Origin of the sequence: Chitinophaga sancti (assembly GCF_034087045.1) — a bacterium.
GTDB classification, from domain to species: Bacteria; Bacteroidota; Bacteroidia; order Chitinophagales; family Chitinophagaceae; genus Chitinophaga; species Chitinophaga sancti_B.
In genome coordinates this window covers 5,122,786-5,353,471 of the sequence record NZ_CP139247.1, presented here as the reverse complement: position 1 = coordinate 5,353,471, position 230,686 = coordinate 5,122,786, and the positions used below count along the sequence as shown (strand labels likewise).

At 45.3% G+C, this 230,686-nt stretch carries 166 protein-coding genes, 2 tRNA genes and 1 riboswitch (1 of these 169 cut by a window edge); of the genes, 83 read left to right on the top strand and 85 right to left on the bottom strand.

What is annotated here, in order from left to right; all coding sequences use genetic code 11:
• Positions 1-46: 46 nt before the first annotated feature.
• From panB to panC, 6 genes are all read right to left on the bottom strand, one after another.
• Positions 47-862 carry a 3-methyl-2-oxobutanoate hydroxymethyltransferase gene (panB, locus tag SIO70_RS21735; protein ID WP_320574253.1) on the bottom strand — a complete coding sequence of 272 codons (816 nt, stop codon included), beginning with the start codon at positions 860-862 and terminating at the stop codon, positions 47-49.
• Between the two features lie 45 nt (positions 863-907).
• On the bottom strand, positions 908-1,792 hold the full coding sequence (locus SIO70_RS21730; protein WP_320574251.1) for an exopolyphosphatase: 885 nt from the start codon (positions 1,790-1,792) through the stop codon (positions 908-910).
• 127 nt (positions 1,793-1,919) lie between these two features.
• Positions 1,920-4,007, bottom strand: coding sequence for a polyphosphate kinase 1 (gene ppk1 / locus SIO70_RS21725; protein WP_320574250.1), 2,088 nt, complete (start codon positions 4,005-4,007; stop codon positions 1,920-1,922).
• Between the two features lie 179 nt (positions 4,008-4,186).
• A complete protein-coding gene (locus tag SIO70_RS21720) occupies positions 4,187-5,203 on the bottom strand; it encodes a lysylphosphatidylglycerol synthase transmembrane domain-containing protein (protein ID WP_320574248.1) in 1,017 nt (338 codons plus the stop codon).
• Positions 5,204-5,228: 25 nt separating this feature from the next.
• Positions 5,229-5,573 carry an aspartate 1-decarboxylase gene (gene panD / locus SIO70_RS21715; protein WP_320574247.1) on the bottom strand — a complete coding sequence of 115 codons (345 nt, stop codon included), beginning with the start codon at positions 5,571-5,573 and terminating at the stop codon, positions 5,229-5,231.
• A 175-nt stretch (positions 5,574-5,748) separates the two neighbouring features.
• On the bottom strand, positions 5,749-6,603 hold the full coding sequence (gene panC, locus SIO70_RS21710) for a pantoate--beta-alanine ligase (RefSeq protein ID WP_320574245.1): 855 nt from the start codon (positions 6,601-6,603) through the stop codon (positions 5,749-5,751).
• Positions 6,604-6,712: 109 nt separating this feature from the next.
• Between panC and SIO70_RS21705 the strand changes: the two genes are divergently transcribed.
• Together SIO70_RS21705 and metK are read left to right on the top strand one after the other, a co-directional pair.
• Positions 6,713-7,531 carry a glycogen/starch synthase gene (locus tag SIO70_RS21705; RefSeq protein ID WP_320574243.1) on the top strand — a complete coding sequence of 273 codons (819 nt, stop codon included), beginning with the start codon at positions 6,713-6,715 and terminating at the stop codon, positions 7,529-7,531.
• Between the two features lie 308 nt (positions 7,532-7,839).
• Positions 7,840-9,093: a methionine adenosyltransferase gene (gene metK, locus SIO70_RS21700; protein ID WP_320574242.1), complete on the top strand. Its 1,254-nt coding sequence runs from the start codon at positions 7,840-7,842 to the stop codon at positions 9,091-9,093.
• 262 nt (positions 9,094-9,355) lie between these two features.
• On the opposite strand, the gene SIO70_RS21695 is transcribed toward metK, so the two are convergent.
• Positions 9,356-10,261 (bottom strand): NAD(P)/FAD-dependent oxidoreductase, encoded by a 906-nt coding sequence (locus SIO70_RS21695; RefSeq protein ID WP_320574240.1) that lies wholly within the window; start codon positions 10,259-10,261, stop codon positions 9,356-9,358.
• Positions 10,262-10,370: 109 nt separating this feature from the next.
• Between SIO70_RS21695 and SIO70_RS21690 the strand changes: the two genes are divergently transcribed.
• From SIO70_RS21690 to SIO70_RS21680, 3 genes are all read left to right on the top strand, one after another.
• Positions 10,371-10,706, top strand: coding sequence for a helix-turn-helix domain-containing protein (locus SIO70_RS21690; RefSeq protein ID WP_320574238.1), 336 nt, complete (start codon positions 10,371-10,373; stop codon positions 10,704-10,706).
• 114 nt (positions 10,707-10,820) lie between these two features.
• A complete protein-coding gene (locus SIO70_RS21685) occupies positions 10,821-11,834 on the top strand; it encodes a polysaccharide deacetylase family protein (protein ID WP_320574236.1) in 1,014 nt (337 codons plus the stop codon).
• Positions 11,835-12,448: 614 nt separating this feature from the next.
• Entirely contained in the window at positions 12,449-14,005 is a 1,557-nt protein-coding gene (locus SIO70_RS21680; protein WP_320574022.1) for an IS5 family transposase, read from the top strand.
• A 300-nt stretch (positions 14,006-14,305) separates the two neighbouring features.
• Here the strand turns inward: SIO70_RS21680 and SIO70_RS21675 are convergent, their stop codons facing one another.
• Together SIO70_RS21675 and SIO70_RS21670 are read right to left on the bottom strand one after the other, a co-directional pair.
• Positions 14,306-14,830, bottom strand: coding sequence for a transposase (locus SIO70_RS21675; protein WP_320574234.1), 525 nt, complete (start codon positions 14,828-14,830; stop codon positions 14,306-14,308).
• Entirely contained in the window at positions 14,802-15,860 is a 1,059-nt protein-coding gene (locus tag SIO70_RS21670; RefSeq protein WP_320574232.1) for a transposase, read from the bottom strand. Before SIO70_RS21670 ends, SIO70_RS21675 begins: the two co-directional genes overlap by 29 nt.
• Before the next feature lie 608 nt (positions 15,861-16,468).
• Between SIO70_RS21670 and SIO70_RS21665 the strand changes: the two genes are divergently transcribed.
• Positions 16,469-21,190, top strand: coding sequence for a PKD domain-containing protein (locus SIO70_RS21665; RefSeq protein ID WP_320574230.1), 4,722 nt, complete (start codon positions 16,469-16,471; stop codon positions 21,188-21,190).
• A gap of 124 nt (positions 21,191-21,314) precedes the next feature.
• Here the strand turns inward: SIO70_RS21665 and SIO70_RS21660 are convergent, their stop codons facing one another.
• From SIO70_RS21660 to SIO70_RS21615, 10 genes are all read right to left on the bottom strand, one after another.
• Positions 21,315-22,103, bottom strand: coding sequence for a prolyl oligopeptidase family serine peptidase (locus SIO70_RS21660; protein ID WP_320574228.1), 789 nt, complete (start codon positions 22,101-22,103; stop codon positions 21,315-21,317).
• Between the two features lie 33 nt (positions 22,104-22,136).
• Positions 22,137-22,847, bottom strand: coding sequence for a TolC family protein (locus tag SIO70_RS21655; RefSeq protein ID WP_320574226.1), 711 nt, complete (start codon positions 22,845-22,847; stop codon positions 22,137-22,139).
• Positions 22,844-24,337 carry an O-antigen ligase family protein gene (locus SIO70_RS21650; RefSeq protein WP_320574224.1) on the bottom strand — a complete coding sequence of 498 codons (1,494 nt, stop codon included), beginning with the start codon at positions 24,335-24,337 and terminating at the stop codon, positions 22,844-22,846. The genes SIO70_RS21655 and SIO70_RS21650 overlap by 4 nt, the downstream gene beginning before the upstream one ends.
• A 104-nt stretch (positions 24,338-24,441) precedes the next feature.
• Positions 24,442-25,635, bottom strand: a complete 1,194-nt coding sequence (locus tag SIO70_RS21645) for a glycosyltransferase (RefSeq protein ID WP_320574222.1) — start codon at positions 25,633-25,635, stop codon at positions 24,442-24,444.
• Positions 25,632-26,981 carry a flippase gene (locus SIO70_RS21640; protein WP_320574221.1) on the bottom strand — a complete coding sequence of 450 codons (1,350 nt, stop codon included), beginning with the start codon at positions 26,979-26,981 and terminating at the stop codon, positions 25,632-25,634. Before SIO70_RS21640 ends, SIO70_RS21645 begins: the two co-directional genes overlap by 4 nt.
• A gap of 3 nt (positions 26,982-26,984) precedes the next feature.
• Positions 26,985-28,055, bottom strand: coding sequence for an acyltransferase (locus SIO70_RS21635; RefSeq protein WP_320574220.1), 1,071 nt, complete (start codon positions 28,053-28,055; stop codon positions 26,985-26,987).
• On the bottom strand, positions 28,055-30,241 hold the full coding sequence (locus SIO70_RS21630) for a GumC family protein (protein ID WP_320574218.1): 2,187 nt from the start codon (positions 30,239-30,241) through the stop codon (positions 28,055-28,057). Before SIO70_RS21630 ends, SIO70_RS21635 begins: the two co-directional genes overlap by 1 nt.
• Before the next feature lie 120 nt (positions 30,242-30,361).
• On the bottom strand, positions 30,362-37,102 hold the full coding sequence (locus tag SIO70_RS21625) for a fibronectin type III domain-containing protein (RefSeq protein WP_320574216.1): 6,741 nt from the start codon (positions 37,100-37,102) through the stop codon (positions 30,362-30,364).
• Between the two features lie 292 nt (positions 37,103-37,394).
• A complete protein-coding gene (locus SIO70_RS21620; RefSeq protein ID WP_320574214.1) occupies positions 37,395-38,534 on the bottom strand; it encodes an acyltransferase family protein in 1,140 nt (379 codons plus the stop codon).
• An 18-nt stretch (positions 38,535-38,552) separates the two neighbouring features.
• On the bottom strand, positions 38,553-39,731 hold the full coding sequence (locus SIO70_RS21615; RefSeq protein ID WP_320574212.1) for a glycosyltransferase family 2 protein: 1,179 nt from the start codon (positions 39,729-39,731) through the stop codon (positions 38,553-38,555).
• Positions 39,732-40,317: 586 nt separating this feature from the next.
• Between SIO70_RS21615 and SIO70_RS21610 the strand changes: the two genes are divergently transcribed.
• The 9 genes from SIO70_RS21610 to SIO70_RS21570 all read left to right on the top strand — a co-directional run bounded on the left by SIO70_RS21610 (position 40,318) and on the right by SIO70_RS21570 (position 48,941).
• A complete protein-coding gene (locus SIO70_RS21610) occupies positions 40,318-40,704 on the top strand; it encodes a response regulator (RefSeq protein WP_320574211.1) in 387 nt (128 codons plus the stop codon).
• A 62-nt stretch (positions 40,705-40,766) separates the two neighbouring features.
• On the top strand, positions 40,767-41,906 hold the full coding sequence (locus SIO70_RS21605; protein WP_320574210.1) for a sugar transferase: 1,140 nt from the start codon (positions 40,767-40,769) through the stop codon (positions 41,904-41,906).
• Positions 41,907-41,930: 24 nt separating this feature from the next.
• Positions 41,931-42,842 carry a glycosyltransferase family 2 protein gene (locus SIO70_RS21600; protein ID WP_320574209.1) on the top strand — a complete coding sequence of 304 codons (912 nt, stop codon included), beginning with the start codon at positions 41,931-41,933 and terminating at the stop codon, positions 42,840-42,842.
• Positions 42,843-42,854: 12 nt separating this feature from the next.
• Positions 42,855-43,883 (top strand): NAD-dependent epimerase/dehydratase family protein, encoded by a 1,029-nt coding sequence (locus tag SIO70_RS21595; protein ID WP_083725393.1) that lies wholly within the window; start codon positions 42,855-42,857, stop codon positions 43,881-43,883.
• Entirely contained in the window at positions 43,883-45,016 is a 1,134-nt protein-coding gene (locus tag SIO70_RS21590; RefSeq protein WP_320574207.1) for a glycosyltransferase family 4 protein, read from the top strand. Before SIO70_RS21595 ends, SIO70_RS21590 begins: the two co-directional genes overlap by 1 nt.
• A 13-nt stretch (positions 45,017-45,029) precedes the next feature.
• Positions 45,030-45,797 (top strand): class I SAM-dependent methyltransferase, encoded by a 768-nt coding sequence (locus SIO70_RS21585; protein WP_320574205.1) that lies wholly within the window; start codon positions 45,030-45,032, stop codon positions 45,795-45,797.
• 1 nt (position 45,798) lies between these two features.
• A complete protein-coding gene (locus tag SIO70_RS21580; protein WP_320574203.1) occupies positions 45,799-47,007 on the top strand; it encodes a glycosyltransferase in 1,209 nt (402 codons plus the stop codon).
• A gap of 123 nt (positions 47,008-47,130) precedes the next feature.
• Positions 47,131-48,648 (top strand): bifunctional GNAT family N-acetyltransferase/carbon-nitrogen hydrolase family protein, encoded by a 1,518-nt coding sequence (locus SIO70_RS21575; protein WP_320574201.1) that lies wholly within the window; start codon positions 47,131-47,133, stop codon positions 48,646-48,648.
• A complete protein-coding gene (locus tag SIO70_RS21570; protein ID WP_320574199.1) occupies positions 48,648-48,941 on the top strand; it encodes a thiamine-binding protein in 294 nt (97 codons plus the stop codon). Before SIO70_RS21575 ends, SIO70_RS21570 begins: the two co-directional genes overlap by 1 nt.
• On the opposite strand, the gene SIO70_RS21565 is transcribed toward SIO70_RS21570, so the two are convergent.
• Positions 48,938-50,134, bottom strand: a complete 1,197-nt coding sequence (locus SIO70_RS21565) for a YeiH family protein (RefSeq protein WP_320574197.1) — start codon at positions 50,132-50,134, stop codon at positions 48,938-48,940. The genes SIO70_RS21570 and SIO70_RS21565 overlap by 4 nt on opposite strands.
• A 50-nt stretch (positions 50,135-50,184) precedes the next feature.
• Complete coding sequence (locus SIO70_RS21560; protein WP_320574195.1) at positions 50,185-51,423, bottom strand: nucleoside recognition domain-containing protein; 1,239 nt, start codon at positions 51,421-51,423, stop codon at positions 50,185-50,187.
• 150 nt (positions 51,424-51,573) lie between these two features.
• Between SIO70_RS21560 and ychF the strand changes: the two genes are divergently transcribed.
• The 3 genes from ychF to SIO70_RS21545 all read left to right on the top strand — a co-directional run bounded on the left by ychF (position 51,574) and on the right by SIO70_RS21545 (position 57,152).
• Positions 51,574-52,677, top strand: a complete 1,104-nt coding sequence (ychF, locus tag SIO70_RS21555) for a redox-regulated ATPase YchF (RefSeq protein WP_320574193.1) — start codon at positions 51,574-51,576, stop codon at positions 52,675-52,677.
• A gap of 269 nt (positions 52,678-52,946) precedes the next feature.
• The gene (locus SIO70_RS21550; protein WP_320574191.1) at positions 52,947-55,709 is read left to right on the top strand and encodes a TonB-dependent receptor; all 2,763 of its coding nucleotides are present in this window, start codon (positions 52,947-52,949) and stop codon (positions 55,707-55,709) included.
• Between the two features lie 3 nt (positions 55,710-55,712).
• Positions 55,713-57,152 carry a sulfatase-like hydrolase/transferase gene (locus SIO70_RS21545; protein ID WP_320574189.1) on the top strand — a complete coding sequence of 480 codons (1,440 nt, stop codon included), beginning with the start codon at positions 55,713-55,715 and terminating at the stop codon, positions 57,150-57,152.
• Between the two features lie 78 nt (positions 57,153-57,230).
• Here SIO70_RS21545 and SIO70_RS21540 read toward each other — a convergent pair whose 3' ends face one another.
• The 6 genes from SIO70_RS21540 to metX form a co-directional block, all read right to left on the bottom strand.
• Positions 57,231-59,981: a TonB-dependent receptor gene (locus SIO70_RS21540; RefSeq protein ID WP_320574187.1), complete on the bottom strand. Its 2,751-nt coding sequence runs from the start codon at positions 59,979-59,981 to the stop codon at positions 57,231-57,233.
• A 152-nt stretch (positions 59,982-60,133) separates the two neighbouring features.
• On the bottom strand, positions 60,134-63,256 hold the full coding sequence (locus tag SIO70_RS21535) for a CusA/CzcA family heavy metal efflux RND transporter (protein ID WP_320574186.1): 3,123 nt from the start codon (positions 63,254-63,256) through the stop codon (positions 60,134-60,136).
• A gap of 3 nt (positions 63,257-63,259) precedes the next feature.
• Positions 63,260-64,342, bottom strand: coding sequence for an efflux RND transporter periplasmic adaptor subunit (locus tag SIO70_RS21530; RefSeq protein ID WP_320574184.1), 1,083 nt, complete (start codon positions 64,340-64,342; stop codon positions 63,260-63,262).
• A 19-nt stretch (positions 64,343-64,361) separates the two neighbouring features.
• Entirely contained in the window at positions 64,362-65,660 is a 1,299-nt protein-coding gene (locus SIO70_RS21525; RefSeq protein ID WP_320574182.1) for a TolC family protein, read from the bottom strand.
• 105 nt (positions 65,661-65,765) lie between these two features.
• Positions 65,766-66,086, bottom strand: a complete 321-nt coding sequence (locus tag SIO70_RS21520) for a hypothetical protein (protein ID WP_320574180.1) — start codon at positions 66,084-66,086, stop codon at positions 65,766-65,768.
• 149 nt (positions 66,087-66,235) lie between these two features.
• A complete protein-coding gene (gene metX, locus SIO70_RS21515) occupies positions 66,236-67,252 on the bottom strand; it encodes a homoserine O-acetyltransferase MetX (protein ID WP_320574178.1) in 1,017 nt (338 codons plus the stop codon).
• A gap of 229 nt (positions 67,253-67,481) precedes the next feature.
• Here metX and SIO70_RS21510 point away from each other — a divergent pair, with 229 nt between their 5' ends.
• The 5 genes from SIO70_RS21510 to SIO70_RS21490 all read left to right on the top strand — a co-directional run bounded on the left by SIO70_RS21510 (position 67,482) and on the right by SIO70_RS21490 (position 72,856).
• Positions 67,482-67,904 (top strand): OsmC family protein, encoded by a 423-nt coding sequence (locus tag SIO70_RS21510; protein ID WP_320574177.1) that lies wholly within the window; start codon positions 67,482-67,484, stop codon positions 67,902-67,904.
• A gap of 57 nt (positions 67,905-67,961) precedes the next feature.
• Positions 67,962-69,143 (top strand): trans-sulfuration enzyme family protein, encoded by a 1,182-nt coding sequence (locus SIO70_RS21505; RefSeq protein ID WP_320574176.1) that lies wholly within the window; start codon positions 67,962-67,964, stop codon positions 69,141-69,143.
• Positions 69,144-69,304: 161 nt separating this feature from the next.
• Positions 69,305-69,880 (top strand): hypothetical protein, encoded by a 576-nt coding sequence (locus SIO70_RS21500; RefSeq protein WP_320574175.1) that lies wholly within the window; start codon positions 69,305-69,307, stop codon positions 69,878-69,880.
• A gap of 26 nt (positions 69,881-69,906) precedes the next feature.
• Positions 69,907-70,257 (top strand): hypothetical protein, encoded by a 351-nt coding sequence (locus SIO70_RS21495; RefSeq protein ID WP_320574174.1) that lies wholly within the window; start codon positions 69,907-69,909, stop codon positions 70,255-70,257.
• Positions 70,258-70,324: 67 nt separating this feature from the next.
• Positions 70,325-72,856 carry a DUF5686 and carboxypeptidase regulatory-like domain-containing protein gene (locus SIO70_RS21490; protein ID WP_320574173.1) on the top strand — a complete coding sequence of 844 codons (2,532 nt, stop codon included), beginning with the start codon at positions 70,325-70,327 and terminating at the stop codon, positions 72,854-72,856.
• Positions 72,857-72,951: 95 nt separating this feature from the next.
• Here the strand turns inward: SIO70_RS21490 and SIO70_RS21485 are convergent, their stop codons facing one another.
• Entirely contained in the window at positions 72,952-73,074 is a 123-nt protein-coding gene (locus SIO70_RS21485; RefSeq protein ID WP_255373884.1) for a hypothetical protein, read from the bottom strand.
• 240 nt (positions 73,075-73,314) lie between these two features.
• On the opposite strand from SIO70_RS21485, the gene SIO70_RS21480 reads away from it, so the two are divergent.
• Together SIO70_RS21480 and SIO70_RS21475 are read left to right on the top strand one after the other, a co-directional pair.
• A complete protein-coding gene (locus SIO70_RS21480) occupies positions 73,315-73,521 on the top strand; it encodes a hypothetical protein (protein WP_320574170.1) in 207 nt (68 codons plus the stop codon).
• Positions 73,522-73,644: 123 nt separating this feature from the next.
• Complete coding sequence (locus SIO70_RS21475; RefSeq protein ID WP_320574169.1) at positions 73,645-74,676, top strand: rhodanese-related sulfurtransferase; 1,032 nt, start codon at positions 73,645-73,647, stop codon at positions 74,674-74,676.
• Between the two features lie 248 nt (positions 74,677-74,924).
• Here the strand turns inward: SIO70_RS21475 and SIO70_RS21470 are convergent, their stop codons facing one another.
• From SIO70_RS21470 to SIO70_RS21455, 4 genes are all read right to left on the bottom strand, one after another.
• Positions 74,925-75,584, bottom strand: coding sequence for a hypothetical protein (locus SIO70_RS21470; protein ID WP_320574167.1), 660 nt, complete (start codon positions 75,582-75,584; stop codon positions 74,925-74,927).
• 81 nt (positions 75,585-75,665) lie between these two features.
• The gene (locus SIO70_RS21465; RefSeq protein ID WP_320574165.1) at positions 75,666-77,057 is read right to left on the bottom strand and encodes an ATP-binding protein; all 1,392 of its coding nucleotides are present in this window, start codon (positions 77,055-77,057) and stop codon (positions 75,666-75,668) included.
• Positions 77,057-77,743, bottom strand: coding sequence for a response regulator transcription factor (locus SIO70_RS21460; RefSeq protein WP_083725443.1), 687 nt, complete (start codon positions 77,741-77,743; stop codon positions 77,057-77,059). The genes SIO70_RS21465 and SIO70_RS21460 overlap by 1 nt, the downstream gene beginning before the upstream one ends.
• Before the next feature lie 38 nt (positions 77,744-77,781).
• Positions 77,782-79,719 (bottom strand): ABC-F family ATP-binding cassette domain-containing protein, encoded by a 1,938-nt coding sequence (locus tag SIO70_RS21455; RefSeq protein WP_320574160.1) that lies wholly within the window; start codon positions 79,717-79,719, stop codon positions 77,782-77,784.
• A 110-nt stretch (positions 79,720-79,829) separates the two neighbouring features.
• Between SIO70_RS21455 and SIO70_RS21450 the strand changes: the two genes are divergently transcribed.
• The 5 genes from SIO70_RS21450 (at position 79,830) to SIO70_RS21430 (ending at position 87,063) form a co-directional block, all read left to right on the top strand.
• On the top strand, positions 79,830-80,399 hold the full coding sequence (locus tag SIO70_RS21450; protein ID WP_320574158.1) for a hypothetical protein: 570 nt from the start codon (positions 79,830-79,832) through the stop codon (positions 80,397-80,399).
• Positions 80,400-80,599: 200 nt separating this feature from the next.
• A complete protein-coding gene (gene thrS / locus SIO70_RS21445) occupies positions 80,600-82,540 on the top strand; it encodes a threonine--tRNA ligase (RefSeq protein WP_320574156.1) in 1,941 nt (646 codons plus the stop codon).
• Positions 82,541-82,789: 249 nt separating this feature from the next.
• Positions 82,790-83,524 (top strand): translation initiation factor IF-3, encoded by a 735-nt coding sequence (gene infC, locus SIO70_RS21440; RefSeq protein ID WP_320574154.1) that lies wholly within the window; start codon positions 82,790-82,792, stop codon positions 83,522-83,524.
• Between the two features lie 99 nt (positions 83,525-83,623).
• On the top strand, positions 83,624-84,043 hold the full coding sequence (locus tag SIO70_RS21435) for a response regulator (protein ID WP_320574152.1): 420 nt from the start codon (positions 83,624-83,626) through the stop codon (positions 84,041-84,043).
• A gap of 14 nt (positions 84,044-84,057) precedes the next feature.
• Complete coding sequence (locus SIO70_RS21430) at positions 84,058-87,063, top strand: ATP-binding protein (protein WP_320574150.1); 3,006 nt, start codon at positions 84,058-84,060, stop codon at positions 87,061-87,063.
• An 86-nt stretch (positions 87,064-87,149) separates the two neighbouring features.
• Here SIO70_RS21430 and SIO70_RS21425 read toward each other — a convergent pair whose 3' ends face one another.
• The 4 genes from SIO70_RS21425 to SIO70_RS21410 are packed head-to-tail and all read right to left on the bottom strand — an operon-like array spanning position 87,150 to position 94,100.
• On the bottom strand, positions 87,150-88,445 hold the full coding sequence (locus SIO70_RS21425) for a DUF4302 domain-containing protein (protein ID WP_320574148.1): 1,296 nt from the start codon (positions 88,443-88,445) through the stop codon (positions 87,150-87,152).
• A 12-nt stretch (positions 88,446-88,457) separates the two neighbouring features.
• Entirely contained in the window at positions 88,458-89,285 is an 828-nt protein-coding gene (locus SIO70_RS21420) for a putative zinc-binding metallopeptidase (RefSeq protein ID WP_320574146.1), read from the bottom strand.
• 20 nt (positions 89,286-89,305) lie between these two features.
• A complete protein-coding gene (locus SIO70_RS21415) occupies positions 89,306-90,742 on the bottom strand; it encodes a RagB/SusD family nutrient uptake outer membrane protein (RefSeq protein WP_320574144.1) in 1,437 nt (478 codons plus the stop codon).
• Positions 90,743-90,761: 19 nt separating this feature from the next.
• Positions 90,762-94,100, bottom strand: coding sequence for a SusC/RagA family TonB-linked outer membrane protein (locus SIO70_RS21410; protein ID WP_320574143.1), 3,339 nt, complete (start codon positions 94,098-94,100; stop codon positions 90,762-90,764).
• A gap of 141 nt (positions 94,101-94,241) precedes the next feature.
• Here SIO70_RS21410 and SIO70_RS21405 point away from each other — a divergent pair, with 141 nt between their 5' ends.
• Positions 94,242-95,225 carry a cation diffusion facilitator family transporter gene (locus tag SIO70_RS21405; protein WP_320574141.1) on the top strand — a complete coding sequence of 328 codons (984 nt, stop codon included), beginning with the start codon at positions 94,242-94,244 and terminating at the stop codon, positions 95,223-95,225.
• A gap of 168 nt (positions 95,226-95,393) precedes the next feature.
• Here SIO70_RS21405 and SIO70_RS21400 read toward each other — a convergent pair whose 3' ends face one another.
• The gene (locus SIO70_RS21400) at positions 95,394-96,593 is read right to left on the bottom strand and encodes a serine hydrolase domain-containing protein (protein ID WP_320574139.1); all 1,200 of its coding nucleotides are present in this window, start codon (positions 96,591-96,593) and stop codon (positions 95,394-95,396) included.
• Positions 96,594-96,889: 296 nt separating this feature from the next.
• On the opposite strand from SIO70_RS21400, the gene serA reads away from it, so the two are divergent.
• The gene (gene serA / locus SIO70_RS21395; protein WP_320574138.1) at positions 96,890-98,128 is read left to right on the top strand and encodes a phosphoglycerate dehydrogenase; all 1,239 of its coding nucleotides are present in this window, start codon (positions 96,890-96,892) and stop codon (positions 98,126-98,128) included.
• Between the two features lie 129 nt (positions 98,129-98,257).
• On the opposite strand, the gene SIO70_RS21390 is transcribed toward serA, so the two are convergent.
• A complete protein-coding gene (locus SIO70_RS21390) occupies positions 98,258-108,592 on the bottom strand; it encodes a T9SS type B sorting domain-containing protein (RefSeq protein WP_320574137.1) in 10,335 nt (3,444 codons plus the stop codon).
• Between the two features lie 435 nt (positions 108,593-109,027).
• On the opposite strand from SIO70_RS21390, the gene rpmI reads away from it, so the two are divergent.
• Positions 109,028-109,225, top strand: coding sequence for a 50S ribosomal protein L35 (rpmI, locus tag SIO70_RS21385; protein WP_072357585.1), 198 nt, complete (start codon positions 109,028-109,030; stop codon positions 109,223-109,225).
• A 49-nt stretch (positions 109,226-109,274) separates the two neighbouring features.
• The gene (rplT, locus tag SIO70_RS21380; protein ID WP_072357586.1) at positions 109,275-109,619 is read left to right on the top strand and encodes a 50S ribosomal protein L20; all 345 of its coding nucleotides are present in this window, start codon (positions 109,275-109,277) and stop codon (positions 109,617-109,619) included.
• A gap of 124 nt (positions 109,620-109,743) precedes the next feature.
• Here the strand turns inward: rplT and ispE are convergent, their stop codons facing one another.
• The 4 genes from ispE to SIO70_RS21360 form a co-directional block, all read right to left on the bottom strand.
• The gene (gene ispE / locus SIO70_RS21375) at positions 109,744-110,538 is read right to left on the bottom strand and encodes a 4-(cytidine 5'-diphospho)-2-C-methyl-D-erythritol kinase (protein WP_320574133.1); all 795 of its coding nucleotides are present in this window, start codon (positions 110,536-110,538) and stop codon (positions 109,744-109,746) included.
• A gap of 18 nt (positions 110,539-110,556) precedes the next feature.
• Positions 110,557-111,156 (bottom strand): bifunctional nuclease family protein, encoded by a 600-nt coding sequence (locus SIO70_RS21370; protein WP_083725830.1) that lies wholly within the window; start codon positions 111,154-111,156, stop codon positions 110,557-110,559.
• A gap of 141 nt (positions 111,157-111,297) precedes the next feature.
• Positions 111,298-112,266: an electron transfer flavoprotein subunit alpha/FixB family protein gene (locus SIO70_RS21365; protein WP_320574130.1), complete on the bottom strand. Its 969-nt coding sequence runs from the start codon at positions 112,264-112,266 to the stop codon at positions 111,298-111,300.
• 97 nt (positions 112,267-112,363) lie between these two features.
• Entirely contained in the window at positions 112,364-113,104 is a 741-nt protein-coding gene (locus SIO70_RS21360; protein ID WP_320574128.1) for an electron transfer flavoprotein subunit beta/FixA family protein, read from the bottom strand.
• A gap of 51 nt (positions 113,105-113,155) precedes the next feature.
• On the opposite strand from SIO70_RS21360, the gene SIO70_RS21355 reads away from it, so the two are divergent.
• Positions 113,156-113,464: a tetratricopeptide repeat protein gene (locus SIO70_RS21355; protein ID WP_320574126.1), complete on the top strand. Its 309-nt coding sequence runs from the start codon at positions 113,156-113,158 to the stop codon at positions 113,462-113,464.
• A 24-nt stretch (positions 113,465-113,488) separates the two neighbouring features.
• Positions 113,489-114,823: a tRNA lysidine(34) synthetase TilS gene (gene tilS / locus SIO70_RS21350; RefSeq protein ID WP_320574125.1), complete on the top strand. Its 1,335-nt coding sequence runs from the start codon at positions 113,489-113,491 to the stop codon at positions 114,821-114,823.
• Here tilS and SIO70_RS21345 read toward each other — a convergent pair.
• From SIO70_RS21345 to SIO70_RS21310, 8 genes are all read right to left on the bottom strand, one after another.
• Positions 114,816-115,256, bottom strand: a complete 441-nt coding sequence (locus SIO70_RS21345; protein WP_320574122.1) for a response regulator — start codon at positions 115,254-115,256, stop codon at positions 114,816-114,818. The genes tilS and SIO70_RS21345 overlap by 8 nt on opposite strands.
• 275 nt (positions 115,257-115,531) lie before the next feature.
• Positions 115,532-116,158 carry a rhomboid family intramembrane serine protease gene (locus SIO70_RS21340; protein ID WP_320574120.1) on the bottom strand — a complete coding sequence of 209 codons (627 nt, stop codon included), beginning with the start codon at positions 116,156-116,158 and terminating at the stop codon, positions 115,532-115,534.
• Between the two features lie 42 nt (positions 116,159-116,200).
• Positions 116,201-116,674 carry a 23S rRNA (pseudouridine(1915)-N(3))-methyltransferase RlmH gene (locus SIO70_RS21335; RefSeq protein WP_320574118.1) on the bottom strand — a complete coding sequence of 158 codons (474 nt, stop codon included), beginning with the start codon at positions 116,672-116,674 and terminating at the stop codon, positions 116,201-116,203.
• A gap of 66 nt (positions 116,675-116,740) precedes the next feature.
• Positions 116,741-116,814: transfer RNA gene (locus SIO70_RS21330), tRNA-Arg, on the bottom strand.
• Between the two features lie 131 nt (positions 116,815-116,945).
• Positions 116,946-117,019: transfer RNA gene (locus SIO70_RS21325), tRNA-Arg, on the bottom strand.
• Between the two features lie 102 nt (positions 117,020-117,121).
• Entirely contained in the window at positions 117,122-119,386 is a 2,265-nt protein-coding gene (locus tag SIO70_RS21320) for an ATP-binding protein (protein WP_320574117.1), read from the bottom strand.
• Between the two features lie 74 nt (positions 119,387-119,460).
• Positions 119,461-120,348, bottom strand: coding sequence for an AraC family transcriptional regulator (locus tag SIO70_RS21315; RefSeq protein WP_320574114.1), 888 nt, complete (start codon positions 120,346-120,348; stop codon positions 119,461-119,463).
• 145 nt (positions 120,349-120,493) lie between these two features.
• On the bottom strand, positions 120,494-122,443 hold the full coding sequence (locus SIO70_RS21310) for a glycosyl hydrolase family 18 protein (protein WP_320574113.1): 1,950 nt from the start codon (positions 122,441-122,443) through the stop codon (positions 120,494-120,496).
• 372 nt (positions 122,444-122,815) lie between these two features.
• Between SIO70_RS21310 and SIO70_RS21305 the strand changes: the two genes are divergently transcribed.
• The 15 genes from SIO70_RS21305 to SIO70_RS21235 are packed head-to-tail and all read left to right on the top strand — an operon-like array spanning position 122,816 to position 140,482.
• The gene (locus SIO70_RS21305; protein WP_320574112.1) at positions 122,816-123,388 is read left to right on the top strand and encodes a DUF4255 domain-containing protein; all 573 of its coding nucleotides are present in this window, start codon (positions 122,816-122,818) and stop codon (positions 123,386-123,388) included.
• Positions 123,389-123,410: 22 nt separating this feature from the next.
• Positions 123,411-124,193, top strand: coding sequence for a hypothetical protein (locus SIO70_RS21300; protein WP_320574111.1), 783 nt, complete (start codon positions 123,411-123,413; stop codon positions 124,191-124,193).
• Between the two features lie 19 nt (positions 124,194-124,212).
• Positions 124,213-125,712, top strand: a complete 1,500-nt coding sequence (locus tag SIO70_RS21295) for a phage tail sheath family protein (protein WP_320574110.1) — start codon at positions 124,213-124,215, stop codon at positions 125,710-125,712.
• Between the two features lie 31 nt (positions 125,713-125,743).
• Positions 125,744-126,196: a phage tail protein gene (locus SIO70_RS21290; RefSeq protein ID WP_083725802.1), complete on the top strand. Its 453-nt coding sequence runs from the start codon at positions 125,744-125,746 to the stop codon at positions 126,194-126,196.
• A 6-nt stretch (positions 126,197-126,202) separates the two neighbouring features.
• Complete coding sequence (locus tag SIO70_RS21285) at positions 126,203-126,655, top strand: phage tail protein (RefSeq protein ID WP_320574109.1); 453 nt, start codon at positions 126,203-126,205, stop codon at positions 126,653-126,655.
• Between the two features lie 2 nt (positions 126,656-126,657).
• On the top strand, positions 126,658-126,828 hold the full coding sequence (locus tag SIO70_RS21280; RefSeq protein ID WP_320574108.1) for a DUF5908 family protein: 171 nt from the start codon (positions 126,658-126,660) through the stop codon (positions 126,826-126,828).
• Between the two features lie 10 nt (positions 126,829-126,838).
• Positions 126,839-127,507 (top strand): hypothetical protein, encoded by a 669-nt coding sequence (locus SIO70_RS21275; RefSeq protein ID WP_320574107.1) that lies wholly within the window; start codon positions 126,839-126,841, stop codon positions 127,505-127,507.
• Positions 127,508-129,319 (top strand): type VI secretion system tip protein VgrG, encoded by a 1,812-nt coding sequence (gene vgrG / locus SIO70_RS21270; protein ID WP_320574106.1) that lies wholly within the window; start codon positions 127,508-127,510, stop codon positions 129,317-129,319.
• A gap of 12 nt (positions 129,320-129,331) precedes the next feature.
• On the top strand, positions 129,332-129,634 hold the full coding sequence (locus tag SIO70_RS21265) for a PAAR domain-containing protein (protein WP_320574105.1): 303 nt from the start codon (positions 129,332-129,334) through the stop codon (positions 129,632-129,634).
• 1 nt (position 129,635) lies between these two features.
• Positions 129,636-130,046 carry a GPW/gp25 family protein gene (locus tag SIO70_RS21260; RefSeq protein ID WP_320574104.1) on the top strand — a complete coding sequence of 137 codons (411 nt, stop codon included), beginning with the start codon at positions 129,636-129,638 and terminating at the stop codon, positions 130,044-130,046.
• A complete protein-coding gene (locus SIO70_RS21255) occupies positions 130,043-133,741 on the top strand; it encodes a hypothetical protein (protein WP_320574103.1) in 3,699 nt (1,232 codons plus the stop codon). The genes SIO70_RS21260 and SIO70_RS21255 overlap by 4 nt, the downstream gene beginning before the upstream one ends.
• Before the next feature lie 7 nt (positions 133,742-133,748).
• Positions 133,749-134,522, top strand: coding sequence for a hypothetical protein (locus SIO70_RS21250; protein WP_320574102.1), 774 nt, complete (start codon positions 133,749-133,751; stop codon positions 134,520-134,522).
• On the top strand, positions 134,522-136,891 hold the full coding sequence (locus SIO70_RS21245; protein ID WP_320574101.1) for a hypothetical protein: 2,370 nt from the start codon (positions 134,522-134,524) through the stop codon (positions 136,889-136,891). Before SIO70_RS21250 ends, SIO70_RS21245 begins: the two co-directional genes overlap by 1 nt.
• Positions 136,875-139,157, top strand: coding sequence for a contractile injection system tape measure protein (locus SIO70_RS21240; RefSeq protein ID WP_320574100.1), 2,283 nt, complete (start codon positions 136,875-136,877; stop codon positions 139,155-139,157). Before SIO70_RS21245 ends, SIO70_RS21240 begins: the two co-directional genes overlap by 17 nt.
• Complete coding sequence (locus SIO70_RS21235; RefSeq protein ID WP_320574099.1) at positions 139,142-140,482, top strand: ATP-binding protein; 1,341 nt, start codon at positions 139,142-139,144, stop codon at positions 140,480-140,482. The genes SIO70_RS21240 and SIO70_RS21235 overlap by 16 nt, the downstream gene beginning before the upstream one ends.
• Positions 140,483-140,514: 32 nt before the next feature.
• On the opposite strand, the gene SIO70_RS21230 is transcribed toward SIO70_RS21235, so the two are convergent.
• From SIO70_RS21230 to SIO70_RS21220, 3 genes are all read right to left on the bottom strand, one after another.
• Positions 140,515-141,648 carry an efflux RND transporter periplasmic adaptor subunit gene (locus tag SIO70_RS21230; protein WP_320574097.1) on the bottom strand — a complete coding sequence of 378 codons (1,134 nt, stop codon included), beginning with the start codon at positions 141,646-141,648 and terminating at the stop codon, positions 140,515-140,517.
• An 18-nt stretch (positions 141,649-141,666) separates the two neighbouring features.
• A complete protein-coding gene (locus tag SIO70_RS21225) occupies positions 141,667-146,004 on the bottom strand; it encodes a CusA/CzcA family heavy metal efflux RND transporter (RefSeq protein WP_320574096.1) in 4,338 nt (1,445 codons plus the stop codon).
• A 73-nt stretch (positions 146,005-146,077) separates the two neighbouring features.
• Positions 146,078-146,458 carry a hypothetical protein gene (locus SIO70_RS21220; protein WP_320574095.1) on the bottom strand — a complete coding sequence of 127 codons (381 nt, stop codon included), beginning with the start codon at positions 146,456-146,458 and terminating at the stop codon, positions 146,078-146,080.
• A gap of 52 nt (positions 146,459-146,510) precedes the next feature.
• On the opposite strand from SIO70_RS21220, the gene SIO70_RS21215 reads away from it, so the two are divergent.
• Positions 146,511-147,083: an XRE family transcriptional regulator gene (locus SIO70_RS21215; RefSeq protein ID WP_320574094.1), complete on the top strand. Its 573-nt coding sequence runs from the start codon at positions 146,511-146,513 to the stop codon at positions 147,081-147,083.
• Here SIO70_RS21215 and SIO70_RS21210 read toward each other — a convergent pair.
• A complete protein-coding gene (locus SIO70_RS21210) occupies positions 147,054-148,334 on the bottom strand; it encodes a DUF5690 family protein (RefSeq protein ID WP_320574093.1) in 1,281 nt (426 codons plus the stop codon). The two genes, SIO70_RS21215 and SIO70_RS21210, sit on opposite strands and share 30 nt — an antisense overlap.
• Positions 148,335-148,595: 261 nt before the next feature.
• Between SIO70_RS21210 and SIO70_RS21205 the strand changes: the two genes are divergently transcribed.
• The 6 genes from SIO70_RS21205 to SIO70_RS21180 all read left to right on the top strand — a co-directional run bounded on the left by SIO70_RS21205 (position 148,596) and on the right by SIO70_RS21180 (position 156,293).
• Positions 148,596-149,855 (top strand): aspartate aminotransferase family protein, encoded by a 1,260-nt coding sequence (locus tag SIO70_RS21205; protein WP_320574091.1) that lies wholly within the window; start codon positions 148,596-148,598, stop codon positions 149,853-149,855.
• Positions 149,852-150,751, top strand: a complete 900-nt coding sequence (locus SIO70_RS21200; RefSeq protein WP_320574089.1) for an alkaline phosphatase — start codon at positions 149,852-149,854, stop codon at positions 150,749-150,751. The genes SIO70_RS21205 and SIO70_RS21200 overlap by 4 nt, the downstream gene beginning before the upstream one ends.
• 4 nt (positions 150,752-150,755) lie before the next feature.
• Positions 150,756-151,997, top strand: coding sequence for a phosphonoacetate hydrolase (gene phnA / locus SIO70_RS21195; protein ID WP_320574087.1), 1,242 nt, complete (start codon positions 150,756-150,758; stop codon positions 151,995-151,997).
• Positions 151,966-153,411, top strand: a complete 1,446-nt coding sequence (locus tag SIO70_RS21190) for an aldehyde dehydrogenase family protein (RefSeq protein ID WP_320574085.1) — start codon at positions 151,966-151,968, stop codon at positions 153,409-153,411. Before phnA ends, SIO70_RS21190 begins: the two co-directional genes overlap by 32 nt.
• Positions 153,412-153,421: 10 nt before the next feature.
• A complete protein-coding gene (locus SIO70_RS21185; protein ID WP_320574083.1) occupies positions 153,422-154,567 on the top strand; it encodes a TIGR03364 family FAD-dependent oxidoreductase in 1,146 nt (381 codons plus the stop codon).
• Between the two features lie 97 nt (positions 154,568-154,664).
• Complete coding sequence (locus tag SIO70_RS21180) at positions 154,665-156,293, top strand: L,D-transpeptidase family protein (RefSeq protein ID WP_320574081.1); 1,629 nt, start codon at positions 154,665-154,667, stop codon at positions 156,291-156,293.
• A 165-nt stretch (positions 156,294-156,458) separates the two neighbouring features.
• On the opposite strand, the gene SIO70_RS21175 is transcribed toward SIO70_RS21180, so the two are convergent.
• From SIO70_RS21175 to SIO70_RS21160, 4 genes are all read right to left on the bottom strand, one after another.
• Positions 156,459-157,217, bottom strand: a complete 759-nt coding sequence (locus tag SIO70_RS21175; protein WP_320574079.1) for a murein L,D-transpeptidase catalytic domain family protein — start codon at positions 157,215-157,217, stop codon at positions 156,459-156,461.
• Positions 157,218-157,520: 303 nt separating this feature from the next.
• Complete coding sequence (locus tag SIO70_RS21170) at positions 157,521-158,570, bottom strand: agmatine deiminase family protein (RefSeq protein WP_320574077.1); 1,050 nt, start codon at positions 158,568-158,570, stop codon at positions 157,521-157,523.
• Positions 158,570-159,445 carry a carbon-nitrogen hydrolase gene (locus tag SIO70_RS21165; protein WP_320574075.1) on the bottom strand — a complete coding sequence of 292 codons (876 nt, stop codon included), beginning with the start codon at positions 159,443-159,445 and terminating at the stop codon, positions 158,570-158,572. The genes SIO70_RS21170 and SIO70_RS21165 overlap by 1 nt, the downstream gene beginning before the upstream one ends.
• A gap of 88 nt (positions 159,446-159,533) precedes the next feature.
• The gene (locus SIO70_RS21160; RefSeq protein ID WP_320574073.1) at positions 159,534-161,315 is read right to left on the bottom strand and encodes a hypothetical protein; all 1,782 of its coding nucleotides are present in this window, start codon (positions 161,313-161,315) and stop codon (positions 159,534-159,536) included.
• Positions 161,316-161,388: 73 nt separating this feature from the next.
• Positions 161,389-161,580: riboswitch (cobalamin riboswitch) on the top strand.
• A gap of 109 nt (positions 161,581-161,689) precedes the next feature.
• Here SIO70_RS21160 and SIO70_RS21155 point away from each other — a divergent pair.
• The 7 genes from SIO70_RS21155 (at position 161,690) to SIO70_RS21125 (ending at position 169,325) form a co-directional block, all read left to right on the top strand.
• Positions 161,690-162,748, top strand: a complete 1,059-nt coding sequence (locus SIO70_RS21155; protein WP_320574071.1) for a DUF5074 domain-containing protein — start codon at positions 161,690-161,692, stop codon at positions 162,746-162,748.
• Between the two features lies 1 nt (position 162,749).
• The gene (locus tag SIO70_RS21150; protein WP_320574069.1) at positions 162,750-164,690 is read left to right on the top strand and encodes a TonB-dependent receptor; all 1,941 of its coding nucleotides are present in this window, start codon (positions 162,750-162,752) and stop codon (positions 164,688-164,690) included.
• Between the two features lie 5 nt (positions 164,691-164,695).
• Positions 164,696-165,793 carry a DUF5074 domain-containing protein gene (locus SIO70_RS21145; protein WP_320574068.1) on the top strand — a complete coding sequence of 366 codons (1,098 nt, stop codon included), beginning with the start codon at positions 164,696-164,698 and terminating at the stop codon, positions 165,791-165,793.
• Between the two features lie 3 nt (positions 165,794-165,796).
• Positions 165,797-166,606 (top strand): hypothetical protein, encoded by an 810-nt coding sequence (locus SIO70_RS21140; protein ID WP_320574065.1) that lies wholly within the window; start codon positions 165,797-165,799, stop codon positions 166,604-166,606.
• 82 nt (positions 166,607-166,688) lie between these two features.
• On the top strand, positions 166,689-167,756 hold the full coding sequence (locus SIO70_RS21135; protein WP_320574063.1) for a family 20 glycosylhydrolase: 1,068 nt from the start codon (positions 166,689-166,691) through the stop codon (positions 167,754-167,756).
• A gap of 107 nt (positions 167,757-167,863) precedes the next feature.
• Positions 167,864-168,067, top strand: a complete 204-nt coding sequence (locus SIO70_RS21130; protein ID WP_072357632.1) for a cold-shock protein — start codon at positions 167,864-167,866, stop codon at positions 168,065-168,067.
• 181 nt (positions 168,068-168,248) lie between these two features.
• Positions 168,249-169,325 carry an NADH:flavin oxidoreductase/NADH oxidase gene (locus SIO70_RS21125; protein ID WP_320574060.1) on the top strand — a complete coding sequence of 359 codons (1,077 nt, stop codon included), beginning with the start codon at positions 168,249-168,251 and terminating at the stop codon, positions 169,323-169,325.
• Between the two features lie 127 nt (positions 169,326-169,452).
• Here the strand turns inward: SIO70_RS21125 and SIO70_RS21120 are convergent, their stop codons facing one another.
• The 5 genes from SIO70_RS21120 to SIO70_RS21100 all read right to left on the bottom strand — a co-directional run bounded on the left by SIO70_RS21120 (position 169,453) and on the right by SIO70_RS21100 (position 176,907).
• Positions 169,453-169,896 carry a polymer-forming cytoskeletal protein gene (locus tag SIO70_RS21120; protein WP_320574058.1) on the bottom strand — a complete coding sequence of 148 codons (444 nt, stop codon included), beginning with the start codon at positions 169,894-169,896 and terminating at the stop codon, positions 169,453-169,455.
• 1 nt (position 169,897) lies between these two features.
• Positions 169,898-170,953 (bottom strand): ParM/StbA family protein, encoded by a 1,056-nt coding sequence (locus SIO70_RS21115; protein ID WP_083725705.1) that lies wholly within the window; start codon positions 170,951-170,953, stop codon positions 169,898-169,900.
• A 256-nt stretch (positions 170,954-171,209) separates the two neighbouring features.
• Complete coding sequence (locus tag SIO70_RS21110; RefSeq protein ID WP_320574053.1) at positions 171,210-172,184, bottom strand: terpene synthase family protein; 975 nt, start codon at positions 172,182-172,184, stop codon at positions 171,210-171,212.
• Positions 172,185-172,393: 209 nt separating this feature from the next.
• Positions 172,394-174,136: a hybrid sensor histidine kinase/response regulator gene (locus tag SIO70_RS21105; protein ID WP_320574051.1), complete on the bottom strand. Its 1,743-nt coding sequence runs from the start codon at positions 174,134-174,136 to the stop codon at positions 172,394-172,396.
• Positions 174,137-174,306: 170 nt separating this feature from the next.
• Positions 174,307-176,907, bottom strand: a complete 2,601-nt coding sequence (locus SIO70_RS21100; protein WP_320574050.1) for a M1 family metallopeptidase — start codon at positions 176,905-176,907, stop codon at positions 174,307-174,309.
• 151 nt (positions 176,908-177,058) lie between these two features.
• Here SIO70_RS21100 and SIO70_RS21095 point away from each other — a divergent pair, with 151 nt between their 5' ends.
• Complete coding sequence (locus SIO70_RS21095; protein ID WP_320574048.1) at positions 177,059-178,648, top strand: hypothetical protein; 1,590 nt, start codon at positions 177,059-177,061, stop codon at positions 178,646-178,648.
• A 230-nt stretch (positions 178,649-178,878) separates the two neighbouring features.
• Here the strand turns inward: SIO70_RS21095 and SIO70_RS21090 are convergent, their stop codons facing one another.
• The 4 genes from SIO70_RS21090 to SIO70_RS21075 all read right to left on the bottom strand — a co-directional run bounded on the left by SIO70_RS21090 (position 178,879) and on the right by SIO70_RS21075 (position 187,922).
• Positions 178,879-180,675, bottom strand: coding sequence for an ATP-binding protein (locus SIO70_RS21090; protein WP_320574046.1), 1,797 nt, complete (start codon positions 180,673-180,675; stop codon positions 178,879-178,881).
• A gap of 435 nt (positions 180,676-181,110) precedes the next feature.
• Positions 181,111-182,607, bottom strand: coding sequence for a reverse transcriptase family protein (locus SIO70_RS21085; protein WP_320574044.1), 1,497 nt, complete (start codon positions 182,605-182,607; stop codon positions 181,111-181,113).
• Positions 182,608-183,030: 423 nt separating this feature from the next.
• Positions 183,031-184,677: an SWIM zinc finger family protein gene (locus SIO70_RS21080; protein WP_320574043.1), complete on the bottom strand. Its 1,647-nt coding sequence runs from the start codon at positions 184,675-184,677 to the stop codon at positions 183,031-183,033.
• 11 nt (positions 184,678-184,688) lie between these two features.
• The gene (locus SIO70_RS21075; protein ID WP_320574041.1) at positions 184,689-187,922 is read right to left on the bottom strand and encodes a WGR domain-containing protein; all 3,234 of its coding nucleotides are present in this window, start codon (positions 187,920-187,922) and stop codon (positions 184,689-184,691) included.
• A 102-nt stretch (positions 187,923-188,024) separates the two neighbouring features.
• Here SIO70_RS21075 and SIO70_RS21070 point away from each other — a divergent pair, with 102 nt between their 5' ends.
• Together SIO70_RS21070 and SIO70_RS21065 are read left to right on the top strand one after the other, a co-directional pair.
• A complete protein-coding gene (locus SIO70_RS21070) occupies positions 188,025-189,101 on the top strand; it encodes an SGNH/GDSL hydrolase family protein (RefSeq protein ID WP_320574038.1) in 1,077 nt (358 codons plus the stop codon).
• 170 nt (positions 189,102-189,271) lie between these two features.
• Positions 189,272-192,220, top strand: a complete 2,949-nt coding sequence (locus SIO70_RS21065) for an FAD-binding and (Fe-S)-binding domain-containing protein (protein ID WP_320574036.1) — start codon at positions 189,272-189,274, stop codon at positions 192,218-192,220.
• A 20-nt stretch (positions 192,221-192,240) separates the two neighbouring features.
• Here the strand turns inward: SIO70_RS21065 and SIO70_RS21060 are convergent, their stop codons facing one another.
• A complete protein-coding gene (locus SIO70_RS21060) occupies positions 192,241-193,128 on the bottom strand; it encodes a DUF4349 domain-containing protein (protein WP_320574034.1) in 888 nt (295 codons plus the stop codon).
• A gap of 92 nt (positions 193,129-193,220) precedes the next feature.
• On the opposite strand from SIO70_RS21060, the gene SIO70_RS21055 reads away from it, so the two are divergent.
• Together SIO70_RS21055 and SIO70_RS21050 are read left to right on the top strand one after the other, a co-directional pair.
• The gene (locus tag SIO70_RS21055; protein WP_320574032.1) at positions 193,221-193,370 is read left to right on the top strand and encodes a hypothetical protein; all 150 of its coding nucleotides are present in this window, start codon (positions 193,221-193,223) and stop codon (positions 193,368-193,370) included.
• 438 nt (positions 193,371-193,808) lie between these two features.
• Positions 193,809-194,348, top strand: coding sequence for an NAD(P)H-dependent oxidoreductase (locus SIO70_RS21050; protein ID WP_320574031.1), 540 nt, complete (start codon positions 193,809-193,811; stop codon positions 194,346-194,348).
• A gap of 14 nt (positions 194,349-194,362) precedes the next feature.
• On the opposite strand, the gene SIO70_RS21045 is transcribed toward SIO70_RS21050, so the two are convergent.
• The 3 genes from SIO70_RS21045 to SIO70_RS21035 form a co-directional block, all read right to left on the bottom strand.
• Positions 194,363-195,370, bottom strand: coding sequence for an outer membrane beta-barrel protein (locus tag SIO70_RS21045; protein ID WP_320574029.1), 1,008 nt, complete (start codon positions 195,368-195,370; stop codon positions 194,363-194,365).
• A 407-nt stretch (positions 195,371-195,777) separates the two neighbouring features.
• Complete coding sequence (locus SIO70_RS21040) at positions 195,778-196,941, bottom strand: BamA/TamA family outer membrane protein (protein ID WP_320574027.1); 1,164 nt, start codon at positions 196,939-196,941, stop codon at positions 195,778-195,780.
• Positions 196,942-196,948: 7 nt separating this feature from the next.
• A complete protein-coding gene (locus SIO70_RS21035) occupies positions 196,949-197,227 on the bottom strand; it encodes a SelT/SelW/SelH family protein (protein WP_320574026.1) in 279 nt (92 codons plus the stop codon).
• A gap of 104 nt (positions 197,228-197,331) precedes the next feature.
• On the opposite strand from SIO70_RS21035, the gene SIO70_RS21030 reads away from it, so the two are divergent.
• A complete protein-coding gene (locus SIO70_RS21030; protein ID WP_320574024.1) occupies positions 197,332-199,356 on the top strand; it encodes an ATP-binding protein in 2,025 nt (674 codons plus the stop codon).
• 103 nt (positions 199,357-199,459) lie between these two features.
• Here the strand turns inward: SIO70_RS21030 and SIO70_RS21025 are convergent, their stop codons facing one another.
• On the bottom strand, positions 199,460-201,016 hold the full coding sequence (locus SIO70_RS21025; protein WP_320574022.1) for an IS5 family transposase: 1,557 nt from the start codon (positions 201,014-201,016) through the stop codon (positions 199,460-199,462).
• 250 nt (positions 201,017-201,266) lie between these two features.
• Positions 201,267-202,127: a neutral zinc metallopeptidase gene (locus SIO70_RS21020; RefSeq protein ID WP_320574021.1), complete on the bottom strand. Its 861-nt coding sequence runs from the start codon at positions 202,125-202,127 to the stop codon at positions 201,267-201,269.
• A gap of 112 nt (positions 202,128-202,239) precedes the next feature.
• On the opposite strand from SIO70_RS21020, the gene fdhD reads away from it, so the two are divergent.
• Together fdhD and SIO70_RS21010 are read left to right on the top strand one after the other, a co-directional pair.
• Positions 202,240-203,040, top strand: coding sequence for a formate dehydrogenase accessory sulfurtransferase FdhD (fdhD, locus tag SIO70_RS21015; RefSeq protein ID WP_320574020.1), 801 nt, complete (start codon positions 202,240-202,242; stop codon positions 203,038-203,040).
• Positions 203,037-205,496, top strand: a complete 2,460-nt coding sequence (locus SIO70_RS21010; RefSeq protein WP_320574018.1) for an FdhF/YdeP family oxidoreductase — start codon at positions 203,037-203,039, stop codon at positions 205,494-205,496. The genes fdhD and SIO70_RS21010 overlap by 4 nt, the downstream gene beginning before the upstream one ends.
• Here the strand turns inward: SIO70_RS21010 and SIO70_RS21005 are convergent.
• Entirely contained in the window at positions 205,489-207,438 is a 1,950-nt protein-coding gene (locus SIO70_RS21005) for a hypothetical protein (RefSeq protein ID WP_320574017.1), read from the bottom strand. The two genes, SIO70_RS21010 and SIO70_RS21005, sit on opposite strands and share 8 nt — an antisense overlap.
• A gap of 204 nt (positions 207,439-207,642) precedes the next feature.
• Entirely contained in the window at positions 207,643-208,404 is a 762-nt protein-coding gene (locus SIO70_RS21000) for a DUF695 domain-containing protein (RefSeq protein ID WP_320574015.1), read from the bottom strand.
• A 148-nt stretch (positions 208,405-208,552) separates the two neighbouring features.
• Between SIO70_RS21000 and SIO70_RS20995 the strand changes: the two genes are divergently transcribed.
• Together SIO70_RS20995 and SIO70_RS20990 are read left to right on the top strand one after the other, a co-directional pair.
• Positions 208,553-211,024, top strand: a complete 2,472-nt coding sequence (locus SIO70_RS20995) for an outer membrane beta-barrel family protein (RefSeq protein ID WP_320574014.1) — start codon at positions 208,553-208,555, stop codon at positions 211,022-211,024.
• A 137-nt stretch (positions 211,025-211,161) separates the two neighbouring features.
• Positions 211,162-211,638, top strand: a complete 477-nt coding sequence (locus tag SIO70_RS20990; RefSeq protein WP_320574011.1) for an acyl-CoA thioesterase — start codon at positions 211,162-211,164, stop codon at positions 211,636-211,638.
• 135 nt (positions 211,639-211,773) lie between these two features.
• Here SIO70_RS20990 and SIO70_RS20985 read toward each other — a convergent pair whose 3' ends face one another.
• The 3 genes from SIO70_RS20985 to SIO70_RS20975 form a co-directional block, all read right to left on the bottom strand.
• Positions 211,774-213,540: an ABC transporter ATP-binding protein gene (locus tag SIO70_RS20985; protein WP_320574010.1), complete on the bottom strand. Its 1,767-nt coding sequence runs from the start codon at positions 213,538-213,540 to the stop codon at positions 211,774-211,776.
• A 220-nt stretch (positions 213,541-213,760) separates the two neighbouring features.
• Complete coding sequence (locus SIO70_RS20980; protein ID WP_320574008.1) at positions 213,761-213,997, bottom strand: hypothetical protein; 237 nt, start codon at positions 213,995-213,997, stop codon at positions 213,761-213,763.
• A 79-nt stretch (positions 213,998-214,076) separates the two neighbouring features.
• Positions 214,077-214,376 (bottom strand): hypothetical protein, encoded by a 300-nt coding sequence (locus SIO70_RS20975; RefSeq protein WP_320574006.1) that lies wholly within the window; start codon positions 214,374-214,376, stop codon positions 214,077-214,079.
• Between the two features lie 52 nt (positions 214,377-214,428).
• Between SIO70_RS20975 and SIO70_RS20970 the strand changes: the two genes are divergently transcribed.
• Both SIO70_RS20970 and SIO70_RS20965 read left to right on the top strand, forming a co-directional pair.
• Positions 214,429-215,097 carry an MgtC/SapB family protein gene (locus SIO70_RS20970; protein ID WP_320574004.1) on the top strand — a complete coding sequence of 223 codons (669 nt, stop codon included), beginning with the start codon at positions 214,429-214,431 and terminating at the stop codon, positions 215,095-215,097.
• A 3-nt stretch (positions 215,098-215,100) separates the two neighbouring features.
• Positions 215,101-216,306 (top strand): DUF763 domain-containing protein, encoded by a 1,206-nt coding sequence (locus SIO70_RS20965; protein WP_320574003.1) that lies wholly within the window; start codon positions 215,101-215,103, stop codon positions 216,304-216,306.
• 144 nt (positions 216,307-216,450) lie between these two features.
• Here SIO70_RS20965 and SIO70_RS20960 read toward each other — a convergent pair whose 3' ends face one another.
• From SIO70_RS20960 to SIO70_RS20950, 3 genes are all read right to left on the bottom strand, one after another.
• Positions 216,451-217,182 carry a TIGR03915 family putative DNA repair protein gene (locus SIO70_RS20960; protein ID WP_320574002.1) on the bottom strand — a complete coding sequence of 244 codons (732 nt, stop codon included), beginning with the start codon at positions 217,180-217,182 and terminating at the stop codon, positions 216,451-216,453.
• 1 nt (position 217,183) lies between these two features.
• Positions 217,184-218,443, bottom strand: a complete 1,260-nt coding sequence (locus tag SIO70_RS20955) for a putative DNA modification/repair radical SAM protein (RefSeq protein ID WP_320574001.1) — start codon at positions 218,441-218,443, stop codon at positions 217,184-217,186.
• A 94-nt stretch (positions 218,444-218,537) separates the two neighbouring features.
• Entirely contained in the window at positions 218,538-220,229 is a 1,692-nt protein-coding gene (locus SIO70_RS20950) for a hypothetical protein (RefSeq protein WP_320574000.1), read from the bottom strand.
• A 139-nt stretch (positions 220,230-220,368) separates the two neighbouring features.
• Between SIO70_RS20950 and SIO70_RS20945 the strand changes: the two genes are divergently transcribed.
• From SIO70_RS20945 to SIO70_RS20930, 4 genes are read left to right on the top strand one after another with little or no spacing between them, the layout of a single operon-like run.
• Complete coding sequence (locus SIO70_RS20945) at positions 220,369-221,256, top strand: decaprenyl-phosphate phosphoribosyltransferase (protein ID WP_320573998.1); 888 nt, start codon at positions 220,369-220,371, stop codon at positions 221,254-221,256.
• Complete coding sequence (locus tag SIO70_RS20940; protein ID WP_320573996.1) at positions 221,256-222,584, top strand: FAD-binding oxidoreductase; 1,329 nt, start codon at positions 221,256-221,258, stop codon at positions 222,582-222,584. The genes SIO70_RS20945 and SIO70_RS20940 overlap by 1 nt, the downstream gene beginning before the upstream one ends.
• A gap of 32 nt (positions 222,585-222,616) precedes the next feature.
• Positions 222,617-223,348 carry an SDR family oxidoreductase gene (locus tag SIO70_RS20935; RefSeq protein WP_320573994.1) on the top strand — a complete coding sequence of 244 codons (732 nt, stop codon included), beginning with the start codon at positions 222,617-222,619 and terminating at the stop codon, positions 223,346-223,348.
• Positions 223,348-223,938, top strand: coding sequence for an HAD family hydrolase (locus SIO70_RS20930; RefSeq protein ID WP_320573992.1), 591 nt, complete (start codon positions 223,348-223,350; stop codon positions 223,936-223,938). The genes SIO70_RS20935 and SIO70_RS20930 overlap by 1 nt, the downstream gene beginning before the upstream one ends.
• Positions 223,939-224,106: 168 nt before the next feature.
• On the opposite strand, the gene SIO70_RS20925 is transcribed toward SIO70_RS20930, so the two are convergent.
• Both SIO70_RS20925 and SIO70_RS20920 read right to left on the bottom strand, forming a co-directional pair.
• Positions 224,107-224,874 carry an acyl-CoA desaturase gene (locus tag SIO70_RS20925; RefSeq protein ID WP_320573990.1) on the bottom strand — a complete coding sequence of 256 codons (768 nt, stop codon included), beginning with the start codon at positions 224,872-224,874 and terminating at the stop codon, positions 224,107-224,109.
• Positions 224,875-225,057: 183 nt separating this feature from the next.
• A complete protein-coding gene (locus SIO70_RS20920) occupies positions 225,058-226,662 on the bottom strand; it encodes an ABC transporter substrate-binding protein (RefSeq protein ID WP_320573988.1) in 1,605 nt (534 codons plus the stop codon).
• A 45-nt stretch (positions 226,663-226,707) separates the two neighbouring features.
• Here SIO70_RS20920 and SIO70_RS20915 point away from each other — a divergent pair, with 45 nt between their 5' ends.
• Entirely contained in the window at positions 226,708-228,342 is a 1,635-nt protein-coding gene (locus SIO70_RS20915) for a M1 family metallopeptidase (protein ID WP_320573985.1), read from the top strand.
• A gap of 124 nt (positions 228,343-228,466) precedes the next feature.
• Here SIO70_RS20915 and SIO70_RS20910 read toward each other — a convergent pair whose 3' ends face one another.
• Together SIO70_RS20910 and SIO70_RS20905 are read right to left on the bottom strand one after the other, a co-directional pair.
• Positions 228,467-229,132 (bottom strand): NADPH-dependent F420 reductase, encoded by a 666-nt coding sequence (locus SIO70_RS20910; protein ID WP_320573984.1) that lies wholly within the window; start codon positions 229,130-229,132, stop codon positions 228,467-228,469.
• A 215-nt stretch (positions 229,133-229,347) separates the two neighbouring features.
• On the bottom strand, positions 229,348-230,088 hold the full coding sequence (locus SIO70_RS20905) for a menaquinone biosynthesis protein (RefSeq protein ID WP_320573982.1): 741 nt from the start codon (positions 230,086-230,088) through the stop codon (positions 229,348-229,350).
• 94 nt (positions 230,089-230,182) lie between these two features.
• Here SIO70_RS20905 and purB point away from each other — a divergent pair, with 94 nt between their 5' ends.
• A protein-coding gene (purB, locus tag SIO70_RS20900; protein ID WP_320573981.1) for an adenylosuccinate lyase crosses the window boundary here: on the top strand, positions 230,183-230,686 show its start. The gene runs 834 nt beyond the window's last position; 504 of the gene's 1,338 nt are visible here — the first part of the coding sequence; the start codon lies at positions 230,183-230,185; its stop codon lies off the right edge, out of view.

The following is a 230,686-nucleotide window of genomic DNA, read 5'->3' as shown; positions in this document are numbered from 1 at the left end:
TATTTTAGCAGAACGCTCCTGCCGGGAGCAGAAGCGTTCGTTTATCTTAATATTGTTCATTATCATTTGGAAAGTCCTTCGCTTTCACATCGCTGATGTACTGCTTCGATGCCTGCAGGATTTCCTCATACAGGTTCAGGTACCTGCGCAGGAATCTTGGTTTAAAGTCTTTGTTGATGCCCAGCATATCGTGCATCACCAGTACCTGGCCGTCTACATATTTACCGGCGCCGATACCAATGATAGGAATGTGGACGCTCTCAGCCACTTTCTTCGCCAGCAGGGCCGGGATCTTTTCCAGCACAATGGCAAAACAACCCGCTTCTTCCAGCAGTTTGGCGTCGCGCAGCAGTTTTTCAGCTTCCACTTCTTCTGTAGCACGTACAGAATAAGTACCGAACTTATTAATAGACTGAGGTGTCAGTCCCAGGTGACCCATCACTGGCACACCTGCTGATATAATACGTTTTACCGATTCTAATATTTCTTCACCGCCTTCGATCTTCACACCATGCGCGCTGGTTTCTTTCATGATACGCACGGTCGACATCAGGGCTTCCTTAGAATTACCCTGGTAACTCCCAAAAGGCAGGTCTACCACTACAAAAGCCCGTTTAATCGCCCTTACTACCGACGCCGCATGATAAATCATATGGTCCAGTGTAATAGGAAGGGTGGTCTCATAACCAGCCATTACGTTTGCCGCGGAATCGCCCACCAGCAATACATCCATTCCCGAATCGTCAAAGATGCGGGCCATGGAAAAATCGTAGGCTGTGATCATTGAAATTTTTTCCCCTTCATCCTTCATCCGCTGAAGGATATGCGTTGTGATCCGCTTAACTTCTTTATGCGTAGACATTTCTTATCTTATTGTTAAAAAAGGGTGTTAAGGTAGGGAAAAAAATCAAATTGAGTTGATTTCCCCGTACAATGATTGGATCAGGCCGTCTGCCAGCCCTATCTTGGGTACGAAAATCTCTTCTGCATTCGCCCAACGCATAATGTTAACGTAGATCTGCAGGGCAGGCACGATCACATCGGCCCTGTCTTCCCTTAAATTATAGAGGTGAATTCTTTCTTCGACGGAGAAACTGCTGAACTCTTTGTAGTAATCTTTCAGCACATCGAGGGTGAGTGGCTTCCCTTCCTTGCGTTTGGAAAGGGAAAAGATCTTGTTGATGTTACCACCGGAACCAATGGCGGTAACAGGACCAATGCTTTTGATCTGCTGCTTGATGGTCTCCTTCATCGTTTGCCACTGCGTATCAGTGACCTGGTGCTGTAGGAGGCGGATAGTACCGATATTAAAAGAGGTCTTGTGTACGAGGGTGTTTTTACTGAAGATCGTCACCTCTGTGCTACCGCCGCCCACATCTATATACATATAGGCGCGTGACTTGTCGAGGTTCTCGGCTATGTGGCTTTCGTAGAGGAACGATGCTTCTTCCTGTCCCGATATAATTTTGATGTCAATCCCTGTTTCGCGCTTCACATCGTCCAGGATGGCGGCGGAGTTACCCGCATCGCGCATGGCGCTGGTAGCACAGGCTTTCAGGTATTTAACTTCGTATACTTCGAGTAAGAGTTTGTATGCTTTGATCGTGCTGATCAGGTGTTCCGCTCTTTTTGGTGAAATAACGCCGGTGCTGAAAACGTCGATACCCAGTCTTAATGGCACACGCACCAGGTTCACTTTCGTAAAATCCATACGTCCCTGACTGTTGGGCGATGCTTCTGAAATCAGTAACCTGGCGGCATTGGAGCCTATGTCAATAGCAGCAAGCTTCATAATGGGCAAAGATAATTGTTTTATTATTTTTTACTGCCTCCAGGTCGCAGGCCACACCTCCCATTTCGCCAGAAACCCGCTCCGTCATTCAGGCAGGAGCGGGTTTCTCTTTATAAAAAATCTATTATTATTTGTATTGCTTTTCATGCAGGTACCTAAAGATTTCAATCTGCGACCGGACTTTCTTACCACCGTCTCTCTTGTACTCGTTTTCCTGTTTATTGTCGAGTATTCTCGCTTTCACATTGCCACTGAGTTGTATCGCCAGTATGTCTTTGATCTCCTGTTGGATAGATAGGTCGAAGATAGGTACGGCTACCTCTACACGATGATCGAGGTTACGTACCATCCAGTCGCAGGAGGAGATATATACGCCACCTCTGAAAACGAACGCCCTGGCATGTTCCAGGTATTCATCCACGATGCTGATAGCCGTGATGTTTTTCTTCCATTTTTTATTTTCCGTATAGGCGCAACAGATACCCCTGATGATCATTTTCACATCAACACCTACGCGGGCAGCTTCGTACAGGAGGTTGATCATTTGCGGATCGGAGAGTGAGTTCATCTTGATGATCATCTCACCACCATTCTTGCTTTTCGCAAGTTTGATTTCTTTCTCAATCATCTTCACAAAGAAAGAACGCATGCTGATCGGGCTTATGGCCAGTGTTTTACAGCCTGCGAGGAGCTTTGGATCGTGCTTGGGACTTTCGAGATAAGAGAACACCCGGTTGATATCGGCAATGATGGCCCTGTTAGCAGTGAGCAACCAGTGGTCGCCATATACGCGGGCGGTTTTTTCATTCAGGTTACCGGTGGCTATAAAACCACACTGAATGGTTTTGGTACCGATCTTCTTTTTGATCACGCACATTTTGGCGTGTACTTTCAGACCTGGAATACCGATCAATACTTTCACACCTTCATCTTCCAGTCTCGTCTTCCATTCCAGGTTATCCGCTTCGTTAAAACGGGCACGTAGCTCAAGGGATACCGTTACCTGTTTACCATTACGAACGGCATTGATCAAAGCATTTACGATCCTGGAATTGCGTGCCAGGCGGTAAGCAGTGATCTTAATACTCACCACGTTCGGATCGATGGCTGCTTCGCGCAGCAGATCAATGATGGTATCAAAAGAGTGGTAAGGTGTGTGAATCATAACGTCCTGCCCCTGTATTACGTGCATGACGCTGGTGGCTTCGGCAAATAAAGGATGCACAAAGCTTTTGCGCGATGAGCTGGTTTTCTCTGCGAATACGGCGTTCGGGAAATCCATAAAGTCTTTGAAGTTATGGATACGTGCACCCGGAATCAGGTTATCGCCGGGGGAGAGGCCCATACGGCGCATGAGGTATTCGAGCAACAGGGGATCGATATCCTTGTCATAGACAAAACGGACTGGTTTCCCTTTGCGACGGTCTTTCAGGCCTTTTTCGATCTGGTGAATGAGGCTGGTAGAGATATCATTATCAATATCCAGCTCCGCATCGCGGGTCACCTTGATGATGTGGGCGCTGAACTTGTCGTAGCCGAAGTAAGTAAAAATATGAGGCAGGCAGAAACGGATCACGTCCTCGAGGAGGATGATGTCTTTTTCGCCTTCTTTTGATGGCAGAATGATAAAGCGGGGGAGGACGATGGTAGGAATTTCTATCAGGGCAAATTTTTGCCTGACAGAGTTATCCTGCCTAGCCAGAACGATGGCCAGGTAAATAGATTTATCGCGCAGTAATGGGAATTGCTGGATACTTTCTATCATCAGTGGGATGATATTGGTACGCACTTGCTCATTAAAGTAGGTAAGCACGAATTTCTGTTGCTCTTTACTGAGGTGTTTTTCTGTACGGATAAAGATCTTCTGTTCTTTCAGCTGATCTTCAATTTCGTCCCAGATGCGGTCGAACTCACGGGTCTGATCTATAACCAGATCATGGATATCGTTGAGGATCTGCTCCGGGTTTTCTTCCAGGTGCATACGGGCAGATTTGCCTACAGAGAGCATTCTTCGAAGGGTGGCTACGCGTACGCGGAAAAATTCATCCTGGTTATTGGAATGGATACCGAGGAAACGAATACGTTCATGTAATGGAACACTGGGGTCAGCTGCTTCCTGTAATACTCTGGCATTAAAGGCGAGCCAGCTAACGTCCCGGGGGATCATTTTCTTTTTTTCTGGCGCATTTTTCTTGCTGTTCGTCTTTTTTTCCATCTCCTGATCTTGAGTAAAAGTATCTAAAGGCTCACTTTTGGACAATCGCATCTTAAAAGGGCAAATTAACGGTGTGGGTTATATGATGATATAACCATAATCACAACAATACCAGATTTTGAGGAAAATCCAATGTTAAATTTGTGATATTACACTTAAAGATAAGGAATTATGGATGATTACTCAGCTACAGGTGTGCGGTTTCCTTTGTTATAGATCGGGAGGGCAATCATGCTGGCGAAGCCGATTACAATTACCATCAGGGTCTGTGCCAGCCATACGATCCAGCCGAAAGCGTAGCCGGTAGTGGCATGGATACCATATAAGAGGAGGGTTTGCTGTACTAAGATCTGGTAAGCACCAATGCCGCCCTGGGTGGCGATCATACCGATACTACCAAAGCACAGTACTGAAAGGGCGGCGCCTACACCCAGTGACCTGGTTTCGTCCATACAAAGGAAGCCCAGGTACATCATGGTAAAGTACAATACCCATATAAAGAGGGAGTGAAATATAAACCAGCCTTTTTTCTGCATTTTGCCAATGGAAAGAACGCCTTCCCATACGCCTCTGAATATCTGTTTAACCTTATTGCCCACTTTGGAGCGGGCGATGATACGGAAGGCGATAATACCCAGTACGACCACTACTATTACAATGCCTGCCAGTATCCAGGTACGGCTACCACCGGCATTACCCAGTTTGGTCTGTAAAGGTTGCCATATGTGTTGGGTGAAGAAAACACCGACTGTATCCAGCTGTAATAACACCGTTACAAGCATGAGTAGTAAAAGCACCAGCATATCGACTGCTCTTTCGGCGATCATGGTACCAACCAGTTTCTCCGCAGGGATGTTTTCGTATTTGGCCACGATGCCGCAACGGGTTACTTCTCCCAGGCGGGGAATGGCAAGGTTAGCCAGGTAGCCGACCATCACAGCAAAGAAAGTATTCATGGTACTGGGATGATAACCCAGTGGTGCCATGAGTAATTTCCAGCGTACGGCGCGGAACCAGTGACTTGCTATACCAACAATAATAACGGGTATGATAAGCCAGTAATTGGCTTTTCGGAAGCTACGGATGATATCTTCCTTTTCCTGTGCAGTTAGATTGTGTGTAACTAACCAGATCAAACCTAAACCTATCGCTAAAAATATTGCAAAATTGATAATAGTTCTGAGCGATTTGGGCATAGAAGGTCTGATTTAAGGGTTGCACTTACAATTTATTATTTTCTTTTGGAAAAACAGCGATTGGTGTATGTTTTTTGGCTTCTTCGAAGTCCATTGTACAATAGGAGATGATGATAACTATATCACCTACCGCACAGAGACGAGCTGCCGGGCCATTCATACATATCAGCCCTGAACCACGTTTTCCCTTGATAACGTAGGTTTCCAGGCGTTCGCCATTATTCACGTTGACTACCTGTACCTTTTCGTATTCGATCAGGCCGGCCGCATCCATCAGATCTTCATCGATGGTGATGCTACCTACGTATTGTAAGTTTGCTTCCGTGATAACTGCGCGGTGTATTTTACACTTTAATACTTCAATCTGCATAACGTAATTCTGCGTGCGGCTGCAAAGTTACGGTAAAATAAATGAATGTGACAAAAGGTGATCAGTCTCATGTAGGTAACTGATGAAAGAGAGGTCGTATCATAAATAAGATACGGCCTCTCTTTTAATGCAGGTACCTGGTGGAAGTTGATTTATATTGATGCAACTTCTTCATTTATAACATGATATTATCTATTAACCTTACCCCGCTACCCACTTCCTTTGCCGCCACTACCGCATACAAAGGCGTAGTCGCCGCCGTTTCCGGGAAAATAACAGACCCATCTTCCAGAATGCTGATCAATTCCACATAATCCACTTCAAATCCACTGGTTTTCAGTTCATTAATAGCTTTTTCCTTCATCTCTTTAAAGCCTTCCTTCTTATAATGGTGCTTGATATAAGACAACGCCTGGTATAAACGGAGGGCATTGACCCTTTCAGTTGTATTTAAGCGCATGTTGCGGCTACTCATTGCCAACCCATCATTTTCCCTTTGTGTAGGGCATATTACCAATTCTACATGCGAATCAATAATTTTAAGCAATCGATTTATAATCAGGCACTGCTGTAGATCTTTCTGTCCCATAAATAATTTATCAGGCTGCACCAGGTTCAGCAACTGGTGCACAATCTGCCCAACTCCCTGAAAGTGGCCCGGCCTAGCTGCGCCTTCCAGGACCGTTTCCAGCGTGCCAAAGTCATACTGCATTTTGGCAGTCAGTCCATCCGGGTACATTTCCTGCACAGATGGCAGGAACAATACATCACACCCCGCTTCTGTCAGTTGCAGTACATCCTGGTCGATGGTGACAGGGTATTTTTCGAAGTCTTTTGGATCATTGAACTGTGTGGGATTTACAAAGATGCTACAAACCACCAGGTCAGAATTTTCTTTTGCAGCATTGATCAGGGAGATGTGTCCCCGGTGCAAAGCGCCCATAGTTGGCACAAAACCAATGCGTTTCCCTGCGTGCCGTGCTGTCGTTAAATGCCTTTCCAGTTCTTCTTTCCGTTTGAATAAATACATAATTTATTGCTTAAAAGGATGTTAAAAGTGCCAATTTGTCTTTTCTTCCGGTAAAAATCCGTAATTTTGCAAACCAAATTTAAATTTACTGCATTAATATCAGCATTAGATGTCCACAAAGAAACGAATTCTTTTTATTGCTCAGGAGATGTCGCCTTATCTGGAACTCACAGATTATGCGGCTATGGTCAATAAGATGGCAATTAAATCCAATGAGTCAGGGCTGGAAGTGCGGGTGATCATGCCCCGTTTTGGCATTATCAATGAGAGAAGGCACCGACTGCATGAGGTGGTACGATTGTCTGGCATTAACATCGTGATTGAAGGAGATGATTATCCACTGATTATCAAGGTTGCTTCGTTGCCAAATGCCCGTTTGCAGGTGTATTTCCTTGACAATGAGGATTACTTTAAGCGAAAAGCGTTATTTACGGACGAGAATGATCAGTTCTATGATGACAACGCTGCGCGTGCTGTATTTTTCTGTAAAGGAGCATTAGAAACGGTAAAAAAGTTCGGTTGGCCTCCGGACATCATCCACTGTAGCGGTTGGATGACATCCCTGATCCCACTGTACCTGAAGACAGCCTATAAGAAGGAGCCTGTATTCGCGCATTCCAAGGTGGTGTACTCTTTAGAACCTAATTCTTTTGAGGAAAACCTGGGTGCCGGCTTTGTTAAAAAGGCCACCATCAGCAATCAAATCAAGGAAAAAGACATTGAACTGTACAAAGAAGGTACAAATACTGCCCTGAACAGAGGCGCTGCAAAATATGCAGATGCGGTAATACTGGCTGGTGAAAAGACAGAAAAGAAGGTGGTGGATGACCTGAAAGCCGATAAGGGTAAGATTGTACTGCCATACAAGAAAGAAAATGAAGATTTAGCAGATTATCTGCAGCTGTACTCACAGTTGCTTGGTAAATAAAGCATTTAATCGAATTTGAAAAAGGGGGTGTATCATACTTTTGATACACCCCCTTTTCATGCTGACCCTGCCAGAGACGAACTGTTGTTCACCCCGAATCTCCAACCTTAATTTTATTTTGAGACTACGCTTTTGGGGGGGGTATAAATTTCCCACCCCTTTAACGAATATTTTCCCTATCAAAATACTGGAATATAGTCAAATGACTTATTTTTGCCCCAGTTTACCATTAGGCATACCACCAAATGACTAAAATATGGTAAATTGTACTAGATTTACTAATCTTAAAGCCGAAATTCAATTATTTTATGCCTTATTTATTTACCTCAGAATCAGTATCCGAAGGACATCCGGATAAAGTTGCCGATCAGATATCAGATGCATTGATTGATAATTTCTTAGCCTATGATGCGGCTTCTAAAGTTGCTTGTGAGACGTTGGTGACTACCGGTCAGGTGGTACTGGCAGGAGAAGTTAAATCCGAAGCTTACCTGGATGTGCAGGAAATTGCGCGTGAGGTAATTCGCAAGATAGGGTATACCAAAAGTGAATACATGTTCGAGGCTAACTCCTGCGGTATCTTCTCTGCCATTCATGAGCAGTCTCCAGACATCAACCAGGGTGTAGAGCGCAAGAGCCCGGAAGAACAGGGTGCTGGCGACCAGGGTATGATGTTCGGTTACGCCACCAAGGAGACCGAAAACTATATGCCACTGGCACTGGATCTGGCGCACAAACTGCTGATCGAACTGGCTGCGATCCGTCGCGAAAACAAGGAGATCACCTACCTGCGTCCGGATGCAAAATCACAGGTAACGATCGAGTATTCTGACGATAACAAGCCTGTACGTATCGATACAATCGTGATCTCTACACAGCACGATGATTTTGATGCAGAAGCAAAGATGCTGGCTAAGATCAAGGAAGATATGATCAACATCGTTATTCCACGTGTAAAAGCACAGCTGAAGCCGGAACTGGCAGCGCTGTTCAATGATAAAATTACTTACCACATCAACCCAACCGGTAAATTTGTAATCGGTGGTCCTCATGGTGATACTGGGCTGACAGGCCGTAAGATCATTGTGGATACTTATGGTGGTAAAGGTGCACATGGTGGTGGTGCGTTTTCTGGTAAAGATCCTTCCAAAGTAGACCGTTCTGCTGCTTATGCTACCCGTCACATTGCTAAGAACCTGGTTGCTGCAGGTCTGGCAGATGAGGTGCTGGTACAGGTGTCTTATGCGATTGGTGTGGCTAAACCTTGTGGTTTGTTCATCGATACCCGTGGTACTGCCAAGGTGGATCTGACTGATGGTGAGATTGCACGTAAGGTGGAAGAGATCTTTGACCTGCGTCCTTATGCGATCGAGCAGCGTTTGAAACTGCGTAATCCTATTTATAGCGATACTGCTGCTTATGGCCATATGGGTCGTGAGAGCAAGGTGGTGACCAAGGTATTCAACAAGGGTAAGAAGCATGAGAAGAGTGTGGAAGTGGAGTTGTTTACATGGGAGAAGCTGGATTATGTGGATAAGGTGAAGGCAGCGTTTAGCCTGTAATTGATTTAAATAGATAAAAAAAACCGCTTTCACCTTTGGCGAAAGCGGTTTTTTTTATGTGGGTGGGCCTGCGGCCGGCTGGTGACAGTTCTTTTAGGAATACCCCGCTTACGAAGGCGATAATGGCCAATAATTCGGCAACCAGGTGTTTCCTGTAGGTCCGGTTCCCTTTTTGCCAGGTCACTTTGTGAATAAGGAACATATGCAGGGGGCCATAAAGGATGGCGCCAGACCAGCTCATGCCCGCTGATATGCACCATTATCAGGCATTTTCAAATTCTTCCCAGATCAATTCCCTGTTTACAAATGCTGCTGCCGCCAGTCCTGCTGATACTGCATTGGCCACACCACGCATCATACTGCAATTATCCCCGGCTGCATACACACCTTCAACAGATGTTTTTCCAAAATCAGCTACTTTAATATGCCCTGCTTCTGTTAATTCACATCCCAGTTGTGCCGGTATATCACAGTGCTGTATAAACGGTAAACGGGCATAGACTGCTTTAAGCGATACCTGGGTACCATCCGTCAGTTCCACAGCATTTAACTGTCCGTTGTCATGAATGATGGCTTTCACAGGTGTCTCAATGATATGGATATTCTTTCTCTTTATCTGTGCTACCATTTCAGCTGTCATAGTGATCGGCCCGTTCGTAAACAGAGTTAGATCTTTTGTCCAGTGCTGTATCAGTTTCGCTGTTTCAAAACCACCTTCTCCATTACCTAATATACCGGTTGGCTGATTAGCTACTTCATACCCATGGCAATAGGGGCAGTGAATGACAGAAATCCCCCAGCATGCTGCTACGCCTGGTATCTCAGGCATGATGTCTTTGACACCTGTGGTAAGAATGAGTTTTTTTGAAGTGAATTTTTCGCCGGCCTCCGTTGTAACAGAAAATCCGTGGTTGGTTTTTTCACCTAGTACAGCTTTGCCATGGAGTACCTGAACGGTGGTATATGTTTTGAGTTGTTCCAGTGCTATTTTTGCAATGGCGGCTGGCGTTTCTCCATCTCTCGTTAGGAAATTGTGTGAATGCGGAGTTTGTGCATTACAGGGTTTGCCGCTATCAATGATCAAAACCTTTCTAAGTGCGCGGCCGAGTGTCATTCCTGCCTGTAACCCTGCGTAGCTTCCTCCGATGATGATAACTTCAAATTCCATATTGATGATTTTGAACAAAAGTAAATAGGTTAACTTTACAATAGTGAATACTACCCTTTATGGAAGTGCTTCCATGAGGGGAATGAAAATAATAAAAAATAATTCTTATATGGTTTGTCCCGGTGAAAAAATTTATGATTGTAAGCGGCAATTGCTGGCTATTCAGGATACCCTGGATATCATTGGTGGTAAGTGGAAAGTGACGATCCTGGGGTGCCTCGCAATGGGAGGAAAGCGGTTTATGGATTTGCAGCGGGAGCTGGTGGGCATAGGACCGAAAATGTTGTCGAGAGAGTTGCAGGAGCTGGAAATGAATGGGCTAATCCGGAAGGAGGAGGAGGGGAAATATGAGATGACGGCGTATAGTGATTCGCTGAAGCCGGTGATACAGGTATTGGCAGAGTGGGGAACGCAGCATAGGGTGAAGGTGATGTCTATGCAATAAAATAGTACGTTGTGTAAAGTAGTCCGCACAGAAGAGTGTAAATCAGAAGTATGATATACCTCTTTATTCACAAGAGAAAATTATTCATACCTTTAAGAACATTTAACACAATATATGAGCCTGGTAAAAAATGTCTTTTACAGTGCTGCGCAACTGTTACCCCTTGCCGTATTGAAACAACGACGTCCGGATAGTTTATTGCTTCCCTATCATCACCTGGTGAGCGATGCACCTGTTCCACATATCAAACACCTCTATCCCTGGAAAGGCACCAAAGCATTTGAAAAAGATCTCGATTACCTGCTCAGACGATTTACCCCAGTTACTTTACAGGATATCATTCATGCATTAAAAACAGGACAGGCATTACCAACCGGTTCTTTCCTGCTCACTTTCGACGATGGGCTGCGTGAAGTAAAAGATATCATCGCTCCTATGTTACTTCGCAAAGGTGCACCAGCAGCGTTTTTCCTGAATAGTGCATTTCTTGATAATAAAAGCCTGTTTTATAAATTCAAGCTTAGTTTGATTATCGAAAGTATACTAACGACGCATCATTCAAAGGCAACGCTTGATCAATTGTATGCTTATCTGCAAACTGATGAAGCATCACTCATTCCTGCTATTAAAAAAATCACTTGCAACACAAAAAGACAGGCAGATGAAATAGGGAGGATATTAGGGATTTCCTTTGCACAATACCTGGAGAAAGAAAAGCCGTTCCTTATGCTGGATGAAGTAGACACACTGGTACAACAGGGTTTTGCAATTGGCGGGCATAGTATTGATCACCCTTATTATAGCCAGCTTACACTGGATGAACAACTCTTTCAGACAAGACAATCTGTAGACTTCCTTGTACAGCATTTTAACCTGCCTTACAGGGCATTTGCATTTCCTCATACAGATGCGGGAGTGAGTAAGATATTTTTCAATACTTTATTAGAAGGGCCTGATCCCATTGATGTGATCTTTGGTACAGGCAATCAAAAGAAAGATTTCAATCCAAAGATCTTACACCGTTTTAATTGCGAAAGACCAACGGTAAGTATCAATGCTGCAGTAAAAGGGATCTTACTATTGAACAAAATACAACAGGTGACGAATAAGGACCAGATCAGGCGGTAAGGGTAGGTATAATACTGGTAAGAGCAAGGGGCTATATAGGTAGTGAATACAGCTAATTAAGAAATGAAGTATACTATAAGATTAATGAACCCTGCTAATTAAGCAATGAAGTATACTATAAGATTAATGAATCCTGCTAATTAAGAAATGAAGTATACTATAAGATTAATGAATCCTGCTAATTAAGAAATGAAGTATACTATACGATTAATGAATGAACCCTGCTAATTAAGAAATGAAGTATACTATAAGATTAATGAATGAATCCTGCTAATTAAGAAATGAAGTATACTATAAGATTAATGAATGAACCCTGCTAATTAAAAAATGAAGTATACTATACGATTAATGAATGAACTCTACTAATTAAGAAATGAAGTATACTATAAGATTAATGAATGAACCCTGCTAATTAAGCAATGAAGTATACTATAAGATTAATGAATGAACCCTGCTAATTAAGAATGAAGTATACTATAAGATTAATGAATGAACCCTGCTAATTAGGGTGTGCTGAATAAGTATTAATCTATTGTTAATCAATGTTGTATGGCCTGTTTTTTGCTTGAATAGTGTATAAATATTGAATGAATCATCTCCAAAAGCATGCAGCCATGATACGTTATACACCTGCAAAACAATTGACATTAGAAGGTTTTTCCACACCCTTCTCGCAGCAGTTATCCACTTCCAACAGGTGGGTTATACTCGCTGCAAAGATTCCGTGGGACAAACTGGCGGATGTGTATTATAAAAAGATGCGGGCTGATTTCGGAGCGCCAACCTTGAGTGCGCGGATGGTAATTGGTGCGGTGATCATCAAACATATACTGAATATAGACGATCGTGAGGTAGTAGAGCAGATCACAGAAAACATATATCTGCAATATTTTGTAGGTCTAAGCAGTTTTCAACAGGAAGCTCCCTTTGATGCATCGCTGATGGTCAGTATTAGAAAACGGTTAGGCGTAGAGGTGATGTCCAGGTTGAATGAGATTATCTTGCAGGAAGCGGGATTAACCAAAGCGAAAGAAGAGAAAACATCGGATGCCGGCAGTAAGGATGAAAGTGATGGGGATGGAGGAGAGAGCAATAAAGTTGGCTGCCAGGCGGATGCAGAGATAGTAAAAGAAACGCCATCTGAAGGACTATCAGGAACATTGATGTTAGACGCGACGGTGTCAGAGCAACAGATCGATTATCCAACGGATATTAAGTTATTAAATGAGGGGCGCCGTCAATTGGAAGGGATAATAGAGCGGGGATGTCTGGCTGCTGAACTGATTATGCCGCGGATGTATCGCAATATAGCCAGGAAGCAATATTTGAACATTGCCAAAAAGAAAAACAAAAGCAAAAGAGACATACGCAGGGGTATCCGTCAGCAATTGCAATATGTTAAGCGGGATTTAAAGTATATCAACTGGCTGATTGAAACAGGACCTACTTTTAAGGAGACATTGAAACCGAAAGAGTGGACGTTAATACAAGTGATCCAGGAAATGTATCGTCAGCAGGTAGAGATGTATAAGAAAAGAGAACAGAAAATATCTGATCGGATTGTAAGTATCTATCAACCGCATGTGCGTCCGATGCCGAGAGGCAAAGACCGCGTATCAACGGAGTTTGGCAGCAAGCAACTGGTGTTGTTGAAAGATGGTTACACACATATTGAGAAGCTGAGTTGGGATAATTACAATGAAGGAGGATTACTAATCGAATGCCTGGAAACCCATAAACGCTTGTTTGGGTGTTATCCGGAGCGGGTATTAGGAGATCAGTTGTTCGGCACACGTGAAAACCGACGATACATGAAGGAAAAAGGGATCCGTTATGTTGGCAAGCCATTGGGTCGGCCCTCATCAGATAGTAAGCAGCAAAAGCGATTATTGCAAAAGCAGATGCCGGAACGAAATGCGATTGAAGGGAAATTTGGACAGGGGAAAAATGCATACGGTCTGGGTAAGATCAAGGCCCGTCTTAAGGATACAGCTGAGAGTTGGGTGATGTCTATTTACTTTGTTATGAATCTGCTTAAACTGGCAGCAGGTTCTTTTTTGTCATTACTCCAAATCTATTACTGGCTGGTAACAGAGGGTTATTTAACGATAATGGTGAGTTGCCCGGATGCACAACTTAGACCTCGATATATGAGACGTATGGAATGGTAAATAGCAAGGTGTCAAAATGAAATATAATTCATCGGAAAACTTATTCAGCAGACCCTAATTAAGAAATGAAGCATACTATATGATTAATGAATGAACCCTGCTAATTAAGAAATGAAGTATACTATATGATTAATGAATGAATCCTGCTAATTAAGAAATGAAGTATACTATAAGATTAATGAACGAACCCTGCTAATTAAGAAATGAAGTATACTATATGATTAATGAATGAACCCTGCTAATTAGGGTCTGCTGAATAAGTTTTCCGATGAATTATATTTCATTTTGACACCTTGCTATTTACCATTCCATACGTCTCATATATCGAGGTCTAAGTTGTGCATCCGGGCAACTCACCATTATCGTTAAATAACCCTCTGTTACCAGCCAGTAATAGATTTGGAGTAATGACAAAAAAGAACCTGCTGCCAGTTTAAGCAGATTCATAACAAAGTAAATAGACATCACCCAACTCTCAGCTGTATCCTTAAGACGGGCCTTGATCTTACCCAGACCGTATGCATTTTTCCCCTGTCCAAATTTCCCTTCAATCGCATTTCGTTCCGGCATCTGCTTTTGCAATAATCGCTTTTGCTGCTTACTATCTGATGAGGGCCGACCCAATGGCTTGCCAACATAACGGATCCCTTTTTCCTTCATGTATCGTCGGTTTTCACGTGTGCCGAACAACTGATCTCCTAATACCCGCTCCGGATAACACCCAAACAAGCGTTTATGGGTTTCCAGGCATTCGATTAGTAATCCTCCTTCATTGTAATTATCCCAACTCAGCTTCTCAATATGTGTGTAACCATCTTTCAACAAACCAGTTGCTTGCTGCCAAACTCCGTTGATACGCGGTCTTTGCTCTCGGCATCGGACGCACATGCGGTTGATAGATACTTACAATCCGATCAGATATTTTCTGTTCTCTTTTCTTATACATCTCTACCTGCTGACGATACATTTCCTGGATCACTTGTATTAACGTCCACTCTTTCGGTTTCAATGTCTCCTTAAAAGTAGGTCCTGTTTCAATCAGCCAGTTGATATACTTTAAATCCCGCTTAACATATTGCAATTGCTGACGGATACCCCTGCGTATGTCTCTTTTGCTTTTGTTTTTCTTTTTGGCAATGTTCAAATATTGCTTCCTGGCTATATTGCGATACATCCGCGGCATAATCAGTTCAGCAGCCAGACATCCCCGCTCTATTATCCCTTCCAATTGACGGCGCCCCTCATTTAATAACTTAATATCCGTTGGATAATCGATCTGTTGCTCTGACACCGTCGCGTCTAACATCAATGTTCCTGATAGTCCTTCAGATGGCGTTTCTTTTACTATCTCTGCATCCGCCTGGCAGCCAACTTTATTGCTCTCTCCTCCATCCCCATCACTTTCATCCTTACTGCCGGCATCCGATGTTTTCTCTTCTTTCGCTTTGGTTAATCCCGCTTCCTGCAAGATAATCTCATTCAACCTGGACATCACCTCTACGCCTAACCGTTTTCTAATACTGACCATCAGCGATGCATCAAAGGGAGCTTCCTGTTGAAAACTGCTTAGACCTACAAAATATTGCAGATATATGTTTTCTGTGATCTGCTCTACTACCTCACGATCGTCTATATTCAGTATATGTTTGATGATCACCGCACCAATTACCATCCGCGCACTCAAGGTTGGCGCTCCGAAATCAGCCCGCATCTTTTTATAATACACATCCGCCAGTTTGTCCCACGGAATCTTTGCAGCGAGTATAACCCACCTGTTGGAAGTGGATAACTGCTGCGAGAAGGGTGTGGAAAAACCTTCTAATGTCAATTGTTTTGCAGGTGTATAACGTATCATGGCTGCATGCTTTTGGAGATGATTCATTCAATATTTATACACTATTCAAGCAAAAAACAGGCCATACAACATTGATTAACAATAGATTAATACTTATTCAGCACACCCTAATTAAGAATGAAGTATACTATAAGATTAATGAATGAACCTTGCTATATAACTAATGAAGCCTAGTATATAAGTAAATTTTATCTCTATGTAAATTTGTAATGTGACCCTAATTGAAGAAAAAGAAAACAAATTATACAACAATGGTGTTTTCTATAAAAGGGGAATTTATAACTTCAAATAAAGAATTACTACACACATATCCTAAGTCGAAACAGTTAAAATGATCCCTGTGTCTCAGCTAAAATGGATAACATTTTTAGCATGGAATTAAATCAAAAAAAACGGAGGTGAAGATTAAAGTACATCTTGTTTCTCTTCAAAGTGTTACGTATATTTAATAAATATAGATTATTTAATACTTTATATTTGTTTTTTTTATTAAAAAACAAATATGTATCCTATTTTTGCTCGGGACGATTGAGACACATCAGATCGAAACAATGTACTATTAAAAAAAATGTTGGCTATTGTAAAACGCTACTAAATTTTAACCAAACGTGAAGAACCTACCTATTGTCAGGCTACTAATATGTGCCTGTCTGTTATTAACCGCATCTGTCTATCCCTATGTATTGAAAGCCCAGGGAGACCAGACTGCGATCACTGTAAAACTAGGCACCAGCCAAACTACAGGTGCCTGGCTGCATTTACCGGATGATTACAACAGTACATCGACCAGTTATCCTCTTTTAATTTTCCTGCATGGCGTAGGAGAGGGGGGAACTGATGTCAACGCTGTATTAGCGCATGGTGTACCAAAGGTAATTGCAAACGGTGCAAAGATGCAGTATACAGTCAATGGAAAGTTGTTTAAATTTATCGTGGTATCTCCGCAAATCCCCAATGGATGGGCAAGTGAGACCATGGTGCAAAGTCTACTGAATGATATTAAATCAAAGTACAGAGTAGATGCATCCCGTATTTACCTGACCGGGTTAAGTGCCGGTGGTTATGGTGTATTAAATTACATCGCGTCCGGTACAACCTATTCAGATAACCTGGCTGCTATCGTACCCGTGTCTTCAGCAGCAATTGATGCAAATAAATTTGCAGGACTATGTAATGTCGCCAGCAGCAAACTTGCTGTATGGATGCTCTGTGGCACCAGCGACAGCTTTATTGGCAACCAACGTGATTACATCGCTGATATGAAGGCGTGTAGTCCATCTATCACACCTATTGCTACCGAATACAGCGGTGGTACACACAGCGATGATGTTTGGGACAAAGCATATGATCCCAACCACACTTACCAGAATCCTAACATTTACGAATGGATGCTTCAATACAGCCGCAACAACGTTTCTTCTACCATATCCGCTCCTGTAGCTGCCGTAGCCTCTTCCAGCCTGACCATAACCTTACCAACGAATAGTACTACTTTAGATGGTTCCACTTCTACCGGCACCATTACTACATATGCATGGACGCAAACCTCAGGTCCTTCTACTGCTACACTGAGCAGTACCAGCACTGCAAAGATCACTGCCAGCAACCTCGTTGCCGGCACTTATGTTTTTAAACTAACGGTATCTAATTCTGCCGGGAGTAGTTCACAGACTGTAACAGTAGTGGTGAAAGCCGCTGCAACAGCCGCTCCGGTGGCAGCAGTCGCCTCTTCTTCCCTGAGCATTACATTACCTACCAACAGCACTGCTTTAGACGGTTCTTCTTCTACCGGTACCATCACCAGTTATACATGGGCACAAACTTCAGGTCCTTCTACTGCTACACTGAGCAGCACCAGCACTGCGAAGATCACTGCCAGCAACCTGATAGCTGGTACCTATGTGTTTACACTGACCGTGAAGAACACTACAGGTAGCAGCAGCAAAACAGTCACCGTAACCGTAAATGCCGCTACCGGTGGCAAGACCGCCTGCGCCAGTTGCAAGTTCCTCATTACACCAGGTACGGATGGCGGTGCATATATTAATGGTAACAACCTGGGTGTTCAACCAGGTGATACCGTATGTATCCAGTCAGGTAGTTACGACTATATCCAGTTCTTCAACATCACCGGTACCACTGCCAAACCAATCGTATTCATCAACTGCGGTGGCCAGGTAAAAATAGGGAATGGTGGTAGCTATGGTTTTGTATTCAACAATGCCAAATATTTCAAAGTAACGGGTACAGGTAGTTCAGACACTTATGGCTTTAGTGTAGACGGAGTGAGCAAGAAACTGAACGTAGGTCTTGGTATCAGCAAGGGATGTACCGATTATGAAGCGGATCACTTTGAGATCACCGGCTCTGAAGTAGGGGTGATGGCAAAAGTAAACCCTGATTGCGATGTCAACAACCAGTATCCAACTTTCGCTATCAGAAATGTAAAACTGCATGATCTTTATATACACGATGTAACCGGCGAGGGTATGTACATTGGTAACACCGCGCCAAATGGTGAAACGTCTACCTGCAACGGTGTATCTACCACCTTGTTACCTCCACGTATTTATAACCTGAAAATTTACAATGTTATCACTGCCAATACAGGTTGGGATGGTATCCAGGTAGCTTCCGCACCTGAGAATGTAGAGATCTATAATAATAAGGTATCTAACTACGGTGTTCAAAACAAAGGTAGCCAGCAGGCGGGTATCATCCTTGGGGGTGAGTCCAATGGTAAGGTCTACAACAACACGGTGATCAAAGGTACCGGTAACGGTATTGAAATATTCGGTACAGGTCTGAGTTACGTTTACAACAACATCCTCAGCGATTGTGGTATAGATGGTACCAGTGCAGGCCAGGATGCCATCTTCATCGATGACCGCCCTACCAAACAGAACTACAAACCACTGCAGGTGTATGTAATGAACAACACCATCGTCAACTCAGGCAGAGATGCGATCCGTATGCAGAATTCAAATGGTACAGATGGTACCGGCAACCTCTTTGTCAACAACCTTGCGGTAAAACCTGGTTCACTGGCTTCCAGGGGAGCACTCGCATACCTGACTATTCAATCCGGTATTTCATACACATCTGCAAATGGACTGAACTATCCGGATGCTGCGACTGTGAAGTTTGTAGATGCAGCTAATAAGAATTTCCACCTGGCAACGGGTTCTCCTGCCATCGACCAGGGCAAGGATCTAAGCGCTTATTTCAAAATTGATATAGATGGCAACGCCCGCCCACAAGGCAGCGCATACGATGTAGGTGCCGATGAATATGCATCCGGTACTGCTGTAAATGTAGCGCCCACTGCCAGTGCAGGTACTGACCAGACCATTACTTTGCCCGTTACAACTGTTACACTTAATGGTACCGGATCTACTGATAGTGACGGAACCATTAAAACTTACAAATGGGTACAAACTTCGGGTCCTGTAACTGCCACTTTCAGCAGTACGGCCATCGCCTCGCCGGTATTGACTAAACTCACTGCTGCAGGCACCTATGTATTCACCCTGACTGTGACGGATGATGATGGCGCTACCGCTACTGATGCTGTAACCATTACTGTGAATGCAGCGAATGTAGCACCTACTGCCAACGCTGGTACAGATCAAACCATCACCCTGCCTACGACCACTGTTACCCTGAATGGTACAGGTTCCAAAGACTCTGATGGTTCTATCAAAACTTACAAATGGGTACAGACCTCTGGTCCTGTTACTGCTACCATCAGCAATACAGCTATTGCTTCGCCGGTGATCACTAACCTGAAAACTGCGGGAACTTATGTATTTACCCTGACTGTGACGGATGATGATGGTGCGACTGCTACTGATGCTGTCACCATTACTGTGAATGCAGCGAATGTAGCACCTACTGCCAACGCTGGTACAGATCAAACCATCACCCTGCCTACGACCACTGTTACCCTGAATGGTACAGGTTCCAAAGACTCTGATGGTTCTATCAAAACTTACAAATGGGTACAGACCTCTGGTCCTGTTACTGCTACCATCAGCAATACAGCTATTGCTTCGCCGGTGATCACTAACCTGAAAACTGCGGGAACTTATGTATTTACCCTGACTGTGACGGATGATGATGGTGCGACTGCTACTGATGCTGTAACTATCACCGTAAAAGCTGCGACTATTGCGAATGTAGCACCTACTGCCAATGCTGGTACAGATCAAACCATCACCCTGCCTACGACCACTGTTACCCTGAATGGTACAGGTTCCAAAGACTCCGATGGTTCTATCAAAACTTACAAATGGGTACAGACCTCTGGTCCTGTTACTACTACCATCAGCAATACAGCCATTGCTTCGCCGGTGATCACTAACCTGAAAACTGCGGGAACTTATGTATTTACCCTGACTGTGACGGATGATGATGGTGCGACTGCTACTGATGCTGTGACTATCACCGTAAAAGCTGCGACTACTTCTACACCTGTTGCCAATAAAGTACCTGTAGCCAATGCGGGTAGCGATATCACCATCACGATGCCGAGGAACACCACTACCATAGATGGATCTGGTTCTACTGACAGTGATGGCGCTATCGTATCTTACAAATGGACACAGGTATCTGGGCCGTCTACGGCATCTGTACCGTCTTCTACTGCTGCGAAGACAGATATCAATCAGCTCTCTTATGTAGGTACTTATGTATTCAGACTCACAGTGACTGATGATGATGGGGCAACTGCAACCGATGATATCAATATAATTGTGAAAGCAGCCAGCAACAATAGCCTTGTGGCCAATGCAGGTGCAGATCAGAGCATCACCCTGCCAACTGTGAATACAGTGACACTGACGGGTGCCGGATCTACTACCAATAATTATATCTCTTCTTATAAATGGGAATTGGTGAGTGGAACTGCTGCTGCAGTGACCATTCTGAATCCGGCTTCTGAAACACCGGTAATTACATTCTCACAGGCAGGCACTTATGTTTTTCGTCTCACCGTGACAGACACATATGGCGCCACCGCCACCGACGAAGTATCGGTGTATGTGAATGGCAAGTCTGCGGCTGTGGATGACAGCGAAGTCACTATGCAGGTGTATCCTAATCCTGCCAGTACCTCTCTCAACCTGAAGCTGGTGGTGAAAGAGACGGCCAATCTTGTTGTAAGAATATTTAACAGCAACGGGTACATCAGGGGTACTTATTATTTGGGTACCACGAATACAGTAATGAAAACCTTTGATGTAAGTGGTTTAGCAAACGGGCTGTATATTCTTGAAATAACGGATGGTAAGTCCATGAAACTAACCAGTAAGTTTATAAAAGTGAATTGAATGAGAAATGAGGGGGTATCATAAATAAATGAAGCTCCTGAGAATCGTTTAAATGGAATCTGCTTCCATCAGGTATCCGAATTAATAGAGGGTGTATCTAACCTGGATACACCCTCTATTTTTATTACTTTTTGTATTGCAACATCCACTCGTAAATATTCATACCATACTGCTTATTCTTCGTATCATACAGTGCTTTCCAGGTATGATGTGCAAATCCATCCAATATAGTTAGCTTAGCCAGATTTGGCTTATGAGAGTTCGTACTATCCTTATACCGCTCACACTCTTCCAGAAAATGTGGTTCGTCCGTCCCAGCCAGGTACCAGGTGGCGATATTCGCATCTGCTACCAGCTTAAAGCGTTTCATATTCGCTTCATCAATCGTTGCTACCGACATGGGTACTGCTGCCGCAATACGGTTAGACAGCGTCGCATTATCCGTCATAGCCATCACCGTCGCCCAGCCGCCTGCACTGTAACCAGTGAGGTATATCCTGGAGCGATCTACCCTGTAATGTTTCTCTACATCGTCCAGCAGGCGTTTGATCTCTGCTGGTTTCAGTCCCCAACTAGGCGCCTGTGGCGCAACAACAATGAATTTATACAGTTTACCATCAACGGGATTTACAGCTTCTATTTTCTCTCCATTATTGATCCAGTAAGGAATACCTTCCATGTATAACTTAGACAGATCATGTCCTGATTTGCTTTTTCCATGCAGAAAAACGATCAGGGGGTACTCTTTTTTGGACTTATTATAATCGTCCGGGAGCTGCAGCAATGCCCCTATTTTATTCCAGGGATTTACCGGAATAAGAATACTGTCCATTCTGTGCTGCGCATAGGTGTTCACTGTTTGTATGCACATTACGAACAAGAGTGCAACAATTGTAGTGGTACTTTTTACCATGACAAATAATTAGTTTTAATGAATGAGCCCGGGTTACTGGGCGATAACAGTCTCCAGCTTCACGCCGATCAGCTCTTCGATTTCCAGCTTTACATTAGCCAGGTCTCTTTCCAGATTCAGCTTCTTGGTTCTGTCATTATTATACAACTGTGATGCGGATGTATATGATTCGTAAGAAATGCTGCCTGCCGCCAGTTTGCTTTCTGCCTGTGTGAATGCTGCAAAATCATCTTCAGTGATTTCGTTTTGCATAGCCAGCAATTGTTTGTTCATCAGGTAGTCGTGGTATTTGGACAATACCATTGCTTTGATCTGTCTTTTAGCTGATTCTTCCTGTGCAGAGGCGATGTTTACATTCGACCTCGCTACTTTTACATCAGCGCCTTTACCAACCAGGGAGCCCAATGGCACATTCACACCTACGTTCCAGAGCGGGTAGTATACCTGTGCACGATAGTCGCCCGAGTTTTTGAAGCGACCCAGTGTGACATCATTGAAGTTTGCACTGAGGGTCACGTAATTTAGCCAGTTACCCTTTGCTTTATTGAGCTCATATTCTGCTCTTTGTTTTTCGTATACTCTTACTTTAAGGTCTGGATTCTCGTAAGCGAGTTGTACCAGTTTTTCCTGGATGTCTTCTGCAGATACATCTTTGGAAGGGGTAGACGGTAAAGTCTTGTTTTGTGCGCTCATTGTGAGGCCTGTAGCGAGGAAAATTAAAAGGATGCTGATGTGCTGTTTCATGTTGTTATAGTTTTTGCTTGGTCTGAATTTGTATGAGAAGGTGTTTCGAAATCTTTCATTTTTACGATGATGGCCATGGCGCTGTAAAAGAAGAATGCGCCGGGTATCTGCCCGATGGCCACCTGTGCGTAGTGTGCGATGATGTAGGCATATAGCCCTGTTACAATAGCTACATATAGCGCCCTGACCTCCTGGGTCCTGGCCCGGTAATATCCTTTTACTCCTACCAGGAGCGTCACAAAGAATAGCGTCATGGTGATTATTAGCCCGATCCAGCCCGTTTCGAGTGCTGTCCGTAGGTAACCACTATCCGGGGGGAAACCTGCCAGCGGATGGCCTGGATTGTACTGTATACCCAATACCCCGGAAGTTGCTACACCACCCCCGATGGGATGCCGCAGTATATAAGGTTGTATATGATGCCTGTTTTCATCCCTCACGTTCATCGATTCATCATCTTTGAGGTGAAAGGACGTACGTATACGGTTTACCGTATTATTGCCGGAAAATGGGCCGAACATGAGCACCACGATAAACATAAAGAACCCTGCCATAAACAGCAATGTTCTACGGTTCGTGATGGTCATCAGAAAATAGATAGCCAGCCCCCCGGGTATCATAAAGTAAGCCGTACGCGTACCGGAAAAGGCCATACCCAGGCACATAATGATAATGCCCACTATGAGCCAGTTACGTTGTTTTGGCTTTTGTGTGGTCATGGCCAGTACTATGGCAAACACAATGCTGCACGCCATCAATATGCCATAAGCAGTAGGGTCGGAGAGGAAGGAGAACTTCCTGATCTCACCACCCTGGAAGTACAGTCTGTAACGCACCGGATCACTTACTACCCAGTGCTCTTCAAAGCCCAGTAACCCAAACCACTCCTGGAAACAGCCATAGGCACCGCACAGTACGGACAGGAATAACCAGAGTTTGAGATAATCTTTTACATCTTTGACACTGTTGAATGTGAACAGGCCGATAAAATAGATCATCACGAAGTTGACAAACTTGCGCACGGTAAATATCCAACCCGATACTGAGTACATAGAGGGGTTGAACAATTCGATGAGCAGAAATCCCAGGTACATAATGTACATGTAAGAAACAGGATTCTTCATATACTGCCAGATGCGCTGCTTATGAATCGTCTTTCTATAATACGCGCCGATGAAGGTCACCGCTGTCAGTACATCGACGGCCACACCCATGGGGAGCGTATCGTCAGACATGCGCTTAATGTAAAACATAAAGAAACCCAATACTGTCGTGATCAGAAAACCCAGACGGGTATTGAACAAACAGATCAGGGTGACCATGCCACCCAGCAAACCTGCTGAGATGATCATACCTATGCGGTAATCTTCGTAGCCCACCAGCAGGCTGATGCTGATGGCAACTACTAACACAGCGGCAAAGGCCAGTGGCTTGTCAAGTACACCGGATCCTCGCAGAGGTGCTGCTCTTGTGATGAGTGATTGTCGCATATCTTAGAAGAATAAAACTTTTAATGCCAGGAAGAACAACGTGAATCCGATGAAGAGTGTCACGGTGATCTCTAATAACCGATCGTCTGAAAACCTGTTATCTTTCATGCTTCTACGTTTTGAGTTTGTTCAAGGTATGCCCCCATTAATGCAATACACTGTTCCCAGGTATGTGAAAATGCAAAGGCTTTTCTTGCTTCCTGCAGTTCGGTGTTGTCACCTTCCTGCAGGGCGTTGTGGATGTTTGTGATGTAGTCATCTGCTGTCTTGCAGAGATATACATAAGGTGCAAAAATCTGCATCGCTACCGTATCTGTTGCTACCACGGGTTTGCCCAGTGCCAGGTATTCGTCTATCTTACGGGGATAGTTACCTATGGTCATCTCATTCAGCTCCTGTGGATTGATACATACATCAAAAGTGCTGAGCCATGATGGAAGTTCTCCTCCATGACGGGCACCCATGAAGTGTACGTTCTTCAACTGATGCAGCGAACTGTTACGGAATGCCTCGTCTTCCGGCCCTACCAGTACCAGTGTCCATTCAGGACGTTGTGTAGCAATCTGTTCCAGCAATGAGATGTTGAGCCGGGAAGTGATCAATGCACCTACATACCCGATCACAGGCCTTTTGAAATCGTTGAAAGGTGGATTTTCTTCTTTCGTCCAACCAAAATCACAACCCTGTCCGATATCAAAAGATGCTTTGTTATACTTTGCACCATATGCTGCGAGGTAAGCTGAATTGGCAGCGACCATCGTAGCTTTCTGCATGAGCAATGGTTCCAGTCTTACACCATGTTTTTTGAAATATGGCTGACTGGTCAGGTTATCCCTGATATAGTAGATCGTTTCCTTTACACCTTCCAGCAATTCAGGCAGGTATTGTGCACGGAAAAAATCATTATCGATAAACAACAACGCATCGTTAAATCCCAGTCGCTTGGCTGCCTGGTTGATTTCGCGGGCGAGTCTTTTATTGTTGACTAAGTTGATCCTGTCAAAGATCGATGGCACTGGAATCCAGTTGATAGATTCCAGTACGGTGCGTGGATCCAGGGTCCAGAGCGAAGCAGTGACAGGCTTCAGATCGTTGGTGTTGCCACGGAGGCTTGCTTTTCTGGTCAGCACCATTTCGTCATCGCTGGATCTGATGGCAGAGATCCTGTCAAGTGCGCGGTTTACATACAGTACACGGTTGTATTGTGACAGTTCCTGCGCCATGTTCTTACAGTTACTCCCGATTTTAATATCCCAGGGCTGTAAGCCTACTACGATTATATCCCTGTTCCTGATCATCTTGCTTTCCATTTTAGTAAATAACGTTGCTGTACCACGGAGATCGCTTCCGGGTAGAATTGCAGCATATATTTTCCCACATTGAGCAGGCTGGTATTGAGCTTACGGTAAAGTATGGTCTGCGTGATAATGAAGCAGATGCCATATGAGGTCATGGTACCATAAGCAGCGCCCATCAGTCCCATCTGCCGGGTATAGAACATGCAGATGAATATATTACAGATAGCCGTTACAGTGATTACATAAAAATTCAGTTTGGGAAGGCCTATTGAATCCATAATAGTGCCAAACTGCTTGATAAATGGCAGAAACAGGCCATAAAATATAGTGACCTGCAAAATTGGTATTGCTTCCATGTATCCCTGACCTGCAATGATGCCGATCACCAGCCTGGGTAACAATAAAATAGCGAGGCTGGCGGGTACTGCGATAGCGAGAATACTGCCTACAGCTCTTTCATAATAGTACTTCACCATTTGGAGGTTTCCGTCTTCCATCATCTTCGCTGTTTTAGGAAATAAAATATCACCTAATACCTGCGAAGGCACATCTACGAGATTGGATATACGCAAACATACATTGTACAAGGCGACTGATGGTGTTCCTAAAAAAGAAGATATAATAAATGTATCTGTATTACGGAACAAAGAAGCGCTCACGTTCGTACCAAACACCCATCTGCCAAAGGTCCAGAGTCTGGTAAACCATTCCTTATGATACTTAATCTGACGGGTCACAAAGTTCCGGGCAAAGTACCCCGATACAAGGGTGCCACATACCAAACCTGCATCGAAGTAGGCGATAAGGTGTGTGAGGGTAATATTATGATCAATCAGCAAATGCGCAACGATCAAAATGAAACTCGTACCCTGACGGCTTAAATACCCCCAGAAAATACCCCTGAAGTCAGCATTGGCATTCTGTACCCATTCAAAGTGAGAGAAGGGAATTAACAACAATAAACCGGGCAGGAACAGGTACATCACCATCGCTAATGGGGGTGCCTGTAATAGCTTGCTCACGGGAATGATAAAGGCTGCGATCAGTATACCGATCAGGACTGTGATTACAATATTGAGGTATAAAGCAGCGGACTGTATATGGGGGTGTTCTTCCGCTGCGTGACCATTGATGTATTTGATCACAGCGTTTTTAATCAGACTTTGTCTTATGATCTCGATAATACCGGTATATACGAGAAAGAGGTTCCATACGCCCATGTCAGATTTGGTCAGTGAGCGGGTTAATACCAGCACACTGCCGATCCCGAACAGGAGTACGGCGATTTTCTGTAATCCGCTGTAGATGCCGGATTTCAGCCAGTAGGTGTATTTCGGGTTGCTCATTTTTTAGCTTAATTTAAGTTCCATGGGCTTTTCCAGGCTATACAGCCACCATGCACCTGCGCGCATAGCTGCTTTGTACAGCAGGATGGGGATCACAACGGCAAAGCATAAACAGATCACTAACAACACTGGCAGGTAGGTGATGTGAAACACCTTTACCAGGCACATACGCACAGCCGATGCGACCAACACATGAGAAACGTAAATGTAAAGTGAATGGAATCCTGCTACCCGCAGCAGCTTTACACTGCCATATCGCTGTAACAGGAATGATATATTGATCATAAATGCACAACCCACAAGGGCGATGAGCGCAAATAATATTGGTTGATGTTCTTCTACAAAGAGGTTGTACGTCCCTAAATTCGTCATCAGGAAGTAATACTGGCCTGCGGCAAAGAAGGGCAGGAGGGCGGCAAACAATCCCCAGCTGCCATACAGTGGATACTTCGTGCTATCCAATATCTGATCCGCAACCAGTTCGCCGATAGCGAAGAAGATATAGAAATGACAGATGTCGTAAATAAAGCCGAGATCTATATGATGTACGGAGATATAACTGCTGTACATATAAGCTGCGAAACCGATCACCAGCTGGTGCCAGATCTTCAGCCGCAGTTTTTCTTTCGTAAGTATATACAACACTGTTACATTGAATAATGCATAGAGGTACCAGAACTGATCGATGCGGCGGGGGTATATAAAAATATACCCGTAATCCGCCCACCCCCTGTCTGCATTCACCAGTCCACTCAGGCAAATCTGAATGGTGATCTGCAATGCGGACCATAAAAGATATGGATACAGCAGGATGTTGAATTTATTAACGATCAGGTTTTTCATCCCTCTCTTTGCCAGACTTTTACCAATGAACACACCAGACAGGATGAAGAACAGGGGCATACGGAAACTGTAGAAAATGATGTTTGCATTTTCCAGCCAGCTAAACTGTGCAGCCTCCACACCTGAACGGCTGATGCCTTCAAAGATGTGACGGTACAGTACCAGTATGATGGCAATACCCCGTGCGTAATCTATCCACGCCAGCCTGTTGCCCGGTTTCGCTGTGCTCATTACAGATCTATATTTTCAGGTTCAACAAAATTAAATATTGCACCACTGAACTTACCATTCAGACTATGCAGGAACGAAATCGTCTCTCTGTCTGTCTGGTTCACACCTGATCTTGCAGATACTACGGTAATGATAGTATCCGCATACTGCATCAGTTCTTTACTATCTGCGCGTTCATTCAGTGCAGCACCTTCCAGCAGAATGTAATCATATTCCCTGGTGAGTGCACCCAGGTATTCCAGCAGGTTGCCTGGTTTCAGTATTTCAGCAGGCGTATATTCGCCACCTTCACAACCAATGATAAATACATTAGGCATGGCAGTAGGAGAGATGAGGTCTGCGATCTCTTCGGAATTAAATTCATTAGCATTAAAGCTCTCCAACACGGGCTTCGCTTCAAATTCCTGTGTCAGTGTGTTATGTGGGAACTGTGTATCAATGATCAATACTTTCTTATGACTCAGACTTAAGCTATATGCCAGTGCTTTCAGAATAGTAGATTTACCTTCGCCCGGTTTGCCACTGGTAAGCAGGAAGATCTTCTTACCACTGTGCTCCATTTCGAAACGCAGCTTACGCAGGAGTTCACGGAAAGCAGCCGTATCATGTTGTTTGAGGGTTGGATCGGTAAAGATATCTTCCAGTGGCGTTTTCTTCAGGTTGATCCTGTTGACAACGCCCAATAGTTTCAGTTCCAGAATACGCAGGAACTGGGTCGGCGTCTTGATGCTTACATCAATGTATTCCAGGAAGATAATGAGGATACAGCAGAACACCGCTACGGCCATACCAGCCATTGCGATAATGATGATACGTTTGGAAGGTTCTGGTTCAACCGCAGGCTGACCATACAGGATCTGGTGGAAGTTATCCATCGGTGCGATCTTGTTGTTCACCGCTGCATCGTAACGGGATTTGATGCTTTCATATTCCTGTTGTGCCAGTTCTACTTCTTTTTGCAGCGCGAGGTTGTTTGCACCTCTTGACGCAGCAGCGCCCATGGAGCCATTCAGCTGTCTGATCTTTTGTTCGTAAAAAGCAATGTTCTGTTGGGCAGATCTTACCTGCAGGTCCAGGTCGCTTTTCTTCTGTTGCAGATCGGCCCTGGTGGTACCCGGACTTGCGGCACTTGGAGCTGCAGACGCAATAGCCATCAGTTTGGCAGAATAATCGTTTCTTGCCTTTTTGTATTTATTATACAGTTCCGGATCGGTCCCTCCTTTGCTCTGGTATTCATTAGAAGCATCATTCATTTTTTCACGGAGGGTGGCCAGCTCTGAATTAGCGCTATTGGTAGATGCTGCATTCTGTGAGCTGCTTCTTTCCATTTCAGACAGACGCTGGGTCACCTGCTGGCTGGCCAGTTGTGCACTGTTCAGGATGGCTTTTTCGTCAGCGAGTCTGCTTTCGAAGTTGGAGATCTGTTCCAGTGTGTTAGAACTTTCCACAGTGGCATCGAGGGTACCCATTGTTTTGATGTTACCAATCTTGGCGTCCAGTTCTTCCCGCTTCTGGTCTACCAGTTTCTTCAGTGTTTCGATGTTCTGAACGGTTTGCTGGTTACGGCTGGATTCATAGTTGCGCATGAATTCAGTTACTACCTGGTTCACGATATAAGCACTCAGCTCCGGATTGATAGAGCGGTACTGGATATCGATATAGTCAGTTCTTTGTACCCGACCTACGTACAATACATTGCGCATTGTTTCGAGGTCATATCTATATATCATCATCAGTTCCTGGATCTCCCTTTCCCGGGGATCGAAAGAACTGAGCAATTGTTCTTCGTTGTATTTTTTGGTGAGAATTTCAATCGCCTTCTGCCTGTTCAGTTTACGATAAACAGGGTTTTTGCGATCCTCTACAGAGGGTACCCTGTAGGGTTTGTCAGGGTTTTCCAGGTCATGGAGCATGAGGCTATAGCCAGTCATACCTAATACCCGGGGTGACTTGATGGCTTCGACAGCGTTGTTGAATTTTACATCAATTTCATACACGTTGAAGCTTTCATCTTTAAGTTTTACCTGGTCACTCATGGTGTACCCGGTAGCAATTTGGGAAACAGACTTGTACAGTTTTTCCTGGTTGAGGGTTAACAAAAAAGCCGCCAGCACCGCTATAAACGTGCTGATGATGATTAACCATTTTCTCCTCAGTAGTGATTTGAATAAATAAATCAAATCCATATCGGCGTATTCTTTAAAGTGTAAAAAAATCTAATCTAAAAGGACCGAAAAAATCCGGTTCACACCGGACTTTTTCGGTAACAAATAAGTAATCAATCAAAGAATGGTAATTATCAATACTTAATTCTTAATCAACTTCACTGTCTTAACTACATTTTCTCCATCTAACACCCGCAGGATGCAAGGACCAGCTGGAATCTGAGATGTACTGAGATCGACATTGATACGTTGACTGCCGGCATCCAGTTTACCAAGTGATCTTGCGTAAAGGATCTTACCGGAAATATCTGAAACTACGATGCTCACGTTGCTGCTGGTCTTACCGGCATTTGTCATATCCAGGGTTACGCTGGAAACGAACGGATTCGGATAAACATTGGTCAGCGTCACTTTGTCCGTTGCATCAGTATTAGTCAGCTCACCTGTCAGGTAGTTGTTCTTCTTAGCCATGATCAGGGATGGATCCAGGTCGCTGCTGTTCGGCGTATACTGTTGAATGACCAGGGCGCCGATGTAGCCGTAGATGGAGTTACCACCTGCTTTTACATTGATGAGCGCTTCACCGTTTGCATCAGGAACGATATCGTTGATCTGAACGGTATTGCTGGTGTTGTAAGAAGCATTCAGCGAAACAGTAGTAGTACCAACGGTGTAGTTGGTCGTTCTGTCTCCGTCGCCATCGCGGCTTGCGAAGAATACGAAGTTGTAGCGCTTAGCCAGGTTCAGACCGGAGATCTTCAGCTGACCATTCACATTGATATCTACCCAGTAGGTGCTGCTGATTACGTTGTCAGGATAGATACCTGAGTTGTTACCAGTGTTCATACCATAAGGGTTGTCTCCTGTGAAGGCCTGTGTGATGGTCATGGTCAGACCGGTATTATTGCCACTTTCATCTTTCAGGTTCGGGAACGTAGCACCCAGGGCAGGGCCGGAGTTGGTATTGTTCCATGGAGAACCTGCAGGAGTGTATACGTTACAATTGATGTACACAGCGTTGATGAAAGTAGAAGCACTTGCTACATTGGTAAAGTCAGAACTGGCAGTATCCTTAATAGCGCGGATCTTATAGTAGTAGCGGGTATCTGTTCCCAGACCTGCATCTGTATAAGCGTTCACGTTGTTACCTACTGTAGTCAGCAGGGAGAAGTTACTGTTGTCAGTAGAACGGTATACCTGGAACCCGGTCTCATTCGTTGAGTTATCCTGCCATTTCAGATTGATACTGGTTTTGCCGGTAGCAATTGCAGTAGCGTTGGTAGGATTGAGCGGAGAACCGTTGTCGATGTAGTATTGTAATACTACAGAGTTGATATAACCGTAAGTTGCGCCGGTAGACTGTTTCACAGTGAACTGGATAGCGCCGGTGCTGTCTGCAGAAATACCGTTGATCTGAACTGTATTGGTGCTGTTATTCGCAGCGTTCAGCGTAACGGTGTTGCTACCTACTGTAAAGTCAGTGTTCTTATTATCATTACCTGTACGGCTACCAAAGAAGATCAGGTTGTAGCGGTAAGTGGAAGACAAACCGGTGAACTTGATTCTTCTTGCTGTAGACTCACTGGTGTAGTAAGTGGTCGCAATAACGTTGTCAGGATAAACGCCGCTGTTGTTGCCGGTAGAAGCACCGCTTGCGTTGGTACCGGAGAAGGCATCCAGCACAGCGATCTTGATGGCGGTAGCAGCGCCGGTTTCGTCGATGGCGTTATTGATAACAGCTGTATTGTACGGATAAGTATTGAAGTTATTCCATGGTGCGTCTGCAGGCAACGTCTGGTTGAAGTTGAAGTACAGTGATGTCAGGTTCTTATCCCTGATGTAGATCACAAATGTTCTTGTAGCACTTCCACCATTGTTGTCAGTAGCTGTGATGGTCACGGTATACTTACCTACGTTTCCGGCAGCAGGAGTGATGCTGATAGCACCTGTACCATCGCCGTTATCAGTCAGTTTAGCGAATGAAGGCAGGTTGGTTGCTTTCAGTGTCAGGATGTCGCCGGCATCGTCAATAGCGCGGAGGGCAACGGTTGCGGTTTCGTTATTCTTGATAGTTACACCTGCAATGCTGTCCAGTTTAGGTGCATTGTTGCCGGTAGTGATTGTAACGGTATCAGAGAATGCAGAATTACCATTTCCATTGATTGCCCTGATAGCGTAGAAGTAAGTCTTGTTTGCCCTGGCAGAAGTATCAGTGTAGCTTACGGCATTTGCAGCGGCTGTTGGTGTGAGCAGGCTGTAAGCACCTGTTCTGGTGGCAGCGCGCCAGATTTCGTAAGCGGTTTCGTTGAAGGCAACATCTTTCCAGGTGAGGTTCACACCAGTTGTACCGCTGGTTACAGCCAGGTTGGTGGGTTTGGCCGGTGCGTTACCATCATCGTAAGATACTTTCACCACCATTGCATTCAGGTAGCCATAAACAGAGCCGGTACCATTCTGCAGATCGATGCTGATTTCATTGTTCGCATCAGGAGCAACATTGTTGATCGATACTGTATTTTTGGTATTGGAGGATGCCTGTAAAGAAACGGTAGTCGTACCGATGGTATAATTAGTAAGACGGTTGTCAGTTACATCCGCACGTGCACCAAAGAAAGTGAAGCTATACTTGCTGGTGCTACTCAGGCCATACAGTTTCAATGTTTGCTTGGTTGTGTTTGTCCAGTAAGCAGTTCTCATTACGTTGTCTGGATACACACCGGAGTTGTTGCCGGTATTGGTACCATAGTAGTTAGAACCGTTACCCAGTGCGCCCCAGTTACTTACAATCTTAATACCTACGGTAGTGGCTACGCTGTTCTGATCTTTCAGATTAGGGAACAGGTCGTTTTGTACCGGTGCCTTGTTTGTACTGTTCCATGGAGAGGATGGAGGATAAGATCCATCAGAGAAATTCACATAGAGCGTACGACTTGGATCCACATCCGTCACTGTGATAACGAAGGTTTTGGTATCGATACCACCTTTACCATCGTTCGCATTAACAGTCACATTGTAAGTACCTGCATCGATGTAGGTAGGAGCGAGGGCAATCGTCGCATTGTTACCACTATTAGTCAGTGTAGCGAAAGAAGGCAGGCTGCTGGCGGTCCAGGTGATGGTGTCAGTTGCGTTGCCATCAGTAGCGGTCAGGCTGATAGAAGAGGTAGTTGCTTCTGCCAGTGTTACACTATTAACAGTACCAATCACTGGTGTGTAGTTGTCATTCACGGTCAGGGTGAAGGTAGTGCTGGCAGTACCGCTATGCTGGTCAGCAGCAGTCACAGTAATGTTGGCATAGGTACCCTGATTTGTAGTGGCAGGATTGAAAGTCAGCGTTGCCGTACCGTTCCCCGTGTTGGCAAACGTTCCGAAGGAAGGTACATTCGCAGCCGTGAGCGTCAGGGTTTCGCCATCTGCATCAGTAGCGGTGATGTTCAGCACGAGCTGAGTGCCATACCTCACTGATCGGTTGACCAGCTGTGAGATCACAGGAGGAGTGTTGAGTGTGTAAATTCCGGTGCTGTTAGTGAAGAGAGAGTAACCACCTTCATTCTTTGCACGCACCTTATAAAAGTACTTCACGTTGGCAAACAGCGCAGAGTCGTTGTACACGGCTGTGGTCGTGCTGTTTGCAGCAACAGTGGTGAAGAGTTTAAACGTTGTGCTGTCATTTACAGAACGGTAAATTTCAAAGCCGGTTTCAGTAGTGGAATTATCTTTCCAGCTTAACTGAATCTTGTTTGGACTTACAGCAGTCAATGTCAGGTTAGTCGGAGCAGTAGGTATCGCTGGTGTAGCCAGGGTAGTCGCCCTCATATTTTTGTAGAGGAAAGCACTGTCTGGTATGAGGCGCTTGCTGAGGCCAGGGCCTGCATAGCTGGCAGATAATGTCTGGCTACCACTTTGTTCAAAATAAGTGACAGTGATAGGATATCTGCCAGCAGTTAGGGTCTTGGTACCGGAACGTTCGGTAGTCCCCTGCAGGTAATTATTGTTCACTACCAGTTTGCTCTCGCTAAAGCCTCCGATATATAATTTACTGCCATCGTCTGAAGCAGTATAGAACGTATAAGTGCCGGTAGTTGGAATATTAATATACCCATCGAATTTGAGAGCGAAGTAATCTTCACGGTCTCTTACATCCAGGGTAATATTATTGGTGGTACCGGATATAGATGGTGTGAGTGAGTTGAAAGCAGGCAAAGTACTGTAAGTGCCAGGATATTCACCCCAGAACAGGCCACCGCTTTCAGCAGGATTGAAGCCAGAGTTACCATATTTATTAATTGCTTTAACGCGGTAGTAGTATGTAGTAGAAGCTACAAGGTTACTATCGGTATAGCTCGTTACGTTTGCAGCGGTTGTAGCTACAGTGGTGTAAGGTCCACCCTGAGTAGTAGCACGGTATACTTCAAAACCTGTTTCGTTGCTGCTGCTGTCTGCCCATGTCAGTTTAATCTTGTTATAGGCAGTGGCAGTCGCCAGCAGGTTACCAGGGTATTTAGGTACAGCACCGTTAGTCACAGTCTTCTTAAAGTAGTCAGCGGAGATCTGGGTGGCAGTAGTAATACCATTTGCAGTATTCTTCCAGGAGAGGGTGAATGACTGACCACCTGCGATTTCATTGTAGGCAACTGCAATTTTGTGCATGCCGGCAGTGAGGTAGATGGTACCTTCTCTGTCCTGTGTACCATGTGCACCATCGTTGTTCACGAGTGGGGTTACAGAGGCATCGTACTTACTGTCTATCCAGAGTTTACTACCATCATCAGAGTTGATGATGAAAGTATAGTTGCCGGATACAGGGATACGGATTTCACCTTCCCATACAAAGCCGAAGTAATCAGCATCTGTCGCTACGCTGATATCAGGGGTAGCAGAGTAACCGGTTGCATCAGGCGTCAATGTATTAAAGTCAGGCAGTGTACTCCAGTTACCGGTGTAGTAGCGCCATGCGAGGCCGTTTGCCACGGCATAGGCGGTAACCTGGTTACTGCGTGCAGAAGAGTTGCCTGCTACGTCTCTTGCCTTTACGACGAAATTATAGAGGGAATCGCTCTTCAGGCCATAAGCGGTGAAGGTTGTCTGATCGTTTCCTACAGTGTAAGATTTGATACCATTCACATAGATATCATATTTATATACACCTACATCGTCGGTGGAGATCGTCCATGACAGGGAAGCCTGGCTGGAAGTACTACCGGTAATGGTGAGGTTGCCCGGAGCAGTAGGTGCGGTATTGTCTACCTGTGTCTGGGTCACAGCCTCGTTGCTGTTGGCAGCAGCGCTGCTGTCGTTTACAGCACGTACAATGTAGTAGTATTTAGTATTGGGGTTCAGCAGGCTGTCAGTATAAGTTGCCGCGTTAGCCGCAGTTAATTTTATGAGGGTATATGGTCCACCGGAAGTAGATCCGCGGTATATCTCATAACCTGTTTCATTGTAGGTAGCGTTTGGATTGTCTGTCCAGTCGAGGGTAATGGCTGTTTTGGAAATAGCCGTAGCTGTGAGACCGGAAGCAGGTGCTGGTGCTTTAGTACCAGCGGCAGGTACGACATAGAATGAAGAAGACCATTCGCTGGAACAACCATACAGCTCAGTTACTTTAGCACGGTAAGAGCCGGCGGTGCCTGCATTGTAAGTTTGGGTAGTAGCCAGTGTAGTAGTGTCCGTAGCACTTGCCCAGCGGTAAGAAGTATAACCGTCAGGCAGTGTCAGTGTCACATAAGAATTCCCGTCCGGAGCAGGGATCACCTTACTCATCAGACCGGAAACGGTGATAGGAGGGGTTTGTGTGGCTGATTTTTCTTTTACAACAACAGGTGTTGCAGAATAATCAGACCATACAGCACCTCTCTTTATTCTCGCATCGTAGGTACCATAAGCGGTCACTACCAATTCGTTTGTAGTAGCGCCTGGGATAGTCACACCATCCTTGCGCCATTCGTAACCATCAAAACCAGCAGCTAATCCTAAAGTAACATTTACAGTTTCTCCAGGGCAAAATTCGTTGTGCCCGGCTGTAGGCCAGGGGTTGGTTTTATTCTGCCTGTTAATCCAGGGCCAGAAATCAGTTTCGTTCCATGCGTTGTCCCAAATACCATGACCCCCATTAGGGTATAAAGTTTCTTTCCAGTTACCGCCTGCGAGAGAGTCGGCGGTCATAACCTGTGATGTGGTGTTAGGGTGAGGATTGTTGTCCAGACCACCCTGGAAGAGCCAAAGAGGAATGTACTTGAAGGTGTTGACCTGGTCTTTGTATGCTACAGAGCAAGCGCTGATAGGGAGGAAACCTGCTACCAGTGTAGGGTAAGCAAACATAAATTCCCAGGTGGCGGAGCCACCTGCGGAAAGACCGTCAACAAAGATGCGATTGATGTCCAGCTTGTTGCTGGCGATGAGTGTATCGATGATCTGCTTTACAAATGTGTAGTGAGATGCACCGAAATAGCCGGTGGTGTTTTGGGGTACCAGCACAAAGCCATCGAAATTTCCATTGTCTACAGCAGCGCAGAATTTGCTACCACCATGGTAAAGAGAATATTCGTTGTCATAAATGCCACCACCTTCACCTTTACCGTGGAAGAAAATAAAGATGGGGTACTTCTTACCATCTGTTACACCTTGCTGATAGCTTTTGGGAAACTTGAGGCGAAAAGGCATCCCATTCAGGTAGTAACACTTGTAAGAGTCTTTGTTAGTAAAATTGACGTCGCTCCGATTGGTACGGACCCATTTGCCGATCGTACCCCACGATGGTGCGGTAGGAGGGTTATTGGGGTCGTAATTCACAACGGCGTCGCCTGAATTGAATATCTGCGCCATGGCCATATGACCAAAGCACATGATTAAAAACAGACAGATTGCGTAAAATTTCCTCATATGGATAAGTGTTTCAGTTGTAAACCGATTAATTAACTTACCCAGCAAGTTTTGGCAAAACTGCTCACATGTATCTTAACAACTTATTCGGCGCCAACTCAATGCTGAGCGGCTTTTAATAGGAAAACGGCTAAAAGTATTATCGTGAGGTTTTAAATGAGGACTGGTTGGAAGGATAAAATTCGACTGCTAAGGTAGCATAAAATTCAAAAGAAGCAAATCTTTTTAATTACATTAACAAATCGTTTTCTAAATCCACGCAATGTTGATCAGTAAAGGGTTGCAACGTTTTTCAGGATTTAGATGTAGACACTTTGTATACTCTTTTGTGTTCTTCGTTATTCGATTTTTCTCTTTTCCCATGTAAATAAAATCCTATAATAGTGTACCGCACAAACCACTGGTAGGTAAGCAGTGATATAGCTACAGGTACGATAAAACATAATACAGGCTTCAGAATTCCCGGTAATTGTGTATCACCCAGCCATGCCTGCATCGTATATACCAGCCCTACATGCACCAAGTACACCCAGTAGGAGGCGTCTGAGAGGTAACGCATGGTATATGATTCCGCATTGACCCAGCGAATGAATACACCCAGGAAACCAAGGACAAGCGATGAGGTAGCAATAGTCATACCGGCTTTTAAAAAAATATCGGCCGTGGTACTATTATAATATATCAACAGTGCGGCAGCCATTCCAATGGCTGTAAATGCCAGCCCATAACGTTTGAGCAGGGGGAAATATTTTTCTTTGTGCTCATGCAGTACCCATCCTGCGTATACGAAAATGCCATAGTACAGGATGTAGTTTGGCTTCGGTATCAGGCCGGGGGTGTATTTGATATAGTATGTATCAAACAGCATCAGTGATACAAAAGAGCCCACCAGTAAGAGTGCAGGTACAATGGCTGCGGGCAGTCTGGGCAATTTTAGTCTCAGTAATACAATCCCAATGATATAGAACAGCGTCAGGTAATACAGGAACCACAGGTGTACCGGGCCTCTCCAGATCATGATGTTGTGCAGGATGAGGGAAACGTCCGGACCGGTGAGGTGCTGGCCCCCACCGGTGACCGTATACGCTGTGAGCGGCAGATTGGTAAAGGGAAGGATCAGGAACAGACCCACTACGAAGGGGATCAGGATGCGCTGCGTGCGATGCTTGATGAACGCCGCTTCGCCAATCCTGAAATATAACAAACGAAAGAAAAACCCGGCTATCAGATAAAATAACTGCATCCGGAAAGTGTGTATTACAAAAAAGATCACATCATAAGCGCCGCTGCTATAGTGCGGGTCATGATAAAAATTTTCGAATGGGGTCATGGTATACGCCATCACTGCATGTAGCACCACGCCAAGGAACATGGCCAGCGCCCGGAGTGCATCCATGCTGTTGATACGCTGTGTATTGGTTGTAGTCGACATCTTCTGGTTGTTGCGGTTTTAAGCATTCATAACGGCTGTTTCTCTTCTTGCCTTTTCCCATACAGCAGATTGCTGTTTCCTGATATACCGGAAGAACCCTTCGTATATTGCCACATTCATGAAGAGAAAATAGAAAGGTATATAGCATGGCTTGAATTTTATATCTCTCTTAGCGAGGAAAAATCCGGTGACTGCGAGTATATAGAATATTACCTGTGCTACAAAAATGAACTGATACCAACTACCTGCCCCCTGCAATGTCAGTACTGCTGCGGATATGAGCAGTATTGGCAGACTGAGTGGACTCAGTGTCCAGCGCAGTACACGGTGCGAAATGTACTGGAAGGAGAGGAGGGGAAACCGGAATACATTGAGCAATGCATGCAGCATGACAATGGATTGAAAACCACCTGCACTGATGCGGATCTTGCGTTTATGTTCTTCTGTAATACCTGCTGATGGTGTTTCCATTGCGAAGGCATCTGGTGCATACGCAATCCTGTAGCCCATTTGGTTCACTCTGAGTGAAATTATAAAATCATCTAAGATCACTTCAGGTTCTACGGGTGTAAAGAGTGCAGTTCTTACAGAGAACAACTCACCGGCGGCGCCGACCACTGTATACAGTGCAGCATCCAGTCGCTTTAATAATGATTCGTATTTCCAATAGATGCCCTCAGTGCCCGCTGCACCGCTGTTTCCGGCGAGCATTACTTTTTTCTCACCTGCCACACCACCGGTTTTGGGATCCTGGTAGTGGCGCACAATATTTTTAACAGCAGCAGTGTTCAGCAGCGTATTTGCATCGCAGAAGATCACAACCGGTGTTCGCACGGTCTGCATGGCCCTGTTGATGGCGGCAGTTTTCCCTTTTCTTTCGGGTTCGTACATACTCCTTATACCTGCGTATTGCTGCACTATTTTTTCAGAACCATCATTGGAACCGTCAGTGATAAATATAATTTCTAATTTATCAGCAGGGTAATCCAATTCAAGGGTGTTCTTTATTTTTTCTGGTATGAATGCCGCTTCATTATATGCAGCAACGATGAGGGTGACTGCGGGCTCAAATGTAGTGACTTCATTGGAAGTCCTTGACAGGAGACGTTTACAGGCCACTAGTATCCCCACCAGGAAACCATACCCGATATAATTATAGAAAAGTATGAATAAGCTAGTGTAGAATAAAATCGTCATCGTAAACATTGGCTTTATCGGGGTAATGCTTTCTTTATAAAGGTGCCAAATTAAAGAAGAAAAATTATTGTGTGTCAATATATTGATACATCAACCGCAATTTTAGCATCGTTTACTTTCACTTTCGCATCATTCACGAGAAATTCTTAATCATTTACCAATTTCAAAATATTAAAAAATAATTATTAATATACTTTTGAGCCAGATTTTGAAAAAAACCTTCAGATTGTTGCCTTTCAAGTGCGAAAAAAAATATTGTTCAAGATTTTATTTGCACTATTCAGGAATAATAAATATTTTTACCCTGATTATAGCAATCTGCTAAACGTAACCATAGCCATCTCCTCTGAAATTCACTTTTAACCGATTTGTCCTGAAATGAACTACCACCGCAGTATTTGCGCGTATGCTTTTTTATTCGGCATATGTACTAACCTGTAAGTGGTGATAATTTAGTGATAATTCTACCTTATCCTCCTGGAAGATCAAAGAGATTCCATTTGCCCATCCTGCAACAGCGATCGTTGTAGCGTGTACGCATTTGGTTTACGGAGCAATCTTTTATGTTCTAAACCGGAGTTAAAAAATGAAAAAGAAGATTTTAATAGTTGATGACAGTGCCCCTATGCGATTTTTGTTAGAAGCGATGTTAGGCAACAAGTACAAAGTATATGCTGCGACAGACGGACTGACTGCAACAATGTGGTTATCCAGCGGCAATATTCCGGATCTGATTATCACAGATGTGCAGATGCCCAATATAGATGGCTGGCAGCTGGCCAAAAACCTTGCAGGCAATGCACTATATAGCGATATACCAGTTATCGTTCTGACAGGTATGGACCTGAAGGACAGTATTCCCCTGTATCCCAATGTAGCAAGAGTGATTAACAAACCATTTGATCCAATTAAGTTGCTCGAGATAGTAGATAACCACTTAAGCACAACACAGTCTGTGAGTATAGCGGGATGATTTTTTTTGTTGCACCCCAGTGACCATTGTTACACAAGATTTTTTAAGTAAACCGAACGCACATGATATCTAATCTACCATTGAGCTATCCTAATGCCAGGAAAAAGACAGGTACCAAAGTGCTCACCATGGCTTCGAGCCACGTGAACAGGTACACACTCTGCATCGGGAATGATGAATTCTTCGATGGTGTCACTGGCAGAACGGAGGAGTATGTTTTTACTGCGAAAGAGTTGTCGCTGTCAGTGAATGTACTGAAGGAACAACTCCATTACGACATTGTACCTACATTTATTATATGTAACGTACATAACAATCCCCAATTCAATTTGCGTAAGCTCAGAGATTTTATTCGCACTGAATCCCGGCTTGCCAAGGTACCTGTGTTTATTTATACTGAAGCATTATCAGCCTCGCTGAAACAAGAACTCCGCACTATAGGAGGTATCGATGATATCCTCACCCCCGGCGTTACCCCTTCGATATTTGAAGAAAAGCTGCGTACTGCGCAGCAGATCCGCCAGATGGCCCAAAATATTGAAAAAGATGACAGATCTGTTTCAATAAAGCCTGGCTATTACCTTAACTATTCCATCAAGCGTGGCCTGGATATTTTATTTGCCGGCACACTGCTTTTATTGTTATCCCCGGTATTTCTTGTCCTGGCTATTCTGATCAAACTGGAGTCCAAAGGGCCTGTTTTCTATGTGTCTCACCGCGCCGGCAAACGCTACCAGATCTTCAAATTTTACAAGTTCCGCACCATGGTAGCGGATGCTGACAAACAGGTTGCCCAGATGAAACACCTGAACCAGTACGATACAAACGGTACCGGTCCTGTGTTTTTCAAAATTAGTAATGACCCCCGTGTAACCCGTCTGGGTACCTTCCTGCGCAACACCAGTTTAGATGAGATTCCCCAGCTGCTGAATGTATTGCTGGGCCATATGTCACTCGTAGGCAATCGCCCCCTTCCATTGTACGAAGCCGCTACACTCACTACAGACGACTATGCTGGCCGCTTTCTGGCGCCTGCAGGCATCACTGGTCTGTGGCAGATTAAGAAGAGAGGGAATAAGGATATGAGCGTGAGCGAGCGCATCGACCTGGATAAAAGTTATGCTGAAAAACATTCTGTGCTGTACGATATGTGGATTCTCGCTAATACTCCGAATGCCCTGAGGCAGAAGGATAATGTATAAAATTATTAATTACCGAATACGATTATGAGTTTGCAAGAACAAACACCACTGGTGTCCATTATTGCCCTTAATTTCAACCAGACAACTGTTACCTGCGAATTTCTGGAGTCTACAAAAAAGCTAACCTACCGCAATTTTGAGACGATCATCGTAGATAACGGGTCCAGCGTTGATCCTACTGCCCAGATTGAAGCAGGCAACTATCCGAATCTCCGCCTCATTCTAAGCCCTGTAAACCTGGGTTTCACCGGTGGTAACAACCTCGGTATTGAGCAGGCGAAGGGTGATTTTTTATTCATTGTTAATAATGATACAGAAGTCACTCCCGATTTGCTGGAACACCTGTTACAGCCCTTTTATGCAGACGGAACCATTGGCGTGGTATGTCCTAAAATTCGTTTTTTCTCTCACCCCAATGTGATCCAATACGCCGGCTTTAACAAGATGAACCTGCTCACAGGTCGTACATGGGCTGTAGGCAGCAAGGAGGAAGATAAAGGTCAGCACGATGTATCGGGCCCTACCTGGTGTGCACATGGCGCTGCCATGATGGTAAAGCGTGAAGTGATTGACAATGTAGGCCGCTTTGCTGACAAATTCTTTATCTACTATGAAGAAAGTGACTGGTCTGCCAGAATTCTGCGCGCCGGCTACAAGATCTATTATAATGCTAACGGACTGATCTTTCATAAGGAGTCCATCACCATGGGTAAGGAAAGCGCGATCAAAGCGTATTACCATACACGTAACCGCATTCTCTACATGCGCAGGAATACAAATAAGTTGCAGCTGGCAGCGTTCCTCTGTTTCTTTAGTTTCCTTACGTTCCCCAAGGCGGTGCTCACTTACACGATGAAAGGACAGTTTAAGCATTTACGGTCATTTGTAAAAGGCACGTTCTGGAACCTCACTACATCAAGTTATTCACCTGTATAAAAAAACTCAATTATGTCTAAAATAACATCACTCGTTACCGGCGGTGCCGGCTTTATCGGTTCACATGTCGTAAAACATTGCCTGGCAATGGGACATGAAGTAGTTGTACTGGATGACCTCAGCGGAGGCTTCGAAGATCATATCCCTGCAGGTGCGATATTCGTCCAGGGTTCTGTATCCGACGATCAGCTGGTGACCAGCCTGTTTGAAGAATACCGTTTTCAATATGTATACCACCTGGCCGCATATGCAGCTGAAGGGCTGAGCCACTTTATCCGCCGTTTCAATTATAACAATAACCTCATTGGTAGCATTAACCTGATCAATGAGTCGATCAAGCATAAAGTAAAATGTTTCGTGTTTACCTCTTCTATCGCGGTATATGGTGCAGGTCAGCTGCCTATGCGTGAGGAAATGGTGCCAATGCCGGAAGATCCATATGGCGTATCTAAGTTCGCAGTAGAGCTGGATCTGAAAGCAGCACACGAAATGTTTGGCCTGAACTACGTGGTATTCCGTCCGCACAACGTATATGGTGAAAACCAGAACATCGGTGATAAATACCGTAACGTGATCGGCATCTTCATGAACCAGATCATGCAGGGCCAGCAACTCACCATCTTCGGTGATGGCGAACAGACCAGGGCTTTCAGCTTTATCGATGATGTAGCTATTCCGATTGCGAACAGCGTAAACATTCCTGCTGCTTACAACCAGGTTTTCAATATTGGTGCAGACAAACCTTATACAGTCAATGAACTTGCAAAGGTAGTAGGTGCCTGTTTTGGTGTAACCCCGGATATCAAATACCTGGCTGCACGTAACGAAGTTATGCACGCTTACTCTGACCACACCAAAGCACACAGCGTATTTGGCGAAGGCAGTGGCGTTTCCTTACAGGAAGGTATTGAGAGAATGGCAGCATGGGCCAAAGAAGTAGGTGCACGTAAGAGCAAGGAATTCGAGAACATTGAGATTTACGAAAAACTGCCTCAGGGCTGGGAAAGGAAACAACCTCAGGCCGAAGGCGTTCCAGCATAATGAACAACACACCTAAAATAAAGGTATTGCAGGCCATCCGCCAGGGACTGATAGGCGGTGGTGAATCCCACGTACTCAGCCTGGTGGATGCCATGGACAAAGAACGTTTTGAGCCGGTGGTACTGTCTTTTACAGACGGACCAATGATCACACGTTTGCAGGAAATGGGTATACGCCATTATGTAATTCCTTCCCTGAAAGCATTTGACCCTTCCTGCTGGAAACGGGTCAAAACGCTTATACAGGACGAACAGATTGACATCGTTCATGCACACGGTTCCCGTGCTGCCAGCAATCTGTACATTCCCACCCGCATGAGTGGCCGACCTTTAATGTATACAATTCATGGCTGGTCATTTCACGATGATCAGCCTTTTCTGCAAAAGCAGATGAGGGTATGGTCAGAAAGGTTGCTGACCAGTGGTGCAAAGGCAAATATATCTGTCTCTGCTTCCAACAGGGATACAGGTGTGAAGCATTTTTCAGGCTTCCGGTCTACGGTGATCAATAATGGGATCGACCTGACCAGGTTCAATCCTTCCGCATCACAAAACAACATTCGTGAGGAATTGGGCATTCCAGCTCAAAATACGGTGGTGGGATACATTGCCCGCATCACTATTCAAAAAGACCCTTTAACCCTTATTTACGCTTTTAAAAAGGTATTGGAGCAACATCGCGACATTACCCTGCTGGTGGTTGGGGAAGGAGATATGAAAGAAGAAATGGTTTCACTGGCAGCTGCACAAGGCATTGCCAGCCATATTGTATTTCAGCCATTCCGCGGCGACGTGCCGGCATTGTTACAGGCAATTGATGTTTATTGTTTACCCTCCCTCTGGGAAGGTCTGCCTATCGGGCTGCTGGAAGCCATGGCCATGCAAAAGGCCGTGATCGTGACAGCAGTAGATGGCTCCAAAGAAATTGTAGCCGACAGGCAAAACGGGCTGGTTGTTCCCGTCCGTGATCCTGCGGCACTGGCTACGGCCATCAGCGCCTTACACACCGATGTACCTTTACGTACATCTTTACAGCAAGCAGCTGCTGCAACTGTGAATCAGCATTATTGTGCAAAAGGCATGACCCGCCAGGTAGAAGACCTGTACAGGGATGTGCTTGATCATCAAAATTAACCGGATACGAATCATGACTACTACTATTACATATGAATATGACAGAATCGCTGACAGAAAGCGGCTTGACTTTATCAGTGACTCACTGAAAGGGAAGGTAAAGGCAGATGCCAGGGTGCTGGATGTAGGCTGTGGCAACGGTGTAATCAGCCGTCACCTGGGTAAACTGGGTTTCAATGTACTGGGCATTGATGTGAGTGAGCAAACTATTGCCCGTGCCCGTGCACTGAATACATTGCCCAATGTGTGGTTTGATGTAATCAGTGCGGAGAAGCTCGTGGCACAGGGCGATACATTTGATGCGATCATCTGTAGCGAGGTACTGGAACACCTGCAGGATCCTTCTTCATTATTGAAAGTTTTGTACCAGTCATTGAAACAGGATGGTGTACTTATCGTGACTGTGCCCAATGGCAGCGGCCCCCGCGAATTGTTTGTGACCCGCCCCGTATTAGCTATGCGTGAAAAAAACAGCTGGCCATGGAGAATGGTGGTCGGTGTAAAGAAAGCGCTGGGCTACACAGGAACAACTGTGCAGTCAGCAGCGGACAACCTGGACCATGTGCAGTTTTTCAAGAAAACGGACCTGGAAAATTTGTCTACTCAAAACCACTTCCGCATTGTACGTTTTGGCAAAGCGAATTTTATTGAGGATGTATTCCCATTCTCATTTGTAGCTAAAAAAGTACGTGCATTACAGTGGCTGGATTGTAAGATCGCCGATGCATTGCCCTACCGCTTTACAGGTGGGTTCTTTTCAGTTTGGGAAAAAGCAAATTAATATGTGGACCATCCTCTTTTACTGCTTTGCAGCGATACAGCTTTTGCTGGCAGCGTACCTGCTTCAGCCGACCTTTCTTTTGCTTATTTATGGCATAAAGAAATTATTTGGCTCCCTCTTTGCAAGCAAGATGGTGAATTCCGAAGCACCGGCCAAAGATTATTCTTTTGCAGTTATCATCACTGCTCATAAGAATCTGCAACTGGTTCCACCCCTTGTAGATTCCGTACTCAGGCAAACCTACCGCCACTTCAAAGTATATGTGGTAGCGGATGGATGCGAACATGCGAATATTGGATTCAACGATAATCCACAGGTAAACGTGCTGTTGCCGGAAGTACCCTTAAATGCAAAGATCCGTTCCATCGACTATGCGATCAATCACTTTGATGCAGCACACGATGTAATGATTATACTGGATGCAGACAACCTGTTGCATCCTGATTACCTCGACGTATTGAACAGGTATTTCAATAAAGGTTACCGGGCAGTACAGACCAATATGCTGGCGAAGAACAACGATAGCGTATATGCACAACTGGATGCTGCGGGTAACTATTTCAGCAACTTCATTGACAGGCGTATGCGCATGGAAATGGGACTGTCTGCCAATATATGGGGACTGGGTATTGCTATCGACACAGCCCTGTACAAGCAGGTAATCTATCGCAACTTCCTGGGTGGATTTGATAAGAAGATCCAGGCTGATATTGTGAAACTGATTCCACAACTTGCCTATGCAGAAGAAGCGAAGGTATACGATGAGAAGATTGATAGCGGTGATGCACTGGAAACACAACGTACCAGGTGGATCAATGCTTACTTTAAATATTTTAAATACGGTTGGGATGTGTTGCTGACGGGATTGAAGCGTGGCAGTTTTAACCTGGTATTCTTTGGTTTTAATTTACTGCGACCGCCATTGTTCCTGCAGGTAGTGGGAGCGGCCTTTTTTGCAGTAGTGAATTATTGGATTTCGCCGGTATGGATGCTGGGCTGGTTAATTGCGATGGTGCTGTTCCCATTGTCTTTCCTGATCATCGTAGCGGTGATGAGTACAGATAGCAAAACCGTAGCTGCGCTGTTTTACCTGCCAGTATTTTTTATCAGACAGGTGAAAGCATTTCTGCACATCGGCAGGGCAAATAAAGCCTTTTTACAAACTCAAAACAATAAGGTTATCTATATTCAGGATCTCCTGAATCAATAGTTTCCCTCTCATACTAAAGGGAAACCCCGCTAAGCGGCGGGGGAATATGCGAAAATCAGCAGAAAGGGTGTATCGTCATGATATGCCCTTTTTACTTTAAATTGCCTGTAAAACGAAGAGACCATGTCAGAAACTGTAGAAATCAGGCAATTGACCGCAGAGGATTATATCGATTTGAAGGAGTCTATGTTGAGGGCCTACCCCGATATGGCAGGCAGTTACTGGCGGGAACCCACGCTCCGCAGGCTCATTGAGATATTTCCGGAGGGGCAGATTGCCATCACCGTGAATGAAAAGATAGTGGGCTGTGCCTTATCCATTATCGTGGATTATGGCAAATTTGGGGATGAGCACACCTATGAGCAGATCACAGGGTATTATACTTTCAGCACCCACACTCCGAAAGGGGATATCTTATATGGTATAGAAGTGTTTGTGCATCCTGATTTCAGGGGCAAGCGACTGGCCAGACGTTTGTATGACGCCCGTAAGAACCTTTGTGAGCGGCTGAACCTGAGAGGTATTGTAGCCGGTGGCCGTATTCCGAATTATGAGAAATATGCGGATCAGCTCACTCCCCGTGAGTATATTGAGAAAGTGAAGGATAAAGAAATATATGATCCTACCCTGACCTTTCAATTCTCCAACGACTTTTTAGTAAAGAAAATATTGAAGAATTACCTGCCGAATGATGAAGCCAGCAGGGGATTCGCTACGCTATTGCAATGGTATAATATCTACTATGAAAAGGATATTGATACCATTCGTTATAATAAATCTACTGTGCGGATCGGGTTAGTACAATGGCAGATGAGGGACTATGGCAGCCTGGATGGTTTCCTGCAACAGGTAGAATATTTCATTGATGCCGTGAGCGATTATGGGTCTGACTTTGTGGTTTTCCCTGAATTGTTCAACGCCCCATTGATGGCAGAATTTAGCCAGATGGATTCTGCGCAGGCCATCAGGGGGGTAGCGAAATATACAGAGGAGATCAGGAACTGGTTTGTAGGTAAGGCAGTGGCGTACAATGTGAATATTATTACAGGCAGTATGCCGATCCTGATTGAAGATGCACTGTATAATATTTCTTATCTCTGTCGCAGGGATGGTACCTATGATCATTATATCAAAATTCATCCTACACCGAGCGAAGTGTATGCATGGGGTATCAAAGGGGGTAATGAACTGAAAACTTTTGATACTGATTGTGGAAAGATCGGGATACAGATCTGTTATGATGTGGAATTCCCTGAACCATCCCGCATACTGGCAGAAGAGGGTATGCAGATCCTGTTTGTGCCTTTTCTCACAGATACGCAGCATGCTTTCAACAGGGTACGATTCTGTGCACAGGCACGTGCCATCGAGAATGAATGCTATGTAGCCATAGCGGGTTGTGTAGGTAATCTGCCCAAGGTGAATAACATGGATCTGCAATATGCACAGAGTGCGGTATTGACCCCTTCCGACTTTGCATTTCCTGTAACAGGGGTAAAAGCAGATGCGACCACCAATACAGAAATGGTAGTGATTGCCGATGTGGACCTGGTATTATTAAAGGAATTGCATGCTTTTGGAAGCGTGCAAACCAAAAAGGATATACGAAAAGATCTTTACGAAGTAAAATGGAAAAAATAATGGAACACACGATTAACGTAGCTTTACAGATCCTGCCTACAGTACCGTCAGACAAGGTATATGCAACAGTAGATGAGGCCATTGCGGTCATTCACAACTCTGGCCTCAGGTACCGGGTATGTCCTTTTGAAACGGTGATAGAAGGAAAGTATGATGAAGTAATGGCGGTGGTACGTAAGGCCCAGGAAGTATGCTTCACGGCCGGTGCATCACAGCTAATGTGCTACATCAAAATGCAGATCAAAAAAGACGCAGATGTATACATCGACGACAAGATGGAAAAATATGATTAACCAAACACGAGGTAAGCAATACCCAGTGTAAAGAAGATATTGAACACCTGTGCGATGATGAAAGCCATAGCCGGGCGGCCTCTTTCCATACTGAAAATGTCAGTGAACTTTGTTTCCAGTCCTATGCAGGTGAAGGCTAAGGCAAACCAGTAAGTTTGTAATTCCTTGATACTACCCTTGATGGTAGTGACCAGCGTAGGGCTGAGGACAAAGGAGAAAAGGAGGGAAGCGAGGATAAAACCTAACACGAATTTTGGGAAGCGCTCCCAGATTGTTCTCAATGTTGGTTTTTCGTAGTTCGCATCTTTCCTGGAATAAGACCAGTATAAGGAGATAAAAAACGCTGCTAATCCTAATAATACATTCTGGGAGAACTTTACCAGGGTGGCATATTTCAGGGCTTCTTCACCCAGCATGGTACCCGCAGCTACGACTGCACCTGAAGTATCGATGGTACCACCCAGCCATGCACCCGCTACCGCCGGAGACATGTCGGCCCACTTTGCGATGTAAGGCATAAACAACATCATTGGGATGGCGACAATCAATACCAGTGAAATGACATGAGAGAGTTTCCTGTTATCTCCCTCAATCGCGCCCGCAGTAGCAATAGCGGCAGATACTCCGCAGATAGACACCGCACTGGAGATCATCATCCTGAATTCATCATCCAGCCCTAATTTTTTACATACCCAAAAGCTGAAATACCAGACAGTAAATACGACGGCTACAGATTGAATAATACCCAATGCGCCGGCTTTGACGATATCCTGGAACAGGACGGAACAACCTAACAATACCAATCCTATTTTGATATAAAGTTCCGTTTGAATAGCCGGTTTTAACCAGGCAGGTACCCCGACCGTATTGCTGATGATCAACCCGAGTATAAGGCTGAAGAGTACGACTTCTATGCCGTAGGACTTCATGACAGCGGTGTTTGCCACAATCTGTGCCACGAGCGTAATTAATACAACCACCAATAATGCGGGTAGTAATTTTATAAAATCTGCCGTACTACGGCTAAGTACTTTTGCAATGAGCAGGCTGGCGACTATCCATATAAAACCCGATGCGGTTTTGGCCAGGATCACTGTTCCGAAAAAGGGTTTGAGACCAAAGGTAATAACGGCAATTGAGAGGAACGCTATGATGACAGCGATCCAATCTTCGTGGATTTTCTTAATAAGCATGCATAAGGTTTTTTCGTTCGTGGTGGTACCGGTAAGATAGCAAATAAGGTTTATTTATGCCAGAAGAAAATGTAGCCGATAATAATGGCGCCAATGAGGCCGACTACATCAGCAATGAGTCCACAGGTAAGGGCATATCTGGTCTTTTTGATATTCACGGATCCGAAGTATACGGCTAATATATAAAAGGTAGTTTCGGTAGAACCCTGAATCACGCTGGCCAGTTTGCCCTGGAAGGAATCTACGCCATAGTGTACGATCGTATCGACCATGAGGCCCCGCGCTGCGCCACCACTGAAAGTCTTCATGATGCCTACAGGCAGCACAGGTACGAAATCAGTATTCAGACCCATCCAGGCCACCACAGCTCCAATGCCATTTGTTACATAATCCAGGCACCCGGTAGCGCGGAAGGCGCTGATGCCTACCAGCATAGCCACGAGGTAGGGAATGATCATTACGGACGTCTGAAAACCTTCTTTCGCCCCTTCAATAAATACATCGTAGACATTTACTTTTTTGATCAATCCCAGGGTCAGGAAGGATAAAATGATCGAAAAGATCACCAGTCCGCCAATTAAGCTTGTATAAGTCGCTATTTGTTGAGCGGGCAGGTTATGCATGGCATAATACAAGATAGCCAGTAAGCCTCCAAAGATGCCCAGAAATATCAATACGGGCAATTTAAAGAGGTTGAGACGCTGGTAGATGGCTACAGCAATCATACCCGATATAAAGGAGATGAGTGTACCAATCAGGGTAGGAATAAAGATATCGGCAGGATTGGCGGCATGTTGTGCCAGCCGGATAGCTATCACTGAGGTAGGAATGAGGGTGATTCCAGCGGTGTTGAGCACCAGGAACATGATCTGGGCATCGCTGGCGGTATCTTCTTCTTTATTGATCTCCTGTAGCTGCTTCATGGCTTTCAGGCCAAGGGGAGTAGCGGCATTGTCCAGTCCCAGTGCGTTGGCACTAAAGTTCATGAGCATAGACCCCATGGCAGGGTTGCCCTTTGGAATGGATGGAAACAGTTTGGAGAAGAAGGGTGTTACGGCTTTGGCAAACACTTCAATCATGCCTGCTTTTTCACCCACTTTCATCATTCCCAGCCAGAAGGTCATGATCCCGGCAAGGCCCAGTGAGATTTCCGCCCCGGTTTTTGCACTGTCGAACATGCTTGTCATAACAGTAGAGAACACAGCGGTATCTCCCAAAACAATCAGTTTAAAGAGTGCTACCACAAAAGAAACCAGGAAAAAAGCAAGCCAGACGTAGTTTAAAGCCATGAATTTAGATTGGTTATATAAGTAATCCGGTAAATGTAATAAATTTTTTACCCGGCTGCAAGATGGCTTCTTCAGGGCAGAAGAGGCCGCATGGCAAAACTTCTTAATTAAGTTAAAAAAATACTATCTTCGCGCAAATTTTTTAAAAAAATGGCGTTACAAGCAGGAATTGTTGGATTACCGAATGTGGGAAAATCGACATTATTTAATGCGGTAAGCAACAGCGCAAAGGCGCAGGCTAGCAACTACCGTTTTTGTACTATTGAACCTAACGTAGGACTTGTGGATGTACCGGATGAAAGGCTGAGTAAGCTGGCAGAACTGGTAAACCCAAACAGGATCGTACCTACTACCATTGAATTTGTAGACATCGCCGGCCTGGTAAAAGGTGCCAGTAAAGGTGAAGGTCTGGGAAACAAGTTCCTCGCCAATATCCGTGAGGTAGACGCCATCGTGCATGTGATCCGTTGTTTCGAGGATGACAACATCCTCCGTGAGGAAGGTGCGATCAACCCAATCGGCGACAAGGAAATCATCGATACTGAGCTTCAGCTGAAAGACCTGGAGAGTGTGGAAAAGAAAATCGCCCGTACTGAAAAGATGGCGAAGACCGGTGGAGATCCGAAAGCAAAAAAAGAATACGAAATCCTGAAACAATGCCAGGAACACCTGGAAAAAGGTAAAAATATCCGTGAACTGGGCCTGAGCAAGGAAGACAGTGTTGCAATCGCAGACCTGTTCCTGCTGACAGCAAAACCAGTGCTGTATGTAGCTAACGTAGACGAAGGCAGCATGCACACCGGCAATAAATATTCCCAGGCGCTGCAGGAAGGTGTTAAGGCTGAAGGCGCACAGGTGATCGTGATGAACAATACCATCGAAGCACAGATCTCTGAAATGGAAGATCCGGCAGACAAGGAATTGTTCCTTTCCGAATACAGCCTGACGGAGCCAGGTCTGAACCGCCTGATCCGTTCCGCTTACAACCTGCTGGAACTGATCACCTACTTCACAGCGGGTGTACAGGAAGTAAGGGCGTGGACCATCCATAAAGGCTGGAAAGCTCCACAGGCAGCGAGTGTGATTCACACAGATTTCGAAAAGGGTTTCATCAAAGCGGAAGTAATTGCTTATGATGATTATGTGAAATATGGTTCAGAATCAGCAGCCAGGGATAACGGCCGCTTTAGAATTGAAGGTAAAGAGTATATCGTAGCGGATGGTGATGTCATGCACTTCCGTTTTAATGTATAAAAGATGCTTCACGGCCTTTATGGCCGATGAGGGTTACAACAAAAGACGCCCTGGGCCACCTGGTCCCAGGGCGTCGCCTATTTCAGGGGGCCTTAATTCCTGCATAACACAACCTGATTTTCTGATAGCCCTGTCTTTTTAACTGCGTAACTATTTCTATCCTGAAAATATTTTTTTCTCTTCATTAATCTTTCCCTTATTATATTTGTCTACTTATTTGGTAGACTAATGGCCATTGTCTCTCTAATTAAAAATATCGTCGTAAAAAAATGAGAGCAATATTAGCACTGATCGGCATGTTGATGACTATGACAGCACATGCACAATTAACTGGTAAAGTAGTGGATCCTGAGACAGGCACCCCTGTTCCGGGAGCGAGTGTATTGATTAAGTCCACCACGACAGGGGCGCTGACCGATACGGCAGGGGTATTCCATTTGCCTTTTTCGGGGGTATTCCCCGTGAAGCTGGTGGTGACTTACGTTGGGTATGGTAATAAGGAAGTGGTGCTAAAGAATACCAGCTTTGTTACAATTACATTACCTGAAAAACAAATTACACATCTGAATGACGTGGTAGTGACAGCGTCACGTCATTCAGAATCTATCCTGCGTTCGCCGGTTACCATCGAAAAGTTAAGCAGCAGGCAGTTGGCAGAAAGTCCGGCAGTGAGTGCCTACGAGGCGATCTCTTCTTTGAAAGGCGTGAATACGTTGAATACGAGTTTGCTGTTTACAGTGTATAATACACGTGGGTTCCAGAATCCCACGAATTTGCGGTTTGTACAGCTGGTAGATGGGATGGATAATCAGTCGCCGGTATTGAACTTCCCAATAGCGAATACGATAGGCGCGGGGGATCTGGATGTGGAGAGTGTGGAGTTGATACCCGGGGCGTCTTCGGCGCTGTATGGGCTGAGTGCAACGAATGGGTTGGTAAATACAATTACGAAAGATCCGTGGTTGCATCAGGGGTTGAGTTTTAATTACAAAGGAGGGGTGAATAACCTTCATAATCCTTATAACTATGTGTCGCCTTCAGCATATACCAGTATTTCATTGCGGTATGCGAAGGCGATTTCTGACCGGTTGGCTTTTAAGGTGAACTTTGCATATACCCGTGGGAGTGATTGGGCTTCCGGTGATACGAGCAGGCAGACGAATTTAAATGCGGGAATCGGGTATGGTTCAACAGGCACGCGCCAGGATCCCGGGTACAATGGTGTGAATGTGTATGGCGATGAAAGTTACCGGACCCTGACACTGAATAACCAGAGTGTGGTTGTAAGCCGCACTGGTTATAAAGAAGCCGAGCTGACGGATTATGCATCTAAATTGCTGAAAGCAGATGCGACTTTAGTGTATAAATTCAATAATGATACCCGGTTGTCTTATTCTTACAAAGGTGGTATCGTTGATAATATTTTTACCCGTGCAAATAAGCTGAAGTTTAAAAATTACACAGTACAACAGCATGGGATCACATTTAAATCTCCTGTGATCTCTTATAAGGGGTATGTGAATACGGAGAACTCCGGAGATTCATATAATATCCGTTTCCTGGCTGATAATATTAACCGTACATGGAAGAGCGATAGCCAGTGGTATAGTGATTTTACCACTGCATTTAATAGTAATTATTCTTCTGAAGGGAATATGAATACTGCCCTTCAGGTCGCAAGAACCGCTGCTGATAATGGACGTATTGAATCAGGTACTACCTCTTTTAATCATATAGCTGATAGTTTAAAACGCATTGGCAGCTGGACTTCAGGTGCGAAGTTTATTTCCAGAGGGTATTTTATTCATAATGAACTGCAGGCAGATCTGTCTAAATGGACATCTAAAATTTTAGATGTGCAGATTGGTGCCGATTACAGATTTAGTTCCCTGCGCTCAGATGGTACCTTTTATCCTGATACTACGGGCAGTCCTATTACTACATGGAAAGGCGGCGCTTTTGTACAGTTAAGCAGAGAGATCATTCCCGGTAAATTAAAAGCGACAGGCTCCGTGCGCTATGATAAGGCGCAATATATAGATGGACAATTCACTTCACGGCTTGGGTTGGTGTATTCTCCCACACCTCAGCATAATTTCCGTTTATCTTTTCAGAATGGTTACCGTATGCCTGTATTCCAGGATGCGTGGGCCAATCTGCGCTTAGGTACTACGCAGGTATTGGGTGGTATAAAACAGAACCTGCAACCCTATGATATAATAGGGAACTCCTACTTCACTTCCAGTATAACAGCGTTTAATACGGCTGTCAACAAAGCTGTGAGCGCAGGTACAGACAGGGATGAAGCTATTCAGGCGAATAAATCCCTGCTGGTAGCGGCGCCTATCAATTACATCAAACCAGAGAAGAACTTAACATTTGAACTGGGCTATAAGGGCTCATTGTTGAATGATAAACTGTTCGTGGATATATCTGCTTTCTGGGTACAGTTTGATGGATTTATACAGGGTATTGGCGTGGGTAAAGTAAATCTCTCATCTGGAATATCCAATGATAGCCTGGCAGCAATCGCAATAGCCGGAGGTAATTATTCCAGTTATTCAGTGTATACAAATACACCCTCTAAAGTATATAACTATGGGGTGTCTCTGGGAGTAGATTATGTATTACCAAAAGATTATCGTTTCTCTGCGAATGCGACTTATAATGGGTTTGATCAGGCAGGGACGAAGGATGCTTACCTGAGTTCAGGAGGGTTTAACACGCCTGCTTTTAGCGGGAGTTTTAGTTTGGGGAATACGCATGTGTATAAAAACATTGGATTTAATGTGGCTTATCGCTGGTCAGGTGGTATTAACTGGGTGTCCAGTATTGCGAATGGATATGTACCGGCATGGGGTTCACTGGATGCGCAGGTTTCTTATCATATTCCTGCAGCAAAGAGTACGATCAGGATCGGGGGAAGCAATATCCTGAACAAATATTATACGCAGTATATGAGTGGGCCTTCAATTGGCGGCTTATATTATGCGAGCTTCACATTTGATGAATTATTCAGTAAAAAGCACTAATAAATGAAAAGAAGATTTTTGTTGCCTGTCGTGTTGGGCGCAGCTGTACTGTGCAGCTTTACAGGCAAAAAGCCGGCGCCTAACCGTCCGCCGAATGTAATTGTAATATTGGCAGATGACTTAGGATATAGTGATCTTCAGGCATATGGAAATGCAAAAGTACGAACGCCAAATATTGATGGATTAGGGAAAAGTGGGATACGGTTTACCACTGCATATTCTGCAGCGCCGATTTGTTCTCCTTCCCGGGCGGGGTTGATCACAGGGCGCAGCCAGGTACGATTTGGATATGAATTTATGCCAGATGGTAATGGGGCTGTACAGAATGGTTTGCCCGCTACCGAGCTCACGTTGGCGCAGCTGCTGCATGCACAGGGGTATGCTACCGGCATCGTAGGTAAATGGCACCTGGGCATTGGTGATGGCTTTTATCCTGATCAGAAAGGATTTGATTACAGCTATTATTTTCAGGCAGGGTTATCTCCTTATACAGAAGGGGAACTGGATACCTCTAAATATGCAGGCATTCGTGCACCATGGGCATTGACGGATAAGATTGCATGGACACCACGTAAGGGTGCGACAGCTATTCGTGAAGGCAGAGAGATCGTGCAGGATACCGGTTATCTTACATTTTCTTTGGCTAATAAAGCTTCGCAGTTTATACAGCAGCATAAAGACAAGCCTTACTTTTTATACCTGACATTCAATGCACCACATGATCCATTCCAGGTGCCAAAGGCATATTATAACAAGGTCACTACTGAGAAGGATTCTCTGAAACGCATTTATTATGGTATGATTGAAGCACTGGATGATGCTGTGGGTCAGGTATTGGCGCAGGTAAAGGCATCTGGCCTGGAAGATAATACGATCATTTTCTTTACGAGTGATAATGGTGGTGCAAGTTATACCCGTGCGACAGATAATTATCCTTTGCGGGGTGGTAAGTGTACGCATTTTGAAGGTGGTTTGTCTGTGCCATTTTATGTGCGCTATCCGGGGCATATTGCCAGCGGTGTGACCTCAGCACAGGAGATCTCTTCGCTGGATATCTTTGCTACTGCTGCGGCATTGTCCGGTGCGACATTACCTGCTGACAGGACTTATGATGGAGTGAACCTTGTACCTTTTTTACAAAAGGGAACGCTGAATAAGCATCCGCATGAGCAATTTGTATGGCGGAGTGGATTTTCAAAAGCGTTTAGAAGTGGGAACTGGAAGCTGGTGGTAAATGAGCATGATAAAAAAGAATGGTTGTTTGATCTGTCTAAGGACAGGGAAGAGAAGAAAGATCTGTCAGCGTCACATCCGAAGGAGTTGAAACAATTGAAGGAGGCGTTGAAGAAGTATGAGGATACCCAGGTGCATTCTCCTTTGTGGGAGAGTCGGTATAATACGACGGTTTCGGAGAGAGGGGAGGAATATACTTTCCCGATTTAAATATTTTGGCGTACAAAAATTGAAACGCTTTTGCCTCTGGCAAAAGCGTTTCAATTTTGAGTTTGTTTTTTTATTTATTTATTTCAGAAGGTCTTCGAACAGCAAAGAGATATAATAAATACCTCCTGCCTTTGGATTACCGAATGATGTTTGATAGTAATGGTTTGTTATATTGGAACCACCCACTTTAATCGTTGCATTCACTTTTGGAATTCTATAGCTCACCTGTGCATCCAGCGTAGCATAGGCTGCAACTTCACCCTGTACAAAGCTACTATTCCACGTAAAGGCATCCTGCCATCTGTACATTACATTAAATCCAAGATTCTTATATACATTCCTGTTTGACAAGCCCAGATTGAAACGATATTTAGGCGTGTTAAATGAATTAGACAATGTTTTTGAATCCTTCGTGATATCATTGTAAGATACATTGCCGGTAACGGTCCATTTACCAATCAAATAATCCAATCCCAAAGCACCCCCTTGTGTGACCACATCAGAAGGATTGTTTACATAAGTCGCAAAGATATTCGCTCTGCTAAATGATGGATCGGAAGCCAGCGGTTGTGTAGGCTGGATCAATACCAGGTAAGAAAGGAAGTTTTTATACTTGCTGTAATAGTAGTACGCATCTATCAACAGGCGGTTATTGATCAGCCCCTTATAGCCTACTTCATATGAACTCACGCTCTCTGGTCTGAACTTGCCAAAGGTATACGCTTCCAGTTTGGTAGGATCGCCTGTTGCAGCATATTGCTGTACACTTGCCTGTGTATAGCCTTTTGTATTATACAGGTCATACTTTGAGATCAATGCAGGTAAGCCACCAATCAGTCTTGTATTGGAGCGGATAGGCAAATCTATATACTGGTCCTGGTTGGTAGGATTACGATAAGCTGTCTGGAAGGAGAGACGGATATTGTGTTGTGGTGCTACAGTGAACACACCTGAGATACGGGGTGTAAACCTGCCATCAAAGTTTTCGTTCTTATCATAGCGCACAGAACCTGTCAGCTTAATCCTGTCATTCACCAGTTTCTTACCCACCTGAACAAAGCCACCGTATTCATTGATACCAATACTTCCGTTTGCATCGTCGAAGATGGTACCGTCTGAGTTAAGTGCGTAATGGCGGAAACTAGCTCCTGCCTGCAATTCCAGTACTTTTACATGATCTGTGAAATTATAGAATCCTTCATAGTGATACAGGTTGGTTTTATCATTGAATTTAGCACCATTACGATCAGTGCCAAACCCGATGTAGCGTTCCGTAATTGTCTTTTTCGCGGTGTTAAAGTTTGCAGAACCTGGTATTAAACGGTTTCTGTCTGCATATCCACGGGCAATGGCATGTGCTTCCTGATCCGTTTTTACACCCGGTGCACCCTGAAATACACCCAGTCTTGCCTGGTTGTAAACAGTGGCATATTCTGCAAACCAGCCGCCTGTTACAGCGCCATTGGCATCGTAGGTAGCACTTGGACTGTAAGATTCATTGAGCAGGGTACCCAGCGCAGTTGCGTTGTAGGCTTCGCCGGAGCGTTCCTGTGTGGTATATGCTCTTAAATAGAAGCGCTTGCCTCTCAGTTCCACCTTATACTGTCCCATATCAAAATTGCGGAGAGAGTAGCGGTCAGAGCCGGTATACACCGTGGTACCTTTACCCCAGTTCCCCTGAATAATACCTTCCAGGTTATCGGTGAATTTATAATGTAAAGCACCGCTTAATTTTAAACTCTTAGTACCATAATCCACCAGGTCTTTTTCCCTGTAACCTGTACGGGACACTGCCAACCCATTCAGGTAACCGGCGCTGGCGCCGTAGGTAGTCGTGATTTCATCACCATAGACATTCACCCCATCATAATTGGGATCTGAGGCATGTGAGAAACCTGCTTTTGTCTTGCCATTTAAACGGTCATAATTAGTAGAATCCAAAGCCTGCCAGTCATCTGCCTGCAGGTAGCAGACGTTCAGCTTAAACGCAAAGCGACCAAAAGCTTTTGCATAGCGGGCAGAAATGTCCGGAATAAAACCTACATAAGGTTGTTGCTGCTTACCTACATGGTTTACCCCACTCTGTAAGCGAAGGCTCAGTCCCTGGTAATCAAAAGGGCTTTTGCTGGTCATGAGCAGGGTACCGTTCATACCACCTGCACCATACAGGGCGGAAGATGCACCGGGCAGTAATTCTACAGAAGCGACATCCAGTTCGGACAGGCCTAATATGTTTCCTACAGAGAAGTTGAGACCGGGAGCCTGGTTATCCATACCATCTACCAGCTGATTGAAACGGGTGTTTCCATTGGTATTGAAACCACGGGTAGTGACGGTACGGAAGGTAAGGCTTTGCATACTGGTTTCTACGCCTTTCAGAGAGGGGAGTGCATCGTAGAAATTGGGGGTAGGTATATCCCTGATGGCGGTAGCATTGAGTTTTTCGATAGACACAGGAGAAGCAAGGATAGATTCTGATACCCGGCTGGCGGCGACTACCACTTCTTCACCCAGGATTTCGGTGGAGCTCAGCTGAATATTGTTACTTTCCTGATTCGAGACCTGTACCTGTTCGCTTTTAAAACCTACAGATGAGAATATAAGTGTCAGCGGCAACGATCGGGTCGTGGTAAATTTATAATGGCCGCTGCCATCTGTGATAGTCCCTGACAGGGTACCTTTTAAACTAACGGTTACACCAGGTAGGGGTTCGCCGGTCGTCTTATTGGTTACAGTACCGGTAATGGTCTTTTGCTGGGCGTATGCTAACGTGAAAAGCTGTAATAACAGCATACAGCACAGACTGGCTTTTGCAAAGCAGTTCTTCATATAGTGGCGATTTTTCGATTTTGATTGACGGGGTGTATAATTTTAATTGAATATAGGTAAATTATGTTAATAAAAACAAAAAGGAAGGCTTCCACGTACAGCGGAAGCCTTCCTTTTTAGCGCTGGCCTGCGGCCGGCTTTATGAAAGTGAATTAATCCATTTTCTGACCAACTTTTCTATATCCAAGATAGAAGAACAGCGGGAATACTAACAGCGTCAGAATTGTTGCCGTAATCAGCCCTCCAATCACCACAATTGCCAGTGGTTTGGAGGTCTCGGAACCAATTCCTTTGGACAATGCTGCCGGTAACAACCCGATTGCCGCCATGAGTGCTGTCATTACCACCGGACGTACCCTTTCGCGTACCCCATCACGTATGGATATTTCCAGTGTATGGTGGTTGAAGTCGTGCTTTTTCACTTTACCCATGTTATTCTTAAACACCGATATGAGGATCACCCCGTTCTGTATACAGATACCAAAGAGTGCAATAAAACCGATACCCGCAGAGATACTAAAGTTTGTGTTACTTATGAGCAGGGCAGCGATACCCCCGATGATGGCAAATGGTACGTTGATCAATACAAGGCCCGCATCCTTCACGTTGCCAAACATCACAAACAGGATGAGGAAGATCAGCATCAAACTGATTGGTACAACCTGGGTCAGACGTTGAGTGGCACGTTGCTGGTTTTCAAAGTCACCCGCCCACTGCATTTCATAGCCTTTATCCAGCTTCACATTCTTATTCACTTTGGCCTGTGCTTCTGCAATCACACTACCCATATCTCGACCACGTACGGAGAACTTCACGGCTGTATAGCGCCTGTTATCATCTCTGAAAATGATGCTCGGGCCAGTCAGGGTCTTGATGTTCGCAATGTTCTTGATAGGTACTTTTGCACCACGCAGGGTAGGTACCATCAGGTCACTGATTGCTTCTGCATTGTTACGGTATTGCTCATCATAACGCAGACGCAGCTGGAACTTACGCTCACCTTCATAGATCTGTGTAACGGCTTTACCACCAATTGCCATTTCGATAATCGCATTCGCATCGGCAGTCGTTACTCCATACAGCGCCATTTTATTTTCATCCAGTTCGATATCCATTTCAGGCTGCCCAATGTTCTTGATGACGCCTAAGTCTGTAACACCCGGAATGTTCTTCATGATATCATATACCTGATTGGCTTTGCCTTCAGTATACACCAGACTATCTCCATAGATCTTCACACACAGGGAACCTTTCACGCCTGATACCGCTTCTTCCACGTTGTCCATGATCGGCTGGGAGAAGTTCAGGTTGATACCCGGATACACTGCCAGTTTCTGCTGCATACGGTCAATCAATTCTTCTTTCGTAATACCGCTCTTCCATTGTTTTTTTGGATAGATATCTACGTGGAATTCGATGTTGTAGAACCCTGTTGCATCCGTACCATCGTTTGGACGACCGGTTTGTGACATCACCTGTTTTACCTCCGGATAAGACAGGATAATACGCCGCATTTTGTTGGCGATTGATTTGGATTCTTCCAGCGATACGCTGAGCGGACAGGTAGCACGGATATAGATCGCACCTTCATCCAGCTCAGGCAGGAATTCACTACCCAGGAATTTGAAGTTGAACAGACCTACCACCACTAAACCCACTGCAACCAGCAAAGAGAGGCGTTTGTTCCTATATGTCCAGGCGAACATTTTCATTACACCATTGGTAATGAACTCCACAAAAATATTGTGTTTTTCTCTTACATTCTTACGCAGTAAAATACTACTGAGCAATGGAATCAGGGTGAGGGTGAGGATCAATGCACCTAATAGCGCAAAGCCCAGTGTCCAGGCCAGCGGAGAGAACATCTTACCTTCTACTTTCTGGAAAGAGAAGATAGGCAACAGACCTGCGATGATGATCAGTTTGGAGAAGAAGATCGCTTTACCCAGTTCGCCACCGGTATTCTTGATGATACCCAGTTTAGAGAGTTTGTTGAACCGCTCCATACCCATCTGGTGTGCCCGCTGATCTAACAATACAAAGATCCCTTCCACCATCACAACGGCTCCGTCAATGATGATACCGAAGTCAATCGCCCCCATCGACAGCAGGTTCGCAGACATGCCTTTCAGTGTGAGACAGATAAATGCAAACAGCAGTGCCAGCGGAATTACAATCGCCACGATCACGGTCGTACGCCAGTCAGCCATAAAGAGGAATACGATCACCGTTACGAAGATGATACCTTCCAGCATGTTGTGCAATACGGTGTGTGTCGCGAATTCGATCAGGTCGCTACGGTTATAGAATGTATTGATCTTTACATCGGGAGGCAGCACTTTTTCGTTCAGGTAAGTGATCCTATCCTGCACGCGTTTGATTACCTCACTTGGGTTTTCACCTTTACGCATTACGATGATACCTTCTACCACATCGTTCTGTTTGTCACGGCCTACCTGCCCTAAGCGTGGCAGGGCAGAGATAGACACAGTACCGATATCTTTGACCAGGATAGGCGTACCATTGATATTGTCTACGATGATGTTACCAATTTCTTCTGCATTGTTCAGCAAACCAATACCACGCACTACGTAAGCCTGTGAGTTATCTACGATCACATCACCACCAACGTTGATATTACTTTTCGAAATCGCGTTCGATACATCCAGTGGGGTGATATCATAAGAAGCGAGTTTCTGTGGGTTTACGGCAATTTCATATGTCTTTACTTCACCCCCAAAGCTCACCACATCGCCAACACCCGGTACATTCAACAGGCGACGTTCAATCACCCAGTCCTGCAGTGTTTTCAGTTCTCTCACCGTCTTGGTTTTGCTCTCCAGCGTATAGCGGAAGATCTCTCCGGTGGGGCCGGTAGGGGGCTGTACATCGGGGTCTGCACCATCAGGCAGTTCCACATCACGAAGCAGGTTGTTGACCTGCTGACGGGCAAACGCATCGTCCACACCATCCTCAAAGATCACTTTCACCACTGACAGACCGAATACCGTTGTAGAACGAACGGATTCTTTTTTCTGTACAGGGTTCATGGCTATTTCCACGGGCACCGTCACAAACTTTTCTACCTCTTCGGCACTTCTGCCAGGCCATTGGGTAATGATCGTGATCTGGGTATTCGTTACATCCGGAAAAGCCTCGATGGGAATATTTTTGAATGCGATCACTCCCCATACGATGAGGATGATGGTCGCAAAACCTATGAAAAGCTTATTCTTTAACGAAAAAGCAATTATTTTTTTTATGACTTTCTGCATGGATTATTTTGTATTAAGGGCATCATAAATAAATACCTGTGAGCTGGTCACCACCTGGTCATTTACCTGCAGACCAGAGATAAACGCCCTGTTGTCAATACGGCGAATTACTTTGATCTCCCGGATTTCAAGCCCTTTGGCAGTTTTTACTACTACATACTGCTTGCTGTTGTCCATCACCACTGCATTGGCAGGGATGCTCAGCATGCTGGTAGCGGCTGGTTTGGTATTTACTTTAACAGTGGCAAACATCTCTGGTTTCAGTTCCCCGCTTGTATTCTGCATGCTGATACGCACCTGCATGGTACGGTTGGCCGGATCCAGTACATTGTATACTTTGTCGATCTTACCGATGTAATCCTTTTCAGGATTTGCGAGGGTAGTGACACGTACTTCGTCGCCCAGTTTGATAGCAGGAATATCTGCTTCGTATACATTTGCGATGATCCATACGGTATTCAGATCTGCAACAGTGAAGAGGTTCGCGCTATTGTCCTGGCGAACTTCGGAGTTGTTGCTAATATTTTTCTCAATTATATAACCGCTGATCGGTGCTTTCAAAGTATATGCAGAGCTGCTGCCACCGGTGATGCTGGCTACGGAGCGGGCGCGGTTCAGTTCAGATTCAGCTTTCTTTTCTTCGATCTGTGCACCCAGGTAATCCTGTTGGGTAGCGAGGTTACCTTCGAAGAGAGACTTCTGGGTTTCAACATTTTTCTTCGCCAGGGCTACATTGGACTCGGCCACAGATACATCGTTGCTGATGCCTGCTACTTCGGTACTCTGCAGTACGGCAAGGAGCTGACCCTGTTTTACAAAATCGCCCAGTTCTACATTCACAGATCTGATCTTACCACTTACCAGCGCATATACTTTTGCTTCTTTGGTTTCGTCCGGAACGATCTTACCATTCAGTTTGATAGTTTCCGAAGGATTTTCAAATGTAGCTGGTGCGGTTTGCACATTCTTTACCAGGCTATCTGACAGTGCGTTTTCATCTTTGACTACTTCAGGCGTGTGACCACCACATGCAGTAAGCATGCATCCGAGTGCAACAGGAAAGAGATATATAACAAAAGGTTTCATGACTTTACTAAGGTTGTGATTAATTATTGAACAAAGTTTTACCAACTGCGAAATTGAGCGTCTCAATAGCTTGCATCCTATCATTTTGCAATTGGTTTAGTTGCAGCATATTTTCTTTATAAGAGTCGTAGAAGTCGGTGAGCTCCAGCAGGCTGAGGTTCTTTTTCAGGAAGTTGTCAGTCACTGATTTCAGCAGTTGTTCGAACTGTCCACGGAACTCCGGATCTACTGATTCCAGCATTTTGTCTGTGTTCAATGCTTTCACATAAGCGGTCTGCACTTCATTTTCCACCTTTTGAGTTTGCTGAGTTAACTGTAGCTTATTCTGATCGATGCTGTAGCTGGCAGATTTGATATTACCCTGGTTCCTGTTGAAGAAGGGGAGGTCAATACCGACAGTAAGAAAAGAAGCATTGTCCACGAAGCTGCCGCGCTTATCGAAGTCTGCACCGAGGTTCAGGTCAGGTACAGCCATGGCTTTTTGCAGTTTCAGGTTTTGCTGGTTATAGAGCAGATTGTTTTGGGCCATCAGCAGATCCTGGCGGTTGGCATATGCGGTGTCAACCAGACTGGCCAGGCTGGTATTGCGGATAGCAGGTAGGTTTGCTGCTGCATTTTCAGGCAAATCAATGATATAATATGCATGATTATTAGCAAGCAGGATCTGCAGTTCAGATTCGATATCGAGCACCTGGTTTTCCATAGCAGTGCGGTCCGCTTTGAGACTATAGAGCAGGGAGCGGAGACGTACGGCATCTTTCAGAGTGACGAGGCCTTTGGACTGTAAATCCTTGTAGGTGGCATCCATCTTCTCAAGAGCGGTGATCTGGTCAGCATACGCCCTCATCGAATTCTGCAGGTAGTAAGCCTGGAAGAAGTTGCTACGGAGAGAGTAGCGCAGGGTTCTCAGCAGATCGAAGAAAGCATTTTCAGACATGGCCGCAGTTGTTTGCGCCAGTTTTACCTGTTTGTTTCTTTTACCTGCCAACGAGATGAGCTGGGTAATGCCGATCTCATATTGACCATGTTGATTGCTGACATCAAAAAATTGTTTCCTGTCAGGATTGTACAGGTTCCCGCTCAACTGAAGGGTGGGATTGTTGTACAATTTAGACTGGATGATCTGCGCGCGGGCGATAGAGATATTGTATTTCTCTGCCAGCAGGTCCAGGTTTTTATCCAGGAATTGTTTCTCCGCATCCTGCAGACTAATATGCACGGTGTCTTGTGCAGATGCCTTGAATGCAAATAACAACATAATGATACAACTGGCTACAATCCGGGGAGGGCGCTTTGTTTTAGAATCCCGACTATACATCTGATTTGAATTTAATACTATTTTAATGTGTTAGACCTGTAAGTACACGAAGCTCCTTTATCAACCTGAAAAGCTGATAAAAGTTCATGGCTTATAAAGTAAAATTTAGACTTCCGGGGGTGGTGTGAGAATTTCGTAAGCGATGGCCAGTGGCTTTTGTACTGCCAATAGCGGATACGCTACAGCTAAATCGATGGTAGAGGGTTCCTGCCTGCTACAGGCGATTTCCTGTTGACTTGAGATATAATAAGACACGCTATTGCTTCCGGTGAAATAGTGTGGCTGATCATCGTCTTCGTCCTGCTGGGTGACCTCTGTATTGCCCAGCACAACATGGTTGACAAAATCGAAGAGTGTGTTGACATCATTGATTTGTCGGCCCCGGGTATCATAAATATCCTTCTCATCCGCGACCGGGATAAACATTGTAGTCGCAATATGTAGGAAGAGTAATATGTATGAAAATGCCTTTGTCATGCTAAATCTGATACAAAGATAGATGGAGGCTATAACAGTTTAAAGGGTCTTAAGGAATTTTAAGACCTTTTTAATCAGATTTTAACGCATTGATCAAATTATAATAGCCAGTTATTTAGCAGTGTATCAATCATATCTACTTCGATGAGGAAACCATCATGGCCGTACGAAGAATCGATTTCGTGATAGGTAGCATCAGGAATATGTTTGGCGAGGAAGTGTTGTTCTTCAGGAGGGCAGAGCACGTCGCTGGTGATGCCGACAATGAGGGTCGGTTGCTGAATGAGGGCAAGGGTACCTGCCAGATCGGTGACACGGCCGCGGGCGATGTTGTGACTATCCATCGCTTTGGTGAGGCGCCAGTAGGCCTGTGCATTGAACCGTTTTACAAGTTTGTCGCCCTGGTAGTTGATATAAGATGCAGCTTTGAAGTCGTCCGTCTTATCATTGTCCGGGTCGGACTGGGTACGAACGAAGGTCTGGTAGTTCCGATAGGTGAGCATACCAATGGCTCTGGCGGCTTTTAAGCCGTTTCCGCCGGCATCCGGGCGGTGTTCCCGCCAGGTGCTGTCCGCTTCAATAGCGAGGCGCTGAGCGGTATGTATGGCGATTCCCCAGGCGCTTTCGGAAGCGCCGGTGCTGAGCAGGCAGAGCTGGCGGATACGGGTTGGTTCCAGCAGGGCCCATTCCAGGCTCTGGTAGCCACCCATGGAGCCGCCCATAAGCAATTGAATTTCTTCAATGCCCAGGTGCTGGCGCAGCAGGGTATGTGCCTGCACCATATCCCGCACGGTTATTTGCGGGAAGGTGGAATAATAAGGCTTTCCGGTTGCAGGGTTGATGGAAAGCGGGCCTGAACTGCCATAGCAGGAGCCCAATATGTTTGCACATACAATGAAGTGACGGGCAGGGTCAATGGCCTTACCAGTACCGATGAGGCCTTTCCACCAGTCGGCTACATCCGAATTGGCAGTGAGGGCATGGCAGATCCATATCACATTACTTTTGCTGTGATTCAGCGTACCGTATGTGTGATAGGCGATTTGCAACTCCGGTAACACGACCCCGGACTCCAGTGTAAATGTGTGCGTATTATGATAGATCTGTACCGTCAAAACCCCGGAAAAATTTGCGCAAATATAACATATGAGCAGTATAAGTCAAGAAAATGAGGAGAAATTTGGAAATCATCAAATTTATTAGCGCCCGAAGAAACATGGAAAATGCATCTCCATTTTATTTATTTGGTGGCAAAATAATCTGAGCCTGTCCGGTTTTGAATAATTTATGACTTCTAAAATTCCTGCCGCATTGCTTATATTTGTAGGATAAATAACACCGAATATGAAGATTTCATTACAGAGAATCGACGACGCATTCAACATGGAAGCTGTAGATGAGCAGGGGCATAAAGTTTTAATGGACTCTTCCCTGGAGAATGGTGGTAAGAATAACGGCGTAAGACCTATGCAGATGTTGCTGATGGGACTCGGTGGCTGCTCCGCTATAGATGTAGCCATGATCCTGAAAAAACAACGCCAGGAACTGACAGACTTTAAAATCGAAATAGACGGGGAGCGCGAAAAGGGTAAAGAGCCTTCTATCTGGGAGAACGTTCATATCATATTCCACCTTTCCGGCAACAGCCTGGACCCTGATAAGGCGGCAAGAGCGGTAGAACTTTCTATGACTAAATATTGCTCCGTTGCAGAGACCCTTCGTCGCGCAGGAGGCAACCTGACATGGGAAACCAGGGTAAATGGTTGATTGAGGCAAATAAATACTTGACAAAGTCAAATTGTACAAAAATAACTTAAATAAGTAATGGAGAAAGATCAATACCGGCCGGAAACGAACGCAGTCAGAATACAGACAGAGAAGACGTGGCAGATGGAACATTCTACACCTCTCTTCCTTACATCCAGTTTTACCTACGACAGTGCAGAAGAAATGCGTGCTACCTTTGCAGATGAAACGGATAATAATATATACAGCCGTTTCAGCAATCCGAACGTAGACGAATTTGTGCGTAAAGTATGTAGCCTGGAACTGGCTGAAGATGGTTATGCTACCGCATCCGGTATGAGCGCCATATTTGCGAGCTTCATGGCCCTTATGAAAACAGGCGATCACCTGCTCTCTGCCAGCTCTATTTTTGGCTCTACCCATACTGTAATTACTAAATTTCTCCCTAAATGGGGCATTGAGTACACTTATTTTGATATCAACAAACCAGAAACTGTAGAAGCGCTGATCAGGCCGAATACGAAGATGATGTTTGTAGAAACTCCTTCCAACCCCGGTCTGGAGATAGTTGATATCAGCCTGCTGGCAAAGATCTGCGACAAGCATGGCGTTATATTAAATGTAGATAATTGCTTCGCTTCTCCTGTATTGCAAAAGCCGATTGCTCTTGGCGCACACATAGTGACTCACTCCGCTACCAAGTGGATGGATGGCCAGGGTCGCGTATTAGGTGGGGTAGTAGTAGGTCGTAAAGACCTGATTAAGGAGATCCATACTTTCTGCCGCAGTACAGGTCCGGCAATGTCTCCATTCAATGCATGGGTACTGAGCAAGAGCCTCGAAACCCTGCACATCCGTATGGCAAGACACTGTGAAAGTGCGCTGGCACTGGCTAAGGCACTGGAAGGAAATTCGCTGCTGCAATGGGTAAAATACCCTATGCTTGAAAGTCACCCTCAGCATGAAATAGCGAAGGCACAAATGACTGGTGGCGGTGGTATTGTATGTTTTGAACTGAAGGGCGGACTGGAACAAGGTACCCGTTTCCTGGATGCTTTGAAAATGCTGACCCTGACAGCGAACCTGGGCGATAGCCGCAGTATTGCGTCTCACCCTGCAAGTACCACACATGCGAAACTGACCAACGAGGAAAGGCTGAAAGTGGGTATTACGCCTGGTATGATCCGTATTTCAGTAGGATTGGAAAATGCACAGGATATTATCGAAGATATTACGCAGGCATTGGAAGTGAGTAAGTAATCCATAGGACTCCTACACGAATAAAATATGCCTGTTTATATCGCTGATATTAATCCGGCGTTGGAAATAAGCAAATTATTTTGCATATTTGAAGGACTGAACAAAGAGTAATCTTTCGTTCAGTCCTTTTTTATTTCCTTTACCTACTTTTTTTAAATCCTATGCGTCGTTCATTATTCCTATGCCTTGCCCTTTTGGCAACAGTTACTGCCTTTGCGCAGCGTGGTGTAGCTATTCTGCCGTTCTCCGTTAACTATGGTATTCCCGCAGGAGAGGTTACACCTGAAATGCAAGATTACACTAAAAAGATTGGTGTCTTTTTACAGGAGGCGCTCTACAATTCTCTCTATGCCGGTGGCGATACGCTGCAACCTGCAGGAAGAACAAACAAACTGCTTACAGATGCCGGTATTGAACCGGATCAGCCGTATTACCTGGACAAAACAGGGTTGTGCATTCTCCTGAAGGTAAAGTACGTAATTGCTGTACAGGTAACCTTTGGTAAAGGCGCTGATAAAGCCAGGAAAGAGGGCGGCCCGGATTGGTTCAAACTGACCAACGATATGGACAAGTCCCGCGGCTTCAAACTGGAAGTATTTGCATCCAACGGGCAGAGTGCCTGGGACTACAAGGAAAGCTACAGCTGGAATCAGCTTATCGTTCCAAATTCGCAGGTATTCCAGGTTGATACCTATCAGCGTGTGAAAAAACAAATTGAAGGCTTTTTACAATTATAATAAGCCCTTTTTGTTATCTTCCCGTTATGAAGTCTTTCCCTCGTTTTATCTTAATCGTTATACTCAGTTATCTGGGTGGTTTATTTTTAGCCTGGTGGACAGTGGCAATAGCAGCTTTTATTGTAGCTGTAATCATTCCATTGCCACCATTGCGTAGTTTTATGAACGGCTTTATTGCTGTATTCCTGCTTTGGCTGGCATTGGCCCTCCTGGCAGATGTACGGAATGACCACATCCTGGCAAACAGGATGAGCGAATTGATTCTGAAGGTTAAGAGCCCGATACTGATTGGTGTAGTAAGCGCATTTATCGGTGGGCTTACGGCAGGCCTGGGAAGTTTATCAGGTAGTTTTCTACGGTACAAAAGGACACTATAAAACTCATTTTTAGAAGGATCGTTTTTGTCAATGGCAAAAGCGATCCTTTTTCATATAAAAGGAAATTATGCATAAAACTGCATTGACAGTATTCTTCAGTATATTGTTTAACCTCGCGCAGGCCACCATTGTGAAGGGACGTATTACGAATGAACAACAAACCCCACTTCCATACGCAACTATTTTTATAAAGGGTACCACTACCGGTACTACCAGCAATGCTGCCGGACAGTATCAGCTGGACATTCCAGCAGGCACTTATACATTGGTATGCCAGTATATGGGCTATCGTAAACTGGAAAAACAGGTCGTTATTACCAATACAGAACAGACGCTGGATTTTGCCTTACAACCCGTAAGCATGCAGATCAAAGAAGTGGTGGTTAAGTCAGGTGGGGAAGACCCTGCTTACGCCATCATCAGGGCAGCGATTAAAAAGCGCAACTTTTACCGTCACCAGGTAAATGAGTATACCTGCAATGATTATATAAAAGGTATGTTCAAGCTGAGGGATGTGCCTGAAAAGTTTTTCGGGAAGAAGTTGGATAAGAAAGACATGGGTGTCGACTCTTCCGGGCAGGGAGTGGTATTCCTCTCTGAATCTATGACCCGCGTAGACTTCCAGGAGCCTGACCATGTAAAGGTCGAAGTCCTCTCAGCACGTCAGAGTGGCGGTGGATTTGGGTTTAGTTTTCCGGCTTTTATCGACCTCTATGATAACAACGTGACCGCTGTGATTACTCAATTCAACAAACGGGGTTACATTTCTCCCATTGCAGAAAATGCCTTACTCTATTATAAATACCAGCTGGAAGGCACCTTCCAGGATGATGGCAAAACCGTCAATAAAATAAAGGTGATACCCCGCAGGAAATTTGAACCGTTATTCTCCGGTTATATCTTTATCACCGACGACGACTGGCGGATCCACAGTGCAGACCTGCTGCTTACACAGGATTATCAGCTGGAGATCATGGATACCCTGCGCATCCGCCAGATCCATGTACCTGTGAACAATGAAGTATGGCGTACCAAAGATCAGGTCATTACTATCAGCATCAAACAATTTGGGTTTGACATGGTGGGTAATTTCGTGAATGTATATTCGAATTACGACCTGCATCCTAACTTCCAGAAGAAGCATTTCGATAATACCATCATGCGGTACGATACTGCTTTTGATAAAAAGCTACTAGCCTACTGGGATAGCATTCGGCCCGTGCCACTGGAAAAAGAAGAAGTAAAGGACTTCCGGGTAAAAGACAGTACTGCCCAGGCGGAGCGGGACAGCGCCCGGTCTTCCCATACGCTGGATACGTTGCGTAAACACCAGAAACCTGTCAAATTTACCGACTTCTTCTGGTCAGGGGCACAACATAGCTTTTACTTTCGGAGAGATACAGGAATATATTCACATCAGTTGACTATGAAAGGGTTGATTAAACAACTCGGGTACAACACTGTAGAAGGGCTGGTACTAAATGTGGAACCTGAACTGAAACTGAACCTTTCCAGGTCACAGGAGCTGAGGATCATGCCTTATATCCGATATGGTTTCAGCAATACACACCTGAATGCCTGGACTTATCTGCAATGGACACAGGAGAGCCGGATTCACAACCGCATTGGCCAGAATACCTGGATACTGGGTGGTGGTAAAAGGGTAAGCCAGTTCAATCACGATAATCCTATTTCTCCCCTGGAAAATGAGTTCTATACCTTATTCCTGAAAGAGAATTATATGAAGCTGTATGAGAATTACTTTACCACGCTTCAGTTTACCCGTCGCTTTGAGAACAATTCTTTCCTCAGGTTGGGGGTACGGTATGAGGATCGTATACCATTGGAGAATACCACCGACTTTGTATTTTTTAAGAACAGCAATAAACAGTTCCTGCCCAATCATCCTTACGAGCTGGCAGACATTCCATTTACCCGGAACCAGGCTTTGGTGGCAGAACTTGGATTTTCTTTCCAGCCAGGGCAGAAGTTTATCGAGCTGCCGGACAGGAAGATCGCCTTTGGTTCAAAATACCCCATTTTTGGTGTTACATATACCAAGGGTATCCATGGTATAGCGGGTAGTGATGCGGATTTTGATAAGTGGCAGTTCCAGATCAGGGACAATATGAACCTGAAGTTGTTCGGAGAATTTATGTATAGGGTAAAACTGGGTGGATTCCTGAATGATAAGCATGTAGATATTCCTGATTATCAACACTTCAACGGGAACCAGACGTTCTATAACATCAACTACCTGAATAGTTTCCAGCTGGCACCTTACTACAGGTACAGCACGACAGCACCATTGTATGCGACCGCCAATGTGGAGCATCATTTCAACGGGTTGCTGACAAATAAAATCCCTTTGCTAAACAGGCTGAAATGGAATCTGGTAGCGGGTTCAAACGCCTTTTATGTGAACCAGAACAACAATTATGTAGAAGTTTTTGCCGGGTTGGAGAATATTTTCAAGCTGTTGCGCGTTGATGTAATCGCAGGATACCAAAGTAAGGATGCGACACGCGTAGGAGTGAGGCTGGGATTTGGAGGATTATTTGGGGGAATGGTGCGCCAGCAGAATACGCCAGAGCCATAGACGCCAGCTCTTTCAATAAAAGCATTCCTGAAAGAGGGAATTAAAATAAATTCATAAAAAAAGGGAAAGTCTGCCATTGACCTTCCCTTGCTTGTCTAATATCTTTCCTTTCTTGTTTTATAGCTTTCTTTGGGATCACGATCATAAAAGTAAGCCAGGAGGCGGTATATCCACAATCCTACGATGAAGTAAAAGATGTAAAGAAAAATTGTACTCATAAAATTCACATTTTTGGGTTAAACGCTGATTACTTGTCCTGTTCGTTTAAATCAAAAAGAGTGCCAAGTCTTAAAATTTATTTATATACAATAATAATCAGATAGTTATACGAGTTCAGATATGTCTGCGGCAACCTGAACTTTTTCTATTTTTAGCGTGTTATAATATTTGTAATCTAAATTCAAGCCAGAATAGCCTGGACATTTATAACATGTTCGTGTGATTTAAAATATCCCCTTATGAAGAGAATTGCATTATTCGCATTCATCCTGGGTGTAGTACTTGCTACGTTCGCCTACTTTGCAGAAATCTATGACTGGGTAGGTTTACAGGAGTATTTAACGGTCGGTTTTACAGGTTATGTATTGATTATCAGTAGTGCAGCCTATTACATGTCAGCCCTTTTATATGAGTGGTCCTCAGAACCTACAGTCTGGGAGGCGTGAAAATTTAAAAGTAGATGCTTACCTTTGCAGCTCCTGACCTATTGTCAGGGGTTACGAAACCCACAAAGGGAATCGTAGAAATTTTGCTCACAAGGCAAGTGTTCTTAAAATTTCTACTAAATAATGGCACTACACAACCGTATTTCTGCAGCTGAACTAAAAGTAAAGCTGGCAGCAGAGACATTTCGTCGCGTCACCGTCTCGTTTTACCAGTACGCAAAAATTGAAGATCCACAGGCCTTTCGTGATGACTTGTACCTCAAACTAGATGAGCTGAAGGTATTTGGCCGTATTTACGTGGCATCCGAGGGCATCAATGCCCAAATAAGTATTCCGGAGCATCACTTTGAGGAATTCAGGAATCGCCTGTATGGGTATCCTTTCCTCAATGGCATACGTCTGAACGTAGCGGTGGATGACGATGGTAAATCCTTCTGGGTACTTAAGATCAAAGTGCGTGAGAAAATCGTGGCAGATGGTATCGACGACCCGTCTTTCTCCATGGAGAATAAAGGTAAATACCTGAAAGCCAGGGAATTCAATGAACTTACTGACGATCCGAATACCATCGTGGTAGATATGCGCAACCACTACGAGTTTGAGGTGGGGCATTTTCAGAATGCGATCGAGGTACCATCAGATACCTTTAGAGAGCAATTGCCGATGGCAGTTGATATGTTGAAGGATAATAAAGATGCAAACATCGTGATGTACTGTACCGGTGGTATCCGTTGCGAAAAGGCATCTGCTTATATGCTGCACCATGGGTTTAAAAATGTATTCCACCTGGAAGGCGGCATCATTGAATATACGAACAAGGCAAAGGAGCAGGGATTACCACTCAAATTCAAAGGAAAGAACTTTGTATTTGACGACAGGTTAGGAGAGCGTATTACAGATGAAATAATCAGCAGTTGCCACCAGTGTGGGAAGCCATGTGATTCTCATACGAATTGTAAAAATGATGGTTGCCATTTGCTGTTTATACAGTGTGAAGAGTGTGCGGCAAAGTATGATGGATGTTGTAGCGCTGAGTGTCAGTCAGTGTATCACCTGGAACCTGAAGTGCAGCAGGAAATGAGGAAAGGAGCGGATAAGGGGCAAATGGTATTTAATAAGGCAAAACAGCGATTACGCCCGAGGTTAAACGAATAAGCATGAAATGCGGCATCCAGGTGCCGCAGGCATACATAAAAAAAACTCGCTTCTGCCAAAAGGAGAAGCGAGTTTTTTAAATCTAATTGCTATTCTAAAGGATATGAATACTTAAAGAAAAACCGCCCCGCGTTGTTTCTTCTGCGGCGGGGCGGAGTAATTGAGCATGAAAACAGTTCAGACAAATTTAACATCTGAAAGAGCTGCGTTTGCATGTCCATTCTATCAACCTATATGCGAACTAAAACTTAATTCTCGCTTAATGCATCATAAATCAGCTGCTGATGATCCAATATCACATTCTCTCCTGCATCCAGTCCTTTGCTGATATATGTTGTTTCTCCTGACGTTGTATACGTCTCCACCTCTCTCAGCTGGATATTATATTTATCCTTAAACACCAGTACATAATTCCTGCTATGATCTGCAATCACAGCATTCTCTGGCACGGCTACCATATCATCTCCTTCGTTGTAATGTAAAATGACTTTCGTGAACATCTCCGGCTTCAGTAGTTTGCTCATATCATCCAGTTTTATACTTAACTGAATTGCATCAGAAGAAGAATCGACGGCATCTACAATTCCGTAAAAGATCTTGTCAGGTAGCGCGGCAGTGACAATTTCAGCTTTATAGCCTTCTTTTACATCATCGAGGTGATGGGATGAATAATCTACAAGGATCTCTATATCTTTCTGCTTATTGACCTTACCAGCTACCTTTCCTGAAAAATGTATTTCCATCTGCACGGGTTCTATACTGGCAGTATCTATCCGAATTGTCTTCAACATCGTATCGCTCAGTACAAAGGTCTTTTTAGTCGCCCCTCCTTCCAGCTGCGGATGTTTGCAGCCCCCCAGGAAAAATCCTGAGGAAAGTAAAAGGGAGAAAAGAAAATTGCACTTCATGTCGTTCTGTAGAATAATAGCAAAATTCCCCATTCTCACTTAAAGAATGCTTTAAACACAATTAAAAACTCATTAAAATAATCAGGTGTGTGGCAGGATAACGGTGAAAATCGTGCCTTTCCCGGGGGTGGAGGAAGCGGAAATATGACCTTTGTGCAGTTGTACGATCTTTTTACAGATTGAGAGTCCCAGGCCATGGCCGCGGGTTTGATGGGAATTTGATCCTCTGTAAAAGGGTTCAAAAACCTTGTTGAGTTCCTCAGGTGCTATACCGATCCCATTGTCTCTAACCTGGATCTGTATATTATGTGTGAAGAAATCGATTGTAACCCTTGCCGTGTTATCAGTAGAAAATTTAAAGGCATTGTCCAGCAGATTCAGGAATAATACCTTCAGCAGGCTCTCATTGCCCTGTACTACCAGCTCTGTATCCTGGTCAGGAACTTTCAGGAAGCTGATATCGACTTTAGGGCCTCTTTGTGGTTCACCAGCTACCGGTACATGTTTTAGTTTGACGAGGTTGCCCATTTCCAGCAGCAGCTCATCCATACGTACTTCACTGAAGATAAATTTCTGCTGGTTCAGCTCACTCTGTGCCAGTTGTAGCAGGCCATTACTCAGGTCGGAGAGGTTTTCTGCATCTTCCAGAACGGAGGCTAAGATATCGGCGTATACTTCTTTTGTTCTGTCTTTGGAGAGGGCTACCTGTAGCTGACTGATGATAGATGCCAGCGGGGTTCTCAGTTCGTGGCTGGCATTGTTTACAAAGCTCTTTTGCAGATCAAATGCATCGCTCAGGCGTTGCAGCATGGTGTTGAAGTTTGCCCCCAGTTGGGCAATCTCGTCCTTGCCACGGGCTTCTACACTGATCCCCTGCAGGTTGTTGGCATTGATGGTCTTTACCTGCTTTACCAGTTTATCAATAGGCTGTACCATTTTACGGGCAAAGAAGTAACCGATAATGACTAATAGAATGACTGCTACAACAATTTCAATGATCAGGATCCGCTTCAGGTTCTGCAGGTTCTGATAACCGTATTTATCAAAGGAAGACACCAGTACGATCACCGATACATCGCCCTCTGTATAATATACACCGACCAGCTCACCGTTATCACGCCCGTGACTATACTCTCCGTTCTTCTTAATATAATCCAGTAAAGGACGGGAAGTACGGATGGCTGTATCCTTCAAATTAGAATACAGCAGATCATAGTTCAGATTATATACAAGAATGCTTTCTTTATAGAGGTCCTGGAAGGTGGTTTTATCCAGTTTGCGCAGCAGGTCTACCTTCACGGTATTATCTTCAATGATTACATTGGCGATAGAGCGAGCGCGGTACTCCAGGCGGTCCAGGTACTCTGCCTGCCTGGATTGTGAAGAAAAGTAATAAGCGAGAATAGCAAAGGTGTTCAGCAATATGATGGCTGAAATAGAGTAGGAGAGTGCTATTTTATATTTGATCTTCACTATTCTTCTGCAAGATAGTATCCCATGCCTGTTTTGGTGTGCAGCAGCTTATTTTCGAAATCCTTATCGATTTTTTTACGAAGGAAGTTCATGTATACTTCGATCACATTGGTACCTGTATCGAAGTCAATGTCCCAAACTTTTTCGGCAATGACGAGTTTGGAGATCACCTTCCCTTTGTGCAGGGCCAGGAATTCCAGCAATTGGTATTCTTTGGCTGTGAGGGGAATTTTCTTACCACTACGGGTCACTTCTTTCTTTTCCCTGTCTATTTCGAGGTCGGCGATGACGATTTTGTATTGAGAGTTCTGTTGCACTTCACTACCGGCTCTTTTCAGGAATACGCGGATGCGTGCCAGGAGTTCCCTGAAATCGAACGGCTTTACGAGATAATCGTCTGCACCCAGCTCAAATGCCTGCATCTTATCTTCCATACCACCCAGGGCCGTCAGCATGATAATAGGGATGCGGTTATTGCGGCGGCGGATCACTTCGCATACTTCATAACCATTACTATGAGGCAGGTTGAGGTCCAGGATCACCAGGTCGTAATTATTGGAAGCGCCAAGGCTTTTACCCATGCGGCCGTCGTAGGCTACATCTACTTCAAACCCATTCTCCTCCAGGCCCTTTTTGACGGCGTTGGCTACTTTTATTTCATCTTCGACTACGAGTATTCGCTGCATAAGGTGATTTAAGGGATGATGTGTACTGATGGAGCGGATTAACCTTCCAGCTCCATCAGTTTTTCAAATGCCTTTTCGTATTCTGCGGTGGCGCTTTTCAATTCTTTGCCCAGTTGAGCATACGCTGCTTCTACCTTTTGAAAACGGGCTTTGTCTGCATAGACATCCGGATTATTCATTTCCGTTTCCAGGTCGGTTTTCTTTATATTCAGCTTAGCCAGTTGCTCTTCCAGTTGCTGGAATTGCTTCTGCTGTTTCTGGAGTTCTTTTTTCTTATCCTTATCGATTGGCGCTTTGGCTTCCTGTTGTTTTACCACAGGAGCTGCCGCTTCTTTTTTCTGTTCTTTGGCAGCTGCGGCCTGTTGTTTTGCTACTTCTGCCTGGCGTTTTTTATGTTCTTCCCACTCAGTATAGGTACCTCTGAATTCCTTGATCTCGCCATCCACGATTTCCCATATTTTGTTAGCCGTCTGGCTTACGAAATAACGGTCGTGGGATACGAGTACGTAGGTACCATCGTATTTGGAGAGTGCATCGATCAGCATCTGTACAGAGTTCATGTCCAGGTGGTTCGTGGGTTCATCGAGCAGCAGGAAGTTGGCCTGACTGATGATGGTTTTTGCCAGCGCCACACGTGCTTTTTCACCCCCGGAGAGGATACGGATCTTCTTATAAACATCGTCGCCGGTGAAGAGGAAACAACCTAAGAGGGAGCGGAGTTCTACTTCAGTACGACCGCTACCGCAGCTTTTCAGTTCGTCGAGGATTTCGCTTTCCATGTTCAGGCTTTCCAGCTGGTGCTGAGCGTAGAAACTGTCTACTACGTTGTGCCCGGGAATGCGTTCGCCTTCCATTTCTTCTGTACCAGCGATTACGCGGAGCAGGGTAGATTTACCCTTACCGTTTGCCCCGATCAGGGCGATCTTGTCACCCCGGTTGATGATTGCGCTGGCCTGGTCCAGGATGGTAAGGTTACCATATTTCTTGGTCACTTCTTCCAGGGTACAGATGATCTTTCCCGGTGTTTTATCGATGGTGAAGTTGATTCTGATCTTGGAAGGACCGCCATCTACCTGTTCAACTCTATCCAGTCTGTCCAGGCGTTTCATAGCACTCTGTGCCTGTGCGGCCTTGGAAGCTTTGGCTTTGAATCGCTCGATAAAGCGTTCCTGCTGGCGGATGTATTCCTGTTGGTTTTCGTAAGAACGCTGCTGCATTTCGCGGCGCAGTTCTTTTTCCTGTTCGTAATCTTCGTAATTGCCTGAGTAGTGGTGCAGCTGCTGCTGGTACAACTCCACAATCTTGTTGACCATTCTGTCGAGGAAGAAACGGTCGTGCGATACGATGATCACAGCTCCGTTATAGCTTTGCAGGTATTTTTCCAGCCATTCGATAGAAGGGAGGTCAAGGTGGTTCGTGGGCTCATCGAGCATGAGTACATCCGGTTGCTGCAGGATCAGTTTTGCCAGGAGTACGCGCATGCGCCAACCTCCGGAGAACTGGTTGTAAGGTCTTTCCAGGTCAGCAGTGCTGAAGCCGAGACCTTCCAGTACCTGTGCAGAACGGTGTTTCATTTCGTAACCACCGAGGGTTTCAAAGAGGTGAAGTTTATCACTGAATTCGATCAGGAGCTCTTCGGACTGGTTAGTTTCCAGTTCCTGGGTAAGGCGCTCGATGTCTTTTTCCAATTTAATGGCTTCTTCAAAAGCGGTCATACCCACTTCGAGGATGGAGTCGTCAGATTCGAAGCTCAGAAGGTCCTGGTTAAAGAAACCCAGGGAGAGGTTTTTAGCTTTGTTGACGCTACCTTTTGAAACGGAATATTCACCGTTAATAACACGTAAGATGGTGGATTTCCCGGTTCCATTCATCCCGATCAATCCTACACGGTCGCCGGGAACGATATGCCACGAGGCGTTTTCTACAATGGCTCTTGCGCCAAACTCAAAAGTAATGTCCTGAAGTGCTATAAGCATTGCCTAAATTAATTGAAAGGGGCAAAGTTAGTGCTTTTTAGTGATCCTTTATGCCGGGCGCAGGCAAAAGCGATGGTTTCCTTATCTTTGCAAAAAGATACATATAATATATGAGGTTCATAGTAGCGGCATTATTACTGATCAGCATAGCAGCCTGTCAATCATCCACAAAGCAGGAGAGCGGAGAAAAAGCAGATACTACGGCATTACAGGCGCCATACGCCACTGTCTTTTACGATTCATTACAGTTAGCCATGGAGAGTTACTATTCCCTGACAGAAGGACTGACCCAGGCAAACATTACATATATAGACCGTTATAGTGCAGCGTTAAAACAACATCTCGACAGTCTGCCGCTCAATTCCCTGCAAATGGATTCCGGCCGGCTGGCAAATGTAAGGAACCAGGTGACCAGCATGAGTGCAGAGTTGAGTGGTTTGGTGGGAGAGAATGGGATTGAGGAGAAAAGAGCTGCATTTGATATGGTGTCTGGTTTGTTGTTTGATCTGATCAAAGTAACAGGTGTGAAAGGAAAAACCGTTTACCGTCAGTATTGTCCGATGGCCCTGAAGGATGCCGGAGGGTATTGGCTGAGCAATTCCAGTAAGAAGACGAATCCTTATTTTGGGAATGATATGCTGGGGTGTGTAGAAGTCACGGATAGCCTCAAATTTAACTAAGCAGGAAGTATAAATGCAGTGCTCACTGCTACCTTCGTCCCTGTTAATCCGAAGGTCCTGTCAACCATCTTTTAACAGATGTAGAAAAACCCATCAATTTTCTTAACTTCGCAAGCCCAAACGCGGTGTATCAAACAGATATACCCTATTGGGAACATAAAACGCAAAACTTAATAGCTGAAGATTAACAGCTCAATCGTATGATCAACATTACATTACCGGATGGCGCAGTTCGTCAGTATGAAGCAGGAGTGACTGCAATGGACATTGCCAAATCCATCAGTGAGGGATTGGCACGCAAAGTATTAGCCGCTAAAGTGAACGGGCAGGTGGTAGACGCCTCCCGCCCTATAACGACGGACAGTACGCTGCAATTGCTGACCTGGTCTGATGTGGAAGGTAAGTCTACCATGTGGCACTCTTCCGCCCACCTGATGGCAGAAGCGCTGGAATCGATCTATCCGGGCGTAAAGTTCGGTTATGGCCCTGCACTTGAAGGCGGTTTTTACTACGACATCGACCTGGGTGGCCGCACCATCTCCGACGAAGATCTGCGTAAGGTAGAATCAAAGATGGCAGAACTGGCAAAAGCCAACAACGCCTATGAACGTAGAGAAGTCAGCAAAGAAGAAGCATTGGATTACTTCACCAAAAAAGGTGATGAATATAAAATAGAGACCATCAACGAGCTGGAGGATGGTAAAATTACCTTCTATACACAAGGTAATTTCACTGACCTGTGCCGTGGACCACACATTCCAAGTACCGGTTTTATCAAAGCGATCAAGCTGACAAATATTGCCGGTGCCTATTGGAGAGGTAATGAAAAGAACAAGATGCTGACCCGCATCTATGGTGTAACTTTCCCTAACCAGAAAGAACTGGATGAACACCTTTTCCTGCTGGAAGAAGCAAAGAAACGTGACCACCGTAAACTGGGTAAGGAACTGGAACTGTTCACCTTCTCCGAAAAGGTGGGTTTAGGTTTACCACTTTGGCTGCCAAAAGGCGCCATGCTCCGTGAAAGACTCCAGGCTTTTCTGCAAAAAGCACAGCTGGACCTGGGTTATTTGCCGGTGGTAACGCCACACATTGGTAATGTGAACCTGTATAAGACTTCCGGTCACTATGAGAAATATGGTAAAGACAGTTTCCAGACCATCCACACGCCAGAGGAAGGTGAGGAGTTCATGCTGAAACCCATGAACTGTCCACACCACTGTGAAATTTACAAAGCCAGCCCTAAGAGTTATAAAGATCTGCCGGTGCGGTTTGCAGAATTTGGTACCGTATATCGTTACGAGCAGCATGGAGAACTCCATGGTCTGACCCGTGTACGTGGATTTACCCAGGATGATGCGCACCTCTTCTGCCGTCCTGACCAGGTGAAGGAAGAATTCATGAAAGTGATCGACCTGGTATTATATGTATTCAATAGCCTGAGCTTTACTGATTTTACAGCCCAGATATCCCTACGCCACCAGACAGACAGAACCAAGTACATTGGTACAGAGGAAAACTGGAACCTGGCAGAGCAGGCGATTATTGAAGCAGCTGCCGAAAAAGGCCTGAGAACAGTAACCGAATACGACGAAGCAGCGTTCTATGGTCCTAAACTGGACTTCATGGTGAAGGATGCCCTGGGCCGTAAATGGCAGTTGGGTACCATCCAGGTAGATTACAACCTGCCGGAGCGTTTCGAACTGGAATATATCGGTGCAGATAACCAACGTCACCGCCCGGTAATGATCCACCGTGCGCCGTTCGGTTCACTGGAAAGATTCATTGCCGTACTGATCGAGCACTGCGGTGGCAAATTTCCACTGTGGCTGACACCTACGCAGGTAAAAATTCTGCCAATTAGTGACAAGAGTCAGGCTTATGCAGAAAAAGTGGCAGAATTGTTAAAAAAATCAGAAATTAGAGCAGAAATTGACGACCGGAGTGAGAAGATAGGTAAGAAGATCAGAGAAACCGAGCTCGCTAAGGTTCCCTATATGCTGGTACTGGGCGAAAAAGAAGCCACTGACAATAAGGTCGCTGTGCGCAGACAGGCCAAGGGAGACCTCGGAGCCATGGATATCGATCAATTCATCGCACTGGTTCAGGAAGAAGTCACAAACAGAAAATCTTTCGAATAAACGACTCAATTATAAAAGTTCTGAATCAACCCTCGTAAAGGAGGGTTGATACTTTGAAAATTATAGAAATATATTTTAAACTAATTGAACTTTTGTATTTTCGGGTACGTTAATTGCTTAAGAGTCTATTAACATAAAAAGGTCGGTTCATAGCTAATATCAATTATTTAAAGCAATAACAATTAGTAGCTGTGCCGGCTCATTCTAAACATTATAGACAATTATTAATTTGAAATTTTACTTTTTTTAATGCAGCAAGGACCCAGACCAAATTTTAACAGGGGTGGCAGAAACCCCAACTTTCGTAGAGAACAGCAACAAGAACACCGCACAAACAGAATGATTCGCGTTCCGGAAGTGCGTTTAGTGGGAGAGAACATCGAAGTAGGCGTATACCGCACGGAGGATGCCCTGCGTATGGCCGAAGAACAGCAACTGGACCTGGTTGAAATATCTCCGAATGCCGCTCCACCTGTCTGCCGCATCATTGACTATAATAAATTCCTTTACGAGAAGAAGAAGAAGGAAAAGGAAATGAAGGCGAACGCGCACAAAAGCGAAGTAAAAGAAATTCGCTTTACGCCTAATACCGACGACCATGACTTCGACTTCAAAGCCAAACATGCGGAGAAATTCCTCAAAGACGGTAATAAAGTAAAAACATATGTGCAGTTCAAAGGTCGTGCGATCATGTTCAAAGAACGTGGAGAGCTGATTCTTTTGAAATTTGCGGAAAGATTGGCAGAAGTAGGTGCACTGGAAGGTATGCCTACCATGGAAGGTAAGCGTATGATCGCCATCTTCGCGCCTAAATCTGCTAAAAAGAAGCCAGGTTCCGGTAATAAAGAACCGAAGGAAGACCGTGCACCAAGGGAACCCAGAGAACCCAGAGAAGATCGTCCGCAGCAGCCAAGAGAGCCAAAGGAACCACGCCCTATCACTCCTGCACAGGCATCTGCAGCACCTGAAAATAAGCCAGAATAATCACTGGTACAACTTAATATCAATAAGCCCGGAGCCTATGGTTCCGGGCTTTTATTTAGGTATTACTTTTGATATGTACCTACATGTAAAAACTGTATATTGGGTAAGTTTAGACACAATATGGAGGATAGGATCATTTGCTTTTTAATAGACGATGACGATGATGACCAGGAGATCTTTTCCCTGGCATTGAGCAACATCGATGAGAATATACATTGTATCACTGCCAATGATGGTATAGATGCACTGATGAAGTTGAACAGAGAAGATAAGTTCACCCCACACTTTATCTTTCTCGACTTGAATATGGTCCGCATGAACGGACGGGAATGCCTGCAGGAAATCCGTAAGATTCCACGGTTAGAAAATATCCCTGTGATTATCTATTCCACTTCATCCGAACAACGCGACATTGTTGAAACCAAACATATGGGCGCTGCCGATTACATAGTTAAACCACCCAGTATGGCCCTCCTTGAAAAAAGATTGGAGCAAGTTTTGAGAGGGTATAATACCTGATTTCAGCATATTATATGGAACTGACAAATACTGTAATCCCAGAATTTCTCACTGGTGGTGGGGAAATGGGTGCATTAATTCGCTCCCACGACTGGGCATCAACGCCGTTAGGCCGTTACGAAACCTGGCCGCAAAGTTTGAAAACCTGCATACGCATCATCCTTACATCCAGCCAGCCTATGTTTGTTTGGTGGGGACCGGAACTGATCAATCTTTACAACGATCCTTACAGGTCTATCCTGGGAGGCAAACATCCCCATGTATTAGGTGCACCTGCTGCCGAAGTGTGGAAGGAAATCTGGGATGCAGTAGAACCACGGGCCACTGCCTGCATGGAAAAGAATATCGGCACCTACGACGAAGCACTCCTCCTGATCATGGAGCGCAATGGCTATCCGGAGGAGACTTACTACACCTTTTCATATAGCCCGATACCTGGTGATTATGGTGGTACAAATGGGATCATTTGTGCCAATACAGACGATACCTTGCGGATTACAGGTGAAAGACAACTACGTACTTTAAGAGATCTGGGCAAGATAATCATGGATACTAAATCCGATTCGACCGTCTTTGCCCATACCATCGATACACTTAAACAGAACCCGCACGACTTCCCGTTCACCAGTATTTACCAGGTAAATACTGAAACCGGGATGGCTACACAGGTGGGTACTACTCATGAAAATGTATTGCCAGCCAAGATTAAGCTCGATAGTGAGATTGCAGATTACTGGAAACTGCCAGAGGCAATTAGTTTTAATAAGACACTGGTTATCAGTAGCCTGAAAGATGGCTTTGGCAATTTACCTTCAGGTGCATGGGCCCGCCCTCCGGACAATGCTTTGGTCATTCCGATGAATAGTGGTCAGTCAGCCGTATCCGTATTACTGATCGTGGGTCTGAATCCGCACCGGCAGCTGGACGAAAAGTACAGCAGCTTTTTTCAACTCATCGCCGACCAGATAGGAAGCGGTCTTTCGAATGTATACGCGTACGAAGAAGCCCGCAAAAGAGCCGAAGCACTCATAGAAATCGACAGAGCCAAAACAGCCTTCTTCAATAACATCAGTCACGAATTCCGGACACCGCTCACCCTTATGTTGGGCCCCCTGGAAGAATTGCTGGCCGGAGATACTTCGGTGTTTTCGACGAAACAGCAGGCCGACCTGGAGACAATGCATAGGAACGCCAATCGCTTACTGAAACTGGTAAACACCCTCCTTGACTTTAGTCGCATTGAAGCTAAAAAAGCACAGGCGCAGTATTGCCCGGTTGATCTTGCAAATGTGACAATGGACCTGGCTGGGAGTTTCCGTTCTGCAATTGAGCATGCCGGTATGCAACTGGAAGTGGATTGCCGCGTGCTACAGGAAACGGCATATGTAGATAGAGAGATGTGGGAGAAGATCGTGCTTAACCTGCTCTCGAATGCTTTTAAATACACCTTGCAGGGTACTATTTCTGTTGTATTATATGAGGATGATGGCTATGCTATACTAAAAGTAAAAGATACGGGTATCGGTATACCAGATGAAGAACTGCCCCATATGTTCGAACGTTTCCATAGAGTGAAGCAGAGTGGTGGGCGCTCTTTTGAAGGAACCGGTATTGGTTTGTCATTAGTGAAAGAGCTGGTGCTGCTCCATGAGGGAAATATCAAGGTGGAGAGTAAACTGGGTATAGGTACAATTTTCACCGTCAGTATTCCATTGGGTATGGCACACCTGCCAGCAGACCAGGTTTCGATGCATGATAACCATGATTATTTCTCTTTGTTGCCTGAGAATTATGCACTGGAAGCTGCTCAGCTGGAAAATGGGGCCGGTCAGGCGGAGTTAGATTCAAGTGTAGTCGCTGACGAGGAGAAACCGGTTATCCTTGTTGTAGATGACAATGGTGATATGCGGGACTACCTACAGCGGCTTCTCCAGCATTATTATATAGTGGATACGGCAGCTAATGGGAAACTTGCACTAGAACGTATTCGTCAAAAGATACCTGAGCTTGTGATCAGCGATGTGATGATGCCTGAAATGGACGGAGTGACATTGTTGCATCACCTGAAAGCTAATCCCGACACATGTGGTATTCCCATTATCCTGCTTTCTGCCAGGGCAGGAGAGGAAGCTAAAATAGCAGGGTACGATACAGGTGCAGATGATTATCTCGTCAAACCGTTTTCAGCGAAAGAATTATTAGCGAGGGTACGTTCACAGATCAGGATTACGAGGCTGCACCGCCATGCTGTGGAAATATTGCAGCAAAGTGCCCAGGACCTTGAACAGAAAGTTGAGGAGCGAACTGCCGAATTGGTAAGAAAAAATAATGAGTTAGAACAGTTTGCATATATCGCAAGCCATGACCTGCAGGAACCCCTGCGAAAAATCAGGACCTTCTCCGAATTGCTGCAAAAGAGTATGCAGGACAGTGGGACCCAGGCCAATCATTACTTCGAAAAGATCCAGTCATCTGCTGCCCGAATGACGGCGCTGATCAAAGACGTGCTGGACTATTCCCGTCTTTCTAATCCGGCTGCCCGATTTGTGAATACCGACCTGCAGACTATTTTGAAAAATACCCTGACCGACTTCGAATTATTGATTGAACAAAAAGGCGCCCTGGTACAATCAGATGCCTTACCAGTTGTACGTGGAATCCCTTTACAAATACAGCAATTATTTACAAACCTGATTGGCAATTCCCTGAAGTTCTGTGACAAAGATCCGTTTATAAAAATCAGCGTAGCTGGTGTATCCTTAGATGAACTTCCGGAAGAATTATCAAAAGATCAATCCTATATCAAACTGATCTTCCAGGACAATGGCATAGGGTTCGAACAACAATTTTCCAATCGCATCTTCACCATTTTCCAGCGCCTAAATGATAAAAAAGCATATGCAGGTACGGGTATCGGCCTGGCGCTCTGTAAGAAAATTGCAGAGAACCATCATGGGTTGATACAAGCCGAGGGAGAACTGGGGAAGGGTGCTATCTTCACTGTATATTTACCAAAATAGAAAAGAGTGTGTATCTTAAAAGTAAGATACACGCTCTTTTAACGTTTCCATTTTCACAGTTCGAAGGAGTATTCTTTATTTTTTCACTATTCCAGGTATCCGGTAAAATAGAATCCCGAATCCTCTACACTTTTCAGCTGCCCCAACGTTCCCTGATAAAAGTCCATGGTGAAATGATCGTTTTCAAGGTGATCAAGTAACGGCGCCATATCTGTATCTATCAGTGCCGCATTGCCAGAATATGCCTGTCCTGTAAAGTCAAATACGCCTGCGGTGGTTTTGGTATAAGTATATGGGTACTCTGCCAGGTACAACCGGTTATTCTGAATCACATATACATCCAGGTATAAAACGCCTGCATCTTTGTCAAACGTGAAATAAGTATAATACAACGTCAACCCATAATTTCCACTCTTCAATGATGTCGCGATAGACTTCCACATATTTGTAAAATCATCTGACCATCCGGGAATTGCCTGTGGCGGCACTACGATAGAAGAGAAACTTACACCGATCAACAGATGCATAGGAATAATCGAATTATCAGCCGCCTGTACATCTACCCGGCTGCCATTTATTGTTACATAAAACACCTGGTTATCAGCATCCCAGAATACCTCATTAAAGGTATAGCTGCCATATGTAATGGGTGTTTGTAAATACAAACCATTGGTTGTATAGTAAAATGGGGTTGTGATCAGCTGTACTTTTCCTGCATCATCGAGATAGATTAAGGTAAAGTTTTTCGTAAACGTATTTATGCTCACCTGCAATTTGCGACCATCTGTAAATTGTAAATATTGCCAGGGGAAATCAGCAACGTTATTCTCAATATCTACTAACTGGTTACCAAAAGCGCCGGAGGTATAGGCATCGTGTTCTGCCTTTGTCGCCTTTATCAAAATCATTTTGGTACTATAAGTGATCCCCGTTAGTTTGATCGTATCAGCCGATACACTGTCAATAGAATACTCAAAGTCTACATAATATCCCTGACCGGTGACCCCACCATATACATTTGGATCCGGGTCTGCCAGCAGGTGCAGGTAAGAGTAGGTATCAAATAATAAGGAGGGGCGTTGCATGGCTTTTAAACGGTAGGTACTGTTTTCGGGAGTAGCTGCAGCATCTTCCGTTACGTCGCCATACATGGTTACCCTGCCTGCGGTATCGAAAGTAAAGAAGAAACTATACCCGCCGCCGGCTGGTGGAAACACGGCTGTTTTCCATCCATACTCAGCACCTGTTAACCTTGTTTTATAATCTGCCAGCGCTTTTTCCAGGCGCTGGTCGGGCGTCTCACCAAAGATAGATGTTGTCTGATCTTTCCGGCAGCACAGGAGGCATGCCAGTATCAGTATATATAATATATGTGTACGCATGTTTGAGCTGTATTAAAGATTATTAATAGCGTCCTGGGTTCTTGTCTGCAGACTGTAAAAGTCAATATTCCAGCTTTCCTTGAAGTACCGTACTACGATCTCTTCCTTCTGGCGTAATTTGGCGGCGCCGTCATCTGGCGCACTGGCTACGATGGCATCAAAACCACTTTTGCCTTCTACCAGCATAGTCGATACCATTTCTACAAAGTCTTCATCCGGTGCACTACGTGCATACTGGGTCACAAACCCTCTTGCCAGCGCTTCGTCTAATGTGTAATCATTCCAGCTGCCGGTATACCCTGTAGAAATTGTTTTGAATTCCACAGGGTACATGATCGTCTGATGCAGGATGTGTGCAAACTCATGATGGATCGTGTGCAACATTTCCCGTACTCCCGGTTTATTATCCAGGCTAAAATCATTCAGCGCAAAGAGTACGACTTTACGGCCACCTTCTGCAGTACCCAGGGTTACGGTGTTGTTGGTATTGTATTGCGGGCTACCTACCAGAACGAACTGTTTCTGACAATACGTTTTAAAGAAAGCATCACCTGCTTCACCGATATAAGGAGCGATCCATGTTTTGGCAATGGTTGTCATCACAGGTTCAACCTGCGATTCCGTAACTGGTACCAGGTCTTTGTTCAACGATAATTCATAACGGTCAAACCGGTATTTCACTTCTATATTATACGGATTCACAAAATTCGAATCCAGCCAGTAATCCAGTGGTCCTTTTTCCCAGGTCTCACCACCTAGTCCCGGCAGGTCTGTGTCCAGGGTTTCCTTCTTGGAACAGGCCACCAGCAGCATGATCAGCAATATTGATAAGTATTTCATTTTCAAAATTTTTAAGGCGGTTAACGGGGATTTTGTTCAATACCGGAGAGTTTCACTTCCTGTGGTAACTGGAACAATCTGCGGAGGTCTTCGCCAGTCAGGGTTTCACCACTATGTGATACAGGAATGTGATAGCGAAGTATATCGAACCAGCGCATACCTTCCTGCATGAATTCTGCCTGTTTAAAATCCAGCAGGGTATAAATGAGGCCGGTCTTTACATCGGTAGTGCCATAAAAGTTGGCCAGCTTTGTATTTGTGATACGGTTACTGGTATTGTAACCATCTATACGCATACTGGCGTAGTCATTCAGGTCCTGCTTGGCGGCGTCATAATTACCCAGATAGATGTTTGCTTCAGCTCTGTTGAATAAAACTTCTTCTGCAGTAAAGAGTGGGAAGATGGTATAAGGCACCCCGATATCCGCATTGGCACTGGAACGTACAAAGTGCTCTCTGAACTTGAGGATCTCCCAGTTGTCAGTATTATCGCCAACATAATAGAGTGGTTGTACCCAGGTAGCGCCGGTCACGTTGGGATACCGATATATATTATATACAAGATCCGTTTGCAGTCCGTACCTGTATTGCGCTACGTTGCGGGCCCATATAGAAGGGGCTTCTACCAATAGCAGATTTGCAGGCTCAGTAGCGTTTGTATATAAGGCCAATGCTTCCGCAGCGGTGAGGTTTTGATACACCGTTACCCATTGGCGCAGGTTACTTTTAATATTGCCTCCTGGAAATACATTCCCTGCATAGTTGAGCACTTTCTGATAATCCTTTTTAAATAAATAGAAGCGTGTCGCAAATGCATTCGCGGCCGAAGTGGTAAAGTGATATTTAGGTATTGTGTAGGAGGTATTTTTAATAAGCGGTAACCCGGTAGTCAGATCTTTTTCGATCTGCTCATAAACATAAGCCACCGTATTGCGCTCATATTGTTTGATCACTACATTTTCAGGGGTGGTCACATATGGAATGCCCGGGTCCTGGGCAGCGGTAGCAGCATCATATACTTTAGAAAAGAGTGTTACGAGCATGAAGTGTGCATACGCTCTTGCTACCAATGCTTCGCCTTTTTGTGCATTGTAGTCTGCCGGGTTATCTGCATTTTCGATTGCCTGCAATGTCTGGTTACAGGCTGCAATGGCTTTATAGCAATTGTTCCAGTAGTAAGTAGGAGAGCCCTCTGTTTTATCTATTACGTCCCTGAAGTAATAAGGGTTGGTATTGATCTCCAGCGATACGGTACCGCCTGTTCCTTTGTCGGCCGCATTGTCTGATGCTGCTTCGGTAAAGGTGGCGTAGTCTGCCTGCGGATACGCCGTACCTAACAGCTCAGCTACTTTTTCCACACTGTTCAATTGTGTACGCTGATCTGGTGCCTGCTCCAGGTATTTCTTACACCCGCTGCCTGCCAGTAATATGAATAATAAGATATGATGTTTTTTCATGAATGCGTGTTTTAAAGGGTTACAGACTGGCCTTTACTGATAGGGTGAACTGACGTGGAATAGGCAATGCCACACCTCCTGCATTGAAGAATTCAGGGTCCTGTCCATTCAATCGTTTGTCAGAATATATGAGCCAAACGTTATTGGCTACCAGGCTCACAGAGAGGTTGTTGAATCCTTTGGGTTTAAAGCCATACGTCAGGGATACCTGCTTTAGACGAACAAAGCTACCATCTGCTACGCGTACAGTAGAGTAGTTGTAATTATTATAAGGATACACGCCATCCAGTAGCGATTCCCCATATTTATCAAGTATGCTGGGCACATTGGTACGTGCTTCATCGCCTGGTAATGTCCATCTGTTGAGGAAGTCATTAGAGCTGGCATCGAGATCGGAGTACTGTTGTTTGAAGCCGGGGTTCAGGCGGATCTTATTGCCCGTACTGTAAGTAACCAATGCAGAGAGGGAGAAGTTTTTATACCGTAGTGTATTATACCATCCACCAGTGAGTGTAGGATCTACAGGTCCGTCATAATGGAGGTTTTGTACCTTGTCACTTTGCAGATATACATTGTTGCTGGTCTCTCCATTTTCATTTATAAACAATGGTGTACCGTCTTTGGGGTTCAACCCTGCAAATGGGATGGAATACAATCCTCTTACAGGGTGCCCTTGAGTGGCCCCGCCTTCAGCTACGACCAGGTCCCAGATGATCGGGTTATTTTCCAACCGGGTGATCTTTCCTTTGTTATAGCCAAGAGTAAGTTGGGTGCGTAATCCCCATTCTCTGTCATCGAGGATTTTATAAGCAATGGTTGCTTCCACACCTTTGGAATGCATGTCTCCATAGTTCGCGATTTTGATTTCTTCACCACCAATACCTGAAGTACGAATTGGGCCGATAAGATCAAATCCTTGTCTTAAATATCCATCCAGTGTCAGGGTTAATTTATCCTGAAACATGCCCAGGTCAATGCCTACATTTGTCTCATATTGCTTTTCCCAGGTGAGTTGGGAATTTTCTAAACTTTGTATATAAATGACTGATTCTACTTCAGATAGATAAGGTCTGTTCGTACTTCTGTTTTGCAATACGACACTTGAGTTTCTTGCATTTCCCATACTTCCGGTCAGACCATAGGTGGCTCTCAGGGTAAGCCTGTTTATATTATTCAGAGATTGCATGAAATCTTCTGTGTCGAGGTTCCATGACCCGCTCACATTCCATGTAGGCAGCCATCTTGCGGTTCTGGATTCACCCAGCAGATTCGACCCATCATAGCGTACACTTCCATTGAAGTTATATTTGCCCTTGTAGGAATAAGCAGCATTTGCGAGATAAGCTAAATAACGATCGTAGTTCATCGTCATGCTGTAGTAGTTGAAATTATTCTCTACATTCTGCTTGATAATGTTGGGATCTATATAAGGTACACCGCCTTTGTCAAACTGGTAACCATATCCATCGAATTGTTTGTTCTGCCTGTTGGCATAGCGCAACTCCTGTGAGCCTAGCAGATTCAGGGTGTGTGTATTGTTCCAGGTCTTACTCCATTCTAATGTATTCCTGTAATAATAGCTTACGAGGTAATCATCATCAGTGGAATAAATACCACCATAGGGTAAAACGACGATGGCTTCAGCATCGGGATTATCCGGATCTTTGTAGAGGAATCTGTTTCTATCCCTGATGGTCGCATCGCCTGCGGCTCTGTACGCCATTGGCATATTGGAGTTTTCTTTTACCTTATGTTCCTGGCTACTTTTTACATAGCGGATGTTACCAAGAAAAGTGTATTTCAGTTTCGGCAGGATCTTATAGGAAAACTCGCCCTGTAATTTCAAGTCCAGCTGGCTCACATCAATGTAATTGTTTGCCATTTCGTTGAGGATATTGAAAGGAGCGAAGTTGCGGGTAAAGTATTCCAGGTGGCCCTGTTCATCATATGCAGTGAGTGTACGGCTGGTATTCAGTGCATAGCTGTATGGGTTGATGTCGAAGTCACGGTCAAACTGTCCGCTTACCGGGTTACTGTTCCTGTTCAGGCTACCGGGTACCCGTTGATCACGAATCACGCCCTGGGTTATAAATCCAAAGGAGACCTTGTCATTGAAGTTGTAATTCGCTCTTACATTCCCGGTAAAGCGTTTCAGTTTATCTGCCGGGGTCCAGCCGCCATCCTGCAGGAAGCTTGTAGATACATAGAGCTGTGACCGGTCTGTACCGGAAGAGATGCTCACGGAATGTTCCTGCATCAGTGAGTTCTTAAATAATGTATTGAACCAGTCCGTATTGGCACCGGCATATCTTTGGAGAAATGCCTTGCGGGCTTCGGGGGTATTTGCCAGTCCAAACTGTCCTTTTGTTGCATCGTAGGTATCGATCAGGTTGTACATTTTGGTATAGACACCGCCATTTTCCGCACGGGTGGCATCAGAGTGGTTCAGCCAGCCTTTGCGTTCCAGTTCTGTATAGACGGACATCTGGTTAGCAGAATTCATGATGTCAAACTGATCATAGGTAGGTTTCAGGTAAGTAGAGAAGTTACCTGTGTAGGAAACTACCGGCTTGCCTACACGACCTTTCTTGGTCGTGATCACGACTACGCCATTCATTGCTCTGGCGCCATAGAGTGCGGTGGCGGCAGCGTCTTTTAATATCTGGAAACTCTCAATATCGTCCGAGTTCAAACCCGCCACAGAAGAGCCGAGCAGGGTAGAAGGGTTCCCGGTGGAGAGTTGTTCGTTGCTTACATTGATCACATCTTCCAGCACGACACCATCCACCACCCACAGGGGTTTATTATCACCTGTGATGCTGGTAGCGCCACGAATACGGATTTTGGGCGCGGCACCGAATGTACCAGATACGTTTTGGATACTCACACCGGCCACCTGGCCTTCCAGCATACGGCTTACATCCGCAATACCGGCACGCCTTACGTCCGATGCTTTCACTGAAGTGGCCGCACCTGTAAAGAGTTTTCTATCAATGGTCTGGTAACCGGTGACCACTACTTCGCCCAGGTTACTCACATCTTCTTCCAGTGTTGGATTGATGACCGATTGGGCGGCACGGGTAATGGATTTGTACCCGACCATGGAAAAGACGACGGTAGCCCCCGTCTTTACTTTAAGTTTGTAGGTTCCATCCGGACCCGTCATAGTACCATTCTTTGTGCCTTGCTCTATTACACTGACACCCGGGGCGGCGGCGGTCACTCCATTCTTGTCGAGTAGCCGGACCACACCGGTAATGACTATATCAGCGGGTTGTTGAAATGCATGCACAGGATTCATGCATATGCTGCACAATAGCAGGCATAGCCATGCAGACTTTGGGTTGAAATTCAGCATAATTACGATTTTGGTTGGGGGACTATTACTACAGTTACATCTTTATTTTGCTACAGTTATGTTTTGTTATTTTTTAACTCACACTCACTTACACTAAACTTACGGAAAATTTCCTTTCTTTGTGGATCAATTAATTGTGTTTTGCAGAGAAAAGAATTACGTGTTATATTGATCTCCCTGATCGTAAGTTTTGTACTTACGGGAACCAAGTTCCTTGCCTGGTTCCTTACGCACTCAGTAGCGATATTGTCAGACGCCCTCGAATCCATTATCAATGTGGTAGCCGGCGCCTTTGCCTGTTACAGTATTTACCTGACCAGCAAGCCGAAAGATGAAAACCACCCTTATGGGCATGGGAAGGTGGAATTCTTCTCCATCGGGTTTGAAGGGGCCATGATTTTTATAGCGGGTTGTTTAATCCTTTTTAAAGCTGCCCAGTTTTTCTTTATTCCCAATACGCTGGAGAGTATTGACAAGGGGCTCTGGATCATTGGGGGTACGGCATTGGGGAATCTTATATTAGGGGCTTATTTATTACGCGAAGGGAAAAAGCTGTCATCTCTTACCATTACAGGTAATGGGTCGCATATCATGACAGATGTGTATAGCAGTGCCGGACTGGTCGCTGCGCTATTGCTCATTCACTTTACGGGATGGATCTGGATAGATCCACTGGCGTCTGCATTGATGGGGACTCTTATTTTGCGCCAGGGCTACCGGTTGCTGCGTCAGTCTATTTCTGGTCTGATGGATGAAACGGATATGCAGATGGTGGATAAGGTGATCCGGATCTTAGAGGAGCACCGCAGAGACAAGTGGATTGATATACATAATATGCGGGTACAGCAGTATGGGAATAATTATCATATTGATTGCCATCTGACCCTGCCGTATTATTTATTATTGAATGATTCGCATGAGGAATTGAAGGCGATAGAGAAGCTGGTGAATGATGCATTTACATCAGGAGAAGTGGAGTTCTTTATACATACAGATCCCTGTATTGGCTCCTGTTGTCATTATTGCCATATGGCGAAATGCGCGGTAAGGCAGCATGAATTTACGGGCACGATACCCTGGAAGAGGGAAAATGTATTGCCGAATAGAAAACATGGAGGAGAATAAAAGTGGGAGCTGGTCTGGCGTATGGCCAAACCAGCTCGGGAAAAAAAACGAGGCCGTATCTTACTTTGATACGGCCTCGTTTTTTTCGGATACCTAATATTCGGATACCTAATAGAGATATGCAATTCAGTAGAGGTCAATTTATTCTTGATACCCTCCTTATTTTCGCTATTCTTCACCTTCCGTCTTACCATCACCTGCTCCTAAAATCGCAGCTACTGGTTTCACAGCATGGTATATGTTTCTATTATATTTATTCCCTAGTATAATAATCGTAGACGTATCTTTCACAATTCTGTAAAACACCGTATTATTCCCGTGCCACCAGCCATTGTGATATACAATTTCAGAACTATCGGGGTACACCATCAATCTCCATCCCAATCCATAATTCCGTACCCCCGGTTTTTCATGACTATAAGGAGTATATGCCATTTTCAACCATTCCGGCGTAAACAGTTTGCCGCCATATAATCCCTGATCCCATTTCAGCATATCCTGGGCAGTACTATATATCCCTTTATCACCCACCACCCCATCAAAATTTGTATCGGGTTCTGCCTGCCCATTGTATTTATGACTGATGGTCTGGTGTGCTCTTGCAGGGGTAGCCGGATCATATACAAATGTATTATTCATACCCAGCGGGCCAAAAAAGGTATTTTGCAAGAAATCAGCATATTTCTGCCCGGTCACCTTTTCGATGATGGAAGCCAGGAGCATAAAATTGGTATTACAGTATTGGAAATGGGTATCAGGGAGGTGCTGAATCCTTGGTTTATGTTGTTCCATCAGGCGGATCACATCGTCATTGGTCATAAACCGCTTCTTATCCGGCCAGATGCTGTCACAGAAATACAGGTAATTTGGTAACCCGCTCCTGTGGGACAACAACATACGGACAGTAATTCCCTTATATGGAAAACCGGGAAAGAATTTTTGTAGGGTATCTTCCAGGCTCAGCTTCTGCTGTTCAGCCAGGTATAAGGTAGCCATCCCGGTAAATGTTTTGGACACAGAGGCCATCTGGAACGAAGAATTCTCCCCGATCAGGGAGTTTTTCGTTCTGAAGTTCTCCAAGCCATGATATTTTTCGAAGATAATCACCCCTTTCTTGGCTACAATCATAGATCCATTAAAGCCGGAGCGCAATAAATTTGTATTGTAAAAAGCTTCCAGTTCCTGTTGCTGCGCCTTGGTGCGGGGAGAATTGAGTACAGCAGCTCTCGCCTCATCAGTAATCTCAATCTGCGTAGTATCCTTTGTTCTCGATTTTCTATCCTTATTATACGCCGCATTGCTTTGACAAGCGGTAACAGCGTATAACGTAAACCCGGAGATAGTTAGTGCAATAAAAGCTGCTTTCATTCTGCTGTTAAGAGTCGATCTTGTGACAAATATTTCGTAAAAGCCTTAAAATTAGGACCTAAAGCTAAGTTGGGCAAAAATTTCAATCCCAAATTGGTCATTTTAAAGGTATTTTAAGATTTATACCCCGAAAATGGCAAAATAAAGCCCGAAAACTGGATTAATTTTGACGAAATCAAATTTGAAGGGACTGCTATTTGATTTTTGCGCAACATCTTTTAGGTTTGTGCTTTGTTTGCCGTAATAACAAACATTAAGCCAATTGTTTTGCAGTTGGTAACATATAAAATAGAATCATGGATCAGCAAAAGTTGACTAGTTATCCGAAGGAAAAGATCAATATTTTATTGTTGGAAAACATCAGCGATGCCGCCGCGGCACAATTTACATCAGCTGGTTATACCAATGTAAAAAGGTTATCGGGAGCGCTGAGCGAAGAAGATCTGATTCGTGAGGTAAAAGATGTGCATCTGCTGGGCATCCGCTCAAAGACGCAGGTGACACGCAATGTATTGGAGGCAGCTCATAAACTGCAGGCCATTGGTTGTTTTTGTATAGGTACCAACCAGGTCGACCTGAAAAGTGCCCGTGAGTTTGGGGTCGCCGTATTCAATGCACCTTATTCCAATACCCGTTCTGTGGCTGAGCTTGTAATTGGTCTGTCCATTATGCTCATCCGCCGTATTCCGGACAAAAATGCCGCTGCGCATGAAGGTACCTGGATGAAAGAAGCCAAAGGCAGCTTCGAACTGAGAGGCAAAAGCCTGGGTATAGTTGGTTATGGTAATATCGGTAGCCAGGTGAGCGTACTCGCTGAGGCAATGGGTATGAACGTACTTTACTATGATGTGGAAACCAAACTGCCATTGGGTAATGCGGTCCAGATCCGCTCCCTGGATGAGCTGTTTGCACTGTCAGATATAATCTCCCTGCATGTACCGTCTACCAAGACAACCAATAATATGATCACTGCCGAGGTGCTTAGCCATGCAAAACCGGGAGCTATCTTCATCAACTATGCACGTGGTGAAGTGGTAGACCTGGAAGCACTGAGAGATGCGCTGGTAGAAAAACGCCTGAGTGGTGCTGCCATAGACGTATTCCCGGTAGAACCTGAAAAAAACGGTGCAGCATTCTCTACACCACTGCAGAAACTGAGCAATGTGATCCTCACGCCCCACATCGGTGGTAGCACCGAAGAAGCGCAGCACAATATTGGTCTTGATGTGAGCAGTAAGATGCTGAACTACCTGGAGAAAGGTGCAAGCTTCGGTTCTCATACTATCCCGGCAATGAGCGTTCCGGAAGTAGATCATACACATCGTATTTTGCATATTCACCAGAATGTTCCGGGTGTATTATCTGAAATCAATACTGTGCTTTCTCAGAATAAGATTAATATCCTGGGGCAGTATTTGAAAACGAATGATACAGTTGGTTACGTGGTATTGGATGTGGATAGTGGGTTATCCAAAGAAGCGTTTGTATTGCTGCGTAATGTGAAGAATACAATTAAGGCCAGATTGCTTTATTAATTGGACTAATAAATTTGATAAAATACCCCGCAGCCTGCTGCGGGGTATTTTATTGCCTAAAAAGGAAGGCGCCCCGGTGGGTATGCCGGGACGCCTTAAAGCCTATTTTATTTCTACTTTACACTTCTCTTATCTTATTACGGTCACTTCGCCTTTCACCACATTTGATGGTCCACCCAGTATCTTCTTATAGCTCAGCATCCACACATAAGTTCCAACATCCACCAGTGTTCCTTTGTATCGACCATCCCATCCGGTCTTGGAATCTTTACTGATGAAAATCTGTTCACCCCAACGGTTGTAGATACGCAGATCGTAATCATACATCGTTCCGGTTACATGTGGTTTGAAGGTATCATTGTTTCCGTCCCCGTTCGGTGTGAACGCATTCGGGAATTCTGGTTTACCCTCACAAGCTTTATAAGTTACCGTGATATCATCGGTTACGGTACCGCAATCATTATAAACAGTCACAGTATAGTATCCGGTCGTAGTCACTACATACGTTGCCGTAGTAGCACCATCCTGCCACTTGATGCTGTTGCCGGTGCCGGCATCTACACTCAGGGTCAGGGTCTGACCGATACAGATGGTGGTATCATTGCCCAGAGAAATATCTCCGAGACCAGCCACTGTTACTTTTACACTATCTGAAGAAGTCAGATTACAATATTTGTCAAGTACTGTTACTGTGTAAGTACCCGGTGTGCTTACTTCCTTGATCGGATCGGTCGTACCATCATTCCAGAGGTAAGAGATCACGTCAGGGTTAGTCGCATCCAGTACTACGAGGCCACCGGCACAGATATCCTTGTCAGGACCGAGGTCGAAGCTGATGTTTGCTTTGTTGGTCACAGTTACAGTATCAGTTACAACGCAACCACCCTTCGTTACCGTCACCCAGTAATCACCAGGTTTAGATACAATGATGGAGTTTGTCAATGAACCATCTAACCATTTTACACTTCCACCATCTGGCTCAACCTGCAGCATCACTGTCTGATCAGGACATACAGACGTATCAGGTGTCAGGGTCACGTTTGGCGGTGTAGACACCGTTACGGTCGCCTGGTCGGTTACGGTACAACCCTTCAGTGATACATCTACGGTGTAGGTACCAGCGGTACTTACCGTGATGGATGGTCCGGTATCACCAGTGCTCCATGTGTAAGAAGCACCCTGTACATAGGCATTCAGTTTTACGGTCATGCCCTCACAGATAGTGGTATCGAGGATCTCAACTGTTGGTGGTTTATTCACCGTTACTTTAATAGAGTCGGTTGCAGCACAACCATTGTTAGTCACAGTTGCGTAGTAAGTACCGGCAGCAGATACGGTGATCTGTTGGGCAGTTGCACCTGTGTTCCACTTGATCGTGTAGCCTGCGCTTGCATTTGCTGCACCGGCATCCAGGGTGACTGAGTTGCCTTCGCAGATCGCAGTATCGTTACCCAGGTTGACAGTTGGTTTCTGTACATATTGCAGGGTGTAAGTTACCGGATCAGATACGCAACCGGTTACGCCATCAGTTACAATGAAAGTAGCCTGTGTTGCACCATTCAGGTCGAACACATTGCTGGTCTGACTCTTCGGTGTGGTTACGGTACCTGCAGGATATACGCTCTGCAGTGTAAATGTTGGTTTGTTTACTTTGGTCAGCAGTTGCAATGCAAACTTCGTATTGTCAGAACAGTTAGCTGGCAGCGTAGCGTCCAGTTGTGGTTTAGGACATGCTGCTACAGTAATGATCTGTACTCTTTCGATCGCGGCATTACCACATGCATCAGATACATTCCATCTTCTGGTGATGGTGTAACCGTTACAAGCATCCACAGTATATGGATCGGTGGTCATGGTTGCTTTCTTAGGGAAGTTGCCATCGCAGTTATCAGTTGCGTACAGGGTAGCAGCAGCTGGTATAGTACCTCCACAAGTGACAGTAACAGCAGCCGGAGCCGGATCGATCACTGGTTTGGTGGTATCTACTACTGTGATCACCTGACGAACAGTGTTGGTATTACCACATTCATCTTTCGCTACCCATGTTCTGATCAGCTGGTAGTTGCTTGCGCAGGCACCGGTGATAGACTGACGGGTCTGGGAGTAGCTGATCTTCACATTGCTGGTTGCACTACAGTTGTCAGTAGCTGACAGGTTGCCTGGCGGTGTTGGCACTGCACTACAACTTACTGTAGTATCGCCTGGCGGTGTGATGGTGAATGCTGGTCTGGTAGTATCCTGTACAGTAATTACCTGTTTCATCGTAGCCACGTTTCCGCAATCGTCGGTAGCGGTCCAGGTACGGGTCAGGCGGTAATTATTGGAGCAGGTCGTGCTCAGGAATACCTTGGTCTGGGCAACAGTTACTTTCACACTTGCAGAACAGTTGTCTGTAGCAGTGATCGTTGGCAGTGCAGGTACGCCGTCGCAGTTCACAGTTGTGTCTGCAACCAGGATAGTATTGAATACTGGTCGGGTAGTATCTACTACGGTGATGATCTGTTTCAGAACAGTGCTGTTACCACAATCGTCGGTCGCAGTCCATGTACGGGTGATCTGGTAAGTATTGCTGCATGTGCTGCCGGAGATTGACTGCCTGGTATCCACTGGTGTAACAGTGATAGTACCGGTTGTACAGTTATCAGTAGCAGTCAGGATAGTCGCAGCAGGTACCTTGTCACAATCAACGGTTACGTTGGCAGGAGCAGTACCAGAGAATACAGGACCGGTGGTGTCTTTCACAGTAACGGTCTGTCTCAGGGTATCGCTTACATTACCACAATTATCAACCGCTACCCATTTACGGATCAGGTAATAATTGCTTGTGCACTGACCTGCGATGTCTACGCGGGTTTCAATCGGTGTGATGGTCAGGGTACCGGAACAATCGTCGGTAGCAGTCAGGTTTACAGCAGCTGGTACGTTGTCACAACTTGCAGTCACGTTAGCCGGAGCGGCGGTGGTGAATTTAGGAGCAGTGGTATCAACAACAGTGATGGTCTGCTGGGCTGAAGTTGTGAGACCACAACGGTCAACGGCTGTCCAGGTACGCATGATGAGTGTAGTACATGCATCAGGCGTTTGAGTATTGTCGGTATAGGTAACAGTCAGCGCTTCATTGCTGAAAGGTTGGTGACTGAATACCGGTGTACCGAACAGGGAAGTGTAGTCTTTACCAGCTACGCAATTAGTCGTTACGGAAGCCGGAACAGATACAACTACAGGAGAGGTAGTGATTCTTCTCAGTTTCACCACGTTGCTGATGGTATTGGTGCAGGAACCGGAAGTTACGATTCTTCTGAACCATACAGTATCAGCAGTAAGTGTAGCAGGGGTATAAGTTGCAGCAGTGCCGCCTGTACCTGTTGTTACATTGGCGAAACCGGTGGTTGCACTGGTCGTACTGATCTGCCACTGGTAAGTATAGGTACCGTTGCCACCACTCAGTGCCACCGTACCTGTGAGGGCAGCTGGTGCTTCAGAAGCACAAAGTGTCTGATCGGCAGAGATGGTATTGTTCAGTACTGGTCCCAGGTTAGTCAGGGTTACAGTAGCTGGCGTACCAGTACATGTACCATTGCTCAGGGTCCACTGCAGGGTAGCAGATGTACCTGCGAACACAATCACGCTGGCAGTTGGATTGTTCAGGTCAGTTGCTGCGATGGTTGCAGTACCACTGATTACCGTCCATTTACCGGTAGATGTAGAGATTGCGCCAGGCGTAGCCGCCATGTGGAAGAGCGAATCGTTACAATGTGTCTGGTCAGGACCAGCATTTGCAGCTTCCGGCATCATATCATTCTTCAGAAGAACAGTGCTGGTAGAAGTACATATGCCGTTGGAGATCGTCCAGATCGCAGTAGCAGTATCGCCAGCCGGTACGAAGATCTGAGCTGTCGGATTATTTATATCTGTAACTGCAATCGTTGCAGTAGTACCTGTGTAGAAGGTCCATGCACCAATACCTGCAGTTGCAGTGTTTGCCGCCATCGTGAAGGCACTGTCGTTACAATGTGTCTGAGCAGGACCAGCATTTGCCGTACCAGGCATTGCATCGTCTATCAGTTTCACGCTGTCGATAGAAGAACAAACACCGTTTGTGATTGTCCAGTAAGCGACTACGCTGTCGCCTACAGGAACGGTGATGGTAGCGGTCGGGCTGGTTGGGTTGGTGATGGTTGCAGTAGTTTTAGATACTGTCCATCTACCGGTAGCACCTGTTACATCAGGTGTGTTAGCCGCCATAGTAAAGGATGTGGTAGCACACTGACGTTGGTCAGGACCTGCATCGGCAGCGGTTGGTTGTGCGTAGTTCACCAGTTTCACGCTGTCGATAGTAGAACATGCACCGTTTGTGATTGTCCAGTAAGCTTTAACGCTATCACCTACAGGAACGGTGATCACCGCTGTTGGGTTGCTGGTATCAGCAGCTGCGATGGTTGCACGGGTATTGGAGAGTGTCCATTTACCGGTAGCACCTGTTACAGTCGGCGTGTTAGCCGCCATGGTGAAGGTTGTGTTATTACACTGACGCATGGAGTCTACACCGGCATTCGCCTGGTCTGGCATTGCGCTGTTAATGAGCAGTACTTTGTCAGAAGAAGAGCAGACACCGTTTGTCACTGTCCAGGTAGCGGTAGCGCTATCACCGGCAGGCAGTGTAAATACAGCAGCTGGATTGGTAGAATCAGCTGCGCTGAAGCTGGCCGCGCTACCAGGATACAGTGACCATTTACCTACAGCGGTAGCAGGAGAAGCTGCCGTAGCCTGCATGGTAAAGGTAGCATTGTTACACTGGCGGATAGAATCCGGACCGGCGTTCGCAGTTACAGGTTGCTGATAGTTATATAACCTGATCGTATCTACGCTCTGACACAGACCGTTTGTAATGGTCCAGGTCACATAAGCGCTATCACCATTTGGCACAGTGAAAGTAGTAGATGTGCTGTTTAAGTCAGCCGCAGGGAAGGTAGCGTTACCTTTTACGACTGTCCAGTGACCCACTGCATTAGGTACGTCAGGCGCATTCGCTGTAACAGGGAACGTGGTGGTCATACACTGTTGCATGTCAGCTGGTAAAGCAGCGGCAGTTGGTGACATGTAGTTCACCAGTTTCACTGTATCGCTGGTAGGACAGGTACCGTTGGTAATTGTCCAGATAGCCAGTACGCTATCGCCTGCAGGAACGATGATCGTTGCAGTTGGGCTGTTCGGATCACTTGGTGTAGCAGTAGTAGTACCAACGAATGTCCAGGTACCGGTTGCACCGGCTACGTCAGGAGCGTTGGCCGCCATTACGAAAGCACTGTCATTACAATGATAGATATCCACTCCTGCATTTGCATTGGAAGGAGTGAGGAGGTTGGTCAGTGTTACAGAAGAAGAGTCAGCGCAGGTGCCGTTTGTCACTACCCAACTTAATACAGCAGATTCGCCGTTTGGAATAGTGATGTGGGCATTCTCGCTGTGTTCTTCGCCGGTAGCGATTGTTGCGTTACCGCTGCGTACATACCATGTACCGGTCGCACCTGTTACGGTTACTGCAGAAGCAGTCATTACGAAGGCGGTACCCGCACACTTGGTCTGGTCTGCACCCGCACTTACCGCAGTTGGCTGTTCGTAGTTGATCAGCACAATGCTATCGGTAGAAGTACATCCCAGGTTAGTTATTGTCCATCTCAGTTTTACGGTCGTACCTGCGGTTACAGAGAACGTAGCTGTCGGATTGTTTACATCCGCAGCAGGGATGGTATAAGTAGAAGGAGACACCACTGTCCAGTAACCGGTAGCACCAGCTACAGAAGGTGCATTTGCCGTCATGGCGAAAGTAGCGTTGTTACATTGTTTAATAGTGTCAACACCGGCATTGGCAGCCGCTGGCGGATTGTTGTTCACAATCCAGACAGTATCTACATCTGTACAGGCACCGTTGGTAATTGTCCAGAACAACATACTGCTGTCACCCACAGGGATGGTCACAGTCGTGGTCGGGCTGGTTACGTTAGTGATAGTAGCAGTAGAACCGGCTGGCTGGGTCCATACACCGTAAGCAGTAGCTACAGAAGGTGTATTAGCCGCCATGGTGAAGCTGGTAGCGCTACACAGGTGCTGGTCAGGACCCGCATCTGCGTCGGCTGGTTTTACATAGTTCACCAGTTTCACGCTATCTATAGAAGAACAGGTACCATTTACAACTGTCCAGTAAGCCATTACGCTGTCGCCAACAGGAACTGTGATGATAGCGGTGGTGCTGGTTGGATTTGTGATGGTAGCAGTTGGCTTGGACACGGTCCAGGTACCGGTACCGATGGTAGGTGCAGTGGCAGACATGGTGAAAGTACCATCCGCACAATGCTTAGTTGAATCTGGACCAGCTTGTGCCGTAGAAGGCGCCTGGTAATTCTTCAGGAAGATATAATCAGAGCTGGAACATACGCCATTTGTCACTGTCCAGATAGCCGTGGCGGTGTCGCCGGCTGGCAGGGTAATGATAGCATTGATCTTATTTATATCAGCAGCAGCGATGCTTGCCGCGCTACCGGTAAAGAGGGACCATGTACCTGTTGCTGTGGCTGGATTAGGTGTAGTCGCTGCCATTGTGAAGGTAGCGTTATTACACTGAATGATTGAATCCAGACCAGCGTTAGCAGGATCCGGGCTCTGGTAGTTAATTAATACAATGCTGTCTTTAGAAGAACATGTACCGTTGGTGACAGTCCAGTAAAGAATAGCAGTAGTTCCATCTGCAACGGTGATCACAGCATTTACTTTGCTGCTGTCTGCCGCTGCAATAACAGGAGTACCACTCTTCACAGACCACTTACCTGTACCAATGGTAGGTGCAGTTGCGGACATGGTGAAGGCAGGCGTCATACACTGTTTAATCGTATCCGGACCTGCATTGGCAGTAGTCGGAGTAGCGTAGTTAATCAGTTTTACGTAGTCGTGAGAAGAACAGGTTCCGTTGGTCACTGTCCATATTAAAGTTGCAGTATCACCAGCGGCTAAGGTCACCGTAGCTGCAGGATTGTTAAACATGCCTGTAGTGATGGTGGCTTTGCTACCTGTGAAGGTGGACCAGGTACCGGTACCGATGGCAGGTATTGTCGCCTGCATTGTAAAGGTATTATTAGCACACTGCATGATAGAATCAGGACCGGCATTTGCCTGAACTGGTTGTTTGTAGTTGATCAGCACCACCTGGTCTGAAGTAGTACAGGCACCATTCGTAATGGTCCATGCCAGTGTAGCAGTATCACCAGCCAGTACAAACACTGTAGTGGTTGGGCTGGATGAAGTAGTGATGGTTGCTTTACCGCTTATCAGGGTCCATTCACCTGAACCGATAGTAGCTGTGTTAGCTGCCATGGTGAACAGAGAGTCGTTACAATGTGTCTGGTCAACACCTGCATTGGACGTAGCAGGAGCAGTGTATACAGTAACAGTTCCACTAGCACAGGCTGAATTCGCACATAAGCCGGCACCTTCTGCTCTTACATAGAATGTAGTGGTAGCAGAAACAGTCACCGTGATTGTCGCACCCGTACCGATAGCAGTACCGGTACCACAACCGCCTTCGTACCATACCCATTGTGCCGCATCGGTACCATCCGGGTTTTTACCCAGGTTACCACCTGTTACGGTCAGGGTAGTAGAGCCAGTGGTACAAATGTTCGGAGAACTAACGGTCACGCCGGTAGGATCAGTGGTAGGTGATTCTACGTTTACAGAGAATGGAATTGTATTGGTACAACCACCATAATCATTCCTTACGGTCAGCAGGAAGTTGTAAGTCCCTGCAGCAACACCGCTCGGAATAGCAACAGTGATTGGCCAGGTAGTAATTGGTGTTTCAGCAACCGCGCTGAACCCAGGCATTGCACCTGTGCCGGCAGCAGCGATACTATAATATAAAGGATTACCTGTAGTCGCAGTTGTATCCAGTGAGAAGGAAGTTGCAGTATTACAGATGGTCACCGGTTTCAGGGTCACTGTAGGAACAGCTGTATAGTGCAGGGTCACTTCGTCAGTAGTGGTAGCACAACCTGTGGTATTCGCGATGCTCCATTGCAGTACTACATCCTGAGGTGTGCCAATAGGAGTTACCGTTACAGTTGTATTATAAGCATGGATATCATCGATGGTTACACCATTACCGGAGATCACCGTCCAGGTACCTTCTTCTGCAAATATGCCGGTTGCGTCGGTATTAGGAGGCGTGGCCGTCATTGTAAATACATTCGAAGTACCACACTGGATGGTGTCCTCACCTGCATAAGCAGCAGAAGCGCCAGCTACGAGTGTCAGCGTATCGTATGCATAACCAATACAAGAAGAGTTGGCGGTAGCTTTCACAGTATATTGGAGGTATACGGTGGTACCGGCATGCAACAATGTAAAAGTAGCACCCGGGTTATTTTTATTACCGGTAATGTAATCAGCGAAGTCAACGTTGCTCGGATCAGACACACCGGGTCCTTCCACAGCTATATATGACCACGTTCCTGATGTACCGGTAATCTGTGTACGGCCTGGTGTGAACGTACTGCTTCCGTTTTCCACACACTTAATCAGGTGCTTACCCGCAGGTGGCGCCGGAATATCTGTGAGTTTCACATGGAATGGTTCGGACTGCACGATACACTCACCCGATTTGACGACGACTGTAAATACACTATCTGCGATCGTCTCTGTTGTATAAGTCATCGATGTCAGATCATTAAAATCTGTCAGCAATACGCCAGTAGAATCGGCACCCTTATACCAATATATATGGCCGCCAGTAGGAATTATAGCTGATAATGTGTCGTTGATAGAGAAGGTAACTCTGCTGCCCACGCAAATAGAGGTTGGTGTTGCAGAGATTTCCACTGTAGGTTTATCATCAACATTAATGCTTGCGCTATTGGAGTCCACACAGGTTTTACCACCATCAATACCATAATAAATATATCCATATACGGTAATGGTGGTATCAGAAATCAGTGTAATCGAACGTTTAGGACCGACATAAGAGGTATCGCTCCATTTAAATTCATCAAAACCGCCTGAAGCCTGCAACTCGACAGTGGCGCCCTCACACACCTGGCTCTTGGTCAGGTAAAGGGTTGGCATCGGGAGGATGGTAATTTTGACCGCAGAGGAAGGGGAAGCACAGGTTTCTGAAGAGCTACCACTCTCGTAGATCCTTACACGGAAATAATAATCTGCTGCTTCCGTTTTGGTAGCAGTCAGTTCACCTTCAGCGATAAAGAGGGTGTCGTTGTTCGCAGTACCATAAGGTACGTTGAACCAGGTCACACCACCATCATCAGACATTTCCCACTGGTACTCCGGGTTAGTGAAATAGGTAGAAGGTGTATAAGCGGATGTGATCACGGTAGGAGCGCCTTCACACAATACCTCTTTCAGGTTATCGGCCTGGCCTTCAATCTGTGCTGTGATAACGGGGCTACAATATTGGAATTCGATATCATCAACCGCAATATCGTTACCACAACCACCGTCGAAATTGTTTTTGATCCTTACCAGAACATCTGTAACGCCGGAAGGTACAGTGAATGAACCACCATACCTTTGCCATTGAGTTTTCTTGATGTTCATCGATACCGCATAGGTTTTAAATTCTGCGAGTACCTGACTGGTATTTGCCGCATTCAGTACCTGGAAGGTGACCCCTGCGTATTTATAACCGTTTACGCAATTGTTGTTTAATACAGAGGAGCTATCCGTGTTAAGGAGCCAGGCGCTGAAGTTATAAACAGAACCACGACAAAGGCCAGTCACTTCTTTCTGGAAGAAGATACTGGGCGTATAATCTGAGTTGGCCACCAGCATACCACCGCGGGTTAAACCGCTATGGTCCAGGGCAGCTACCCATTCAGGTCTAAGCTGTGTAGTATTGGATATTGCATAATAGTTATCGTTCAGGTCACCTGAACCCTGATAAATATATGTAATAGCGGAAGAAGGCGAATAGGCCATTCTTGAAGTATTGGCCGGCAGGGTACCAAAGTTCTCCGAGAAACCGGGCATTTCGGCATTACCGCCACTACAGGTCGAAATGGTACAGTCTACAGCCACGACTGTTTTAGTCGAAGTAATGTCAGCACCATTTGTTCTTTTGAGTACAACTTTAAAGGTGTAAGTACCGGCAGTGAGGAACTGGATCGTCAGGGCCTGGGTTCCTGTTAGCTGAGTGGACTTGTCGGTAGAATTGACATCAGAGTACAGGATTGTATAATCTGCATCTGATCCTGTTGGCGTCGTGATCGTCCAGGTTGCCTTGCCGTTCTGGTTACTTGACAGCACGGCGTTCATACTAACAAATTTGGCCTGATCCGCAGTACTATTATTAGTTGACATACATACCGTATCCGGTATGTTGAAATACAGCGTTTGCGCCCGCGCTATACCCATGGCGAGGAACAAACAGCTATATAATAGGATTAGAATCTTTTTCATCTTCAATTATTTTGGGAAAAAACTATCAGAGAGGGCTGGATTAACAATCGGGCGCTCTTTGCGGTCTTTCATATTTTTGAGGGTGAAAAAGCAACCAACTCCTTACGGAGTAGGCGATCCATGAAGTGTAAAGTGCTTTCATAGGCCTGGTTAAGTTTTACGATATGGCTTTAAATAATACTATTTTGAAATTAAAATTAACACTAATATAGTAAATAGAAAAAATGTGTATTACTTATAACCTAATATATAAAAGCAGAAATGGAAGTAATGGGGGAGAGGAATTTTGATTTTCAGCTACTTAATGGGGCTAAAATTATTTTTATATTTGAGAAAAAAAGTTATCCACATCTTCATTCCGTGAATAAAAAAGTTATATTTGAGGATTGTTGTATCAATTATTTATCTACCTTTGCAGACCAAATTTGATGTAAGATGCCCAAAGTAAAGACTCATTCCCGGGCTAAGAAGACCTTCAAGGTAACCGGGAGCGGACAGATTAAGCGGTATAATGCCTTCAAAAGTCACTTGCTGACCAAGAAAGCTACCAAAAGAAAACGCCACCTGAGAGGTAGCAGCCTGGTTAGTTCCGCTAACCTGGATCTCGTAAAGAGAATGCTCGCACTCAGATAGTCGGAGTTTTCAGAATTATTATTAACTAAAACGGAAAAAAGAGCACAAAATGCCTCGTTCAGTAAATGCAGTTGCTTCCAGAGCCCGCAGGAAGAAAATTTTAAAGCAGGCCAAAGGTTTTTATGGTAAACGTAAAAACGTTTATACCGTAGCCAAGAACGTATTGGAGAAAGGTCTTACATATAGCTATGTAGGCCGTAAATTAAAGAAGAGAAACTACCGTCAGTTGTGGATCGCGCGTATTAACGCTGCAGTTCGTGCTGAAGGTATCACTTATTCTGAGTTCATCCACAAGCTGTCAGTTAAGAATATCGATCTGAATAGAAAGGTATTGGCTGATCTGGCTATGAATGAGCCTGAGACTTTCAAGAAGCTCGTAGCAACCGTTAAATAAGCGGTAGCCTCCAACGATACAACAAAAAGAGCCGGTGCTGTATAGCACCGGCTCTTTTATTTATTTCCAGTCCGCTTTCGGCTCACGCAAAAAAAGCACTTTTCCCTGAGCCGAAAGCGCTTTTTTATATTATAAATGATTTATAATCCGTTTCAAATTTCCCTCCCTTCGGAAAAATCCCCACTATCGCCGAACCACTTCCACTCATCGTCGCATACACTGCACCCTGTTTATACATTTCCTCTTTAATTTGTGCTAATTCCGGATGCGCACTAAATATTGGAATCTCAAAATCATTCTTCATCAATCTATTCCATTCCGCCACCGGCCGCTTTATCACCTCCAGCAAAGAAATATCCGGCTCCCCCGGCGTCAGTTGCTTAAACGCCCACCCCGTATTCACATGTATGTCCGGGTACACCAGCACAAAGGTCCATTCTTTTAAATCAAGTTCCACTGGTGTCATTACCTCGCCACGCCCTGTGGCATAACAAGCTTTATTCAACACAAAAAACGGGCAATCACTCCCCAGCACAGCAGCATACTCCACCAGCTGCTCCGTTGTCAATCCCAGCTGAAAACGCTGATTCAAATGTATCAGCATAAACGCTGCATCTGCCGAACCACCGCCCAACCCTGCGCCAATTGGAATATGCTTATGCAGATGTATATCCACTTCTGGAATAGAAGGGAAATCCTTCTTTAGCAAATGCCACGCCTTCAGGCACAAATTATCATTTGCAGCACCTGGTATCGCAATACCACTGCTGTTAAATTGTAACGTTCCCGGACTCAATACCTCCAGCGCATCTGTGAGCTGCAAAGGATAGAATACCGTTTCCAGGTCATGAAAACCATCCGCACGCCTGCGAATAATATGCAGACCCAGATTTATCTTGCAATTTGGAAAAACGATCATGCGGAAAAAAGGTATAATTTATCTGCTCTTCCGGCTATTGATCTCATCGCGTATCGCGATCGCCCGGATATAATCTTCCTGTTCCAATACTTCCTGCAGCAGTTGTGTAAGCTCATCCAGGTTCAGGACTTTCAGATCATCCTCAGCGCCTTTTTCGTGTTCTGAAATGGTCGGTGTGACAGGTTTCAAACCTTTCTTGCCGGCAGGGTCATCGAGTAAGATACCGGCACTGTTCAGGATATTTTCGTAAGTAAAGATGGGACAACCAAAACGTACGGCTAATGCCAATGCATCGGAAGTACGTGAATCTATCTCAATGGTTTCATCATTACTGTAGCAGACCAGTTTTGAATAAAAAATCCCTTCCTGCAAATTGCTGATGACCACTTCGTGTAATTCAATGTTGAATGCATTCATAAAGTTTTTCATCAGATCGTGTGTCAGTGGGCGGCTGGGTTGCATTTTTTCAAGCGCTACAGCAATGGCTTGTGCCTCGAATCCACCTATTACAATAGGTAATCTGCGCAAACCGTTCACTTCCCCCAGTACGACGGCGTATGAATGTGTTTGTGTAATGCTGTGCGAAAGGGCAACTATTTCCAGTTCTATTTTTCTCATATCTGTCCTGCGTTGTCGCTGAATATTTTATAAGTCGTGAAGTTAGAAAAAATATTCCTTATCTAAAAATTACGTAATGCTTGATAAACCTGAAAATTAGCTGCTGTCTTCGACAGCAGCTAATTTTCAAATGTAAACTTTTTAACTTTTTAACGCCTTCACGGCCGCAGTCAATTTCGGCACTACCTCAAATGCATCTCCTACAATCCCGTAGTCTGCCGCCTTGAAAAAAGGGGCCTCCGGATCTTTATTAATGACCACAATCACCTTGCTGCCATTCACACCTGCCAAATGTTGTATGGCACCAGATATTCCTATAGCGATATACAAATTCGGCCGCACGGTCAGCCCAGTCTGCCCCACATGTTCATGGTGCGGGCGCCAGCCAGAATCTGCTACCGGCCTTGAACAGGCTGTACCTGCTCCCAATACCTTTGCCAGATCTTCAACCAGCCCCCAGTTCTCAGGGCCTTTCAATCCACGGCCACCACTCACTACGATCTCTGCTTCCGTCAGCGGGATCTCTCCACTTATTGTTTCTACCTTACTCACTTTTACTTTAAAATCCCCATCATTAACAGAAGTGGGAAAAGCCACTACTGTCGCTGTATTGGAAGATTTCTCCATAGCAAAGGTATTCGGCATGACCGCTATCACTTTTTTCGCTGCAGTGATATTAATGTTGGCAAATGCCTTGCCAGAGAAGACACTCTTTTTTACCACAAAACCATTGGTGGTATCCGGATAAGAGATCGCACCAGACACAAACCCTGCCTTGAGGCGGGCCGCTACTCTCGGGGCAATTGCTTTGCCGTCAAAGTTGTGCGGGAATACGATCACATCGGCACCTTCCTGCTCTGCAGCAGCTGCGATGATCTTTGTAAATACAGTTCCTTCTGTTTCATTCAGGCGGGCATCTGCCGCATGCAACACCTTTCCTGCACCGTAATTGCCCAGTGCTGTCAATTCACTCTCCGGCACTTCACCCAGCACCAGCACGGTCGCAGTTGTACTAAATTGTTGTGCTACTTTAGCACCATATTGTATCGCTTCAAAAGCCGCCTTCTTGATCTTTCCCTGGGCCTGATCTGCAAATATGAGGACTGACATATCGGTTTGGCTGTTTAGATTTTTGAATAATTTTCGCAGGCGGGCGCCTGACGTGGAATGATTTTTCTTAACGGGGTATTCAGTAAAACCGGTTAACTTAAATCACTTTAGCTTCTTCGTGCAATAGCTTTATCAGCTCTTCCACATTATCGGGGCTGATCATTTTTACACCTGCCTTTGCTGGTGGCAGCTCAAAACTGGCAATGGTAGTCAGCGTATCGGCTGGTGCCGGCTCTACTACCGCCAGTGGCTTGGTTCTTGCAGCCATGATACCACGCATATTGGGTATGCGGGCTTCGGCCATTCCCTTCTGGCAGGATACGACTACCGGCAGTTCTACACTTACGATCTCCTCACCACCTTCAATTTCCCTGTTGATAGTGGCTGTATTGCCGCTCAGCTCTAGCTTTGCAGCGATTGATACATAAGAAAGATCCAGCAGCTCCGCGACCATCCCACCAATGGCAGCGCCATTGTAATCGATGGTTTCCTTGCCTGTCAGGATCAGGTCATAACCCTGTTGCCTGGCATGGGCTGCAATCTGCGCAGCAATAAAATAACTGTCGGGACTATCTGTGTTCACTCTGAAGGCTTCATCGCCTCCTAATGCAAGGGCTTTACGGATAATGGGCTCCGTATCAGCACCACCCACGGTAATCAGATGTACAGTAGCGTTGAGGGACTCTTTCAGTTCCAGCGCCTTGACCAGGGCATACCATTCATCGTAGGGATTGATGATGAATTGTACACCTGCTTCATTGAATTTCGTGTTGTTGTCTGTGAAAGCTATTTTTGCAGTCGTGTCCGGAGTTTTACTGATACATACTAATATCTTCATGGCCTTAACTGTTTTATGAAAAAAAGCGGTATGAGCAAATATATTTAAATAATGGATAGGATAGCCAGTATAAAAGAATTTTTGGAACAGACACCCAATGACAGCTTTCTGAAGCATGCATTGGCGCTGGAATATATAAAACTGGGCAACGATGCGGATGCCCGTCGGCAGTTCGAAGAGCTGCTGGCACACGAACCGGGATATGTAGGCTCGTACTACCACCTTGGCAAACTGCTGGAAAGGGCAGGAGCGGAGCAGGAAGCCATCGCCGTTTACGAAAAAGGCATGGAAATGGCTAAAGCTGAAAATAACAGGCATGCCTACAATGAACTGCAGATGGCACTGGACGATCTGCTGTAAGAAAATAACAATCGAATCAACACTATGGAACTTATAAACAGGTTTAAGGAATATATCGCAGCAGAAAAGTTGTACCAACCAGGCGACAGGATCTTGCTGGCTGTAAGCGGGGGCGTGGATTCTGTCGTGATGGCGCACCTGTACAAGCAGGCGGGCATTGACTGTGGCATTGCACACTGCAATTTTCAGCTCAGGGGAGCAGAATCTGAAAGAGACGAAACATTCGTGACCGCACTGGCCAATGAACTGGGAGTACCATTGTACACCATTCGCTTTGATACGGAATTATACGCCGGAGAAAAACGTGTATCCATCCAGGTAGCTGCCCGTGAACTGCGTTATACCTGGCTGGAACAGACCCGTCAGCAACAAGGATATACTTTCCTCGCCACCGCACATCACATGCAGGACAATGTGGAAACAGTACTCATGAACTTATCCAAAGGCACTGGTATTGCGGGTCTTCACGGTATATTACCCCGTCAGCAACACCTGATCCGGCCATTGCTCTTTGCACAAAAAGAAGATCTGGTGGCCCTGGCCGCAGCGAACGGTTGGGGGTTTGTAGAAGACAGTTCCAATATAACAGTAAAATACACACGTAATTTCTTCCGGCACAAAGTCATCCCTGTTATACAGGAGACCTTTCCGGCAGTTGTACCCCAGATGGCAGCCAGTATAGACCGTTTCAGGGAAGCAGAACAACTGTATACGGAAGCAGTACTGAGACATAAAAAACGTTTGCTGTTCAAACAGGGTGATAATTTTAAGATCCCTGTATTAAAGCTCCAAAAAGCCATACCCCTGCAAACAATTGCCTGGGAGATCTTCAAAGATTTTGGTTGTAGTGCCCCGCAATTACCCCAGGTGATTGACCTGCTGCAATCAGAACCTGGCAAACTGGTAGAAACTACCACCCACCGCATTATCCGCGACAGGGTATGGTTGTTAATTACGCCACTGGAAGCACCGGAAGCACCCCTGATTGTGATTGAAAAAGAAACGGCCGTCGTGCCGGTGAAAGGAGGGACCCTGAAGTTGAAGATCCGGAGCAGTGAAGGTGCCACCATTCCAGGTTCCCCGCTCATGGCCTGCCTGGACATAGATACAGTGCAATTCCCATTGCTCATGCGCCGCTGGAAACAGGGAGATTATTTCTACCCCTTAGGTATGCGGAAAAAGAAAAAGCTGAGTCGCTTCTTTATTGATCAGAAATTATCATTGATACAGAAAGAGAATATATGGGTGCTGGAATCAGCCAAACGAATAGTCTGGATCATCGGAATGCGCATAGACGACCGGTGTAAGATTACACCACATACCAGCAATATGCTGGTGCTGGAGTGGCAGCCTATTTAAAGTTTTGGATCAGGCTACTAAGTTCCGGGAAGGAGTGCTTTTTCAGACAAAAATCATAGAAATGCTGTGCTGAAACCAGGTATTCTTCATAAGTAAATGGTTTTACCATATAGGATAGGGCGCCAAGTTGACGGCACTGATGCATTTCCATTACATTCATGGAAGACGAGAAGATAATCACCGGAATGTCCTGGTATTCAGGTATGTTTTTTAGTTCGCGTAAGGTTTCTGTGCCGCTCATTCTGGGCATATTCAGATCCAGCACAATCAGAGAAGGCAGGGTCGCTGCTTCCAGTAAAAGCTGTTCCATATGCTGTAATACTTTTTCTCCATCTTCAACAAGTAAGGGCACATCAGGAAGATTGATGGCATTGAAAGCGTCCTGCATAATAAAGCGATCTTCCAGATCATCATCGGCTAATAATATTTTCACAATTTTTTCTTCCATACCTGATTGCTACCAATTCCTAATGAGTGATGAAAGGACTCCCGTAGAAAAAAATCCACTAATTGATTCCTGATCCACATTGGTATTGTAGGGATGTTTACCTCCTTTTTCAATCCGGGTGGTCTCAGATTTCATCAGATGGCTTGTTTGGCCTAGCTGGAGCCTTGATTTAAAGACACAATTGCAAAAAGCAGGCCGTGGTAAAAGAAAAAGCCGCTATGGTCTACGTCCAAAGCGGCTTTTCAATATTGTATCGTCTTTTAAAAGAAAGAAGGGTGCATGAGTTGATTCAGGAAGTACAAAACAATCTCCGGCTTGAAAATAATCGGGAAGACCAGACCGAAAATGGCGCCCCACAAGTGTGCAGAGTGATTGATGCCATCGCCGTACTGACGTTTATCCAGGTAAGCCGTCATCACGATGTACAATACTGCGTACAGGATCAGCGGCATAGGAAATATCAATACATAGATTTTCGCCCATGGTGCAAATAATACGGTGGCGTAGATCACAGCAGATACAGCACCGGATGCACCTATGGAAGAATAATGGTCATCGTTTTTGTGCTTAATATAAGTGGGAATACCTGACAGGATAATCCCTAACACATAAAATATCAGGAAGTAAAATTTAGACTGAAAGATAGCTTCAAATGTCTGTTCTATAAAGCGTCCGCAAAAGTAGAGGGAGAGCATGTTGAAACCCAGGTGCATCAGGTCAGCGTGTACAAGACCGCAGGTGAAGAAGCGGTAGTACTGCTTACGATCTCTGATCATGGTAGGGCGCAGGCTCAGGTCGTAAATCTTCTCCGGGTTGTAGAACATTGTGGTGAGTGATACCAAGCAGGTGATCAGAATAATTGTATGCGTTAAAGTAAAGCCTTCCATGTTGAGTCAAATAATTTATAGGTTGTAATTTACTTAAAATTATCACTGATGATGATATTTTTCCCGGTTCAAAACTGTATACGCCCTGTAAAGCTGTTCCGTCATAATCAATCTTACCAGCTGGTGCGGAAATGTGAGTGGCGAAAGGGACATTTTCAATTGCGCCCTATCCAGCAAACTACTATCAATCCCATATGCCCCGCCAATCAGGATAATTAACTGCCTGGTGCCAGCATTCGCCCTTTGCTGCAGGAAATCTGCCAGTTGCAGGGTAGTGTGCATCTTTCCATGTTCATCCAGGGCGAGGAGGTAATCCTGGGGCTGGAGCATGTCCATGATCATCTTCGCTTCCGCCTTTTTGAGCTCCGGTACAGACAGACTTGCCGCCTGCTTCACCGTAGGGATCAGCCTGAGCTCAAAATCTGTATAATGCTGTAACCGCTTCTGGAAAACCGCGATACCATCTCTGATGTATGCGTCATTTTCCTTCCCGATGCTCCAGAGTTGTATTTTCATGATGATAGATCTATAGTATGCACAAAAGAAAAGCCCGTTTCATGTAGATGAAACGGGCTTTTTAGGTGACCTCGTCTGGATTCAAACCAGAAACCTTCTGATCCGTAGTCAGATGCTCTATTCAGTTGAGCTACGAAGCCATTGTTTTGCCATTTGGCTGTTTGGGAGGGCAAATTTAGAAAACAATTTTCAGACTACCAAATTTTGCCTTTTCTTTTTTTGAAGGATAAAAGTTCTGATCCCTTTTAGTACAAAACTTTTCTCTCTTTTGTGACCTCGTCTGGATTCAAACCAGAAACCTTCTGATCCGTAGTCAGATGCTCTATTCAGTTGAGCTACGAGGCCATTCCCGTGATTGGGATTGCAAAAGTAGACTTTATTTTCAAATCGCCAAAAAAATTTATAACTTTTTTCTATCTAACTGAAATGGCCCTATGAAAACCGCATTTATCCGACAGGCAAATATACCCTGAAAATCGCTCCCCTGCCGGCTTCTCCGCTTGCGGTGATAGCCCCCTGATGATTCTCCATAATTTTTTTACAGATGGCTAATCCGATTCCCGTACCCTGGTAAATGTTCCGATCATGTAGTCTGTAAAAGATATCAAAAATCTTTTCATTGAACCTCGGCTCGAACCCCAGGCCGTTATCTGAAATGCGGATACAATAAAAACTTTTATCAGCAGGCAATGCCACTTCGAGTATGTCCCTACCTTTCTCTGCCTGGTAGTTGATATAAATTTCAGGTGGTACACCGGGCCTGGCAAATTTGATCGCATTGGAGATCAGGTTAGAAAATAATTGCTCCATCTGGTGGGGTACGATACGAAGATTTTGAGGCATAGTCTGTACGGAAAGCAGTCCTTTCTTTTCCGCCAGTTCTTCTTCCAGTTCGCCTCTTACATGCGAAATAATCGGTTCCAGGTTACTCAGGGTAAACATGTTATTCCGGTTATTCATCATGCTATATGAAAGAATATCGTCTACCAGGTGCTGCATTCTGCTGGCAGAATTGCGGATCTTCTCAATGTGTACTTTGATGGCTTCCGACAGGTTGTCGCCACCCTCGTACACAATTCTCGACGACATGAGTTGAATCTTTCTTAAAGGTTCTTTCATATCGTGCGAGGTGATCCAGTTGATATTAGAAAGCTCCTGGTTGGCCTGTTGCAGCCGTTCATTCAGCATACGGAGCCTGTTTTCTTCATTACGGAGGTAGGTGAGATGGAAATGGTTTTGCAGGGAAGTGGCAAAGCGGATCGCCGCATTGATCTCCGAAGCCCTGAATTCAGCCGATTGGTACTTTACGCTCTCTTTCCATATTTCAAATGACTTACGGGGTGTAAGGGGACCTCCCTCCACATTCTTCTGTACTGCACTATCGGGTCTTCCTGCCCATTTTACTGTGCGTTCCAGTTCTTCACGGAACCAGATCACACAGCTATCGGTTGGTTTGCCCATAGCATGAAAGATCACGCCGGACCCATATTTACTCATCGCAATGCCATCGGGATAACGCTTACTGAGGCAGTTGGTAGAAAAGAGACTCGACTTTACATGATCTCCTACCCAGCGGATCAGGCCCAGGACTTTTTCCATGGAAGGTACCAGACCTTTTTTATAGATCTTGCCTTCGTTTAATATGACAACCCCGGTTGAATTCGTCACAGAAAGGAGAGAAGAAAACTGCTCAAATTTCTGACTCAGGTCTTCATCGTGATCAATCCGGTTCATTAGCAGTTGCAAATGCGCTTCCACATTTAAATTTATAGCATGCTCCTCAGCTACCTGCTGTACCCGGATCTGCGAACTCAGAAAATGCCCCTGTAGTAAAGCCGCTCTTTTTTGCTGTGCCGTCAGGTGCAGTGGCCCGGAATGATGGCAGGCGATCAGGCCCCATAAATTGCCTTCCATGATAATGGATACGCTCATGGAAGCCCCTACGCCCATATTTTTCAGGTATTGCACATGGATGGGCGATACGCTCCGGAGACCTACATTACTCAGGTCCAGCTGCTGCACCTGCTCTGTGGCAACGGTTAGCAACGGAACCGGATCATATTGTACATCAGGAATAAGGCGGAGCAGGTTGTGCAGGTACAATTCCCTCGCCTGTGGTGGTATATCTGTATGTGGGTAATGCAGATCCAGATAAGGCGGTAAACCCTCCCTGCAATATTCTGCAAAAACTTCCCCATTGTATTCTTTGTCAAAGCGGTAAATCATGCCCCTGTCAAATCCTGTAAAACGGGCCGTTTCGACAGCTATGTTCTGGCAGAGTTCTTTAAGGTCTCTGGAACGCTCTATAAAGCCAATAAAGCCTCTTGCCTGATCGAAGGCATAATCAGGGCCATTTATCTGATCGAGGCGTTTTTCGATGCTTAAAATGCGAAATTCTCCGCTTTCGTGAATGGTTGTCTGCAGGTCGCCGGCGTTGATAGGATGAAATGGAGAATTATCTGCATCCAATAAGGGTTGTACTTTTCCCCAAAGAGCCGGGTGGATAGCAGACAGGGGTTGATCCAGGATTTCAGCAGGTTGTTTATCAATAAATTGGAGGGTATTTGCGCTACAGTACCGGATCACTCCGCTGGCCGGTATAATGGCCAGTAACATGCCATGGGGCTGGATGCTGCCAGGTATATGTATCGGTTCACTTTCACAATTCTCTATGGTCAGGACCTGCTTGTTGACAATCTGAATAATATTCATGCAATAAAATGCCGGGATTAATCGACATTAGCTAATATCATCAAAATTTGGTCCAGAGCCCCATTTTTTATCTCTTAAACAAAGGTGCGTACGCCTGATGAAGAAGTATACGCCTGCCGGAATTCCTTAGGGGTACAATCCTTTTTCTTCCGGAAAATCCTGTTGAAGTTTGATATGTTATTGAACCCACATTTATAGGCGATTTCATTAATACTGTGTGTGGTTTCTATCAACATGCGGGAGGCATGACCCAGCCTGATTTCAATCAGCGTATCCACAAATGTCTTCCCGATCTTCAATTTAAAAAAACGACTAAAAGACACCTCTGTCATCGACGCTATTTTTGCCGCCTCTCCCAGGGTGACATTTTTGTCAAAATGCTCGTTCAGGTATTTCATCACATTGTCAATCCGCCGGCTGTTATATGAAAGGGTTTCCGTATTCCGAAAACTTGCATCCGACAGTATCCGGATATTCCGGGAAATAGAGAGATCATGGAGAATAGACAGTAACTCCAGGACAGAATCAAATCCCTGCTTTTGTGGCAGCTGTATTAACCGGGGCATTATATTTCCCACTGTCTCAGGAGAAAAAAGAATACCCCGAAGCGATCTTTCCAGCATACTTCTGATAAAACTCATCTGGTTCCGCTGTAAGAACTTATCATCAAACAGGTCCCTGTGAAACTGAATGGTGATCTCCCGTATTACCCCTCCCGCATGCTTGTGTGTAAACCACCCATGCTGCAGGTTAGGGCCGACAAGTACCAGTTCCAGGTCCCCGATCTCCTCCATATGATCCCCGATGATGCGCTTTGCACCTATGGCATGCTGGATAAAATTCAGTTCAAACTCCTCGTGATAATGCAATGGGAAATCAAAACCCGTCTTCTCTCTGGCAAATAACGTGAAGCAATCATTGGGTGTAAGTGGAGTGATCTCCCGTAATAATTTCTCTCTCATAACGATGGCATTCTATCTGCAAGATAGTAAAAAAGTATTATTTTAGATAGATAAGCTACAACACTGTTATTACGCTAATATGAGAAATAAAACACAACATTGAGATAAAAAAGTATTAATACTCAGTATGAAATATTCCAAACCTTTATGGCACATCTTTCTTTCTCGCTAACGGAAACACAAACACCCTCATCAATAACATACCCAACACAATCCCTATCAAAAAAACCACTAAAACATTATACAATGAGATATTTCTACACTCCACCGGATCATCCGTAAGCCCCAACCACGGCATCCTTTTAGCCAACATCAAACTCGTCGTAAACGACAACCCCAACAACACTATCAACCCTAAAAACAAATACAATACCTTTTGCCGCCATTTCCAATCCGCACCCTCCACCCGCAGTTTATACGCATACATCACTCCAATGATCACCACACATACAAACAGAAATATCGTCAGGTATTTAAAATAATCATCACTGGCATAATTCTCCGCCCTGATAGCGCATGGATCGTGAAACAGCATATGTATCGCCCGTATCTCATGCCTGAACCTCAACTTAATCCGCGTCCACAATCCCGGTTTTATTACAGGCAATGGGGTCAATCTTACCGTATCCATCCAAACAGTATCCGCCACCACAAATTTATCCGTCAGCTCATCCCACAACTCCCCATACCCATCATCCGCCCCCAACGGACAAATTGCCACTCCCCCCAATCCATTCCTCAATACATAGTCATACTTCACATCCAGCGTAGTCGGATCATTAAACCAGATCTGCACGGTCTTGCCATTCTCCATCTTCTCCACATACGCTGATGCTGCTGTCACATCATAATTAATCATCGTATCGGCCGGAAACTCTTTTTTAATATCCTTATACGCTACATAGGAATAACCCGTGCCCGTCCATTTAATCCCATCATAAGGAAGCATCACAATAAATTGCCCAGGTGCGATATACTGATTCACATACCTTGACACTACGGCATCTATACTGTAATTATTATTCCCTTTCAATGGATCACTACTACCCACTGTAGCAGGCGCCTCTGTAAAATTGATCAGGAAGTATTTCACCATCGGGGCCAGCTCTCTCAAATCATACGCCTTATTTTTATCATACGCAGGTATCGTGACTGATACACTATATTTTCCAGGTGCACTATGATCAAGATAATTATATAGTATCGTCACAAATCTTACAAACGCATCCCGCTCATTTTGTTTCAAATCTTTAAACCACACATTCACCCCAGCGGCCTCCTGGTCCTGCAACGCCAGCAGCAAAGAATCTACCAACTCAAACTGCTGCTCTTCATTTTGTAATAATCCCTTACCTGCTGATAGGGTAAGCAAGATCTTACAACCACCTTTGCTGGCAGCAGTCAATATTTTGGATGATCCCGGCGGGGCAATAGAAAGATAACTCAGCGAAGTGAAATTGTAATTCAAATATGCATCTCCATTATCCTTCGACTGTATACCGATCACTTCAGCCTCGTGCCCTAACTGTACTTTATACGTTATTCCTGTAGTATCATTCAGCCGCAATGTATCTACCTGACCAGGTGGTCTGCTGTATAAGGCCCGGATTGTTTTCAACCGTTGTTGCTGTGCGGTATCATTCCTGATCGTTTTTTCCTTTTTCTGTAACAGTAGTACGAGCTTCGATGCTAGCTCTGTCATTTCTTCATCTGTAATAATAGCTTTCACTAATACAGTATCTGACTTTCGTTTAGATAAACTATCGTTTAGTAGTTGCCGTAATTGAGCGAAGTTTTGATTCCGTTCATTATCCAATGCCCAGTTCAGGTATTTAATCGCTGCCGGCGTAGCTACCAGCGAATCCACAAAAAGTCCGTTGACGATGGTGATCATACGCTGCTGTTCACGTCTGCGCGCGTTCTTCCTGAACTGTAACATTTCAGTGATCCGCTTTAGCAGTTTCGCCCTGACAGCCGTGTCCTGAGGCACTTGCTGGCACACAGCAACAGTAGCAGTCATGGTATTACCTGCAAAGAAGAAGAGCGTAAGGATGAATAAAATAAAACGGAGATAATCCCGCATGCAGGGTCTCATTACTTCAATTTAATATTGTGACTTTGGGCGAGGTCAATGTTGCAATAGTAAGGAATCCTCATAAAAAATAGATAATTATTTATTCAAAATAAAATTTGAATAATTTTTATTAACTCCTATATTGCACGTAATTAAGAATTCCTAGCCCGCAGAATTCAAACACTAATTACTTAAACATCTTTAATGACTCCTTAACACTGACGTATCCTAACGTTACGATTTCCTGTTCCCAATATTAGATCCCTCAGAATATTGAGTAACTGCCATCGTATCGGGCATTCTAAACATATAATCCATAACACGGTATGATCATAGTATGAGCTTGCTAACATACATGGTTATACGGGTTCATATTGTCTTAAAACGACAGAGATGATCTATGAAACTCTTTCCTGCATTGCCGATGAGATCAATAAATACTTTAACAGACAACTGCATCTCAGCGAAGACAAAGTAGTGTTGTCGTCCATCGTCAACCAGGATGGCTCTATTGCAATCCAGGGCGAAAATAAGGTTGTACTTACGCTCATTAACGTAGAAAAGGAACCACTGGGCAAAAGCGCACCAGGCTTTAATAACGGTAATGTAGCAGCACGAAGCATGCCCCCGGTATGCATCAACCTCTATATACTATTTGCAGCTTATTTCAGTAGTAATAACTATGCGGAAGCATTGCGCTTCCTCTCTTTCATTATTGCATACTTTCAGTCCGGCAATGTGCTGACCAGCGCGAATACTCCCTCGCTGGACAAGCGGATAGATAAACTGATGTTTGAAATGGAGAGCCTGGGTACAGAGCGGCTGAATAATGTATGGGCCACCCTGGGTGCGAAGTATATGCCATCTGTAATTTACAAGATGCGTATGCTCACATTCGATGAGGGAGTAATCAGGGAATACAGGCCTCATGTATCGGCACCATCCGGTAGTACAAGCCCTGTATAATTGGTTTTGTATAAAGATATTCATGAGCTATACACTGTTAACAGCGGTTTATTTCCGTCACCACTATTACGCTTCGACCAGGTATGATCAGCTGCAGGTACACATCCCTGTAGCCACGGCAAGAGATCTGCGACGTTATGGCTTGTTGCTGCGGCAGCAGGCTGATAGCATCACCTTGTCTTTTGATGATACCATTCTCACCAGGGAAAACATCCTACAGGATGATATGACCCTCATTTTTGACCTGTCTTTAAAGGATCACCTCTTTTATAATTACACGGATCTGCAGCAGCACGATCTGCGGAATAGTATACTCCTGTTCACCAATAAAAATAATTCTACGGGCAGGTTACACCAGGAAGTATACGTTTCCGCCAGTGAAGTTGCTCCGCTGCCAGTACCCTGCTTTGTCCGGCCGTTTGGCCAAATTGAATTGCTGCTGACACAAGAATTACGGTCAAGCTATGAAATTCATTTTGCACCGAAGGCTACACACTGGCACTATTTCCTGATGAGCGGGCACTTACAGGAGATAGCGAAACCAGCCGTAGTAGACCCTTCCGACATTACGACTTTCAAAGGACCGCAATCCGCGGTGTTGCCGGATGGTCGGAACGTCATTACATTTATCTCCGACACACCCGTCACATTAGCACAGCAACAGCCGCCTTTCATGCTGGTCGATTATACTACAGGCAGTGATGCCTGGCGTGTAGTCATACCAGAATTGCCAAAACCGGATATCAGCAGAATATCTGCCGCAGGTGGTAAACCACAGTTTTCGTCTGAGATCTTTTTATACTAATTGTTAAACTGCTCTATCTATGGCCTCACTAATGACACCAGGCGTTTATATCGAAGAAAAGAACGCCTTCCCCAGCTCGGTGGTCGCCGTCGAAACAGCGGTTCCTGTATTTATCGGCTATACGCAAATAGCCGAGCGATTCGGGAAATCGCTGATCAACAAGCCCACCCGCATTACTTCCTTTGCGGAGTTCGTAGCGAACTTCGGCGAAGGATTTAATGCGAAGTTTACCATCGCTGCGGCAGACCCTGCCAAACCCGGTGAAACCTTTATGATCGATAAAAAACCTTATACGGTTACGATCAATGAGAAAAATACATTGTACCTCTTCAACAGTATTCGTCTCTTTTACGCAAACGGTGGCAGCAACTGTTATATCGTATCCGTTGGCACCTATGGCGATAAGCCTGATGGAGTCGAGATTGCCGGGGAAGACTTTTTCGGCTCTGCTACCAAACCGAATATCTTCGATCTTCTCAAAAAGGAATATGAACCTACCCTGGTGGTCATTCCTGATGCCATCGCACTCGGCGAAGCTGCATACAATACCATTTACACCAAGGTACTCGCGCACTGCCAGGAAACGCAGAGCCGCTTTGGTATCTTCGACCTCGCACAACAAGGTCTGACAGACACCACAGAGGACGTGGTGAAAAAATTCAGGGATGGTATTGGCATCAATTCACTGAACTATGGCGCGGCCTACTACCCCTGGCTAAAAACAGCCATCGTACAACCCAGCGAAGTCACCTTCGCCAACCTGGACGACAAGGTAGACCTGAGCACACTACTGCCGGAAGTAAACGCGCAAAAAATCGTTACCACCTTCAAAGCAGTAGCTACACCTGATGATGATGCTAAAAAGAATTATCACCAGTCGCTCAAAGCCGCCAGCCCTACCTACACCAGTATCATTGAAGAAATCAGGTCACGCCTGAATGAAATGCCTCCCAGTGGCGCTATTGCAGGACTGTATACCATGGTTGACAATAACCGTGGCGTATGGAAATCTCCCGCCAATGTGAGTATCAACATGGTAACGGCACCTGCTGTAAACATCTCGCATGATGAGCAGAAAGACCTCAACGTCGACGTGATGGCCGGTAAGTCTATCAACGTGATCAGACCTTTTCCCGGTATCGGCGTCCTGGTCTGGGGCGGCAGAACCCTGGACGGTAACAGCGCTGACTGGTGCTACGTCAATGTTCGACGCACCCTCATCATGATCGAGCAATCTATCAAGCTGGCGACCCGTGCATATGTATTCGAACCAAATGATGGTACAACCTGGGTAACCGTAAAAAGCATGATTAACAACTTCCTGAACAACCTCTGGAAACAAGGCGCTCTTGCAGGTGCCGCACCGGAAGCTGCTTATGATGTACAGATCGGCTTAGGCACAACCATGACCCCACAGGATATCCTCGAAGGCAAAATGCTTATCACGGTAAAAGTAGCCATCGTACGACCTGCAGAATTCATCGTGATCACTTTCCAGCAACAAATGCAGCAATCATAATATTTTTTCCACCCCCTAAAATCATTATAAAATGGCAGATGACGGATCAGCACAGTCACAGACGGTGTGGCCTTTGGTCAAATTCTCCTTTAAGGTGATGTGGGACGGCGCCGAACTGATTTTCCAGGAAGTCACTGGGTTATCGTCCGAAACACAGATCATCGAATACAGAGGTGGCAGTAGCCCTGTATACTCCACAGTGAAAATGCCGGGTATTCAGAAGTTCTCCAACATTACCCTGAAGAAAGGCATCTTCAAAGGTGACAAAGCGCTGTGGGACAAATACAGCGCTATCAAGATGAACACCTACAAACGCTCCAGCATCGTTATCAGCCTGCTGGACGAAGGTCAGCAGGTAGCGATGAGCTGGACATTGAAAAATGCCTTCCCATCAAAGATTACGGTGACAGACATGAAATCTGATGCGAATGAAGTGGCCGTAGAAACTATGGAAGTAGCTCACGAAGGTTTAGCTCCAAGTTGATAATTTATGCCGTTTCCCAACACTACTTATTATCCACCTACAGGCTTTTTTTTCAAGGTGGCATTCGTAGGCATCTTTGGTATGCAGGAAGGCAGCTTCATGGAAGTAAACGGCCTTTCTGTATCCATTTCGCCCGAAGAAGTAAAGGAAGGAGGAGAGAACCGGTTCACTCACCGGCTCCCTTCTCCTCCCAAATACGGCAACCTGGTCCTGAAGCGGGGTATGGTCATCGAATCTCCGCTCATACTATGGGCACAGCAATGCATCAATGAGTTTTCCATCAAACCGAAAACCATCATTGTACAACTGCTGGAAGAGAATGCCATGCCCATCGCTATCTGGTCATTCTTCAATGCATATGCCGTAAAACTGGATTATAGCGGTCTCACAGCCAAAGAAGGACAGATCGTGATTGAAACGCTGGAACTCGCTTATGATTTCTTCGAAAAAACCTTGTAACCATGGCGCTTGAAATACGTGAACTGGTCATCAAAGTCACCATTACCTCCGGGCAGACACCCAGGCAGGAAGCGCCGGATGCTGCCCTCATCCGGCAACTAAAAGATAAGATTGTAAAGGAGTGTATGCAACAATTAAAAGCAGGTTTGAAAACCAGCACTGAAGACAGATAAACGACGCACAATGCCACAACTGACCAAACTAAAAATAGAGGCGTACAGTGATATGGCCTGTACGCAATCTGTGGGCAAATCTATCTATGCCATGATCAATCCTGCCAGCTTTTCCAAAAGCTATATGACAGATTACAAGAGCAGTGAGGAAATGAATAAGAGCAAGGATACAAAAACATTCAAGAGCAGTGCCGCCCGGTTTGAACTGAGCCTGGTGATTGATGGCACAGGTGTGATACCGTTTCCGGATGGTATCGGATCTGTTGATGATTATATCGACAAACTCAGTGATGTGGTGTCCCGTTATGATGGAAATCTCCATCACCGTCACTACCTGAAAATAATATGGGGAGATGTGCTGGTCACTGGTGTCAGTGAAGGCCTCACCATTAACTATAAATTATTCGATCCCGGTGGCGCTACCCTCCGTGCAGAAGCGAAACTCAGACTGGCAGAAACTAAAGACTTCCTGACCAAGAACAAGGAAGCTGGCAAAAACTCGCCGGATCTTACACATATACTTACCGTCAGGGCTGGAGATACACTGCCCCTGATGGCGTACCGTATTTATGGCAATTCTTCCTTTTACATAGAAGTCGCACGGTTCAATAACCTGAACAGTGTTCATGCCATCCGCCCTGGCGATCAGTTGTATTTTCCACCACTCAAAAAGATCTAAATGCCGGCACCATCACCCGCCAATATACAGGACGTCAATTTCGCCTTCACCGTTGCCGTTGCAGACAACCCGGTGGAAGAAAAATATCCCATTGTATCTATACAGGTCGTGCATGAAGTGAACCGTATCTCCTACGCTGAAATCGTGATTGCTGAGGGACTGAATGATGATACAGAAGGCGATGCGGGTAATTTCCCCATTAGTGAGGGCGATGATTTCATTCCGGGTAATGAGATCGCTATTTCTGCAGGGTATGGTACAGGTGAGCAAACAGGTATCTTCAAAGGAGTGATCGTTAAACAGGCTATCACAGCCAGTGCAGAAGGTGGCACCAAACTGATCGTGACCTGCAGACACAAAGCCGTGAAGATGACATACAACAGGAAGGAATGTGAATTTGATGCCATGACAGACAGTGCCATCATGAGCAAACTCGTAGGCAACTATAGTTTAACCGCTACTGTTACCAGCACCAGTTCGCAACTGGAAACCGTGTTTCAGAAAATGTCGACAGACTGGGATTTCCTGCTCACAAGAGCGGCATTCAATGGTTTCGTTACTACTATGTATGACGACGATATCACGGTTGGGCTGCCTGATTTTAGTACTGACCCCGTACTCAACATTGCTATGGGCGATTCTATCATTGACTTTAAAGGAGAAGTGAGTGCTGAAAAACAACCGCCTTCTTTACAAACAGCTGCCTGGGATCCCGGCACACTGGCATTGATCACTGCCAATGCTACGGAACCAACGGTGACTACACCGGGCAATCAAACAGCCACGTCACTATCCGGCAAACTGGATCAGACGGCCTTCCAGGTTACCTCCACGGTTCCGCTGGTACAGGCAGACCTGAAGACATGGGCAGACAATCTGCTCCTGCGTATGCGTATGAGCGCTGTAAAAGGACAGGTTTCTTTTATTGGCAATGGCACCGTAAAACCGGGCGATATGATTACGCTCAATGGTGTAGGTGCACGCTTCAATGGCAATGCATACGTGAGCATGGTCAGGCATTCCATGGAAGAAGGGGAATGGACCACAACCGTAGGTTTTGGTTTCTCAGAAAAACCTATTTATGATAAAGAACAATATTCCTATAGCAATGCAAATGGACAGGTACCGCCTATTCATGGCCTGCAACTGGCTACGGTGGTAAAGATCTCCGCAGATCCGGGATCTACCTACCGGGTACAGGTAAAACCGGTATCAGCCTATGCAGAACAAAAAGGCATCTGGGCAAGACTGGCGAATTACTACGCCACATCCGGTGCCGGTGCGGTATTTTGCCCGGAGGTAGGCGATGAAGTGATATTAGGTTTCTTAGAAAACGATGCCCGCTATCCCATCATACTAGGCTCGCTGTATGGAAAAGCCAATACACCACCTTTATCACAGGCAGATGAAAAAAATAACATCAAAGCCCTCTACACTAGGAGCCAGTTACAGGTGAATTTTGATGATGATAAAAAGATCATCAAAATTACCACCCCCGGTAATAATTCCATTACCATCAGTGATGAAGGCAAAAGTATTACGCTGCAGGATCAGAACAGCAACAGTATCAAACTGGATGATAGTGGCATTACCCTGAACAGTGCAAAAGATATTGTGCTCAAGGCAACCGGCAACATTACAATGGAAGCCACACAAAAGCTGACTGGCAAAGCCACGCAGGACCTGGAGCTTAGTGGTTTGAACATTAAGCAAACAGCACAGGTAGGTTTTACCGCGCAGGGCAACGCTTCTGCAGAACTTTCCGCTTCCGGTCAGACCGTGATAAAAGGCGGTATGGTGATGATTAACTAAAACGATAACAACATGGGAACTCCCGCAGCCAGACTCACTGATATGCATGTATGCCCGATGGTAACACCGGGCCTGCCACCAATACCACACGTAGGTGGCCCTATAACAGGTCCAGGTATGCCGACAGTGCTCATTGGCAAAATGCCGGCCGCTGTATTGGGCGATATATGCGTATGTACAGGTCCACCGGATACCATCATGAAAGGTTCTGCTACGGTCATGATAGGTGGCAAACCTGCTGCCAGAATGGGTGACAGCACCGCACACGGTGGTTCAATTGTAATAGGATGTCCAACCGTATTAATAGGAGGATAACATGGAGATTCAATCATTCTTAGGTACAGGCTGGAGCTTTCCGCCTTCTTTTGACAAGGTAGGCCGCACCGCCATTATGGTATCAGATATTGCTGATATTGAAGAAAGCATTCGCATCATTCTCAGTACTATTCCCGGCGAACGACTGATGCAGCCCACCTTTGGCTGTGATCTGAATAAGCTGGTCTTCGAAAATTTCGCTTCTTCACTGATGGGTGAGATGAAGCATATGATCTACTACGCACTCCTGAATTATGAACCAAGGGTGAAAGACGTAAACATAGAATTACTGAGCAGGGATGAACTGAAAGGAATACTGCACATTCAGTTGAATTATACGGTTATCATTACCAATACCAGGCATAATCTCGTATATCCGTTTTACTTCCTGGAGGGTACGAGTCTTACATGAAGCACCTCTTTGACTATATCAGAGATGGGGTCACTCAATCAGAGCGTTACCTGCCCGCCTTACATCCATCGTATGTAAAGATCGATGATCGTAGTTCCGCAGACCTGCTCATGCAGCTCGTGGAGTTTTCAAAGCAGATCCGGTATTATAACCTAAAAAATGAACCAGATGGTCACTGGCAGGAATTTCTGCAGGGAGACCTGCGGATTGTATTACAATATATCGCACGATTAGATTTTGGCGATTATCAGTCCTTACAGCAGGACATTCGTCAGGGACTTGAAAAAGCAGGCAATGAAGAACAACTAAGGGAAGGATTGACAGCCCTGTTTGATCTGTTATATACCATCGCGATCTTACTGGGCCATCAGCTGCAACTGGCCAGAACAGCAGATACAGCGGCCGCCTTCTGGAATTACATCGACCAGGTGATGGACAGTGTGGAACTCGATGTGTACCATCTGTTGAGCTACGAAACCCAGGCACAGGCACTCTTCCAGCCAGGGACGATCTTACATACAGTCGATCCGTCAGTGTCATTCGCCAGAATTGCACAACGGGCTGCAAAGGATCCACATCCCGGTACCTTTCTGGGTTATGAATCCCTGAATGAAATCTACAACCGCCTTCGTGCCACGTTCTATCAGGTGACCAGCGCCGCCAGCCGGCAATTGAAATTGCTGGAACCAGCACATCAGCATCATCCGCATATCGGGCTGTTGCTCGCATTTCTTGAATTATACAAACAACTGCAGCAACAGATCAACGGACTCACGGCACGGCATCTTGAGTATTATTATACGACGGTACTCGGCATCCCTTTTAAAAAAGCAGAACCAGATATTGTACACGTGCTGATAGTGCCAATGCCCAATGCCCCTAATCAGGTATTGCCGGAAAATACCCTGTTCCCTGCGGAACTAGTGAAGGGGAAGCCCCCTGTGCTATTCCGCCTGTTGTTCAAATTGCCCGTATCGCAGACAAAACTGGTCGCCCTCCGAACCGTATTTGTCGGTCATCACAAACAGATAAGGGCTCGTGACGATGCGCAACAGGATATGGTAGAAACACAGGTATATATGAAGCAGCAGACCATCTCAACTGCATCCGCCTATTTGCCGGATGCACCTCCTGTACAGTCATGGCCTATGCTGGGCGAAGAACAGGCTGAACTGGGAAACAATAACCGGACCATGGATATCCTGTCTATGGGTTTCATACTGGCTTCACCGGTATTGTGCCTCGAAGAAGGTGCCAGAACAGTGACGATTCATTTATATGGCACACCAGCAAGTTTTGAAAAGCTCAATAGCTATATTTCCAATCTCTCTGCTGTAATGAACAGAAAGGAAGATGTGTTAAAAGCGGAACTGCTCTCCTCCGCATTCCAGATCTATTATACCGGGCCTGAGGGATGGCTGTTGATAAAGGAATATGCAGCAAGGTTTACAACAGATAGTATACAGGTTTCATTTACAATAGGGATGACCGCTCCACCAGCTGTTGCATACAATCCCAAACTGCATGGCGAAAAGTACCAGATTGTACACCCGATGGTAAAGATCGAGCTCAATAACAACAGCTTCCATCATCCCTATTCTTACCTGCAATACCTGAAACTGGACAGGGTCACTATCCATGCAAAAGTAAAAGGATTCAGGTCGGTGCAGTTGCAGAATAATGTAGGCCCGTTGAGTGCGGCGAATCCATTTCAGTTATTTGGACCAGCCCCGACTGTCGGCAGCTACCTGCAGATCACAAATGCGAATATCTTTAACCGGTATACGAAACAGTTTGCCCTGCAGCTGGAATGGCTGGACCTGCCTGCTGTAGAAGGGGGCTTTGATAGCTGGTATGCAGATTATCATGCTGGCATAACAAACGATGCTTTCCAGGTAAGCCTGAGCAATATGCGGGATGGCGCCTTTCTGCCTGCAAAAGAAAAACGGCAACAATTTCACCTGTTCCAATTAGGGCAGGATAAGAAATTGTTAGAAAAAACAGACATCCGGAATATAGATTTTGTCAGAATAAATTTCAATAACAGTCCGCGGAAAAGTAGTTACTACGAAGATGGCGTGGTGAGACTGGAACTCACTGGACCACCAGATGCTTTCGGGCATCGCCTGTATACGCAGCTGTTTCCGGAGGTTGTTACCCACAATGCGAATAAATGGGCCAAAAAGCGCCGCATCCCAAATCCTCCGTATATCCCCCTGGTGAAATCTATCACAGTGGAGTATGACCTGGAACATACAGAAGTGTTCAAACCAGAACTAGTGGAAGATGTGAATCGGCATACAACCTTGTTACATATCTATCCTTTTGGGTATAGACTAGCCTATCCGCAGGCAAATGAATCAGAATTTACTTTGCTGCCTGAATTTGAACATGCAGCGAATTTATATATCGGGCTGGATAATGTAAAACAACAGGAAACCCTTTCGTTCCTATTTCAGCTGGAAGAAAAATATTATTCCGACACCACCAGCACACTGCAAAGCTATCAATGGAACTATCTGCATAATGACAAGTGGTTGCCACTGGAGCAACAGCATATACTGGCGGATAGTACACAAAGCTTTATCCGCAGCGGCATCGTTGTATTAAAAATACCGATGTTGGATGCCGGCGGCCATACCCGTCTGGAATCAGGTATTCAATGGCTGCGGTTGTCCTGTACGGAAGCTCCGACTACACGCCCAATGGTGAAGGGCATCTTTCTCAATGCAGGCATTGTGAAAAGGGAACAGGCAGACACTGCAATCAGCACAAGTCTTCCTCCCTTATCTATCAAAAGCCTGCAGAAAGAAGTGAGAGGTATACAGCAGGTCTACCAACTCTTTCCTTCCTTTGGTGGCAGACCAGCTGAAACAAAGGAAGAGTATTATGTACGTGTGAGCGAAAGGCTCCGGCATAAGAACAGACCAGTATTAGGCGTAGACATTATTCAAATGGTCCTGGAAGCCTTCCCGGATATTCTCATTGCCAAGTATATCTCGAATCATGAAGATACAGGGCCAGACCTGCAACTGATCGTGGTACCCCGGCTACAGGAAGGAATGGAAATGCCGGAGCCCAGAACTGACCTGGCCACACTTTACAGCATCCGTGATTATGTAAAAAGTCTGATGCCCCCCTATATGGAAGTAGCCGTACACAACCCGGTATACGAGAGGGTAAAGGTGATCTGCGATGTGCGGTTTTATGACAATGATAGCAACTATTACCTGAACAGAATGCAGGATGACATCCATCACTTCCTGACCCCATGGCTATACGATAAAGATGCAGACCTGAGCATCGGTAGCAGGATCTACCTGACAGACCTGATCAGTTTTATCAGGAAACTGCCATATGTAACATACATGACAGCATTTTCATTAATACACTTTTTTACGGAAACGGATCCAAAAACGGGGGAAAAAACATATTGTGCCCTGGATACAGCTTTGGAAGATGTTGAATTTATCATGCCCTCCACACCCGGAGCTGTATTAATCCCCACCAATCACCACCTTATCAATGTTATCAGCGAATCGATTTACAGGGAGCCTGCACCCATCGGCATCAATGGCCTGATTACCGGCGAAGAGATGATAGTAGGCAGAAAGCTGCTGCCCAATTATGGACATACAGCAGATAACAATGATATGGAAGGAGAAATGATACGATTAAGTATTCACTCAAAATAATTACATTATGGCATCTAAAACCTTAGGCAGAGAAGAGCTGAAAGAGCATTTTAAAAATGGGAAAGTCCCTACGGAAATCCATTTTGCCTTCCTGATTGATTCTGCCATCAATAAGCAGGAAGACGGGTTTGCGAAAGATGAAGAAAATGGCTTACAGGTAAAGGCGTTGGGTACTTCTACCAAATTGATCAGCTTTTACCGTAATACAAACGATCAGTCGCCATTTTTCATGATGGAAAAAGATGAGCGCACCAGCCCGGCCCTGCGTATGCAGGCATTTACCACAGAAACAGAAGAAGTAAAGCGGGATGCGCAAAGTGTATTTCTACATTCCAATGGCAGTATGGGGGTGGGAGCACCCTGCGATGAAAACACCCGATTGCAGGTCAATGGTTTTATTGCCATGGAAGGCCGTGTAGGCAATTATATGTGTGGCACGATACCCGCCAATGGAAAATGGCAGGATATACTGAAGGATCTCAATAATTGCCAGGCGATGGAGGTGGTGGCTAGAGTCGGCATAAAGAATACCGGCCGGTTTGCCATCATGCATGCCATCGCTGTGAGCGCCTTTGGTAATGGGCGCAATACCATTCGTAGTACAGATGCATACTATGGTTTCTTCTGGAACAGACTACGCCTGCGATGGAAAGGAAATACAAAAAATTATAGCCTGCAGTTGCGCACAAACAGCAACTATGGTAAAGGCGTAGAAATTCATTACAGGATCACCCGACTGTGGGATGATACTTCGTTCTTACCTGCTGAATGTTATCACTAATGAACAGTAAGCCTATACAGATCAAAAAGGAGGGACCCTCTGATTATGAGAAACTGAGAGATGAGGCACTGAGCATGGTGCAAAAGTTATCCGGCCATATCTGGACGGACTATAACATTCATGATCCGGGGGTGACCATGCTGGAACAGGTGTGCTTTGCGATGACGGACCTGCGGTACAAAACAGGTTTCCCTATAGAGGAAATTCTGGCCGGCCCCACAGGACATATCGATCCAAAGGCACATGCCTTTTATAACAAAGGAGAAGTGCTGAGCTCAGGTCCGGTTACCACTGCCGATTTCTGCAAACTCCTGCTTGGGCAGGTAGTGGGTGTAGAGCAGGTGTGGATAGAACCCGTGGTTGCGAAGTCTGGCAGTACAATCTGTAAAGGTATCTTCAATGTATTGGTACAGCCCGATGAAAATATTACCACCACCGGTCAATACGATCAGCTGAAAGAAGATGTTAAAGGTTGTTTGATGCGGTACCGCAGCCTGGGAGAAAACTTTGAAGACATTACGATACTTCGTCCCCTCAACATAGCTATTAAGGCCGCAATACTGGTCGATGGCAAACAACAGGTAAAGGAAACGCTGGCTTACATCTGTAATACGATTGAGCAGACTATTCATCCCCCGGTAAGATTTCTCTCAGAAGCTGAATTGCTCGCGATGGGAAAAACCACGGAAGAAATCTACTCAGGGCCCTTGCTGTCCGGCGGCTTTATTCCTGATGAAGATCTCAAACCATTAAGGATACAGGTAGATCCTGCAGAACTAATCAAAGCCATTTCAAGCCTGGATGGCGTATTGCAGGTGAAGTATCTGTCTCTCTCCCTGGATGGTAAGAACTTTAGTAACAAACAGGTGCGCATACCATCCGGTTATTTTGCGTCCGTCGATATCAGTAATAGCATGAATGATATCAGCATCGTTAGTGATCAGTATGAACATCATTCGCAGGACGCACTTTTCTGGAATGTATTCGAGCGGATCAAGGAAATCCGGAAACGCCATTATACAGGACAGCAGGTAGCCATGATCGATACTACGCTACAGAGTGCATACCGAGACCTGGGCAAGTATTATTCTATACAGCATTTTTTTCCTGCTATTTATGGGATAGGACGGGAAGGCATTTCCAAAGATGAAACAAATGCAAGAAAAGCACAGGCGAAGCAATTAAAGGGATATTTGTTGTTTTTTGAGCAGGTACTGGCCAATTATGCGGCGCAGCTGGGCAATATCAGCCAATTCTTTTCCCCTGCGGAGAAACCTACCTATTTTTCCCAATCCCTGGATGACGTGCCGGATATAGCACAACTATTGGATCCGGGATACCTGGATGCATTGCCACAGGCCGGAAATTCGGACGAACGGAAAGAGGCTGTTTTAGACCATTTAATTGCCCGGTTTAATCTGCCCCTGCTACCATATCCAATTACCCTTTTTCAGCGCCTATATGGAGGCATTACCACCCTGGAATGGAAGGCAGGATTGCTCAAGAAACTGCCCGATTTGATGTATGCACGTATGCAGGCAGAAGCTGGTGGGTATCAGGAAGCCCTGCGTCAGTTATTGTACTTTCACCAGGAACAGGACGAACGACTGACGGCCGTATTTGAGAAATCCCACCTGAGTATCACTAATGATCATCCTTCGGAGGAATTTACGGTGTATGTATCCGATGAGACAATACATGTGGTAAGTGAAATTCCACCGGATGAAGAGGGTTATTATTTCGGGCATCAGCCGCTGCATTTACTCAGGTATGGTATTGATCCGGTACATTATAAAATTGTGGAAAACCACGATCATTATCTTGTATTATACAAATCGCCCGGTCAACACACCTGGCAGGCAGTAGCCCGGCATACCACCCGGCAGGCAGCCCTCGATGCACAAATAGCCATGATCCGGCATCTCAAAAACATCAGTATACAATCAGAAGGGTTTTATGTGGTGGAACATACCCTGCTCAAACCCTTGTTTACAGATCCTGTCTATGGTTTCAGGGTCAAAAACAGTAAAGGAGAAGTGTTGAAAGAAGCACAACACCTCACCTTCGCAGATAGAGAAAAAGCCCTGGAGCATGTAAGCGGGCATATAGAATTCTTTGTGATGGCCACTCCCTGGCATGTGCTGCCTGAATCTTTCTTTAAGTTTAATATTACCATTGTACTCTCCGCATGGCCGGCCAGGTGCCAGTATGAAGAGTTCAGACGATTCACCGAATCACTGTTCCGGGACCTGACACCTACACAATACAGATTGAAATTCCGATGGCTGGGCGTAAATGATATGCGGAAATTTGAGACCGCCTATTTTGATCAGGACAATAAAGATAAATTACTTGACTTTCTCACATAAGATACAGCAGATAGTGATGGATGCGACCTTTACAGAAAGGGAGCTGGCTGGTGAACTGCAGGACAGGATCAGCCGCGTGTTCAATCAAAGTATAGAACCGGCCACGGCCACATTGTTCAACCAATTGGGCGCGAACGGAGAAAGTGTGTGGATAGAGCGGCTGGAACTGGATCTGGGTGAGCTGGCGTATGACAATTTTGAGCAGCAAATAACGGATCGCATGATCGCAGCACTCCGGGATGCACTGGAAGGCAAGCTGGAACTGGTGACACAGGATACCGGCAATCTGTACTTCAAAGATGAAACGGAACGACTATATGCCTTGCTGGAACATTACCTGCTGACAGGTACATTGCCATGGTGGGCAGATAGTAGCGAAGGCGCATTGCTGGATGAATACATGATCCGGCTGACCACCACTACCCCGGATCGTTTCGGCAGGTTTATCATTGGCATTAGTCAGACAGACTATGTACTGCGTCGGATTGTCTACCACTTTTCCCGCCATACGCTGGAAAAGCTGATCACCTTGCTGGAACCGGATCAGGCGGAGTTCATCTACGGTTACATCGCCAATGTGCTGATGCTGCAACAGCAACGGCCAGCGGTTAAAGCCACGCAGGAAGAATTTGAAAAAATGGTGTGGCTGTTTGTACTCACTTATCTCGTAACAGATAACAGTGGTCAGTTCAACAGGAAGACGTTCATTCGCCGTAACCTGGAACAACTGGCGCATCACTTCAATATCGGGTATATACGATTGCTGTATACTTTCAGACAGGCATTGATCTTTTATAAAAAAGAAATACCGGCAGGTTCACTGGCTGCCCTGATCAGGGAACTGTATGAAGAGAAATTCTCTGATGTGTCGCCTACTATTGCGACTACACGGGAATCGGTACTGGCGTATTTTTTACTCGTCACATCCGGAGATGTCATGGTTCGGCGTATATTGGATCCCTATGGTCCCAACGTACCGCTGCCGGCATCATGGATCGGGTACGACACCATACCGGATCAATCGGATAGGGAAGAGGTATGGCAACAGGCCGTGTTCCTGATCACCTTATTCCTGGGCGGTGAATCCCTGCCATATTGGTTTACACAACTCCAACCCGGTTTGCAGAATGGCCTGTTGCAACAGGCGGTTATATTATTGTACAGGAAAAGAGCTGTGTTATTATTTTCCCTCTGGGAGAAGTCGGTGCGGTTCCCCCAAATCCGCCTGAGAATGCACCAGCTGTTTGCCAGACCAGTCACTCCATTGGAAGAACAGATTCAAAAACAACTGGCAGAATATGTAGAACGGGATACCATCCGTTACCTGCAGGAGACATTGAATGACCACCAGCCGGATAGCTTTATAGAGATCTGGCGCAAAGCCATCGATAAAAAACGATTTTACACACAGGTATTGCAGGCGGCACCGGCTATACAACGAGTTGCCCATTTACTGAGAGAAGAAGAATTCTGGTTACTATTGGCAGATGCACCCCTATTCTCGGTGGATATACTGAAGGAAATGCAGGAAGAACTCGTACTGCTGGGTGCCGACAATATTGAAAGGGAACGGATCCGTCATTTATTCAGGATCTTTAACCTGCAATGGCTGGGAGGGAAATTGATCCTGAAAGATGTGGAGCAATATAAAAAGGCTTTACACGATTTCCTGAAACAGTTTGATGAAAGAGCAACCCGTCGTATATTACAGCCAGTAACACCAGAAATTCCAAAGAAGAAGATGGCTACATCAGAACAGGAAGGTATACGTATCAACAATGCAGGATTGGTACTATTGCATCCTTTTTTCTATACCTACTTCAACCGGTTGCAATTATTGCAAAATGGTAAATTCGTAGATTCTATGGCGCAACAAAGAGCCATTCGGTTATTGCAGCTACTGGTAGATGGCAGGACTGATCATGCGGAACATGAACTGGTACTAAATAAGATCCTTTGCAATTATCCGCTGGAACAACCATTGACATCAGAAATTGAAATTACGCCACCTGAAAAGGAATTAGCCGTCCAGCTCGTCAACGCCGCCATTCAGCAATGGGAGAAAATGAAAAACAGTAGTGTAGACAGTTTTCGCGCCAGCTTTCTACAGCGTGAAGGATTGGTATGGCAGGCACAGGACGCCTGGTTTCAAAAAGTGACCCCGCGGGGATACGATATTATTTTACAAACCCTGCCATGGAGTTATGGTATGATCAAAACTTCCTGGACAGATAAATTCTTTTATACGGAATGGACACCCTGCTGATCAGTTCTAATGCCACCGTTTTACAACAGGAGTTTGCGTGGCTCAGAGAGGTACTGGAAGTTCGCATGCAGCAATACTTTGAAAAAAGTACTGTATCATTCCCTGCGCCACCGGCATTACCTTCCGATGATTCAGTGTACGCGCGGATCCTGCAACACTACAATGTCACCATCCCCGAAAGGATCTTATTATTACTCGCACTCGCTCCGCATATCCAACCACAGCTGCTGGATATCTTTTATCTCAGGAACAGCACTTACGATAGAGGGTTTACTGAATTTGGAGGTATCAAAGGCCTGCAACACGGGGGCTTTCTGCCTACCGGAGAAACCGCCGCTTTTGTAATAGCAGGCGATCAGCTGGAACAGCGATTCCTGTTGCATCAGTTATTAGGCCCCGATCATTTCTTTGCCAAACATAATATCCTGCGTATTCAACCCGCACATGCAGATGAACCATTCTTTAGTGGCGCATTGCAGGTCACGAATGAATACCTCAGTTATTTCACCTTAGGTACACCTCATAAACCTGACTACAGTATACACTTTCCTGCCAAAAGAATTGAAACGGGGCTGGACTGGAACGACCTGGTACTGGATGAACGAACCATGGCCGAAGTCGATGAAATTAGAACCTGGGTTGAATACGGACAGACACTGCTGCAGGACTGGAAAATGAGTAACAAGATCAAACCCGGCTACAGGGCATTGTTTTATGGACCTCCCGGTACCGGCAAGTCATTAACAGCCTGCCTGTTGGGTAAGACCTTCGGGCTGGATGTATACCGTATTGACCTATCCATGGTCGTATCAAAATTCATAGGAGAGACAGAGAAAAACCTGGCGGGTGTATTTGATCAGGCCATCAATAAAAACTGGATACTATTCTTTGATGAGGCAGACGCATTGTTTGGGAAGAGAAGCAACACCACCTCTTCTAATGACCGCTATGCAAATCAGGAAGTAGCTTACCTGTTACAAAGGATCGAAGATTTTCCGGGATTGGTGGTACTGGCTACAAACTTAAAAGCAAATATAGACGAAGCGTTTGGTCGCCGCTTTCAGTCGATGATTTATTTTCCTGTACCGGGGCCGGCTCAACGTGAACGGCTCTGGCAACAATCATTCCCCGCACATGTGACCATGGAAGACGCATCTCTGCTATCTGAGGTGGCTAAAAAGTATGAGATGACTGGTGGGGCTATTATCAACGTATCGCGGCATAGTTGTCTCGCTGCTATAAAAAGAGGCGATACATCCATCTTACAAAAAGATATATTGGCAGGGATCAGGAAGGAGTTTGGAAAAGAAGGAAAAACAATTTAGGGACTGGCAAAAAATGCCAGCCCCTGTTTTTATTATTCATCCTCTCCGCTATTCTTCATTTTCATGAGCACAGGATAAGCATTGTTTATCACATATTCTCCTTCAGGTAATTCAGTTTTGATTTCAGTAAAACCATCAGTATGCGCGCCGGGTTCTACAGGCACCATGGTATACATATAGCCGGTATCTGCTTTGAACACATAGTTTTTACCCTGCCACTTTACAATCGCAGCATCCGGTAATGCTTTTACCTGCGCATTGTTCAAGGCAATTTCAGCATTCATAAACATACCCGGTACCAGTCGTTTGTCGTATTTCTTTAGATGACAGTGCACTTCTGCAGCATGTGTTTCATCTACCCCCTGTGTAATAAAGTGTACTTCCGCCTGGTATTTTTCACTGCCGTCATTTGCCCAGGCAATCACATCCTGCCCATGACTGATCTGAGAAAGGTCTTTCTCAAATACAGTAAGACTCAGGTGCAGGTCCGCCGGATCCATCAGTTCAAACAACACATCAGTAGGTGCTACATACTTGCCGGTGTTTACATTCACCTTTCTTACAAACCCACTGATGGGTGCGGGAATGCTGATCTGGCGGCTAATGGTTGATGATTGCAGGGTTGCCGGATTGATGTTGATCAGGTGCAGTTTCTCGGAGAGAGCACGTACGATCACCTTCTGGCTTTCATAGTCGCTCTTTACCTGTTGCAATACCTTGTCGCTGTTCGCCTTGGACTGGTTCAGCTCCTGCTGGCGGGCAAAATCTGCTTCAAGGAAGGTCAGCTTGTTTTTTGCCACAAGGTAGTCCTCCTGTAACTGTACATACTGCGGATCTTCCAGCACAGCCAATATTTGTCCTTTCTTTACCTGCATACCCGGCAGCAGGTTCATGGTCTTCAGATACCCACCCAGTGGGATGCTGATAGACACAAGGTTTTGAGGAGGTACGTCGATCACACCGTTCACCCGTAGTGAGGTATGCATCTGTTTCAGTTCAGGCTTGCCGGTGATGATACCTGCATTCTTTACCTGTATAGCTGACAATTGTACGATATTGCTGCTATCTACAGCTCCCGTTTTGGTCGCTTCCTTATTACCGGATGAAGAGTGACAGCCGGTAATGATGATTAGTGAGCCTGCAAGAACGTTTAATATATCCCGCATGTTGAGTATTTAAATGAGTTAGTTAATTCCGCTGATTTTCTCGATGGCAAAAGCGGCATCGTTAGTTTCTATGATCAGATTATAATAGTTGCTGCGTGTTTCGATGGCCTGATTGATCAGGATCGTCCATTCGAGGTAACTGCTTTCTCCACTATACAATCGTTTGTTCGCACCTTCGATCAGTATACCGGCATTGGGCAATTGGATAGAAATATATGATGCTAACAGCTCCTGGTAGCGGTAATAGCTGGTCAATGCCCGGTTCAGTTCCTGGTCCAGTTGCTGTTTATTAGCTGCCATTTCCTGTTGCTGCTGTTGAATGAGGATATTACCTGCCTTGATACGCGCACGCTGCGCACCACCAAAGATAGGAATGCCTACACCTGCACTGACTGCGGAGAACCGGGTGTCGCTACCGTAATACCTGTCAGTTCCCGTTACATTCTGGTAACCGATAATGCTGGTATTTGCAAAACCTAAATTAATAGAAGGCAGCAATCTGCTCTTTTCCAGTTTGTATTCGGCACTGGTCGCATCGAGGTGTCGTTGTTGCAGTTGCAGGATAGGGGAGTTGTTCAGGCTATTGCTGTCTGGCAGTGCTGCCGGGTGGTATACCAAAGTATCACTTGCTGGAACCACAGGCGTCGTGCTATTTAGCAACACACGGAACAACTGTAATGCGGCGTTATAATCTGTTTGCAGGATGGCCAGTTGCGAAGCGATTTGTAAGCGCTGGTTTTCTGCCGTCGCTTTTTCCAGTGCATCGGTATCACCTGTTTTGAGTCGCAAGGTCGCTTTGGCTACAAAGGCCGCATATATGCTATCCGCGTTTTGAAGCAGTCGCTGTTTTTCCTGTAATACCAGCAGCAGGTAGAAGGTAGATTTCACCTTTGCCTTCAACTCATTCTCCATGTTACGGGTACTGGCCTGACTGATCTGCCATTGTGCAATACCCAGATCACGCTGGCGCTTGTACACAGTTGGAAAATAAATCCCCTGGGAGATGGTGAACCGGTTATCATTCGCCATACTGTTGATGTGGCCATATTCCGCACCTATTTGTGTCTTCTCAGGATTGAAACTGCTCTTGCGCAACATCGCATAATAATCTTCCCCTGATTTAGCTGCTTTGATATGCAGGTTATTTTTTACCGCCAGATCCAGTGATTCCTGCAAGCCAACCTTTTGTTGCGCATTCACGGCTGTTCCAACCAACAAAAGTATGCCCACAGCAACCCCTTTTTTATAAAAACGGAATCCTTTTTCAAAAAGGATGTATAATACGGGTAATACAAAAAGTGTTAGCATAGTAGATATGATCAAACCACCGATCACCACGGTGGCCAGTGGTTTCTGTACTTCTGCACCAGCACCTGCACTGACGGCCATCGGAATAAATCCCAGTGATGGTACCAATGCTGTCATCAATACCGCACGCAGTTTAGCCTTGGTCGCATGGATCACAATACGGCGTACGTCATGCCAGCCTTCACTCTTCAACCTGTTAAATTCATTCACCAGCAGGATACCATTCAATACCGCCACGCCAAAGAGCGCAATAAAACCCACGCCGGCAGAGATACTAAACGGCATATCACGTATCCATAAAGCAAAGATGCCCCCGATAGCAGACAATGGAATCGCTGTATAAATAAGCAAACCCTGTTTCACAGACTGGAAAGCAAAATATAATAACAGGAAGATCAGCAATAACGCGATCGGCACTACGATAGCTAAACGCTGTTTGGCATTAGTCAGGTTATCGAAAGCGCCACCGTATACAATAGAGTATCCTAAAGGCAGTTTCACCTCCGCAGCTACCTTCTGTTGCAGCTCCTGTACAATGGTCTGTACGTCACGACCATTTACGTTGAAACCGACAATGATACGACGGCGGGTATTTTCACGCTGAATCTGGTTCGGTCCTTCGATCTCTTTGATTTCCGCCACCTGGTAAAGTGGTATCTGCATACCATTGGCAGCTGGCACCAGCAGGTTTTCTACATCAGAGATGTTCTGTCTTGCTTCACCGGCTAACCGCACCACCATGTCAAATCGCTTCTCGCCCTCATAAACCACACCCGCACGCTGACCAGCAAAGGCCGCATTCACAACCCTGTTTATGTCGCTTACATTGAGCCCATAGCGGGCCATGGCATCCCGGTTGTAATTGATCACGATCTGTGGCATACCGGTTACGCTCTCTATATAAATATTCACCGCGCCTTTCACAGTGTGGATGACCTCACCCAGCTTGTTCGCATAGAATGCGAGTGAGTCAAGATCTTCACCAAAGATCTTACACACCACATCCTGACGGGCACCTGTCATCAATTCATTGAAACGCATCTGTACAGGAAACTGAAATCCAACGCTGAGACCCGGTACCACAGAGAGTGCTTCCGTCATCTTCTGAGACAATTCCGGGAAGGTCTTTGCAGAGGTCCATAACTTTTTATCTTTCAGGATCACCATCATATCTGCTGCTTCCAGCGGCATAGGGTCTGTAGGAATTTCCGCACTACCTATTTTCGTCACGACCTTTTCTACTTCAGGGAATTCTTTCAATAAAATACCAGAGGCCTGCTGCGTAGCATGAATAGTCGTTTTCAGGTTACTACCTGTAAGCAGGCGGGTTTCTACGGCAAAGTCACCTTCTTCCAATTGTGGGATAAACTCACCACCCATTTGTCCGAGTATGATCACTGCTGCTGCCATCAATACCACGCAACCTGCAATAATAGTCTTTGGAAAGTTCATTACACGGCTCAACAGCGGTTGATAAAACCGTTCCAGGCGTGCCATCATTTTATCGGCCAGTGAGGCCTTATGAGAGAGCTTTTTATTCAGACACAGGGCGCTCATCATCGGTACATATGTAATGGAAAGCAGGAATGCGCCCAAAATGGCAAATGCCACGGTAAATGCCATTGGTTTGAACATCTTACCTTCAATTCCCTGCAGGGAGAGGATCGGAATATATACAATGAGGATGATGATCTGACTGAATACAGCGGATCGGATCATCGTTCCCGTGCTTTTATTCACCTCCGTATCCATCTGCTCCTGCGTGATGTTCGATAACTTAGAATGTGAAAACCGATGCAGAATTGCTTCCACTACGATCACGGTACCATCTACGATCAATCCGAAGTCAATCGCACCAAGACTCATCAGGTTACCACCTACTCCAAACTTGTTCATCAGGATAATGGCGAACAGCATGGAGAGGGGAATTACGGAAGATACTATCAGCCCAGCCCTGATATTACCCAAAAAGAACACCAGCACAAATACCACGATGAGCGCACCTTCCATCAGATTGTGCTCAACAGTCTGAATAGCATTGTTCACCATTTTGGTACGATCCAGGAATGGCTCTATGACCACCCCCTCCGGCAAAGCCTTTTGTATTTGTGCTACCTTCTCTTTCACTCTTTTGATCACCGCAGAGGAATTTTCTCCTTTCAGCATCATCACGACTGCACCTGCGACCTCGCCTTCTTTATTAAAACACATAGCACCATAGCGGGTGGCAGCACCCAAACGTACTTCTGCCACATCGCGGATAAGCAGGGGTACACCGTTGCTGAGATTCTTTACAACAATCTTTTCAATGTCAGCAATACTTCCCGTCAGACCTTCGCTTCGGATATAAAGTACGGTAGGGCCTTTTTCAATATAGGCACCACCGGTATTCTCGTTATTCTTTTCCAGTGCGTTAAATACATCAGCGATGGTAAGGCCGTAAGCTTTGAGTTGTTCGGACCGTACAGCGATTTCGTATTGCTTCAGTTCACCACCAAAACTACTTACATCTGCCACACCAGGTGTACCGAGCAGCAGACGGCGCACTGTCCAGTCCTGCAGGGTACGGAGGTCCATAGGGGTGTATTTACCTTCATACCCCTTTTTGGGCCTTACAACGTATTGGTAGATCTCACCAAGCCCGGTGGTCACCGGTGCCATTTCAGGCTTTCCTATGCCATTAGGAATAGCATCCTGCACCTGTGCCAGTCGCTCGGCAATCTGTTGGCGGGCCCAATAAATGTCGGTCTCGTCGTTGAAAACGACAGTAACGAGCGACAAACCAAAGCGGGAAAAGCTTCTGAGTTGTTTCAGACCCGGTATATTACTACAGGATTGTTCAATCGGAAAGGTAATCAGTCGCTCTACATCCGGGGCGCCAAGAGCAGGAGATACTGTAATTACCTGCACCTGGTTGTCCGTAATATCGGGCACTGCATCGATGGGTAAACGGGTGACTTCAAAAGTGCCCCAGCCGATAAGGGCAATTACAAAAAGCCCAATGATCAGCTTATTCTTTACAGAAAAGCTAATTATTTTATTAAGCATAATATATCAGATTCGATCAAATAGAAATTTCAGGAAGGCGACCTTCCTTAGCAAATAAATATGTAAGAAGCGATTATACCCGTGGAGGACGGAAAAGGGCACTGGTTGCAGGATTGGGCAGTCGATCGTGATCCGGCTCCGGATATTTTATAGTAATATTGGTTGCCGCCTGTAGTTTGAGATTTGTAATTTTAGCGAATGGTATGAATACCTGATGAACGGTTGTGGTACTTACTTTTTTGAAGGGCAACTGGTTATCACGTTCCTGGTCACCGTCATTGTCATCCTTCCCACAGTAGTGCATCGAAAGAAACTCCACCACGCTCAGATTTCCATCTTGTGCGCGATGCTCAATATAGTGCATCACCAGTACCGGCAGCTTCATGAGCTGGTCAAAGGAGAGGGTGTGCAGCGTAAAGAGACCCATTAATATGTACAGGCGTAATTTTCCCACGACAGAGCAAAGATAAATATTCTATCTTTACTCCGAAGCCTTATCTTAAATTATGCAGGAAGATATACTGATACAAATCGGAAACAAGATTAAAGAGATTCGTAAAGCTAAAGGGATCACTGTGCAGGAACTGGCCAGCAAGGCCGATGTGAGCAAAGGCCTTATTTCACAGATCGAGAATAACCGTACTATTCCTTCCCTGCTGGTATTGATGAATATTATTACTTCGCTGGATCTGGACCTGAATGAATTTTTCAAAGGCATCGAGCAACAGGCGACCGCATCGCATGTGATTGTGAAGCGGAGCGAAGACTACTATGAATTCGAAAAGGAAAAGACAAAAGGGTTTAAGTACAAGCGCATTATGACGCGCAACCTGAAGAACTTCCCGGTAGACATCGTGATGCTGGAACTGAAGCCAGGCGCCAAAAGAACAAATATGGTCAAGACAGAGGCCTACGAATATAAATATATTGTACAGGGCACCGTTGAGTACCTGATCAACAATGAGAAACACACCTTATATGCTGGTGATTCCATTTTTTTTGATGGCAGACAGGGACATCGACCAGCCAATATCGGGGAGGATACTGCCTTAATTCTGGTAGCTTACTTCTTTATTTAACAGGAGTTTTTTAAAAAACAACATACCCATAATCAAAAGTACCCCACCACCCAGGGTCATTATGCAGCTAAACTGGGCCATTGTATCCGACCACTTCACTGTTTTAGCAAAGAATTCCTTATAGAAGAGTATTCCAACACTGCCGAGGTAGCCAAGAGCATCGCAGAGGTATACAAAATATCCGGCGTTTGCACGGATGTGAAACAGCGCAATCATCCTTTCAAAGAGAGCGACCTGAACGGGCACATATGATAAAAATAGTCCCATGCCCAACCACAACATCCAGCTAAATCCGGAGATGAGGTGTACATGATATAATAAGGTACTAATACCTCCCATACCAATACCAGCAATGATTACCCCCATAGTTACATGAAAAGCTTTTTCATTATTCTTGATTAAACTGAGTGCGCCGACAGCCAGGAGCACAAAAATGCTACAGATTACTTCGGTTTGGGCGAGGACAGTTTTGTTCCAGTGTGCATCAAGTTCATTCCAGATCTCTACGGAAAAGTTATCCCTGAAATCGCGCATGGTAGCAAGCATACAATAGACGATCATGATACAGGCAATACCTGGCCCATACTGGCGGAGCACATTCGTTTTGTCTGCCTGCGTCATGGGTGGTCGTTCTGCACGTAATGCTTTATCTGCTTCGGAAGGAGCGGGAATAACAGAAAGCATCCACACAAAAAAGCAAAAGAAAGGAAATGCGATGGCGCCAATAATAAAGGGGAGCCAGAACTCTGAGATATTTGGAAAAAGGCTATGAACTTCCAGGTAGGAGGTTTTTAATATACCACTTGCCGCAATAATACTGATACTGAGCCCAATGGATAACATTTCAGTGTATTTACGGCCTTCGAGGAAACTAAAAACTACACCCCAGATCATCCCCAATGGGAGACCGTTGAAAAACAGGAAAATGAAATTATAGGGATAAGGTACAAGACCAAAAAATAACAGGGCAATAGCTGAAAAACCTACCAACCCAATAATGAGCTTTATCCTCGCTGCCGGCCGCAGTTCAGAAATGACTTTGATCCCTATGAATTTGGAAGTCATATACCCCAGTACCTGCGAAATGATCAGGATAGATTTGTACCCCATCCCAAATAGTGTGTATTCGGAATATAGACCTGTAGACATCGGTTTACGAAAAGCATACATACAAAAGTAAGTGCCAAAAGAAGCAACCAGGCACCAGATGGTGAACCAGGGGCCGGAAGCATTTTTAAGTAAACGATGCATAGGCGAGAAAGTTTAATATTTGTAAATATATTTTACAAAAGTTGAGATTAGGTTAAGCCAACATTAATTAAAAATTAAGTCTTTTTTACCTACCAGTCTCCTCTACAGCCTCATAATAACCATCCCGGTGAATTTTCATGCGACAAACACGGGAAATTTACCAATGTTTAGTATTAGTAAATCGCAGCTAATTCATAAATTTACTATTACTTAACAATTTGTTAAGCCCAACTAAACAATTTCTTTTAGATATTTGCCAACATGCAATCGCAATTCTCATCAAAAGAAGGGGATATAAACCTATCAGAAAGTCGCCAGCAATGGATGACCCGGCACACAGACCCCGCCACAACCGAACTACTGGCTGCAGATGCAAAAGTATTCCTACACCAGTCACTCTCTACCCCCTGCATGGATGTACTATCCGGCGCAACCGGCATATACATCATCAACCAACAGGGTAAAAAATACATGGACTTCCATGGTAACAGCGTCCACCAACTCGGTTACCAGAATAAATACATCACGGACAGGGTGAAAGCGCAAATGGATACCCTTGCTTTCTCTCCCAGGAGGTTTACCAACCAACCAGCTATCCGGCTTGCGGAAAGACTGACTACAGGAGACTTAAGCAGGGTATTATTTGCGCCGGGTGGCACCTCCGCCATCGGAATGGCATTAAAACTCGCCCGCGTGGTTACAGGAAAATACAAGACCATCTCTATGTACGATTCCTTCCACGGCGCCTCCATGGATAGCATCTCCGTAGGTGGGGAATACCAGTTTCACCAGGATATCGGGCCCCTCTTACCCGGTAATATCCATGTTCCGCCACCAGATACACAACGAGGCATCTGGAAAGATGAAATGGCCTATGTAGACTACATTGAATACGTCATCGAAAAAGAAGGCGATATCGGCGCATTGGTAGCCGAAACCATTCGCAGCACAGACGTGATCATTCCATCTGTTCAATACTGGAAAAGACTGAGAGAGATCTGTACCCGCCATGGGGTGCTGCTGATACTGGACGAAATCCCTATCTGCATGGGTCGTACCGGCACCCTCTACGCCTGGCAGCAATACGATATCATACCCGACATTGTTGTATTAGGAAAAGGACTGGGCGCAGGGCTGGTACCCATGGCCGCCATGCTCTGTAAAGAAGAATTTAATAAAGCCGCACATATATCACTGGGGCATTATACCCATGAAAAGAACCCATTAGGCGCCGCCGCCGCGCTGGCTGCACTGGACTACATGGAAGAATATAAGGTATTGGATCACGTAATGGAAATGGAAGCACATATCCGTTCCCGCCTGAAAAGTTATTCTACACGAGGCAAAGGAATGCTCTGGGCAATAGAAGCGGACAATGCTGAGCAGGCATTGTACCGCTGCCTGGAGCAGGGTCTTAGTTTCAAAGTATCCAGTGGCAAGGTATTATCGCTATACCCACCCCTGATCACTACCAAAGAAGAAATGGACCACGCTCTGGACATCATAATCAACGCTATATGAAAAAACTTTTGACTGGCTGTATCTTATTATTGCCGACTTTCCTGAAAGCACAGGAGAAACTGCCTAAAGGTATCGAACACGTCATCATCATCGGGGTAGATGGCATGAGCCCTGATGGGATCAAACAGGCAAAAACACCTGTGATGCATAACCTCATCGCCCACGGCGCCGTAAAGTGGAATGTAAGGACTGTACTACCCAGCAGCAGTAGTCCCAACTGGGCCAGTATGATCATGGGTGCGGGTCCTGAACAACATGGCATTACGGACAATGACTGGCAACGCGACAAACATTCGCTGCCACCGGTAGTAGCCAATGACGAAGGTATCTTCCCTACAATATTTGGCGTACTTCACCAGCAATACCCCAAAGCCAATATCGGCGCGGTATACCACTGGGACGACTTTGGCCGCCTGTTCGAAAAGAAAGCCGTTAGTCATGACCGTCATTTCAATACTGAAGACTCCACCGCTACTGATTTTATTCAATATATCCGTGCAGAGAAACCACTCTTTGCCTTTGTTCACTTCGATCACGTAGACCATGCGGGCCATGAATATGGCCATGGTTCTCCCTTATACTACCAGGCAGTTGCCAAAACCGATTCACTCATTGGCCGCATCATGGAAAGCATTCCACCAAACACACTGGTGATCATCACCGCAGACCATGGTGGTAAAGGCAAAAGTCATGGCGGCGCCACACCGGAAGAAGCCGAAATTGCCATGATCTTTTCTGGCAAAGATGTAAAACCCGGTTATGTGATCACACAACCTGTATACACATACGACCTGGCTGCCACCATTGCATTTGCCCTGCATGCCAGGCAACCTTATGCCTGGATAGGCCGCCCTGTAAAGAGCGCTTTTGAAGGATTTTCAGAACCACAAAACTAATCTCATGTCTATATCCACCTTATCCTTTACTGCGAATGGCATTACTTACCAACCGCCAGCGGCCCCCATTGTAGTGATCTGCCTGGATGGTTCTGCCGATGAATACCTGGACATTTCACTCGCTTTTGACCACATGCCTCACCTGAAAAAGATGACTCAACAAGGCTACAGGGGAATGGTCAGAGGGGCATTGCCCTCTTTTACTAACGTGAATAATTCGTCTATCGTCACGGGGGTTACACCTGCTGTACACGGTATCTGTGGCAACTTTTTCTATGATGCAACACTGGACCAGGAAGTGATGATGAATTCCGCTTCTTACTTACGTGCAGAAACCCTGCTGGCAGCAGCAGCAAATGCAGGTAGAAAAGTGGCGGTGGTCACAGCGAAAGAGAAGTTGCGCGATATATTATCACATAATATGCAAGGCATTGCGTTTTCTGCAGAGAAAGCAGCAGCAGCTACTATAGCCACACACGGCATCGATGATGTAGAACAATTGACAGGTCAACCCACACCCGCCATTTACAGTGCAGATGCCAGCCTGTTCGTCTTACGGGCTGGCAATGCTTTGCTGCGTGCTGGCAGAGCCGATTTCCTGTACCTGTCACTGACAGATTTTATGCAGCACACCTATGCGCCGGAAGCACCTGAGTCTTTAGATTTCTATGCTGCCATCGATCATGAACTGGGTCAGTTGCTCGAAGCAGGTGCCATCGTAGGCGCTACTGCAGATCATGGTATGAATGCAAAACAATTACCTGATGGCAGTCCGAATGTAATCTATGTGGAATCCCTGCTGGATGAACAATTCGGTAAAGGCAGCCGCGTCATTTGCCCGATCACCGATCCCTATGTAAAACATCACGGCGCATTGGGTTCTTATGTAGTCGTGCATTTAAAAGATTCTTCCCGGACAGATGAAATAGGCCGCTGGTTGCTGGCACAACCGGGTATTACAGAAGTGTATGACCGCGAAACCGCTGTACGACTCCTGGAACAACCTGCCGATCGTACCGGTGACCTGGTGGTATTGTCCGCCCGCAATGTTGTGCTGGGCCGTACTCCTGCACACCATGACCTGAGTGCGCTGGATAGCGGACTTCGTTCTCATGGCGGTCGTTATGAGGAAATGGTGCCACTGCTCATTTCTCACCCGCTGAATACAACCTATATGCGAAAAGCGGCAGGTGATGCCCGCAACTTTGATGTATTTGATTTTACAATTAATGGAACCGGTAAATAAACTATCCCTGCATTGCTATGCGGCGGGCAAAATAATAGAGGGCACGGATCAGCTCACGATCCGTAGCCCTTACGATAACAGGGTGATTGGTACCCTCTCCACGGTAAAAGAAGCCGATACACTGCGCGCTATTGAAACAGCTTTACAGCCCAAAGCGATTATGAGCCATTTTGAGCGCTATCAGGTATTGAATCAGGCCCAAATACTATTAAGCGCCAGAAGAGCCGAATTTGCAGCTTTAATTAGCGCAGAATCGGGTCTCTGTATCCGGGAGGCCATGTACGAAACGGGGAGAGCGATCGATGTGCTCATGTTTGCCGCTATTGCCGCCCTGCAGGAACCCGGTCAGGTCTTATCCTGCGATGTCTCTCCACAAGGCAAAGCGAGAAAGATTTACACTGTACAGGAACCCCTGCCACTGGCGGTTGCGATCACCCCTTTTAATCATCCCCTGAACCAGGTGGCACACAAAGTAGCACCGGCATTAGCAGCCGGTACCCCCGTGATCCTGAAGCCTTCTGAAAAAACACCGCTGACTGCCGTACGCTTTGTGGAATTACTATATGAAGCCGGATTACCGCCACATATGCTCAGCGTATTGCTGGGACCTACTCATGAGGTAGCAGGTATCCTGGTTAGTGATCCAAGAATTTCTGTCGTTTCTTTTACTGGTAGCGTAGCGGTGGGTAAGCGCATTGCACAAACTGCCGGCTACAAAAAAGTGATCCTTGAACTGGGTGGCAATGATCCGCTGATCATACTCGACGACGCGGATATGGAACTGGCCGTCACCCTGGCCGCTGAAGGTGCATTTCGCAATTCAGGCCAACGCTGCACCGCCGTAAAGCGTATATTGGTACAGGAAAATATCCATGACGAATTTGTGTCCCGATTTATCAAAAAGACCCAGACTTACGTCTGTAGCGATCCTGCCGATCCCAATACAATTGTAGGTACGGTAATCGACGAAGCTTCCGCCATTCACCTGGAACAACTGATTGAAAAAGCCGTGACACAAGGTGCAAATTTAGTACAGGGTGGTACCCGCAATGGCGCCCTTTTGCAACCTGCAATCCTGACACAGGTTCCGCGGAATGCTGAAATAGTGGTACAGGAAGCATTTGGTCCGCTCGCACCGATAATGGCAGTAGCAAACCTCGAAGACGCCGTGAACGTTGCCAATAGCACTGCTTACGGCTTATCGTCAGGTGTTGTAACAACCAACCTGCAACACGCCATGTACGCCATCAAACATATCAAAGCCGGTACTGTTAATATAAACGAAGTACCGGGTTATCGTATAGAACATTCTCCTTTCGGAGGTATTAAAGACTCAGGACTGGGTATCAAAGAAGGTGTCACTGAAGCTATGAAGACCTTCAGTTTCACCAAGACTTATTCCCTGCCATGGTAATACTATTCTTATGCAACAATTTGATCTGATCATAACCGGCGGCGGTATCCTCGGTACCTTCCACGCCTTTCACGCTTTACAAAAGGGATTGAAAGTATTGTTACTGGAAAGGGATAACTATCCCGTTGGCGCTACCGTGCGCAACTTCGGACAGGTAGTCCCTTCCGGTCTGGCAGATAAATGGTTTAATTACGGCCTTACAGGTCTGGCACTCTACAAATCTATCCAGCAGAAAGGCGATATCTCTGTAAGGCAGAACGGAAGTATCTACATCGCATCTGATGACGATGAGCAATTACTGATTCACGAGCTGAAAGCTCATTATGATAACATAGGTTATAATGCGCAGTTGCTGCCTGCAACTGCAATAAACGAACGGTACCCTGCTATCAAACGGGAATATGCGAAGGAAGCACTCTTCTTTCCTGATGAAGTGAGTGTGGAACCGGATAAGATGATTCATCACCTGCACGCATATATGAAAGAATCATTTAAAAATTTCGGGATCTCATATTACACACCCGTTACGGCGATTGAAGAAACACAGGGTCAAATTAAAGTCAATAATCAGTTCCTGGCAAATAAAGTCATCATCTGCTGTGGCCATGAAGGCAAACTGCTATTCCCTCACATCTTCACCAACAGCGGTCAGGTAGTAAGCAAACTCCAGATGCTGCGCACCATCCCCATGCCTGAACTACAGCTGAATGGCAATATACTTACAGGCCTCACGATCCGCAGGTACGAAAGTTTCGCTACTTATTGCCCTTCTTTCAACCACGTTCAAACCCCACCGCATTATGAAGAACTAAAAAAGTGGGGCATTCATATTTTATTCAAACAAGCTACAGACAATAGCATCATCATTGGCGACAGTCATGAATATGCACCCATCAGCCAGTCCGACGATTTAGGTTTCCATACCAATCACTATATCAATGAACTGATCCTGGAAGAAGCTTCACATATCATTAATATAAAGAACAAACAAATCGCTACCTGTTGGAGCGGCTTCTATGCACAACACAATGAAAAGAACATCTTTGAATATGACATCACCCCGCAAATCCATATCCGTACAGGGATAGGAGGGAAGGGCATGACTGCAGGTGCGGGATATGCTAAGGAAAGTGTGGACCTGCTTTATGGGAATTAATACCCAAACTGCGGAAAATTATTTTCATCGCACGTCGTTCCGGGGCCGTGAATACCGGTCCCGGACACAGGCACAGGTTTTGCTTCTATGTCTGAGTATGAAAAAGGCATTGATATTTTCGGCTTTCGCGATCTCTTTGATCGCAGGTTGCAAATCTGATACGAAAAAGACTTCCGGCGGCGATGCCGCACAGCATTTTGAAATACCTGTCACCCCAAGGAACAACGAAATTACCCCGGCAAACGCGTACAATGGTCTTTTCCTTGAAACCAAAGATGTTGAGAAGTTCATCACTAACCAGAAACTGGATAGTAACCTTGCTAACAGGTTGCGTAGCTTTTACAACGCACGCAACTTTGAATACGCCTGGTTCGATACCAGTGGTCTGAATGAACAGGCATATGGATTCCGTAGTTTATACGATTATAGCGTAGACACCAGCGAAAACAATAAAGCACTGGAATATCGCCTCAATGCCCTTATGAACAATGAACCGGATTCAGCTGTCTCTGCCACCGATGCTAATATTGTGAAGACAGAGCTACAGCTGACACAACGATTCATTAACTACTTCCTCGATGCACATAAAGATGATAAAGATGCCGTGATAGCCATGGAACACTACGTGCCCATGCAAAAGAACGAGATCCTGAAACAGGCAGATGCTGTCATCTCAGGCAAAGGGTATCACGCTACCGATATTCATAATGTATATGGTGATCTGACAAAAGAACTGGAGAAATATACCGCTATCGCAAAGAAAGGTAACTGGGATAGCATTCCTGTAGAAAAGAAGAAGAAATACAAGAAAGGAGATAACAGCCCTGTCATAGCCGCCATCAAACATCGCTTGCAGGCAACCGGGGAACTGGACGGCAAAGACACGACCGGTGTATATGACGATGCGCTGGAAGCTGCTGTCAATAAATTTGAAGGTGCACATGGTCACACACCAAGAGGAATTATCACGGATACCCTTATACGTGAAATGAATGTACCGGCCATTACCATCGTCGAAAAACTACTGATCAATATGGAGCGTATGCGTTGGACACCACCTGTACCCGAAGGTAGACTCATCATGGTGAATATTCCCGAATTCATGCTCCATGCATGGGACGGCAAGAATAAAGACTTTGACATGGCAGTCGTAGTAGGCAAGGAAGGTAAAGGTACCACCAGCTTCTCCGGCGATCTGAACCAGGTTGTATTCAGTCCTTACTGGAACCTGCCCAGGAGCATTATCAAAGAAGAAGTATTACCTGCCATGGCCAGAAATAAAAGTTACCTGGCCAGCCATCATATGGAAGTGACCGGCGAAAGAAATGGCGTTCCGGTGATCAGGCAGGTACCCGGCAAAGAAAATCCATTGGGCAGGGTAAAATTCCTGTTTCCCAACAGCTTCAATATATATTTCCACGATACGAATCAAAAGGAATTATTCAACAAGGATCAGCGCGCATATAGCCATGGCTGTATAAGGCTGTCAGATCCTGTAAAAATGGCCAATTACCTGCTGCATGATCAGCCGGAATGGACAGCAGAAAAGATTGATAGTGCAATGAACAGTGGAAAAGAAAAGTACGTCAGAGTGAAGAACCCGGTACCCGTTATGATTTCCTATTATACTACCTGGGTAGGCGCAGACGGTCAGTTGCATGTGGTAGATGACATCTATGACCATGACCGTAAAATAGCTGCGAAATTATTTACTGACGTGCATTAAAAATTCCGTACATCCCCCTGGCCCTTTTCATTCCCCTGCGCATCTGCTGTTAACCTCTGATGTGTCTGTTGCGTGATAATGTGTCATTGAGCGCCGAGGCGTGTTGATGAAGAGGGGCCAGGGTGGATGAAAAACGGATGGTCTGCCTTTATATGAAAATGGATGTCAGGCAATCGTAGTATCGGCAGGCAGTGATTCCAGGATCCTGGAATGTGCCATATAGTATTTATCAGGACTGTACAGGAAGAGGCAGGTGCCGTCTTTGATCATTTCAATGATCTTCCTGTGTACTTTTTCAGGAATGGCCGGACAACCTAAGCTGCGACCAATATAACCCTGCAAAGCAGCTAATTTCTCATTTACATAGGCTGCGCTATGCATCACAATTCCACGACTCATCGCGTTGTCATTGATGCCCTGTTCCTGACCTTCCAGGCGCAGGCTATAACCATGCTCCCCCCTGTAGGTATCACCCGTTACATAAAAACCCAGGCTGCTTTTAAAGCTCTCCGGTGAATTGGAGAATGCAGTTGCTACATCCGTACCGGAATTGCGGCCATGAGATACAAGGGTGTTGAACAGCACTTTCCCGTTTTTCAGATCTATAACAAACAGTCTTTTCTTACTGGAAGCAAGACTGAAGTCTACGATCGTGATCAGGTCTGTGTTAGCTAACTTGCCTTCTGCTTCAAGTTTTTCCATGCCCTGTAAAGCATAATTGAAAGCGGTACGGGATAATCCCATTGAATCCAATGCCAGGTTATCATACAACATCGCCCTGCTGCTCATGGCAGATTTGTTGATGGCAATTACGTTGCTGTTTGCTTTATGACCGGTAGATGGTAGTACTCCAAATGTTGTAACTGCAAAAACTCCGGCGGCAAAGGTGTACTGTGTGATTTTTTTAATAACAGGTTTCTTCATCTAAGGAATTAGTTAGGTTCTTTAATAAGGATAATACAATGAAATATTAGGACATGACAAAGGTAGCACTGAAAATGTGAAAGAAATGTGAAGGCTACAATGTGACTGCGAACGGGGCGATTACGTCAATCAGGGGATATGCAACAGTGGTGCACTACTAAAGGAAATAGCCAGGTTGGGGCCGCTCCTGTTTTTTAACAATTAGATGACATTGTAAACCAATCATATAGCGGAATTCAGGGATGTGTTTGGGCCTAAAAAAGGCGCTGTTGCGAGGGCAACAGCGCCTTTTGAGCAAGAATTTTATACCAGGGGTTCCTGCTGACTCAGGCAGTGAAAACTACCCAGTCCCCAGATGATCTCGGTCGAATCAATACCAACTACCTCACGGGTTTTAAAACAATCCTGGATTATCCGGAGGGCCTTATCATCCTTTGCGCAACGGTAAGTTGGAACAATTACATGTTTGTTGCTGATATAGAAATTAGCATAGGAAGCCGGCAGACGCTGGTCTTCAAAGACAACTGCATCCGGCATTGGCAACTCAATTACATTGAGTTGTTTGCCATTCAGCAGGCGCATCTGCTTTAACTGTTGCAGGTTTTGCTGCAGCAGGTCGTAGTTCTCGTCCTGTTTGTTACTTTCTACCACAGTGAGCACGGTATCTTCGTTTACGAAGCGAACAGTATCGTCAATATGACCATCTGTATCATCACCGATAATCCCTTCTGCTACCCACAGTACCTGGTCTACACCATAATAGTCCTGTAAGTAAATTTCCAGCTGGGCCTGCGTCAGGTGCGGGTTCCTGTTTTCATTTAGCAGACAACAGGTAGAGGTCAACACTGTTCCGTTACCATTGAATTCTACAGAACCACCTTCCATGACGATGCCGGGGTGGAATACCGGTAATTGATAATGATTAGCGATCAGGGTAGGGATCACATCGTCCTTGTCGAACGGAGGATATTTACCCCCCCAGGCGTTATAGCCCCAGTCTACGATCACCTTCTTATCTGCAGCTGTTGGATTGATCAGGAAAGCCGGACCATGGTCACGACACCAGGCGTCGTTTGTAGGATGCAGGAAAAATTCCACTTTATCCATTTGAACGCCTGCTTTTTGCAGGTGTGCAGCTGCTGCGGCTTTCATAGCTTCGTCTGCCACGTTGATGCGCACCAGCTCACTTTCGGCCAGGTACTTTACAAACTGGCTGTAGTAAGGATAGATAGCGTCAATCTTACCTGGCCAGCTAGCTTCTTTATGAGGCCAGCTCAGCCATGTAGCCACATGCGGATGGAATTCGGCAGGGAAGAAGTATCCCTGCTGTTTCAGCGTTGGATGTCCGTTCATTATGCTTCGTCGATAAATCTTTTAGTGATATTGCCGTAAGAGTCGATTCTTCTGTCGCGCATGAAAGGCCAGTGAGTCCGATATCTGTCTGTTACAGACAGGTCCAGCTCTTCCACATGGATCTCTTCCTCTTCGTGCGAAGCCTGGTAGATGATGGTACCAAACGGATTGGAGATGAAGGAGCCACCCCAGAATTTCATGCGGCCTTCCTGCTCGAAACCGGTACGGTTCACGCTAACTACATGGATACCGTTCGCAACAGCATGACTACGCTGAATAGTCTGCCATGCATTGTATTGCTCTGTATTGGTTGCTTCGTCCTGGGAGGTCGCCCAGCCAATAGCGGTAGGGTAGAAGAGTATTTCAGCACCCATGAGCGCAGTGATACGTGCAGCTTCAGGATACCATTGATCCCAGCAGATGAGTACACCGATGGTGGCGAATTTGGTTTTGAAAACTTTATAGCCTAAATCACCGGGGGTGAAATAGAATTTTTCGTAGTATGCCGGATCGTCCGGAATGTGCATTTTACGGTATTTGCCAAGGTAAGATCCGTCAGCGTCCAGTACAGCAGTAGTGTTGTGATACAGGCCAGCAGTTCTTTTTTCAAAGAGAGAGGCGATAATCACAACGCCCAGTTCACCAGCTACTTTCTGAAGGGCATCTGTAGATGGACCGGGAATAGGCTCGGCGAGAGAGAAGTTGTCGTAATTCTCTTCATCACAAAAATACAGGGAAGTAAACAGCTCCTGTAAACAAACGATCTGTGCACCTTTGGATGCGGCAACTTTTACCTGCTCAATGGCTTTGGCAAGGTTTTCCGCCTTATTGGCCGTACAAGTCATTTGCACAAAACCTACTTTGACTTTTGACATTTACCAGTGTTTAAATTTGAAAAAGAAGGGGCAAATTTACTGAATTTTAAGGAGAAACCGCTAGCCTGCGACTGTATGAAAGAAATTCTTAGAAGAAACTAAAGCCCACATACCAGCCAAACCAATAACGTAGGTTGTCATTAAATTTAAATGCCCCATACGGTCCCGGCACCCTGGTCTTATATCCTCCCACATTTGCATCCTTACTACTAAAATATAATGTAAACGCAGGCCCGATAAAGATCCTTGCGTTTTTACCTATTTCCTTATTCCACGACGTCTGCAACCGTGCCATCGTACCCATCGTCTCCCAACTCCCCAGGTACAAATTCTGCTCCGTTATCTCTACACTATAATCTTTATAAGACTTTCCAATACCATACCCAAAACTATACGCCTTCGACCCCTCCATAAAACTCGCTCCTCCTATAATCAGGCTGTACAGATTTTTATTCCCTGACTTAAACGCCAGGTTGAACGGCAACAGCTCTGTATTATACACCAACAGCTGATGATAACCCCTGCGCACAATACTAATCACACCAATACTATACCCGTCAGACGAATCTGCATAATTTACCACACCCACCTGCACGCCTTTCAATACCCGCGTAACGTTGATGAACCCTGCTACCTGCACCCCCTCAGTAGTATCAGCCGCATTTACAACACCAGCCGCCTGTACCCCCTTTAGCATTTCTGCTATATTGAACACGCCAGCTGCCTGCACTCCCTGAATGGTCGCTGTGTTCATATTTCCAACCCCCGCCATCATCACACCATAACTATTCTTTCTATAAATATTTACGATGCCTGAAGCGCCTAATCCCCGGGTTTCGCCATTCGCTCCATTATAAGTAGTTGCGAGCTGTACCCCGACAAATCCCTTTGCTGTAATATTACTGATCCCCGCTGCCTGCAATCCCTTTACCGAATCAATGACCTGATTATGCAAACCTGCTATCTGTACACCTTCCATTTTACCTCCCACCAGGTTAAAAAGGGAGGCAAACTGGGCAAATCTCACATCTTTCTGGTCTATATTAAAAGCTCCGGATATTTCGACCCCATTTAACCCGGCCGTATACCCCCCAATAAAATTCAACGATATTTTATTGACCACCTGGGAACTCAATTTACCATGTGTACCCAACCCGGGTAATAAAGAGGTCTGATAAGGCTGATCTGCAAAGAACTTACTTAAGTTCAAAGCCTGCATACGCTGTTTGGAACTTAAAAACACTTTTCCAAACCACGTATCACTCACCCTCGAATACTGGTTCACATCCACTATACCCAACGTGATGGGGGCCGCAGGCTTGATACTCGCACTGATCTCCTGATCATACCCGCCCGCCAGTATCATAATAGTATCTCTATATAATTCCTTACTCACCGTCAGCATCACAGGCATTGGCCGTTCTTTCTCCCTGAGCCGCAACCGGTAATACCCCTGATCGTTTGTCATGGTCGAGATCAACTGCACCCCTTCATACACACTCGCATTATTCAGTGGCGCCCCATTACTGCCATCCGTAATATGTCCGCTCACATAGAACCACTTCTCCTTACCCGGCTGCAGCATCAACTGGTTGCCCACATCCTTATATACAACACTGCCCTGGAACAACTGGTCCAGTACCTGCTTCACAGTCCTGTTATTGGCGCGTACCGACACAAGACTATCAGCATGCACCATTTCCCGTACATAAGAAAAATGAAAATTACCCTGAATTTCTATGGCATCAAGTACAGAAGATATCGGCTGGCGGGTCATGGTGACTGATACAGTCTTACTCAGGTTCCCCTGGGCATAGCTACCTATAACGCCGCAAAGCAGGACCACAAACAGAAAAAGTTGTCTCAGCAAAACGGTTTATTTAAAAATTTGCGGCAAGATAGGCGAAAAAACGTTTCAATTTGGTTATTCCACACCCATAGTGTAGGTTTGTGCCGCATTTGGTGCCTGTCACTAGATAGGCTTAAAAGGGAATCCGGTGCAAAACCGGAGCTATCCCCGTAGCTGTAACCTGGGTATTATTTCCGGTTCTACTCTTTGCCACTGTCCACCATGGATGGGAAGGCCGCCGGAAAATCAGGGAGCCAGAAGACCTGCCACGATGCAATAGATCCATTCAGCGCTTTCGGGTGAAAAGCTTCGGGATATACAATGATATTACGCTTATCATGCTGAATGATCTATTCCGTCGGGAACCTTTCAACTATTACAATTATTAAAACAGCATGCAAAGAAAATTACACACGCTCCTGTTAGCATTCGCCGTATTCTTCATAGTCTCTTGTAAAAAGGATGACAATACTTCAGTTATCTCCAAAGGCACTTATGACAATGGTTATTTCATTGTAAATGAAGGTTACTTCGGCTCCAAAGGAGGAGACCTGAGCTTCCGCAGCTATAATACGGATACCCTTTCGCAGGACAATTACCTGAAAGTGAACCCATCCAGCCCGCTGGCAACTACCTCCACCACCCTGGAATATGGTACCATCTATAATGGAAAACTTTACCTGGTAACCAACTATGGCGGTCCACTGGTAGCAGCTGATGAGTATTCCCTGAAAGAAAGCGCCAGGAATGCAAGTCTGCCGGCCAGCGGTCATGCATTCATCGGTATTGACAATAGCAATGGTCTGCTCAGTACTGACGATGGTATCTATCCGGTTACCTTATCTTCCCTGAGCCTGGGTACCAAAATCACGGGTGTAAGTGGCAGCGTTAGCGATATGCTCAAATCAGGCAGCTATGTATTTGCATTAACTGCTAACGACGGTATCGTAGCATTGAATACCAGCGACTACTCTATAGCAAAAAATTTAGGAACTGCCATAGCTGGTTTTGCACAGGGTAAAGATGGCTACATATATGCTGCACAAACAAATGCCCTGCTCAAAATCGATCCGTCTACACTGAAGGTCGATACAATCACCACCTCCTTTAATGTTCGCTATAACGAATGGGTATTCACCAGCAGCTCTATCGTCGCTTCTACCCAGGAAAATGCAGTCTATGTACTGAGCGATGACCAGAAGGTATACCGCTATGTATCCGGCAACAACAGCTCACTGAGCAGCGCTTATATCACCCTGCCAACTGACCACTACTTTTATGGTAAAGGTATTGGTTACGACGCTGCGAAAAATACCCTGGTACTGACCACTACAGGAGGATTCTATGGTGACCCTGACAATACGCTTTATACTTACAGCGCCGCAGACGCCACTTTAAAATCTGCAATTTCCTACACGGACAATTTATATCCAGCCATGGTCGTGTTCCATTAATATGAAGGCAACCAGTTTTATAATAAGCTTCATTTTGCTGTGCCTGCATTTACAGGCACAGCAAAATGATACGACTCATACCTTACAGACAATTACGATCTTCTCTGCCAAACCCGGTGCGATTACGCCCGTTCAATCCCTCAGTGGCAAGGCACTTGAAAAAATGAATAGCCTCTCCGTGGCAGATGCTGCCCGGTTCTTCTCTGGTGTTCAGATCAAGGATTACGGTGGCGTAGGCGGCCTCAAAACGCTCAATGTACACAGCATGGGTACCAACCAGCTGGGTGTATTTTATGACGGCATTCAACTAAGCAATGCTCAAAACGGCACAGTAGACCTGGGCCGGTTTTCCCTTGACAATATTGAACAAATAGAGCTCTACAACGCCCAGAAAAGCGTCATCTTCCAACCTGCAAAAGGATTTGCTTCAGCAGCCGCGATGTATTTACAATCCAAAAAACCTGTCTTTCAGGGTGCGGAAACCCTGCATGGTAAAGCAGGCTTTAAAACCGGAAGTTTTGGATTGATCAATCCCTCCCTGAGAATAGAAAAGAAACTGTCAAATAACATAGCAGCTGTTGTCAGCTCAGAATGGACCCATGCAGACGGACAATACAAATTCCGTTATCGCTATAATGATTATGACACCACTGCCGTACGAAAGAATGGAGACATCGATGCCTGGCGCTTAGAAGCAGGGGTATATGGCAATGGCAAAGACAGCAGCAACTGGCACGTACAGGGGTATTATTATAACTCCGCCCGTGGCCTGCCAGGCCCAATCGTGAAAGGACATTTCGAAAACGGACAGCGTCAGTGGGATCGAAATGCATTTATACAGGGAGGCTATAACCAAAAATATGGCAGGTACAGCATGCAGTTGAACGGCAAGTATATGCTGGATTATGTACGCTATCTCGATACTACGATTGTAACTACGACAGGGCCGCTTATGAACCGGTTCCGCCAGCATGAATATTATTTGTCTTCGGCCAATCAATACCGTATCAAAGACTGGTGGGATGTTGCGCTCTCTGCCGACTTCCAGGTGAACCAGATGACCGCTGTGAATCTTGATCGCTTCGCTATTCCTACCAGGGTCACCACGTTGGTAGCTGGTGCTACTCAATTACATGTTAACAGGATCGATCTGCAGGGAAGTGTATTGGCGAGTATCATCAATGAAAGTACAAAGCTCTACACCAGCGGTGGCAATAGAAGAGCATATACGCCCACTGTCATTGCCTCCTGGCAACCGTTGGCAGATCCATCTTTGAGGATCAGGGCATTTTATAAGCACATCTTCCGAATGCCTACCTTCAATGATCTCTATTATACCACCACGGGCAATCCCACCCTGAAACCTGAATATAGCAGGCAATATGATATAGGTGCCAGTTATACAAAAACCTCCACCGGCTGGTGGCAATACTTTGCTATTCAGACAGATGCTTATTACAGCAGGGTGACGGATAAGATCGTAGCTGTGCCGGGTAAACTCTTCCGCTGGCAAATGCAGAATATCGGATTAGTGAATATTTATGGCGTAGATGCAGGTGTGCAGACCTCGCCTCGCTTATTCAGCGCAATCGGAACGAACTTCTCGCTCAAGTATACTTATCAGAAAGCAACGGACAATAATGATCAACAGATCGTTTACGTACCATTACACAGCGGGTCTTTTACCACCAACATGTCCTGGAAGGCATGGGACATGAATTATAGTTTTGTGTATGTAGGCGCACGTTATTATGGTAGCGTCAATATTCCGGAGTATTATATAGAACCCTGGTATACACATGACCTGTCTTTGTCATGGCATACCAGGCAGCTGAAACTAACAGGAGAAATCAATAATGTATTCAACCAGTACTACGATGTAATTTATAACTATCCCATGCCGGGACGTTATTATCGTATGACTGCCAGTGTAAATTTTTAACTGATATGAGAAAGTGGATCTTCGTCTTACTGGTACTAAGTGCATGTAGAAAGAGTGGTACTGACAGCAGTTCCAGCGAGGCTACGCATGTTACGGATGATACAAACCAAAGTTCCTTCTATTTATTAAATGAAGGAAACATGGGATTGAACCAGACCTCCCTCGATTATTTTAATGGCGCCAAAGGCGATTACAACCTGAATATATATGGAGAAATCAATCCCTCCATAGTAAAGGAACTGGGAGATGTAGGCAATGATATGAAAGTATATGGCAACAAGCTATATGCGGTAATAAATGGGTCGGATAGGGTAGAAGTGATGGATAAACATACCGCAAAACACCTGGGTGAAATCAGCGTACGGAGCTGCCGGTATATTTCCTTTTATAACGGTAAGGCGTATGTGAGTTCTTATGCGGCCGCAAGCGGCAGTACAGATGGATCGGGGTTTGTAGCAGAAGCAGATACCTCCACTTTCGAAGTATTGCGCACAGTGACCGTAGGCCGCCAGCCGGAAGAAATGGCGGTAACAGGCAGTAAATTGTATGTGGCCAACTCCGGTGGTTATACTTCTTCTGATTATGACCACACCTTATCAGTCATTGATCTGAACTCATTTACCGTAACCAAAACCATTGATGTTGCTATCAACCTGCAGCATATAAAAGCAGATGGATACGGCAACCTGTATGTGAACTCCCGGGGAAATTATAGTGATATTCCATCAAAACTGTTTATAGTCAGCACAACGACCGATGCGGTGACCGATTCACTTTCCCTGGGTGTAAGCAACCTCGCCATTCAGGGCGATTCAGCCTATATCATCAGCGTACAATGGAGTAATAATACAGGCGCAAATACCATTAGTTATGCCATAGTGAATGTAAAAACGAAATCAATTGTAAGCAATGGCTTCATTCAGAACCAGGCAATTACAACACCTTATGGCATAGCAGTAGATCCGGTGACAAGAGATATTCTTATTACAGATGTAAAGGATTATTTACTACCTGGTACATTGTATTGTTTTGATAAGACGGGTGCTAAAAAATGGAGTGTTACCACCGGTAATATTCCTTCAGTGATCACCTTTATTCAATAATCTATGAAGAAGTGGATATTTATCTTATTAGCTTTTACAGCCTGTAAAAAAGAAAACACAGGTACAAACACAACCAGTAAATACATCAGCACAGTATTTGAATACCAACCCGCCCCCGGCCAGTTTGTAAATACAAGTATCGGGGATAGCGCAGCTGCGCAAAAGCTGGTAGGTAGTACAGAAAATGTGCTTACCCTGGGTGCATTTGGAGGCTATGTCGTATTCGGCTTTGACCATGGCGTGTCAAAATTCGGCATCTATAGTAATACCATCGAAAGCCTGTCAGAACCAGGTATCGTAATGGTAAGTCAGGATGTAAATGGAAATAGATTACCGGACGATGCCTGGTATACAATAGCAGGTGATCAGTATACCAATGCCGTAAAGCACTACAAAATCACTTACTATAATCCTGGGGGCTATGCAGATGTAAAGTGGAAAGATAACCAGGGAGACTCAGGCACCGTGGCAATCAATGTATATCATACACAGGTATACTACCCGTCTTTTATTGCCGCACGCGATTCCGCGTCTTTTACAGGCATGAAACTACCAGCTACCCTGAAGGATAGTGCCGGGCTTTATATCAATACCGGGTTAGCGGATGGCTATGCGGATAACTGGACCAGTGACTATGGCACCAGTGGGTATAATAGCTTTGATATAGCAGATGCAGTGGATGATAATGGGAATAAGGTCACCCTGTCTTCGATCCGTTTCGTGAAGGTATATACAGGTCAGAATAGCAAGGGCAATGCAACAATAGGAGAGATCTCTACCGAAATAAGAGGAGCGATTGACCTGAAAATGTAACAAAATCTGTAATTTAAGTAACCAGCCTTTCCGTTGGTGTAATTTCTTTATAGGAGATAAGACTATTTTGTACTTTATCAATATGAAAAACGTCATCTTCTTTACCCTGTTATGCTGCGTTATAGGACACGTTTCCTATTCCCAAACCCGGTCAGACAGCATTCTCCCCGTTCGCGGTTTCTGCATCGGGGCGCCCTCACCAGCTGGCCTGAACGAATTCATTAAATTCATTGACCAGGAACTGGCACCCCGCAAGGTAAATACCCTGGTCCTCCGCATCGACTACAATTACCAATACGAAAGCCATCCGGAACTCAGCCCCGGAAATGCATTGACCAAAGCCGACATCAAAAAGGTAGTAGCTGTATGCAAGAAAAATCACATTCGTTTAATTCCACAGTTCAACCTGTTAGGCCATCAATCCTGGGCAGGAGAGGTCAATGCCCTCCTCGTAAAATACCCACAGTTTGACGAAACACCCTGGGTAAAAATGCCTGAAAAATATGTATGGCCGAACCCTGACGGTCTGTATTGTAAAAGCTATTGTCCACTGGCGCCAGGTCTGCACAAGGTCGTTTTCGATATCATAGATGAACTCTGTGAGGTATTCGAAACTACCGCCTTTCATGCAGGCATGGACGAGGTATTCTATATAGGAGAGGAGAAATGCCCCCGTTGTGGCGGCAGGGATAAGGCCGAACTCTTTGCCGGCGAAGTATCTACCCTGCGCAATCACCTGGCAGAAAAGGGCCGCCAGCTATGGATATGGGGCGATCGCCTGCTGGATGGCAAAACCACCGGTCTGGGTATATGGGAGGCCAGTATGAACACTACCTACCGCGCCATAGACCTGATCCCAAAAGATGTGATGATCTGTGACTGGCATTACGATCGTCCGGAGAAAACACCGGCTTATTTTGCCATCAAAGGACTCAATATTATCACCTGTCCGTGGAGAAAACCAGCATTTGCCCAGCAACAGCTAAAAGATATGATAGAATTTAGAAACGCTGCAACACCCGAAATGAAAGACCGTTATCAGGGTATGATGCAGACCGTCTGGTCCAACGCGGAATCCTTTATGGACGAGTATTACGGCAGAAAAGTACCACCGATACTTTGGAGAGTGCCAGCCGCTGTTTCAGGGTAATGTACAAGGATATTAATTTGGCACTTGGTAAATAATTGAAAATTAATATTTGGTAAGCGTGTCTGAAAGGACTACCTTTATCCTTTACAAATTTTTAATTTTTTCAAATGACAAACAAATTTCAAGGAACTGTAAAGTTCTTTAACGAGACAAAAGGCTACGGCTTCATTAAACATGATGAATCCAATAAAGAGACTTTTGTTCACGTAAACGGTTTAATCCATGAGATCCAGGCTGATGACCGCGTGGAGTTCGAAGTGCAGGAAGGTAGAAAAGGATTAAACGCAGTTAACGTTAGACGTATCGACTAAGCTTGCTTTTTCATACACTGAAAGGAATATCCCGGCCCCCAAGGCCGGGATATTTGTTTTTCATAAGGATTACGTTCCCTATTGAAATTACCTTTATAGCATTCCCGGGTTTCCTTAGTCATTGGTCCCGCTATTATTAATCGTTTCTATTTAATTTACAGATCTAAAGAAGAGCAATATTATGGCAGCACTATTTACGCCGCTCACGATTGGCGCAGTTACATTAAGAAACAGGATCGTGGTAAGCCCAATGTGCGAATACAGCTCCACAGACGGTTTCGCCAATGACTGGCATCTCGTACACCTGGGCAGCAGGGCAGTAGGTGGCGCAGGCCTGATCCTCACAGAAGCGATCGCCGTATCGCCGGAAGCCCGCATTTCCCCCGCAGACCTTGGCATCTGGAAAGATGAACACATCGAAAAGCTAAAACAGATTGCAGATTTCCTCCACGCCCATGGCGCTGTAGCCGGTGTACAGCTGGCCCACGCCGGCAGAAAAGCCAGTACGACAGAGCCCTGGAAAGGGATGAAACTGGTGCCCGTGGAGCAGGGTGGGTGGGAAAATATCATGGCCCCCAGCGCCATTCCGTTTTCTGATACCTACGGACAGCCAAAAGCGCTCGATAAGGATGGAATCGGGAAGGTGATTGCCGATTTCAAAGAAGCGGCTGTACGTACCCTCAAAGCAGGCTTTAAAGTGATCGAGATTCACGGTGCCCACGGATACCTCATGCACCAGTTCCTGTCACCACTCAGCAACCACCGGACCGATGAATACGGTGGTAGCTTCGAAAACAGGATCCGTTTGCTCACCGAAATAGTGAGCGCTGTACAGGAAGTATGGCCAAAAGAAAACCCGTTATTTGTCCGCATTTCTGCGACCGACTGGGTAGAAGGGGGATGGAACCTGGAAGAATCTACCAAACTGGCCGCCATCCTGAAAGATGCAGGCGTGCACTTAATCGACACCTCCTCCGGTGGTCTCGATACCCGCCAGAAAATCCCGGTAGGCCCATTATACCAAACCGAATTTGCTCATCATATAAAGAAAGAAACCGGCATCCTAACAGGAGCCGTAGGTCTCATCACCACTGCCGAAGAAGCCGAAATGATCGTGCGTACAGGCAAGGCAGACCTGGTGTTCTTAGCAAGAGAATTACTAAGAGATCCTTACTTCCCGCTTCATGCAGCCCATCAGTTAAAAGATGAGTCGTTGAAATGGCCGGTGCAGTACGAAAGAGCTAAACCAAGACATTAAAATAAGGAGGCCGTATCATTACTTATGATACGGCCTCCTTTTATTCAGGTACCTAATGAAACCTGGTAGTCATTTAAGAAATGCTGAGAAGGATCCTTTATTTTAGATAACCCCTCCTTTCAATATTTTAAAACCAACTGGTCGGCTTTTCCTCCTCCACAGGTAAGGGTACGTCCGGTTCTGGCTCGGTATCCGGTGGAACCGCGTTCTCCAGGTCATTTACATGTTTTCGGATCGCCCCTTCTATTACCGCTTCTTCTTCCAACTCCAATATCAATGCCGTCACATCACCCTTTATATAGGCTTTATTACTGATTACTGCCTTATTGGTGATAAAGATATCACCATAGACTTTGCCGAAGTGGATCAGGTCTGTCGCGTACACATTACCTCTTATACTGGCGGTATTGCCGATAGTCAGCAAACCTTCTGTACGCACATCGCCACGAACAGTGCCATCTATACGGCCCGGAACCGGAGATTCGATAGCGCCCTGTACGGACACTTCTTTCGGTATCACGAACATGCCTTTCCGGAAGGCATTTTTGAGTATTTCAATTATTACAGACACATCATATTTTTGAAACCGCAGATATATTTTCATCTTCAAACACAGAAATGATAGAAGAGGCATTGCCCAGGTCCAGGCCCACGCTACGCTGATGCTTATCATCAGAGATACGCAGTGAGTTATAAAGATAACCTATACTCACGAGGTTTTCAGGATCCGGCGCCACATCAACAGGAATAAAATCCTTAAATTCTTCCAGGAAGCAATCCGTCAGTTCACGATAATGTGCACCACCACCCATCAGGTAGATTTTGCTACAGGTTTCAAAATCCTGGTCAGTGAAATAATTACGCATCAGCGGAGATACCACTTCTTTGTAATACTGTTTCAGCAGGGCTTTACGCGTTTCTTTGAGGTCAATGCGTTTGCGGTTGGTAAAAATGGAACCCTTCATAAAAGCATCATCCAGCTGATGCTCATTCTTCATATCCAGGTAATATGTTTTATTCAGCTCACGGGCCAGGTTGTTAATGGCATATTTAATACCATGAGAACTGAAGCAGGTACGGTTTATCAAACCATCGGCTGTAGCCAGACCTCCTTCAATCGTACCAAAACCAAAGCTCACTGCAATAAAGTTGTCATTCTTCGGCTCATTCAGGGTCTTCTTTAAGCCAATAATACCACCCACTATTTCAGGAATCACTTCAAAACGTTCAATATCCAGCATCCCTTTTTTGATCGTGCCTTTGTTGTTGAAAGTCTGCGTATCATATTCTATCAGAAAATGTCTCTTACTCAGGAATTGTTCTGCAGCTGCCTTGTAAATATTATAGGTGGAGAATGGAAATCCCATGGTGATAGACAAGGGTTGTTGCACCTTGTCCAATACATTAACCAGCGCGGCTTTGAAGAGTATTTCATAATCGTCTTCCTGGGGAGCCGCATTCGTAATACGCCCCGGGTTGATGCCGCCTCTTCTGGCGAGGTTACCAACTATGTACCAGTTATCGTCTTTTTTGATTTTTAAACCATTCAACAGGTCTTTTGAGGAGTTTTCTGTGTTACCATACGCAGACTCGAACACGCTGGGAAAACTGATGGCAGATACTTTCATGATGCAGGATTATATGATTAAAACTTTCTAAAGTTTACAAATTTTTATACCTGGGCAACCTGGAAAACAGGGGAACCAATCGCTACAATTGCGGAAAGGGATTATTATTCCCGCGTTACAATAACATTAAATATATAAAATAATATTAAACATCACCCAAAACAAATTTAGATGTAACTTAAAAATATTGATAATCAAGCGGACAGAACATAGCGAAAACCCGCTGCAAAACGGGTTTTCGCAAAATAGTGTAACCTTATTCCGTTACATAATTGAACTCATACCTTGCAGTGTCATAAATTGACCAGTCCATAAACCCCCTTAGCATGGTGCCCATAGCATCCAGGTGATCCTGGATGGCAGTATCGATCCTGATACCAAAAGAGGGTAACTGTGTCTTTAATTCATTGAACTGTGCAATCTCCCGGTCGTGTATCCGGGCTGTCTCTTCTATGGCCTGTTCCAGCGAAATATTCCTTTCGTGTTCGATCACTACGACCAGGTTGTGCTCATCCCCATGTTCCAATTCCTTAGAGAGCGAGAAAAGGTCGTTTGACCAGCAGATGGTTCTGCGCGCCAGTTCTACCAGGCGCTGGAAATCTTCATTTTGCAACACAAAAACGGGCAGATTCTGTTTGGTAGCGACTTCCAGCAGGTCCGTAGCCAGGTTGGCCGCCGCAAAATAAGGCCGCATTTTCATGTACTGCAACATACTCGGATGCCGCTGTGCACGGGAGTTTTCAATCTCCCACATACCCGCTTCAAACACCGCCTTCAGACTAAGGGTAAACTGGCATTGCCAGGAGGCACTGCTCAACCGGCGCATCTTTTCCCAAAAGTCGCTGAATGCCGCCATGATCGGGCTTACAGAAACAGGCACCCGCTTGTTGAGTCGTAATACATTCACAAAGCCCCCAATGATACCTTGTACATAATCCGCAGTTCTATAACCTGCGGTCTCTGATGAAGCATGGTCCAGTAAATCGTCCATAACAAACAGCAGGGAGTTGAGATTGTTGGCAGCGCAAAGAAAATCGTAATCTGCATCCGGATAAGTCCTGCATGTCATCCAGGCAAACTTATAATTCGCGTACTTCTCGTACAATTCCTCCCCTGACAGGAGTTGAAATCGGTGTAGCCAATTGGTAGTGTGTCTGTCTACCTTGTCTACAAATGGACTGATCCTTGACTCAAAAGGACAGTAAAGCTGCGGAACGTTAATAGTCTTCATACTTGTGTGTGTTTTATGAGTGAAAGAAAAACAAGCCTGGATTAGTAGTGGATAGCGCTGCGGGAACTCCGCAGTAGCACAAGAGAAGACATTCAAAAGTATAAGAACGGCATAAATGACTATGAGCCTGGTGAAGGCTGAGTATATGACAGCATACTACGGGTTGTAAACCAACATTATATAACGTGAAGATACGGCAAGTAGAGAGATTAAAACAGGGCGGGAAGCTTGAGACAGTTATTGATTTCCTGGGTCAGTACATTGAAATCGATGGGTTTTGTAACATAGCCGGCTACGCCTGCATTCAATAGCGCATCTTTGGCTTCTTCAAATACATCACCTGTGGTGATAATAACGGGAATATCCTTTAATTTGGGTATAACTTTCAATTTATTCAGTAACGCGAGTGCATCCATATCGGGCAGATGGCTATCCAGCAGTATGATATCCGGTGGCTGCTCCTGCATCACATTCAATGCCTGCTGACCGGTAGAAGCCGTTTGCAGATGACACCCCAGGCTTGACAAATAACGCGTCAGGTAGATCTGGCTCATCTGGTCATCTTCTACAATCATCATGCGGATGTTCGTAAAGGAGGGCAGGGGCGGCATTTCCTTCATCACTGGTTGTGCAGGCTTATTTCCCTCAAAGCCCACCAGCGGGAAGGCAATACAGAACAAAGTCCCTTTTCCCGGTGAACTGTCCGCTGTGATCGCACCTCCCAGCAAACTTACCAGGTAACGCGCTATATGCAACCCTAGCCCGGTACCATTCGAGAAATCACTCTTACTGGTGAAAAACGGATCGAAGATCTTTTCCAGCTGCTCCTTATCCATACCCTGACCCGAATCCCGGATGCGGATATAACAGATGTTCTTTTCGGTAGACACCTGGACGAATACAGTAGAATTATCAGCCGTGAACTTAATAGCGTTGAAAAGGATATTGTTAACGATCTGTGTCAGTTTCACTTTGTCACTGCATATCTGTGCAGGCATTTGCTGCCTGTCATAATCCAGCGTGATTTTCACGCCTTTATTTCTTGCGATATACTGACTGGTGATTACGATATTATCAATCCAGTTTTTGACATCAAATGGTTCCCGGAATACCTCATGTATCTTACCAACTTCGATCCTTGATAATTCCAGTACATTATTGATAATTTCCAGAGCGTGATAGCTCGCTGCACACAGGTGTTCCGCCGTAGCACGGATAGGCGCAAGCTCTTGCTGCTGCTTACTTTGTATTACTAATAGCTGACTAATAGAATGAATGGCATTCAGTGGAACACGGATTTCGTGGTTGGTTTCCCGCACGAACACGCTCTTGTAATCATTGGCTTTTGCCAGCTTTTCACCTCTTTCCCGTAGCTCCGCCACCAATATGTCATTCTGGTTCACATAAAATGCGATGATAAGTATATTGAGACTAAATACAACTACAACAGCAGAGAAGTGAATAATACGCTGATTGGTAATACCAAAGGTCAAGGGCGTTATCAAATGTATCTCATCATTGACCTGCAGTAATATCACCACAGCCATGGTCAATCCAACTGATATGATCCTGTACTTTGTGTCTTTGATAATAAGAAAACTGGTACCAATCAGGAAAATAGCAAGCAGACTTGCTTCTATCACAGCCGATAATATAATACCAAAATAAAGTGTAGCGATATTGGGAATTAACTGGGCTAAAAGGGCAGCCAGATCATATTTACCCTTACTGTTTATCCATATAATAGAAAAATAAGCAACCCCCTCCATCGAAGCCGCGATAAGGATTTCCATTTTCCCCGAAATAGCATAAAAGAACCATGCAAAAAAAGTAACTAACAACCCAATGATCAGCGATATCGTATTCACCTTGATAATACGTGTTCGCAGATCCAGGTCATCCACTTGTGCTCCAGTGTGTGTAATAGTTGTAAGTGTGTCTCTGATATGCATTCGCTTTTGGGTTTATTACAGCACGGCCAAACTCATCCTAATTAGTTGAAATTTATCAATTTGTTGCAATATAACGAACTATATATAAATGCTACATACAAAAATCGCTTCTACCAGAGGCAGAAGCGATTCATGCAAAATACTATATTTAAAACGAGTTAGTTATTAAATTATTTAAACTCGCTATCATTCAGCCCACTGTTTACCTTCACCTCGTTCACCTTAAAATTGATCTGCTGATTGCCACCAATTGTATTGACAAGGGTGAATGGGAATTTTATACCGCTAACGTCTTTGTAATCACTGAATTCCAGCATACCGGTTACCTGGTCGCCCTGTTTGTTGACGGACTTTACCTTGTAATAGGTAGTCGCATCAAAATACAGTTCAATCACTTCGCCATCGGTTTCAGTCACAATTACTTTATAGGCATCCTTGCCATTCACCTGATCGAAATCGGGAGACAGCACAAGCTTAGCGCCATCACTCAGGTATTCCTTTTCAGGGAAGAGTTCCAGGCTACCTTTCAGTTCTTTCCTCATTTCAGCATCTACCGGCATCCTGTTACCCATTTGTTCAGCAACCACGCTGTCGCCATTGATGATCAGGCGACTTGCATGTGCTCCCATAGCAGCAATGTAGATATCCATGAAGTACTTATCAGGAGATTTGTACTTCTTTGTCATGGATATTTCTGTACCCTGTACACTACCGATGGCCGACATTGACTGATCCTTAATGCCATTCAGTTTGTCCATACCACCAATCGCAGCAAAATAACGATTGATCACATCTGTTGCGGTAGTACCTGTCGCTACTTTACGCACTTCACCTTTCCATACGTTGTTGGAAGGATCTATATCCGGTAAGCCTTTCGCAGGATCGATCACTACACCTGTCAGTTTGGTGACAGAGTTATACTTAAATGTCCAGGTACCAGAACGTTGCCATACCTCAGCAGGCAGGCTCACAGTATCTGTTTTGCCATTGCTGTCGGTAATGGCCAGTACAACCGGCATAACCAGCTGGTTACGGTTTTCGATGGTGATCAGCGCACCTTTGGCAGGATCACCGCTTACATATTTTACATCTTTTACCGCCTGGTCCAGTGCCCAGTTTTCCAGGAACCAACCACGCCAGAACCAGCTCAGGTCTTCACCAGCTGCATTTTCCATCGTACGGAAAAAATCCCACGGAGTCGGGTGCTTGAACGCCCAGCGATTTATATAAGTGCGGAATGCAAATTCAAAACGCTCTTTGCCAAGAACATAATCACGCAGAATGGTCAGCCCGGCAGCAGGTTTAAAATAAGCCGCCATACCCAGGTAACTGTTCTGGATCACATCCGGAACCGTCATGATCGGATCTGTGCCAAACATGCCACGGCCGGTATTCTGTACCTGCATGGGCGTGAAGTATTCTCCTTTGTTAAAGGCTTCGGTAGACCCCTGGTTGATGAAGGTATTAAAACCCTCATCCATCCAGGCATATTTACGTTCGTTGCTACCCACGATCATCGGGAACCAATTGTGACCGAATTCGTGATCGGTTACACCCCAAAGACCGGAACCGGTGCTTCTCCATGAACAAAATACGATACCCGGATATTCCATACCACTAATGCTTCCAGCTACGTTGGTGGCTACGGGGTAAGTATATTCAAACCATTGTTTGGAATAAAACTCGATACAACCTTTTACAAATTCAGTAGATCTGAACCAGCCGTTCGGACGCTTAATCGCTTCGGTCGGATATACTGATTGTGCCAGTGCCTTACGGCCACTTGGCAGTTTCAGGCGTGCCGCATCCCATACGAATGCTTTAGAAGCTGCCCAGGACACGTCTCTTGCATTTTTGCATACAAAGTGCCAGGTCAGGTTACCCTTGCGTGATTCAGTAGGCTTTGCGACCTCGCTGCTATCCCTGATCATCACAGTCTTATCACTTTTATAAGCCTGTGCCAGACGGGCTTGTTCTTTAGCAGTCAGTACTTCGGCGCTGTTTACCAGTTCACCGCTACCTACTATGACCAGACCTGCAGGTGCAGTGATCTTGTAATCGAAGTTGCCATACTCAAGGTAGAACTCTGCCGCTCCCTGGTAAGGAATACTGTTCCAACCCAGTACATCGTCGTATACTTCCATGCGTGGATACCACTGGGCAATCTCGTACACCCAACCATTCTGGGTGGTTAAGCGCCCCATACGGTCAGTACCGTATTGCGGAATATCAAAAGCATACTCAATTTTTATCTTTAATGCAGCGCCATTCGCAGACTGTGGCTGAGGCAGGAAGATCTGCATACGGGTATCGTTGATTAAATACTTCACCGGGGTAACCTTGCCATTCCTCACTACACTTACGGATTTGATTTCATCCCCCTTGGTGTAACTCTTGTTGGCAAACCGACCACCGGTAACTACTGCGGTAGCTGTACCACGGCTGTCTTCCCTGAAAATGTTCTGATCCAGCTGTAACCAAAGAAAAGGCAGCTGATCAGGGCTGTTGTTGGTGTAGGTAATAGCTACGGAACCAGTCAATCTGTGTGTACCTGTATCCAGGGTCGCATTGATGGCATAATCCGCCTTGTTTTGCCAGTATTTGTGGCCAGGGGCACCGGAAGCGCTGCGGTACTCATTGCCATTTGTAGGGTAGAATAGTGGATTAAAAGCCGCGTGCGGATCGTATTTGGGGGCTTCTGTCTGTGCTAATACAGGACCCGCCAGACTTGCTCCTAACAGACAAAAAAGTAAGAACTTGTTGCTTCTCATTATATCATTCAATTGTTAATAATAATGCATAAATATAGTAAAAGGGCCGAAAGGACAAGTAAAAAAGGATAAAGGGCAAACAATCAGTATGTTCTCATTAAACATTTGGGAAATTAATTATACATTTACACTCATAACCTTTTTTTTACCTATGAGATATTTCTGGCAAGGCACCAGCCTTCTTGCCCTGTTATTTGCATCACAACTCTCCGCGCAGGTACCACAGGTACAACTTAGTAATAACTTCCCTGAACCAGGAGATGGATTTGACAAGATTCTACTCCTCAACAACAGTTATACAGCTTACCTGCATTTTGATAAAAAAGCAGGTATTATCGTCAACTTGTACGATGCACAGCACAAGATTGCTACGACCGATACGGTAACGGGCCAACTGTTCGATGTAAACGCATTGAATGACACAGAAATTGATGGTATCTATGAAATAAACAACCAGGTAGTCATCTTCCTGCAGCAACTGGTTAAGTACAAACCACGTCTATACAGATTGATACTGGATGGCAAAACCGGTCAGTTAGTAAAGGAAGATCAGTTAGGCGAACTGCCTACTATCCAGCACAGGGATGTAGTGGTACAGGACAACTTTGCCTCTCACGATTTCTATGTGGCCAAAGACCCGCATAGCGGCTATTATGCCGTTGCTGCTTTTGCGGGCGGTGAAATGGATCGGAAGGAAACACCTGGCGAACGGGTACAGGTTTACCAGTATTCCCCTGATCATCAGCAGATTGGACATTGTACTACTTACCTGCCTTCTGCAGATTACCCTTATCACGGTTATCTGGACATGGCCGTACACATCGATCAGGTATACCTGGTCACAGCTCCTTTGCGCATCCGCAAGAATACAAAAGATACTGTATGCATGGTAGCCGTATCAAATATTCATGATACAGAAGTCAAGCACCAGCTGCTGCCTTATACCACGAATATGCAGGAGATCCATGCCAATATCCAGTATATACCTGCGGCTCAGAAACTGGTATTATTACTCACCAATGCTACGGGCAAAGGGACGAAAACCCCGGGTGTGGCTATGACGCTCAGTTACCTGGATGCCGGCACATTAGAAGAATATCGTCACCAGGCAGTAACGCCGGATAAGATCAGCGCTACTTATTCCGGTGTACCACAACAACTATTGACAGCGGATGACGGTACTGCCACACTGCTGCTGGAAAGTACAAGCCTGTTCAGTTCCGGCAATGCCAATGCCTGGAATAATATCCATACTAATATGAATGATATAGGTATCATGACCCTGGATAGCGCAGGTGCGGTAAAATCAGGTATTGCACAAATAAAGATGCAGGTGGCGAACGGTCTCTATGACCCCATGTTCCTGCATCGCAGAAAGAAAGGGCAATGGATGTTCCGCAACAGGATTCAGGCCCTGAATACCACGCCTTACCTGTCATTTGATTACCTGGCGACAGCACGTGGTAAGTTTATCATTTTCAATGATTACCTGCAATACCTGGATCCGGGTGGTGTGTATACCGATAAGAAAGCATTGCGCTACCTCACCGACGCTAATACCGTTTGCTATAATAGTACCGGCGAAAGGATGTTCCTGTTTGGAACCCCTGAAACCTACAAAGGCTATTATACCATGCTGGGGGCCAGTGATTTTAAGCAGGAGAAAAGCCAGTATGTAACGCTGCTGATCACAAGAAAGGGGGAGACAAAAACTGCAAATATTGCCTGGGTGCAATTCTAAGCAGAACAAGGGTGAATGAAAATATTTCTCATAAAAATGATACCAGTTACTACCAGGTAACCGAATTATAAGGAGGGTGTAATTAATAAATGAAACTCCTGAGAACCGCATAAAAATTCTACCAGGTACTCAAATTATAAGAGGCCGTATCTTACTGTTGATACGGCCTCTTTTTCTCTGAAAATGGTTTCCATCCCTGTTGGTGCCCTCCCTTTTTCATGAATGTTTTGTTACTCAATATATTTCGTAAGCGTGGCATGCAATGCCTTGAACTCAATAGGTTTTACTAAGTATTCATTCGCCCCCGCATTGATCATTTCTTCACTGGCTTCATTAAAAGCATCTCCACTGGCGATGATGACAGGCACATTTTTTAGTACATCATCTTCGCGAATATGAGTAAGTGTATCTTTGCCGCTCATACCCGGAATATGCGCATCCAGTATAATGATATCCGGTTTTGAAGCCCTGCCCAGGAGCATGCCCTCCACACCGTCGCTGGCCAGCGTGACCCTGCTACCTAAACTACAGAGGAACCGTGATAAAACCATCTGACTCATTTTATCATCTTCTATAATCAGGATGCTGGCAGCATTCAGGTTCATCATTCTTTCCGGCCAGTCTTTCTGGTCTTTGCCCGGCAGACTTTCTGCACCTTCCAGTGGCAGGCATACCGTGAAGGTCGTACCAATGCCTTCCTGACTCTTCACATCTATAGTGCCACCCATAGCTTCCACCAGGTGACGCGTAATGTGCAGGCCCAAACCAGTACCTTCCAGGAATATATTCCGCTCTGATACAAAGGCATCAAAAATAGTAGCCTGCCTGTCTTCACTGATCCCTTCTCCCTGATCGGCCACGGTAATATTCAACCGTCCTCCATTAGGGAAAATATGAATGGAGACATTGCTCTCACTCGCTGTGAACTTGATCGCATTTGACAGGAGATTATTGAGCATCTTCGTAAGCAACATTTTGTCAAGGAATAGGAATTCCGGTACTTCTTCTGATATATTATACCGGATCCGGACCATTTTTACCCCTGCTATATATTGGTGGATATTCACCACATTGTCCAGCCATTCCCTGACATCCAGTGAAGCGTTTTGCGCCGTATCAGCCTTGCCGGCTTCGATCCGTGAAAACTCTAATACATTGTTAATGATTTCCCTGGTATTAAAACTGGCGGCGTAGAGGTGATCGGCCAACAGCCGGATAGGAGCGAGGCTTTTGTCCTGCGCTACTTTGAGTTGTAAAAGCTGGCTGATACCAAAAATGGCATTCAGCGGGGTACGGATCTCGTGACTGGTTTCACGTACAAAAACAGTCTTGGCATCAGTAGCCCTGGCCAGTTTGGCCGTGAGCTCTTCGAGTTCCGAATTTTGCAGCCTGACTTTCTCCAGCATTTTCTGCACCTGCGTCATTTCGCGGCTCCGCAGTCTTTCTGCATTCTTAATATAAAAAGCGAATACCATCAGATCAAGGAGCAGGATAGATGGAATGGTCGCCCACCGAATCACGAATTGAGCAGGAAAATCAGTGGCTAAATTCATGACAGGCGGATAGAAACCAAAGTACATATTGATTTCGCCGGCCATAAAACACCCAATAGTAATACCAATGGTCAACGTTCTCAGAAAAGGTCGCTGGAATAATAGCAATGATAATACAACCAGGAAAATAAACAGCAGATGAAATTCTGTGACCCGCCCCATGACAGCGCTGTAATATTGAATGGCCACATTGTTAACGATGATCAGTAGAATGCTGGCGAGGGTGTGTATTCCCACCCCGTTCATGCAAATGATAAAGACAAAGGCAGCAGCTTCGGCGAAGGCTGGCAAAACATTGATTTGTTTTCCAATCAGGTAGTGACAGCACAAATTGAGGGATAAGGACATAGCAGCACAGGTCAGACACAATGTATTCACGAAGCGGATAATTCGTTGTGTGTCTTCAACCTCCTGCAATGAAGTACGCTTCACGTTACTGCAACCAGTAGTAACGATTCGTTGTAGTAGGTTCATGTACCGATATTTTAATTTAACGGAACATAACATTTCGTAGACTTAACGACAAGTTCCCGGCTTGTACAGTAAATCCAGTCCATGTGATGGTATCAGAGTTAAGAAGAAGGCAATGAGCTGAAACTGATTAATTTTGGGGTGGATAGCTACATTTGCATGTACAGTTTAGGTAATAATAGGACCACCTTTGTGATTTTTTTTCATGTGATTTGTTTTGTGATAACGGAGATTGCTAAGTTGATAGTTTTTAGATAACGAAATTAGAGGACAGTTAGCTTGTGTGATCAACTAAAAAATTAACAGTTGATGACGCAAAATAGTTCAATTGTGAGAGGAAATAGTTAATGATCCGTTAACAAAAAGAAAATTGTTGTTTAAACAATAAAAAAACGCCTTTACCTGGGTAAAAGCGTTTTTCCGGGGTAGAAGTAGTATTTACACCACATTCCACCAATTATCATCGTCTTTTTTGGGCGCATTCTTGTCAGAAGCAGGAGCCGGTGCACCCGTCGTCATCAAAGTGCGTGCCTGAGATTTAATATCGTCCCTGTTCAGGAGCAACCTGATTTTATCTTTCAGCAGGCGGCCGGTTTCGGGTTTTACCATGGCTACATAGTTGGCAAAACCTTCTATGCTGCTGATAATGTTTCCATTACCCCATTGTTTATTAGCCAGTCCGGATACGCTGATCTGGTGGAGCAATGCCCTGAACTTACGGAGGGTCTCCCTGTCCAGGCTCAGTTTTTCATTCACCACAATACCGGTTACTTCCCGTTTGTCACCTTTGCGCATTATTTTCAACTTATCAGGATGGAGGTGGAAGCCTTCTTCTTTCACCACCTGCTTTACTGACCAGCGTAACTGTCCGATCTTGTCGGCAGGTTCGCCTTTGGTAGAAAAAGTCATATCATCAGCGTAGCGGGAGTAAGTATACCCGAACTTTTTGGCCAGACCTTCAAAACGCTTGTCCAGACCATAGCAAATGATGTTTGTGATGGCCGGGCTGCTGGGCGCACCCTGCGGCAGGTGCCGGGGTGTATTGGCCACAAAATATGCCTGACCGTCCAGGGCTACCTGGTCTACTTCGGGCTCAGTACACAGCAGGCCGAGAATAGTGGCCAGTTGTTCGCTGTAACCAAGTTTAACAAAGAGCCCTTTCACCCGTTTATATTCAATCGTCGGGAAAAAGTCTTTCAGATCAATATTGATCACCACATCCTGGCCCACGTGATTAGTCGCATTGGTCACAATGGATTTGCCGGGCACAAAACCATGTGCGGCTTCGCTGTTGGGTACCTTATAGAGTATGTTTTCCAGCACCCAGTACTGTGCCGCTTTTAATTGTGGCATAGGAGCAGAGATCAGTCTGCGGCCGCCTGACTTCTTAGGCAGGTAAAAGCGTTTGTAATGGGAGATGGTACCTACTTTCCTGTCAAATGCAAGGAAACGTAGTTTACCAAGGGTAATGCCCATCGCTGCGGAGAGCTGTACGGCATCGTGAAGCAGCGGGAGGCCAAAGCGCTGTAGCTGTTCAGTATTGGAGGTGGTTTTATTTAAGCCTGCGGAAACGTCTTCACCGAGATAGACGATAGATTTCGATTTTTCTTCTGCCCAGGCAGCCGCGCGCTGCTGGCGTTTCTCTTCATTCCGTTTTTTAGTCTCAGCACGTTTTGCCTTGGCGGCAGCCATGCGGGCTTTACGCATGTCCGTGAGTACCTGTTGTTTATTTCTGTATTTGGCTTGTTCGCTAAGGAGGTCGTTCAATTCTCTGCGCAGCTCACCTTCTTTACGAATAAATGTTTCGGGTACATTGGGTACCTGTTCATTTTTCGCCCAGAAGCCAAGGCGAATCATTTCTTCCAGAATTACTTCTTCTTTAGAGGAAGCACGGATCTTATCATATAATTGTTGACGGGTCAAACCTGCTGACATAATTCCAGTTCAGATAAAAATGATGAATAATGTAAGCAGGGGAGCAGAAGAGAGAGAGGTTAATTTGTAAAGAGGAAATGGCCTTCGTGCAAGCCTTTGACTAAATCAATCAACTCCAGGGAGGGGCGTACTAGTGGTGATTTTAGGGCCCCTGGGGCAAGTACTGTAAAATCACTACTAGTACGCCCCTCCCAAAGTAAAGATTGTATTTAGTGAAGCATGTATAGTCATGTTACCTGAATGACGAAACATCATTCGTCCCTTTTACGGGCGCAAGTGCAATCATTTCCTCTTTACAAAGAACTTTATTTCTGAAAATTGTTTTCATCCATGTTGGTGAATCCAACTTTCATGAAATGTTTTATTACGGGATTAAAGGTACTTTCTTTTCTTCAATTTTCTGCTATTCCCTGCTATATTTTTTTATACTTTTTGTTTTTCCTGTTCGTATGCCATTCTCAATGCCAGCATGTGTTCACAGGGTCCTTTGTGCAACTTGTTCATCTGGTAGTGATTACAGTCGCAATGAGCAGAAGCCATACGTTCGTCTGCATCAATCACTATAACGGGACGGTATGAACGATTTTGTGCCGGTATCAAACCTTCCAGTTGTACACCTACACCCGGTACATCCTTCGCGGTCAATTTCACTTTTCCCACAATCCTGCTGGCAGCGGCTTCCGCCGGATTGGAGAAACGCAATGCATCCAGTGGCAATGGATCACGGCTCAGTTCACGCAGGCGATAATAACCTGAATGTAAATCGTAAATGGCTTTCCCTGCCTGTGTATAGATGCCCAATGCCGCCAGTACCGCAGCTTTCGGGGCACCTGTTCGCGCAGCTATCTGTTCGGGCGTACCAAACCAATGCTGTTGCAGGTCGCTATATATGATTTGTTTCGTCGCATCATCTACTGTACCCCGTGGCGCCATGAGATCAAATTGTCCGCAGCGTGACCAGTCGTTGGCCGTCCAACCGGATAACCCCAGTGTGAACTGCATGTCTCCCAGGTCAGCGATATAGAAAGACGGTAGCCCATTGCCAGTGAGGTGAACGGTAAATTTCTTTGCTACAGGAATGAGTCTTTCTAATATTAAAAGACGACGACGCCCCCATATACGGATCTCTTTGCGCTGTGCACCGGTGTATACCGATCTTGCACAAACGATGACAGTACCCCATGGATCAAAAATAGCTTTGACTGGCTGGCCGGGTTCAAGAATAAAACGAATGGAACGGGGTCCTTTCTTTTCTTTGAAACGACGCAATTGCTGACAGAAGTTATAAACATCCATAGGATGCAGATCAAAACTGGCAGCGGGTAAGGTCATGGCAGCACTTACCTGCAGGAAACCTCTGACCCAGCTATCAGGCAGATCTATTTTTACTTCCTTGAAGAGTTCTTCTTTTGTCGTTTGCACTGCAAAACCGGAAGGATCCACTGTAAACGTCGTCTCCTTGTAATCACGGATTTTCTGGAACTCATTATAGAGGTTCGCGGAATAGTCAATGTTGGTCGTACCACACTGAAATTCGTTGACTTCTTTGAATACGTTGTAACTGGCGCTCAGTTTACCGTAGGCTGATTCATCCTGGCTAAAGCACTCGAAAAAGATTTCATCCGGATGTACGCTGATCACAGGATCCAGTACAAACCAGGCATCTTTGTCTTTCTGATACAGGTAATCGAAATAGTTACGGCGGGATTTGTAATAAGGCGCCATCAGTTTATCCCGCTCTGCATTCACGGCGCTCAGCTCTTCACGGATCAGTTTAATTTTGCGCTGCGCAGCTGCTGCATCATAATTTCCCATGAACTCAGCCAGCCATACATCTTCCTGCTGGGCTGCCCATGCTTTATATTCCGTTTTATCTTTTGGTTTGAATCGCAGATCTGATACGACTACATCATGCAATGCAGAAATGGCTTCCCTGAAGGCGAGTTTCTTGTGCAACTTTCCGTTAAAGAAAGTAGGCTCACGCCGGGTATCAGGTGAAAATGAAATTCCTGCTGATGTAGCATTGCTATATACCTGCGTACTGCCGCTATATCTATAATTGAATAACATGTGATCAGGGTTTAAGATGAATGCTCAGGAATAGCAATAAATTGAACAGGCAGCGTAATATCCGGATATTGCCCGTGGATGTTGCGCATGATCTGAATGCAACGTGCTTTGTCGCCAATAGCCACTGTTGCAGAGATATGTGCAATGATCTCCGCAATGTATTGCGCAGCTGTGTCCGATTTGAGGGCTTCCTGTTCCAGGAATGCAAAGATGCGTTCTTTGGCCACTCTTGCTTTATTCACCCTGGATAATACAGAGCGGAAATAAAACTCAAGTTCCCGCAGGCGATCCGGTTGACCAGCTGCATATTGAGCCAGGTAGTTGGTCGCAAAGGTCTGCATAGCTACACCCGGGTGCTGACTGAGTTTCAGGAGGTAGTTAAGACCGTCTTCCGCTTTGAAGAAACGGGTCAGCAATTCCCTGCCAAAAGCCTGAACGATTGGGTGCACACTGTCTGCAATGGCAACCAGCGTTTCAGGCGACCAGTCTTCATCTCTGAAGTGGGTACGGAAAAACTGCATGGCGAATGTGCGGGTATCATCCCATTTTGCATCCAGTAAACCGATGGCATCGTCTCTCTCGTAGCGGATGCGTGGGAGTTGCTGCTCATAAAAACGCCAGCACCATTCACGTACTTCTCTCAGTTCATGATTGCCGGTAGCGATCACCTGCCGGAGGGTTAATGCTGCAGGTGGAATATATTTTTCCAGTACCAGTACACCAAATGCCTGTGTAGCGCGGTAGTTGGAATAGGTGAGTCTTAAAGCTGTGGCCTTGTCGATATCGTGCAGGTGCCCCACCAGTTCATTGCCAAGAATATTAGCGATGTCATTGTGCAAGCCTTCAGACGTTTCTTTACGCATGAGCAAAGGCACGAGTTCGTTCACCAGCCATACAGCAAGGTCATTGTTTTCCTTTACAAGCCTTGCCAGCACAGGACGAATACCCTGCCGTACATCTGAGTAAGAAGCGATGCAGGTTTGCAATAACAGTGCAGGACGGGCAATCAATTCAGCATTACCCAAACTGCTTAATATTGCAATCCCACCTTCTCTTACCGGCTGGTACGCATTTTCGAGGATGCTTACAATCAATTCGTCAGATAACTGAACAGGTCCTTTTTTCAGTAACAAGAGGCGTACACCAAATGCTTCTGCTGGTGGAATACCTGATTTCAATAAGTCTTCCACGATCTTTGCATCCACTTCCTGCAATGCGGCGACTAAGTATTGTTCTAATACACGGCAACCTTTTGTAAGCAGGTGGTACACAGCCTCATTTGGCTGACGCTGCGCCAGTAATACGCTCACAGCTCTACCTATTACCAGGCGGCTCTTATCCAGCGGTAAGAGTGTAGTAGAAAGGCGGTCTATGGCTATTTGCCTCACATCATCATATGCCGCAAAGATCAGGGCAGTGACAAATTCAGTATCCTGAAAGCAGAAGTCGATGTGCGTTCTGATCCATTCAATTCCCAGTTCACGGGCCTCATTGAATGAGCTGTTTATCATCGCCACAAACAGTGGGAGGGAAGGAGCAGCGGGATTATATTTTTCTATGGCCAGTGACAGACCGAAACGCTGAGGGATCTGGAATGGATTGATCAGCAGACCGGCAATGACATTGGCATCTATTTTTTCTTTGAGTGATTCGAATTGCGGACTGGCTTGTAATTCAGCATACGCAAAGGCATGCACCTCTTCCATACGGCTACTGATCAGCAGCTGGATAAATGCCTGTGGTAACTGGTGCCAGAGCGAACGAAAAGGAATATCGCTGTGTGGTTCGTCATTTTCTTTGACCGCCTTTTCCAGTGATTCTTTAGGCTGTATACCTTCGTCCTTTTTAGGCGATTTGAAGATGCCGGCAATCTGGTTGAGGAAGCCTTCCCTTTTAGGTGGTTCCGGTTTAGCCTGCGCCGTAGGTTTTTCCATTTCAGGATCCTTAAATTCCCAACGGGAATTGTTACCCACGAGCTGTAAATCAACCTGGTTACCCCTTAAAATATAGTTCAGATAAACCGCGCCGGAATTAGCCGGATAGCGGATAGCCCGGGTAATATAACGACGGGTAGCAACATCGTATTGATACACGTTTCTGCTGTAAGCGGCTTCATTATACAGATTCCCGTCATATTGCAATAACAGGGCAGTAGCCAGCTTTACATATTCAACATCCGTACGTAGTCCAAGTTCCTGCAGGTGGCGCAGGGTCCTGTTCCTAAAATGACGACGGGTACGGTTGGAATAGGCCAGTTTACTCATCGGCTTTTTCAGTTCCGCAGGCGGTTTGCCAGAAGTGCTGAACAGGTGTCTTTCCCTTTCAAAGCGCACAGAAAAGAGCGCCGTCAAGGCATGATCATCCCGCAGTTCTGCCTGTTTATATAAGTGGCGGATATGCCGGAAGTAAGATGGACGTAAAGGTAAAGCGGCGAATAAAGAATAGAGGAGTTGTCTTACGGGAACAATATCAGCAGCTACAATATACAGGTCTTCCAGCAACTGGTAAGTGGGCTCATTGAGCTGCATCACCCGTTGGTCCAGCAGTTGCGTAAGAGCATGTAAATCCTTTGCATTGATGGCATCCTGGAACTCAGGTGGCAGGGCATGCAGAGACCGCGTGATAAAAGCGGTGCGGTCTTCGCCTGACAGGAGTTGCAGGACTGCGTTGGCAGCCATCTGTCGCAGGTATTGCGGATAAGTACTATTATCTATATAGGAACTGACCAACGACACGGCAGCCGGATCCCCACATCTGCCTAGTGCCCAGATGCCGGCATAACGCTGCATCGCGTTGCCCTTTTCAATCAGGCGCAGAATAACCGGCGCGGCTGTACGGATCTTGTGTTCACCGGCAGCCCAGATCACGCGGGATGTGGACCATTTTGTCTTGTAGGATTGTTTGCCGGTCACGGCATCGTCCAGTCGTTTCAGTATTACTTTGTGGACAGGGTCAGTCACATCATCGACAGAGACACTGGTATAAGCGGTGGTGGCGACACCATCCTGCTCGCCGGTATATCCTTTACTACGTTTTTCCTTTTCCAATGCATCGAAAATAGCGGTAGCCTCCTCCAGAGAAACGGGGGTTGCAGTTTTACTACCTTCTTTGAGTGCAGCTCCACGCTTACCATAGCGGAAGTTCACAATGTATTGTCCGGGGCCAGTTTCACATAGGTCTATTTCGTAAGTTTTGTCAGATGTCCCCTCCTTAAAGTAAAGCACGGTTTGCTTAACAAATCTCATGAGCTAACAACAATTTATATATATAACTGCGGCAAAATAAATATTTATTTCCGAAATTTAAAGATTCTCTCTTAATTTCCCTTTCCGACAAATCCGTTTAATATGAAAAAACACTTTTGCCTGTTGCTGATTAGTATGATGACCATACAGTTACAAGCACAGGAAAAATTTACAATCATTAAAAGTAATGACCCACACATACACTATATGGGCCGTGTCATCCAGAGAGATAATAGTGCACAGCTATCCTGGTCGGCAACAACGGTAAGTATAAATTTTAAAGGAACAGGGGTGAAGGTAAAGCTGAAAGATGAGCGGGGAGATAATTTTTATAATGTAGTGGTAGATGGGAAAGTGATCAGTAAACTACAGCCTGATAGTACCGTACATACATATACGCTCGCAAGTGGATTGAAAAACGGGAATCATACCTTAATACTCTTTAAACGTACAGAATGGGCCATGGGTAAAACATGGCTGTATAATTTTGAAGTGGATGGTACACTTTTACAAGCCCCTGCTGCGAAAAAAAGGAAGATCGAATTCTATGGCAATTCCATTACATGTGGGTATGCAGTAGAAGACAGCAGTGGCAAGGATAGGGGTACAGCTCCTTACGAGAATGCTTATACCAGCTATGCATCGTTGACGGCCAGGCATTTTAATGCGGAATATCATTTAGTGGCAAAAAGCGGGATAGGAGTCCTTATCAGCTGGTTCCCCCTGATCATGACTGAAATGTACGACCGTGCTGATGCTACGGATGCTACAAGCAAATGGGATTTTAGTAGCTATACGCCGGATCTGATCGTGATAAATTTATTTCAGAATGATAGCTGGCTGGTTACAAAACCTGAACATGAACAATTCAAAGCGAAATTTGGTGATAAGGCACCGGATGCAAAGACGATAGTAGCGGCTTATAGTGACCTGGTAAAAAAAATCCGGGATAAACATCCTACAGCACAGATCATTTGTGCACTGGGCAATATGGATGCAACCCGGAAAGGTTCACCATGGCCGGGCTACATAAAGGAAGCGGTGCTCGGATTGCATGATGCGAAAATCCATACCTGCTTTTTCCCTTATAAAGATACACCGGGGCATCCAAATGCAAAGGAACAGGAGGCCATGGCAAAGGAGCTGATCGCGTATATCAGTAAAAATATAAAATGGTAATTTTCGATATTTAAAGCCGGCCGCCGGCCATCTCTTTCCGCCTTTGATGGCTGATGCCGAAGGTATCAGCCATCAAAGGCGGTTATTTTTTGCTGTTTTGTGCCGGTTTGATAAACTTTCTTGCATTTTTATGCCTGAATGTTCTAAATTGGAAGCTGTAAATTTACGGTATGATCAAGGAACAACACAAGCAGGCTTTTAAGGAACTCAAACCACAACTGGCAGGCGATCTCTACTTCTCAGAAGACTCTCTGGACCGCACTATACTCATGGCATACTCGACAGATGCCTCCGTATACCAGGAATACCCACTGGGGGTAGCACTGCCAAAGAACAAAGCCGATATCGCTGCCTTGATCCGTTTCAGCAAAACCCATAAAATTCCCCTCATTCCACGTACCGCAGGTACCTCTCTGGCCGGCCAGGTAGTAGGACAAGGTCTGATCGTAGATATTTCCCGCTACATGAATCGCCTTTTAGAGGTCAATAAGGAGGAAAAATGGGTCAGGGTGGAACCTGGTATCGAAAGAGACGTTTTAAACGAACTATTGCAACCTTACGGGCTTTTCTTTGGTCCGGAAACCTCCACCTCTAACCGCGCTATGATCGGTGGCATGATCGGGAACAATTCCTGTGGACTGCATAGCATGGTCTGGGGCGCTACCCGCGACAATCTCCACGCTGTCGAAGTCGTTCTCGGCAATGGCGAAACCACTACATTTGAAGATATCGATACGCAGGGCTTACAGCAAAAAATGCTGCTCAACAACCTGGAAGGCAGCATTTACAGAACCATGCACGCCCTGCTCTCCAATAAAGAAAATCAGCAGGCCATCCGGGATGGCTATCCTACCCGTACTGTAAAAAGAAGGAACAGTGGCTATGCGCTCGATGCACTCCTTGATACAACACCCTACGGTGGTGCTGCGCCTTTCAACCTCTCTCACCTGATTGCCGGCTCTGAAGGTACGCTGGCATTCGTGACTGAAGCCAAACTCAAACTGCTGGATGCGCCTCCCAAAGTGAACGGATTGGTCGCCGTACACTGTACCAGCGTGAAAGAGTCGCTACAAGTGAACCTCATTGCTGTCAGACACCCGGTCACCGCTTCAGAACTCGTGGATGACGTGATCATGAACTTTACAAAAGGCCACCCTGAGCATCAGCAAAACCGCTTCTTTATGGAAGGTGAGCCGGCAGCGATTTTGATGGTTGAGTTTATGTGTCATACAGAAGAAGCATTACAGGCACAAACCAGCGCCTTCATCAACGAAGTCAAAGCAAAAAATTTAGGGTACGCTTATCCATTGCTGCGTGGCAACGATATCAATAAAGCCTGGAACCTGCGTAAATCAGGTCTCGGCCTACTCCGCAATATCAAAGGCGATGCACAGCCTGTGAACCTCATCGAAGACTGTGCGGTAGCGCCTGAAGATCTGCCTGAATACATCGACGACCTGCAGGAAATGCTTAAATCCATGGGATTGAAAGCTTCTTACTATGCACACGCTGGCGCCGGTGAGCTTCACGTAGAACCTATCATCAATTTAAAAATTGAAGAAGGCAGAAAGCAGTTCCGTGCAGTATTGGAAAGGACCGCTGCCATTGTAAAAAAATACAAAGGCTCCCTCAGTGGAGAGCACGGCGATGGTCGTTTGCGCGGGGAATTTATCCGCTTCATGATGGGTGACAAATGTTATGATTGTTGCAAACAGGTGAAACAATTATACGATCCTGAATATCTCTTTAACCCGGGTAAGATTATTGATCCGCCACCGATGGATCAGTTCTTCCGTTTCAAACAACCTGCAGCCGGGGGAAAGGTAAAGACGTACTTTGATTTCTCTGAAACCAATGGCATTTTATCACTCGCAGAAAAATGTTCTGGTTCAGGCGATTGCCGCAAAACCCATTTCGCTGGTGGTACCATGTGTCCCAGCTATATGGCCACCCGTTTTGAAAAAGATACGACCCGTGCCAGGGCGAATGTATTACGTCAGTTCCTTGCACAGGACAATACAGCACAGGCTTTTAATCATGAAGAGATTGGTCATGCTATGGATCTATGTCTCAGCTGTAAAGGCTGTAAGGCAGAATGTCCGTCCAGTGTAGATGTATGCAAACTGAAAGCTGAATACCTGCAACAGTATTACGATACCAACGGTACGCCTATGAAAGCGCGGATGATAGGGGAGTTTCCTTTCCTGAGCAAAATGGCGTCAGTGGCACCTGCTTTATACAATTTCGCCTTCTCCAATAAATTCACATCCGGTATACTCAAAGGCATGATGAACATGGCGCCGGAGCGCCACGTTCCTGCATTACAGCATCAAACATTACGCGCCTGGTACAAGCAGTTCCGAAAGCAACAAGCTGGCAAAACTTTCACACACAAAGTTTACCTGTTCTGTGATGAATTTACCAATTACAACGATGTACATATCGGGCAGCGTTGTATAGAACTGTTGACAGCACTCGATTACGAGGTGATCATACCAGACCATATTGAAAGCGGCCGTACGCATTTGTCAAAGGGTTTGGTAAAGAGAGCCAAAACAATTGCAGCAAAGAATGTGCAGCTATTATCGTTCCTGATCGATCAGCCACATTATCTGATCGGGCTGGAACCTTCAGCCATCCTTACTTTCAGGGATGAGTATATCGATCTGCTTTCAGGTGAACTGAAAGAGAAAGCAAAAGGATTAGCATCCAGGGTGAAATTGTTTGAAGAGTTCTTATCAGCAGAAATGGATGAAGGCCGTATTCGCAAAGAGTCCTTCAGGAGTGATGCGCGTAAGATCATGATCCATGGGCATTGCCATCAAAAGGCGTTGTCCTCGGTCAATTATATCAAAAAAGTGCTGTCATGGCCGGCGCATTATGAGGCAACGGTGATTAATTCCGGTTGCTGTGGAATGGCTGGATCATTTGGCTTCGATAAAGATCATTACGAAACTTCGATGAAGATAGGGGAACTTGTTTTGTTTCCTGCTGTAAGAAGTCAAACGGATGATGTGATAATAGCTGCACCAGGTACCAGCTGCCGTCATCAGATATTGGATGGTACTGGCAAGACAGCGTTGCATCCGGCAGAGGTGTTGTTTGCTGCGTTGGTGTAGTTACTGTTTATTGAGCAGCATCACTTAGCAACTACTTTCCGTACAGTTATTTTCTTATATCCAAACACGCCTGCAATCGTCAGCAATACAAAAGGCCATAATTGCAACAGGAACAAAAACACATTACGCAGAGCTGTTGCACCCGTGCCCAACGCTGTCAGCAGCTCTGTTCCAAACCCTGCACGGATCGTACTTTCAGGGTTTACAACAATTTGCACATCTGCCTGTTGTGGCTGGGATAATTTCACAGTTAAAGTCGCAAAATTCGCATCATCCAGAATAGCAAAATTTGCAATTTTCCGATCTATCGTTTCATTACTTTTAGTCTCCTGGTAAGTTGCCGTGGCTATTGGATCAGACTTTTTTGTCATGGCTACGGTAGGCACAGGGACCTGATTCTTCATGGAATTCCCCAGGTATTCCAGGGTTTTATCATCATCCTTTAATGTACGTGCACTCACGAAAGTAGCTACATTGGTCAATGTGCTCACGAGCGAATCCAGCTTTTCGACAGGGACTTTCATGGTTAGGTTTGCCACCGCAGTAAATAGCTGTACGTGCTTCATAGAATCGCCTTTATAAGGTAGATCCTGTGAGGTTCCAAATTCATTTGAAAGCGTACTTTCCACCACATAACCATTGAATTTGTTTGTAGCATGTTCGAGAGTAGTAGCAGCACTAAATACATTGGCTACACGACAATTTACATCAGCCGTTCTAACATGTTTTCGGGAAGGGGAGTTGAGTGCCGGCACCTCTTCGCCGGGCTTTGCTGCGGCTTCCACAGCTTCTTTATAGGTGTTGGATTCCTGAGCAACAGTACTATCCAGTATACTGCTATAGCTACTACCTGCAGAACAGGCATAGAGGGTCATGGCGGGGACCACCAGGTAACAATAAGGACGCATAAGAATGTGTTTTCTTTTTATACTGCGAACCGGCAAAAGGTAACCTTTGACAGAAAGTTTATAAAATGTTAAATTGGGTCAAACCCATTCAGATGAAATATTTATTATTACCATTGTTCATCTTATGCTGTAGTATCACGTTTGGACAAAACCTGGAAGACACGCCATTCAAAGGAGCTAAAAAAGTAATACAGGATTGTTTGCACACCATGAGTGCTTTAATGATATGGTGGAGTTTATAAAAAGGACAAAACCAGATAAGATTCGATTTAGTAAATAATGATTAGGCGCACCATATGGTCCGCCTGAATATGAATAGATATTGATGCAATAAAAGGGGAGAACCGGATCGCAAAAAGAATTATCTGCTCGACATAAAGCCGACATAAAGCCGGCATAAAGCTGATAAAAAGCCCGCCAAAAGGAAGCAAATCCAATCCCACAAAGGAATTATCTATTTAACATAATATAAATTATAAGCCTAAAATAAGTAAAAGGAATTATCCCGGCTTATTCATAATTACATAGCCGCAAAATTAAACCCAGATCGTCTCATCAAAATTATTTGCACGAATCGCAACATGATGCAAACCTAATACCATGTGTTTCTTACTTTTGCTCCACGACAAAGTCATTCGTGTCAGCACCTCCTTGTACGTGCTTACTAAATTGTTAGGTATATGTTTAAGATCTTGTGTATTTCCGGCAGCCTGCGCCCAACCTCTTCAAATACAAACATTTTAAAGGCCATCCCGCAATTAGCAGAATGGCCTGACATTTCATTTTCGATATATGAAGGCTTAGATCAGTTGCCGTATTTCAGCCCTGAACTGGATTTTGAAGGCGCCACGCCAGCCGCCACGGTAGCGGATTTACGCGCGCAACTCAGCGAGGCAGATGCCGTAATCGTATGCACACCGGAATACGCTTTTGGCATACCCGGCGTACTAAAAAATGCGTTGGACTGGATCGTTTCCAGCGGAGAATTTGTTGATAAACCTACAGCCGTAATCAGTGCTTCACCCATGATGACCGGTGGTGACAAAGCAAATGCCTCACTGGTACAGACATTAAAAGTGTTGACGGCAACAATTAAGGACGATCGCATCCTTACTATACCAACCGTACGTACGAAAATCGATGCTGCCGGCAATATCACTGACGATATACTTAAAGCAGATCTGGTTAAAATTGTAACCAGTTTAAAGTCTCCTGTGTAAGTTGATGACTGCTCCTAAAATCGCCATCTCAACCCAACATTACCGCCCAAACCTCCAATATTAATATAAGACTTCAAATCATTCGAAGGCTTATTATCATCCTTATATGTCACCGTCGCACCAGACTGGCTCACCGCCGTATTAGAATTCTGATCCAGCGTAGACTGATACTCTGTATGCCTTTCTGCCGTAGACAGGTCATCCAGCCCACGATGCTGTGTTGCGATCACCTGACCCGTAGTCGAACTAAGAATATTCGTCGTCTCATCATACGCTGTCACTTCTTTTTTCTTACTGCGTACCGGAATATTCCTATACTCAGTTTCTATGAATACATCCAGCTTCGCCGCCACTGGGAATACAATCCCGAAAGCCCCCTGAAATCCAACAGTGATATTCGGATCCACACGCTCATCGCGTGAAATCGTCGTCTTGGTCACCACCGGCGACCCGCCAACCACCGCAGAACCAGTTTGATTCGCATCTGTATGGATATTCAACTCACCCCACAACGGCACCACAAATCCAACACGTACATACGGATCGACCCTGGCAAAACCGGGATGAATCACGACTGCAGGTGCAAAATCAACCGCATTCACAAATCCATGCGATTCAATCTTACCCAATTCCGTACTCGAACCAGCCAGTACCGTTACCTCACGGGTCATAAGGTTTTTCTTACTGTGATAGTAATTAAAAGCAGCTTCCACAGCGATGTAATGATTGATATTCCAGCCGAAGGAGAGTCCTCCCCTGCTGCCTGCGCCATACGATCCGGTCAGGACTTTTTCCGATACTGTTGTTGTCGTTCCTGTCGACGAATTATACGATTTCTGCTCATCATGGGGCTCATAAGGACCCACTTTGGGAAACTCACCAGGAAAAACACTGAAGAAATAGCCACCGGCTACTTTAACATAAAACTTTGAAGGCGCTGTTATCTTCTGGTCTTGCGCGTGTATAGTGTACGAGCATGCTACCGTCAGAAATAACGTGGAAAACAGGGCTAAGTTTTTCATTTTAGTGGAACATTTGGGTGAAAACTAACGTGTTGAATGAATTTAACGAATTTAAATGAAAAAGAAAAACCATTGAAAAGCCACTGAGTAGGACCAATGAGTAGGGTGAAGATTCGGCATAGATTCGATATAATAACGGTACCAAAAGGGCATCAGAAGGGCACCTCAATATCCCTTGGATATACAAGTGCCCTATTGATGTAGTTATAGTATAGTAGTTGTGACGAAGCTGTACCGAAGTCACGACCTGATTACATACTGGTCATGACCCGGTTATATACAAAACGATAAAATAATTGGAAACTGTTAAAAACCCCCACAGGATACCCTAGTCAACTATTAAAGCGGAGATATTATAAAGACTGTAACCCTGTTATATATATGATTATTAACTACTTATTTTATACTTAAAACGCCTCTGCCAGCGACAAATACAAACCCGACTGCCTGTCCTCTCCTGTCCGCTTCTCACCCCACGCATAATCAATCCGTATCGTCAGCTTTGACCCCTCATCATAAAACCACCTAACCCCCATACCATAAGCCGGCTTAAAATGATCGACCCCAAAATCATGGTTATTAAACACCGCTCCCGTAGCCCCAAACGCCGCCAGGGCAAACTTAGGCTGCATATGTAAAAACCAGATATTGATGGGAATCTTCGGATCCAGAAAATACCGGTACTCCGCCTGGAATGCCAGGTAATTCTGATCCCTGTACCGACCCGTATAATACGCCCTCATCATCTGATCATTCCCCATCTCAGGCAATAAATAAAATGGCAACGAACTACCCTGCAATGAATTAAATAACCCATTCACCCCCAACGTACTCTTACGGGAAATCGGTACAAAATGCTTCGCCTGCGCGTCTATCTTCCACAAAGGATGTTTACTCAAAAACGATGGCGCATACGCTACATTCAAACGCACCCAGGAACCCGTGTGCGTAAAATTCTGGTTATCCCGGTTATCAAAAATCCCCGTCGCACCAATAAAAGTCACATACCCCCCATCTTTATCCGTCAATGTCATTCCCGGATAAATCCCCTTATTCTCATTCTCCTCATAAGCATCATGCTGGTACTGCAAAGACAACCCTGCATAAAAATGCCCGCTGAGCCGCTTCTCCCCTTCCAGCAATACTTTATATCGCTGATTTCCTAACAGGGTTCCATCAGCCTTGCGGGTGGTATCCCCAATTCCATAGAAATACAATGGATAATCATGATAACGGATATTACTTTTGAAATGCCAGTTATTATGATCCGTCCAGAAATCAGTTTTTAATTCTATCTTATACTGACTATTGGTTGTCAATGCAGGAATTAAACTAATCGTGGAGTTGCGCAATAAAGGATCATTCCTGTCTGTATAAAAAGAATACAGCATTGCAGCCCCAATCTCCAACCCTTTCTCAGGAGAATATCCCAATACCGGCAATGGAAAAAAACTTTTTTTATGTACGATAGAAGTATCCTTTATGACAATGGCTTTATCATCCTGCGCCTTCAGGGATCCACATAACAAAAAAAATAGTACAGCCGTACAAGAGAATAAACGTGTCTTCAATGTATTCTTATTTTCTATCTGAGTGACCCAGGCTTTTCTCAGGGGCGACTTTGTCTCTTACCTGCTGTTTAACTTCTTTAATTTCAGGGAAATGTCCAAGCACCTTACGGTCTATCAGCACCTCGTCATTCAGATAAATAATATAGCTACCGCCTACTTCACTGGGCTTCAGGGTCACGCCATGCAGCTCTTCTGCAAATGTGGTCAATAATTCCTGTGCCATCCAGGCTGCTCTCATCAGCCACCCACATTTTGGGCAATATTCAATTGTAACTGTCGGTTTCATGGGGTGAAAGTTACAACGATTCCAGTAAATATACTTTGCATCCAATTTTTTTATAATTTTAGCACAGCATTCAGGTGACCCTAAGAAAATAATTTATACCGATAATGAATACTTACTGGCAGAGAAGGAGATCTGCCCTATACACCATATTGATATTGATGCTGGTATTGTTCTTTACGAAGCCGGTGGCAAGTATTGCGCAGTCACAACTGACTGATAGTCTGACAAAAGTACTGGCCGCGCATCCTACAAAAGATACCACCCGTGTCAACATACTCAATCAATTAAGCCGTTTTCTCTTTACCCAGGCTCCTTCCCTGACAGAGACTTACGCAAAAGAAGCTCTTTATATCAGCGATAGCCTATACTATCTGCCTGGTAAGTTGTGGGCTACCCGCAACCTTGCCCTGGCCGAAAATGCCAAAGGCAACCTCGAAAAACAGATGGACCTGACACTGGACGCCCTCAAACTGGCGGAACAGCTGAAAGACCTCCGCGCTACCGGTATACTCAATGCTGACCTGGGCAATATCCTGATCGAACAGCAACAGCCCAGACAAGGGTTACTCTACCAGAAGAAAGCCCTGGCTATCAAACAGAAAGGAAATGACCAGGCCGAAATAGGTAAAACCCTGAACGGAATTGGTACCAGTTATATGGTGCTCAAAGAATGGGACTCCGCCCTGCACTTTCTCTATGCTTCCGAAAGGATCAAGCTCGCCCTCAACGACCAACGGGGCCTGGCTTACGCCTACGAAAATATTGGAATTATCCTCTCTGTAAAGGGAGAGTATCAGGAGGCGCTTCGATACCATACCATGGCTTCCCAATATTATAAGGAGTCAGACAATATTCAGGGTGTGGTAAAGGCGTACCTGAACATGGCACAGACACATACGTTCCTGAAAGATTTTACTGCCGCTGAAGAAGACCTGGAAAACGCGGCACGGCTGAATAAAGGTATGCAGAACACCCGCAATGAAATGATCTATTACCGGTATCGTTCCATGCTGGACTCTGCCAGGGGTAACTTTGCCGAGGCACTGGAAAGCTTCAAGGAATTCCATGCCCTGAGCGACGACTTCTATAGTACGGAAAAATCCCGCTTCATCGCCAACTCCAAAGAGAAATACGAGTCAGAAAAGAAACAACATGAAAATGAACTGCTGAAAAAAGAACAGCAGCTACACCTGGCTACCATCAGGCAACAACAGATTCTTGTCATTTTTTGTATTGCATTATTCATGGCACTGGCTACCATCACCGTATTGTTATACCGCGTATTCAAAAGACAAAAGGACCTGTATGGCCAGTTAAATAGCCGGAACCGGCGCGTTCAACAACAAAACCAGATCATTCTGGATCAGAATGCAGCACTGGAAAGTGGCAACCAGGTAAAAGATAAAATCTTCTCCGTGATCTCTCACGATCTCCGGGCACCACTGGGTATCCTGGAAGGAATGTTGTTCTTGTTGAGGGATGAAAAGATGTCACAGGAACAATTTAAAATGTTCGTAGATGAGCTGTGGAGAGATATGAAAAATACCTCCTCCATGATGGATAACCTCCTGCAATGGGCCAATAGCCAGATGAAAGGGATTCGGGTAAGGCCTGATGATTTTAATATCACAGTTTTGTTGAACAGCGAGTTCGAGTTGCTGCAAACATTGGCCAGACAAAAGAATATTCAGTTAAATCATTCCCTGCCACCTGTGATTCATGTATTTGCTGATAAGGATATGATCCGCATGGTGCTGCGGAACCTGATTAGCAATGCCATTAAATTCACGCCAAAAAACGGAAGTATTACCATTGATTACCGGCTATCGCCGGATAAGGTGGAGATAATGGTAAAAGATAATGGGATTGGAATTCCATCTGAAGATCAATCCAAAATTTTCTCCAATATTTATTATTCTACAACTGGTACACAAAATGAGAAAGGTTGTGGATTGGGATTGCCATTATCAAAGGATTTCATTCAGCGAAACAATGGGGAGATCTGGTTTCATAGTTATAAAGAAAAAGGCACCAGTTTCCACTTCACACTTCCGTTGTCGGAAGAAGAGGAAACCAATGCCCATGGTATGACGATTATTTTACAACCTACAAGAGATTATTCAAATTAGAAATAACAGCGGTTTCCATGTCAATTATATTTAACCAGAGATTACTTAGGGTCTGCTGAATAAGTTTTCCGATGAATTATATTTCATTTTGACACCTTGCTATTTACCATTCCATACGTCTCATATATCGAGGTCTAAGTTGTGCATCCGGGCAACTCACCATTATCGTTAAATAACCCTCTGTTACCAGCCAGTAATAGATTTGGAGTAATGACAAAAAAGAACCTGCTGCCAGTTTAAGCAGATTCATAACAAAGTAAATAGACATCACCCAACTCTCAGCTGTATCCTTAAGACGGGCCTTGATCTTACCCAGACCGTATGCATTTTTCCCCTGTCCAAATTTCCCTTCAATCGCATTTCGTTCCGGCATCTGCTTTTGCAATAATCGCTTTTGCTGCTTACTATCTGATGAGGGCCGACCCAATGGCTTGCCAACATAACGGATCCCTTTTTCCTTCATGTATCGTCGGTTTTCACGTGTGCCGAACAACTGATCTCCTAATACCCGCTCCGGATAACACCCAAACAAGCGTTTATGGGTTTCCAGGCATTCGATTAGTAATCCTCCTTCATTGTAATTATCCCAACTCAGCTTCTCAATATGTGTGTAACCATCTTTCAACAACACCAGTTGCTTGCTGCCAAACTCCGTTGATACGCGGTCTTTGCCTCTCGGCATCGGACGCACATGCGGTTGATAGATACTTACAATCCGATCAGATATTTTCTGTTCTCTTTTCTTATACATCTCTACCTGCTGACGATACATTTCCTGGATCACTTGTATTAACGTCCACTCTTTCGGTTTCAATGTCTCCTTAAAAGTAGGTCCTGTTTCAATCAGCCAGTTGATATACTTTAAATCCCGCTTAACATATTGCAATTGCTGACGGATACCCCTGCGTATGTCTCTTTTGCTTTTGTTTTTCTTTTTGGCAATGTTCAAATATTGCTTCCTGGCTATATTGCGATACATCCGCGGCATAATCAGTTCAGCAGCCAGACATCCCCGCTCTATTATCCCTTCCAATTGACGGCGCCCCTCATTTAATAACTTAATATCCGTTGGATAATCGATCTGTTGCTCTGACACCGTCGCGTCTAACATCAATGTTCCTGATAGTCCTTCAGATGGCGTTTCTTTTACTATCTCTGCATCCGCCTGGCAGCCAACTTTATTGCTCTCTCCTCCATCCCCATCACTTTCATCCTTACTGCCGGCATCCGATGTTTTCTCTTCTTTCGCTTTGGTTAATCCCGCTTCCTGCAAGATAATCTCATTCAACCTGGACATCACCTCTACGCCTAACCGTTTTCTAATACTGACCATCAGCGATGCATCAAAGGGAGCTTCCTGTTGAAAACTGCTTAGACCTACAAAATATTGCAGATATATGTTTTCTGTGATCTGCTCTACTACCTCACGATCGTCTATATTCAGTATATGTTTGATGATCACCGCACCAATTACCATCCGCGCACTCAAGGTTGGCGCTCCGAAATCAGCCCGCATCTTTTTATAATACACATCCGCCAGTTTGTCCCACGGAATCTTTGCAGCGAGTATAACCCACCTGTTGGAAGTGGATAACTGCTGCGAGAAGGGTGTGGAAAAACCTTCTAATGTCAATTGTTTTGCAGGTGTATAACGTATCATGGCTGCATGCTTTTGGAGATGATTCATTCAATATTTATACACTATTCAAGCAAAAAACAGGCCATACAACATTGATTAACAATAGATTAATACTTATTCAGCACACCCTACTTATATTAAAAGTATCTCTGGTTTTATTTTAATTATATCCAACCGGAAATTCTTCGAATAATAAAATCTCTGGCTTTAGTTTAATTATATCCAACCAGTAGTTGCCCGAATAACAAAACCCCTCCGGCCTTAGTTTCAATTATAAATTACTCGCATTAAACGTATCCCCATCCTTTATATCCCCGGTATCAAACCCTTTCTTAAACCACCGCATACGCTGTGCTGAAGTCCCATGCGTAAACGCATCCGGTACCACTCTGCCATTCGCTGCTTCCTGCAACTTGTCATCACCCACCGCACTCGCTGCATTCAACGCTTCCTCAATATCTCCCGGATCCAATATATTATCCATTTTCTGCGCATGATGCGCCCACACACCCGCCAAAAAATCCGCCTGCAATTCCAGTTTTACTGACAGTTTATTATATTCCGTTTCACTCAGCTGTGAACGCATAGCCTGCATCTTTCTACTTATACCCAGCAGGTTCTGGATATGATGCCCCACCTCATGTGCAATCACATAGGCTTTAGCAAAATCACCCACTACCTTGAACCGCGTCTCCATTTCATTAAAGAAGCTCAGATCCAGGTACACCCTATCATCTGCAGGACAATAGAATGGTCCCATCGCTGATTGTGCCGTACCACAACCTGACTGGTCTACATCTGTAAACAATACCATTTTAGGTGCTTCATATTCCTTATGCATTTCCCTGAACAGCTCCGTCCATACATCTTCTGTATTGGCCAAAACTGAAGATGCAAAACGTGCTTCCTCATCACTGGTTTTCGTCACAGTCTGAGAAGTAGTTTGCTCAGTACCACCACCGGTACTCTGCGATACCTTATTCAATAACGCCTGTGGACTTTGTTTAGTAATGAGTGCCAGTACAACGATGATGATAACGCCACCGATACCGATATTCCTCATACCACCTCCACCACCGCCGCCGCGGCGATCTTCCACGTTATCGCTTAGTCGTCTGTTTTGCCAACGCATATAGATTGTTTTTGATTAATGAGAACCGAAAGTACAAAATGACCGTGAAAAAAACGTACCAACCCCTGAAGGGACTGGCACGCCAACCATGAGATTTCAGTAACTTCGATATATGTCAAATCCCGCCATATCCTACGCGCACATTACAAGGGTAACGGATACACTTGTCACAGCTACTGAAGATGCCCTGGCAGCCGAGGAACCCCTCGAAATACGCCTGGTGCATAATGGTCAGCAGCAAACTATTACAGTGACCATGCGATCGCCCGGACAAGATGAGGAACTCGCCGCCGGTTTTTTATTTACTGAGGGAATCATTACCCAATACGCAGCAATAAAAAACATTTATTATAATAATAACGTCGCCTCCGTTACTTTACAACCAGGCATCACGCCTTCTTTACAACCTGCTCAACGAAATTTTCTGGCAAATGCAAGTTGTGGGGTTTGTGGTAAAACCGACCTGGATGCGATTTATACGCCAGTCTCCAAAACTACCTCCCGTATCAAGGTTCCCGCCGCTATTTTACATGAACTACCTGCAATGTTACGTAACCAGCAAGCGGTATTTGATAATACCGGTGGCTTACATGCGGCTGCTTTATTTAATACAGAAGGACATTTGCTGCACATAAAGGAAGATATCGGCCGACATAATGCAGTGGATAAATTGATTGGTACTGGTATAAAACAAGATCTCGATTTTACCCAATATGGATTACTTCTCAGCGGCAGAGCCGGTTTTGAATTGATTCAAAAAGCCGCTGTAGCAGGTATCCCAGTTATCGCTGCCGTAGGCGCACCCAGCAGCATGGCAGTAAAAATGGCAAAAGAATGGAATATCACCCTGATCGGTTTCTTGAGAGAAGGGCGTTTTAATATTTATCATGGACAGGAAAAAATCGCGTTATGATCAAGAACAATGCTGAAAATCCGGAATCATCCATAGCACTCTCCCGCAATGGAGAAAAATCCAATGCTGGAAACCAGGAATCATCCACAGCAAACCCCAACAACGGAGACCTATCAAACGCCGAAAATCCGGATTCATTTAAAACCAATTCCCCTTCCATGAACCCACCCAACGCCGAAAACCCTGAAACCTTCACAGGACATTTCCGCCTTGGCAAACCCAAATCCTCTGCTGCCGGTCTACCCGCAGTCATCCACGCCATGCAGCACATTCTCGCCGAAATGGACGCCATCAGAGGTCTCAAAGCCTTAAACAAACTCAATCAGAAAAATGGCTTCGACTGCCCCGGTTGTGCATGGCCTGACCCGGACGATGAGCGATCCGGTATAGCCGAATATTGCGAAAACGGCGCCAAAGCTGTCGCTGAAGAAGCCACTACCAAACGCCTGGACGCCACCTTCTTCGCTCAAAACAGCGTAGCTGAACTGGCAACCCTCACCGACTACGAAATCGGTAAAAAAGGTCGTGTGGCCCAGCCCATGTACCTCGCCGAAGGCGCCACCCATTATACCCCCATCACCTGGGACAAAGCATTCGAAACAATCGGCGCTCATCTCAATGTATTGTCCTCTCCCAATGAAGCCATCTTTTATACCTCCGGCCGTACCAGCAATGAAGCGGCTTTTCTATATCAATTATTCGTCAGGGAATATGGTACGAACAACCTCCCTGATTGTTCCAACATGTGCCACGAATCCAGTGGTGTCGCCCTCATCGAATCTGTCGGTATCGGCAAAGGCTCCGTCACACTCGATGACCTATACGAAGCCGAAGTGATTTTCATTTTAGGACAAAATCCCGGTACAAATCACCCCCGCATGCTCACCGCCCTGCAAAAGGCAAAAGCAAAAGGCGTGACCATTATCTCTGCGAATCCATTAAAAGAAACCGGCCTGCTCGGATTCATGAATCCGCAAACGGTGAAAGGTATGCTCCACATTGATAGTCACCTTACAGATATCTTCCTGCAGGTAAAGATCAATGGAGATATGGCACTGATTAAAGCCATCAACCTGCTCCTGCTAAAAGAAGAAGAAACCCATCCCGGCACCGTATTCGACCCTGAATTTATTCAAAACAATACCAGCGGATACGAAGCCTACATCGCTCATTTACAGGAACAAAACTTAGATCAGTTAGTCAATGACTGCGGTGTGTCCTTAGCACAAATAAAAGCTGCCGTCCATGCTTTAGTACATAAAAAGAAAATCATTGCCTGCTGGGCCATGGGACTCACCCAACACAAAAACGCCGTTGACACCATCAAAGAAATCGTCAACCTGCTATTGTTAAAAGGCAGTATTGGCAAACCCGGCGCCGGCACCTGCCCGGTACGCGGTCATAGCAATGTGCAGGGTGATCGTACCGTCGGTATTTTCGAAAGACCGTCGAAGGCGCTGTTGGATAAAATCCAGGAAGTATACGGTTTCGATCCTCCCAGGGAACATGGTTGGGATGTAGTCGCTGCTATCCGCGCCATGCGCGACGGCAAAGGCAAGGTATTCTTTGCCATGGGTGGCAACTTCCTTTCAGCCACTCCCGATACCGTGCAGACGGCCAATGCGTTACGCAACTGTAACCTGACCGTACACGTATCTACAAAACTGAACAGAAGTCACCTGGTACATGGCAGGGAAGCCATTATCTTACCCACCCTCGGCCGTAGTGACAAAGACACCATAAATGGAGAACGACAATTCGTGACCTGCGAAAACTCCATGGGAGTCGTTCAAATGTCCAAAGGGAACCTGTCTCCCATTTCTGACCAGCTACTCAGTGAACCCACGATCGTATGCAGGCTCGCCATGGCCACTTTAAAAGATCGCACTGTAGTCGACTGGCCACGTTACAGCCGTCACTATGATTATATCCGTGACGACCTGGAAAGGGTCATCCCGGGTTTTGATAATTATAACCAACGGGTACGGCACCCCGGTGGCTTTTACCTGCCCAACGGCGCCCGCGAAGGGAAATACAATACCACGAACCTGAAGGCGAACTTCAATGTGGCCCCTGTGACCCGAACCACCTTAAATGACGATGAATTCATGATGATGACCATCCGGAGCCACGACCAGTTCAATACCACTATTTATGGTCTGGACGATCGGTACAGAGGTATCTACCAGGAGCGTCGTGTGATACTCATGAACGAAGCCGAAGCGGCGAAACATAAAATAAAAGGAGGAGATAAGGTGGACTTATACAATAATTTTGGGGGTGTGGAAAGAGTAGTGAGGAACTTTTTAGTGGTCCTGTACGACATTCCTGAAAGGTGCACCGCCACTTACTTTCCGGAGACAAATGCACTCGTACCGCTGGATAGCGTGGCCGATAAAAGTAATACACCTACTTCCAAGCTGGTGATCATAAAAATAAAAAAATCAATCACCTGAAACTAATAAAATTCGGCATCTTCAGTGTAAAAATATCAAACCTGAAATCCACCGTCGTCGTAATTTCAAAGTAAACAGGTTTTACAGGAGCCGGTGCATTTGGGAAATAATTAACATCAAACAGGAGTGTGTTAAGCGGCAGGTTTTCATTTTTGATTCTACAACCCAACCCCACCCCGGTATAAATGGGATTCTTAAACACATTGTTACTATTGATCGTCATCTGGGTAGCCTGTAAGGTGGTAAACCAGTTGAACTTAAAGCCCAGCACTTTCAGTGGACTATAATACACCGTCTCTGATCTCAGGTTGACTCTTTGATAACCAGTCAGTGGAACCCCTTTATATCCATAGATCCCATGTTCCATATTTAACTGCAGGGGCTTATAAAAATATGGGTTAGGGTTTCCCAGGTAATCAAAATAGGCAAATTCCCTGAACCGGCCCTTCCCTAACCTGAATGAACGACTGTAATATTCCAGTTTGGTATGAATCACCGCATCTTCTGACCTGCCATTCTGATAAAAAGTACCTACCCCGACCTGGGCGTTAAAGATCCCTTTTAGTTTTGTGACCCAAAACTTCTGTCCTTCAATACCGGCATAAGCCCGGGTACGTCCTTTCCAGGTTTCCCAACCAGAGGTCACACTCGCATTGTACCCCAGTGGAATATCCTCCGTTCTGCCAAACCCAAAGAAATGGGTAGACTTGAAGAACTCATTCCGGAATACAATGGCCTGCGCCAGGTAATAACGGTGATTATTATAAATAGGATCGAACTTATAAATTGGCTGCCTGGGCGTTTTAAGGAACATCTGGTTGGAATGTGCCAGCAGAATAGCCAGGTTAGGACGCTGATTGTTCAGGTTATGTTTGTCCTGCTTGATCAGGTTGTAACCTCCCCATAATTCCAGCAATTCGTACTTGTAATCCCTGTAAATAGTATCAGGTTGTTCACGGGCGTTGATAGAGAAGCTCCTTCTCAACCCGATCCCACCTGCCCAATCGGCAGACGAGTTATAGAGTGGCCTGTTGATATTTAAATAATACGCGCCTTCAAACACCCCTGAATCCAGGGGGAAATAGTTATTGAGTGTCGTATACCCCAGCGAGATATCGGCAAAGGTGCCCAATGCATTGTATTTCGTATACTTCACCTCCGATCCCCAGGGCGGGTTATAGCTATTCTTCCAATAGGCGCCAACACGCAATTCCTGGCCGGCACCAAACAGGTTATTATTATAAACAGTGGTTCTCACTGCCGAAGTACTGGCTTCGCCGACATCAACACCATATTCAAATACATCTTTGGTCACCACCAACAGATCCAGTGAGTCCGGGCTGGCGCCGGCATTGATAATATACAAACGGGCATCCTGCATATACGGCCGGCTACGCAGGTAACGCTCATTGTCCGACATTTCGTAAGGGTTCAGGGTATCGCCCGATTTAAAGAACAATGCCTGCCGTATCACCCATTCTTCCGTATTATAGTGAAGGCGGTTGGCGAGTTTGATCAGCTTCATGGAAGTCGTAAACGCCGTGTCCCGTATGTTCTGCGGACCGAATACATTTACCTTACGATAATAGATATCCCGGATCACCCTCCCGGTAAAAGGAATGAAATACTGTTCACTCTTAATAATACTGCTGTCTGTAGTAGGTGGTTCCGGTGCGTTCTGCCGGGTCATTTTCCGGATCAGGGAGTCGCGGTAATCCCTGCGACGCAGGGAATCTCTATACTCCGCTACACGATGGAACCAGCTTCTGGAAGGTGGTTTGGGTTTAAATAACGGAATGGGAATGGGAATGGTATCTGCGATCGGCTTGTATAACCTGGTTGGTAGAGTATCCCTGGAAGGGGAAGCGCTATATAAATAACGTGGAATAATAACCGTATCCTTTCGCGTGCTGCCATATGCTTGCCGAATAAGTAACGGCATAGCCAGGCAACAGCAAACCAGAAAGTGCAACAATATTTTTGATCGATTTCCCACTCGTATAATAACTTATCTGCACTTCTTAGCAAAGAGCATACAACAGTTGTAAGTAATCTAAATAAAAATCACGAACCTACACGCGCGAAAAAATCGCTTATGCCATAGACATAAGCGATTTGATCCAATAAATGGACTATCGGAAACAGGTTAACTGTTTACAACCGTCGTTTCCCAGCCATTGTAGTCTGCATTGATCGCTTGTGCCAGTTCAAACAGCAAAAGCACGACAGCATTAATGCTTCGTTCATCTGTACAGTCATGTCTGGATACATGCAGGCTGTAAGGCCGTTCTTCATTACCACTCAGGTTACGCTGCTGCACAACAAATCCTTCTTTGCTGATCTGCTGCCAGTATCGCTCCCTGTCTTCTTCCGAATTGAAATAAATATAGTGATCAATGTGTCTGGCTTTTTCCTCAATATCCCCATGTTGTTTCAGCGTGCGCAGCACCTTGCGGTTCTGTATTCGCTGGAACTCTACCTTGTCTGGTAGCAGGAAATCAAAGTACAATTCCCAGGTACGATCTTCCTTTACTCCAAAATCATATTGATAATTAGGAAATCCGATCATCACATCAGCTATATGCTTATCATATAATGTTGTGTCACCGGAATAAAAATAAAAATCTCTTACACCATTGGAAATCGTCCTGCCCACAAAGTGTGCATTCAGCTTTGATTCCAATCCTTTGACCAGGCTGTCCTCAATTTCACCCAACACTTGAAACTCTTCTCCCTGTGGAAACCCATCGGCCCGGGGAGTATTCAAATATACAGACACATAAATAGCATGCGGTTTACTGTTCAGCGGTGCGAATCGCCGTAGGTCGAGGTCTAGCCCTATAATGGCCGGGTGGTCATCTATGTGACAAGTGTATAAATCCCAATCTGGCTGGTAGGCGTTAGACATAAAAATTTGCTATTCGAAAATTGTAACGGTCCGGCTGTAAAGATACATCAATCATGTTCGCCATTCATCCATTATCACAGGAAACTTTTTATAAAACATTTATTTTTAGCTCCAGTTACAGGCTTACATTAGAAAAGTTATTTGGATCATGCACAAATTTGTCTCGTTATGTATGGGAATGACGCTGTCATTTCTATCATTTTCTTATGCTCAACAAAACAACCACCAATCACCTGAAAATGGGTCTATTCAGGGGAAATTGATGGATGAACAATCCAATACTCCCATCGAGTATGCCTCCGTTGCCATCCTGCGCGCTGTCGATTCCAGCGTAGTGACCGGTATGCTCTCGAAACCAAACGGGGATTTTAATTTCCCTGTAATTCCTACAGGAAAGTATTTATTGAAGGTAAATTTCATTGGGTATTCTACCGTTTATAAAGCAATTACCTTAACATCGAAAAATAATATTATCGATGTTGGTAATATCAAGCTCGGCACTAATGCGAAAGTTCTGGCTGCTGTAGAGATCGTAGGTGAAAAACCCGCTTACACCATGGCGATTGATAAACGCGTATTCAACGTGGAAAAAAACATTTCCAGCGTAGGCGGTACCGCCACCGACGTTTTGAAACAGGTACCGGCTGTAAGTGTAGACATTGACGGTAATGTGACTGTCCGTAATGGTTCTCCGACCATTTTTGTTGACGGCCGCCCTACTACCCTCACCATGGATCAGATTCCTGCAGATGCAATTGCGAATATCGAAGTGATCACCAACCCATCTGCAAAATATGATGCGGAAGGTGTGAGCGGTATATTAAATATAGTATTGAAGAAAAACAGGAAAGCAGGCATCAACGGACAGGTGAACGCAGGTATTTCTTCTCTGGGTGGTGTGAATGGCGGTTTCGATTTCAGTATCCGTCGTGAAAAGTTCAATCTCTCCCTGAGTTATAATGTGCGTTCCCGTAAAGGTTCTTCTAATGAACACCTGTTCCGTAAAAACATCGGTACTGATACCACTACTTACCTGGACCAATATGAAAATGGTGACCAGAGCCGTAAATTTCAATATGGCCGTATCGGCTTTGACTGGTTCATGGACAACCGCAATACTTTTAGCATCAGTACCAGCATCAACGCAGGCGATTTCCGTAATGATAATAACCTGATGCTGTACAACCTGAACACCGGCAAAGAGCAGGTAAGATATGGTTCAGGTGTTGACAATGATAACCACAACTTCCGCAACTATGCCGGTCAGTTGGGTTACAAACATACTTTTGCAAAACAGGGTCACGAGCTGACGGCAGATTTCAATTACAACTATGCCACCAGCAAGGATGGTAGTGATTATTCTTTACAATATTATACGCTGGATCATGTTGCAATCGATACACCTACCGCCCCTGCTAAGCGATATGCGTATGGAGGTGGTAACACCACTTATGTGACAGGTCAGATTGACTACGTAAATCCGCTGTCTGAAACTTCAAAGGTTGAAGCAGGTTTGCGTACCACCAGCCGTATCTTTAATAATACGCTGACTACCATGGGACTGAACAACGCTACCGGAGACTACGTTTACGATAGCTCACTCTCTAACAACTATCATTACAAAGAAACCATCAACGCGGGTTACATCAGCTACTCCGGTTCGCTGGGCAACTTTGGTTACATGGGAGGTTTGAGAGGAGAACAGTCTTATTACAGTGGTGATATGACCAGCACGACTAAAAGTAATTATAAGATCAGCTACCCTATCAGCCTGTTTCCCAGTATGTTTATATCTCAGAAGTTCAAAGGTGATCATGAGCTGCAGCTGAATTACACACGTCGTGTACGTCGTCCATGGTTCAGGGATCTGTTGCCTAACCTGAATTACACCGCCCAGAGTGCTAGCCGTGGTAACCCGACATTGAAACCTGAATTCACCAATTCATTTGAGTTTAGCTATCTGAAAGATTTCAATCGAAAGCACAATGTAATGGTGTCATTGTATTTCCGTAATACAAAGAATGCGATCACCGATTACTCATCTGATACCACGATTACCGTGAATGGTGTAGCACAGAAAGTAGTATTGACTTACCCTGTGAATGCAGATACAAGGAATGCTTATGGTGCAGAGTTTACCGTGCGTAACCAGTTGACCAAAGACTGGGATGTGACCACGAACCTGAACATGGCACAGACGAAGATCAATGCTTCCAACCTGCAGACGAACCTGACAAATTCAGGGTTTATCTTCTTTGGTAAGATCAATACGAATTACAAATTGCCGTATAGAACCACCTTGCAGGTTACTGGCATCTATGAGTCCAAACAGATTATGGCCCAGGGAGAAAGAGCCGGAAAATATACCGTGGATGCAGCGCTGCGCAAGGAGTTCCTGAAAGACAGATCACTGGTGGTGTCCATGGGTATCAATGATATTTTCAATACAGACCGTAGTATCAATTACACAAATACTGATTATTCTGAGCAGGAATATTATCGCAAGCGTGCTACCCGCGAAGCACGGTTGAATGTGTCCTGGAGATTTGGTAAGATAGATGCTGGAAAAAAGAAAGAGAATAAGAAGGGAGAAGAACAGGGAGGAAATGGTGATTTCTGATTCAGTAAATGATTTCTGATTACTGACAGGCAAGCGTCAGCGATCAATTTGTTTGTAGTAGTTTTTGCAGCGCCTTCAATATTTGGGGGCGCTGCTTTTTTATTTATGAGTATCTTGCAATGTTCAAATCGCGCACTATGACAGATACAATCAGTAACACAGTGACCCTGCGTTTCCTCGCAGAGCCATCGGATGTTAATTTCGGCGGAAAGGTTCACGGGGGCGCCGTGATGAAATGGATTGACCAGGCAGGATATGCATGTGCAGCTAATTGGAGCGGTCAGTATTGTGTGACCGTGTATGTTGGGGGTATTCGTTTTATCCGTCCTATCCAGATTGGCGACATGGTAGAAATCAATGCTACTGTGATCTACACCGGCAACACCAGTATGCACATCGCCATCAACGTGTCCGCAGGCAATCCCCGCCAGCATGACAGGATCAAAACAACCCACTGTGTAATGGTGTTCGCTGCCGTTGATGATCACGGCAAGACGGTTCCGGTACCCAAATGGCATCCCGAAACGCCTGCCGCACTTGAAATGGAAGCTTATGCTAAAAAGCTCATGGCATTGAGAATGAATATTGAAGAAGAGATGAAGCCTTATCTCTGATATATAAGAAAGGGGCGTCCCATACTCCGGAACGCCCCATTTTTATTAGGCTATCTTTACTGATGTCGGGAATTTCGTACATGCAATTCTCATAGCCTTCCTGTTACTTATCATACATCCCCTTCTTATATGAGATCAATGGGTAAACTGCATCTCACTCAGGGTTTTATACAATCCCCCATCTACCATGAGCAATTCCTGGTGTGTACCCTGCTCTATAATGCGGCCTTTATCCAGCACGATAATCTTATCTGCCTGGCGTACAGTCGCCAACCTATGAGCGATCACTATAGAAGTCCGACCACGCATCAGTTTTTCGAGTGCATCCTGCACCAGCTTTTCTGACTCAGAATCCAGTGCAGACGTGGCTTCGTCCAGTATCAGGATCCTTGGATCTTTCAGCACAGCCCGGGCTATGGCAATCCTTTGCCGCTGTCCGCCGGACAATTGTATACCTCTCTCACCGACTACGGTATCCAGTCCTTCCGGAAAGCGCTGTATAAATTCCCACGCGTTAGCTTGTTTTGCCGCAGCAATGATTTCGTCCGGGGTGGCCTCCGGTTTGCCATAAGCGATGTTTTCGCGAATGGTGCCGCCAAAGAGAAATACATCCTGTGGTACGATAGCCATCTGGCTCCTCAATGCAGACAAGGGGAAGTCTGCCGCATCACGGCCATTGAATGAGATACTGCCGCCTGCCGGTTCATACAATCTTAATAATAAAGAGGCGATCGTACTCTTGCCTGCTCCACTTGGACCTACCAAAGCTATTTGCTGGTCGGCTTCGATGTCGAAAGAGATATCCTGCAATACATTCAGGTCGTCCCTGGAGGGGTAGCGAAAAGCGAGGTGATTGAAAGAGATCTCCCCATTCAGGTGATCTTTTTCAGAGATCAGCGCACTATCCGTAATGGGTTCTGCCGGTTCGTCGAGAATTTCCAGCAGGTGTTCGGTAGCACCCAGGGTCTTTTGAATGGTGGCATATACTTCGGCCAGTCCGGCTACAGATGCACCAATAAAAGTAGAGTACAAAACAAAGGAGATCAGTAATCCTGGTTGCAGGTTACCCATTGCAATTAATACCGCACCTCTCCAGATCACCGCTACGATTGCTCCAAATACACCCAGGATCATAAAGGCGGCAAATGCGCCCCGGTAAGTACCTGTCTTAATACCGGTTTTTGCTACTTCAGAAGTTTTGTGCCGGTACCGCCGCATTTCAAAAAACTCATTGGCGAATGCCTTCACATTCAATATCCCCTGCAGGGTTTCTTCCACGATGGTATTCGCTTCTGCTACCTGGCTCTGTGCCTGTTTGGAATATTTGCGTACCACCCGGCCAAACAACCAGGCCAGGATCACAATTACCGGCAGGGTGCCCAGCATCAACACCGTCAGTTGTGCAGAAGTATGTACCAGCAATACAATACCTCCTACTATTATAATGATCTGCCGGATAAATTCGGCGACGGTGGTGGTAAACGTCTCCTGTAGCAGGGAGATGTCAGACGAAATACGGCTGCCCAGCTCTCCCACCCTGCGGTTCAGGAAAAAACTCATGGGCAGGCGGATCAGGTGGTTGTACACATGCTGGCGGAGGGAAGCCAGCGAGCGTTCCGTGACCCTGACAAAAATGTTGATCCTGAAATAACCCAGGATGCCCTGCACTAAAAGTAACCCGATGAGCCAAAGTCCTGTGTGGTTGATTGCCGAAATGTCTTTCGTGTGAGTACCATTGTCTACCAGGTCGCCCAATAAACGTGGAAATGCGAGGTTCGATAAACTGGTAATAAATAATAATAACATGCCTACGCTGAACATAGGCCAATAGGGCCTGATGTATTTGTATAAGCGAAAGGTCTTTTTAAATGATGCTTTCTTAACGTCTTGGTGTTGTTCCATAGAATAAATTACGAAGTACAATTTTATAATTACAGGGAGCTGATATAGGTTATGACGGGGTGGAATAGTAAATATTGTACAAATATGGGGGAAATTTCCAAAAGCAAGGCGCTCCCGCCGAAGCGGAAGCGCCTATTAACCTAATTCACGTGTATTTATTGTCAATTATGGCCGGGCTATAAAAAATAAATGACGGAGGGTTCCGTCATTTACAATTTATTTACTGGGGCCTTCTGTTTTTAGAGCTGTCCTGCGTGCCGGTGCCATAGCGGGATGAATCTTCTCCCGGATTCGGCGCGCCTGCCGGCACATCTGCCGCCGGAATAGTATCAGGGTTGATGCCGGTCATCGAAGTATCTACAGTTGTCGTAGTAGAATCAGTACCGGAATTTTTCCCGTTTCCACACGATGTAATGAATGCACCTCCTGCAATTAAAATAATATATACCTTTTTCATGCAATTACATTATATTATAAAGAATATCAATGTTTTCTGAGGAATTATTTTCCACAATTAGTAGCGTAAACGCACCAGCTTAGTGATTCGTTGTTGAATCTGGACGGGTGGCTGAATCTACAGGCATGGTTGCTGTATCTACGGGTGCAGTTGTCGTTGTATCATTCTGCATAGAGGCAGCACTGCTATCAGTAGAACCTGAGCTATTGCTGCTTTCACACGCAAAGAGAAAGAGGCTGAGCGCCATCGCAAAACATGCGGTTATACAAACTTTACAAACTGCGAGACGGAAATTGATCGCTTGGGTGCCCAGGTCTTTTTTTTGCATTTTCATGATTAACCAGATTGTCAGGATGAACAAATAATGTTGAATACACATTTTATTTGAAATAATTGTGCCAACGCGCACCTCATTATAATTAGCACAGGTTATGGAAAACGTTTTCTTTCAATTAATTGAATTACCTACGATACTCAAAGTAGTAGTTTCCTGTCTCACAGGAGCCCTTTTGGGCATGGAGCGGGAATTTCATCACAAGGCGGCAGGCATGCGTACCCTTACACTGATTTGTGTGGGAAGCACCCTGTTTACCATACTTTCGGTAGAATTGGGGATGCCCGGAAGTCCGGACCGGGTGGCTTCCAATATTCTCACAGGTGTCGGTTTTATCGGGGCGGGAGTTATTTTTAAAGGCACTTACAGTATTGATGGTATTACAACCGCTGCTACCATCTGGATAGCTGCCGCGCTGGGAATCGGGGTGGGCATGGGTCACTATACTTTGGTGACAATAGCACTCATATTGGTGCTGATCGTTCTACAAGGGTTGAAAGTGATTGAAAAATGGATCTCGAAGGTACAGCAGAAGAAAACGGTTTCCATCTCCTTTGATACTTCTCAGACTAAGGACCTTGATTTCCTGTCCATCTTTAAGCGTTTTAATATGATTCACAAGCATTTGATGGTGTCTCGCTCTCAAAACATCGTTGAAAACAGGTTTGAAATCAAAGGTAATCCGGCTGATATGAAAGAAATGAGTCATTACCTTCAGAATAATCCCGACATTTGTCAATTCGAAATGCAAACAAATCCATTGTAGACTATGTCACGTGCGTATGCGGATCTACCTTTACATTACGGGTCAGTGCCACCCTGGCTGGCAGCCAGAATGAGCCTGCTGGGTGGGGCTATTATTGAAACGATTGTCGCTGACTATGGTAAGGCGGAAGTACTGAGACGATTGAGCGATCCCTGCTGGTTTCAGGCATTGGGATGTGTATTGGGAATGGACTGGCATTCTTCAGGCATCACGACATCCGTGATGGGAGCTTTGAAAAAGGCATTAAACCCTAAGGCGCATGAACTGGGGATATATATATGTGGTGGCAAAGGAAAGCATTCCCGGGCCACACCGCAGGAGCTGCTCATTATTGCAGACAAAACCGGTTTACCAGGCCATGAGTTGGTAAGACATAGTAAGCTGGCAGCCAAAGTAGATAATACGGCTATGCAGGATGGCTTTCAATTATATCTCCACTCCTTTATTGTTTCAAGTGAAGGAGATTGGGCGGTGGTGCAGCAAGGGATGAATGATGGCAATGGCATGGCGCGTAGGTACCACTGGCATTCGGCAACGGTGCGCAATTTTACAGAGACCCCGCATTCCTTTATATATGGTAAGAACCAGGGGCTGATTTTGAACCTGACTGACAAGGCGGCTATGCCAACGAAGGATGGGCTCATCGAACTGGTAAAGACTTCTCCTGAACAACTATTGCCGGAGATCCGGAAGCTCACCATGCCTTCGCACCATGATGTGCGGGCAGAAAATGTGGATCTGAAAAGGTTAGGTGCCGTGCTGGCGGTGGCCCATGAAAGACAGGTGATGGATTTTGAGACACTGTTACTGATGGAAGGCGTGGGTCCGAGAACATTGCAATCGCTGACTTTGGTGAGTGAGGTGATACATGGTACCCCTTCAAGGTTTTCTGACCCGGCAAGGTTTTCTTTTGCTCATGGAGGAAAGGATGGACATCCGTTTCCCGTGCCGGTGAATGTGTATGATGAAACGATCAGTGTGATGCGGGAGGCGGTGAATAAGGCGAAGATTGGCCAGAATGATAAGCAGGATGCGATCAGGAAGTTGTCGGTATTGTCACAGCAATTGGAAAAGGATTTTATACCGAACGAGCGGTTTGATGAGGTAGTTGAGCGGGAGCGGAAAGATTCATGGAGACATGGAGGGAGAACGATATTTGGAAAGGAGAAACCGCCCCCCAAAAACAACCAGTTGAGTTTATTTGATTAACGAAAAAGGCCAACATACTGCCTATTGATAGGTTCTTAATACCAACCAGTTGAGTTTATTTGATTAGTTGATTAACGAAAATCGTCCTCAATCAGCCATAATACATACGGAAGCTACCCGGCTTTAAAATGAATGAAGACACATCTACCTCAATTCCGGCAGATACTTCCAATACCTTTTAGGCATATGCTGTAACTGCAATTTCCTATTTACCCTACCCGCTATATTTGCCCCTTTATAATAGGTCTGCCACAATGCCTGGTAGTCATTTTCATTCGGATCCCAAATCCCCTCCTGTTTATCCATCTCCATCCAAACAGTATCCACCTTCTCCAGATCATAGTAAATTCCATAGTTCCTCACCCTGTCATAAATCATCCAACGCTGATCTGCATATCGCTCTTTAAAGTGCCGGATGATCAAAGGAAGCACATTATAGTCCGGGGCGACCAGGCTGAAATAAATACCATCTTTCGTCAATTGAAACCGTACAAATGCCTCCATTCGATGCTTCTCTCTATGGACCTTGCGAGCCGTCTGGGCAACAAAGAGCACAAAAGCATTACCAAAATCATGCTCTATAGACAACTGGTTTTCAAATACATAACGAACATAGTTTAACAATTGATCTTCAATAACCTCCATTTCTGAGAGAAATGCAGCAAAAAACTGGTGTAAACCATCGGCTGATAGTTTTTTGCTAAGGCCCATCCAAACCCGATCGGCCTTTTCCAGGTCAGTTTGTACTGAAATGGTGGTCGCAAACATGTCCGGGACGAAGGTATTTTCCTTCCTGATCACCCCCTGTTTTTTATAACTATCGAACACGGCCGTTAAGAACCCTTCAAACGAACCATCATATAGATAAATCTCCATATCAGAATAAAGAAAGTTGAGGAGTATGTAGTTTTTGGTACTTGCTATGTGACTGGTGCAGGATCTGTCGCCGGATCTGTTCGGAAGTATAATCCTTCTTTTCCATCGCACCTTTCTTACACGTAATGAAGTACTTAGCACGGTTTAATTGAACCCCTATTTGCTGTAACTGATCCCAACCCAGGGCACTGAAACTACGCGCGGCGATGATCTTGTTCACGCTGTTCATACCTATACCCGGAATTCTGGCGATCAGCATTTTATCGGCCGTATTGATATCTATCGGGAAATAGTGAAGGTTCCGCAATGCCCAGGATAATTTCGGGTCAATCTCGGTATCAAGGTAAGGATGGGTATCATTTAGTAACTCCTGTGCATTGAATCCATAGAACCGCATTAGCCAGTCCGCCTGGTATAACCGGTTCTCCCTCATCATGGGTACCTGACTTTGCAAACCCGGTAAGCGGGCATCGTTACTGATGGGTACATAACCGGAATAATACACCCGCTTCAACCTGAACTGCTGGTAGAACCGGGAGGCCAGGTGTACGATATCCTTATCCGTTTCCTTCCCTGCTCCCACTATGACCTGTGTACTTTGGCCTGCAGGTACAAAGGTGGGTACCTTTTTTAACACCTTCCTTTCATCATCCAGCCGGATAATTTCATTTTTAAGAAAGTTCATGGGCTGGATCATATCCGCCCGCTTTTTCTCCGGTGCTAATAATTTTAGTCCTTCCTCAGTAGGTAGTTCCAGGTTGACACTCAACCGGTCTGCATACATACCGGCTTCCTTCATCAGTTCATCGCTAGCACCGGGAATGGCTTTGAGATGGATGTAGCCATTGAACTTGTGTATGGTTCTCAGGTCTTTAGCAATCCTCACCATGCGTTCCATCGTATAATCCGGGTTTTTAAATATCCCCGAACTGAGGAAAAGCCCTTCTATATAATTCCTTCGGTAAAAATTGATCGTCAGATCCACGACCTCCTGTACAGTAAAAGCTGCCCTTTTAATATCGTTGCTCTTGCGGGATACGCAATAGGCACAATCGTAAATGCAGTAATTGGTTAACAGCATCTTTAAGAGAGAGATACATCGCCCATCGGGTGTATAAGAATGGCAAATACCCATACCCGGATGGGCGTTGCCTAGTCCTTTGTTTGTATTTTTCCGGTCGCTGCCACTGCTTGCACAACTTACATCGTATTTGGCAGCGTCCGCCAGTATGGATAGCTTTTCGTGAACTCTTTCCTGCATGACAATCACTTTAGCCAAAAATACTAAAATATTTAGCATTTAAATACATAAAAAGAGCCTGTATCTGGCTGATACAAGCCCTTCAAAAATCAGGTTACTCTTTCACATACACCTCTATAATGGCATGCGTGGGCCTTCTCGGCGCCAAAAACACATCCGCTTTCTTATAATGCGCCTCCAGCTCATACCGCAAAGCAAACGGGAAGAAGTTATTATTCTCCGGCGCATATTCGTACAACACCACATCATAATACTGGCTTCTCACCTTTTGGGTGAACACACTCAGCTGTTTATTGAACATCCCTACACCCAAATGATACCAGAGTGGACTATCGCTACCCGTTTCCGGGGTATAAGGCATTTCTGCGGCCAACGGAGTTAACTCCGTCATGTTCAATACTTTAAGGTGTCCTTTATTGTTTTTTACCACGGGCATATCCATCAGTTTCCGCATGCCTTCCACCGTTTGTGGCGGCATATAAATTCCTTTAAACGCTTTCAGATCAGAGAACACCCATTTGGAAGTAGGTACATCTGTCGTATCCCATTCGATCATATAGTTGTTACGAGACACCACATTCTCCCCCGTCTTACTCACCATTGGCTCAAAAGCGGCAAAAGAGGTATCCGCATGTAGCGCCGGCAGTTTATTCACCGATTCATCATGTGGTAATAAGCGGCTCGCTACCTTATCCATGTATTTCCAGAAGGTACCTGACCACCAGAGCAGCACAAGTAATGCCGCACCCGCAAATGCCGGTTTTCTACCCAGGTCAATGTGCAACTGATCCACTAAGCGGGACGCAATAAACGCAAATGCGAATGCATGGAAGAAGATATTATTATCAGGCGGCGTGTAGCTAGTCACCTGAAAGATAGCCGATTCTGCAAGTATACCTAAAGTCAGCAGCGTAAACAACATCGCCTGTCTATCCTGCCAGTAAGCTTTGAATTGTTTAAACGCTGGCAACAACACGACTACCATCATCACGATATAGAACTTGATCCATTGTGACTGGTACAACACTTCTGACACAATATCGTACAATGACAAACGACTATTATGCGGCGCCTGTCCGTGGTTAAACCAGTATCCAAATCCATATTGAATAAACGGACCAATAAAGATCGCAGCGACTACACCATAGAAAGCAATATATAAAGGCACATCCCATAACCGCTTCTGATTTAAGCTGTTATAGGTCAACAAAGCCAGTGACAGCAACAATGCCAGGCCACCACCGTCCTGTTTGGTAAAGAAAGACAGGAAGGTGAACAAGGCGGCTAAAAAAAGATGCAGGAACTGAACCCGGCCCTTTGGTCCCACCAGGTAACGGAACAAAAACGCCAGTCCAACCAACTCATACACGATCACCGTCTGGTTATACCATGGCCAGAAGTTGAAGAAAGAATACGACAGGACAAACAACAACACGGACAAAATCCGTATTACCGGCTTTACATCCTGGCTTTTCAGGATAGACCTGAAAGAGATTCCTGCCAGGATGTTCATAAACACCTGCGCCTTCACCAAAGTCACCAGCTGCGGTCCAAAGATCTTAAAAAACAATGCGGGTACGATCCAGAAACCATACCCTAATGGCAACCCAAAATCACGATAAGGTACCTGACCCTGGGAAATACGATAAGCCCCTTCCCAGGATAAAAAGATATTGACCCTGTAAGGTAAGGGAACAAAAAGGGGGAACAACGCCAGCCCGATAATGATTGCAATTTCTGTAACAAAAGCGCTCTTTCGGCTGAACGGAGCATAAGTTGACGGCATACAAAAACGGGGATAAAAACGAGTGTAAAATTGTATTGAACGGACCAAAAATAGGAGAATTAACCGGAAAATAGCTTTTTTTCACGCAGTTGTTCCATAAACCATCGTATATTGGCACGGTTATTAAGAACTTATCCCCGTGCAATATTTAAAATTATTAAGACCCTCCCATTGGGCAAAAAATCTGTTTTTATACATACCCCTTTTCTTTGCTGGCGAAATATTCGACTATGCCAAAGTTGTCGAAGTACTCCTCGGTTTCTTTGCATTTAGTCTCATCGCCAGTAGCATTTATATTATCAATGATTATAATGATGTGGAGGCCGATCGTCGCCATCCTGTCAAGTGCAAACGCCCGATTGCATCAGGTGCTGTCTCCAAACCAATGGCGCTCGTATTCTTTGTACTTTGTCTGCTGATCGGCGGTTTATTAGCCTGGTATGTGAAACCCAAATTCCTGTTTGTAACAGGCATTTACTTCATTATCAACCTGCTATATTCCTTCGGATTAAAAAACATCAGTATCCTCGACATCCTGATCTTATCCATCGGCTTTGTATTGCGTGTCAAGGCAGGCGGGGTGGCTGCCAATGTAGCGGTATCTGAATGGCTCATGATCATGGTTTTCCTGCTGGCACTCTTTATGGCCGTAGCCAAGCGCCGCGACGATGTGCTGATCAAAACCAGCACCGGCCAGGAAATGCGAAAAGCCGCCGCCGGCTATAACCTTGACTTCATGAACGTCATGCTGTCATTGGTTTCTGCCGTGATCATCGTGGCTTACCTCATGTATACCATGGCACCAGAAACCATGATCCGCTTCAAGACATATCGCCTTTACTATACCTGCCTGTTCGTAATTGGCGGATTATTACGATATTTGCAAATAACATACGTAGAGAACAATACAGGTTCTCCCACCAAAATCCTATATAAAGACCGTTTCATACAATTAACCATACTCCTGTGGGTGCTGAGTTTTTATGTGCTTATTTATTTACCCACTAACAAAAGTTTTTTTGAGTAATGGAAAAACGGTTAGCAAACTGGGGCAACTACCCCGTCATCTCCTGCGATGAGACAACATTTACGCAGGTAGATCAGGTTGAGGACATGATTTCCTCACATTCTTCCATCATTGCCCGCGGCAACGGCCGCTGCTATGGTGACGCCTCGCTGGCTACTAATAGTATTTCCACTCTTAAGTTTGACAAGGTGTTGCAGTTCGATACTGAGACCGGCGTCTTTGAATGCCAGTCGGGTATCACTTTAGACCAGATCCTCCGGATCGTGGTGCCTGAAGGCTGGTTCCTCCCTGTCACTCCCGGTACAAAGTTTATTACCGTAGGTGGTGCTGTAGCTTCCGATGTTCATGGTAAGAACCATCATGCGGAAGGCTCGTTCTCGAACCACATCATCGATATGGACGTTATCACTGGTAAAAAGGAAACCCTTACCTGCTCGAAAGACAAATTGCCCGACCTGTTCTGGGCTACCTGCGGCGGTATGGGACTAACCGGCATTATTACCCGTGTGAAATTCGGCCTCAAGAAAATTGAAACTGCATATATCAAACAGAAGCAGATCAAAGCCAGAAACCTGGACGAATTGATCCGCCTCTTTGAAGAATATAACCAGTATACCTACAGCATGGCCTGGATCGATTGCCTGCAAAAAGGCGATAGTTTTGGCCGTGGTATACTCATCGTAGGTGAACATGCTACTAAGGAGGAACTGAATGCCCAACAACAGGCAGCCCCTTTGAACCTGCCTGAAAAACGCCCCCTGACAGTTCCGTTCAATTTCCCATCGTTTGCCCTCAACACATTGACGGTGAAGGCCTTCAACTGGCTGTATTATGCAAAGAATACCAAAAGGGAGATCAACAATGTGATCCCTTACGAACCATTCTTCTACCCGCTGGATGCAATTTTGCACTGGAACCGTGGCTATGGCAAAGCTGGTTTTGTACAATACCAGTTCGTGCTGCCATTGGATAAGAAGGAAGGTCTCGTGGAAATTCTGAAGCGCATCAGCGATGCCGGATTGGGTTCTTTCCTGGCGGTACTGAAAGTATTTGGTCACCAGGACGATCTGATCTCATTCCCAAGACAAGGGTATACCCTGGCGCTGGACTTCCCGGTACGCAAAGGACTCTTTGCTTTCCTGGATGAACTGGATGCTGTGGTGCTCCAATACGGTGGAAGGTTGTACCTTTCCAAAGATGCCCGGATGAAGAAAGAAGTATTCTGGCAGAGTTATCCCAATGCACAGCGATTTGCAGAAATTGTAAAAGCTTACAACGGTGATAATATTTTCCATTCTGTACAGTCTGAACGACTGGGTATCAATTGATTCATTTCACCGTCTTAACCGAACATTAGAATATGCCTACTGCACTCATATTGGGCGCGGGGTCTGACATGGCCGTAGCTATTGCCAGACAGTATGCCGGCGGGAAATACGATCTCCAGCTGGCCGCCCGAAACGTTGATTCCCTCTACCCGTTACAACAGGATCTACAAATTCGCTATCATATCAAGGTCGAAAGCTATGCATTCGATGCGACGGATTTTGATAGTCATGCTGCTTTTTATGCGGGGCTGCCCGTTAAACCGGATATCACGATCTGCGTGTACGGCTACCTCGGCGAACAGGTAAAGGCACAATCCAATTGGTCAGAAGCGGCCCGTATTATTCATACCAATTTCACCGGGGCGGTGTCTATCTTAAATATAGTGGCGGACGATTATGCTGCAACAGGTGCGGGTACCATCGTGGGTATCAGTTCTGTAGCAGGCGAACGTGGTCGTCAGAGCAATTATATTTATGGTAGTTCCAAGGCGGGTTTCACCACTTACCTCAGTGGCTTGCGCAACCGGCTCTTTCACAAGGGCGTGCACGTGCTCACTGTAAAACCGGGGTTTGTGTATACCCGTATGACGGAACACCTGAAGATGCCGCCATTGCTGACGGCACAGCCAGATGCTGTAGCAAAAGATGTATATAAGGCCGCTGCCAAAAAGAAAAATGTTCTTTACACAAAGTGGTTCTGGCGATATATCATGCTCATCATCAAGTCGATACCGGAAGGCATTTTTAAAAAACTAAAATTATAATGAAGCCATCCATCGCATTTTTTGATTTTGATGGGACGATCACAACAAAGGATACGCTCTTTGAGATCATCCGTTTTCATAAAGGTAGTGCTGCTTTGAATATTGGAATGGCCCTGCTCTCCCCTGCCCTAGTGGCTTTTAAGATGAAACTGATTTCCACTCAGCGAATGAAGGAAATGGTATTTCGGTTTTTCTTTGGAGGCACACAGGTAGATACTTTTCGGGATAAATGTGCAGCGTTTTGTGCAGAAAAATTGCCTGAGCTGGTAAAGCAGAATGCCCTGCAGGCCATTCGCCAACACCTGCTACAGGGACACCAGGTAGCAGTCGTGACAGCTTCAGCAGAGGAATGGGTGGAACCGTGGTGTAGCAGCCTGGGAATTGTTTGTATCGGTACCCGGCTAGAAGTACGCAATGCATTGATTACCGGAAAGATACATGGGTTGAATTGCAATGGCCCTGAAAAGGTGGAACGGATTAAGCAGACATTCGACCTGAATGGTTATGATGATATTTATGCTTATGGAGATACGAATGGCGATAAGCCGATGTTGGGGATGGCGAAGTATGGGTATTTCAGAAAGTTTTAACGCCTTTTAGCCGGCCGGCAGGCCCACCAAACAAAAAAGAGGGTGTATCACAGTTAGATACACCCTCTATTAATTCGGATACCTGATGGAGTCAGATCCATTTTATGCGTTTCTCAGGAGTTGCATTTATTCATGATTCCCCCCTCTTTTTGTTTGCTCTTTATCTGGTTAAGCCGCAGCCTTCATACTCACCACCTTAGCTTCTCTGGATTTGATCTTAATAATCCCCACCCAATGCATCAATCTCATCACCGGATAAGTTGGATCCAACTCAAACCACTTCTTTGCAAAGTTCGGACTATCCTTATACTTATGGTGGTTATTCTGGAACAACTCACCTAACAACAGGATACCCCATGGAGAAGTATTTCTTGAATGATCCCCATTATCAAAACTGTGATAACCATATTTATGACCACACCAGTTCACTACCGCGCCCTGTACAGGACCCATCAGGAAATGAATAGGGAGTAACAAATACCACCAGAAACTGGGTGCAAACGCTACATAATATCCAATATATATACCTATCCAGGCCAAACGGGTAATGTTATTATCACCGAATTTATCCATCGCATTCCACACAGGCAGCGGATCTTTGGTAAACTCTTCACTAGCTACCCGCTTTCCGTTCAGAAAATCATTATACATTTCACGTGTATGCACCATCATAGCCCAAACATCTTTGAAGAAGTGTGGTGAATGCGGATCTTCCTCCGTATCACTAAACTCATGATGCATTCTGTGCATCACACCATACGCACGGGGTACCAGGTAAGAACTTCCCTGGAAAAACCAGGTAGAAAAATAGAATACTTTTTCCCAGAACTTACTTGTCGTATACATCTGGTGGGATGCATACCTGTGCAGGAAAAAGGTATGGAAGAAAAGCGACAGGAACCAGTGCGCGAAGAAAAATATCAATATCGCCGTCATTAACTCTTTTTAATTTTTTTGATCAATAAGGGGCCGAAGATAAAATAAATACCATCATTAATTACGTAATAACCATAGAGATAGTTTACAATAGTTGGTTATACGGCCATACATAAGGGTCAAAAAAATGTTAAAATTTACTATTGCAGACGTAGTTCGGGCAATTTAAGCTGGCTCAGTTCGTTATTGCTTTATCCTCACCTTCCGTAATTCCAGCTGATTTAACCCGTTAGTTTCCATCCCCTCCACATTTGGCTGGATCAGGTGAATGACCTCATCATAAAACAACGGCACCACAGGCGCATCTGCCACTATCATCCTATCCATCTGGTTATAAAGGCTGTACCGCACGCTGTCATTGTTCTCCTGCAAGGCGGCTTCGTAGAGTTTATCGTACGCTGGGTTTTTATATCTCGTATAGTTCGGCGGCGCCGGGTTTTTGCTGTAAAACACGGCAAGGTAGTTCTCTGCATCTGCATAGTCTCCCATCCAGCTACCTCTGAAGAAAAGCGCATCCGATTTGGCGGTTTGCTCCAGCAACAATGCTTTTTGTAATACCTCTACCTGTACGGTAATACCTATTTGCTGCAGCTGGTTCGCTACATAGTTGGCATAATCCTCATAAATAGGAATAGACAATAGTTTGATCGGCGGCAATCCTTTGCCCTCCGGGTATCCGGCTTCTTTTAATAACTGCCTGGCTTTCGCAGGATTATAACTATATCCTTTTACTTTACTTGTATCAAATGAAGGTAAGCCCTGGGGAATAAATCCTGCATTGGCAGGCGTACCAATACCATTTCGGAGGTAAGTGATCATCTTCGCCCTGTCGAAACCATAATTAATGGCGAGACGGATATTTTTTAACCGCGTAGGCGATTGATGGATTTTGGTACTATCCAACAGGAACCCAAAATATTCCACATTCAGTTGCGGCGCCTTATCCAGGATCATCTTCCCGGCCCACTCCTTTTTTAACTCTCCCTTCTTATTCAGTACCTCATCTTTAAAAGACGCATCGATATCATTCATAAAATCCAGTTGCCCCTGCCGGAATAACAGGAATTCGGTCGCCTTGTTATCGAGGAAACTCATCTTCACGGCATCTAAATAAGGAAGTCCTTTTTCAAAATAATGCGGGAACTTATGTAATACCAAGGCCTGCCCTTCTTCCCAGTAATCAAATTGAAACGGCCCTGTACCACAGGGGTGTTTTCTGAAATCCTTACCATATTTCTCAACGATTTCATGTGGGATAACAGAACAATATTGCATACTGAGAATACCCAATACCGGGTGAAACGGTTGCAATAAAGTGAGTCTGAAAGTTGAATCATCCAGGGCTTCAAAGCCTTTGTCTTTATCGACCTTACCATTAAAGATCCAGGCCCCTGCAGAGGCGGTAGCCGGATCCATAATACGTTGTAAGCTATACACCACATCGCTCGCTATCATCTTTCTTCCTTTGCCACCGGGGAATACATCATTATCATGAAAGAAAACATCCGTACGCAGGTGAAAGGTATACACCTTTGCATCTGGCGATACTTCCCAGCTTTGGGCCAGCGAAGGCCTGATCTGCAATTGCTGATCCGGTTCCACGAGGGTATTATATAATTGTTTGACCGCCCAGATGATAGACTGGTTCTTCGCAAATGCCGGATCAAGGGTGGCAATACCGTCTACCACATTGTACCTGAATACCTGCCGTTTTTCAGCCTGTTTGGTCTGACAACTACTGAAAAGGAATACTGTTGCCCATATTATTAAAAAACGTTGTATGCTCATTAAACTGAAAATTAATATCTTTCCGTTATAAAAATATCAATTTCTATGCGTGGCATACTGTTGCTTTTATTGGTCATCACTACAGCCTTCTCGGTTAGCGCCCAGGAGAGGACCTTCACCCATGCGGATACACTCCGTGGTTCAATCACCCCTGCCAGGGAATGGTGGGATGTACAGAACTACGATCTTCATGTGGCGCTAAATGCACAAGATAGTACCCTGGGAGGCTATAACATTATTACCTATTTTATTAATAAGCCTGATAGTATTATGCAGATAGATCTGCAGTTGCCTATGGAAGTGGACAGTGTCATGCAGGATAAACAGAAGCTGGCGTACGAGCGTGATGGCGATGCCGTGATGGTGCGTACACTGGCACAGCAACCAAAGGGAAGCACGAAGAAAGTAACGATCTTTTTCCATGGCCGTCCTAAAACAGCGGTAAATCCACCATGGGATGGCGGTATCATCTGGCGCAAAGACAAGGATGGCCGTCCATGGATCGCCACTGCCTGCCAGGGTACTGGTGCAAGCGTTTGGTGGCCTAACAAAGATACCCAGTCAGATGAGCCGAATGATATGACGATTGCCGTGACGGTGCCAAACTTCCTTGTAGATGTGTCTAATGGCCGTTTGAAGAAGAAGGTATCTAATAAAGATGGAACCGATACCTACATATGGTATGTGTCCAACCCGATCAATAACTATGATGTAGCGCTGAATATCGGGAACTATAAAGAGATCAAAGATACCTACAATGGTGAAGGCGGTAAACTGGACCTGAGCTATTGGGTACTGGATTATAATGTAGATACGGCGACTATTCACTTTGAAGAAGTGAAGAAAATGCTGCAATGCTTTGAGTTTTGGTTTGGTAAATATCCATTTTACCAGGATAGCTATAAGCTGATCGAAGCACCGCATTTAGGTATGGAGCACCAGAGTGGTGTGGCCTATGGTAATGGCTTCGGCTGGGGGTATAAGGGGCGTGACCTGTCTGGCAGTGGCTGGGGTTTGAAGTGGGACTTTATCATCGTGCATGAGAGTGGCCACGAGTGGTTTGGAAACAACATTACCAGCAAGGACATTGCGGATATGTGGATCCATGAAGCGTTCACCAACTATTCAGAGACGTTATATACTGAGTGTGAGTTCGGTAGAAAGGCTGCTTTCGAATATATTACAGGTGTGCGGCAGAATATCAGGAATGATGAGCCGATCATTGCACCATACGGAGTAAATGCGGAAGGTAGTGGGGATATGTATTATAAAGGGGGGAATATGGTGCATACCATTCGACAGATCGTGAACAACGACAATGTATTCAGAGATGTGTTGAGAGGAATGAACCAGGCATTCTGGCACCAGACGGTCACGACGAAGGATATTCTTGACTACCTGAATTTCCGTACACAGATGAACTTTACGAAGGTGTTTGAGCAATACCTGATGCATACGACGATTCCTACGCTGGAATATCATTTTAATGGGAATGAGTTACAGTTCAGGTGGGTGACGGATGTGGAGAATTTCAATATGCCGGTGAAGGTGACGCTGAATGATAGAGGGTATCAGTTTATTTATCCGGGTAAGCATTGGCAATCAACACAGTTTACCATGACGAATAAAAAGGATTTTAAGGTAGATCCGAATTTTTACATACATGTTAAACAGATCTAAACTGGTTTATGAGTTTGTAAAGGGCCTTCCACTCAGGAGGGCCTTTTTTCTGACCGGAAGTCATGCTTTACTTTCCTGCTAAGAGGGCTTTTTAACCAACCGAAACCTATCATTTCTTATACCGCTAAGAAGGCTTTTTCACCAACCGAAACCCATGCTGCCAGGTCCCTGTTCTAAACCCATAAGCATACCACAAAATGCTCAGTGGCTCAATATTCCTGCTCATCTCAATACTACCCATATCCACAATATCAATCCACCCCATTTGCTGTAATAATTCAGTCACCGTCGTCTTCGCCTGTCTTTTATTCCCACAAATAAACATGGTAGGTGCATCCTGCTCATGTTGTGGCCGGAACATAGACTCATGTCCGATACAACTCAATGCCTTCACCACATGTGCATCTGGTGGCAACCACGCTTGCAGCTGCTCTCCCGCAGAATTAGTATGCCCGATAGAAAAACTCAGCCTTCCCTGCTGATCGGGGCCTTTCCCATCCAGCGGGTTCGTAACATCCACTACTACTTTGTTTTTGAAATTCCATAACCCTGCCGCCTCAATGGCTTTTTGGGTACCCGCCCAGCTGGTGCAGATGACGAGTAGTTCTCCCTGCGCCGCTGCTTCCCGAAAAGGAGCAGCAATAACGTTATTGCCAATTTTGCGTATCCATTGTTGCAGGGATTCTTTGGAAGGGTTACGGGTGCCAAGGATCACTTCATGTCCTGCCCTGACCAGGCCTTCACTAAGTGTAAGGCCGACGGGGCCGCTGCCCAGGATACCTATTTTCATGCTTCCGTGGTTTGTGGGTAACTAATTTAATGAAAATAATTGGATTTCCCTTCCCTGCTGGCCGCAGGCGCCTTGCAATCAATTACGTTTTGCCCACCCGGCCAGTCCACCTTGCCATCATTAACTTTTACCCCCAGCCGCCCGCAGGCCCCACCCCAAAAAGAAACCGCTTCTACCTTCGGTAGAAGCGGTTTCTTTTTGCTATCTCAAATGCACTATTGCTGCAAATACCCTATAAACCTATTCAACCCCTGTCGCTTCGAAGGCGTCAAAGGAAAACTCAGATTCTTCACATAATAAGTCGTCAGATCATACTCCCCAAAAGGATTCTCTGCCACCACCGCCGGAATATTACTAATCCCTATCCCATTCGCATTATTAAACTGCTGGATAAACTCTATTGGCAACGGCTTATTACTAATCCACGCCGCAAACACCATCGGCAAACTCGTATACCTGATCCAATGCTCCGCCAGATCATAAATATAAGGAGACACCTTACGCTGTAAAAACGCCCTGTCCCCAATCACTAAACCAGCATCCGTTCCCTTGATATTCCCCTCATAATCTCCTGTCGTAGGAATAAACTCCACATCCAGCTTCCAGTAATCCTTCACCAGCAATTTCAACAACGCCACTGAAGACCGGCTCTGATAATCCAGGTAAATCCGCTTAATGTCATGCAAAGGAACATCCGAAAACAAACACACCGACGCAACGGGCCCTTCCGCTCCAATACAATAATCTGAAATAATGTGGTACTCCTTCATCTTCGGTATCACTGCCACTGGTACAAGTCCAACGTCTACAACCCCATCTATAAGCTGCTGGCCTATCTTAGCCGGATAATCCACACTCAGCTCCATCATGTCCATCACCGGATGATTCCTAAATCCAAATAATAATGGCTTGGTATTCAAATAACTTACTGCCGCTACTTTTACTTTCCGTTCCAATTTCAGTAATTTTGCCGGCTAAATTAGCACATTTTAGCTATATGTATCCTGTAATGGGTGAAAACCACCCACTACTAAACAATAAAATTATAGTATGCAATTACAATCATTGACCGCCATTTCCCCGCTGGATGGGCGTTATCGCAAACAACTGGAAGAACTGGCCCCTTATTTTTCTGAATTTGCACTCATCCGCTACCGCGTACTGGTAGAGATTGAATACTTCATCGCCCTCGGCGAACAGAAGTTATTCACCCTCCCCAAAACACAGGTAGGGGCCCTGCGTAAAATCTATCAGGAATTTACGGTTGAAAATGCCCAGCTGATCAAGGAAACGGAGAAAGTGACGAATCATGATGTAAAAGCTGTTGAATACTTCGTTAAAAACGAACTGAAAGGCTTAGGCCTGGAAGATAAGCTGGAGTGGGTACACTTCGGTCTGACCTCCCAGGATGTCAACAACACCGCTACCCCCCTGTTCTGGAAGGAAGCAATTGAGCATGTATACATGCCAGCTATCGCTAACCTGGTCCTGCAACTGAAGAAGTTCGGCAAACAATGGATAAAGATCCCCATGCTGGCACGTACTCATGGCCAA

Coding starts and splice junctions, on each gene's coding strand:
- panB (WP_320574253.1), bottom strand. CDS start 862: ATGTCTACGCATAAAGAAGTTAAGCGGATCACAACGCATATCCTTCAG.
- SIO70_RS21730 (WP_320574251.1), bottom strand. CDS start 1,792: ATGAAGCTTGCTGCTATTGACATAGGCTCCAATGCCGCCAGGTTACTG.
- ppk1 (WP_320574250.1), bottom strand. CDS start 4,007: ATGGAAAAAAAGACGAACAGCAAGAAAAATGCGCCAGAAAAAAAGAAA.
- SIO70_RS21720 (WP_320574248.1), bottom strand. CDS start 5,203: ATGCCCAAATCGCTCAGAACTATTATCAATTTTGCAATATTTTTAGCG.
- panD (WP_320574247.1), bottom strand. CDS start 5,573: ATGCAGATTGAAGTATTAAAGTGTAAAATACACCGCGCAGTTATCACG.
- panC (WP_320574245.1), bottom strand. CDS start 6,603: ATGTATTTATTCAAACGGAAAGAAGAACTGGAAAGGCATTTAACGACA.
- SIO70_RS21705 (WP_320574243.1), top strand. CDS start 6,713: ATGTCCACAAAGAAACGAATTCTTTTTATTGCTCAGGAGATGTCGCCT.
- metK (WP_320574242.1), top strand. CDS start 7,840: ATGCCTTATTTATTTACCTCAGAATCAGTATCCGAAGGACATCCGGAT.
- SIO70_RS21695 (WP_320574240.1), bottom strand. CDS start 10,261: ATGGAATTTGAAGTTATCATCATCGGAGGAAGCTACGCAGGGTTACAG.
- SIO70_RS21690 (WP_320574238.1), top strand. CDS start 10,371: ATGGTTTGTCCCGGTGAAAAAATTTATGATTGTAAGCGGCAATTGCTG.
- SIO70_RS21685 (WP_320574236.1), top strand. CDS start 10,821: ATGAGCCTGGTAAAAAATGTCTTTTACAGTGCTGCGCAACTGTTACCC.
- SIO70_RS21680 (WP_320574022.1), top strand. CDS start 12,449: ATGATACGTTATACACCTGCAAAACAATTGACATTAGAAGGTTTTTCC.
- SIO70_RS21670 (WP_320574232.1), bottom strand. CDS start 15,860: ATGATACGTTATACACCTGCAAAACAATTGACATTAGAAGGTTTTTCC.
- SIO70_RS21660 (WP_320574228.1), bottom strand. CDS start 22,103: ATGGTAAAAAGTACCACTACAATTGTTGCACTCTTGTTCGTAATGTGC.
- SIO70_RS21655 (WP_320574226.1), bottom strand. CDS start 22,847: ATGAAACAGCACATCAGCATCCTTTTAATTTTCCTCGCTACAGGCCTC.
- SIO70_RS21650 (WP_320574224.1), bottom strand. CDS start 24,337: ATGCGACAATCACTCATCACAAGAGCAGCACCTCTGCGAGGATCCGGT.
- SIO70_RS21645 (WP_320574222.1), bottom strand. CDS start 25,635: ATGATCAGGAACAGGGATATAATCGTAGTAGGCTTACAGCCCTGGGAT.
- SIO70_RS21640 (WP_320574221.1), bottom strand. CDS start 26,981: ATGAGCAACCCGAAATACACCTACTGGCTGAAATCCGGCATCTACAGC.
- SIO70_RS21635 (WP_320574220.1), bottom strand. CDS start 28,055: ATGAGCACAGCGAAACCGGGCAACAGGCTGGCGTGGATAGATTACGCA.
- SIO70_RS21630 (WP_320574218.1), bottom strand. CDS start 30,241: ATGGATTTGATTTATTTATTCAAATCACTACTGAGGAGAAAATGGTTA.
- SIO70_RS21625 (WP_320574216.1), bottom strand. CDS start 37,102: ATGAGGAAATTTTACGCAATCTGTCTGTTTTTAATCATGTGCTTTGGT.
- SIO70_RS21620 (WP_320574214.1), bottom strand. CDS start 38,534: ATGTCGACTACAACCAATACACAGCGTATCAACAGCATGGATGCACTC.
- SIO70_RS21615 (WP_320574212.1), bottom strand. CDS start 39,731: ATGACGATTTTATTCTACACTAGCTTATTCATACTTTTCTATAATTAT.
- SIO70_RS21610 (WP_320574211.1), top strand. CDS start 40,318: ATGAAAAAGAAGATTTTAATAGTTGATGACAGTGCCCCTATGCGATTT.
- SIO70_RS21605 (WP_320574210.1), top strand. CDS start 40,767: ATGATATCTAATCTACCATTGAGCTATCCTAATGCCAGGAAAAAGACA.
- SIO70_RS21600 (WP_320574209.1), top strand. CDS start 41,931: ATGAGTTTGCAAGAACAAACACCACTGGTGTCCATTATTGCCCTTAAT.
- SIO70_RS21595 (WP_083725393.1), top strand. CDS start 42,855: ATGTCTAAAATAACATCACTCGTTACCGGCGGTGCCGGCTTTATCGGT.
- SIO70_RS21590 (WP_320574207.1), top strand. CDS start 43,883: ATGAACAACACACCTAAAATAAAGGTATTGCAGGCCATCCGCCAGGGA.
- SIO70_RS21585 (WP_320574205.1), top strand. CDS start 45,030: ATGACTACTACTATTACATATGAATATGACAGAATCGCTGACAGAAAG.
- SIO70_RS21580 (WP_320574203.1), top strand. CDS start 45,799: ATGTGGACCATCCTCTTTTACTGCTTTGCAGCGATACAGCTTTTGCTG.
- SIO70_RS21575 (WP_320574201.1), top strand. CDS start 47,131: ATGTCAGAAACTGTAGAAATCAGGCAATTGACCGCAGAGGATTATATC.
- SIO70_RS21570 (WP_320574199.1), top strand. CDS start 48,648: ATGGAACACACGATTAACGTAGCTTTACAGATCCTGCCTACAGTACCG.
- SIO70_RS21565 (WP_320574197.1), bottom strand. CDS start 50,134: ATGCTTATTAAGAAAATCCACGAAGATTGGATCGCTGTCATCATAGCG.
- SIO70_RS21560 (WP_320574195.1), bottom strand. CDS start 51,423: ATGGCTTTAAACTACGTCTGGCTTGCTTTTTTCCTGGTTTCTTTTGTG.
- ychF (WP_320574193.1), top strand. CDS start 51,574: ATGGCGTTACAAGCAGGAATTGTTGGATTACCGAATGTGGGAAAATCG.
- SIO70_RS21550 (WP_320574191.1), top strand. CDS start 52,947: ATGAGAGCAATATTAGCACTGATCGGCATGTTGATGACTATGACAGCA.
- SIO70_RS21545 (WP_320574189.1), top strand. CDS start 55,713: ATGAAAAGAAGATTTTTGTTGCCTGTCGTGTTGGGCGCAGCTGTACTG.
- SIO70_RS21540 (WP_320574187.1), bottom strand. CDS start 59,981: ATGAAGAACTGCTTTGCAAAAGCCAGTCTGTGCTGTATGCTGTTATTA.
- SIO70_RS21535 (WP_320574186.1), bottom strand. CDS start 63,256: ATGCAGAAAGTCATAAAAAAAATAATTGCTTTTTCGTTAAAGAATAAG.
- SIO70_RS21530 (WP_320574184.1), bottom strand. CDS start 64,342: ATGAAACCTTTTGTTATATATCTCTTTCCTGTTGCACTCGGATGCATG.
- SIO70_RS21525 (WP_320574182.1), bottom strand. CDS start 65,660: ATGTATAGTCGGGATTCTAAAACAAAGCGCCCTCCCCGGATTGTAGCC.
- SIO70_RS21520 (WP_320574180.1), bottom strand. CDS start 66,086: ATGTTTATCCCGGTCGCGGATGAGAAGGATATTTATGATACCCGGGGC.
- SIO70_RS21510 (WP_320574177.1), top strand. CDS start 67,482: ATGAAGATTTCATTACAGAGAATCGACGACGCATTCAACATGGAAGCT.
- SIO70_RS21505 (WP_320574176.1), top strand. CDS start 67,962: ATGGAGAAAGATCAATACCGGCCGGAAACGAACGCAGTCAGAATACAG.
- SIO70_RS21500 (WP_320574175.1), top strand. CDS start 69,305: ATGCGTCGTTCATTATTCCTATGCCTTGCCCTTTTGGCAACAGTTACT.
- SIO70_RS21495 (WP_320574174.1), top strand. CDS start 69,907: ATGAAGTCTTTCCCTCGTTTTATCTTAATCGTTATACTCAGTTATCTG.
- SIO70_RS21490 (WP_320574173.1), top strand. CDS start 70,325: ATGCATAAAACTGCATTGACAGTATTCTTCAGTATATTGTTTAACCTC.
- SIO70_RS21485 (WP_255373884.1), bottom strand. CDS start 73,074: ATGAGTACAATTTTTCTTTACATCTTTTACTTCATCGTAGGATTGTGG.
- SIO70_RS21480 (WP_320574170.1), top strand. CDS start 73,315: ATGAAGAGAATTGCATTATTCGCATTCATCCTGGGTGTAGTACTTGCT.
- SIO70_RS21475 (WP_320574169.1), top strand. CDS start 73,645: ATGGCACTACACAACCGTATTTCTGCAGCTGAACTAAAAGTAAAGCTG.
- SIO70_RS21470 (WP_320574167.1), bottom strand. CDS start 75,584: ATGAAGTGCAATTTTCTTTTCTCCCTTTTACTTTCCTCAGGATTTTTC.
- SIO70_RS21460 (WP_083725443.1), bottom strand. CDS start 77,743: ATGCAGCGAATACTCGTAGTCGAAGATGAAATAAAAGTAGCCAACGCC.
- SIO70_RS21455 (WP_320574160.1), bottom strand. CDS start 79,719: ATGCTTATAGCACTTCAGGACATTACTTTTGAGTTTGGCGCAAGAGCC.
- SIO70_RS21450 (WP_320574158.1), top strand. CDS start 79,830: ATGAGGTTCATAGTAGCGGCATTATTACTGATCAGCATAGCAGCCTGT.
- thrS (WP_320574156.1), top strand. CDS start 80,600: ATGATCAACATTACATTACCGGATGGCGCAGTTCGTCAGTATGAAGCA.
- infC (WP_320574154.1), top strand. CDS start 82,790: ATGCAGCAAGGACCCAGACCAAATTTTAACAGGGGTGGCAGAAACCCC.
- SIO70_RS21430 (WP_320574150.1), top strand. CDS start 84,058: ATGGAACTGACAAATACTGTAATCCCAGAATTTCTCACTGGTGGTGGG.
- SIO70_RS21425 (WP_320574148.1), bottom strand. CDS start 88,445: ATGCGTACACATATATTATATATACTGATACTGGCATGCCTCCTGTGC.
- SIO70_RS21420 (WP_320574146.1), bottom strand. CDS start 89,285: ATGAAATACTTATCAATATTGCTGATCATGCTGCTGGTGGCCTGTTCC.
- SIO70_RS21415 (WP_320574144.1), bottom strand. CDS start 90,742: ATGAAAAAACATCATATCTTATTATTCATATTACTGGCAGGCAGCGGG.
- SIO70_RS21410 (WP_320574143.1), bottom strand. CDS start 94,100: ATGCTGAATTTCAACCCAAAGTCTGCATGGCTATGCCTGCTATTGTGC.
- SIO70_RS21400 (WP_320574139.1), bottom strand. CDS start 96,593: ATGAAAGCAGCTTTTATTGCACTAACTATCTCCGGGTTTACGTTATAC.
- serA (WP_320574138.1), top strand. CDS start 96,890: ATGGATCAGCAAAAGTTGACTAGTTATCCGAAGGAAAAGATCAATATT.
- SIO70_RS21390 (WP_320574137.1), bottom strand. CDS start 108,592: ATGAAAAAGATTCTAATCCTATTATATAGCTGTTTGTTCCTCGCCATG.
- rpmI (WP_072357585.1), top strand. CDS start 109,028: ATGCCCAAAGTAAAGACTCATTCCCGGGCTAAGAAGACCTTCAAGGTA.
- rplT (WP_072357586.1), top strand. CDS start 109,275: ATGCCTCGTTCAGTAAATGCAGTTGCTTCCAGAGCCCGCAGGAAGAAA.
- ispE (WP_320574133.1), bottom strand. CDS start 110,538: ATGATCGTTTTTCCAAATTGCAAGATAAATCTGGGTCTGCATATTATT.
- SIO70_RS21370 (WP_083725830.1), bottom strand. CDS start 111,156: ATGAGAAAAATAGAACTGGAAATAGTTGCCCTTTCGCACAGCATTACA.
- SIO70_RS21365 (WP_320574130.1), bottom strand. CDS start 112,266: ATGTCAGTCCTCATATTTGCAGATCAGGCCCAGGGAAAGATCAAGAAG.
- SIO70_RS21360 (WP_320574128.1), bottom strand. CDS start 113,104: ATGAAGATATTAGTATGTATCAGTAAAACTCCGGACACGACTGCAAAA.
- SIO70_RS21355 (WP_320574126.1), top strand. CDS start 113,156: ATGGATAGGATAGCCAGTATAAAAGAATTTTTGGAACAGACACCCAAT.
- tilS (WP_320574125.1), top strand. CDS start 113,489: ATGGAACTTATAAACAGGTTTAAGGAATATATCGCAGCAGAAAAGTTG.
- SIO70_RS21340 (WP_320574120.1), bottom strand. CDS start 116,158: ATGGAAGGCTTTACTTTAACGCATACAATTATTCTGATCACCTGCTTG.
- SIO70_RS21335 (WP_320574118.1), bottom strand. CDS start 116,674: ATGAAAATACAACTCTGGAGCATCGGGAAGGAAAATGACGCATACATC.
- SIO70_RS21320 (WP_320574117.1), bottom strand. CDS start 119,386: ATGAATATTATTCAGATTGTCAACAAGCAGGTCCTGACCATAGAGAAT.
- SIO70_RS21315 (WP_320574114.1), bottom strand. CDS start 120,348: ATGAGAGAGAAATTATTACGGGAGATCACTCCACTTACACCCAATGAT.
- SIO70_RS21310 (WP_320574113.1), bottom strand. CDS start 122,443: ATGAGACCCTGCATGCGGGATTATCTCCGTTTTATTTTATTCATCCTT.
- SIO70_RS21305 (WP_320574112.1), top strand. CDS start 122,816: ATGATCTATGAAACTCTTTCCTGCATTGCCGATGAGATCAATAAATAC.
- SIO70_RS21300 (WP_320574111.1), top strand. CDS start 123,411: ATGAGCTATACACTGTTAACAGCGGTTTATTTCCGTCACCACTATTAC.
- SIO70_RS21295 (WP_320574110.1), top strand. CDS start 124,213: ATGGCCTCACTAATGACACCAGGCGTTTATATCGAAGAAAAGAACGCC.
- SIO70_RS21290 (WP_083725802.1), top strand. CDS start 125,744: ATGGCAGATGACGGATCAGCACAGTCACAGACGGTGTGGCCTTTGGTC.
- SIO70_RS21285 (WP_320574109.1), top strand. CDS start 126,203: ATGCCGTTTCCCAACACTACTTATTATCCACCTACAGGCTTTTTTTTC.
- SIO70_RS21280 (WP_320574108.1), top strand. CDS start 126,658: ATGGCGCTTGAAATACGTGAACTGGTCATCAAAGTCACCATTACCTCC.
- SIO70_RS21275 (WP_320574107.1), top strand. CDS start 126,839: ATGCCACAACTGACCAAACTAAAAATAGAGGCGTACAGTGATATGGCC.
- vgrG (WP_320574106.1), top strand. CDS start 127,508: ATGCCGGCACCATCACCCGCCAATATACAGGACGTCAATTTCGCCTTC.
- SIO70_RS21265 (WP_320574105.1), top strand. CDS start 129,332: ATGGGAACTCCCGCAGCCAGACTCACTGATATGCATGTATGCCCGATG.
- SIO70_RS21260 (WP_320574104.1), top strand. CDS start 129,636: ATGGAGATTCAATCATTCTTAGGTACAGGCTGGAGCTTTCCGCCTTCT.
- SIO70_RS21255 (WP_320574103.1), top strand. CDS start 130,043: ATGAAGCACCTCTTTGACTATATCAGAGATGGGGTCACTCAATCAGAG.
- SIO70_RS21250 (WP_320574102.1), top strand. CDS start 133,749: ATGGCATCTAAAACCTTAGGCAGAGAAGAGCTGAAAGAGCATTTTAAA.
- SIO70_RS21245 (WP_320574101.1), top strand. CDS start 134,522: ATGAACAGTAAGCCTATACAGATCAAAAAGGAGGGACCCTCTGATTAT.
- SIO70_RS21235 (WP_320574099.1), top strand. CDS start 139,142: ATGGACACCCTGCTGATCAGTTCTAATGCCACCGTTTTACAACAGGAG.
- SIO70_RS21230 (WP_320574097.1), bottom strand. CDS start 141,648: ATGCGGGATATATTAAACGTTCTTGCAGGCTCACTAATCATCATTACC.
- SIO70_RS21225 (WP_320574096.1), bottom strand. CDS start 146,004: ATGCTTAATAAAATAATTAGCTTTTCTGTAAAGAATAAGCTGATCATT.
- SIO70_RS21215 (WP_320574094.1), top strand. CDS start 146,511: ATGCAGGAAGATATACTGATACAAATCGGAAACAAGATTAAAGAGATT.
- SIO70_RS21210 (WP_320574093.1), bottom strand. CDS start 148,334: ATGCATCGTTTACTTAAAAATGCTTCCGGCCCCTGGTTCACCATCTGG.
- SIO70_RS21205 (WP_320574091.1), top strand. CDS start 148,596: ATGCAATCGCAATTCTCATCAAAAGAAGGGGATATAAACCTATCAGAA.
- SIO70_RS21200 (WP_320574089.1), top strand. CDS start 149,852: ATGAAAAAACTTTTGACTGGCTGTATCTTATTATTGCCGACTTTCCTG.
- phnA (WP_320574087.1), top strand. CDS start 150,756: ATGTCTATATCCACCTTATCCTTTACTGCGAATGGCATTACTTACCAA.
- SIO70_RS21185 (WP_320574083.1), top strand. CDS start 153,422: ATGCAACAATTTGATCTGATCATAACCGGCGGCGGTATCCTCGGTACC.
- SIO70_RS21180 (WP_320574081.1), top strand. CDS start 154,665: ATGAAAAAGGCATTGATATTTTCGGCTTTCGCGATCTCTTTGATCGCA.
- SIO70_RS21175 (WP_320574079.1), bottom strand. CDS start 157,217: ATGAAGAAACCTGTTATTAAAAAAATCACACAGTACACCTTTGCCGCC.
- SIO70_RS21170 (WP_320574077.1), bottom strand. CDS start 158,570: ATGAACGGACATCCAACGCTGAAACAGCAGGGATACTTCTTCCCTGCC.
- SIO70_RS21165 (WP_320574075.1), bottom strand. CDS start 159,445: ATGTCAAAAGTCAAAGTAGGTTTTGTGCAAATGACTTGTACGGCCAAT.
- SIO70_RS21155 (WP_320574071.1), top strand. CDS start 161,690: ATGCAAAGAAAATTACACACGCTCCTGTTAGCATTCGCCGTATTCTTC.
- SIO70_RS21150 (WP_320574069.1), top strand. CDS start 162,750: ATGAAGGCAACCAGTTTTATAATAAGCTTCATTTTGCTGTGCCTGCAT.
- SIO70_RS21145 (WP_320574068.1), top strand. CDS start 164,696: ATGAGAAAGTGGATCTTCGTCTTACTGGTACTAAGTGCATGTAGAAAG.
- SIO70_RS21140 (WP_320574065.1), top strand. CDS start 165,797: ATGAAGAAGTGGATATTTATCTTATTAGCTTTTACAGCCTGTAAAAAA.
- SIO70_RS21135 (WP_320574063.1), top strand. CDS start 166,689: ATGAAAAACGTCATCTTCTTTACCCTGTTATGCTGCGTTATAGGACAC.
- SIO70_RS21130 (WP_072357632.1), top strand. CDS start 167,864: ATGACAAACAAATTTCAAGGAACTGTAAAGTTCTTTAACGAGACAAAA.
- SIO70_RS21125 (WP_320574060.1), top strand. CDS start 168,249: ATGGCAGCACTATTTACGCCGCTCACGATTGGCGCAGTTACATTAAGA.
- SIO70_RS21115 (WP_083725705.1), bottom strand. CDS start 170,953: ATGAAAGTATCTGCCATCAGTTTTCCCAGCGTGTTCGAGTCTGCGTAT.
- SIO70_RS21110 (WP_320574053.1), bottom strand. CDS start 172,184: ATGAAGACTATTAACGTTCCGCAGCTTTACTGTCCTTTTGAGTCAAGG.
- SIO70_RS21105 (WP_320574051.1), bottom strand. CDS start 174,136: ATGCATATCAGAGACACACTTACAACTATTACACACACTGGAGCACAA.
- SIO70_RS21100 (WP_320574050.1), bottom strand. CDS start 176,907: ATGAGAAGCAACAAGTTCTTACTTTTTTGTCTGTTAGGAGCAAGTCTG.
- SIO70_RS21095 (WP_320574048.1), top strand. CDS start 177,059: ATGAGATATTTCTGGCAAGGCACCAGCCTTCTTGCCCTGTTATTTGCA.
- SIO70_RS21090 (WP_320574046.1), bottom strand. CDS start 180,675: ATGAACCTACTACAACGAATCGTTACTACTGGTTGCAGTAACGTGAAG.
- SIO70_RS21085 (WP_320574044.1), bottom strand. CDS start 182,607: ATGTCAGCAGGTTTGACCCGTCAACAATTATATGATAAGATCCGTGCT.
- SIO70_RS21080 (WP_320574043.1), bottom strand. CDS start 184,677: ATGTTATTCAATTATAGATATAGCGGCAGTACGCAGGTATATAGCAAT.
- SIO70_RS21075 (WP_320574041.1), bottom strand. CDS start 187,922: ATGAGATTTGTTAAGCAAACCGTGCTTTACTTTAAGGAGGGGACATCT.
- SIO70_RS21070 (WP_320574038.1), top strand. CDS start 188,025: ATGAAAAAACACTTTTGCCTGTTGCTGATTAGTATGATGACCATACAG.
- SIO70_RS21065 (WP_320574036.1), top strand. CDS start 189,272: ATGATCAAGGAACAACACAAGCAGGCTTTTAAGGAACTCAAACCACAA.
- SIO70_RS21060 (WP_320574034.1), bottom strand. CDS start 193,128: ATGCGTCCTTATTGTTACCTGGTGGTCCCCGCCATGACCCTCTATGCC.
- SIO70_RS21055 (WP_320574032.1), top strand. CDS start 193,221: ATGAAATATTTATTATTACCATTGTTCATCTTATGCTGTAGTATCACG.
- SIO70_RS21050 (WP_320574031.1), top strand. CDS start 193,809: ATGTTTAAGATCTTGTGTATTTCCGGCAGCCTGCGCCCAACCTCTTCA.
- SIO70_RS21045 (WP_320574029.1), bottom strand. CDS start 195,370: ATGAAAAACTTAGCCCTGTTTTCCACGTTATTTCTGACGGTAGCATGC.
- SIO70_RS21035 (WP_320574026.1), bottom strand. CDS start 197,227: ATGAAACCGACAGTTACAATTGAATATTGCCCAAAATGTGGGTGGCTG.
- SIO70_RS21030 (WP_320574024.1), top strand. CDS start 197,332: ATGAATACTTACTGGCAGAGAAGGAGATCTGCCCTATACACCATATTG.
- SIO70_RS21025 (WP_320574022.1), bottom strand. CDS start 201,016: ATGATACGTTATACACCTGCAAAACAATTGACATTAGAAGGTTTTTCC.
- SIO70_RS21020 (WP_320574021.1), bottom strand. CDS start 202,127: ATGCGTTGGCAAAACAGACGACTAAGCGATAACGTGGAAGATCGCCGC.
- fdhD (WP_320574020.1), top strand. CDS start 202,240: ATGTCAAATCCCGCCATATCCTACGCGCACATTACAAGGGTAACGGAT.
- SIO70_RS21010 (WP_320574018.1), top strand. CDS start 203,037: ATGATCAAGAACAATGCTGAAAATCCGGAATCATCCATAGCACTCTCC.
- SIO70_RS21005 (WP_320574017.1), bottom strand. CDS start 207,438: ATGCCGTTACTTATTCGGCAAGCATATGGCAGCACGCGAAAGGATACG.
- SIO70_RS21000 (WP_320574015.1), bottom strand. CDS start 208,404: ATGTCTAACGCCTACCAGCCAGATTGGGATTTATACACTTGTCACATA.
- SIO70_RS20995 (WP_320574014.1), top strand. CDS start 208,553: ATGCACAAATTTGTCTCGTTATGTATGGGAATGACGCTGTCATTTCTA.
- SIO70_RS20990 (WP_320574011.1), top strand. CDS start 211,162: ATGACAGATACAATCAGTAACACAGTGACCCTGCGTTTCCTCGCAGAG.
- SIO70_RS20985 (WP_320574010.1), bottom strand. CDS start 213,540: ATGGAACAACACCAAGACGTTAAGAAAGCATCATTTAAAAAGACCTTT.
- SIO70_RS20980 (WP_320574008.1), bottom strand. CDS start 213,997: ATGAAAAAGGTATATATTATTTTAATTGCAGGAGGTGCATTCATTACA.
- SIO70_RS20975 (WP_320574006.1), bottom strand. CDS start 214,376: ATGTGTATTCAACATTATTTGTTCATCCTGACAATCTGGTTAATCATG.
- SIO70_RS20970 (WP_320574004.1), top strand. CDS start 214,429: ATGGAAAACGTTTTCTTTCAATTAATTGAATTACCTACGATACTCAAA.
- SIO70_RS20965 (WP_320574003.1), top strand. CDS start 215,101: ATGTCACGTGCGTATGCGGATCTACCTTTACATTACGGGTCAGTGCCA.
- SIO70_RS20960 (WP_320574002.1), bottom strand. CDS start 217,182: ATGGAGATTTATCTATATGATGGTTCGTTTGAAGGGTTCTTAACGGCC.
- SIO70_RS20955 (WP_320574001.1), bottom strand. CDS start 218,443: ATGCAGGAAAGAGTTCACGAAAAGCTATCCATACTGGCGGACGCTGCC.
- SIO70_RS20950 (WP_320574000.1), bottom strand. CDS start 220,229: ATGCCGTCAACTTATGCTCCGTTCAGCCGAAAGAGCGCTTTTGTTACA.
- SIO70_RS20940 (WP_320573996.1), top strand. CDS start 221,256: ATGGAAAAACGGTTAGCAAACTGGGGCAACTACCCCGTCATCTCCTGC.
- SIO70_RS20935 (WP_320573994.1), top strand. CDS start 222,617: ATGCCTACTGCACTCATATTGGGCGCGGGGTCTGACATGGCCGTAGCT.
- SIO70_RS20930 (WP_320573992.1), top strand. CDS start 223,348: ATGAAGCCATCCATCGCATTTTTTGATTTTGATGGGACGATCACAACA.
- SIO70_RS20925 (WP_320573990.1), bottom strand. CDS start 224,874: ATGACGGCGATATTGATATTTTTCTTCGCGCACTGGTTCCTGTCGCTT.
- SIO70_RS20920 (WP_320573988.1), bottom strand. CDS start 226,662: ATGAGCATACAACGTTTTTTAATAATATGGGCAACAGTATTCCTTTTC.
- SIO70_RS20915 (WP_320573985.1), top strand. CDS start 226,708: ATGCGTGGCATACTGTTGCTTTTATTGGTCATCACTACAGCCTTCTCG.
- SIO70_RS20910 (WP_320573984.1), bottom strand. CDS start 229,132: ATGAAAATAGGTATCCTGGGCAGCGGCCCCGTCGGCCTTACACTTAGT.